This window comes from Sphingomonas sanguinis (genome assembly GCF_019297835.1).
Lineage (GTDB): Bacteria > Pseudomonadota > Alphaproteobacteria > Sphingomonadales > Sphingomonadaceae > Sphingomonas > Sphingomonas sanguinis_D.
In genome coordinates this window covers 2978324-3209009 of sequence record NZ_CP079203.1, presented here as the reverse complement: position 1 = coordinate 3209009, position 230686 = coordinate 2978324, and the positions used below count along the sequence as shown (strand labels likewise).

At 65.8% G+C, this 230686-nt stretch carries 206 protein-coding genes, 2 tRNA genes, 3 pseudogenes and 1 riboswitch (2 of these 212 cut by a window edge); of the genes and pseudogenes, 101 read left to right on the top strand and 110 right to left on the bottom strand.

The window, feature by feature from the left end; all coding sequences use genetic code 11:
- Positions 1-1265, bottom strand: the start of a protein-coding gene (locus KV697_RS14995; protein ID WP_219018877.1) for a M16 family metallopeptidase. It extends 1588 nt beyond the left edge of the window; 1265 of the gene's 2853 nt are visible here — the first part of the coding sequence; it begins with the start codon at positions 1263-1265; the stop codon falls past the left edge of the window.
- Positions 1266-1477: 212 nt separating this feature from the next.
- Between KV697_RS14995 and clpB the strand changes: the two genes are divergently transcribed.
- Complete coding sequence (gene clpB, locus KV697_RS14990; protein WP_219018876.1) at positions 1478-4057, top strand: ATP-dependent chaperone ClpB; 2580 nt, start codon at positions 1478-1480, stop codon at positions 4055-4057.
- Positions 4058-4193: 136 nt separating this feature from the next.
- Here the strand turns inward: clpB and KV697_RS14985 are convergent, their stop codons facing one another.
- The 3 genes from KV697_RS14985 to KV697_RS14975 all read right to left on the bottom strand — a co-directional run bounded on the left by KV697_RS14985 (position 4194) and on the right by KV697_RS14975 (position 12110).
- Entirely contained in the window at positions 4194-7265 is a 3072-nt protein-coding gene (locus tag KV697_RS14985) for a TonB-dependent receptor domain-containing protein (protein ID WP_219018875.1), read from the bottom strand.
- Positions 7266-7738: 473 nt separating this feature from the next.
- The gene (locus KV697_RS14980) at positions 7739-9034 is read right to left on the bottom strand and encodes an aspartyl/asparaginyl beta-hydroxylase domain-containing protein (RefSeq protein WP_219018874.1); all 1296 of its coding nucleotides are present in this window, start codon (positions 9032-9034) and stop codon (positions 7739-7741) included.
- A gap of 133 nt (positions 9035-9167) precedes the next feature.
- Positions 9168-12110: a TonB-dependent receptor domain-containing protein gene (locus tag KV697_RS14975; RefSeq protein WP_219018873.1), complete on the bottom strand. Its 2943-nt coding sequence runs from the start codon at positions 12108-12110 to the stop codon at positions 9168-9170.
- A gap of 222 nt (positions 12111-12332) precedes the next feature.
- Between KV697_RS14975 and KV697_RS14970 the strand changes: the two genes are divergently transcribed.
- Positions 12333-12845: a hypothetical protein gene (locus KV697_RS14970; protein WP_219018872.1), complete on the top strand. Its 513-nt coding sequence runs from the start codon at positions 12333-12335 to the stop codon at positions 12843-12845.
- 18 nt (positions 12846-12863) lie between these two features.
- On the opposite strand, the gene KV697_RS14965 is transcribed toward KV697_RS14970, so the two are convergent.
- Genes KV697_RS14965 through xseA form a run of 3 tightly spaced genes read right to left on the bottom strand, consistent with a single transcriptional unit; the run spans position 12864 to position 15393 of the window.
- Entirely contained in the window at positions 12864-13757 is an 894-nt protein-coding gene (locus KV697_RS14965) for a M23 family metallopeptidase (protein ID WP_374011369.1), read from the bottom strand.
- The gene (locus KV697_RS14960) at positions 13754-13954 is read right to left on the bottom strand and encodes a DUF2093 domain-containing protein (protein WP_219018871.1); all 201 of its coding nucleotides are present in this window, start codon (positions 13952-13954) and stop codon (positions 13754-13756) included. Before KV697_RS14960 ends, KV697_RS14965 begins: the two co-directional genes overlap by 4 nt.
- Before the next feature lie 17 nt (positions 13955-13971).
- A complete protein-coding gene (gene xseA / locus KV697_RS14955; protein ID WP_219018870.1) occupies positions 13972-15393 on the bottom strand; it encodes an exodeoxyribonuclease VII large subunit in 1422 nt (473 codons plus the stop codon).
- Between xseA and purD the strand changes: the two genes are divergently transcribed.
- The 4 genes from purD (at position 15392) to KV697_RS14935 (ending at position 18498) form a co-directional block, all read left to right on the top strand.
- Positions 15392-16669: a phosphoribosylamine--glycine ligase gene (gene purD / locus KV697_RS14950; RefSeq protein WP_219018869.1), complete on the top strand. Its 1278-nt coding sequence runs from the start codon at positions 15392-15394 to the stop codon at positions 16667-16669. The genes xseA and purD overlap by 2 nt on opposite strands.
- A gap of 63 nt (positions 16670-16732) precedes the next feature.
- The gene (locus tag KV697_RS14945; protein WP_219018868.1) at positions 16733-17446 is read left to right on the top strand and encodes a hypothetical protein; all 714 of its coding nucleotides are present in this window, start codon (positions 16733-16735) and stop codon (positions 17444-17446) included.
- A gap of 35 nt (positions 17447-17481) precedes the next feature.
- Positions 17482-18042, top strand: a complete 561-nt coding sequence (locus tag KV697_RS14940; RefSeq protein WP_219018867.1) for a hydrolase — start codon at positions 17482-17484, stop codon at positions 18040-18042.
- A gap of 54 nt (positions 18043-18096) precedes the next feature.
- Positions 18097-18498 carry a hypothetical protein gene (locus KV697_RS14935; RefSeq protein WP_219018866.1) on the top strand — a complete coding sequence of 134 codons (402 nt, stop codon included), beginning with the start codon at positions 18097-18099 and terminating at the stop codon, positions 18496-18498.
- Between the two features lie 6 nt (positions 18499-18504).
- On the opposite strand, the gene KV697_RS14930 is transcribed toward KV697_RS14935, so the two are convergent.
- The gene (locus tag KV697_RS14930) at positions 18505-19227 is read right to left on the bottom strand and encodes a hypothetical protein (RefSeq protein ID WP_219018865.1); all 723 of its coding nucleotides are present in this window, start codon (positions 19225-19227) and stop codon (positions 18505-18507) included.
- Positions 19228-19526: 299 nt separating this feature from the next.
- Here KV697_RS14930 and KV697_RS14925 point away from each other — a divergent pair, with 299 nt between their 5' ends.
- Entirely contained in the window at positions 19527-19916 is a 390-nt protein-coding gene (locus KV697_RS14925) for a hypothetical protein (RefSeq protein ID WP_219018864.1), read from the top strand.
- Here KV697_RS14925 and KV697_RS14920 read toward each other — a convergent pair.
- The gene (locus KV697_RS14920; protein WP_076714661.1) at positions 19903-21204 is read right to left on the bottom strand and encodes a hemolysin family protein; all 1302 of its coding nucleotides are present in this window, start codon (positions 21202-21204) and stop codon (positions 19903-19905) included. The two genes, KV697_RS14925 and KV697_RS14920, sit on opposite strands and share 14 nt — an antisense overlap.
- A gap of 144 nt (positions 21205-21348) precedes the next feature.
- Between KV697_RS14920 and KV697_RS14915 the strand changes: the two genes are divergently transcribed.
- A complete protein-coding gene (locus tag KV697_RS14915) occupies positions 21349-22026 on the top strand; it encodes an OmpA family protein (protein ID WP_219018863.1) in 678 nt (225 codons plus the stop codon).
- A gap of 164 nt (positions 22027-22190) precedes the next feature.
- Positions 22191-22358, top strand: a complete 168-nt coding sequence (locus KV697_RS14910) for a hypothetical protein (RefSeq protein WP_219018862.1) — start codon at positions 22191-22193, stop codon at positions 22356-22358.
- 6 nt (positions 22359-22364) lie between these two features.
- Here the strand turns inward: KV697_RS14910 and KV697_RS14905 are convergent, their stop codons facing one another.
- Both KV697_RS14905 and KV697_RS14900 read right to left on the bottom strand, forming a co-directional pair.
- Positions 22365-22793 (bottom strand): nucleoside deaminase, encoded by a 429-nt coding sequence (locus KV697_RS14905; RefSeq protein ID WP_219021426.1) that lies wholly within the window; start codon positions 22791-22793, stop codon positions 22365-22367.
- A gap of 72 nt (positions 22794-22865) precedes the next feature.
- Positions 22866-23078, bottom strand: a complete 213-nt coding sequence (locus tag KV697_RS14900; protein ID WP_219018861.1) for a hypothetical protein — start codon at positions 23076-23078, stop codon at positions 22866-22868.
- 162 nt (positions 23079-23240) lie between these two features.
- Here KV697_RS14900 and rpmB point away from each other — a divergent pair, with 162 nt between their 5' ends.
- Entirely contained in the window at positions 23241-23549 is a 309-nt protein-coding gene (gene rpmB, locus KV697_RS14895; RefSeq protein ID WP_056432158.1) for a 50S ribosomal protein L28, read from the top strand.
- Between the two features lie 248 nt (positions 23550-23797).
- On the opposite strand, the gene KV697_RS14890 is transcribed toward rpmB, so the two are convergent.
- Positions 23798-24811: an esterase-like activity of phytase family protein gene (locus tag KV697_RS14890; protein WP_219018860.1), complete on the bottom strand. Its 1014-nt coding sequence runs from the start codon at positions 24809-24811 to the stop codon at positions 23798-23800.
- A 178-nt stretch (positions 24812-24989) separates the two neighbouring features.
- On the opposite strand from KV697_RS14890, the gene KV697_RS14885 reads away from it, so the two are divergent.
- Entirely contained in the window at positions 24990-25328 is a 339-nt protein-coding gene (locus KV697_RS14885; RefSeq protein WP_219018859.1) for a glycine zipper 2TM domain-containing protein, read from the top strand.
- A 263-nt stretch (positions 25329-25591) separates the two neighbouring features.
- Here the strand turns inward: KV697_RS14885 and phbB are convergent, their stop codons facing one another.
- The 3 genes from phbB to KV697_RS14870 all read right to left on the bottom strand — a co-directional run bounded on the left by phbB (position 25592) and on the right by KV697_RS14870 (position 29625).
- A complete protein-coding gene (phbB, locus tag KV697_RS14880; protein ID WP_056432167.1) occupies positions 25592-26314 on the bottom strand; it encodes an acetoacetyl-CoA reductase in 723 nt (240 codons plus the stop codon).
- An 84-nt stretch (positions 26315-26398) separates the two neighbouring features.
- Positions 26399-27412, bottom strand: coding sequence for a ferrochelatase (gene hemH, locus KV697_RS14875; protein WP_219018858.1), 1014 nt, complete (start codon positions 27410-27412; stop codon positions 26399-26401).
- On the bottom strand, positions 27412-29625 hold the full coding sequence (locus KV697_RS14870) for a xanthine dehydrogenase family protein molybdopterin-binding subunit (protein WP_219018857.1): 2214 nt from the start codon (positions 29623-29625) through the stop codon (positions 27412-27414). Before KV697_RS14870 ends, hemH begins: the two co-directional genes overlap by 1 nt.
- A gap of 484 nt (positions 29626-30109) precedes the next feature.
- Between KV697_RS14870 and lgt the strand changes: the two genes are divergently transcribed.
- The 5 genes from lgt (at position 30110) to KV697_RS14845 (ending at position 34921) form a co-directional block, all read left to right on the top strand.
- Positions 30110-30991 carry a prolipoprotein diacylglyceryl transferase gene (lgt, locus tag KV697_RS14865; RefSeq protein ID WP_374011368.1) on the top strand — a complete coding sequence of 294 codons (882 nt, stop codon included), beginning with the start codon at positions 30110-30112 and terminating at the stop codon, positions 30989-30991.
- Positions 30992-31031: 40 nt separating this feature from the next.
- Entirely contained in the window at positions 31032-32114 is a 1083-nt protein-coding gene (locus KV697_RS14860) for a class I SAM-dependent methyltransferase (protein ID WP_219018856.1), read from the top strand.
- Positions 32111-32620, top strand: coding sequence for a GNAT family N-acetyltransferase (locus KV697_RS14855; RefSeq protein ID WP_219018855.1), 510 nt, complete (start codon positions 32111-32113; stop codon positions 32618-32620). The genes KV697_RS14860 and KV697_RS14855 overlap by 4 nt, the downstream gene beginning before the upstream one ends.
- A complete protein-coding gene (gene pgeF / locus KV697_RS14850; protein ID WP_219018854.1) occupies positions 32617-33384 on the top strand; it encodes a peptidoglycan editing factor PgeF in 768 nt (255 codons plus the stop codon). The genes KV697_RS14855 and pgeF overlap by 4 nt, the downstream gene beginning before the upstream one ends.
- Before the next feature lie 208 nt (positions 33385-33592).
- Positions 33593-34921 carry a cystathionine gamma-synthase family protein gene (locus tag KV697_RS14845; RefSeq protein WP_219018853.1) on the top strand — a complete coding sequence of 443 codons (1329 nt, stop codon included), beginning with the start codon at positions 33593-33595 and terminating at the stop codon, positions 34919-34921.
- A 4-nt stretch (positions 34922-34925) separates the two neighbouring features.
- Here the strand turns inward: KV697_RS14845 and KV697_RS14840 are convergent, their stop codons facing one another.
- The 5 genes from KV697_RS14840 to KV697_RS20285 all read right to left on the bottom strand — a co-directional run bounded on the left by KV697_RS14840 (position 34926) and on the right by KV697_RS20285 (position 38546).
- On the bottom strand, positions 34926-35498 hold the full coding sequence (locus KV697_RS14840) for a TetR/AcrR family transcriptional regulator (RefSeq protein WP_257575360.1): 573 nt from the start codon (positions 35496-35498) through the stop codon (positions 34926-34928).
- A 2-nt stretch (positions 35499-35500) separates the two neighbouring features.
- Positions 35501-35968, bottom strand: coding sequence for a nuclear transport factor 2 family protein (locus KV697_RS14835; protein ID WP_219018852.1), 468 nt, complete (start codon positions 35966-35968; stop codon positions 35501-35503).
- 222 nt (positions 35969-36190) lie between these two features.
- The gene (locus KV697_RS14830) at positions 36191-36535 is read right to left on the bottom strand and encodes a hypothetical protein (protein ID WP_219018851.1); all 345 of its coding nucleotides are present in this window, start codon (positions 36533-36535) and stop codon (positions 36191-36193) included.
- Positions 36536-36640: 105 nt separating this feature from the next.
- Positions 36641-36994, bottom strand: coding sequence for a low molecular weight protein tyrosine phosphatase family protein (locus KV697_RS14825; RefSeq protein WP_219018850.1), 354 nt, complete (start codon positions 36992-36994; stop codon positions 36641-36643).
- Between the two features lie 691 nt (positions 36995-37685).
- Positions 37686-38546 carry a cold-shock protein gene (locus KV697_RS20285; RefSeq protein ID WP_219018849.1) on the bottom strand — a complete coding sequence of 287 codons (861 nt, stop codon included), beginning with the start codon at positions 38544-38546 and terminating at the stop codon, positions 37686-37688.
- 324 nt (positions 38547-38870) lie between these two features.
- Between KV697_RS20285 and KV697_RS14815 the strand changes: the two genes are divergently transcribed.
- The 7 genes from KV697_RS14815 (at position 38871) to KV697_RS14785 (ending at position 44979) form a co-directional block, all read left to right on the top strand.
- On the top strand, positions 38871-39491 hold the full coding sequence (locus KV697_RS14815) for a ribonuclease D (protein WP_219018848.1): 621 nt from the start codon (positions 38871-38873) through the stop codon (positions 39489-39491).
- 38 nt (positions 39492-39529) lie between these two features.
- On the top strand, positions 39530-40156 hold the full coding sequence (gene lptC / locus KV697_RS14810; protein WP_219018847.1) for an LPS export ABC transporter periplasmic protein LptC: 627 nt from the start codon (positions 39530-39532) through the stop codon (positions 40154-40156).
- Between the two features lie 18 nt (positions 40157-40174).
- Positions 40175-40717 (top strand): LptA/OstA family protein, encoded by a 543-nt coding sequence (locus KV697_RS14805; RefSeq protein WP_219018846.1) that lies wholly within the window; start codon positions 40175-40177, stop codon positions 40715-40717.
- A gap of 61 nt (positions 40718-40778) precedes the next feature.
- Entirely contained in the window at positions 40779-41567 is a 789-nt protein-coding gene (gene lptB, locus KV697_RS14800) for an LPS export ABC transporter ATP-binding protein (RefSeq protein ID WP_257575359.1), read from the top strand.
- 228 nt (positions 41568-41795) lie between these two features.
- Positions 41796-43280 carry an RNA polymerase factor sigma-54 gene (gene rpoN / locus KV697_RS14795; RefSeq protein ID WP_219018845.1) on the top strand — a complete coding sequence of 495 codons (1485 nt, stop codon included), beginning with the start codon at positions 41796-41798 and terminating at the stop codon, positions 43278-43280.
- A gap of 71 nt (positions 43281-43351) precedes the next feature.
- Entirely contained in the window at positions 43352-43726 is a 375-nt protein-coding gene (locus tag KV697_RS14790; RefSeq protein ID WP_219018844.1) for a hypothetical protein, read from the top strand.
- 758 nt (positions 43727-44484) lie between these two features.
- Positions 44485-44979 (top strand): MucR family transcriptional regulator, encoded by a 495-nt coding sequence (locus KV697_RS14785; RefSeq protein ID WP_219018843.1) that lies wholly within the window; start codon positions 44485-44487, stop codon positions 44977-44979.
- A gap of 123 nt (positions 44980-45102) precedes the next feature.
- Here the strand turns inward: KV697_RS14785 and KV697_RS14780 are convergent, their stop codons facing one another.
- The 14 genes from KV697_RS14780 to flgB all read right to left on the bottom strand — a co-directional run bounded on the left by KV697_RS14780 (position 45103) and on the right by flgB (position 56310).
- Positions 45103-45561 carry an RES family NAD+ phosphorylase gene (locus KV697_RS14780; protein WP_219018842.1) on the bottom strand — a complete coding sequence of 153 codons (459 nt, stop codon included), beginning with the start codon at positions 45559-45561 and terminating at the stop codon, positions 45103-45105.
- A gap of 73 nt (positions 45562-45634) precedes the next feature.
- Entirely contained in the window at positions 45635-46528 is an 894-nt protein-coding gene (locus KV697_RS14775) for a flagellar motor protein MotB (RefSeq protein ID WP_219018841.1), read from the bottom strand.
- A 3-nt stretch (positions 46529-46531) separates the two neighbouring features.
- The gene (gene motA / locus KV697_RS14770) at positions 46532-47395 is read right to left on the bottom strand and encodes a flagellar motor stator protein MotA (protein WP_219018840.1); all 864 of its coding nucleotides are present in this window, start codon (positions 47393-47395) and stop codon (positions 46532-46534) included.
- Between the two features lie 101 nt (positions 47396-47496).
- On the bottom strand, positions 47497-48396 hold the full coding sequence (locus KV697_RS14765) for a flagellin N-terminal helical domain-containing protein (protein WP_219018839.1): 900 nt from the start codon (positions 48394-48396) through the stop codon (positions 47497-47499).
- Between the two features lie 5 nt (positions 48397-48401).
- Positions 48402-49745, bottom strand: coding sequence for a flagellar hook-associated protein FlgK (gene flgK / locus KV697_RS14760; protein WP_219018838.1), 1344 nt, complete (start codon positions 49743-49745; stop codon positions 48402-48404).
- A gap of 15 nt (positions 49746-49760) precedes the next feature.
- Positions 49761-50090, bottom strand: coding sequence for a rod-binding protein (locus KV697_RS14755; RefSeq protein ID WP_219018837.1), 330 nt, complete (start codon positions 50088-50090; stop codon positions 49761-49763).
- The gene (locus KV697_RS14750; RefSeq protein ID WP_219018836.1) at positions 50087-51184 is read right to left on the bottom strand and encodes a flagellar basal body P-ring protein FlgI; all 1098 of its coding nucleotides are present in this window, start codon (positions 51182-51184) and stop codon (positions 50087-50089) included. Before KV697_RS14750 ends, KV697_RS14755 begins: the two co-directional genes overlap by 4 nt.
- An 11-nt stretch (positions 51185-51195) precedes the next feature.
- Positions 51196-51864 carry a flagellar basal body L-ring protein FlgH gene (locus KV697_RS14745; RefSeq protein WP_056432502.1) on the bottom strand — a complete coding sequence of 223 codons (669 nt, stop codon included), beginning with the start codon at positions 51862-51864 and terminating at the stop codon, positions 51196-51198.
- Between the two features lie 74 nt (positions 51865-51938).
- Positions 51939-52727, bottom strand: coding sequence for a flagellar basal-body rod protein FlgG (gene flgG, locus KV697_RS14740; protein WP_219018835.1), 789 nt, complete (start codon positions 52725-52727; stop codon positions 51939-51941).
- Between the two features lie 13 nt (positions 52728-52740).
- The gene (locus tag KV697_RS14735) at positions 52741-53496 is read right to left on the bottom strand and encodes a flagellar basal body rod protein FlgF (RefSeq protein ID WP_219018834.1); all 756 of its coding nucleotides are present in this window, start codon (positions 53494-53496) and stop codon (positions 52741-52743) included.
- 30 nt (positions 53497-53526) lie between these two features.
- Positions 53527-54816 carry a flagellar hook protein FlgE gene (locus KV697_RS14730; RefSeq protein ID WP_219018833.1) on the bottom strand — a complete coding sequence of 430 codons (1290 nt, stop codon included), beginning with the start codon at positions 54814-54816 and terminating at the stop codon, positions 53527-53529.
- Positions 54817-54844: 28 nt separating this feature from the next.
- Entirely contained in the window at positions 54845-55543 is a 699-nt protein-coding gene (locus tag KV697_RS14725; protein ID WP_219018832.1) for a flagellar hook assembly protein FlgD, read from the bottom strand.
- A gap of 2 nt (positions 55544-55545) precedes the next feature.
- Positions 55546-55956 (bottom strand): flagellar basal body rod protein FlgC, encoded by a 411-nt coding sequence (gene flgC, locus KV697_RS14720; protein ID WP_056432238.1) that lies wholly within the window; start codon positions 55954-55956, stop codon positions 55546-55548.
- A gap of 3 nt (positions 55957-55959) precedes the next feature.
- A complete protein-coding gene (flgB, locus tag KV697_RS14715; RefSeq protein WP_058743877.1) occupies positions 55960-56310 on the bottom strand; it encodes a flagellar basal body rod protein FlgB in 351 nt (116 codons plus the stop codon).
- A 223-nt stretch (positions 56311-56533) separates the two neighbouring features.
- Between flgB and KV697_RS14710 the strand changes: the two genes are divergently transcribed.
- From KV697_RS14710 to KV697_RS14670, 9 genes are all read left to right on the top strand, one after another.
- The gene (locus KV697_RS14710; RefSeq protein ID WP_219018831.1) at positions 56534-57229 is read left to right on the top strand and encodes a motility protein A; all 696 of its coding nucleotides are present in this window, start codon (positions 56534-56536) and stop codon (positions 57227-57229) included.
- Positions 57226-57771 carry a flagellar motor protein MotB gene (locus KV697_RS14705; RefSeq protein ID WP_257575358.1) on the top strand — a complete coding sequence of 182 codons (546 nt, stop codon included), beginning with the start codon at positions 57226-57228 and terminating at the stop codon, positions 57769-57771. Before KV697_RS14710 ends, KV697_RS14705 begins: the two co-directional genes overlap by 4 nt.
- Positions 57771-58271, top strand: a complete 501-nt coding sequence (locus KV697_RS14700) for a flagella basal body P-ring formation protein FlgA (protein WP_219018830.1) — start codon at positions 57771-57773, stop codon at positions 58269-58271. The genes KV697_RS14705 and KV697_RS14700 overlap by 1 nt, the downstream gene beginning before the upstream one ends.
- Positions 58272-58338: 67 nt before the next feature.
- On the top strand, positions 58339-58656 hold the full coding sequence (gene flgM / locus KV697_RS14695; RefSeq protein WP_257575357.1) for a flagellar biosynthesis anti-sigma factor FlgM: 318 nt from the start codon (positions 58339-58341) through the stop codon (positions 58654-58656).
- Positions 58653-58964, top strand: coding sequence for a flagellar protein FlgN (locus KV697_RS14690; protein ID WP_175313289.1), 312 nt, complete (start codon positions 58653-58655; stop codon positions 58962-58964). Before flgM ends, KV697_RS14690 begins: the two co-directional genes overlap by 4 nt.
- A gap of 220 nt (positions 58965-59184) precedes the next feature.
- Complete coding sequence (locus KV697_RS14685; RefSeq protein ID WP_219018829.1) at positions 59185-60042, top strand: lytic transglycosylase domain-containing protein; 858 nt, start codon at positions 59185-59187, stop codon at positions 60040-60042.
- A 3-nt stretch (positions 60043-60045) separates the two neighbouring features.
- Complete coding sequence (flhA, locus tag KV697_RS14680) at positions 60046-62127, top strand: flagellar biosynthesis protein FlhA (protein ID WP_219018828.1); 2082 nt, start codon at positions 60046-60048, stop codon at positions 62125-62127.
- A complete protein-coding gene (locus tag KV697_RS14675) occupies positions 62124-62942 on the top strand; it encodes a sigma-70 family RNA polymerase sigma factor (protein ID WP_219018827.1) in 819 nt (272 codons plus the stop codon). The genes flhA and KV697_RS14675 overlap by 4 nt, the downstream gene beginning before the upstream one ends.
- Before the next feature lie 196 nt (positions 62943-63138).
- Complete coding sequence (locus KV697_RS14670) at positions 63139-64365, top strand: ABC transporter permease (protein ID WP_219018826.1); 1227 nt, start codon at positions 63139-63141, stop codon at positions 64363-64365.
- Positions 64366-64499: 134 nt separating this feature from the next.
- Here the strand turns inward: KV697_RS14670 and KV697_RS14665 are convergent, their stop codons facing one another.
- Positions 64500-65348: a flagellin N-terminal helical domain-containing protein gene (locus KV697_RS14665; RefSeq protein WP_219018825.1), complete on the bottom strand. Its 849-nt coding sequence runs from the start codon at positions 65346-65348 to the stop codon at positions 64500-64502.
- Between the two features lie 226 nt (positions 65349-65574).
- Entirely contained in the window at positions 65575-66465 is an 891-nt protein-coding gene (locus KV697_RS14660) for a flagellin N-terminal helical domain-containing protein (protein WP_219018824.1), read from the bottom strand.
- Between the two features lie 286 nt (positions 66466-66751).
- Here KV697_RS14660 and KV697_RS14655 point away from each other — a divergent pair, with 286 nt between their 5' ends.
- The 18 genes from KV697_RS14655 (at position 66752) to fliS (ending at position 83080) form a co-directional block, all read left to right on the top strand.
- Positions 66752-68035, top strand: coding sequence for a sigma-54 interaction domain-containing protein (locus KV697_RS14655; protein WP_219018823.1), 1284 nt, complete (start codon positions 66752-66754; stop codon positions 68033-68035).
- A complete protein-coding gene (gene fliE, locus KV697_RS14650) occupies positions 68032-68406 on the top strand; it encodes a flagellar hook-basal body complex protein FliE (RefSeq protein ID WP_058743866.1) in 375 nt (124 codons plus the stop codon). Before KV697_RS14655 ends, fliE begins: the two co-directional genes overlap by 4 nt.
- A 1-nt stretch (position 68407) precedes the next feature.
- Positions 68408-70219 (top strand): flagellar basal-body MS-ring/collar protein FliF, encoded by a 1812-nt coding sequence (gene fliF, locus KV697_RS14645; RefSeq protein WP_219018822.1) that lies wholly within the window; start codon positions 68408-68410, stop codon positions 70217-70219.
- Positions 70219-71232, top strand: coding sequence for a flagellar motor switch protein FliG (fliG, locus tag KV697_RS14640; protein ID WP_219018821.1), 1014 nt, complete (start codon positions 70219-70221; stop codon positions 71230-71232). The genes fliF and fliG overlap by 1 nt, the downstream gene beginning before the upstream one ends.
- Positions 71225-72022 (top strand): FliH/SctL family protein, encoded by a 798-nt coding sequence (locus tag KV697_RS14635; protein ID WP_219018820.1) that lies wholly within the window; start codon positions 71225-71227, stop codon positions 72020-72022. The genes fliG and KV697_RS14635 overlap by 8 nt, the downstream gene beginning before the upstream one ends.
- A complete protein-coding gene (locus KV697_RS14630) occupies positions 72016-73353 on the top strand; it encodes a FliI/YscN family ATPase (RefSeq protein ID WP_219018819.1) in 1338 nt (445 codons plus the stop codon). The genes KV697_RS14635 and KV697_RS14630 overlap by 7 nt, the downstream gene beginning before the upstream one ends.
- 23 nt (positions 73354-73376) lie before the next feature.
- On the top strand, positions 73377-73814 hold the full coding sequence (locus KV697_RS14625) for a hypothetical protein (RefSeq protein ID WP_257575356.1): 438 nt from the start codon (positions 73377-73379) through the stop codon (positions 73812-73814).
- A gap of 10 nt (positions 73815-73824) precedes the next feature.
- Positions 73825-75339: a flagellar hook-length control protein FliK gene (locus KV697_RS14620; RefSeq protein WP_219018818.1), complete on the top strand. Its 1515-nt coding sequence runs from the start codon at positions 73825-73827 to the stop codon at positions 75337-75339.
- Between the two features lie 10 nt (positions 75340-75349).
- Positions 75350-76042, top strand: coding sequence for a flagellar basal body-associated FliL family protein (locus KV697_RS14615; protein ID WP_219018817.1), 693 nt, complete (start codon positions 75350-75352; stop codon positions 76040-76042).
- 3 nt (positions 76043-76045) lie between these two features.
- Positions 76046-77023, top strand: a complete 978-nt coding sequence (locus tag KV697_RS14610) for a flagellar motor switch protein FliM (protein WP_219018816.1) — start codon at positions 76046-76048, stop codon at positions 77021-77023.
- Complete coding sequence (fliN, locus tag KV697_RS14605; RefSeq protein ID WP_042487397.1) at positions 77020-77310, top strand: flagellar motor switch protein FliN; 291 nt, start codon at positions 77020-77022, stop codon at positions 77308-77310. The genes KV697_RS14610 and fliN overlap by 4 nt, the downstream gene beginning before the upstream one ends.
- A gap of 7 nt (positions 77311-77317) precedes the next feature.
- Positions 77318-77674, top strand: a complete 357-nt coding sequence (locus KV697_RS14600; RefSeq protein ID WP_219018815.1) for a flagellar biosynthetic protein FliO — start codon at positions 77318-77320, stop codon at positions 77672-77674.
- Positions 77671-78552 (top strand): flagellar type III secretion system pore protein FliP, encoded by an 882-nt coding sequence (gene fliP, locus KV697_RS14595; protein WP_219018814.1) that lies wholly within the window; start codon positions 77671-77673, stop codon positions 78550-78552. The genes KV697_RS14600 and fliP overlap by 4 nt, the downstream gene beginning before the upstream one ends.
- Before the next feature lie 345 nt (positions 78553-78897).
- The gene (gene fliQ, locus KV697_RS14590) at positions 78898-79167 is read left to right on the top strand and encodes a flagellar biosynthesis protein FliQ (protein WP_219018813.1); all 270 of its coding nucleotides are present in this window, start codon (positions 78898-78900) and stop codon (positions 79165-79167) included.
- 18 nt (positions 79168-79185) lie between these two features.
- Positions 79186-79959 carry a flagellar biosynthetic protein FliR gene (gene fliR, locus KV697_RS14585; protein WP_219018812.1) on the top strand — a complete coding sequence of 258 codons (774 nt, stop codon included), beginning with the start codon at positions 79186-79188 and terminating at the stop codon, positions 79957-79959.
- Entirely contained in the window at positions 79959-81086 is a 1128-nt protein-coding gene (locus tag KV697_RS14580) for an EscU/YscU/HrcU family type III secretion system export apparatus switch protein (RefSeq protein WP_219018811.1), read from the top strand. The genes fliR and KV697_RS14580 overlap by 1 nt, the downstream gene beginning before the upstream one ends.
- A gap of 91 nt (positions 81087-81177) precedes the next feature.
- Entirely contained in the window at positions 81178-82659 is a 1482-nt protein-coding gene (fliD, locus tag KV697_RS14575; RefSeq protein WP_219018810.1) for a flagellar filament capping protein FliD, read from the top strand.
- 1 nt (position 82660) lies between these two features.
- Complete coding sequence (gene fliS / locus KV697_RS14570; protein ID WP_219018809.1) at positions 82661-83080, top strand: flagellar export chaperone FliS; 420 nt, start codon at positions 82661-82663, stop codon at positions 83078-83080.
- A 156-nt stretch (positions 83081-83236) separates the two neighbouring features.
- Here the strand turns inward: fliS and KV697_RS14565 are convergent, their stop codons facing one another.
- The 5 genes from KV697_RS14565 to argH form a co-directional block, all read right to left on the bottom strand.
- A complete protein-coding gene (locus KV697_RS14565) occupies positions 83237-84190 on the bottom strand; it encodes a zinc transporter ZntB (RefSeq protein WP_219018808.1) in 954 nt (317 codons plus the stop codon).
- Positions 84187-84960, bottom strand: coding sequence for a precorrin-2 dehydrogenase/sirohydrochlorin ferrochelatase family protein (locus tag KV697_RS14560; RefSeq protein WP_219018807.1), 774 nt, complete (start codon positions 84958-84960; stop codon positions 84187-84189). The genes KV697_RS14565 and KV697_RS14560 overlap by 4 nt, the downstream gene beginning before the upstream one ends.
- 226 nt (positions 84961-85186) lie before the next feature.
- Positions 85187-86449, bottom strand: a complete 1263-nt coding sequence (gene lysA / locus KV697_RS14555) for a diaminopimelate decarboxylase (protein ID WP_219018806.1) — start codon at positions 86447-86449, stop codon at positions 85187-85189.
- Positions 86449-86685, bottom strand: coding sequence for a hypothetical protein (locus tag KV697_RS14550; RefSeq protein WP_056432321.1), 237 nt, complete (start codon positions 86683-86685; stop codon positions 86449-86451). Before KV697_RS14550 ends, lysA begins: the two co-directional genes overlap by 1 nt.
- Positions 86682-88049 carry an argininosuccinate lyase gene (gene argH / locus KV697_RS14545; protein WP_219021420.1) on the bottom strand — a complete coding sequence of 456 codons (1368 nt, stop codon included), beginning with the start codon at positions 88047-88049 and terminating at the stop codon, positions 86682-86684. Before argH ends, KV697_RS14550 begins: the two co-directional genes overlap by 4 nt.
- Before the next feature lie 16 nt (positions 88050-88065).
- Here argH and KV697_RS14540 point away from each other — a divergent pair, with 16 nt between their 5' ends.
- Positions 88066-88671, top strand: a complete 606-nt coding sequence (locus KV697_RS14540; protein WP_219018805.1) for a TlpA family protein disulfide reductase — start codon at positions 88066-88068, stop codon at positions 88669-88671.
- A gap of 107 nt (positions 88672-88778) precedes the next feature.
- On the opposite strand, the gene KV697_RS14535 is transcribed toward KV697_RS14540, so the two are convergent.
- Positions 88779-91715, bottom strand: a complete 2937-nt coding sequence (locus tag KV697_RS14535; RefSeq protein WP_219018804.1) for a TonB-dependent receptor domain-containing protein — start codon at positions 91713-91715, stop codon at positions 88779-88781.
- Between the two features lie 205 nt (positions 91716-91920).
- Here KV697_RS14535 and KV697_RS14530 point away from each other — a divergent pair, with 205 nt between their 5' ends.
- Both KV697_RS14530 and mdoH read left to right on the top strand, forming a co-directional pair.
- On the top strand, positions 91921-93444 hold the full coding sequence (locus KV697_RS14530) for a glucan biosynthesis protein (protein WP_219018803.1): 1524 nt from the start codon (positions 91921-91923) through the stop codon (positions 93442-93444).
- The gene (gene mdoH / locus KV697_RS14525; protein ID WP_257575355.1) at positions 93441-95240 is read left to right on the top strand and encodes a glucans biosynthesis glucosyltransferase MdoH; all 1800 of its coding nucleotides are present in this window, start codon (positions 93441-93443) and stop codon (positions 95238-95240) included. The genes KV697_RS14530 and mdoH overlap by 4 nt, the downstream gene beginning before the upstream one ends.
- Positions 95241-95339: 99 nt before the next feature.
- On the opposite strand, the gene KV697_RS14520 is transcribed toward mdoH, so the two are convergent.
- A complete protein-coding gene (locus KV697_RS14520; RefSeq protein ID WP_219018802.1) occupies positions 95340-96338 on the bottom strand; it encodes a ligase-associated DNA damage response exonuclease in 999 nt (332 codons plus the stop codon).
- A gap of 19 nt (positions 96339-96357) precedes the next feature.
- Between KV697_RS14520 and KV697_RS14515 the strand changes: the two genes are divergently transcribed.
- From KV697_RS14515 to KV697_RS14500, 4 genes are all read left to right on the top strand, one after another.
- Entirely contained in the window at positions 96358-98769 is a 2412-nt protein-coding gene (locus tag KV697_RS14515) for a ligase-associated DNA damage response DEXH box helicase (RefSeq protein ID WP_219018801.1), read from the top strand.
- A gap of 266 nt (positions 98770-99035) precedes the next feature.
- Positions 99036-101135, top strand: a complete 2100-nt coding sequence (locus tag KV697_RS14510; protein WP_219018800.1) for a RelA/SpoT family protein — start codon at positions 99036-99038, stop codon at positions 101133-101135.
- 452 nt (positions 101136-101587) lie between these two features.
- Positions 101588-103003 carry a M48 family metalloprotease gene (locus tag KV697_RS14505; protein ID WP_219018799.1) on the top strand — a complete coding sequence of 472 codons (1416 nt, stop codon included), beginning with the start codon at positions 101588-101590 and terminating at the stop codon, positions 103001-103003.
- Between the two features lie 34 nt (positions 103004-103037).
- Positions 103038-104033 (top strand): glycosyltransferase family 2 protein, encoded by a 996-nt coding sequence (locus tag KV697_RS14500; protein WP_219018798.1) that lies wholly within the window; start codon positions 103038-103040, stop codon positions 104031-104033.
- A gap of 24 nt (positions 104034-104057) precedes the next feature.
- On the opposite strand, the gene KV697_RS14495 is transcribed toward KV697_RS14500, so the two are convergent.
- From KV697_RS14495 to KV697_RS14475, 5 genes are all read right to left on the bottom strand, one after another.
- Positions 104058-105449, bottom strand: coding sequence for a methyl-accepting chemotaxis protein (locus KV697_RS14495; protein ID WP_219018797.1), 1392 nt, complete (start codon positions 105447-105449; stop codon positions 104058-104060).
- Positions 105450-105755: 306 nt separating this feature from the next.
- Positions 105756-108089 carry a polyribonucleotide nucleotidyltransferase gene (gene pnp / locus KV697_RS14490; RefSeq protein WP_219018796.1) on the bottom strand — a complete coding sequence of 778 codons (2334 nt, stop codon included), beginning with the start codon at positions 108087-108089 and terminating at the stop codon, positions 105756-105758.
- A gap of 249 nt (positions 108090-108338) precedes the next feature.
- Complete coding sequence (gene rpsO, locus KV697_RS14485; RefSeq protein ID WP_007406197.1) at positions 108339-108608, bottom strand: 30S ribosomal protein S15; 270 nt, start codon at positions 108606-108608, stop codon at positions 108339-108341.
- A 12-nt stretch (positions 108609-108620) separates the two neighbouring features.
- On the bottom strand, positions 108621-109625 hold the full coding sequence (gene truB, locus KV697_RS14480) for a tRNA pseudouridine(55) synthase TruB (protein WP_219018795.1): 1005 nt from the start codon (positions 109623-109625) through the stop codon (positions 108621-108623).
- Positions 109626-109634: 9 nt separating this feature from the next.
- Positions 109635-110246 (bottom strand): thymidine kinase, encoded by a 612-nt coding sequence (locus KV697_RS14475; RefSeq protein ID WP_219018794.1) that lies wholly within the window; start codon positions 110244-110246, stop codon positions 109635-109637.
- Positions 110247-110297: 51 nt separating this feature from the next.
- Between KV697_RS14475 and KV697_RS14470 the strand changes: the two genes are divergently transcribed.
- Complete coding sequence (locus KV697_RS14470) at positions 110298-110882, top strand: YceI family protein (protein ID WP_219018793.1); 585 nt, start codon at positions 110298-110300, stop codon at positions 110880-110882.
- 354 nt (positions 110883-111236) lie between these two features.
- Here the strand turns inward: KV697_RS14470 and rbfA are convergent, their stop codons facing one another.
- The 6 genes from rbfA to rimP all read right to left on the bottom strand — a co-directional run bounded on the left by rbfA (position 111237) and on the right by rimP (position 117821).
- Positions 111237-111644, bottom strand: a complete 408-nt coding sequence (rbfA, locus tag KV697_RS14465; RefSeq protein ID WP_219018792.1) for a 30S ribosome-binding factor RbfA — start codon at positions 111642-111644, stop codon at positions 111237-111239.
- 101 nt (positions 111645-111745) lie between these two features.
- Entirely contained in the window at positions 111746-114610 is a 2865-nt protein-coding gene (gene infB, locus KV697_RS14460; protein WP_219018791.1) for a translation initiation factor IF-2, read from the bottom strand.
- Positions 114607-115410 carry a DUF448 domain-containing protein gene (locus KV697_RS14455; protein ID WP_374011367.1) on the bottom strand — a complete coding sequence of 268 codons (804 nt, stop codon included), beginning with the start codon at positions 115408-115410 and terminating at the stop codon, positions 114607-114609. Before KV697_RS14455 ends, infB begins: the two co-directional genes overlap by 4 nt.
- On the bottom strand, positions 115391-115627 hold the full coding sequence (locus KV697_RS14450) for a tautomerase family protein (RefSeq protein ID WP_076710289.1): 237 nt from the start codon (positions 115625-115627) through the stop codon (positions 115391-115393). Before KV697_RS14450 ends, KV697_RS14455 begins: the two co-directional genes overlap by 20 nt.
- Positions 115627-117243 carry a transcription termination factor NusA gene (gene nusA, locus KV697_RS14445; protein ID WP_219018790.1) on the bottom strand — a complete coding sequence of 539 codons (1617 nt, stop codon included), beginning with the start codon at positions 117241-117243 and terminating at the stop codon, positions 115627-115629. Before nusA ends, KV697_RS14450 begins: the two co-directional genes overlap by 1 nt.
- Positions 117243-117821 (bottom strand): ribosome maturation protein RimP, encoded by a 579-nt coding sequence (gene rimP, locus KV697_RS14440; protein WP_219018789.1) that lies wholly within the window; start codon positions 117819-117821, stop codon positions 117243-117245. The genes nusA and rimP overlap by 1 nt, the downstream gene beginning before the upstream one ends.
- A 175-nt stretch (positions 117822-117996) precedes the next feature.
- Here rimP and KV697_RS14435 point away from each other — a divergent pair, with 175 nt between their 5' ends.
- Both KV697_RS14435 and KV697_RS14430 read left to right on the top strand, forming a co-directional pair.
- Positions 117997-119199, top strand: a complete 1203-nt coding sequence (locus KV697_RS14435) for a PQQ-dependent sugar dehydrogenase (protein WP_219018788.1) — start codon at positions 117997-117999, stop codon at positions 119197-119199.
- A 163-nt stretch (positions 119200-119362) separates the two neighbouring features.
- Complete coding sequence (locus KV697_RS14430; RefSeq protein WP_219018787.1) at positions 119363-120607, top strand: ROK family transcriptional regulator; 1245 nt, start codon at positions 119363-119365, stop codon at positions 120605-120607.
- A 214-nt stretch (positions 120608-120821) separates the two neighbouring features.
- Here the strand turns inward: KV697_RS14430 and KV697_RS14425 are convergent, their stop codons facing one another.
- Complete coding sequence (locus KV697_RS14425; protein ID WP_219018786.1) at positions 120822-122243, bottom strand: sugar porter family MFS transporter; 1422 nt, start codon at positions 122241-122243, stop codon at positions 120822-120824.
- A 350-nt stretch (positions 122244-122593) separates the two neighbouring features.
- Positions 122594-123661: a LacI family DNA-binding transcriptional regulator gene (locus tag KV697_RS14420; RefSeq protein ID WP_219018785.1), complete on the bottom strand. Its 1068-nt coding sequence runs from the start codon at positions 123659-123661 to the stop codon at positions 122594-122596.
- Between the two features lie 112 nt (positions 123662-123773).
- Positions 123774-123883: riboswitch (SAM-I-IV-variant riboswitch) on the top strand.
- 44 nt (positions 123884-123927) lie between these two features.
- On the opposite strand from KV697_RS14420, the gene KV697_RS14415 reads away from it, so the two are divergent.
- Positions 123928-124983, top strand: a complete 1056-nt coding sequence (locus KV697_RS14415; RefSeq protein WP_219018784.1) for a threonine aldolase family protein — start codon at positions 123928-123930, stop codon at positions 124981-124983.
- Positions 124984-125115: 132 nt separating this feature from the next.
- On the opposite strand, the gene KV697_RS14410 is transcribed toward KV697_RS14415, so the two are convergent.
- From KV697_RS14410 to KV697_RS14375, 8 genes are all read right to left on the bottom strand, one after another.
- Positions 125116-125457 (bottom strand): hypothetical protein, encoded by a 342-nt coding sequence (locus KV697_RS14410; protein WP_219018783.1) that lies wholly within the window; start codon positions 125455-125457, stop codon positions 125116-125118.
- Between the two features lie 50 nt (positions 125458-125507).
- The gene (locus KV697_RS14405; protein WP_219018782.1) at positions 125508-126059 is read right to left on the bottom strand and encodes an OmpA family protein; all 552 of its coding nucleotides are present in this window, start codon (positions 126057-126059) and stop codon (positions 125508-125510) included.
- Positions 126060-126182: 123 nt separating this feature from the next.
- Positions 126183-127262 (bottom strand): AI-2E family transporter, encoded by a 1080-nt coding sequence (locus KV697_RS14400; protein WP_219018781.1) that lies wholly within the window; start codon positions 127260-127262, stop codon positions 126183-126185.
- A gap of 423 nt (positions 127263-127685) precedes the next feature.
- Positions 127686-132200, bottom strand: coding sequence for a glutamate synthase large subunit (gene gltB / locus KV697_RS14395; RefSeq protein ID WP_219018780.1), 4515 nt, complete (start codon positions 132198-132200; stop codon positions 127686-127688).
- Entirely contained in the window at positions 132200-132781 is a 582-nt protein-coding gene (locus KV697_RS14390; RefSeq protein ID WP_219018779.1) for a DUF2059 domain-containing protein, read from the bottom strand. The genes gltB and KV697_RS14390 overlap by 1 nt, the downstream gene beginning before the upstream one ends.
- Positions 132778-134229: an NAD(P)-dependent oxidoreductase gene (locus KV697_RS14385; protein ID WP_219018778.1), complete on the bottom strand. Its 1452-nt coding sequence runs from the start codon at positions 134227-134229 to the stop codon at positions 132778-132780. The genes KV697_RS14390 and KV697_RS14385 overlap by 4 nt, the downstream gene beginning before the upstream one ends.
- Before the next feature lie 153 nt (positions 134230-134382).
- Positions 134383-135192, bottom strand: coding sequence for an undecaprenyl-diphosphate phosphatase (locus tag KV697_RS14380; RefSeq protein WP_219018777.1), 810 nt, complete (start codon positions 135190-135192; stop codon positions 134383-134385).
- A 245-nt stretch (positions 135193-135437) separates the two neighbouring features.
- A complete protein-coding gene (locus KV697_RS14375) occupies positions 135438-136370 on the bottom strand; it encodes a complex I NDUFA9 subunit family protein (protein ID WP_219018776.1) in 933 nt (310 codons plus the stop codon).
- A gap of 104 nt (positions 136371-136474) precedes the next feature.
- Here KV697_RS14375 and KV697_RS14370 point away from each other — a divergent pair.
- The 4 genes from KV697_RS14370 (at position 136475) to KV697_RS14355 (ending at position 140849) form a co-directional block, all read left to right on the top strand.
- Positions 136475-136561, top strand: a tRNA-Leu gene (locus KV697_RS14370).
- A gap of 79 nt (positions 136562-136640) precedes the next feature.
- Positions 136641-137222 (top strand): hypothetical protein, encoded by a 582-nt coding sequence (locus KV697_RS14365; protein ID WP_219018775.1) that lies wholly within the window; start codon positions 136641-136643, stop codon positions 137220-137222.
- A 740-nt stretch (positions 137223-137962) separates the two neighbouring features.
- A complete protein-coding gene (locus KV697_RS14360; RefSeq protein WP_219018774.1) occupies positions 137963-140098 on the top strand; it encodes a TonB-dependent siderophore receptor in 2136 nt (711 codons plus the stop codon).
- Positions 140099-140171: 73 nt separating this feature from the next.
- A complete protein-coding gene (locus KV697_RS14355; RefSeq protein ID WP_219018773.1) occupies positions 140172-140849 on the top strand; it encodes an MFS transporter in 678 nt (225 codons plus the stop codon).
- A 385-nt stretch (positions 140850-141234) separates the two neighbouring features.
- On the opposite strand, the gene KV697_RS14350 is transcribed toward KV697_RS14355, so the two are convergent.
- Genes KV697_RS14350 through KV697_RS14340 form a run of 3 tightly spaced genes read right to left on the bottom strand, consistent with a single transcriptional unit; the run spans position 141235 to position 143519 of the window.
- Positions 141235-142161, bottom strand: a complete 927-nt coding sequence (locus KV697_RS14350; RefSeq protein ID WP_219018772.1) for an oxidoreductase — start codon at positions 142159-142161, stop codon at positions 141235-141237.
- 45 nt (positions 142162-142206) lie between these two features.
- Positions 142207-142875 (bottom strand): DsbA family oxidoreductase, encoded by a 669-nt coding sequence (locus KV697_RS14345; RefSeq protein ID WP_219018771.1) that lies wholly within the window; start codon positions 142873-142875, stop codon positions 142207-142209.
- Positions 142875-143519 (bottom strand): NAD(P)-dependent oxidoreductase, encoded by a 645-nt coding sequence (locus tag KV697_RS14340; RefSeq protein ID WP_219018770.1) that lies wholly within the window; start codon positions 143517-143519, stop codon positions 142875-142877. Before KV697_RS14340 ends, KV697_RS14345 begins: the two co-directional genes overlap by 1 nt.
- A gap of 239 nt (positions 143520-143758) precedes the next feature.
- Between KV697_RS14340 and KV697_RS14335 the strand changes: the two genes are divergently transcribed.
- On the top strand, positions 143759-144091 hold the full coding sequence (locus KV697_RS14335) for a winged helix-turn-helix transcriptional regulator (RefSeq protein WP_219018769.1): 333 nt from the start codon (positions 143759-143761) through the stop codon (positions 144089-144091).
- Positions 144092-144175: 84 nt separating this feature from the next.
- Here KV697_RS14335 and KV697_RS14330 read toward each other — a convergent pair whose 3' ends face one another.
- From KV697_RS14330 to KV697_RS14315, 4 genes are all read right to left on the bottom strand, one after another.
- Complete coding sequence (locus KV697_RS14330; RefSeq protein WP_219018768.1) at positions 144176-144421, bottom strand: hypothetical protein; 246 nt, start codon at positions 144419-144421, stop codon at positions 144176-144178.
- Between the two features lie 87 nt (positions 144422-144508).
- Entirely contained in the window at positions 144509-145159 is a 651-nt protein-coding gene (locus tag KV697_RS14325; RefSeq protein WP_219018767.1) for a glutathione S-transferase family protein, read from the bottom strand.
- Positions 145160-145730: 571 nt separating this feature from the next.
- A complete protein-coding gene (locus tag KV697_RS14320; protein ID WP_219018766.1) occupies positions 145731-147212 on the bottom strand; it encodes an MFS transporter in 1482 nt (493 codons plus the stop codon).
- A gap of 30 nt (positions 147213-147242) precedes the next feature.
- Positions 147243-148274 carry a LacI family DNA-binding transcriptional regulator gene (locus KV697_RS14315; protein WP_219018765.1) on the bottom strand — a complete coding sequence of 344 codons (1032 nt, stop codon included), beginning with the start codon at positions 148272-148274 and terminating at the stop codon, positions 147243-147245.
- A 205-nt stretch (positions 148275-148479) separates the two neighbouring features.
- On the opposite strand from KV697_RS14315, the gene KV697_RS14310 reads away from it, so the two are divergent.
- The 5 genes from KV697_RS14310 to KV697_RS14290 are packed head-to-tail and all read left to right on the top strand — an operon-like array spanning position 148480 to position 158278.
- Entirely contained in the window at positions 148480-151218 is a 2739-nt protein-coding gene (locus KV697_RS14310) for a TonB-dependent receptor (RefSeq protein ID WP_219018764.1), read from the top strand.
- A gap of 55 nt (positions 151219-151273) precedes the next feature.
- Complete coding sequence (locus tag KV697_RS14305) at positions 151274-152800, top strand: tryptophan halogenase family protein (RefSeq protein ID WP_219018763.1); 1527 nt, start codon at positions 151274-151276, stop codon at positions 152798-152800.
- Positions 152797-154590, top strand: a complete 1794-nt coding sequence (locus KV697_RS14300) for an alpha-amylase family glycosyl hydrolase (protein WP_219018762.1) — start codon at positions 152797-152799, stop codon at positions 154588-154590. The genes KV697_RS14305 and KV697_RS14300 overlap by 4 nt, the downstream gene beginning before the upstream one ends.
- Complete coding sequence (locus KV697_RS14295; RefSeq protein ID WP_219018761.1) at positions 154590-156203, top strand: alpha-glucosidase; 1614 nt, start codon at positions 154590-154592, stop codon at positions 156201-156203. The genes KV697_RS14300 and KV697_RS14295 overlap by 1 nt, the downstream gene beginning before the upstream one ends.
- Positions 156200-158278 (top strand): glycoside hydrolase family 97 protein, encoded by a 2079-nt coding sequence (locus KV697_RS14290; RefSeq protein ID WP_219018760.1) that lies wholly within the window; start codon positions 156200-156202, stop codon positions 158276-158278. Before KV697_RS14295 ends, KV697_RS14290 begins: the two co-directional genes overlap by 4 nt.
- Positions 158279-158354: 76 nt before the next feature.
- Here KV697_RS14290 and KV697_RS20160 read toward each other — a convergent pair.
- The 9 genes and pseudogenes from KV697_RS20160 to KV697_RS14240 all read right to left on the bottom strand — a co-directional run.
- Positions 158355-158740: pseudogene (locus KV697_RS20160) on the bottom strand (transposase); the annotation flags it as partial.
- A 258-nt stretch (positions 158741-158998) separates the two neighbouring features.
- Positions 158999-159268, bottom strand: coding sequence for a hypothetical protein (locus KV697_RS14275; protein ID WP_219021530.1), 270 nt, complete (start codon positions 159266-159268; stop codon positions 158999-159001).
- Positions 159269-159630: 362 nt separating this feature from the next.
- Entirely contained in the window at positions 159631-160422 is a 792-nt protein-coding gene (gene cobA / locus KV697_RS14270; RefSeq protein WP_219018757.1) for a uroporphyrinogen-III C-methyltransferase, read from the bottom strand.
- Positions 160412-162997: a nitrate reductase gene (locus tag KV697_RS14265; protein ID WP_219018756.1), complete on the bottom strand. Its 2586-nt coding sequence runs from the start codon at positions 162995-162997 to the stop codon at positions 160412-160414. The genes cobA and KV697_RS14265 overlap by 11 nt, the downstream gene beginning before the upstream one ends.
- A 133-nt stretch (positions 162998-163130) precedes the next feature.
- Positions 163131-163484, bottom strand: coding sequence for a nitrite reductase small subunit NirD (gene nirD, locus KV697_RS14260; protein WP_042487547.1), 354 nt, complete (start codon positions 163482-163484; stop codon positions 163131-163133).
- Positions 163481-165961 (bottom strand): nitrite reductase large subunit NirB, encoded by a 2481-nt coding sequence (gene nirB / locus KV697_RS14255; protein ID WP_219018755.1) that lies wholly within the window; start codon positions 165959-165961, stop codon positions 163481-163483. The genes nirD and nirB overlap by 4 nt, the downstream gene beginning before the upstream one ends.
- A gap of 28 nt (positions 165962-165989) precedes the next feature.
- A complete protein-coding gene (locus KV697_RS14250; RefSeq protein ID WP_219018754.1) occupies positions 165990-167234 on the bottom strand; it encodes a nitrate/nitrite transporter in 1245 nt (414 codons plus the stop codon).
- A 374-nt stretch (positions 167235-167608) separates the two neighbouring features.
- Positions 167609-168805 carry an ABC transporter substrate-binding protein gene (locus KV697_RS14245; protein WP_219018753.1) on the bottom strand — a complete coding sequence of 399 codons (1197 nt, stop codon included), beginning with the start codon at positions 168803-168805 and terminating at the stop codon, positions 167609-167611.
- A complete protein-coding gene (locus tag KV697_RS14240; protein ID WP_219018752.1) occupies positions 168802-169383 on the bottom strand; it encodes an ANTAR domain-containing response regulator in 582 nt (193 codons plus the stop codon). The genes KV697_RS14245 and KV697_RS14240 overlap by 4 nt, the downstream gene beginning before the upstream one ends.
- A gap of 152 nt (positions 169384-169535) precedes the next feature.
- Here KV697_RS14240 and KV697_RS14235 point away from each other — a divergent pair, with 152 nt between their 5' ends.
- On the top strand, positions 169536-171629 hold the full coding sequence (locus KV697_RS14235) for a TonB-dependent siderophore receptor (RefSeq protein WP_257575353.1): 2094 nt from the start codon (positions 169536-169538) through the stop codon (positions 171627-171629).
- 204 nt (positions 171630-171833) lie between these two features.
- Positions 171834-172289 carry a DUF3429 domain-containing protein gene (locus tag KV697_RS14230; protein ID WP_219018751.1) on the top strand — a complete coding sequence of 152 codons (456 nt, stop codon included), beginning with the start codon at positions 171834-171836 and terminating at the stop codon, positions 172287-172289.
- A gap of 4 nt (positions 172290-172293) precedes the next feature.
- On the opposite strand, the gene KV697_RS20155 is transcribed toward KV697_RS14230, so the two are convergent.
- Positions 172294-172425: a hypothetical protein gene (locus KV697_RS20155; protein WP_257575352.1), complete on the bottom strand. Its 132-nt coding sequence runs from the start codon at positions 172423-172425 to the stop codon at positions 172294-172296.
- An 84-nt stretch (positions 172426-172509) separates the two neighbouring features.
- Here KV697_RS20155 and KV697_RS14225 point away from each other — a divergent pair.
- Positions 172510-172584 (top strand) — tRNA-Thr (locus tag KV697_RS14225).
- Positions 172585-172668: 84 nt separating this feature from the next.
- Here KV697_RS14225 and KV697_RS14220 read toward each other — a convergent pair.
- The 6 genes from KV697_RS14220 to KV697_RS20150 all read right to left on the bottom strand — a co-directional run bounded on the left by KV697_RS14220 (position 172669) and on the right by KV697_RS20150 (position 179393).
- The gene (locus KV697_RS14220; RefSeq protein ID WP_219018750.1) at positions 172669-174483 is read right to left on the bottom strand and encodes a TniQ family protein; all 1815 of its coding nucleotides are present in this window, start codon (positions 174481-174483) and stop codon (positions 172669-172671) included.
- Positions 174484-174486: 3 nt separating this feature from the next.
- On the bottom strand, positions 174487-175530 hold the full coding sequence (locus KV697_RS14215) for an ATP-binding protein (RefSeq protein ID WP_219018749.1): 1044 nt from the start codon (positions 175528-175530) through the stop codon (positions 174487-174489).
- A 46-nt stretch (positions 175531-175576) separates the two neighbouring features.
- The gene (locus KV697_RS14210; RefSeq protein WP_219018748.1) at positions 175577-177769 is read right to left on the bottom strand and encodes a hypothetical protein; all 2193 of its coding nucleotides are present in this window, start codon (positions 177767-177769) and stop codon (positions 175577-175579) included.
- A gap of 103 nt (positions 177770-177872) precedes the next feature.
- Positions 177873-178781 carry a hypothetical protein gene (locus KV697_RS14205; RefSeq protein ID WP_219018747.1) on the bottom strand — a complete coding sequence of 303 codons (909 nt, stop codon included), beginning with the start codon at positions 178779-178781 and terminating at the stop codon, positions 177873-177875.
- Positions 178778-179152: a hypothetical protein gene (locus KV697_RS14200; RefSeq protein ID WP_219018746.1), complete on the bottom strand. Its 375-nt coding sequence runs from the start codon at positions 179150-179152 to the stop codon at positions 178778-178780. Before KV697_RS14200 ends, KV697_RS14205 begins: the two co-directional genes overlap by 4 nt.
- 118 nt (positions 179153-179270) lie before the next feature.
- The gene (locus tag KV697_RS20150; RefSeq protein ID WP_257575351.1) at positions 179271-179393 is read right to left on the bottom strand and encodes a hypothetical protein; all 123 of its coding nucleotides are present in this window, start codon (positions 179391-179393) and stop codon (positions 179271-179273) included.
- Positions 179394-179671: 278 nt separating this feature from the next.
- Here KV697_RS20150 and KV697_RS14195 point away from each other — a divergent pair, with 278 nt between their 5' ends.
- On the top strand, positions 179672-180943 hold the full coding sequence (locus KV697_RS14195; protein WP_219018745.1) for a hypothetical protein: 1272 nt from the start codon (positions 179672-179674) through the stop codon (positions 180941-180943).
- On the opposite strand, the gene KV697_RS14190 is transcribed toward KV697_RS14195, so the two are convergent.
- Together KV697_RS14190 and KV697_RS14185 are read right to left on the bottom strand one after the other, a co-directional pair.
- A complete protein-coding gene (locus KV697_RS14190; RefSeq protein WP_219018744.1) occupies positions 180902-181801 on the bottom strand; it encodes a hypothetical protein in 900 nt (299 codons plus the stop codon). The two genes, KV697_RS14195 and KV697_RS14190, sit on opposite strands and share 42 nt — an antisense overlap.
- Positions 181802-182119: 318 nt before the next feature.
- Positions 182120-182407, bottom strand: a complete 288-nt coding sequence (locus KV697_RS14185; RefSeq protein ID WP_219018743.1) for an ArsR/SmtB family transcription factor — start codon at positions 182405-182407, stop codon at positions 182120-182122.
- Between the two features lie 135 nt (positions 182408-182542).
- Here KV697_RS14185 and KV697_RS14180 point away from each other — a divergent pair, with 135 nt between their 5' ends.
- The 3 genes from KV697_RS14180 to KV697_RS14170 all read left to right on the top strand — a co-directional run bounded on the left by KV697_RS14180 (position 182543) and on the right by KV697_RS14170 (position 184878).
- Positions 182543-183283, top strand: coding sequence for a hypothetical protein (locus KV697_RS14180; protein WP_219018742.1), 741 nt, complete (start codon positions 182543-182545; stop codon positions 183281-183283).
- Complete coding sequence (locus tag KV697_RS14175) at positions 183280-184188, top strand: 3'-5' exonuclease (protein WP_219018741.1); 909 nt, start codon at positions 183280-183282, stop codon at positions 184186-184188. The genes KV697_RS14180 and KV697_RS14175 overlap by 4 nt, the downstream gene beginning before the upstream one ends.
- A gap of 243 nt (positions 184189-184431) precedes the next feature.
- Positions 184432-184878: a hypothetical protein gene (locus KV697_RS14170; RefSeq protein ID WP_219018740.1), complete on the top strand. Its 447-nt coding sequence runs from the start codon at positions 184432-184434 to the stop codon at positions 184876-184878.
- A gap of 868 nt (positions 184879-185746) precedes the next feature.
- Here KV697_RS14170 and KV697_RS14165 read toward each other — a convergent pair.
- Positions 185747-186214, bottom strand: coding sequence for a hypothetical protein (locus KV697_RS14165; protein WP_219018739.1), 468 nt, complete (start codon positions 186212-186214; stop codon positions 185747-185749).
- A 148-nt stretch (positions 186215-186362) separates the two neighbouring features.
- Here KV697_RS14165 and KV697_RS14160 point away from each other — a divergent pair, with 148 nt between their 5' ends.
- The 4 genes from KV697_RS14160 (at position 186363) to KV697_RS14145 (ending at position 189024) form a co-directional block, all read left to right on the top strand.
- The gene (locus KV697_RS14160) at positions 186363-187013 is read left to right on the top strand and encodes a hypothetical protein (RefSeq protein ID WP_219018738.1); all 651 of its coding nucleotides are present in this window, start codon (positions 186363-186365) and stop codon (positions 187011-187013) included.
- An 11-nt stretch (positions 187014-187024) separates the two neighbouring features.
- Positions 187025-187474 (top strand): hypothetical protein, encoded by a 450-nt coding sequence (locus tag KV697_RS14155; protein ID WP_219018737.1) that lies wholly within the window; start codon positions 187025-187027, stop codon positions 187472-187474.
- A gap of 10 nt (positions 187475-187484) precedes the next feature.
- Positions 187485-187907, top strand: a complete 423-nt coding sequence (locus tag KV697_RS14150; RefSeq protein WP_219018736.1) for a hypothetical protein — start codon at positions 187485-187487, stop codon at positions 187905-187907.
- Between the two features lie 274 nt (positions 187908-188181).
- Positions 188182-189024 carry a hypothetical protein gene (locus KV697_RS14145; protein WP_219018735.1) on the top strand — a complete coding sequence of 281 codons (843 nt, stop codon included), beginning with the start codon at positions 188182-188184 and terminating at the stop codon, positions 189022-189024.
- A 467-nt stretch (positions 189025-189491) separates the two neighbouring features.
- Here the strand turns inward: KV697_RS14145 and KV697_RS14140 are convergent, their stop codons facing one another.
- From KV697_RS14140 to KV697_RS14130, 3 genes are all read right to left on the bottom strand, one after another.
- Positions 189492-190259 (bottom strand): hypothetical protein, encoded by a 768-nt coding sequence (locus KV697_RS14140; RefSeq protein ID WP_219018734.1) that lies wholly within the window; start codon positions 190257-190259, stop codon positions 189492-189494.
- Positions 190260-190473: 214 nt separating this feature from the next.
- On the bottom strand, positions 190474-191313 hold the full coding sequence (locus KV697_RS14135; protein WP_219018733.1) for a hypothetical protein: 840 nt from the start codon (positions 191311-191313) through the stop codon (positions 190474-190476).
- 5 nt (positions 191314-191318) lie between these two features.
- Positions 191319-192050, bottom strand: coding sequence for a hypothetical protein (locus KV697_RS14130; RefSeq protein WP_219018732.1), 732 nt, complete (start codon positions 192048-192050; stop codon positions 191319-191321).
- A gap of 478 nt (positions 192051-192528) precedes the next feature.
- On the opposite strand from KV697_RS14130, the gene KV697_RS14125 reads away from it, so the two are divergent.
- Positions 192529-194076: a hypothetical protein gene (locus KV697_RS14125; protein WP_219018731.1), complete on the top strand. Its 1548-nt coding sequence runs from the start codon at positions 192529-192531 to the stop codon at positions 194074-194076.
- Between the two features lie 53 nt (positions 194077-194129).
- On the opposite strand, the gene KV697_RS14120 is transcribed toward KV697_RS14125, so the two are convergent.
- The 3 genes and pseudogenes from KV697_RS14120 to KV697_RS14110 form a co-directional block, all read right to left on the bottom strand.
- Positions 194130-194579: a hypothetical protein gene (locus KV697_RS14120; RefSeq protein ID WP_219018730.1), complete on the bottom strand. Its 450-nt coding sequence runs from the start codon at positions 194577-194579 to the stop codon at positions 194130-194132.
- Between the two features lie 480 nt (positions 194580-195059).
- Positions 195060-195185: pseudogene (locus tag KV697_RS20325) on the bottom strand (IS5/IS1182 family transposase); the annotation flags it as partial.
- A gap of 312 nt (positions 195186-195497) precedes the next feature.
- Positions 195498-195935: a winged helix-turn-helix transcriptional regulator gene (locus tag KV697_RS14110; RefSeq protein ID WP_257575350.1), complete on the bottom strand. Its 438-nt coding sequence runs from the start codon at positions 195933-195935 to the stop codon at positions 195498-195500.
- A gap of 69 nt (positions 195936-196004) precedes the next feature.
- Between KV697_RS14110 and KV697_RS14105 the strand changes: the two genes are divergently transcribed.
- The gene (locus KV697_RS14105) at positions 196005-196961 is read left to right on the top strand and encodes an aromatic alcohol reductase (RefSeq protein ID WP_219018729.1); all 957 of its coding nucleotides are present in this window, start codon (positions 196005-196007) and stop codon (positions 196959-196961) included.
- Between the two features lie 31 nt (positions 196962-196992).
- Positions 196993-198231: an MFS transporter gene (locus tag KV697_RS14100; protein ID WP_219018728.1), complete on the top strand. Its 1239-nt coding sequence runs from the start codon at positions 196993-196995 to the stop codon at positions 198229-198231.
- 262 nt (positions 198232-198493) lie between these two features.
- Here KV697_RS14100 and KV697_RS14095 read toward each other — a convergent pair whose 3' ends face one another.
- Positions 198494-199672, bottom strand: a complete 1179-nt coding sequence (locus KV697_RS14095; protein ID WP_219018727.1) for a LacI family DNA-binding transcriptional regulator — start codon at positions 199670-199672, stop codon at positions 198494-198496.
- A gap of 29 nt (positions 199673-199701) precedes the next feature.
- Here KV697_RS14095 and KV697_RS14090 point away from each other — a divergent pair, with 29 nt between their 5' ends.
- The 4 genes from KV697_RS14090 to KV697_RS14075 all read left to right on the top strand — a co-directional run bounded on the left by KV697_RS14090 (position 199702) and on the right by KV697_RS14075 (position 204184).
- Positions 199702-200664 carry a dihydrodipicolinate synthase family protein gene (locus tag KV697_RS14090; RefSeq protein ID WP_219018726.1) on the top strand — a complete coding sequence of 321 codons (963 nt, stop codon included), beginning with the start codon at positions 199702-199704 and terminating at the stop codon, positions 200662-200664.
- A gap of 178 nt (positions 200665-200842) precedes the next feature.
- Positions 200843-202210, top strand: a complete 1368-nt coding sequence (locus tag KV697_RS14085; protein WP_219018725.1) for an MFS transporter — start codon at positions 200843-200845, stop codon at positions 202208-202210.
- 85 nt (positions 202211-202295) lie between these two features.
- A complete protein-coding gene (locus KV697_RS14080; protein WP_219018724.1) occupies positions 202296-203777 on the top strand; it encodes a carbohydrate porin in 1482 nt (493 codons plus the stop codon).
- On the top strand, positions 203774-204184 hold the full coding sequence (locus tag KV697_RS14075; RefSeq protein WP_219018723.1) for a MarR family winged helix-turn-helix transcriptional regulator: 411 nt from the start codon (positions 203774-203776) through the stop codon (positions 204182-204184). The genes KV697_RS14080 and KV697_RS14075 overlap by 4 nt, the downstream gene beginning before the upstream one ends.
- Positions 204185-204220: 36 nt before the next feature.
- Here the strand turns inward: KV697_RS14075 and KV697_RS14070 are convergent, their stop codons facing one another.
- Positions 204221-205075 (bottom strand): LysR family transcriptional regulator, encoded by an 855-nt coding sequence (locus tag KV697_RS14070; protein ID WP_219018722.1) that lies wholly within the window; start codon positions 205073-205075, stop codon positions 204221-204223.
- 82 nt (positions 205076-205157) lie between these two features.
- On the opposite strand from KV697_RS14070, the gene KV697_RS14065 reads away from it, so the two are divergent.
- From KV697_RS14065 to KV697_RS14055, 3 genes are all read left to right on the top strand, one after another.
- Positions 205158-205619: a multidrug/biocide efflux PACE transporter gene (locus tag KV697_RS14065; protein WP_219018721.1), complete on the top strand. Its 462-nt coding sequence runs from the start codon at positions 205158-205160 to the stop codon at positions 205617-205619.
- Between the two features lie 188 nt (positions 205620-205807).
- Positions 205808-206695, top strand: coding sequence for a dimethylarginine dimethylaminohydrolase family protein (locus KV697_RS14060; protein WP_219018720.1), 888 nt, complete (start codon positions 205808-205810; stop codon positions 206693-206695).
- A 495-nt stretch (positions 206696-207190) separates the two neighbouring features.
- Positions 207191-207352 carry a hypothetical protein gene (locus KV697_RS14055; RefSeq protein WP_219018719.1) on the top strand — a complete coding sequence of 54 codons (162 nt, stop codon included), beginning with the start codon at positions 207191-207193 and terminating at the stop codon, positions 207350-207352.
- A gap of 228 nt (positions 207353-207580) precedes the next feature.
- On the opposite strand, the gene KV697_RS14050 is transcribed toward KV697_RS14055, so the two are convergent.
- Positions 207581-208486 (bottom strand): AraC family transcriptional regulator, encoded by a 906-nt coding sequence (locus KV697_RS14050; RefSeq protein ID WP_219018718.1) that lies wholly within the window; start codon positions 208484-208486, stop codon positions 207581-207583.
- 97 nt (positions 208487-208583) lie between these two features.
- Here KV697_RS14050 and KV697_RS14045 point away from each other — a divergent pair, with 97 nt between their 5' ends.
- Positions 208584-209534 carry an SDR family NAD(P)-dependent oxidoreductase gene (locus KV697_RS14045; protein WP_219018717.1) on the top strand — a complete coding sequence of 317 codons (951 nt, stop codon included), beginning with the start codon at positions 208584-208586 and terminating at the stop codon, positions 209532-209534.
- 167 nt (positions 209535-209701) lie between these two features.
- Positions 209702-210186: pseudogene (locus tag KV697_RS20145) on the top strand (transposase); the annotation flags it as partial.
- On the opposite strand, the gene KV697_RS14035 reads toward KV697_RS20145, so the two are convergent.
- The 3 genes from KV697_RS14035 to KV697_RS14025 all read right to left on the bottom strand — a co-directional run bounded on the left by KV697_RS14035 (position 210150) and on the right by KV697_RS14025 (position 213426).
- On the bottom strand, positions 210150-210434 hold the full coding sequence (locus tag KV697_RS14035) for a MarR family winged helix-turn-helix transcriptional regulator (protein WP_374011414.1): 285 nt from the start codon (positions 210432-210434) through the stop codon (positions 210150-210152). The pseudogene KV697_RS20145 and the gene KV697_RS14035 sit on opposite strands and share 37 nt — an antisense overlap.
- A 247-nt stretch (positions 210435-210681) precedes the next feature.
- Positions 210682-212406, bottom strand: a complete 1725-nt coding sequence (locus KV697_RS14030; RefSeq protein ID WP_219018715.1) for a M61 family metallopeptidase — start codon at positions 212404-212406, stop codon at positions 210682-210684.
- Between the two features lie 114 nt (positions 212407-212520).
- Complete coding sequence (locus KV697_RS14025; RefSeq protein WP_219018714.1) at positions 212521-213426, bottom strand: LysR family transcriptional regulator; 906 nt, start codon at positions 213424-213426, stop codon at positions 212521-212523.
- A 154-nt stretch (positions 213427-213580) separates the two neighbouring features.
- On the opposite strand from KV697_RS14025, the gene KV697_RS14020 reads away from it, so the two are divergent.
- Complete coding sequence (locus KV697_RS14020) at positions 213581-214156, top strand: HD domain-containing protein (RefSeq protein ID WP_219018713.1); 576 nt, start codon at positions 213581-213583, stop codon at positions 214154-214156.
- A 6-nt stretch (positions 214157-214162) separates the two neighbouring features.
- Positions 214163-214942, top strand: a complete 780-nt coding sequence (locus KV697_RS14015) for an alpha/beta fold hydrolase (protein ID WP_219018712.1) — start codon at positions 214163-214165, stop codon at positions 214940-214942.
- Positions 214943-215436: 494 nt separating this feature from the next.
- Here KV697_RS14015 and KV697_RS14010 read toward each other — a convergent pair whose 3' ends face one another.
- Positions 215437-215973: a TetR/AcrR family transcriptional regulator gene (locus tag KV697_RS14010; protein WP_219018711.1), complete on the bottom strand. Its 537-nt coding sequence runs from the start codon at positions 215971-215973 to the stop codon at positions 215437-215439.
- Positions 215974-216077: 104 nt separating this feature from the next.
- Here KV697_RS14010 and sdhC point away from each other — a divergent pair, with 104 nt between their 5' ends.
- The gene (gene sdhC, locus KV697_RS14005) at positions 216078-216497 is read left to right on the top strand and encodes a succinate dehydrogenase, cytochrome b556 subunit (RefSeq protein WP_219018710.1); all 420 of its coding nucleotides are present in this window, start codon (positions 216078-216080) and stop codon (positions 216495-216497) included.
- 139 nt (positions 216498-216636) lie between these two features.
- The gene (locus tag KV697_RS14000; protein ID WP_219018709.1) at positions 216637-217440 is read left to right on the top strand and encodes a lipid II flippase Amj family protein; all 804 of its coding nucleotides are present in this window, start codon (positions 216637-216639) and stop codon (positions 217438-217440) included.
- A 500-nt stretch (positions 217441-217940) separates the two neighbouring features.
- Here the strand turns inward: KV697_RS14000 and KV697_RS13995 are convergent, their stop codons facing one another.
- On the bottom strand, positions 217941-218474 hold the full coding sequence (locus tag KV697_RS13995; protein ID WP_219018708.1) for a hypothetical protein: 534 nt from the start codon (positions 218472-218474) through the stop codon (positions 217941-217943).
- Positions 218475-219242: 768 nt separating this feature from the next.
- Positions 219243-220115: a LysR family transcriptional regulator gene (locus tag KV697_RS13990; RefSeq protein ID WP_219018707.1), complete on the bottom strand. Its 873-nt coding sequence runs from the start codon at positions 220113-220115 to the stop codon at positions 219243-219245.
- Positions 220116-220226: 111 nt separating this feature from the next.
- Here KV697_RS13990 and KV697_RS13985 point away from each other — a divergent pair, with 111 nt between their 5' ends.
- The 3 genes from KV697_RS13985 to KV697_RS13975 all read left to right on the top strand — a co-directional run bounded on the left by KV697_RS13985 (position 220227) and on the right by KV697_RS13975 (position 223210).
- Complete coding sequence (locus tag KV697_RS13985) at positions 220227-221318, top strand: YeiH family protein (protein ID WP_257575349.1); 1092 nt, start codon at positions 220227-220229, stop codon at positions 221316-221318.
- 96 nt (positions 221319-221414) lie between these two features.
- A complete protein-coding gene (gene copM / locus KV697_RS13980; protein ID WP_257575348.1) occupies positions 221415-221783 on the top strand; it encodes a CopM family metallochaperone in 369 nt (122 codons plus the stop codon).
- Positions 221780-223210 (top strand): YncE family protein, encoded by a 1431-nt coding sequence (locus tag KV697_RS13975; RefSeq protein WP_257575347.1) that lies wholly within the window; start codon positions 221780-221782, stop codon positions 223208-223210. Before copM ends, KV697_RS13975 begins: the two co-directional genes overlap by 4 nt.
- Before the next feature lie 577 nt (positions 223211-223787).
- On the opposite strand, the gene KV697_RS13970 is transcribed toward KV697_RS13975, so the two are convergent.
- The 5 genes from KV697_RS13970 to KV697_RS13950 all read right to left on the bottom strand — a co-directional run.
- The gene (locus tag KV697_RS13970; RefSeq protein ID WP_219018706.1) at positions 223788-224102 is read right to left on the bottom strand and encodes a hypothetical protein; all 315 of its coding nucleotides are present in this window, start codon (positions 224100-224102) and stop codon (positions 223788-223790) included.
- Positions 224103-224117: 15 nt separating this feature from the next.
- Positions 224118-226625, bottom strand: coding sequence for a S8 family peptidase (locus KV697_RS13965; protein ID WP_219018705.1), 2508 nt, complete (start codon positions 226623-226625; stop codon positions 224118-224120).
- The gene (locus tag KV697_RS13960; protein WP_219018704.1) at positions 226618-227823 is read right to left on the bottom strand and encodes an AAA family ATPase; all 1206 of its coding nucleotides are present in this window, start codon (positions 227821-227823) and stop codon (positions 226618-226620) included. The genes KV697_RS13965 and KV697_RS13960 overlap by 8 nt, the downstream gene beginning before the upstream one ends.
- Before the next feature lie 744 nt (positions 227824-228567).
- The gene (locus tag KV697_RS13955) at positions 228568-229509 is read right to left on the bottom strand and encodes a DNA/RNA non-specific endonuclease (RefSeq protein WP_257575346.1); all 942 of its coding nucleotides are present in this window, start codon (positions 229507-229509) and stop codon (positions 228568-228570) included.
- Positions 229506-230686: the 3' end of an ATP-binding protein gene (locus KV697_RS13950; protein WP_219018703.1), read on the bottom strand. Its footprint extends 1873 nt past the window's final position; only the last 1181 of its 3054 coding nucleotides appear in the window; its start codon lies off the right edge, out of view; the stop codon is at positions 229506-229508. The genes KV697_RS13955 and KV697_RS13950 overlap by 4 nt, the downstream gene beginning before the upstream one ends.

Here is a 230686-nt window from a genome sequence, read left to right as displayed (position 1 = left end):
TAGAGCGCCCCCTCGGCCAGCGCCACCGCCTTGCCGCCGAAGCCGCCGACCGATTCCAGCCCTTGGACACGACCCGAGACATAGCGGGTCACGGCGCGCCGCACCTCGTCGGCGGTCGGGCCGTTCTTTAGGAAGTCGGCCAGGATCTCGCCCATCCGCTTGTCGACCAGCGCCGGGTCGACGCCGGGGCGGACGATCGCCATCATGTTGAACATGCCGACCTGTGAGAAAGGCCGGTCGCCCGCCGACACCTGCACCGCCAGCTTTTCCTGCTTGACCAAAATATTGTCGAGCCGCGACGAGGCGAGCCCGCCCAGGATCGAGCCCGCCACGACCAGCGAGGCGCTCTCGGGATCGTTCAGCCCCGGCACCGCCCAGTTGCGACTAATCATGACGGCCGCCACGCGGTCCTTCATCACCTCGTTGACCGGTGCGGGCAGCGTCGGGATGGTGACGGTCGGCAGGACGCTCTTCGGCCCCGGCTGGATCACGCCGAAATATTTCTCCACCAAAGGCTTGGCGGTGGCGACGTCGATATCGCCCGCCAGCACCAGCACGGCATTGTTCGGGCCATAATGGCTCCGGAACCAGTCCTTCACCGTGTCGAGCGACGCCGCATCAAGGTCGGCCATCGAGCCGATGGTCGAATGGGCATAGGGATGCCCTTCGGGGAACAGGCCGCTCAGCACCTTATACTGGGTCAGGCCATAGGGCTGGTTGTCGCCCTGGCGCTTTTCGTTCTGGACGACGCCGCGCTGCTCGTCGAGCACCCCTTGCGTCACTGCGCCGAGCAGATAGCCCATGCGATCCGATTCCAGGAACAGCGCACGATCGAGCGCGGCGGTCGGCACCGTCTCGAAATAGTTGGTCCGGTCGAAATAGGTGGTGCCGTTATAGTCGGTCGCGCCCACCGACTTGAGCGGCGTGAAGAAATCGCCCGGTGCGTTTTCCGAGCCGTTGAACATCAGATGCTCGAACAGATGCGCAAAGCCCGTCTTGCCCTTCGGCTCGTGCTTCGACCCGACGTCATACCACACGCTGACCGCGACGACGGGCGCCTTGCGATCGGTATGGACGACGACGCGCAAGCCGTTCTTCAGCGTGAAGGTCTGATAGGGGATGTCGACCGCCTTCACGAGCGCCGAGACGGGCGCGGGCTGGGCGGCGGCCTTCGCGGCATTGGTCGCCTGGGCTGTCACGGCCTGCCCCGGCAGGACGAACGCAAGGGCGGCGGCGCCGGTCAGCGCCACGGACTTGATACGCATTGGTTTGAGTCTCCCCACTCGGTGTATGGCCGGAGCATAGCGGGCGCGCGGCGGACCGCAATCCCGCGACGACGAACGGATTTTACGCGGATTGCCGCCGCACCCTTTCGTTATCGAAACGGCCATCCCATGTTGCGGACAGGAAATTCCGCCAACCCCTTGTGTTGCCAAAATGCAACACCATCTGACCTGGAAAGCGACAGGAAGACCAGATGAATCTCGAAAAATTCACCGACCGCGCGAAAGGCTTTCTGCAAGCCGCGCAAACCGTAGCGATCCGCAACAGCCATCAGCGTATCGCCCCCGAACATCTTTTGAAGGCCTTGATCGAGGACGATCAGGGCATGGCGTCCGGCCTGATCCAGGCGGCGGGCGGCGATGCCAAGCGCGTCGAGCGCGAGACCGACGCCGCACTGGCCAAGATCCCGGCCGTCTCCGGCTCGGGCGCGCAATCGTCGCCCGGCCTCGACAATGATCTGGTCCGCGTGCTCGACCAGGCCGAACAGGTCGCGCAAAAGGCGGGCGACAGCTTCGTCACCGTCGAGCGGCTGCTGCTCGCGCTCGCGCTGGCCTCGACCAATGCGGCGGGCAAGGCGCTGGCGGCGGGCGGGGTGAATCCCCAAGCGCTGAACGGGGCGATCGAACAGCTACGCCAGGGCCGTACCGCCGACACGGCGGGCGCGGAGGACCGCTATGACGCGCTGAAGAAATTCGCCCGCGATCTCACCCAGGTGGCGCGCGACGGTAAGCTCGACCCCGTGATCGGCCGCGACGAGGAAATCCGCCGCACCATCCAGATTCTCGCCCGCCGGACCAAGAACAACCCCGCGCTGATCGGCGAACCCGGCGTCGGCAAGACCGCGATCGCGGAGGGCCTCGCGCTGCGCATCGCCAATGGCGACGTGCCCGACACGCTGAAGGACCGCAAGCTGATGGCGCTCGACATGGGCGCGCTGATCGCGGGTGCCAAATATCGCGGCGAGTTCGAGGAGCGGCTGAAGGGCGTGCTCGACGAGGTGAAGGCCGCCGAGGGCGACATCATCCTGTTCATCGACGAAATGCACACGCTGATTGGCGCAGGCAAAGGCGACGGGGCGATGGACGCCTCCAACCTGCTCAAGCCCGCCCTCGCGCGCGGTGAGCTGCACTGCGTCGGCGCGACCACGCTCGACGAGTATCGCAAGTACGTCGAAAAGGACCCCGCGCTCCAGCGGCGCTTCCAGCCCGTCTTCGTCGGCGAGCCGACGGTCGAGGATACCATCTCGATCCTGCGAGGGCTGAAGGAAAAGTACGAACTCCATCACGGCGTGCGCATCACCGACGGTGCGCTGGTGGCGGCGGCGACCTTGTCCAACCGCTACATCACCGACCGCTTCCTGCCCGACAAGGCGATCGACCTGATGGACGAGGCCGCCAGTCGCATCCGCATGGAGGTGGAGTCCAAGCCCGAGGAGATCGAGACGCTCGACCGCCGCATCCTGCGCCTGAAGATCGAGCGCGAGGGGCTGCGCCGCGAAAGCGACCCGGCCAGTATCGACCGGCTCGGCCATCTGGAGGAAGAACTCGCCAATCTGGAGGAACAGTCGCACGCGCTGACCCAGCGCTGGCAGGCCGAGAAGGACAAGATCGCGGGCGAGTCGCGCTTGAAGGAACAACTCGACCAGGCGCGGATCGAACTCGACCAGGCGCAGCGCAGCGGCGATTTGGCCAAGGCGGGCGAGCTGTCCTATGGCCGCATCCCGCAGCTGGAAAAGCAACTGGCCGAGGCGCAGTCCGCGACCGAGGGCGCGATGCTGCGCGAGGAAGTCACCGCCGACGATATCGCGGGCGTGGTCAGCCGCTGGACCGGGGTGCCGGTCGACCGGATGCTCCAGGGCGAGCGCGAGAAGCTGCTCCGCATGGAGGAGGTGATCGGCAAGCGCGTGATCGGGCAGGAGGATGCGGTCCGCGCCGTCTCCACCGCCGTCCGCCGTGCGCGCGCCGGGCTACAGGACCCCAACCGGCCGCTGGGCTCGTTCCTGTTCCTCGGCCCGACGGGCGTCGGCAAGACCGAGCTGACCAAGGCGCTTGCCGAATTCCTGTTCGACGACCCCTCGGCCATGGTGCGCATCGACATGAGCGAGTTCATGGAGAAGCACAGCGTCGCCCGGCTGATCGGCGCTCCTCCCGGCTATGTCGGCTATGAGGAAGGCGGCGTCCTGACCGAGGCGGTGCGGCGCAGGCCCTATCAGGTCGTGCTGTTCGACGAGGTGGAGAAGGCGCATGGCGACGTGTTCAACGTGCTGCTCCAGGTGCTGGACGATGGCCGCCTGACCGATGGCCAGGGGCGGACCGTCGACTTCTCGAACACGCTCATCATCCTGACCTCGAACCTGGGCAGCCAGTATCTGGCGAGCGTCGAGGACGGGCAGAGCATCGAGAGCGTCGAGCCGCAGGTGATGGAGATCGTGCGCGGCCATTTCCGCCCCGAATTCCTCAACCGGCTGGACGAGATCATCCTGTTCCACCGCCTGGGCCAGAGCCATATGGGCCCGATCGTCGACATCCAGGTGGGCAGAGTCGCCAAGCTGCTGGCCGATCGCAAGATTACGCTGCACCTGACCGACGCCGCGCGGGAATGGCTGGGCCGGGTGGGTTACGACCCGGTATATGGCGCGCGCCCCTTGCGCCGCGCGGTCCAACGCCACCTCCAGGACCCGCTGGCCGAGGAAATCCTGCGCGGGAATGTCAAAGACGGCGCGACCGTGACCGTCGACGAGGGCGACGGGAAACTGGCGCTGTCGGTCGCTTGACCCTGTGCGAGGCCGGGAAACCGTCCCGGCCTCGCCACCTCAGACTGGAACCGGCCCGCGTCGCAGCCAAAGAAAAAGGGGCGGCTCCCGTAGGAACCGCCCCTCCAAGGGGGATCCGCCGAAGCGAACCCTGGGGTTAGAAGTTGAACTTGGCGCCCGCGCGGAACTGGCGGCCGAAGATGCCATCGCCGCCCTGCACCGCGTTGTAGAGATACGCGCCGTAAGTGACCGGATCGATCGGAGGCAGGCGGTTGAAGACGTTGAGCACGTTCACATAGAATGTGAACTTGTCGTTGACCTTGAACGACGCGTTCGCATCCGCGGTGATGTAGCTCTTCACGCGGCAGCCGAAATAGGCCGGAGCCTGGCCGCAATCCTTGTACGCATCGCCCTGGTCCATCGCCGACAGGTCATAGCCCGAGGTGTAGTTGACCGTACCGGTGAACGCGAAGTCGCCGAAGTCGAACGTGTTGACCCAGTTGCCCTTCCACTCGAACGTGCCCGAACCGGCCGTCAGGTTGAAGTTGCCGAGCGTGTCGACATAGGTCTGGCGAACGCCGTCGACCGTCGTGCTCAGCTCCAGGATGAGGCTGGCGTTCAGGTTGGTGTTCCAGCGGAACGCGCCGAAATCGTAGAAGCCGTTGACGCCGAAATCGATGCCTTCCGACTTGATCGTCTGGGCATTGATAAGCTGCGAACGGACGAAGGCGATCTTCGGCGTGGCGGTCGGGTTGTTGACGTCGACCGCATCCGGGATGACCTCGAACCCGGTCGGGATCGCACCGCCCGCATAATAAGCGGCGATGGCGGGCGACAGGTCGGGCGTGGTGATTGCCCCGGTCTTGCGGATGTTGAAGTAATCGACGGTCAGCGACAGGCCGCGCACCGGATCGACCTTGATCCCGGCGGTGAAGCTTCGCGACTTTTCAGGCTCCAGATCCTGCGACGCCAGCGTGGTCTGCCCGATCGAATAGTTGGAGATATAGGCCGAGCAGAATTGCGGGGTCGCCGCCGAGCAGATCTGGTTGGCGCCCGGATTGATGCTGTACTGGCGCAGGAACGCCGCCGGGATGCTGCTCAGCTGCTGCGTCACGTAGCCCGTGGTGGGCAGCGCATTCGCCTCGCCGAACGAGGGGATGCGGAAACCGCGCGAATAGGTGCCGCGCAGGGCGACCTGGCGGATCGGCCGGAAGATCGCGCCGAATTTGGGCGAGAAGGCGCTCTGGCCGCTCGAATAATGGTCGTAGCGACCCGAGGCGTTGAGCGTCAGCTGATCGACGACCGGCGCGTTGACCTCGTAAAAGGCCGACGAGACGGTGCGGTTGCCGCTGGTGCCGAAGGCGTTAAGGCGGAAATAGCGCTGGGTCGGGCCGTTCTCGTCCGAGTTGGCGCTGGGTGCGTCGATCGCTTCGTAGAAGATCGAGCCGCCGACCGCGACGCGCAGGTCGCCGCCCGGCAGCGTCATGATCGCCTTGCCCAGGGTGAACTGCGCCTGCAGCAGGTCCGAGCTGTCGTTGGTGATGTTGGTCGGCGTCAGATAGTTCAGCGTCGCCTGGCTGTTCAGGCCCGGATTGACGAAGTTGTAGCTGCCGTCCTTGATGACGTCGAGCAGGTGCTGGATATAGACATAGCCGTTCTGCTCCAGGCGCAGATCGGTGTGCATCGCCGTCGCGTCGAAGCGGTAATCGACATCGTCGAAGATCGTGCCGTTGATCCCGAAGGCGGCGCGATAGACGCGGCTGCGGGTACGGGTCGATTCGAAGCTGTTCGGCAGCGACCCGACCAGACGCGCGACCTGACCGGCGGCAGCGAACGGGTTGTTCGGGTTCAGCGTCCCGTTGGTCGCGGTGCATGCGCCGACCGTCGTGCGCGGGCAGACATAGACCGGCAGCGCGAGGATACCCGAATTCGGGTCGATCGCGGGCGTCGGGTTCTGCGATGTCGAGAATTGCGGGAACAGGATGCCTGCGGGCGCATTGGCGCGGATCACCGTCGGCGTGCCGGTGTAGCTGGTCGTCGCCTGCTGGAAATTGACCTGCAGATAGGCTTCCGACGCATCACCGATCTTGGCGGTGAAGCGCGCCGATCCGCCGACACGCTCGATATCGGGCGTGATGTTGCCGTACAGACGCTGGTTGTCGACCTGGCAGACGGTGCCCGGTGCGGTGGCGTTGGCGGGCAGCGCCAGTTCGGCGGCGGTCGGATTGTACGGCGTGCCGGTCAGGCAGCCCGCCGCCGGGTTCAGCAGCTGATAGCGACCGAGCGCGGTCGTGTTCGTCGCATCGGCGGGGCGCACGTAGAAGTTGGGCGTGCCGATCGCGAAGCCGTTGGTATACTGGTTGTTCTGATCCAGCCCATTGGCGATGCCGTTCGGGCCGCAGACCAAAGTGCCGGTGCGGTTGGAGCAGATGCCGCGCTCGTCGCTGCTGTTATAGGGCGCGGGCAGCTGGCTCGCGCGGACGCCTTCCGAGCGGTAGTAGAAGCCGCTGATATAGGCGTTATAGCCCTGCTCATCGAGGTCGCCGGTGCCCGCGGTCAGCGAGACGCGCTGGTTGGCATTGTAGCCGCGCTGCGAGATACCCGCTTCCGCGCGGCCCATCACGCCCTTGACCGAACGCTTGGTGATGATGTTGACCACGCCCGCGATCGCGTCCGCGCCGTAGCTGGACGAGGCGCCGTCGCGCAGCACTTCGACGCGGTCGACGATGTCGTCGGGAATGGTGTTCAGGTCGACGAAGTTGCGCGTGCCGTCATCCGACAGCGGGTAGTAGGCGGCGCGCAGGCCGTCGAACAGCACCAGCGTCGAGTTGGTCGACAGGCCGCGCAGCGACACCGACGAGGCGCCGCTCGCAAACGCGCCATTGGCGGTGAACGAGTTGGTCAGGGCCGGGCCGTTGTTCGACGCCAGCGCCTGAATACCCGCCTGCACCGTGTTGATGCCGCGCACGTCGAGATTCTCGGCGGTGATCGTCGACACCGGCGACACGCCGGTATCCGCGCCGCGAATGATCGAGCCGGTGACGACGATATCGCCGCCGGTGCCCGCATCCGCCTGTTCGGCGCCCTGCGCCACCTGGGCATTGGCTTCGGCATTCTGATTGGCGGCCGGCACGCTCTGCGCCAGCGCGGGCGCACCCAGCAGCATCGACAACGGCGCAACGGTAGCCAACAGGCCCAGCTTGCGCGGTCCCATCCACGAATAGGTCATGCTCTATACCCCTTTTCCCGAACGGCGTCCGATTTCGGCTCACCGACATTATCAACTTCATGAAACGGAATTGCCGTTCCGTAACCGAATGTTGCTTGATTGGAGCGAGAGGGCGCCATTGTAAAGACGGGAAAAATTCCGCGCCATGCCCGGCGTTGCGCCATGACAGATACGACACATACCCTTACGCAGTGTCATGATATCGATTGCAAAGGCAGTCTTAGATGACAAATCTGACACATTTTGCGACAATATTTTTGTCGCAATTCGGAACTGGCTAGGGCGGGGCAATGCCAGAGGACGGCACAAAAAAGGGCGGCGGACCCGCAGGTCCACCGCCCCCCTTCACCGGTTCGGCGAAGGCTTAGAAGTTGAAGCGCACGGCCACGAAGCAATCGCGGCCCAGCACGTCATAGACGGGATCGGAACGCCGGCGCAGTGGCTGGCGCACTTCGTTCCGCGCAGCAAATGGCCTAATCGGCGACCGCGCCCAGTTCCCCGGCCCCTTCGACCTGGCCGAGCGCCGGAAACAGGATGCGGAGCATCTCCTGCTCCTCGGTGGTCAGATGGGGGTTCCAGGCATCGAGAATGAGGACCGCTCGCAGCGCGTTGCTCTCATTCCAGGCCTCGTGCTCGATCGTGTCGTCGAAGGCAAAAGCTTCGCTCTCCACCCAGTTCCGCGTTTCGCCGCCGACCCGGAAGCCGCAATTCTCAGGCACGATCAGCGGCAGATGGACGATCGCGCGAATATTGCTGACCCCGGTATGCGCGGGCAGCCGGGTGCCGGGTTTCAGCACCGAGAAGAAGGCGGTCGGCCCCTTGCCCGGAATATGCGCCAGCGGCAGCCGGTCGAGCAGCGCCATGGTCTGTGGGCAAGCCGCCGCCATGTCCGCATCGCGCACGCCGTAACGCCACAGATAGCGCGCGCTCCACGCCTGCGATCCGTCGAGCGCGGTCCATTTGTTCTCGGGCGTCCCCGCCTCCATCGCGACATAGGGCGCAAAGCCGCTGTCGGGGCGGGCCAGCAGCGCCTCCAACTCGGCGCGGATCGCGGGGGTCGCGGCCTCCAATTCGGCGAACCAGGGAAAATGGCGGCGGTCGAAAAACTCGTCGGCGGGCAGGAAGGGGAAGTGCACGCCGTGGCAGATATTCGTGTAGATAGCGCGCCGCCCCAGCATCGCGTCGACACAGCGATCGAAACGCCGCCGCTGTTCGGGTGCGATGTCGGCACGAACCGGCTGCAACAGGATATCGAGCTGATCCCCCAGCGCCTGCGCCCGCGCTGCTACCCTCGCCTGGGCATGGGCGAGCAACTGGTCCAGCCCTTCCGACCGTTCGGGCAGCGATTGAAGCACCGTGGCGACGCCATGCCAGCGAAACTGCGCCTGTGCGCCCTCGCCCGCCCGCTCGTGCCATTCGGCCATGCGGACATTGGCCATCACATGGCGCTGGTCGCGGTGAAGCACCTGCATCAGGGCATCGCGCTCGCCCGCCGCATCGCCCTGATCGCGCCGCGCGGTTGCCAGGTTCATCCAGAGCGGCGGGGCGTCCGCATCCACCGCCAACGCGCGCTCGAACCAGATGGCGGCCTGTGCCGGGTCGCCGCCGAGCAGGCTCATGCCCATCGCGTTGCACAGGATCGGATGGCCCGGCGCCAGGCCCAGTGCCTGGTCCAGCAATTGCCGTGACCGACGCCCATCCCCGGAAGCCTGCGCGGCTTGCGCGGACTGGAGCAGGGACAGGACGGGCGGGGCAAGCGGCTGGGTCATGGCGTTCGTTATGCGGGCGGGACCATGACGGTGACAAGCAGAAGGCGGCCGGTTGTCGCCCCCGATCCCAAGAAAAAAGGGCGGCCCCGAAGGACCGCCCTTTCCCGTAGCGACATCGGTCGCGGAGCATCCCTTAGAAGTGGATGCGCCCCTGAACACGGAAGGCACGACCCACCGCGTCATAGGTCGACGGATAGGTGTTGCCGCTGTTGTACGAGGTCGAACCGGCGTTCGAACCGACGATCGGCGGCTGCTTGTCGAGCAGGTTGGTGATGAGGATCGAGAATTCGAAATTATCGGTCGCCTGGATGCGCGTGCCCAGGTCGAGATAATTATAGGCCTTGATCCGGTTGAAGTTCCAGTTCTGGCCCGCGATCGGCGTGTTGCCGGTGATCGCGCCCGAGAAGAGCGGGGTCAGACCCGGCTCGTAACGGACCGTATCGATGTGACGCCACAGCAGCGACACGTCGACATCACCGAAGTTCAGCGTGGTGCGCTGGTTCCAGGCGAACTTCGGCTGGATGGTCAGGCAGTTGGCGCTGTAATAGCCGACGCATTCACGCGTCACCGAGGTCGGCGAGGCGCGGAAGGTGTTGCTGTTCGTCCAGGTGCCCTGGAAGTTCAGGTTCAGCTTCGCGAAGCCCAGATCGCGGCGATAGTCGACGCCCAGGTCGATACCGTCGGTCGCCAGGCGGCCGAGGTTGGTCAGCGGCTGCGGCAGGCCCGCCACCGTGGCCGACGAACCGCTCAGACGGCCCGTGGTGGCCGAACGACGGATGCTGGTGCAGGCCGTCGAGGTGGCCGAGGCAGCCGTGATGTTGCCGAAGCAGGCCGCCAGGATGTCCGCCGGGGTCGCCGCCGTGATCGCCTGGTTCACCTTGATGTTGAAGTAATCGACGCTGACGGTCAGCCCTTCGACCAGCGAACGCGGCGTCAGGATGATGCCCGCCGTGAAGGTGTCGGCGACTTCCGGACGGATGTTCGGATTGCCGCCGCCCGTGGCGTTGGGCTGGCCCGAGGCCGGGTTCTGGATCGTGCCAAGCACCGCCGCCGGAGCACCCTGCGCAAGGCAGATGGCGGTCAGGTTGGCGTTGCCCGTCGGCGCCGTGCCAGCGCACGGATCGACGGTCAGGTTGACCAGATAGGTCGAAACCGGATCGAACAGCTCGGTGATATTCGGCGCGCGAACGGCGCGCTGATAGTTGCCGCGGATCTTCAGGTCGGCGATCGGCTGCCAGCTACCGCCCGCCTTCCAGGTGGTGGCGTTGAAGCTGGGGTTGCCGGTCGCGTCGACCTTGTAGCGCGACTGGCGGATACCGCCTTCGACGGTCAGGCTACGGAAGAACGGCTTGTCCTCGACCAGCGGCGCGATCACTTCGCCGAAGAACTCGGTGACGTTGAAGCCGCCATTGACCGGCAGGACCGCGCCACCGGCGCCGCCCAGCTCGCCCGGAACCAGGGCATAGGCATCGGGGATACGCTGCGCACCGTAATCACGATATTCCGCACCGGCCGCGAAGCTGATCGGGGTCGTGGCGGCTGGCGAGGCGAAGCCGAAGTCGCCGGTCAGCAGCGCATGGACCTGCGCCAGCTGGGTCTTGGTGGTGATCGTGCTCTGGCCGTTCAGGAACGCGGCCTGCTGCGGGCTGATGCTGCCCGCCTGACCGAACAGGTTGAGCGGCACGCAGCCGTTGGTCGTCACGGTGCAGGTCGTCGTGTTGTTCGCGTTGAGCGCCTGCTGCACGCGCGAACGCAGCACGTAACCCGACTGGGTCTGGGTGTTCTGGCTTTCGCCATAGGCACCATACACATCCAGGTTCAGCGTCTTGGTCAGGTTGAGGCGGACACCGGCGGTATAGTCGAACAGGGTCGTCTCATACTCGCTGACGCGCGGCCCGAGTTCGACCGTGCGGCGATACACTTCCGGCATCGGAATGGCGGTATTGGTGTTGCAGGTCGTGCCCAGCGCGATCCCGGCGGCGGTGCAGAGTTGATCGCGAATACCGGCGGGCAGATACGGGTTGTTGCCCGGAATGGTCAGCGACTCGCCGAAGATGCCCGACGGTGCGATGATCGTCGACACGCGGTTCTTCGAGAACAGGCCGCGCGTATAGACGGTGACGGTGTCCGACACGTCGTAATGCGCCGCGCCGTACATGTTGTAGCGCTTAAACGGTGTGAAGAAGATGTTGTACGGGCTGAAGTTGAAGTCCTGATACGGCGTGACCAGCAGGTTGCTGCCCGGATTCACCTGCAGCAGGCCCGACTGACCCGACAGCGCGAACGAGGTCGGAACCGAGGTCGGCGAACCGCCCGCAGCGCGGCCGGTGGTCGAGCTGATCGTGCTCGACGCATAGGGACGATCGCCCTGATAGATGGGGTCGGCTTCCTGATAGCCGACGCTGAACACCGCGTTGCCGCGACCATCGTCGAAATTCGCACCGACGGTCAGGTCGGCACGGAAATAGTTGCCGTCGCCGCGCTGCGAGATCTGCTGGCTGGCCGTCGCATCGACGCCCGCGAAGTCCGAACGGGTGATGAAGTTGACGACACCCGACACCGCGTCGGCGCCGTACGAGGTCGACGCACCGCCGGTCAGGACATCCATGCGCTCCAGCAGGGCGAGCGGAATGTTATTGAGGTCGGTCTGACCGCCCAGGCCCGCCGTCGCGATACGCTTGCCGTCGAGCAGGACGAGGTTCCGGTTGGAACCCAGGTTGCGCAGGTTGACGTACGACGCGCCGCCATTGCCGTTGTTCACGGCCGAACCGATGCTGGGCACCGCGCCAGGCAGCTGGCGCAGGACTTCCTCGGCAGTGTTGGTCTGGCGCAGCGTCAGCTCTTCGCGACCGACGACCGCGACCGGGCTCGACGAGACCAGGTTCGGGTTGCGGATCAGCGTGCCGGTGACGACGATGTCGCCCTGAGTGGTTTCAGCGGCGGGCGTGCCATCGGTGGCGGTCTGTTCGACGGCCTGATCCTGAGGGACGACCTGGGCCTGGCCGGGAGCGGCGACAAAGCCTGCACCCATCAGCAGCGTCGACGCGAGCAGACGCACGCGAGCGTTTGTTTTCATATCCTTAACCCCTTTTGTCGGCCTTATGACCTGACGTTTGTGACCCGAAAATATCCGGGTGCTGCCATTTTATTACAAACAGGCCGGTCCGGGGTGCAATGCGGCAGACGACAATTCGGTTACACATTCTTCATCTTTGTGGCGGCTGTGACATAAGCGTCACAGAAGGCGCAGCATAATTGCGCTATATTGCCGCCAAACGAATAAAGGATAGCATTCGCAATGAAATGGTTGCCGGTGGCGTTACTGATCGTTCCCACGATGGCGTCGGCGCAGATGCCGGAGGACAAGACGCGGGCGGTGGACGAGCTGCTCGCCTGTCGTGCGGTGCGTGAGGATGCCGGGCGGCTGGCTTGTTTCGATCGGGCGACCGAAAAGCTGGCGGGTGCGCGCGCCTCGGGCGAACTCATGGTACTGGATCGCAAGGTCGTCGTGGCGCGCAAGCAACAGCGCTTCGGCCTGACGACACCGACCAGCGAGATGTTCGGCGGCGGCGCGGCGGATCAGGCGACCGAGGTTCGGCAGCTGGACAGCAAGGTCGTCGCAGCCGCCCCCGCCAAGGCCTATGGCCGATACGACATCCAGCTTGCCAACGGATCGGTGTGGCAGACCACCGAAACCATGGCCTTCCCGCCCAAGGCTGGCGCTGAAGTGACGGTCAAGGAAGGCACGCTGGGCAGCTATCGCCTGTCCGTGGCGGGCGGGCGATCGGTTCTGGCCAAGCGGATACGCTGATCCGCCGACCCGGCGGGGTCAGGGCATCGGCCCCGTCACCAGCAGCGGGTCGAGCTTGCGGCCGTGCCATTGCAGGCTCCAGTGGAGATGCGGGCCGGTCGCGCGGCCGGTGGCGCCGACGGCGCCGATCGGCTGGCCCTGGCGGACGTGATCGCCGACGCGGACGTCGATGCGCGACAGGTGCAGGAAGGCGCTGTTCAGTCCCTGACCGTGGTCGAGCATCAACAGATGCCCCTCCAGCGTAAAGGGCTGCTCGGCGGCCAGGATCACGACGCCGTCGGCGGGCGCGCGGACGATGGTGCCGGTGGGCGCGGCAATATCGGTGCCCGAGTGGTAGCTGCCCGGCTCGCCGCGATAGACGCGCTGCGCCCCGAACAGGCCCGAGATACGCCCCGTCACCGGCCATGTGAGCGTCTGGCGCCAGCCCTCGGCGCCGGTCACCGTTGCGCGGGCGGCCCGGATCTGTTCGAGTTCAGGGGGGCGCAACCGCTGGAATTCGGGATCGGGGACGGGATATTTGGGCAGCGTGTCCAACCGCTCGATCCGCCAGTCGCGCGGCGCGATGGTCAGCATCTGGTGCAGTTCGCGCTCGTCGACCGCTGAAGAGACGCTCAGGTCGGCGGTGGGCTTGGCATCACGATCGAAGCCGATGACAAAAGAGCCATCGGCATCGGGCACGATCAACTCGCCGTCCAACCGTACGACCAGCAGCTTTTCAGGCAACCGCATGCGGATAAGGCCGCCCTGGCTAAGCTGCCCGGTCCATCGCAGCGGTACGATCGGCTGGCTCGGCGGTAGCGGCGGTACGTCGGGGCGCGGCATCATCTGCGTGCGGGTAGGCGGCAGCGCCATGCCCGGCGCGACACACGCCGTCAGCGCCAGCGTCAGCACCCCGACGCCCCACGCCCTCATTGCGGGCCGAGCACCTTGGCGGTCGCGTCCGCATCGGCATAGGCTTCCTGCCGCGCCGCATTCCAATATTTCAGGTCCTCGAGCGGGATGCGCCGCCCCGTCACCGCGCAGACGACATGATCGCCCGGCGCCAGGACGCGAAAGCCGTTGGCCATATAATGGAGCTTAGCGGGGCGATCGGTGTTCGACATCAGCATGTTGGTCTCTTTCGGGGTCAAAGGAGCGTCGGCTGATCCGGCTTGTCCTGTCTGGGCTGCTGCTCCCGCCTGGGCTTGTCATAGGTTTTGGGGGCGGGTCGCTCAAGCCCAGCCGCCTCGACCGCCACGTCCACGGTGCCGTCGCGAAAGCGCAGCGTCAGCGTGTCCGCCGCCCGCGCCGCCTCGGCCGAGGACAGGGTCTCGCCGCCCGGCCGCGCGGTGATCCGGGCATAGCCACGCTCCAGGATACGGTCGGGGTTGAGCGACTGGACCAGCCGCCAGGTCGACGCCAGCCGGTCGCGCCCGCGCTCCACCTGCCGCTCCAGGATGGCGGGGCGCAGCGCCGCACCCGCACGGTCCAGCCCGCCGCGCGCCAGCGTCACCCGCCGCTCCAGCCCCCGGTCGAGCCGCGCGCCCGCTTCGTCCGCGCGCTGCCGCTGCGGCCCGAGCAACTGGTCGCGCTTGGGCAGCAGTCGCGCCATCGCGTCCAGCCGCTCGCGCCCCCGCTCGACATAGCGCCGCGCGCAACGTTCGGCGCGCTGGCCATGCGCCGCGACGGTCAGGCGGATATCGGCCAGCACCGGCACCGCGATCTCCGCCGCCGCCGTCGGGGTCGGCGCGCGCAGGTCGGCGGCATAGTCGCACAGCGTCGTATCCGTCTCATGCCCCACCGCCGAGATGATCGGGATGGTGCAGTCGGCGACCGCTCGCACCACGATTTCCTCGTTGAACGACCACATATCCTCGATCGAGCCGCCGCCACGCGCGACGATCACCAGATCGGGGCGCGGCACCGGGCCGCCGGGCGCGATCGCGTCGAAACCCCGAACCGCGGCGGCAATTTCTTCCGCAGAACCCGCGCCCTGCACCTTGACCGGCCAGACGATGACATGGGTCGGGCAACGATCCTCCAGCCGGTGGAGGATGTCGCGGATCACCGCGCCCGTCGGCGAGGTGACGACACCGATCACCGGCGGCATGAAGGGCAGCGCGCGTTTCCGCTCGCGCGCGAACAGCCCCTCGCCCGCCAGTTTGGCCTTCAGCTTTTCGAACAGCGCCATCAGCGCGCCCGCGCCCGCCAACTCCATCCGCTCGACGACGATCTGGTATTTGGACCGACCGGGGAAGGTGGTCAGGCGGCCGGTGGCGATCACCTCGATCCCGTCCTGCGGCTGGAAGGGCAATGTGTTCGCCGCCCCCTTCCACATCACCGCGTCGATGACCGCATTCTCGTCCTTCAGGCTCATATAGACATGGCCCGAGGTGGCGCGCTTATAGCCCGAAATCTCGCCGCGCAGGCGGACATGACCGAATTCGCCCTCCACCATCCGCTTCAGCTTCAGGCTGAGTTCGCCGACCGATAGCGCGAGCGCGTTGTCGCCGGCGATCTCCTCGGCTACCAGCCTCGAACTTTCGTCATAGGGATAAGGATCGGGCATGAACGTCCTGCTGCTGGGATCGGGTGGCCGCGAACACGCGCTGGCGTGGAAGCTGGCACAGTCGAACGGGTTAGATACGCTCTACGCCGCGCCCGGCAACCCCGGTATCGCCGCCCATGCGACCTGCGTGGCGCTGAACGCGACCGATCACGCCGCCGTGGTGGCGTTCGTGAAGGAGCATGGCGTGGGCCTGGTCGTGGTCGGCCCCGAAGCACCTTTGGTCGATGGCCTGGCCGATTCGCTTCGTGCCGAGGGCATCCCGGTGTTCGGGCCCAGCAAGGCCGCCGCGCAGCTGGAAGGGTCGAAGGGCTTCACCAAGGATCTGTGCCGCCGCGCCGACATCCCGACCGCCGGTTATGTCCGGGTGGGTACGCTGGCGAAGGCGCAAGCCGCGCTTGCCAGCACCTTCGGCCTGCCGGTCGTCATCAAGGCCGATGGGCTGGCCGCAGGCAAGGGCGTGACTGTCGCCTTCACCAAGGCCGAGGCCGAGGGCGCGATCACCGACCTGTTCTCGGTCCCCGGCGCCGAAGTCGTCATCGAGGAATTTCTGGAGGGCGAGGAGGCGAGCCTGTTCGTGCTGACCGATGGCGAGGCGCTCCTGCCCTTCGGCTCGGCACAGGATCACAAGCGCGTCGGCGACGGCGATACCGGCCCGAACACCGGCGGTATGGGTGCCTATAGCCCCGCGCGCGTCCTGACGCCCGAGTTGGAGCAGCAGGCAATCGACCGGATCGTCCGCCCCACCGTCGACACGCTGCGGGCCGAGGGGACGCCGTTTTCGGGCGTGCTCTATGCCGGGCTGATGCTGACCGAGCAGGGCCCGAAGCTGATCGAGTACAACGCCCGCTTCGGCGATCCCGAATGCCAGGTGCTGATGCTGCGCTTCCAGGGCGATCTGCTGGCGGTGATGCTGGCGGTGGCCGAGGGGCGGCTGGCCGACCTGCCCGCGCCCGCTTTCTCGGACGATCCGGCGCTGACCGTCGTCATGGCGGCGGCGGGCTATCCCGGCACGCCCAAGGCGGGCGGGGTGATCGACGCGATCGACGCCGCCGAGGCGACCGGCGCGGTCGTGTTCCAGGCGGGCACTAAGATGGACGGCGAACAGCTGGTCGCCAGCGGCGGCCGTGTGCTGGCCGTGACCGCCAGCGCCGCCACGGTGGGCGAGGCGCAGGCCGCCGCATACCGCGCGGTCGATACGATCCGCTTCCCCGATGGCTTTTGCCGCCGCGACATCGGCTGGCGCGAGGTTGCGCGCGAAGCGGGAACCGAGGCTTGATCCCAGTGATTGGGGTTCGCGACGCCGGCCCCGGGGCCAATGGGTGGACAATAGGGTAACGCCATGAACGACACGACCGCAGCAGCACCGGCGACAAGCCTCATCCCCGATGGCGTGGCGGCCATCACGACCATCCATTTCGTCCTGCTCGCCATCGTCGCGCTGGCGGCGATCGCGATGATCGTGGTCGGGATGCGCCTGAAGCACCGTCGCAATCAGGCCGCGCGCCAGGTGGAAGAGAATGCGCAAGACGCCGGGCTGTCGGTGCGCCAGCCCGACAGCAAGCCGATCGACGAAGCCTCGCTGACCGAACCGAAGGCCGCGCCGACGCCTGCGCCCGTTCCGGCCGCGCCGCCCCCTCCGGCCGCAGCCCCGGTCATGCCGCCCCCCACGGCACCCGAGGAGCTGGTCGTCGCCGACGAGCCGCTGAACGACGAGCCGGTCGCCGCCGCCGCGCCGATGGCCGCCAGCCCGGCCGCCGAAGCCGCACCTGCCGAGCCTGTCCCCGCCCAATCCCCCACCGAATCGTCACGGCCCGAGGATCAGCCGATCACGCTGCTCAAGGGTCTCGGTCCCAAGCTGACCCAGACGCTGGCCCAGCACGGCATCACCACGGTTGGCGACATGGCCGCGCTCAGCGAGGCGCAGGCCCAGGCACTCGACGCCCAGCTCGGCGCCTTTTCGGGCCGCATGGCGCGCGACCGCTGGCTGGAACAGGCGCGGCTGCTCGCGGCGGGCGACCGGGCGGGGTTCGAGGCGGTGTTCGGCCGCCTCTAACGGAACGCCCCGCTTTGGTGGGAAGTTAAGGCGCCATGACGACGCTCGATTCCAAAACCACCGCACTGATCCTCATCGACCTGCAACAGGGCATCTTGCCTTATGCGGGCGGCCCGCGAACGGGCGAAGAGGTGGTGGCGACCGCGAAATCGCTCGCGGCGCGGTTCCGCGAGGCGGGTGCGCCGGTCGTGCTCGTCCATGTCGGCTTCACGCCCGAGACGATGCCCAGCCAGAATGTCGGCCGCCCCAGCCTGCCGCCGGAAGGAACCCCGCCCACCTTCAGCGAACTGGTCCCCGATCTGCGCCAGCCAGGCGATATCGTCGTTCTGAAACATCATTGGGGCGCATTCACCGGCACCGACCTCGACCTCCAACTGCGGCGGCGCGGGGTGAGGACGGTGGTGATCGCGGGCATCTCGACCAATATGGGTGTCGAATCGACCGCGCGTTCGGCCTGGGAGCTGTCCTACGACGTGGTGATCGCCGAGGATGCGTGCTCGTCGCGCTCGGCTGAACTCCACGCCTTTGCGGTTCGGAACATCCTGCCGAACATCGCCCGCGTGGTGGCGTCGGGGGATATCGAACTGACCGCTTGAGCCCCGCCGCCGTATCGCTAGCCTCGATCCATTGGGAGTAAGGCTGGGGGCGGCATGGAGTTTCTGTTCGAAGTCCTGATTCAATATGGCGGCGAGCTGCTGATCCAGCTTTTGGTAGAAGCCGCCGCCGAAATCGGCATCCGGGGCCTGGGCGAAACCTTGGGCGAGACGTTCGCGAAGCCGAAAAGCCCCGTGCTCGCGACGTTCGGCTTTGCCCTCTGGGGGCTGATCGCGGGCGGAATCAGCCTGTTGCTGTTTCCGCACTCCCCCATCACCGACCCGCAATGGCGCCGGATCAACATTCTCATCACGCCGATCCTTGCGGGCGGGGTCATGGCCGTGATCGGCAGCCTGCGTCGTCGCCAAGGGCTGCGCCTCGTGCGGTTGGACCGGTTCGGCTATGCCTATGTCTTCGCGCTGGTCATGGCGCTCGTCCGGTTCCGCTGGGCGGGTTGAGCGGCCCTATGGGTGCGCCGGTGCAGCCTTCGCCTCGGCGGCTGCTTCGTCGTCGTAGCGCTGGCGCTGTTTTTCCTGCTCGGCCAGCGACGGCACGCGTAGCGCCTTGCGCAGGGCATCGGATATCAGCGTCCGGTCATAGGGTTCCTGCGTCGTCTTGCCCTCATCGGGGACCATGAACTGTGTCCCCAGCACCTGCGGCTTGCCGATCGACTGGAGATAGCGGTCGAGCGTGGCGGACGCGATCCACACCGCGCCCGGCTTGCCCCGCGCCGCCGCGATCATCGCCAGCAGATGCGCCTTCAGATAATCCTCGGGACGACTGCCGTGCTGGAACAGGAAGGCGGCGTGATAGAAATCGTCCCCGCTTTGCAGCGCTCCCGAATCGAGCAGTTGCTGCGTCCGCGCCAGGCGCGCCTTGTCGGCGGCGCCGACGACCGCCCAGTCGATCGACGGCGTCATCCGGTCCTTCTGATCCGCCTCGAAGATCGCGGTCATCTCGGCATTGGTCGGGCGGGAGGTGACGATCGGATAGGAACGACCGGCATCCCACGGCCCCAGCTTCGTCGCGGCGGGCGCGCGAACCAGCGGCAAGGGATCGCCCCTCCCCGCAACATAGTCGGCACTGAGCGTCCCGTCCTTCCGACAACGGAGGCGGAAGACGTCAGGCACGCTGTTCGGCTCGGGATCGTCGAAGCTCAGTTCCAGATCCTCGCCGATCGGCCGCACGGTCCGCGCTGGGCGCCGGATGGCTGGACCACGTACCTTGTTGATGGATTCGCCATCCGTTTCAAAATGTTGCGGCCGATCCCATGTCGCCTCCAGCCCTTTGACCGAAGTATGAACACCGAATTGAAACACGGCCGCCCCACCAGACCGGAATATCCAGTCGCCATCGGCACAAGGAACCGCAGACACGGAAGCGGCGGCGAGCAATATCGGAAGGATCATCGGCATGGTCGCAACCTGTCATCATTTCGGTGCGCCGACAATCTGCCATGCGGTTACATGCATTGCCGATGTATCGAATGGCTGATAGTTTGCAGGGCATGACGCTCTGGCCGATCGCCACCCTGCCCGCAACCATCGCCATGGCCGGGACGGCTTTGGCCGCGACCTCCGCCGACAGGAAGACCGAAGCATCGCTGCAAATCACGATGGCGCATATACCGCCCGACATCTGCACGATGAAGGTTTCGGATCAGAGTTTTACTTTACCAAAGGACGATACCGCCGCGACGGCAGCGCTGCGGGAAGCGCGTCGAGGTTGGACCTCCGCTTCGATCGGCAGCGCGGTCGATATACCCTATCGCTGCACCGCGGCCGTCATCTTCGTCGCCCAACAGGCGGGGTTCGAGCGGATCGGCTTCGTGGCCCTGCCGCCACCGCCAAAGCCGAAAGCGGTTAAGCCTCGCTGACCAGCAGCTTGTCGATCCGTCGCCCATCGAGGTCGACCACCTCGAAGCGCCAGCCCTGCTCGACGAAGCTCTCGCCCTCGCCCGGCAAATGACGGAACACCGCCAGCGCCAGCCCGGCCACGGTCGCGTAATCGCGATCGTCGGGCAGATCGATGCCCAGCCGGTCGGCCAGCGCGTCCGCCGCCATGGTCCCGGCGACCAGCAGCGAACCGTCGTCGCGCTCGACCACCGAGGGCGCCTCGCCCGGATCGGCGTCGGAGGCGAATTCGCCCGCAATCGCGGCCAGCAGGTCGGACGGGGTCACGATCCCCTCGAAATGGCCGTATTCGTCATGGATCAGCGCCATCGGCACCTCGGCCTGGCGCAGCGCCAGCAGCACGTCCATCGCATCGATCCGGTCGATCACGACGGGGGCCTTGCGCATCAGGTGCTTCAGGTCGAGCGGCTCGCCCCGGAACAGCGCCATGGCGATGTCGCGCGCCTGCACCACGCCGACCACCGCGTCGATCGAGCCCTCCCCCACCGGCAGGCGGGTGCGCGGGCTTTCGAGCAGCTTGGCGCGGATCGCCGCATCGTCGAGCGTACAGTCCAGCCAGTCGATCTCGGTGCGCGGCGTCATCACCTCGCGCACCGGCCGGTCCGCGAGCCGCACCACGCCCGAGATGATCGAGCGCTCATGCTCCTCGATCACGCCGGACTTGGACGCCTCGGCGACGATCAGGTGAAGCTCCTCGGCCGTCACCTGATCCTCATTGTCGCGGTTCAGGCCCAGCAGCTTGAAGATCACCCCGCTGGTCGAATCGAGCACCCAGACGATCGGCGCGGTGCCCACCGCCAGCCAGCGCATCGGCACCGCGACGAAGGCGGCGATCGGCTCGGGCTTGCGCAGCGCGAATTGCTTCGGCACCAGCTCACCCAGGATCAGCGAGGCATAGGTCGTCAGGCCGATGACCAACGCAAAGCCGAGAGTCGCGGCGGTCGAAGGCGACACGCCCAGCGCCTCCAGCCGGGCGGCGGTCGGCGTACCCAGGCTCGCGCCCGAATAGGCACCCGCGATGATGCCGGTCAGGGTGATGCCGATCTGCACCGTCGACAGGAACTTGCCCGGATCGGCGGCGAGCGTCAGCGCGGCCTGCGCCCCTTTACGTCCGCTGCGCGCCATCGCCTCCAGACGGGCACGGCGAGACGATACGATCGCCAGCTCGCTCATCGCGAATGCGCCATTCAACGCGACGAGCGCGAGAATGATGAGGACGTCGATCCACGGAAAGGGGGGCAGCGTTGCCATCGTTATGGGGTGCTCATAGCGGGCCGGACGGGGCTTCGACAACTCCCGTCGTCATGTTCCGTTCAGTTCACCTGCGGAACAAGGCGGTCCGACGCGGCGTTCCGGGGGTCGAGACGCCGTCCGAAACTAACAAGGATCATGTTTATGCGACTGCCCGCCAAATTTCTGACCGCCGCCGCGCTGTCCACCCTCGTCGCCACCTCAGCCTGCACCACCGACCCGGAAACCGGGCAGCAGCGCCTGTCCAAGGCCGCGATCGGCGGCATTGGCGGCGCGGTCGGTGGCTATCTCCTCGGCGATCTGGTCGGCGGACGGCGCGATCGTACCGAGAAGATCCTGGGTGCCGGCATCGGCGGCCTCGCGGGGGCTGGCATCGGGGCCTATATGGACAAGCAGGAGCGCGACCTGCGCGCGCGCACCGCAGGCACTGACGTTCAGGTGGTCCGCCAGGGCGACGACCTGCTGCTGAACCTGCCCTCGGGCATCACCTTCGCCTATAATTCGGCGCAGGTGCAGCCGCAGTTCCGCCAGACGCTGGATCAGGTCGCCGACATCCTGTCCCAGTATAAGCAGACCTATATCGACGTGTACGGCCACACCGATTCGACCGGCAGCGATGCGTACAACCAGCGCCTGTCCGAACAGCGCGCCGTGTCGGTCGCCGACTATCTGGCGTCGCGCGGCGTGCAGCCCGCCCGCATCGGCACGCGCGGCTTCGGCAAGTCGCAGCCGATCGCGTCGAACGACACCGAGGAAGGCCGCGCCGCCAACCGCCGTGTCGAGATCAAGATCGTGCCGATCCGCGAGGGCGATCTGCGCTGATCCGATCGCCATCGGTCGCAGAAAGGGGGCTCGGACGACATGCTGTCCGGGCCCTTTTTCATAGGCAGGCCCGTGCCCTGCACCTAGGAAGCGTTATTCCGGTCGAGAGGGCGAATGGCATGTCGGCACAGGCGGCGATAACAAGGTGGCTGGCCTCCCCATGGATGGCCGCCCTGTTGACGGGATTGCTGACCTTCGTCGCGCTGATGATCCTGAACGCATGGCACGTCGCGCCGCATTCGCTCTGGCGCGGCGCGGTTGTCGGGGGAGCGAGCGGAGCCTTAGTGACCTATCTTATGGGTCGCGCCCAGAAGCGCAGCAGAAAGGGCTGACCTTTCTTATCGCCGCGCCGCGAAGAAGTCGCGGAGCAGACTGGCCGCCTCCCCCTCCCCCATCCCGGCGTAAATCTCCGGCCGGTGGTGGCAGGTCGGCTGGCCGAAGAAACGCGGGCCATGCTCCACCGCGCCGCCCTTGGGGTCGGTCGCGGCGTAATAGAGCCGGGCGATTCGGGCATGGGCGATGGCCCCCGCGCACATGGCACAGGGCTCCAGCGTGACCCACAGGTCGCAATCTTCCAGCCGGTCGCGGCCCAGCACCTGGGAGGCAGCGCGAATCGCCTGGATTTCGGCATGGGCCGTGGGATCGTGCAGGCGACGGGGCGCATTGGCGCCGGTCGCGATGATCCGGCCTCCCTGTACCACCACCGCGCCCACCGGAACCTCCCCCGCCAGCCCCGCCTGGGCAGCGGCGTCGAGCGCGGCGCGCATCGGGGCGGGGAGCGGAAACATCGCCCCTCCCTGCCCCGTGCCCGTAATCCGGGCAAGGGCGCTTCGGCGTGATTACTGGGCGTTGTCCGCAGGCTTCTCGACGCTCACCGTCGGCACTTCGACCGTCTTCTGGGTCGTACCGACCGATACCTTAGGCCCTTCGGCGCGGAAGGCCGGGGCCTGGACGACCGCCGGGCGGGTCTGGTCGATGCTGATCCAGCCCATCGCCATGGCACCGGCGGCCAACAGGAGGACGATGCCCAACAGGACGAGAAAAGCACGCATGACCCTGGCTCCCAAAGGTTCGTTGCCGTAACAACGCAGCCGACCCAGGCCAGTTGCACGGGCGATTTGCAGGAGCAGTTGTGGGGAATCGGTTGACGCCACCCCCCGGACGGGGTATCGGCGCGGCCTTTCCGGGCACTGCCTGAAACCAGGATAACGATCATGTCGCGCATTTGCGAGCTGACCGGCAAGGGCCGGCAGGTGGGTAACAACGTTTCCCACGCCAACAACAAGACCAAGCGTACGTTCCTGCCGAACCTGCAGAACGTCACGCTGATTTCGGACTCGCTCGAGAAGAGCGTCCGTCTTCGCGTTTCGACCCACGGCCTGCGTTCGGTCGAGCACAATGGCGGCCTGGACAACTGGCTGGTCAAGACCTCGGACGATCAGCTGTCGCTGCGCGTGCGTCGCCTGAAGCGCGACGTCGTGAAGAAGCTGGCTGCCGCCAAGACCGAAGCCGCCGCCGCTTAATCAGCGACGCGTCGGTTGACGGGTTGAAGCCCGCCGCTCCCAGGAGCGGCGGGTTTTCGTCGTTGTTGATTGCGATTTCGCGTGGCCTTCGACCTCGGCGCTTTGTGCCGAAGTTTATCCTGAGCGGCTGGCTCGTCAGCCAGCCGAAGGGCTCAGGCTGAACGGCGGTTGGTATGTGCGATCCGATCCTGCGCTCCGTTCCGCCTGAGCGAAGTCGAAGGTCACGCCCGGACGCCGACCAAAAACCCTCAGCGGACCGCCGCGCGATTCAGCCGGAACTTGAGCAGATAGCTCTTCTGCAAAAACAGCTGGTTATCATCCGACACCAGCCACAGGACCGTCGCCCCGGCCTCCTGCGTCACCGCCACCCCTTCGAAATTGTCGTGGATCAGCGGCGAATCGAGTTCGGCGATCAACCGCCCCCGCGCCACCCTGCCGGGCGTGATCTGGTCGGCCGGAACCAGCATGATCCGATTCGAGAAGCGGAAGGGCAGCCGGAAGCGCCGCTCGACGATAACCAGCGATCCGTCGGGCAGCGCCGCCGCATCGGCGACATCATGGTCCGGCGACACGCGATAGGCGAAGCGGCGGGCATGACCTTTCAGCGGATCGCCGGGAAAGATCAGCGCCTGGCGGCTGTTGCGGCGTGACGCCTCACCGCCGCGCCAAAATTTGCGCCGGACCTTCGCCTCTTCGGAAATGGTCACGAATCGGCCATCGGGCATCCGGGCCAGCGATTCGGCCCCGCCATTCTTTGGCCAGTTCTTCATCTCGCGCGGGGCGACATAGCCCTCGGCTCGCGCGAGGTCCGGTGCGTAGCGCCAAATCTGGTTGAACCGCTCGAACCCGACCCAGAGTTGTCCCGTCTTCGGGTCGACCGCCAGCGATTCGCTGTCGCGGTCCTGCTTCATCCATCCCGTCGCGGGGCCTGCGGGAAGGTTGGAGAAATGCAGGTCGTGCGGCGTCCAGTCCGCCCCCATGCGAAAGCGCACGACATTGCCGCCGTCGCTGAGCAGCAGGAAACGGTCCCCCGACACCGCCAGCGAGGAATAGCCGCCAAAGGCGGGTAACCGGCTCGTCAGCACGATACCGCCCAGATAGGTCAGCGCGCCCAGTTTCCGCCGCGCCGGATCATGCGGATCGAGGTCGACCCGACGCGAGTCCATCTGCGCCGCCGCCCCCTCGAACAGCGGCAGCCGCTGCTCGCCCGACCATCCCGGCACCAGGGCCAATATCAACAGGCAGGACAGCAAAATGCGCATGGCGCCTCATACGCGCTGCGACGCAGCACGACAGCCCCTCGACCGACCTCACCGTCCCGCATTTGTATGAACGGTGGATAACGGCGGCATTCAGGAAGCGCTCAATGCGAATCGCCCAGAAGCGGTGCAACGACGACGGAAGGGACCGTCGATCGACACGAGTTTCGGGAGTGAGACCATGATGAAGATCCTGACCCTGGCGGCGACCGCAATGGCGATGATCGGTGGCGCCGTGCTGCCAGCGACCGCCGCCGATGCGCACCGCTATCGCCGGGCGCCTCATTCGGATCGCTATTATCGCGGCTATAACGACGGTGCGCGCGCCGAGTATCAGGCGAGCAAGTGCCGCCGCTCGGGTACGACCGGCACGATCGTCGGCGCGGTGGCGGGCGGCCTGCTGGGCCGGACCATCGACACCCAGGGCGATCGCACGCTGGGCACGCTGATCGGCGGCGGCGCAGGCGCGCTGGCGGGCCGTGCGATCGAGCGGTCGGGCCGTCCGGGTTATTGCCGCTAAACGGTTAGGGCGGGCGGAGCCTGTATCTGCTCCACCCGCCCCAGTTTTCTCGCGTAGCGTATCGAGGCGGAACGCCGATCTCCCCACCGGAGGTCGGCGTTTTTGCTGCTACCTACCCCTGCCCTAAGAGACGAATGTAGCGAAACCTCCGTTCAGCCTGAGCGAAGTCGAAGGCCAAGGGATAAAACCTCGCCAAGTGGCGAACGCCTAGCGTGCGCTTCGACTTCGCTCAGCGCGAACGGCTTGTGGGGATGGTATCAGACTCAATACATATGCTGGCCGCCATTGATCGACAGGGTCGAACCGGTGACGAAGCCCGCCTCGTCCGAGCAGAGGAAGGCAACGCCGCGCGCAATCTCATGCGCCTGGCCGAGACGGCCGACCGGGATTTTGGCGACGATCTTTTCCAGCACGTCGGCGGGGACGGCAGCGACCATGTCGGTGTCGATATAGCCCGGTGCGATCGCGTTGACGGTCACGCCGACGCGCGCGCCTTCCTGTGCCAGCGCCTTGGTGAAGCCATGGATGCCCGACTTGGCGGCCGCATAGTTGACCTGGCCATACTGACCCGCCTGGCCGTTGATCGAACCGATATTGACGATGCGGCCCCATTTGCGCTCCCGCATGCCGGGGAACACCGCCTTGGCCATGTTGAAGCAACCGCCAAGGTTGGTATCCATGACCTCTTTCCACATCTGGTAGGTCATTTTCAAAAGCGTGCCGTCACGGGTGATGCCCGCATTGTTGACGACGATATCGACCGGACCCAGTTCCTCGGCGACCTGGGCGACGCCCGCCTGTACGGCGTCGTAATCGGCGACGTCCCACTTATACGCCTTGATCCCGGTCCGCTCCGAAAACTCGCGCGCGCGCTCGTCATTGCCCGCATAGTTGGCGGCGACGGTGACACCCGCCTCCTTCAAGGCCAGGCTGATCGCCTCGCCGATACCGCGCGTACCACCCGTCACAATCGCGACCCGTGCCATTCAACCTCTCCCATTTGAGATTGTGGCTTAAAAGGGGCACGCGCCGTCCGCAATGGCGAAGACGGCGCGAAACGTAACATTACGCTACGGCAACCAGCCCTGAAGCTCGCGTTCGATCAATCCGCGCAGCATCGCGATCCCGGCATCACTGTCGTTAAGGCACGGGAGATAGGCGAAATGGGTGCCGCCTGCCCCCTCGAAACTTTCGCGACCGCGAATCGCCAGTTCTTCCAGCGTCTCGATACAGTCGGCCGAAAAGCCCGGTGCCAGGATCGCGACCTTGCGGATGCCGCGTCCCGGCAGCGATTCGAGCACCGTATCGGTCGCAGGCTCCAGCCATTTGGCACGGCCGAATCGCGACTGGAACGCGACCAGCAGCTCGCGGCCGTTCAGCGTGTCCTTCATCGCCTCGGCCAGCAGCCGCGCAGTCTTGCGACAATGGCAGTGATAGGGATCGCCCAGCTCCAGCGTCCGTTGCGGCATCCCGTGAAAGCTGGCGACCACCGCCTCCGGCTCGAAATCCAGCGAGGCGAACTGCGCCTCCAGCTGGGTCTTCAGCGCGTCGATATAGAGGGCATCGTCATAATAGGGCGGCAGGGTGCGGATCGCGGGCTGCCAGCGCATCGTCGCGAGATGCGCGAACGCCCGGTCATTGGCGGTGGCGGTCGTCGCCGCGCAATATTGCGGATAGAGCGGCGCCAGCAGGATACGCTCGCACCCCGCCGCCTTCATCGCCTTCACCTGGTCGGTGATGGCGGGGCGGCCATAGCGCATCGCCCAGTCGACCATCACGCCCGGCCCGAACGCGTCCTTCAACGCCACCGCCTGCGCCCGCGTGATTGCGGCCAAGGGCGAGCCGTCGTCGCGCCACACCAGCGAATAGGCATGGGCGGACTTTTTCGGCCGGGTATTCAGGATGATGCCGCGCAGGATCGGCTGCCACAGCAGCGCCGGGATTTCGATCACCCGGCGGTCGGACAGGAACTCGCGCAAGTACCGCTTTACCGACTTCGGGTCCGGCCCATCGGGCGTGCCCAAGTTCATCAACAGCACGCCGATCTTCGGGCGCGGCACGGGGGGATGGTCGGGCGGCAGCATCAGGCGGACAACTCCATCGGCAGGCTTCGTATCCGTGGGAAGCCGGGCAGGGTGGCGAGCGCGTTGGCGATGGCGGGCGCGACCGGCGGCACGGCCAGCTCACCCACCCCGCCGGGCGCTTCGTCGGAGGCGATAAGCTCGACCGTGATATCGGGCGTGTCGGCGAGGCGCGGCAGGTTCAGCGCGCCGAGCCGCGACGGCGTGGCCCAGCCCCGCTCGAACCCGACCGCGCCGCCGCGCAAGGCGGCCAGACCGAAGATCAGCCCGCCCTCGATCTGCTGGCGTACGATGTCGGGGTTGACCACCCGGCCACAGTCGATGGCGGCGACCAGCCGGTCGACCACCGGGCGGCCATTCTCGTCCCGGTGCGTCTCGGCCATCACCGCGACATAGCTGCCACGAAAGCCATGCGCGGCAACGCCCTGCCCACTACCCGTCGCGCCGCCTTCCCAGCCGCCCAACGAGGCGGCGGTCGACAGGCAGCGCGCCAGCCTAGGTTCCTCGCCCAGCATCGCGATTCGCCACGCCAGCGGATCGGCCCCCGCCGCCCGCGCGCATTCGTCAATGAAGGATTCGGTGACGAAGCAGTTGGCGACATGCGCGCCCCCGCGCACATGGCCGGTTTCGATCAGCAGCACCGCGTCATGATGATGCACCGCCATCGCCGGAATCGCATAGGGCGGCACCGCCCCGCCCATCGCATAGGCATCACCCCGCCCCTGTCCGCGCATCCCCCAGCGGACCAGTCCGGCGGGCATCACCCGCCCGGCCAGCGCCGCGCCGGTCGAGGGCGTCGCGATCCGGCCACGCCAGCCGACCAGCTTGCCCTGCTCCAGCCGCGCGGTCATCCGGGCGATGGCGGGCGCGCGCCAGGCGTCGCGGCGCAAATCCTCGGTGCGCGACCATTGGACGTTGACCGGCCGTTTCAGCTTCGCCGCGATCGTCGCCGCCTGCGCCACCGCATCCTGCTCTAGCCCCTGGCCGAAGCCGCCGCCGATCGGCATGGCATGGACGATCACCCGATCCTCGGGGATCGCCGCCGCCCGCGCCGCGACCTTGCACGTGGCTTCGGGGGCCTGGGTCGGCACCCATAGTTCCAGCCCGCCATCCTGCCACGCCGCCACCGCCGCGCGCGGCTCGATCGCGGCATGGACGCCGGTGCCGATGCGGTAGCGGGCCTCGATCAGCCCCGGCCCCTCGAGCCCCACCGCGACATCGCCGCGCGTCAGGACGCTATGGCCTTCTTCCTTGAGCGCAGCCTCCAGTCCTTGCGCGATGGCCTGCGAGGTCGGCACCGCCCCGTCGCTGACCGCACGCGGCGCCGCCGCATCGAGACCCTTTTGCGCGATCCACCAGCTGCTGGCGGCGACCGCGACCCAATCCTCGCCTTCGATCACCTCGACGACGCCCGGCACCTTCATCGCCGCCGCGCGGTCGACGCGGATGGCGCGGGTGTGGCCCAGTGGCCCATGGCGAAGCGCGACATGGACCATGTCGGGCAGGCGGATGTCGGCGGTGAAATTGGCCGAGCCATCGAGTTTGGCGGGCGAATCGAGCCGGGGCACGTCCTTGCCCGCCAGCTTGCCCGCGCCGCCGCTGCCCAGCGGCAGTGGATGCGGCACGGTCTCGCCCGCCGCCGCCTCGGCCAGTTCGGCGAAGCGCAGCCGCTTGTCGCCATGGACGATGAAGCCGTCTTTGGCCTCGCACGCGCTCCAGTCGACGCCCCAGCGCCGGGCGGCCGCCTGCGCCATCAGCGCGCGCGCGGTTGCGGCGGCGGCACGGGCGGGCCCTTCGAACATGCGCAAGCTACTGGACCCGGCGGTCAGCATCACCCGGTCGCGCCGCAGCCATTCGTCGCGCACGCCCTCGGGCAGGCGACCGAACGCGCCCTCGAACAGCGAATCGACCCCGACCGGATTGGCGTAGAGCGGGCTGAGCGGCGCAGGCTCGACCGCGACGGTGCGCCAGTCCGCGCCCAGCTCGTCGGCGACGACCTGGGCCAGCGCGGTGCTGATCCCCTGACCATGCTCAGCCTGGGGCACCGCCACGGTGACGATGCCGTCGCGCCCGATCTTCAGCCATGCGCCGAACGCCTGCTCGCCCGGTTCGGTCGTCAGGCTCGGCGGATAGGCGCGCGGCCACAAGCCCCAGGCGACGACCAAACCGGCGCCGAGCCCTCCGCCGACCAAGATATTGCGCCTGCTCAACTCCATCGCGGTGGAGCCTTAGCGGACAAGGGCGGGCAGGCAAGCAGGGGGTTTGACTGTCTCAAAGCGAGGGGGTCGATTGTTCACGCGAAGCCGCGATGGCGCGAAGTTTTCTGGCGCGCAGAGGCGCAGAGGACGCAGAGGGGGACGGTGCCACGGGTCCCTGCCGTCTCGATCGGCAGACCGTGTCGCTCATGGAGTATGGATTGGCCTTGCGGCCGGACCAGACACCTCTGCGTCCTCCGCACCTCTGCGCGAACCATTCTTCTTCGTGTCTTCGCGGCTTCGCGTGATTCGAACTTGGGCACCGTCCAGCGTGGCCTTCGACTTCGCTCAGGCTGAACGGGTTCTTGTATCCAGAACCATATACTACCTCCGTTCAGCCTGAGCGAAGTCGAAGGCCACGCCCCCGCACCAGACGGCACCGAACCCATGGTCTTGGTGTTGTCCCACGACCGCTCTATGAAGCGGGCCAGAAAGGGAAACGCATTTGATCCTCTCCATGCTTGCCGCCGCCGGTGGCCATATCCGGTTCGAGGATCTGGGGTTGCACCCGGATGTGTTCTCGATCGGCTTCTTCACGCTGCGCTGGTACAGCCTGGCCTATATCACCGGCATCCTGTTCGGCTGGTGGTATCTGGGCAAGATGCTCGACCGGCCGGGTGCGCCGATGTCGCGGGCGCATGCGGACGATCTGGTTTTCTATGCCACGCTGGGCATCATCCTGGGCGGGCGGATCGGCTATGTGATCTTCTACGCGCCCGAGATGTTTCTGCACCCGCTGCGGATCATCCGGTTGTGGGACGGCGGCATGAGCTTCCATGGCGGCGCGATCGGTGTCGGCATCGGCGTCATCCTCTTCGCGCGCAAGCACAAGCTCAGCTGGCTGCGTATCCTGGACTATCTGGTCTGCACCGCGCCGGTCGGGCTGTTCTTGGGCCGCCTCGCCAATTTCGTGAACGGCGAGCTGTGGGGCAAGCCGTCGGACGTGCCCTGGGCGATCATCTTCCCGCGCACCGTACCCTTCGGCCTGCCCGACCCCGCGCGCCATCCCAGTCAGCTGTACGAGGCCGGGCTGGAAGGCCTGGTCCTGTTCGCGGTGATGAGCTTCGCCTTCTGGCGGACCAAGGCGCGTTACGACCCGGGCAAGCTGTCGGGGCTGTTCCTGCTCGGCTATGGCATTGCGCGCTTCATCGTCGAGTTCTTCCGCGAGCCCGACCAGCAGCTGCGCGCCTTTGCGGAGGTGACTGGGCTGCACATGGGCCAGTGGCTGTGCGTACCGATGATCCTGGGCGGGCTATACCTGATGAACTCGGCCAAGGCGCGTCGCGTCCGGGTCGAGCCGATCGCGGGCCCCGATAGCGTTTCCTGATCCCCTTGCGACGAAGGGATGGGATCGGCAGAGCGGAGGCATGACCAACCCGCTGATCCCCCCCGCCGATCACAAGCCCGCGCCGGAGGACGCGCTGCCCGAACGGCTCGCCCGCGCTATCGCGCTGGCCGGGCCGATCCCGGTGGCGCAGTTCATGGCCGCCGCCAATGCGCATTATTACGGCACGCGCGATCCGCTGGGCGCGAGCGGCGACTTCACCACCAGCCCCGAGATCAGCCAGATGTTCGGCGAGTTGGTCGGCCTGTGGTGCGCCGATTTGTGGGACCGGGCGGGGCGGCCGGAGGCGTATTGGGTCGAGCTGGGTCCGGGGCGCGGAACCCTAGCCGCCGACGCCCGGCGCGCCATGGCCAAGGCGGGCTTCCACCCCAGCATCCATTTCGTCGAGACCAGCGCCACGCTGCGCACCGCTCAGGCGGAGCGAGTGGCGGATGCGACCTGGCACGATACGGTCGAGACGTTGCCGACCGACCGACCGCTGATCGTCGTCGCCAACGAGTTTTTCGACGCCCTCCCCATCCGCCAGCTCGTCCGGCGCGGCGATGGCTGGCATGAGCGGCTGGTCGCGGCGCAGGACCTGCTCTTCCTGCCGATCGCAGGTCCCCCGGTGCCGAACGAGATCATCCCCGAACCGCTGCGTGAAGCCGAGGCCGGATCGGTCATCGAAGTCTCGCCCGCCAGCGTCGCGGTGATGCGCAGCCTGTCCGCGCGGATCGCCGGGCAAGGCGGTGCGGCGCTGATCGTCGATTACGGCTATGAAGGCCCCGCCATCGCCGACACGTTGCAGGCGGTACGCGGCCATGCCTATGCCAACCCCTTTGACCGGCCCGGTGAGCAGGATCTGAGCGCGCATGTCGACTTCACGACATTGGCCGCCGCTGCGCAAGGAAGCGGTTTAGCCGCCTTCGGCCCGGTGTCGCAGCGCGACCTGCTGGGCAGCCTGGGCATCGACCAGCGCACCGCCAGCCTCGCCCGCGCGCATCCCGACCGCGCCGACGCGCTGCTCGCCGATCGCAACCGGCTGATGCAGGACATGGGCACGCTGTTCCGCGCGCTGGCGGTGACGCGGCCCGATTGGCCGGTGCCGGCGGGATACAGCGAATGATCGTCTATCGTAACGCGGTACCGGGCGACGGTAAAAAGCTGGCCGCGATGGCGCGCGCCGCCTTTACCGACACTTTCGGCCATCTCTATCCGCCCGCCGACCTGAACGCCTTTCTGGACGAAGCCTTCGGCCCCGAAGGCCTGCCCAGCCAGATCGGTCATGCCGACTTCACCATCCGGCTGGCGGTCGAGGATGATGCGATCATCGGCTTCGCCAAGATCGGTCCCGTGGGCTTTCCCGGCAAATGGCCGGCCGATGCGGTCGAGCTGTACCAGCTCTATGTCGCCTCCAGCCATCTCGGCGCAGGCGTCGGCCCCGCGCTGATGGACTGGACCATCGCCACCGCCCGCGCGCGTGGGGCGAGCGAACTGATCCTGTCGGTTTATGTCGACAATCACCGGGCCAAGGCCTTTTACGCGCGCTACGGCTTTGTCGATATCGGCCGCTACGACTTCCCCGTCGGCGGGACGATCGATGAGGACCGGATAATGAGGCTGTTGCTATGACCATCGAAACCCTTCGCACACCCCTGTTGGAGCCAATAGCACATGGCTTTCTCGGGCGGCGCGGCGGCGTGTCGGCGGGCATCCATGGCGGCCTGAATGTCGGGCTGGGTTCGGAGGACGATGCCGATTCGGTCGCCGAGAATCGCCGCCGCGCGCGCGACGCGGTGCTGCCCGGTTCGCGCCTTATCACCTGCTACCAGATTCACTCGGCCGAGGCGGTGACGGTGCTGTCTCCGCCCGAGGACGATGTCCGCCCGCATGGCGATGCGCTGGTGACCGACCGGCCGGGCCTGCTGCTCGGCATCCTGACCGCCGATTGCGCGCCGGTGCTGTTCGCCGATCCGCAAGCGGGCGTCGTCGGTGCCGCCCATGCCGGGTGGAAGGGCGCACTGGGCGGGATCACCGACGCGACCCTGCTCGCGATGGAGGCGCTAGGCGCCCGGCGTGACCGGATCGCCGCCGCCATCGGCCCGTGCATCGCCCGCGCCAGCTATGAGGTCGACGCCGCCTTTCTGCGCCGCTTCGCCGAGGCCGAACCCGAGAATGAACGCTTCTTCGCCGATGGCACCCGCGCGGATCATTACCAGTTCGACCTGGAAGCCTATGTCGCCCACCGCTTGGCCGCCGCAGGTGTCGCGCGCGTCGCGGCGCTGGGCGAGGACACATACACCCAGGAGGACCGCTTCTTCAGCTTCCGCCGTGCGACGCACCGCAACGAACCCTCTTATGGTCGCCAGATTTCGCTGATCGGCCTACCGATCTAAAATTTCCTCCCCTGGAAGGGGAGGTGGCAGGCCGAAGGCCTGACGGAGGGGTGTCGCGCTATCGAGAGGGGGACACCCCTCCGACCCGCTTAGCGCGCCACCTCCCCTTCCAGGGGAGGAAGATTGGGCATCTCGCCAAAGCCATTCGCCGCGTTATCCTGAGGACATGGCCGCCGACAGAGCGGCATCCCTTCCCAAGGAGACCGACATGCCGACCGAATCCGATCTGACCGGCGTCCCGCCGCAAGACCCGAACACGGCCGCCAAGAGTGATGTGACCAGCATCGGCGACCGCAAGCTGAAGCCGTCCACGCTGATGATGGGCCATGGCTTCGACCCGGTGCTGTCCGAAGGCTCGCTAAAGCCGCCGATCTTCCTGACTTCCACCTTCGTCTTTCCCAACGCGGCGGCGGGCAAGCGGCATTTCGAGGGCGTCACCGGCAAACGTCCCGGCGGCGCGGACGGTCTGGTCTATTCGCGCTTCAACGGGCCGAATCAGGAAATCCTGGAGGATCGCCTGGCGATCTGGGACGAGGCGGAGGATGCGTTGACCTTCTCCAGCGGCATGGCGGCGATCGCCACCCTGTTCCTGTCGATGGTCCAGCCGGGCGACGTCATCGTCCATTCCGGCCCCCTCTATGCCGCGACCGAGACGCTGATCGGGCGCATCCTGGGCCGGTTCGGGGTGCAGTGGCTCGACTTCCCCGCAGGGGCGACGCGCGAGGAGATCGACGCGGTACTGACCAAGGCGGCGGGCATGGGCCGCGTGCCGCTGATCTATCTCGAAAGCCCCGCCAACCCGACCAATGCGCTGGTCGATATCGAGGCGGTGGCGGCCTCGCGCGATGCGGTCTTTGCCGAGCACGCCGAGAAGCCGCCGATCGCAATCGACAACACGTTCCTTGGTCCGCTGTGGCAGCGTCCGCTCAAGCACGGTGCCGATCTGGTCGTCTATTCGCTGACCAAATATGCGGGCGGCCATTCGGATCTGGTCGCAGGCGGTGTGCTGGGGTCGAAGGCGCACATCGCGACCATCCGCTCGATGCGCAACACCATCGGCACCATCTGCGACCCCAATACCGCCTGGATGCTGCTGCGTTCGCTAGAGACGCTGGAACTGCGCATGAGCCGCGCGGGCGAGAACGCGGCCAAGGTCTGCGCTTACTTGCGCGATCATCCCAAGGTCGAGCGGGTCGGCTATCTCGGCTTTCTGGAAAGCACGCCGGGGATGGAGCGGCAGGCATACATTTACCGCCGCCACTGCACCGGCGGCGGATCGACCTTCTCGCTGTACCTAAAGGGCGGCGAAGCGGAATCCTTCCGCTTCCTCGACGCGCTTCGCATCGCCAAGCTGGCGGTCAGCCTGGGCGGGACGGAGACGCTGGCCAGCCACCCCGCCGCCATGACACACCTCTCGGTGCCCGACGAACGCAAGGCGGCCTTGGGCATCACCGACAATCTGGTGCGCATCTCGATCGGGGTCGAGGATGCCGATGACCTGATCGCCGATTGCGAACAGGCGCTCGCGGCGATCTGATCGTTCAGGCGGCGGCGAGCGCGGTGTAGAGCCGCGCCGTCAGCCGCCCCAGCGTCGCGCGGAACAGCGAAGTATCGTTCAGCGCGCGAGACAGCACCACCGCGCCCTGAATACCGCTGACCACATCCTGTGCCAGCGTGGCGGCATGATCTTCCGCCACGCCGCCGCGCACCAAGAGCGTCTGGAGCGCGGCGATCCAGCGCCGGAAATAACCCGCGATCGACTCGGCAAAGGGATCACGCGTTGCGCCCAGTCCCCAAGCCCCGATCAGGCAGGCCCGCTGCCCCGAGCGGAAATAGCGGTCGACCTCGACCATCATCGCATCGATCCCGGCGCGCGGATCGTCGGCCTGCTCCAGTGGCGTGAAGATCGCGGCATCGAACCAGCCAGCGACATCGGTGAGCACGGCGGCGGCCATCTCCTGCTTTCCGCCGGGAAAGAAGTGGTAAAGGCTCCCCCGCCCCAGCCCGGTCGCGGTACCGATCAGCGACAGGCTGGCACCCGCATAGCCATATTCGCGAAACACCTCGGCCAACCCCGGCAGTGCGTCGGCGCGCTCGGCGATCATCCGCGCCATGGTTAGAGGCCCAATTCGCTCAAGCCGGGATGATCCGCCGGGCGGGTGCCGAGCGGCCAGTGGAACAACCGTGCCTCCTCGCTGATCGCCAGATCGTTGATCGACGCGATCCGCCGCCGCATCCGGCCGTCCTCGGCAAAGTCCCAATTCTCATTGCCATAGGATCGGAACCACTGCCCCTGCGCGTCATGCCATTCATAGGCGAAGCGCACCGCGATCCGGCTGTCCTGATGCGCCCAGAGTTCCTTGATCAGCCGATAATCCTGCTCGCGTTCCCATTTGTTCCGGAGGAAGGCGACGATCGCGTCGTGCCCCGCCAGGAACCGGTCGCGGTTTCGCCAGGGGCAGTCGGGCGTATAGGCCAGCGCGACGCACTCGGGATCGCGGCTGTTCCACGCATCCTCTGCGGCACGGACCTTTTGTACGGCGGTTTCGGTGGTGAACGGCGGCAGGGGCGGGCGCGGGGTCATCGATTCTTGACCTTATCGGTTATCCTGTACCGATCAGTACAAGAAAGCGTTCTTCAGCACAACAGGGCCTCGAGGCTATTGCGCAGTAGGCCTATGCAGTTCCACGGAATCGGTAAGTGCGCGTTCGACGAACGTCCGAAAATCCTTCGCAACGAAACCCTCCGCTCCTCCGCCGATGAGCGCGATCCGCCCGTAATCGGGGCCATCGGCGCAACAGATCGCTCAGGCGCAGCACCACATCAGATAGTCTGCAAATACCAGATAGCGGTCCTCCTGCGCGGTGATAGCGGGAAGGCCCTGTCCCGGCGAACCGTCAGGGCATTCGTCGGCCAGCGACCGGATCGAATCGAGCGACCACCACTGCGTTCCATAGTCGTCCATGAACGTTTCGCGCGGTGCGGCATGGGCGAGATAGGCCCGGAATTCGACAGGGATATGGATGGCATAGCGCCTCTCGAGCGCGTCGATCGCAGGCACGTCATGGGCAGGAGCGTAACGGGGCCGCTCAACCTCACGCCAATGGTCCGCCAGTGCCGCATAAAGCGATGGCGAATCGCCTGCGAGCACGTCAGCGCCTAGCGGGAAAGTTGGTGGCGGACGGGTGAGCCGAATGCGGGGCAGGAACCTCTTCCACCATCCCTTCATGCTATTGCTTCCCGCCTATCCGCCCGCTCATGCTATGACCTGAGGCAGATGCCGCGCCAGTCGGGCGTTCAGCAAGGCGATCAATTCAGGGTCCATGAAGGCATAGTGGTCCGGAATGTCCAGACAGATCAGCCTCTTGCTGTTCAACGCCTTGCGAAACCGCTTCTGGACCTTGGTGCGATGCGTCTTCTCCATGACCACGATGACGTCCGCCCATGTCACCAGTTCTGCGGTAAGTGGATTTTCGGCATCGTTGTTCGTGCCCGCAGACGAGACTTCCAGATCGCGGCGCGACGCAAAAAGCTGCTCGGCCGTGGGGCTGCGCAGACGGTTCTGGCTGCATATGAACAGGACGTTGGTGATGGAGGATGGACGCGGCATCGGACACCCTCTTATCCCGTCCACGGCTGGGCGGCAAAGTGCGGATGGCGCCGGTGGATTGCGACCATCAGGCCATCGATTGCTCCTATCGACCTAGGAGGCCGGCCGAATCGCGTCCCAACGATAAATTGAAGACCGATCGACATTCAGACCGGGTCGCCCTCATGCCCGTCACTGGGAACCATCCTTAGGATGGTGAAAGATGTCACCGGTGGCGTCCGTTGACCACTTCCACCAGCGACGCCTCCCTCCGTCAGGCCTTTGGCCTGTCATCTCCCCCATACAGAGGAGGAATAAAATCAATGTCGATCGCGCCTGGACCATGGTGACATTGCGTGGAATCGACGCAAGCCCCTCCCTTTCAGGATAGGGGTTGGGGTGGGGCCTCGCCACAGGCGGCCCGCTTGCGGAGGTACCCCACCCCCCGCCCCTGAAGGGGAGGGGTGAGGCTATCTCATGTCATCACGCTTAGACGCCTTCCCGATCCTGCAATCGAGTCCGCCGCCGACAGCGGGCCACGACCACCCTCGACTGGCGGGGGGCATGGACATAATCGTCGGCGATCGCGGCGCATAACCGCCGCAGAGCGCAGCAAACCGAAACAGCGCCAAAAACGAAAAGGCCCGGCGTCGCATCGCTGCAACGCCGGGCCTCAACGCCCGAAAAGGGAGGCTTATTCAGCCGAGGGGGATCAGCCCTCGTTCTGCAGGTTGACCGCTGCGTACTTGCCGCGACGATCGACCTCGATCTCGAACTGCAGGCGATCGCCTTCGTTCAGCGAGCCCATGCCGGCGCGCTCGACGGCCGAGATGTGCACGAACGCGTCGGGCTGTCCGTCGTCACGCTGAATGAAGCCGAAGCCCTTCATCGCGTTGAAGAACTTGACCGTGCCGGTCGCCTTCTCGCCGGTCAGCTGACGCTGTGGAGCGCCGCCGAAACCGCCGGCCGCACCGCCACGGGGACCGCGATCACGGTCGCCGCCGAAGCCGCCTTCGCGCGGCTCGCGGGGGGCACGATCCTGGACCGGCATCGGCTCGCCTTCGATCTTGAGCTCGGTGGCCGAGATGCGGCCGCCGCGATCGACGAGGGTGAAGCCCAGGGGCTGGCCTTCGGCTAGGCCGGTCAGGCCCGCCTGCTCGACGGCCGAGATGTGAACGAACACGTCTTCGCCGCCGTCATCGCGCACGACGAAGCCGAAGCCCTTCTGCGCGTTGAAGAACTTGACCACGCCGGTGCCTTCGCCAACGACCTGGGGGGGCATGCCGCCACCGCCGCCACGACCGCCGCCGAAGCCGCCACCGCCGCCGCCACGGAAACCGCCGCCGCCGCCGCCGAAGCCGCCGCGATCACCGCCGCCGAAGCCGCCACGATCGCCACCGCCGCCGAAGCGGTCGCCGCCACCGAAACCGCCGCCGAAGCCGCCGCCACCGAAGCGATCACCGCCACCGAAGCCGCCGCCGCCAAAGCCGCCTTCATCGCCGCCGCCGAAATTGTCCCGCTTGTCGCGGCCACGCGAGCCGCGATTGCCCCGGCTACCTCTATCGAAACTCATAAGCCCTGTTCGTCTTCCCGGTTCGCCCGCAAATCCTGTCCTCAAGAACCGTGCGCCGGACGAAGAGCGCGGATCTTTTGGCGCCAAACCTTTTGCGCCTAGTGGCGATGCATAACGCAGAAGGACAGCCATCGCGAACGAAATCGTGCGAGTCAGTCTCGCTTTGGCGCGAACGGGGCAGATTACGTCGGAATTGTGGCCGAAACTCCACAACGTCTTCGATGAAATCAGGCGAATCGACAGGCCGACGCGCCCGAGTCTTTTATCCCCTGCCGCGCCCGATCGCGGTTGAGGCTTGGCGCCGCCCCCGCTAGGGCAGGAATCATGACCGTTCACCTGCACGAAGAAGACATTCCCGCCGATCTGTTCGCCCCCGGCGCCTCGATCGCCGTCGATACCGAGACGATGGGCCTCATCACGCCGCGCGACCGGCTGTGCGTCGTCCAGCTGTCGGACGGCGGTCCCGACGAGCATCTGGTGCGCTTCAGCCCCGACAGCGACTATGCCGCGCCGAACCTTCGCGCGCTGCTTGCCGATCCGGCGCGGTTGAAGCTCTATCATTTCGGGCGGTTCGATATCGCCGCGATCCGACATTATCTGGGCGTGGTCGCCGCCCCCGTCTATTGCACCAAGATCGCCTCGCGGCTGATCCGCACCTATACCGACCGCCACGGCCTGAAGGAGCTGGTCCGCGAACTGCTCGGCGTCGAGCTGTCCAAGGCGCAGCAATCGTCGGACTGGGGCGCGCCCGAGCTGTCCGATGCGCAGCGCGAATATGCCGCCTCGGACGTGCGCTATCTGCACCGCATGAAGGTCGAGCTCGACAAAAGGCTGGAGCGTGAGGGCCGGATGGAACTGGCGCAGGCCTGTTTCGATTTCCTTCCCGCCCGCGCCGAGCTGGACCTGGCGGGCTGGCCCGAGATCGATATCTTCGCCCACGCCTGAACCATTGACGCCTGATCCGGGCACGATAGGGAGCCGTCATGTCCGAGATCGCCGACCGCGTCCGTACCCAGCGCCAGCATTGGGCCGCACCCGGCAGCCGCCACGACCGGTTCGTGACGGTGGCGCGCTGGCTGCTGCCCAGCGCGATCGGCGTGCTGACCGCGTTCCTGGTGATGGCCCCCATCTATGCCTCGAACGAGGTGTCCTTCGTGCTCGACAAGAAGAAGGTCGAGGTCGCCAAGGAACGGATGAAAATCCAGGCGGCGCAATATCGCGGCGTCGATGACAAGGGGCAGCCCTTCTCGCTGGACGCGGGCTCGGCGATCCAGCGCAGCTCGGCCGAGCCGGTGGTGCAGCTCAACAAACTGTCCGCCGCGATCCGCCTGTCGGACGGCCCCGCCACGGTCAGCGCGAATTCGGGCCGTTACGACATGAGCACCGAACAGGTGAAGCTGGACGGGCCGCTCGATTTCAAATCGGCGGGCGGATACGATCTGCGCACGCATGACGCGACCATCGACCTGCAACAGCGCACGCTGGTTTCGGGCGGCGCGGTGACCGGCCAGGTGCCGCAGGGCAATTTCAGCGCGAACAAGATGCGGGCGGACCTGGAAAATCGTTCCGTCCGGCTGGAAGGCAACGCCCGCTTGCGCATCGTCCCGTAAAGACCGAAATAGCCGCTTATGCACAAGCTCTTCGCCGCTGCGGCTCCGGCCCTTCTCGTCCTGGCAGTGTCCGCGGCCGCGCAGGTCAAGCACGACAGCCGCGCGCCCGTCGATTTCGGCGCCGACGTCATCGAATTGCAGGACAAGCAGAACCGCGGCGTCCTGTCGGGCAATGTCTCGCTGCGCCAGGCGGAGATGACATTGACCGCAGCGCGGGTCGTCATCGTCTATACCGGCCAGGTGATTGGCGGAAAGCCGCAAGTCTCGCGCTTCGAGGCTTCGGGCAATGTCGTCGTCAAGCGGCCGGACCAGACCGCCCGCAGCAATTATGCGATCTACGACCTCAACCGCCGGGTCATCACCATGCTGGGCAATGTCACCCTGACCCAGGGCGGCAACACGGTGAATGGCGGGCGGCTGACGCTGAACCTCGACACCGGCCGCGCGGTGATCGACGGGTCGTCGGTGTCGGGCGGCGCGTCGTCGGGCAATGGCGGGACCGTCAGCCGCGCGCCGTCGGGCCGGGTCACGGGCACCTTCTCGGTCCCCGATCGCAACTGAGGCGTGACGCGGGGGCGTGCCCCGCGCTAACGTTCGATCAGCTAAGGAAAGAAACGGGCCGATGGACATGGAATCCCCGATTCGCGAGGCAAGTCATCGCAACGCCCCCGTGTCGGAGCCGCCGGTCGCCAACGGCCTGCAGGTCGTGTCGATCGCCAAGAGCTATGACAAGCGCGTCGTCCTGACCGACGTGTCGGTATCGGTGGGGCGCGGCGAGGTGATCGGCCTGCTCGGCCCCAATGGCGCGGGCAAGACGACCTGCTTCTACTCGGTCATGGGTCTGGTGAAGCCCGATTCGGGCCGCATCATGCTGGACGGTGAGGACATCACCGGCCTGCCCATGTATCGCCGCGCCATCCTGGGCCTGGGCTATCTGCCGCAGGAAACCTCGATCTTTCGCGGGCTATCGATCGAGAAGAATATCTTGACCGTGCTCGAACTGGCCGAGCCCGACCCGGCCGAGCGCGCGCGCAAGCTCGACAAGCTGCTGGAGGAATTCGGCCTGACCCGCCTGCGCGCGGCGCCCGCCATGGCGCTGTCGGGCGGCGAGCGGCGCCGCGCCGAAATCGCCCGAGCGCTGGCCGCCGACCCGTCGATCATGCTGCTCGACGAACCGTTCGCGGGCATCGATCCGATCTCGATCGCCGACATCCGCGATCTGGTGAAGGACCTGAAACGGCGCGACATCGGCGTGCTCATCACCGACCATAATGTCCGCGAAACGCTGGACATCGTCGACCGCGCCTACATCATCTATGACGGCCGCGTGCTGTTCAGCGGTTCGCCGGAGGAGCTGGTCGCCGACGCCAATGTCCGCCGCCTGTATCTGGGCGAGGGCTTTTCGCTCTGATCGCATGAGAGGCACCCGTCGATCCGCTCCTGATAGCATGACCGGCGTGATGGACGGCACGGAGCGGATGGACATGGCCCCCATTCCTCCCCTGCAAGGGGAGGGGGACCATGCGAAGCATGGTGGAGGGGTGTCGCCGATCGTAAGTTTGCCCGCCGCCTTAGACCGGGACACCCCTCCGTCAGGCCTTCGGCCTGCCACCTCCCCTTACAGGGGAGGAATGGCGGTATGAGCCTCGCCCCGCGTCTCGACATCCGCCAGTCGCAATCGCTGGTGATGACGCCGCAGCTTCAGCAGGCCATCAAGCTGCTGACGCTGTCGAATCTGGAGGTCGAGGCGTTCATCGCCGAGGAGGTGGAGAAGAACCCCCTGCTCGACGCCAGCGCGGTTCGCGAGGTCGCGACCCCCGAACGCCCCGAGCGTGAGGCCCCGGCGGGCGCGGACGAGCTGGTCGCCGGGACCGCGCCCAGCGAAGACCGTGGCCTCGACCTGGACTACGCCACGGAAAGCCATCAGCAGGACAGCGTCGCCGATGGCGGCACCGGGCCGGACGGCGGCCTGTCGTTGAACGGCGCAAGCGGGAGCGGCGGGCTGGGTGGCGAGGACGGGCCGGACTGGGATTCGCTGGCCGATGACGCCCCCAATCTGGCCGAGCATCTGGAGGCGCAGATTGCGCTGATCCTGTCGGGCACCGACCTGACCATCGCCGCGCATATCATCGACCAGCTGGACGAGGCGGGCTATCTGACCGTTCCGCTGGACGAAATCGCCGGGCGGCTGGGCGCCCCCCTCACTCGCGTCGAATCGGTGCTGAAGGTGGTGCAGAGCCTGGACCCCACCGGCGTCGGCGCGCGCGATCTGGCCGAGTGCCTCGCGCTGCAGGCCAAGGAGGTCGATCGCTACGACCCGTGCATGGCCAAGCTGATCGCCAATCTCGATCTGTTGGCACGCGGCGAACTGGCGCGTCTGAAGCGCATCTGCGGCGTCGATGACGAGGACATGGCGGACATGATCCGCGAGTTGCGCGGCTACGATCCCAAGCCCGGCTGTCGTTATGGCGGCGAGCCGTCCCAGGCGGTGGTGCCCGACCTGTTCATCACCCGGACCAAGGCGGGCTGGGGCATCGAGCTGAACACCGCCACCCTGCCCCGCGTGCTGGTCAACCGCCGCTATTATCAGGAACTGCGCCACGGCCCGCAGGACAAGGGGTCCAAGGCGTGGCTGGCCGATTGCCTGGCCAGCGCGAACTGGCTGATGAAGGCGCTCGACCAGCGGCAGCGGACGATTATCCGCGTCGCGACCGAGATCGTGAAGCAGCAGGAAGCCTTCTTCCTCCACGGCGTCGCCCATCTGAAGCCGCTGACGCTTGCTCGCGTCGCCGAGGCGATCGGGATGCACGAATCGACCGTCAGCCGCGTGACCAGCAACAAATATCTCAGCTGCGCGCGCGGCCTGTTCGAGCTGAAATTCTTTTTCACCAGCGGCATCGCGGCGGCGGACGGCGGCGACGCGGTATCGGCGGAGGCGGTGAAGAGCGCGATCAAGGCATTGATCGCCAACGAAGGCGCCAAGATCCTGTCCGACGACACGCTGGTCGAACTGCTTCAGGCCAAGGGCTTCGACATCGCCCGGCGCACCGTCGCCAAGTATCGCGAGTCGCTGGGCATCGGCAGCTCGGTCCAACGCCGCCGCGCCCGCGCGCTGGCCGGGTGATGTCGCCCGCCGCTTGAACGCCGCGCAGGGTGTATTACATTACATATACACGAGATGGCGAGGGCAGGCCGATGGGCAAGAAGAAGCACAAGAAAAAGCAGAAAAAGGCCAAGCTGGACGAACAGCCCGGCACGGCCTCCGCTCCGTCCTCCCTACATCGGATCGGCCAGGCGCTGCTCGATCAGGCGCGGAGTCCGGCGGGCCGCCAGTTGCTGGCGACCGGGCTGATCGTCGCGGCCTCGGCACTGGCGCGCGAGACCACGAAGCGGCCGAGCGATGGCGCCGCCCCCGCCCCCGAACCGACCCAGCCCGAAGCGCCCCAGCCGGAGCAGGACGGCGGAACCACCAAGTCGGGCATGTCCGAGGTCGTCGCCTTTGCAGGCATGGCGCTCTCAGCGCTGGATCAGTTCATCCACCGTCCCCCGCCGTCCGACCACAAAGGCTGAACCGGCTTTTCGGAGCGGGACGAGTTCGTGCGGACTCTCCCGCCCCGCCCTTGATGGTCATCGGGTTCAGCCCTTGGCCTTCGACTTCGCTCAGGCTGGACGGGCGAAGGGCAATTGGGTTGGATACCGGTCACCGTTCAGCCTGAGTGAAGTCGAAGGCCAAGGGTCGTCTTTCCAGCCGCGAGCCCTGGAAAGTAAAACGGGGGGAGCGACCCGGTCGCTCAACCCCCGGCACCGACGCGCGATGCCGGTTTTCCCGGCGGCTTCCACTCCTGCTTATAACTATCGTTGAAGCGCGGCGATGGGATAGCCTAGGCCGATATGCGGCGGAAGCAAGACAAAAAAAGGGCCGGTCGTGAGACCAGCCCGTGAAAGTTTTTAGGAGAGGATGCCTGAAAGGCCCGCTCTCTATGCCGCCGACCCGCGATTAACACAAATGCAACCTCATCAATTTCAGTTGCATCTTTTGCATCCAGCTTACGAGATGGCTACCTGGAGTAACATATCGAGCCGGCAGAGAGCCGCACGCGTGATAGGTATTTGGCTGCGAAATCACCGGATAAACCTTGGTTCTCGGACCCTTCCGGCTCCGCCAAATCCGATCTTCCGACGATTTTCCTCGGCATTCCGACCGATAAACTAACATCGCTCAAATATAAAAAAGGTCATAAACCATTAAAATTTGGTCCGATGCTGCATCGGAAGGTTGACGCCGCGCGATTGACGGTTAGGTCACACGGAAACAACAGGAGCGTATCATGGCCGACGACCCTATCGATGTGAATGCCGTAGAACTGGCGACCGAACTCACCATTGCGTGGCTGGGCAATCCCAATACCCGCACCTCGTCGGAAGAGGTTCCAGCCTTCCTGCACAAGATGCACGAGACAGTGTCTTCGCTTCTGGGCAGCGCGCCGCAGGCGACCGATGTCGAGGCGCCGACCGAATATGTTCCGGCCGTGTCGGTTCGCAAGTCGCTGGCGTCGAAGGATCACATCGTCTCGATGATCGACGGCAAGCCTTACAAGACGCTGCGCCGTCACCTGGCCACCCATGGCCTGACCCCGGAAGAATATCGCGAGCGTTACGGCCTGAAGCCGGATTATCCGATGGTCGCCGAAAGCTATTCGGAAAGCCGTCGCGCCATGGCCAAGAAGATCGGCCTGGGCCGCAAGCCCGGCCCGCGCAACGCCGCCGGTGCCACCCCCGCCGCGCGCAAGACGCGTAAGGGCGAGGCCGCCGACGCCGAATAAGCGCGGTTTATGAAAGGGCCCGCCCGACTGTCATCATCCGACTCCCAGGGGATGATCGCCGGGCGGGCCCCTTTCTATGAGGCCGCAGCCCGCCGCCGCCTCACACCCAAACCCGCCCGGCAGTTATGGGACATAGGCCGTGGCTTCTCCAAAGCTATGGAGGCATTCCGGCCCGAACACGACGACATGCGAGAGATCGGGTCGCGAACGCGACGAATATAGCATCGCCTGCGCGCCCGCTTGTCGGGCCATGTCTGAAATCGCCCAAGTCGGCGATATCCCTTTCACCGCCGTCACATCCTGCCAAACGACCGAGGCGGAAACCAATCCCCTGGCGTCCGCGACGCACTGCGCCGTCAAGCGCATCGGAATGAGCACCCGAGCGACCCCGTCGCCCAGATAGCGCCGGATCGCGACACCTGCGCCTTCGGCCGTCAACGAGGCATAGGCCGCGATTTGCCCATCATGATGAAATCGCCCCTCGGGCGCACGCGCCGGGGCCGCCGGATCGGCAAGGCCCGCCTGCGGCAATAGCCGCCAGACGGGACCATCGAAATTCATCATCGGCAGCATCGTCGCCATCCCCGACATGATCGGACCGGAACGACGTTCGCCATGGCGTCAGCGTCTGGAACAGGCAAGAACGTTCCTGGCCTTACTGCCCGAACGCCCCCTTGCGATAGAGCAGCGTGATCGCAACGCGGCGGTTGCGCGGGTCGGACGGGTTGTCCGTAATCATCGGCTCGCGGTCGGCGACGCCCTCGATCCGCTCGAACCGCGATTCGGGCAGGCCACCGGCGGCCAGGCGGCGGCGGGTCGCCTCGGCGCGGCTGGACGAGAGCAGCCAGTTGTTCATGGCGCGCGGATCGCCGTAAGGTACGCTGTCGGTGTGGCCGCGGATCATGATCGTGTTGGGCACGTCGGCGACCGTCTTGGCGATGGTGCCGATCAGCTCGGACGCCGCCGGGGTCAGGTTCGTCGTGCCGGTCGCGAACATCGAATAATCGGCATTGTCGACCAGATCGATGCGCAAACCGTCATCGGTCGGGATGAAGCGCACCTGCTGCGCCAGCTTGCGGAGCTGGGGCGTGACCTCCATCTTCTTCAACAGTTCGCGCTTGATCGCGTCGAACGTCTTCTTGTCCTGCACGACGGCGTTGGGATTGCGCAGCGAACCCTTGTCGCCGGTCCCGGCCTTTTCGCCGCCGCCCTCCATCACCTTGGGAATGATGACCTGAAGGCGACCGCTGGCGGCCGTCTGCTGCTGGCGGCCCGCACCGGGTCCGCCGTTCAGCACGCCGCCGCCGATGCCCGTCGACTTGGTGTCGAGCAAGGTCGGCGCGAAATAGTCGGCGATGCCCTTGCGCTGCTTCTCGGTGGTCGCACCCAGCAGCCAGAGCAACAGGAAGAACGCCATCATCGCCGTCACGAAGTCGGCATAGGCCACTTTCCACGCGCCACCATGATGCCCGCCATGACCATCGGCAATGATCTTCTTGACGATGACGATCTTGGGCGGCTCGTTCTTGCCGTGCGGTGCGCGGGCCATGGCTTACTTGCCCCGCAAGCCGTCGAACACCTCGGCGAAGCCGGGCTGGTCCTTGTGCGCGATGCCGGAGCGGGCGGCTTCGATGACCAGCGGCTGCGGATGGCCGTGGAGCGAAGCGATGATGATCTGCTTGACGACATGATAGATGGCGGCGTCGGCGTCGATCACCTGCTTCAGGCGACCCGCGAACGGGTTCACGATACCATAGGCCAAGAGCACGCCCATGAAGGTGCCGACCAGCGCCGAGCCGATCATGCCGCCCAGCACGCTCGGCGGCTTGTCGATCGAGCCCATGGTCTTCACGATGCCGAGCACGGCCGCGACGATGCCGAGCGCGGGTAGCGAGTCGGCCAGACTCTGCAGCGTGCCCTGCGGCCCTTCGACCTCGTGGTGATGGGTCTTGATCGCATTGTCCATGACCTCCTCGACCGCGTGCACGTCGAGCGTGCCCGACGAGACGACGACCAGGCGCAGCGTGTCGGCGATCAGGTTGACGAGGGTATGGTCGGCGACCAGGCGGGGATATTCGGCGAAGACTGAGGAGGACTTGGGGTCCTCGACATGCGGCTCCAGCGCGATGGGGCCTTCGGTGCGCAGCATCTTCATCAGCTTCGAGACGAGGAAGATGACGTCGAGATAGTCCTGCTTCTTGTATTTCGGCCCCTTGAAGATCTTGCCCATCGCGCCGCCCAGCGCCTTCAGCTCCTTGCCGGAATTGCCGATGACGAGCGCACCGACGGCCGCGCCGCCGATGATGAGCATTTCGTGCGGGATCGCCTCGAACACGGGACCGAGCTTGCCGCCGGTGATGGCGAAGCCGCCGAACACCATGCCGAGCAGGATGACAAGGCCGATGGCAGGAAACATGGTGAACCGATACTCCCGAAGACCGGCCGCAGTGCCCGTCAGATCACCGGCCTAGACCCCTAAGGTCAAAATACAGTTACCGGGCCATCGCCCGGACACGATCATTTCAGATAATCGAACAGCGACAGGCTCGTCAGCTTGGTGAAACTGGACTGGGTGGCCTGAAGCACGGTCATCGTCTGTTGCAGCTGGGTAATGGTCTCGACCGGATCGGCATCCTCGATGCTGGAGCGCAGCTGCGCCCGGTCGGTGCTGGCGGCCTTTTGCAGACCCTGCTGCAACTCGACCCGCGCCTCGCGCGCGCCGACCGAGGCCTGGACGGTCGAGACATTGTCGTTGGCCGCCTTCAGCTTGTCCATCGCGTCGCTGATCGTCGCGCTGGCATCGCCGCCCGATTTCAGTGCGGTGACGAGCCGGTTGAGGACGTTGAGCGTGTCGTCATTGTCGCCCGCCTTGAACACCCGCTCGGCGCTGACCGACACGTCGACGCTCTGGCCATCGGCGATCGGAATGTCGGACACGTTGGCCGTCGAGTTGGTGTAGGTATAGCTGCCACCGCTCATGGTCACGGCATCGCTGCCCGCGCCCGCGCCGAACAGCGGCAGGCCGCGCGAGTCCTTGGAATTGGCCAGGCCGAGCAGCGCGTCGCGAATCGAGGCGATCTGGTCGCCGACGCTGGCCCGGTTGGCCGCGGTCAGCGTGCCATTCGCCGCCTGGGTGGTCAGCTCCAACGCCTTCTGCACTTGGTTGCCGATCTGGCCGAGCGTCGTGTCGGCCTGCTGCAACAGCGATCCTGCCAGCGTCAAATTGGTCTTGTAGACCGCATCGTCGGCGTCGCGGCGGTCGAACTCGGCGACCTGGGCGGCGGCGGCGGCATCGTCCGACGGGTTGGTCAGCTTCTTGCCGGTCGAAATCTGGACCTGCAGCGCATTCGCCTTGCCGGTCAGCGCAGTCATCCGCCGCGCGGCGGTGTCGTAAAAGACGCTGGTGGAAATCTGCATGACCGTTACCGCAGTTCGAGAATGGATTGGAAGGTTTCACGCGCCGCCTGGATCACCCGGCTGGTCGCGGAATAGGCCTGTTGAAAGCGCATCAGCGTCACCGCTTCCGAATCGAGCGTGATGCCCGAGGCGGCCGACAGCGTCGCCTTGGCCCCGTCGCTGATCGCGGTCTGCGCATCGGCGACGGTCTGGCGCTGTTTCAGCGTGGTCGCATTGTCGGTGACGATCTGGGTCAGGTTCGTCTCGAAGCGCATCGCGCCGCGCGCGGTTTCCAGATCATCCAGATTGCCGGCGTTGCGCGACCCCTGATTGCCCTTGGCCGCCGCGATATTGTCGCCGTCGGTCAGCAACAGGCTCATCTGCGCGGTGCCGGTCTTCAGACCGAACATCGCCGGGCCTTTATTCCCGTTCAGGTCCTGACCCGCGTCCTGGAGACCGTTGACCGTGTCGACGAAGCTCTGGGCGACCTTGTTGAAGGCGGCGCGCGTCGCGTTGATCCGCTCGGCGCCGTCCAGCATCCCGGCCATCGCGCCGCCGGTGGGCACGAAATCGTTGATCTGGCCCTGCAGCGCGACATGGAAGGACACGCCGCCATCGGCGCCGCGCTGATAGGTCACCGAGCCGGTGGTATCGGTTGCGGCCAGGATCGGCCCCGCCCGGTCGCCGAGTCGCACCGTCGCGCGGCCGAGTTCGTCGGTCGTGCTGGTGATGTCGGTCAGCGCGCTCATCTGGGTCAGGATCTGGTCGCGCTGATCACTCAGCTGCGCCGCCGCCGAGGTACCCGGCTGGGTCCGGCCCAACCCGTCATTGACGCGGACCAGCGAGGTGGCGAGCGAGGACAGGTCGTGCGCGGCCTGCCGCGCCTGGCCATCGAAATCCGAATTGATCTGGTCGAAGGCCGAATCGGTCGCACTGAAGGCGGTCGCGGTCGAACGCGCGGTTTCCAGCATCGTGGCGCGCAGTGCGGTCGAGGTCGGCTCGGCCGCCAGCGTGCGTGCGGCGGTGAAGAAGGAGGTCAGGCGGGTCTGCACCTGATCGCCGGTCATCGCACCTTCGATTCGGGTCAGCCAGGTGGCGCCCGTTGTGGTCCGCGACAGATCGGAGGTGGCGGAGCGCACCGCGGCGCTGGCATAGACGTCGGTGGCGCGGGCGATGCCCAGCACCATGACGCCCGAACCCGCGGAGAACTTGTTCGCCGCCAGACCAGCGGCGGGCGAAATCTCCTGCATCGTGACCGTCCGGCGCGAATAGCCGTCCGTTCCGACATTGGCGATATTCTCACCAACGGCGGTCAGCGCGGTCTGGTATGCGCGGACGCCCGAAGCGCCAATAGAGAGCAGGTCGCTCATGGTTACTGCGGTACGTTATGTCTGGTTAACGACAGGTTGAGATTTCGCCAGAAAGGCGGTCACGGCCTTGCCGATCCCCAGCGGCGCCTGGGTCGCCATCGTCTGGGCAACCTGTTGATCCTGCATGTCCCGGAACGTGTCCAGCGCCTTGGAGTCGAACATGGTTTCGCTCAGCTTGGTCTGGCGCATCGCCTTCAGCATCATGCCGGTGAAGATCGCCTCGAACTGGGTGCCCGCCTTGTCCAGATTGGCGCCGTTCGACAGGCGGCGGGTGTCGGTGGACACGGTGCCCGCGATGGCGGAGGCCGCCGTCGCCGGCGCGGTGGCTGAAATGCTCTGGGTCACAGGACGATCAACTCCGCCTTGAGGGCGCCGGCTTCCTTCAGCGCTTCGAGAATGGCGACCAGGTCGGACGGGGCCGCGCCGATCGCGTTCACCGCCTTCACGACATCGGCCAGCTTGGGACCGGGGGCCAGGACGAACATCGGACGTTTTTCCTCCTCGACCGAGACGCCGGACTTCTGCGTCACCGCCGTCTGACCACCGCTAAGCGGACCGGGCTGGCTGACGCGCTGATTCTCGTCGATCTTCACGGTCAGCTTGCCGTGGGTGACCGCCGCCGGGCCGACGCGGACCGCCGAATTGATGACGACGGTGCCGGTGCGGGCGTTGACGATGACCTTGGCGGGCGGTTCGGCCGAGGTGACGTTCAGATTCTCGATCTCGGACATCAGCGTGGCGCGGACATCGGCGCCCATCGGCGCACGGACCGCGACCGACACGGCATCCATCGCCTGCGCGGTGCCCATGCCGAGACGCGAGTTGATCGCCTGCGCGACGTTCTGCGCGGTGGTGAAGTCGGCGCGCGCCAGGTTGAAGGTCAGGCTGGGCGCGGTGTCGAAGCCGGTGGCGACCGCACGCTCGACCGTCGCCCCTTCGGGGATACGACCGACCGAGGGGATGTTGACGACGATCTTCGACCCGTCCGCGCCTTCGGCACCCAGGCCGCCGACCGCCAGATTCCCTTGCGCCATCGCATAGATCTGGCCGTCCGCACCCTGAAGCGGGGTGAGGATCAGGCTGCCGCCGCGAAGCGACTTGGCCTTACCCATCGAGGCGACGGTGATGTCGAGCTTCTGCCCCGGCTTGGCGAAGGGCGGCAGCTCGGCGGTGACCATGACCACCGCGGCATTCTTCATGCCCGGATTGGCGGTCGGCGGCAGCTGCAGCCCGAAGCGCGAGACCACGGCCTTCAGCGACTGGACGGTATATTCCAGATTGTCGTCGCCCGTGCCCGGCAGGCCGACGACGACGCCGTATCCGGTCAGCTGGTTGCTGCGGATGCCCTGGAACCCGCCCAAATCCTTGATCCGGTCGGCCGAGGCTGGCCCCGCGATCGCGAAGGTGGCGAGGAGCGTGAGGAAGAAGCGCAAGATCATGGTCAAAGGCCTCAGAACGGGCTGACGGCTTGGAAGAAACGGCTCAACCAGCCCTGGCGGCTGGCGCGGGCGACGTCGCCCTTGCCGGTATAGGCGATCTGCGCATCGGCGACGCGGGTCGACTCGACGCGGTTGTCGATGCCGACATCGGCCATGCGGACCAGCCCCTTGATCTGGATGAACTCGTCGCCGCGGTTCAGCGTCACGCGCTTCTGCCCCTGGACCAGCATCGTGCCGTTCGGGAACACCTGCGCGACGGTGACGGTGATCTCGCCCGACAGCGAGTTGGACTGGTCGGCGGCACCCGAACCGTTGAAGTTGCGGCTGCCGCTCATGCCGATATCGGTCGACTTGAGCAGCTTGCCCAGCGGCCCGGTGGTCGGCGGCGCGAGGCCCAGATCGCCCTTGGAACCCAGCTTGGAATTGGCCGACTTGGTCGCCGCCGTCCGCTCGACCAGCACGATGGTCAGCGGATCGCCGACCTTGCGCGCGCGCCACCCTTCGTACAGCGCGGCATAGCCGTCCGACACCTGGAAGATGCCGCCATTGGGCTGGGCGGGCTGCGCGACCGGCTGCATCGGCATCGGCGCGGGACGCACGGTCGAGAAATCCTCCGCGGGCTTCTTGCGACCGAACAGGCTGGCATGGGCGGGCGCGGGGATCAGCGCGACGGCGACCATGGTGCCCGCCGCCGCCGACAGCGCCAGCTCGGTCCAATAGTCGAAACGCAGGGTGGGGAAGCGAATGGTCATCATCACAGATTCTGGTTCGCGTACTGGAGCATCTCATCGGTCGACTTGATCATCTTCGAGTTGACCTCATAGGCGCGCTGGGTCTCGATCATGTCGACCAGCTCCTCGACGACGTTGACGTTCGAGCCTTCGAGCATCCCCTGACGGATCTGGCCGCGCCCTTCGAGACCGGCGACACCCATGTTCGCGGCGCCCGAGGCGGGGGTTTCGGTCAGGTAATTGTCGCCCTTGGACTGAAGCCCGGCCGAATTGGGGAAGCTGGCGATCTGGATCTGGCCGATCTCCGCCGCCGCGGTCTGGCCCGGCAGGGTCGCCGAGACGGTGCCGTCGGTGCCGATGGTGATCTGGGTCGTGCCTTCGGGCACGGTGATGCCCGGCATCACCTGATAGCCCTCGGCGGTGACCAGCAGCCCTTCGGCCGAGCGCGAGAAATTGCCCGCGCGGGTATAGCCGAGCGTGCCGCCGGGCATCTGCACCTGGAAGAAGCCGTCACCGTCCAGCGCCAGATCGAGGCTGTTGTTGGTGGTCTGCATCGACCCCTGGGTGTTGATGCGCGCGGTGCCCTGGATACGGACGCCGGTGCCCAGGTTCAGGCCGGTCGCGTATTTGCTCTCGGTCGAGCTGGCGGCGCCGGGCGCGGTGATCGTCTGATAGGCCAGCGTCTCGAACGCGGCGCGGTCGCGCTTGAACCCGGTCGTGTTGACGTTGGCCAGGTTGTTCGAGATGACCCGCATGCGCATGTCCTGGGCATCGAGCCCGGTGCGCGCGACGTGCAAAGCGGCGGAAGACATAAGACTTTAATCCTCAGCTCGGCAGACGCATCAGCGATGCGCTGTTCTCATCCAACGACTTGGCCTCTTTCATGAGGTTGGCCTGCACCTCGTAGCTGCGCTGGTTCTCGATCATGTCGACCAGCGTCTGGGTCATGTTGACGTTCGACCCTTCGAGCGCGCCCGACTGGACGGTGGCGTCCATGTCCTGCGGCATCGCCCCGCCGCCCTTGACGCGCAGCAGATTGTCCAGACCCTTGGTGGTCTGCGTGCCGCGCGTATCGGCCAGCTTGATGCGGTCGATCACCTGGGGCTGGGTATCCGGCCCGGCGCCCAGCGGCACGATCGACAGCGTGCCGTCGGGGGCGACGGTCATCGAATTATACGGCGGCACCGTGATCGGGCCGTTCTGGCCGATCACCGGATAGCCGTCGCCGGTCTGCAGCACGCCGGAGGCCGTGACCTCCAGGTCGCCGCGACGGGTATAGGCTTCGGTGCCATCCGGGGCCTGCACCGCCAGCCACGCGCTCGACGTCGCGATCGCGATGTCCAGCGCGTTGCCGGTGTGCTGGATCGTGCCCGGCGCGCGGTCGGCGTCGGTCACTTCCTCGGCAGTGGGCATCCGCGCCTCGAACGCCGCGCCGCCGCCCTTCAGGTCGATGCGGTCGAACACGACGCGGTCGGCACGGAACCCGATCGTCGAGGCATTGGCCATGTTGTTGGCGATCGCGGTCTGCGCCGCCATGTGCGCGCGCATACCCGTCGATGCCGTATAGACCAGCTTGTCCATCGCGGTTCCCCGTTAGCCCCCGGCGTTCGCTTAGCTGCGGATGTTGAAGATGGTCTGCGAGATCTGGCTCGACGTATCGAGCGCCTTCGCATTCGCCTGGAAATCGCGCTGCGCGGCGATCAGGTTGACCAGCTCCTCGGTGATGTCGACGTTCGACCCCTCGATGGTGCTCGACCGGATCGCGCCGTACGCGCCTTCATTGGCGGTGCCGAACTTGGCCGCGCCCGACTTGCCGGTCGCTTCCCAATAGCTGTTCCCTTCCTGGCGCAGGCCCGGCATGTTGACGAAGGTCGCCACCGCCACCTTGCCCAGATTGGCGGTCTCGCCATTGGTGAACGACGCCGTGACCAGCCCGTTCTCGCCCACCGACACGCCCGACAACAGGCCGACCGCCTTGCCGTCCTGGGTGCGCGAGGCGACCGAGAAGATCGAACCCGACTGCGACGAACCGGTATAGTCGAGCGACAGCGGCTGCGCGGTGATCGACGTGCGCGGGGTATAGTCGTCGAACTTGGTCGGACCCACCGGCGACACCAGATTGCCACCCGAATCGAAGGTCATTTCGACAGGATCGGTCGAACCATTGCGCGTCATCTGCTGGTCGTTGACGTAGCTGTAGACCTTCCACTTGCTGCTGCCGTCGGCGGGCTGGATCGGCTTGCCGCTCGAATCCGTCGGCAGCGGCTCGCGGACATAATAGTTGGTCAGCGTCATGGCGTTGCCCGACGTGTCGTAGATCTTGGTCTGGGTCGTGTTGTTGTACGTGCCCATGTTCGTCCGATCGAACGCGCCGGTCGGGGCGACCGCGGTGCTCGACAGGTTGATGTCCAGCGTCACGCTCTTGGTCGCGACCGGCGTGCCGCTGGTCGGCGGCAGCTGCAGGCTGGTCAGGCCGTCATTGCCGAACGAGGTCACGTTGCCGTCCTTGTCGACCGGGAACACCTGCATCCGGTTGCCCTGCGTGTCGGTGACGTAATTGTCGGTATCGACCTGGAACGAGCCGTTGCGGGTGTATTGCAGCGTGCCGGTCGTGCCGCCCGACTGCACCGTGAAGAAGCCGTCGCCCGAGATGGCAAGGTCCAGCGCGTTCGACGTGCTGGTGTAGTTGCCTTCCTTGAACTCCTGCCGGTTGGCCTTGACCACCGTGCCCGAGCCGACCTGCTTGAACGGGTCGGTCGAGAAATTGGCCGCCATCACGTCGGCGAATTCGGCGCGGCTCTTCTTGAAGCCGTTGGTGCCGACGTTCGCGAGGTTGTGCGAGATGACCGACATGTCGGTCTGCGAAGCCTGAAGGCCGCTGAGCGAGGTGTAGAAGGACATGGGCTATCTTCCTGGTGCGTAAAGGGGATCAGCCGACCGAGCGGACGGCGGAAAGCTGGACCTGGCCGAGACCGGCGACGGTCAGGACGGGGGAACCGGTGGAGGGCATCGAGACCGACTGGACCGGCGCCCAGACGAGCGAGCGGCTGCCGACGGCGGTGTTACCGTTCGACGCCGAGACCGAGATGGTGAAGGGACCCGAACCGGCTTCCTTGCCGTCCTCGGTCTTGCCGTCCCAGTCATAGCCGACGGTGCCGCCCTGCTGGGTGCCAAGCGACAGCGACTTAAGGACCGCGCCGCTGGCATCGGCGATCGTCACCGACACGTCCGAGGCCGCGCCGTCCAGCTCGACCTGCCCCGCCAGCCCGCCGCTGCTGCGGCCATAGGCGGTGGTACCCTGGGTCAGCACGGTCTTGCCGACATAGTTCATCGCGTCCGACGGGGTCGTCGCGTTCAGCTTGGTCGCGATCGCGCCGAGCGTGGTGTTCATCTCGGAGATGCCCGCCACGCTGGAGAACTGCGCCATCTGGGCGACCATCTGGGTGTTGTCCATCGGGGCGAACGGGTCCTGGTTCTTCAGCTGCGCGGTCAGCAGCTGCAGGAAATCGCCCTGGTCCAGCGTCGTCGCCGACTTCTTGGCCGTGGTCGTGGTCGTCGCGGTGCTGGTCGCACCCGTGCGCTTGATGCCCAGGCTGTCCAGCGTCGAGTTCATCTGGGTGGAAGTCATGATCAGCGGCCCAGCTTGAGGGTGTCGAGGATCAGCGACTTGGCCGTCTGCATCACTTCGACATTGTTCTGATAGGTGCGCGAGGTCTCCATCATGTCGACCAGCTCGCGGGTTTCATCGACCGCCGCCTCGAAGACGTTGCCGTCCTTGTCGGCCAGCGGATTGTTGGGGTCGTGGCGCTTGGTGGGGTCTTCGCCCGCCGTCACGATCTTCTCGACATCGACGGTGGACAGGCCGGTCGCGGCGTCGAAGCTGGTGCGGAACACCGGCTTCATCGTCTTGTACGCGGTGTCGACCGACCCGGCGATGCCACCGGCATTGGCCAGGTTCGACGCGGTGGTGTTCATCCGCACCAGCTGCGCCGACATGGCGCGACCGGCGACCTGGAAGATGGAAAGCGGTCCGTTCGGCATCGCTTATTCGCCCTTCAGCGCGCGGGTGATGGTGGAGATGCGACCGTTCAGGAAGGACAGCGTCGTCTGATACTGGACCGCATTCTCGGCGAAGGCGGTCTGTTCCTGGTTGAGTTCGACGGTGTTGCCGTCGAGCGAGGTCTGGATCGGCACGCGGTACTTCATCGCATCCGCGATGCCCCGGCCCTGGTCCTGACCACCCTCGACCGAGGCGAGCGCCGCCTTGAAATCGATGTCGCGTGCCTTGAAGCCCGGGGTCGAGGCGTTGGCGATGTTCGATGCCAGCACACCCATGCGCTGCGCCCGCACCTCCAGTGCGGCACCGTGCACTCCGAAAAGCGTTTCTGCGGCCATCGTTCAACCTCCTTTCCCACGCGGGACTTCGCGATGGCCAAGCCCTCGCAATGACCGTGCCAATTCCCCGGACAGGAGGGCAGGACGCCACCGGCACGGCCTTTCCGGCAACCGGCTGCCGGTTTTTGCCGGTCGGCGGCAACGAAGCGGCAGCGCCCTCGGCCGCCGCCTTGCACGCCCCTTCCCGTGGGCGAATTGGCCCGGTCTTTGCGTAGGTGCGCGCATGACTGCATTTCCTCCGCTTCATCAGTTCTTCGATTCCGCGGCGCTCGCCATCGTGCTGGGCGGAACGCTGATCGCGACGCTGCTGCGCACGCCATGGCGCGATGCCCGGCGCGCGGTGCGGGCGCTGGCGGTGCTGCCCAGGCGCCCCTTCTCCGCCGAGCCGCTGGTCGAGCAGATCGCGCATCTGTCGCGGGTGGCGAAGCGCCATGGCGTCCTGACGCTCGACCGCTCGGTCATCACCGATCCCGACATGGCCGAGGCGGTCGCCGCGATCGTCGATGGCGAGGGGGCGGACGCCGTCACCAGCCGGCTGAACCTCGCGCGCAACGCACGGGTCGAGCGGCATGTCGCGATCGCCGATATCTGGAGCGGCGCGGCCGAGATCGCGCCCGCCATGGGCATGGTCGGCACGCTGATCGGTCTGGCAACGATGTTCGCGACGATGAACGATCCCCAGCGGATCGGCGGTGCGATGGCGATCGCCCTGCTGGCCACCCTTTACGGCGCGCTGTTCGCCAATCTGGTCGCGCAGCCGGTCGCGATGCGCCTGCGCCGCGCCGCGCGGATCGAGGCGTTCGAGCGGACCCGCATCGTCGCGCCGCTGGCCGCCCTGGCCGCGCGCGAGGCGCCGCGCCCGTCACGCGGACCGACGCCGTCCCCCAAGTCCGGCCCCAATCTGGTCAGCGTCGCATGACCGAGCCGTTCTTTCCCGAAACGCCGCCCGCACGGCCGATCTGGCTCATCACGCTGGCCGACCTTGCCCTGTTGCTGGTCGGCTTCCTCGTTCTGGTCCAGGCGACCGGCGCCGAGCGGCGGCCCGCGCTGCTCAACGGCCTGCGCGCGCAGTTCGGCAGCACCGATCATGTCGACCAGGCGTTGCGGGCGCCCCCTGCCCCGCCGCCCGCCATGCCGGTCGCCGCCGCCTCGCTCAGCTTCACCGTCGGATCGGCCGCACCGATCGAGCCGGACCCGCTCTTCGGTCCCTGGGCGCGCGAGGCGCTGGCCGATCCGCGCGTTCGCCTTTCCATTGTCGGCTCGACCGACGGCAGCGCCCCCGATGTCGATCCCGTCACCCATAGCGCGGTCGTGCTCGCCGCCGATCGCGCCCGCGCCGCGGCCGCGCTGATCGGCCCTGCCGCCGCCGACCGCCTGATCCTGTCCACCGCCGGAAAGCCCGGACCTCGCGTCGCGATGATCACCCTGGTCTTTGCCGGCGAACCTTCACGGAGACCCTGATGATGATCCTGTCCCTGCTTCTGGCCGGTGCCGCCGGTTTCCAGGATATCGCGTCGCTCGACGCCGCCGTCACCGCCTTCACCGGCCGCCCGGTCGGGGTGGAGGGCGGCCCGCGTTCGGCCATCGACAACCGGCTGAAGCTGGCCCAGTGCCCGACGGTCGCGCTGTCCTGGCGGACGGAAGCGCATGACGCGGTAGTCGTCACCTGCTCCAGCCCGCAATGGCGCATCTTCGTGCCGGTGCTCTCCGCGCCCAAACCCGCCCCCGAACCGCGCATGATCGCCGCCGTCGCAGTCAAGGCGGAGCCGGTCATCAAGCGCGGCGATCCGGTCGTGATCGAAGCCGGATCGGACGGCTTTTCCATTACAAGAGAAGGGGTTGCCATGGCCGACGCGGCACCCGGCGGACACTTCCCGGTGCGTATCGAATCCGCCCGCCAGCCGATCCAGGCGGTGGCGTTGGCCAGCGGTCGCGCGACCCTGCCCGGCTGGTCCGAATGACGATGAAAATCCCGACAGGGAGCGTAAATTTCCCCTAAAAATTGCCGCCCCCCGGCCGTTATACATCATGTCAGCGAAACCAAAGGGTGCGGGCATGGTGGATGTAACAAGGCTGAGTGCCGGGGAAGCGAGGGTCGGGCGCATCGCCGCCGTGACGCGTCCCAACGCGCTCACCGGCGCCGCCCAGCCCGCGCAGACCCCGGTCAAGGCGAACGACATGAGCGGCGTCAGCAACATGGCCCGCACCTTGGCCGCGCAGCCGCCGGTCGACATGGACCGGGTCGCGGAGATCAAGAAGGCTATCGCCAATGGCGATTTTCCGATCCTGCCGGCGACCATCGCCGACCAGATGATTGCGCTGAAGCTCGATTGGAATGGTAAATGACACGCCGTGACGCCCTGATCCGGGTCATCGAGGCCCTTCACCGCGAAATCGCGGCGCTGAAGGTCAACGACGTGGCCGCCCTGGAACGTGCGACGACCGAGAAGCTGGCCGCGATCGAGGAGGTCGCCGCGCTCGGCACCGGTCCCGCAGGCCCCGAACTGCGCGAGCTGGCTGACGAGGCCAACCGCCTGAACGAGACGTGCCGCATCTATGTCAACCTGATGGCGGCCAATGTCCGCCGCCGGTTGCAGACCCTGACCGGCGACTCCGGCATGGGCTACCGCCCCGCCATGCGCGCTTACGCCTGATTGCCGCTTGCCGGGCGGCAATGCGTTGCCGCTTTGCCGGATCGACGGCGGCGGCACCGGCAACACCATCGGCAGGCCCGAATAGGCCGAATGGACAAAGCCCGGTTTTCCGGGCTTTTTTTGTGCCCTGTGCCGATTCATGTCGCACAGCTGTCGGCACCGTCAGGAATTGGCACGCCCCTTGCTGAGTATGGCCCGAACAAGGGCTTTTTACCGCAGCATGACCGTCCAACCCGTCTCCCACGCCAGAATCCAATCGGCCATCGCGCTGGCATCCAGCCGCACGGGCGTCGATTTCGGCTATCTGCTTGGCCAGGCAAAGCTGGAATCCGGCCTGAATGCCAATGCCCGTGCGGGCACCTCGTCGGCCTCGGGACTTTATCAGTTCGTCGAGCAGAGCTGGCTGGCGGTCGTGAAGAAGCACGGCGCGGAACATGGCCTGGGCTGGGCGGCCGATGCGATCGGCCAGTCGGGCGGACACTATTATGTCTCGGGCGGCGCGCGCTCGGCGGTGATGGGCCTGCGCAACGATCCGACCGCCGCCTCGCTGATGGCGGCCGAGCACGCCTCGGACAACAAGTCCGCGCTGGAATCGACGCTGGGCCGCGATGCCAACGGCACCGACCTGTACATGGCGCATTTCCTGGGTCTGGGCGGCGCGACCAAGTTTCTGGGCACGATGGCCAGCAACCCGCAGGCCAGCGGCGCATCGCTGTTCCCCGCCGCCGCCCGCGCCAACCGTTCGGTCTTCTACGCCTCGAACGGCCAGCCGCGCTCGCTCTCGGACATTTACGACCGCTTCTCCGCCAAGCTGGCCGGAACGCAGGCCGACAGCGACGAGACGCGCGCCGCCAATCTGCAATTCGCCGCCCAGGCGCTCGCGCTTCAGGGCATGAACGGCGACGCGACCGTCGTCACCGGCAACAACGAAAGCGCCGCCGATGCGATCGCCTGGGCCAACAGCACCATGAACCAGCTGGGGATGCGCGGCGCCACCGCGACCGGCGACAGCGTGCTGCGGCCCAAGCCCGATCATGCGCGCCTCGCCTACATGATGCTCGCACGGATGGGTGGCTAAGCAATGGGCAAGCTCTTCTCCAGCGGCCGTACCATGGCCCTGCCCGCCGCGATCCTGCTGCTGGTGCTGGTCATGGTCGTGCCGATCCCGCCGGCGCTGCTCGACATCTTCTTCGTCGCCAACATCGCGATCAGCCTGGCCGTGCTGATGGTCGCGCTGAACGCCGAAAAGCCGCTCGACTTCTCGGCCTTCCCGACCGTCCTCCTGTTCGCGACCCTGTTCCGCCTGGGCCTCAACGTCGCCTCGACCCGCATCGTGCTGGTCCATGGCCATGAGGGCGAGAGCGCGGCGGGTCACGTCATCGAGGCGTTCGGCACCTTCCTGATCGGCGGCGACTATGTCGTGGGTCTCTTCGTCTTTGCGATCCTGATGATCATCAACCTGATCGTCGTGACCAAGGGCGCGGGCCGCGTGTCGGAAGTGTCCGCCCGCTTCACCCTGGACGCCCTGCCCGGCAAGCAGATGGCGATCGACGCCGACCTGAATGCCGGTCTCATCACGCCGGACCAGGCCAAGGCGCGTCGCGTCGAAGTGTCGACCGAGGCCGATTTCTACGGTTCGATGGACGGTTCGTCCAAGTTCGTGAAGGGCGACGCGGTCGCCGCCATGCTGATCCTGGCGGCCAATGTCATCGGCGGCCTGATCCTGGGTCCGGTCAGCCATGGCATGGGCATCGCCGACGCCGCCAAGACCTATATCCTGCTCGCCATCGGTGACGCGCTGGTCGCGCAGCTGCCCAGCCTGATGCTGTCGATCGCCGCCGCCGCCATCGTGACGCGCGTGTCATCGGACAAGGATCTGGCGGGCCAGATCGGGTCGCAGTTCGGCGCGTCCAAGACCTGGATCCCGGTCGCGGTGATCCTGGGCCTGCTGGGCGTGCTGCCGGGTATGCCGCATCTGGTGCTGCTGCCCGCCGCCGCGATCGCCGGGTTCACCGCCTGGAAGCTGCGCCAGATCGAGAAGCGCCCGGTCATCGCCCCCCCTGCCCCCGCGCCCGAGCCGGTCGACCCCTCGCGCATCGGCTGGGACGAGGTCATCGACGGGATGCAGGTCCATATCGACATCGGTTACGGCCTGGTCCCGCTGGTCGACGAGCGTCGCGGTGCGCCGCTGATGGCCCGCATCACCGGCGTCCGCCGCCAGCTGTCCAAGGATCTGGGCTTCGTCGTGCCGCAGGCGCGGGTCCGCGACGACATCAACCTGGCGCCCTATAGCTATCGCATCCTCATCAACGGTGTCGTCACCGCCGAGGATCAGGTGTCGCCCGACGAGATGCTGGCGCTCGACACCGGCCAGGCGTTCGGCGCGCTGAACGGCAAGCCGGTCAAGGACCCGACCTTCGGCCTGCCCGCCACTTGGATCCTGAAGGGCGACGCCGATGCCGCCACCGGCATGGGGTATCTGGTCGTCGACCCGGGCACCGTCATGGCGACGCACCTGAATCACATCCTGTCCTCGAACGCCGCCGAGCTGCTCGGCCCCGACGAGGTCCAGTCGCTGCTCGACGGGCTGAAGGAGCGCGCCGCGCAACTCGCCGCCTCGCTCAGCCCCAACCCGCTGCCGCTCACCACCCTGACCCAGGTTCTCAAGGGCCTTCTTTCGGAGAATATCACCTTGAAGGAGTTCCGCCGCATCGCCAGCGCGATCGCCGTGGCGGCCCAGAAGACGCTCGACGCCGAAGAGATCGTCGAGCTGATCCGGCCGCAGCTGGGCGCGCTCATCATCCAGAAGCTGTGCGGGATGCGCGAGCCGCTGCGCGTCATGACGCTGGACGGCCAGCTCGAAGGACTGCTGGGTCAGGCCATGCGCGCCGACACCGCGCGCCGCCATGTGATCGAACCCGATCTGGGCCGCCGCATCACCGAGGCGCTGACCCAGGCCGCGCAGCCGCTGATCGCCGAGGCTAAGCCCTTCGCGCTGGTCGTCCAGCCGGGCGTGCGCATCGCGATGCGCAAGCTGGTCCGCACCTGCCTGCCCGACACGCCCGTCCTCTCCTTCTTCGAAGTGCCCGAGGACAAGGCGGTCGAAGTCGTCGCCGTCATCGGCTCTCCCCATCATCACCAGCAACAGGCGTTGGCCGCATGAGCGCACATCCCCTGAGCGGCGCGTTCATGGACGCGCAGAGCTTCAACCCGGCAAATTTCGATCCCGCGCTGGCCAATCCGACGGTCGCCGATCAGCCGCTGACCTATCGCCCGGCACCCCGCCGCGCCGGGATGCCCGGCGGCGATGCGAATGCGGTCATCCGCCAGCATCTGCCGCTGGTCCGGCGCATCGCGTGGCATGTGCATGGGTCCATGTCGAGCATGATCGAGGTCGAGGATCTGGTCCAGGTCGGCCTGGTCGCGCTGGTCGAGGCCGCCGCCTCGTTCGAGGAGCGCGGCGTCGAGTTCGGCCATTACCTCAAGTCGCGGCTGCGCGGCGCGATGATCGACGAGCTTCGGCGTCAGGCGACGACGACGCGCGGCGCGATGCGTCGCCGCCGCCAGTATCACGAGGCGGTCAACGCCCTGTCGCAGACCGAGGGCAAGGCCCCGTCCGACGAGGCGGTCGCCGAAAAGCTGGGCATCACGGTCGAACGGCTACGCGCCGACTACAAGACCGCAGAGGCCGTGCGCATGGAGGCGATCGACGATGTCTATGCCGACGACCTGCCCTGGTTCGCCGACGACACGCCCGACGCCTTCGAGCAGCTGGCCGAAAGCGACCTGCGCGACGCGTTGATCGCCGCCATCTCCGCGCTCCCCGAGCGCGAGGCGATGGTGATCCAGCTTTATTATGTCGAGGAACTCAACCTGGAGGAAATCGGCCAGGTGCTGGGCGTCGGCGCCGCGCGCGTCTGCCAGATCAAGAGCGCGGCGCATGCCCGCCTGAAAAAGGCCCTCGCCAGCCAGCGTTGATCTTATCCTCCCCGACACGGGGAGGTGGCAGGGCGCAAGCCCTGACGGAGGGGGGGCTTCCTCATAGGACGTCCCTAGCGGCACACCCCCTCCGCCATGCTGCACATGGTCCCCCCCCCGTGCCGGGGAGGAATGGGTAGCCTTTCCCGATAACCCCATCTTGCTCTAAGCGCGTCCCCGATGACCGGGGACGCCGATGCTCGCACGCCATGAACGCCATCTGATCGGCCGCTATCTGTGGCCGGGTGCGGGCGGGCGGCTGGTCCTGCTGGTCGCGGGCATCGGCTGTACCGGCGTCATGATCGGCGTCGCCGCGCTGGTGCTGGTCATCGCGGTCATGAACGGCGCGCAGACCAAATTGGTCGAGAGCGTCGCGCCGGTCGACGGGCATCTCAGCGTCACCGTGCCTTCGGGATCGAGGCTAAGCGAAGCACAGGTCGCCGCCACGATCGCCCGCATCCCCGGCGTCGTCCGCACCGAGCCGGTTCGCGAGATCACCGCCGGGCTGTCGATCGACGGCCGGATCACTCCCATCAAACTCCAGGGCCGCGATCCCCGGACACTCTATAGACTCGTGCCGACCATGCGCTCGGCGCTGGCGCACAGCTCCGATCCGGCGAGCGCGGTGGCGATCGGCCAGAATGCCGCGCTGCAACTGGGCCTGTTTCCCGGCGACCGGATCGCGATCGGCCGGGTCGTCGTCAGCCCCGATCGCACCGTGTCGCTCGACCTGACCCCGGCGCGGGTCGCCGCCTTTTATGCGGATGACGACAAGGGCAGCGACCAGGTGACGCTGTACGCCCCCCTCGATTCGCTGCCCATCCTGCAGGACGATTCGGTCGTGACCCGCCGGGTCGCGGTGGTGCTGACCGATACGGCCAAGGAAGCGGCGGTGACGGCGGCGATCCGACGACGATTGGGTTCGGGCTATCCGATCACCAGCTGGCAGCAGGCGAATCGCGCGCTGCTCGCCGCGCTCGTCACCGAAAAGATCGGCATGACCATCGCGGTCGGGCTGGTCACGCTGGTCGCGCTATTCAACATCTTGTCATCGATGACCCTGCTCGCACGGGCGAAGCGGCGCGAGATCGCGATCCTGCGCACCATGGGCGTGACCGCGCGCAGCATCATGCGCATCTTCGCCACCGTGGGCAGCATCATCGCGCTGATCGGGGCGGGCATCGGCCTATCGCTGGCCACACTGTTACTGACCCAGCGGGCTGCGATCGTCACGGCCGTCCGCCATCTTTCTCCTGCGCGGCAGGCCGAATGGGACGTGTTCCTGTCGCTGCCGATCGGAATTTCGGCGCGCGAGCTGGCGGTGATCGCCTTGAGCGTCGTGGCGGGGGCGGTGCTGGCCAGCCTGTATCCCGCCTGGCGCGCGGGGCGGACCTCGCCTGCCCTGGTGCTGCGCGCCGATTGATAACACGCAAGTAAACCCCGGCGGCATTGCTGCCGCCGGGGTTTGTCCTGCAAACCGGTCCGGGAGGATCTCGCGGCCGGTCGGCCCCGCCACCCGAGTGGGGGCGCGGTGCCGGGGCGCTCAGGATCCGGGAATTACTGGCCGAGCAGCTTGAGCACGCCCTGCTGCGACTGGTTGGCCTGGCTCAACATCGCGGTCGACGCCTGGCTCAGAATCTGGGCCTTGGCGAGCGCGGTGGTTTCCGCCGAGAAATCGGTATCCTCGATGCGGCTGCGCGCATCCGTCAGGTTGGTGACGTTCGAGGTCAGGTTGTTGACCGCCGACTGGAGCCGGTTCTGCGTGGCGCCGAGGCCCGCGCGGATATTGGCGACCCGGCCGATGGCGGCGTCGAACTTTTCCAGAGCCACCGGGGGATCGATGATGCTGCTGGGACCGGTCGTCGGATTGACGACGTTGATAACGCCGTTGATGGCGGTGTCGGTCGTCAGGTCGGTAAAGGTCATTTTGATGGCGTCATTGGTGTTCGCGCCCGCCTGGATCGGCACGACACCTGCTGTACCCGCCGAACCGTCCAGCAACTTCTGGCCGTTGAACTGAGTATTGAACAGGATGTTCGACACCTGATTCGCCAGCGCCGTCTGCTCGGACGTGATGTTCGCCTTGTCGTTGGTAGAGTAGATGCCGTTGGCCTTCTGCACCGCCAATTCGCGCATCCGCTGGAGCATGTTGCTCACCTCGTCCAGCGCGCCTTCGGCGGTCTGCGCCATCGAGATGCCGTCATTGGCGTTGCGGATACCCTGATTCATGCCGCGCACCTGCGCCGACATGGATGCGGCGATGGCGAGACCTGCGGCGTCGTCCTTCGCAGAATTGATTCGCTTGCCGGTGGACAGGCGCTGCATCGAAACGTTCAGCGCTTCCGTCGCGGCGCCGTTGGCGCTCGATGCGCGTAACGCCGAAATATTACTGGCGATAACCGTCATGGTTGTTCTCCAAAGCCGGAGCTCTCCGCCGCCCCCAAGGCGAAGGTCGAGCTGCCAAGACGGGTAACGACCGCTTGGAACCGCGCTTTAGAGAAAAAAGTGATTTGGGCGCATTTTTTCGGGCGGAGCCCCCCGACACCTTATTATAAGGCATCATTATAAGGCATCGGGGGGTCCACCTTCCGCGACCGAGGGGAAAACCGCGGTCGGCATTCGCCCAGGGCGATTAGCCGAGGAGCTTCAGCACGCCCTGCTGCGACTGGTTGGCCTGGCTCAGCATCGCGGTGGACGCCTGGCTCAGGATCTGCGCCTTGGCGAGCGCGGTGGTTTCTTCCGAGAAGTCCGTATCCGAGATACGGCTCTTCGCTTCGGCCAGGTTGGTCATGTTCGACGTCGCGCTGTTGACCGCCGACTGGAGCCGGTTCTGCACCGCACCCAGGCCTGCCCGGATCTTCGACACGTCGGCGATCGCGGCGTCGTAATTGTCCAGACTGTCCGACTTCAGCGCAGCCGAGTCACCGGCAGTGGTCGCTGCGGCCGAGAAGTCGACCACGGCGCTCAGCTTCGAACCGGCTTCTGCCGTGGCGGGCGGACCAGCAGCCGCAGGCGTGTAGGTCGCGGTCATGTCGCGCAGGTTGATCGCGACCGTATCGCTCGTCGTCGCACCGGTCTGGATCGTCACCGCGGAAGCGGCTGCCGTCGAGTCGAACAGCGTCTTGCCGTTGAATTTGGTATTGGTGATGACCGACTTGATCTGGGCGGCCAGCGAGGTCTGCTCGTTGGTGATGTTCGCCTTGTCCGCGGTCGAATAGGTGCCGTTCGACGACTGGACCTTCAGCTCACGCATACGCTGGAGCATGTTTCCGACTTCGTTCAGCGCGCCTTCCGCCGTCTGAGCCAGCGAAATGCCGTCATTCGCGTTGCGAATGCCCTGCGACATGCCCTTGATCTGGGCAGTCATCGAGTCGCTGATGGCCAGACCCGCCGCGTCGTCCTTTGCCGAGTTGATGCGGTTGCCGGTCGACAGGCGCTGCATCGAGGTGCTGAGCGCGAGCGAGGCCGAGGTCGAAGCAGCGGTTGCCCGCATAGCACTGATATTGCTGGCAATAACGGTCATGTGATGTCTCCAAATCTGCTCGGCGATCCGTCTGTGTCCCCTCTGGACCACCGAGCCGCCGAGTGGAGTAACGGCCGCTTTCCGGCAGGCTTTAGCCGGCTCCATGCAAATTTTTGCCGGGGCGCTTGCCGGTATTGCCGGAACGGTCGCGCGCGCGGCCGGGCGACGCCCGCCCACATACGGGCGCGCGTCGCGCCCGGAAAAAACTTGCCGCTGCCGTTGCCGCATTAACCACGGTTTTACCAAACAGGCGGCATTGGAGAGTCACGAAAGGACTCCACGCCAGATGTCGTCGATTCACCCCTCCGCTGCGCTCGTTAAGCAGAAATATGCGCTGATTTCCGGGTTGCGGGCCCAGGGCATGGCCATTGCCGAGCAGGGCGCCGTGCCCCAGGCCGGGGACCTGTTCCTCGTCACCGAGGGCGACGTGATCGAGCATCCGGCGCGCACCGTCGTCGTGTCCGACGGTCCGGTCCCGGCCATCACCCCGGCGATGGGCGGCCGCCCTGCCGCCGTGACCTATTCCTCCGCGGAATCGGGCGTCGGCAACAGCTTCGTCCGCGCGCTGCTGGCCGGTTCGACCATGCCGACCGCCGCCGACCCGGAGAGCCTAGCGCTCTTCACGCTGGCCGAGCGGGTCGCGCAGGCGGACATCACCGTCCTCATCAACGGCCCGACCGGCACTGGCAAGGAAGTCGTCGCCCGCGCCATCCATGCGCAGTCGGCCCGCGCCAACAAGCCGTTCGTCGCGATCAACTGCGCCGCGCTGCCGGAATCGATGCTCGAGGCCCTGCTCTTCGGTCACCAGAAGGGCGCGTTCACCGGCGCGGCGCAGGCGGGCGAAGGCTTCTTCCGCGCGGCGGATGGCGGCACGCTGCTCCTCGACGAGATTGCCGAGATGCCGCTCCAGCTGCAGGCCAAGCTGCTGCGCGTCCTTCAGGAGCGCGAAGTGATCCCGCTCGGCGCGTCGATGCCGCAGTCGGTCGACGTCCGCGTCATCGCCTGCGCCAACCGCGACCTGCAGGCCGAAGTGGCGGCGGGCCGGTTCCGCGCCGACTTGTACTACCGCCTGTCGGTCTTCCCGCTGACCACCAAGGCGCTGGCCGAGCGTCGCCTGGATATCCCCGCGCTCGCCGCGACGATGATCCTGCGCCACGCCGCTGGCCGCACCGCCATTCCGTGGCCGAGCGCGACGGCGATCGAGAAGCTCGCCAAGCACAACTGGCCAGGCAATGTCCGCGAGCTGGAAAACGTCATCCAGCGCGCGCTGCTCTTTGCCGGTGGCGAGACGATCGAGCCCGAGCATATCGTGTTCGACCGCCCGATGATCGCCAACGACCTGGACGACGAGCCGCTGACCGTCACGACGGCGGAAGCGACGCTCGGCAAGGTCGTGCAGATGAGCGAGTTCGCCGCGATCCGCGAAATGCTGGCGGCCTGCGGCGGCAACCGGGTCGAGACGGCCAAGCGCCTCGGCATTTCGGAGCGCACCCTGCGCTACCGTCTCGCCAAGGCGCGTGAGCAGGGCGAAGAGATCATCCGACCCTCTAGCCGGGCCATGATGGCATGAGCGTCGGTGGTGTCGGCGGTGCGATGAGCGTCGACCGGGTGATGGCGCTTCGTGCCCAGATCCTGGAACGCAATCAGGCGCTCAAGGCGGCAAGCCAGGCCGGTGCCAACCAGGCGGCACAGGCCGCCCAGACTCAGCCGGTCGCCGCGCCGACCAGCTTTGCCGATACGCTGGAGTCCGCGCTGAAGGGCGTGAACGAAGGCCAGCAGCAGGCCGCCCGCCTGTCCGAATCCTACGAACGCGGCGAAACGGTCGACATCGCGAAGGTGATGATGGCCCGCCAGCAGGCGTCGGTCGGGTTCGAGGCGACCCTGCAAGTCCGTAACAAACTCCTGTCCGCCTATAAGGACATCATGAGCATGCCGGTGTAAGATGAGCACTGCCCTCACCCCCGCATCCGCCAATCCAGCACCGGCCTTGCCGCCTTTGCCGGAAAAGTTCGCCAACCCGCTTCGCCAGATCAAGTCGGTGATGGCGCAGCCCGCCGTCCGTCGTTCGGCGCCGATGGCGATGCTGATCGGGCTGATCGCCGCCGCCGCGCTCGCCTGGATGGCGCTGTCCAGCCCGCCGCAGAAGACGCTGTTCGACAATCTGTCGGACGCGGACAAGCAGGCGGTCACGACCGCGCTGTCGGCCGCCAACATCAAGAGCAAGATCAACGACGGTACCGGCGCGCTGACCGTGAACGAGGAGGACTACTCCAAGGCGCGGATGCTGCTGGCGGGCCAGGGTCTGCCCAAGCAGGCACCCGGCGGCTATGCGATCCTCGACCAGTTGCCGATGGGTGTCAGCCGCGCGGTCGAGGGCGAACGCCTTCGCCAGGCGCGCGAGAGCGAATTGGCGCGCTCGATCGAGGAGATCGACGCGGTGGCCGAGGCGCGCGTGCACCTCGCCACGCCCGAGGCCTCGCCCTTCATCCGCGACAAGTCCTCGCCCTCCGCCTCGGTGGTGCTGAAGCTGAACGCCGGGCGCTCGCTGTCGGAATCGCAGGTCCAGTCGATCGTCAATCTCGTCGCCTCGTCGGTACCGGGCATGAAGCCCGAGGACGTGACCGTGGTCGACCAGATGGGCGGCCTGCTGTCCAAAAAGGGTGCCGAGGGTGCGACCGGCGACGATCGCCGCATCGATTTCCAGCGCCGCCTGGAGGAAAAGTACCGCACCCAGCTGATCCAGCTGCTGACCCCGCTGGTCGGTGCGGGCAACTTCACCGCCGAGGTGCAGACCGAGGTCAATCTGGACGAAACCAGCGCGACCCGCGAACGCTATGACAAGGACGGTGCGCTGCGCGCCGAAACCGGCAACTGGACCGGCAATCAGAAGGATCCGACCACCCCCGGCGGCATTCCCGGCGCGCTGTCCAACACGCCGCCGCCCGCCAGCACGCTGCAGCAGCCGCAGGCCGCGAACGGTGCGAACGGCGCTCCGCCTGCCGATGGCAAGCCGGTCGCCGGTGGTCCGGGCCTGAACCCGGAAAAGCAGTCCGACGCCTTCCAGCGTGCCTATGACCTGAACAAGGAAGTGTCGGTGACCCGCGCCGCGCCAGGTTCGATCAAGCGGCTGACCGTCGCCGTCCTGCTCCGCGACCCCGCCACCGGCAAGCGCAGCCAGATGGAGATCAACCAGATTTCCGACCTGGTGAAGTCGGCGGTCGGTTTCGACCAGCAACGCAACGACAATGTCACCGTCATCAGCCGCAAGTTCGCCGACGCAGGCGTCGAGGACAAGCGCGCCTGGTACGACAATAGCTGGCTGCCCATCGTGGCGCGCAATGCGACCGCGCTGTTGATCGCACTGCTGGTCCTGCTGCTCGGCGTGCGGCCGATGGTGAAGGCCATGTCCAAGAAGAAGGACGCGGCCGACGCCGCCAAGGCGCTGCCCATGGGTGCGGCCGATGGCGCGGGCGTGGGCAATGTCCTGCTCGGCGCCGATGGTCAGCCGGTGATGGGCCCCGACGGCCAGCCCGTGCGGATCGGTGCCGATGGCCAGCCCATGTGGGTCGGCGCGGACGGCCAGCCCATGGCGGGCATGATCGGCCAGCAGCCGCCCGCCGTGACGCTGGACGAGATCGAAGAGACCAACAATTTCAACGAGCGGATCACCAAGGTGCGTGGCTTCACCCGCGACAACCCCGCGCGCGCCGCGCTCGCCGTGCGTGACATGATCCGTTCGGAGGCGCAGCAGTAATGGCGTCGGTCGAAGAGGGGCGCGTCTATTCGGGTGTCGAACGGGCCGCCGTCCTGATGATGCTGGTCGGCGAGGAAGAAGCCGCCGCCATCCTCCAGAAGCTGGAACCCGATGAGGTGCGCGAATTGGGCAAGGCGATGTATTCGATCGCCGATGTCAGCGAGCAGGATGTCGGCTTCGTGCTCGACGATTTCGTCGGCTGTGCCCGCGCCCGCGCCTCGATCGCCTTTCAGCCCAAGCCGATCGTCGAGAATGTGATGAACCGGGCGCTCGGGCCCGAGCGTGCGAGCAGCGTCCTGTCGCGCATCGTGCCCGCCGAGGCGCAGTGCGAGATCGAGATGCTCGGCTGGCTCGACCCGATCGACATCGCCAAGATCGTCGAGAAGGAACATCCGCAGATCGGCGCGGTCCTGATCGCCAATTGCGACCCCGCCGTGGCGGGCAAGGTGCTGGAGCTGCTACCCGAGGCGATGCAGCCCGACATCCTGCACCGCGTCGCCCGGCTGGGTCCGGTGACGCCGCAGGCGATCGACACGCTGAACGGCGTGCTCAAGCGCTGGAGCGAAGGCGGCAGCGGCGGCCAGGGCCTGGCGATGGGCGGTTCGCGCGAAGCGGCCAAGATCCTGTCGAGCGCCCGCAAGGCGACCGAGCAGCGGGTCATGCCCAAGCTGTTCAAGATCGACCGCGATGTCGCCAAGCAGATCGAGGAAGCCTTGTTCATCTTCGACAACCTGCTCGACATGGACGACAAGAATCTCGGCACGCTCATCCGCAACGTCGACGGCGAAATCCTCACCCGCGCGCTCAAGGGTGCGGACGAGGCGGCACGCGATCGCTTCCTGGGTTGTATGTCGGCGCGTGCGGCGGCCGGTATCCGCGACGAGATCGAATCGCGCGGCCCCATGAAGCTGTCCGAAGTGCTGGAGGCGCAGAAGGCGATGATTACCGTCGCCCGCAACCTGGCCAAGGAAGGCACGATCATGATGGGCGGAGGCGAGGACGATTATGTCTGATTTCGTCGCCGGCTTTTCCGCCCGCCAGAATGCAGCGGCGGCCGCGCTGCAACAGGCGTTCGCGCCACCCGGCGGCTTCGCGCCGTCGGGGATGCCGGGCCTCAACATCGATCTGGGTTCCGGCCCGATCTCGTTCCGGCCGCAGGCGCCGACCGGCGGCCTGGGCGCGACGGCGGCCGACAATATCGCGCCCGGCCATCCGCGCCATTTCTATCCCGCCAGCCGCGATCACGACCCGACCCAGGGCTGGGACCCCTTTGCCGCATGCGAGGATCCCGTCGAACCGGCGATCGATCCGATCACCGCCGCCCATGCCTCGGGCCATGCGGAGGGCTATGCCGAAGGGCTAGCCGCCGCCCAGCGTCAGTTTCAGGCGCAGGCCGAGGCCGAGGCGCGCGACGGCCGGATGGTCGACTCCATCGCCGAGGCGCTGAACGCGCGCATCGACCGGCAAGCGATGGCCGAACAGCTGCGCCAGACCGTGCTGATGCTGGTCGGCAAGCTGGTGAGCGAAATCGGCGTCGATGCCGAGCGGCTGACCGGCCGGATCGAGGCGGCGATGGACATGCTGTCCGACGCCAAGGAAGCCGCGATGCTGCGCGTCCATCCCGATGACGTGGCGATGCTGACCGAACGCCTGCCGCAAACCGTCTTCCCCGTCGGCGATCCCAATGTGGAGCGCGGCGGCTTCGTCCTCGAAAGCGCCTCGACCATCGTCGAGGATGGCCCCTCGCTGTGGCTCGACCAGCTCGCCGCCGCGATCGACAAGGTTCCCGTTCCCCAATGCTGAACCGTTTCACCACCGATTATCTGGAAACGCTGGCCCAGGCGGACTTCGCGCCGCGTGCGATGGTCGCGGGTCGGCTGGCCTCCTATGACGGTCTGCTGATGGAAGCGGTCGGGCTGTCGCTGCCGGTCGGCACGGTCTGTGCGATCGGCGATAAGGGCAGCCACTGCGTCGAGGCCGAGGTGATCGGTTTCCGCAACGGGCGCACGCTGATGATGAATCTGGGCGGCCCCGCCCCCCTGCTCCCGCGCGCGCCGGTGCGCCCGCTCGGCCCTCCGGGCGAGGCGGAAGTGGGCGCGGCGATGCTGGGCCGCGTGGTCGACGGGTCGGGCAAGCCGATCGACGGCCTGGGGCCCATTCGCGGTGCGAGCCACTGGCCGCTGGCGGGCAAGCTGCAGTCGCCGCTCGACCGGGGCCGCGTGCTCGAGCCGATGGACGTCGGCGTGCGCGCGATCAACGGGCTGCTGACCATCGGTCAGGGCCAGCGCGTCGGCATCATGGCGGGGTCGGGCGTCGGCAAATCGGTGCTGCTGGGCATGATGGTCCGCGCCGCCCGCGCCGATGTCATCGTCATCGGCCTGATCGGCGAGCGCAGCCGCGAAGTCGCCGACTTCCTCGAAACCAAGGTCGCAGGCGCGGCCCGCGCCCGCTCGGTCGTGGTCGCGGTGCCCGCCAACCATTCGCCGGTGCTGCGTATCCGCGGCGCCCTGCGCGCCACCGCCATTGCCGAGGCGTTTCGTGCCGAGGGCAAGAAGGTCCTGCTCATCATGGATTCGCTGACCCGCGTCGCCCATGCCGGGCGCGAGATCGGGCTGGCGCTGGGCGAACCCGCCTCGGCGCGGGGTTATCCGCCCTCGGCCATCGCGATGTTGCCCAATTTGATCGAGCGGGCGGGCGCCGATGCGCACGGGACCGGATCGATCACCGCCATCTACACCGTGCTGGCGGACGGCGACGACGGCAACGACCCCGTGGTCGACTCGGCGCGGTCGATCCTGGACGGGCATATCGTGCTCAACCGCCATCTGGCCGAGCGCGGCGTCTATCCCGCCATCGACATCGGCCCCTCGGTCAGCCGCGTGATGACCGACATCGTCGGCCGCCCGCATGCCCAGGCGGCGCGGACGCTGCGCCGTCATCTTGCGACGTACGAAGAGAATCGCGATCTCGTCCTGATGGGCGCGTACCGATCGGGCGCGGACCCGGCGATCGACGCCGCCATCGCCTGCCACCCGGCGGTGATGGAATATATCCGGCAGGATGCCGACGAGGTCGTGCCGCTCGACCATGCGGTCGAGGAACTGGTGGGGATTTTCGGCCAGCCGATCGGCTGATCCGTTTTCTAGGGGGGACATGAATGGCAACCCGGCAACAGGCGATGCTGACCCGGCTCCACCGGGTCCGCACGCTGCAACTCAATCTGACGCTGGCCGACGAAGCGCGCGCGCATGAGCGCGTCGCCTCCGAACACCAGCTGTCGCAGCGTATCGGCCAGCTGATCGAGGCGGTGACGCCCGCTCCGGCGGTGACGGCGTCGGCCGCCTCGCTGATGGCGAACGCGCATTTCCGCCACCGGCTGCTCGAATCGGCCGATGCCGCGACTGCGCGCATCGAGATCGCCGAGCAGCGCGCCGCCCAGGCCGGCGAGCAGACCAAGGCCGCCAAGCGCGACCAGACCGCCGTCGAGAAGCTGATGGACCGCGCGCGCATCGCCGCGATCCGTGCCGAGATGCGCGCGCTGGAGGATATGCCTGCCAGCGGCGGCGCGCGTCGCAATCGGCACGATCCTTGCTGACAGACTTGTCATGATGTCCTCCATCTCCTCTCTCACGCCCTCCGGCACCGCCTCCGCCCGCTTGGGCGCCGGGGCCAGCGCGGGCGATCCGATGGCCTCCGCCTTCGCGATGCTCTTCGCGCTGATGCCGGGCGTGGGCGATGCGGATGGCGGTGACACCCAGCCCAAGTCGGACGGTGACACAGCCAAGGACGGCAAGACCTCCGAAACGGACGGCAAGGACGTGCCGAGCGATGCCGCCGCCTTGCCGGTGATGCCGTTCGCCATCCCGACCCTGCCGCTTGTGCCGCCCGAACCCGATGCGAAGCCGGTCGCGGCGTCCGGTGCCTCAGCCGCCCCGATCACGACGCTTCTGGCGACGATGCCGACCCTGCCGGACGCCGCGGCTGCGTCGGTGGGTGTGACCACCCCGGTCGCGTCCGATACGACCAAGGCACCCATCGCCTTCGACCCGCTCAAAGCCACCATGCCCGTGCCGCCCGCCATGACGGCGCCAGCGGCGGGTGACACAGACTCGGGCCTGCCGATCATGATCCGGCCCGATGCGCCGCTGGCGAAAACTACGTTGAATACCGGGACGACCGTTCCGATCGCGACGCAGCCTCCTGCATCGCTGGCAATGGCCGCTCCAGCGGCGACGCGTCCCGATGCGTCCGTCGCGGCGATCCCGCGTGAGACAGTGCCGAGCGTTCCGACCGCATCCGTCCCGGGTGCAGCGGCGACGACGCTCGAACAAGCCGTCCGTAACACGGCACCGGGCATCCCACTCGCAATTCGCGCCGATACCGTGCCGACTGCGATTCCCGTCGACGGCGCGCGCGCCGCGCCCATCCGGCAGGACACGCCCCTCCGCTTCACCGCGACGAACGCCTCCGCGTCCGTCGTCGCGCCGCTGCCGATCGAGGCCCCTGCCCCGATCCTGCAGGCCGGCCAGACCGCGTCCGCCATCCAGCTCTTCGGGCTGTCGATACGCGGCGAGCAAGGCTCCGACCCTCGCATCGATCGCCGCAAGGACGACGCCGCGCTGTCGGTCGATCCCGCGACGCTGGCGCGCGCCGACTCGCTGAGCGCCGCGCCGGTCGCCGCGACCACGGGGGCCGAACAGGCTCCGCTCGACATGACGCAACATCACTGGCCGCAGGGCATGATCGACCGCATCGACCGGATGCGTGAGGACGCCGCCACCGCCGACACCCGTATCCAGCTATCGCCCGACGCGCTGGGCGGCATCGCGGTGAACCTGCGCCAGGAGGACGGCGCGACGCATATCCACTTCACCGCCGACCAGGCGCAGACCGCCTCGATGCTCGCCGACGCCCAGCCGACGCTGGCGCGGCTGGCCGAGGAAAAGGGGATGCGTCTGGGCCAGACGGCGGTCGACATGGGCCAGTCGGGCATGGGCGGCGAGCGACAGGCGCCACCGCGCCGTCCCGACCCCGTCATCCCCACCCGCCCGGCCTTTACGGCCGCCACCGATCCCAGCGACGCCGGAGACCCGGCCGCTGCCTCCACCCGAATCGCCTGAGGACTGAGCCATGAGTGACACCAAGGAAACCGACGAAAAGGCGCCCAAGAAGAAGGGCAAGATGGGCAAGATCATCGTGATGGTGGTCGCCGTGCTCGTCCTGCTGGGCGGCGGCGTGGGCGCGGGGCTGTACGCGGCCAATTCCGGCCTGATCGGCGGCGGCCACAAGAAGGAGGACAATGGCGAGGCCGAGGCCGAGGCCAAGCATCCCGGACCCAAGCTGGTGCCCAAGTCAGAGCAGAAGCGCGCGGGCGCGGCCGGTGAAGGCGAGGGCGAAGGCGGTCACGGCGGCGGCGAAGGTGGCGGCGAGGGCGGCCATGGCGAAGGCGGCGAGGCCAAGGAAAACAAGGGGATGCCGACCCCGGTGGGCGATGGCGGCGAACGCTATGCGTCCAACTATTACGAGCTGCCCAAGGACTTCACCTCGAACATGCGCGACTCGGTGCATATCATCCAGGTGGGTCTGGCCGTTTCGACGCCCTATGACGACACGGTCATCAACAATCTGAAGACCAACGACCTGGCCGTCCGCTCGGCGATCCTGATGACGCTGGGCGACTCGAACGAGGAGATGGTCTTCTCCAGCGAGGGCAAGCGCCAGCTGCAACGCAAGCTGGTCGACGCGATCAACGAGATTCTGCGGCAAAAGGAGGGATTCGGGGGCGTCGCTAACGTCTACTTTACCAATTTCGTTGTTCAGTGAGACATGGTTAACGCCGCCCCTCAGGTTGAACGCCGCGAACGCGGTCGTGAACAGACCGCCGATCACGGCGTGCTGGGCACGACCAAGCTCAATCCGTTCGGCGACCTGCACACGATGCAGCATCTGTCCGCGCGTCTCGCGCGGTCGCTGCGGGGGCTGTTCGAATCCCTTCTGCGCGAGGAACTGCGCTGCTGGGCGGAGCCGCTGGTCGTCCAGCGCTTCGCCGATTACCGGGCCGAGCGCGGCGATGGCCTGAGCGCGTGGCTGCCGATGGCGATGACCTCGGCCAGCGGCAGCACCGCCGACGCGCAGGCGCTGATCGTCATCGACGGCGCGTTCAGTCTGGCACTGATCGACCTGCTGTTCGGCGGCACGGGCGCGGTGCCCGATGTCCTGCCGCCCGAATTCTCGCCCGCCGCCGAGGCGATGGTGAGCCAGCTGGGCGGCATGATGGCCGCGCCGCTTCGCGGTGCCTGGGAATCGCTGGCCCGGATCGATTTCCGCGCCGGTCATCCCGAAGCCTCGCCCGCCATGTTGTCGGGGATCGAAGGCGACGACGCCATGATCGTCACCCGCTTCGGCATCGACGGCCGCAACCGCCGCCCGACCATGATCGACATCCTCTACCCCGTCAGCGCGTTGAAGCCGCACGGCTCCGCCCTGACCGGCAAGGTCGTCGACAAGCAGGCCGATGTCGATCCCACCTGGCGCGGCGACCTGACCCGCGCGGTGATGACGGTGCGTTTCCCGGTCCGCTCGGTGCTCGCCGAACCCGTCGTGTCGCTCAGCCGCCTGATGGAGCTGAAGACCGGCGACGTGATCCCGATCAGTTTCGGCCCGGAAGTGCCGGTGATGGTCGGCGGCGACCTGCTCGGCATGGGCACGGTCGGCACCGCCAATGGCCGCGCCGCCGTCCAGCTTACCTCGCTCAACCGGTCCGTCGAAGGACTGGCCCGCGCTCACGAAGGATTCGAAGAATGAACGATATGGCCGGGGGCTTCCCCGTCGACACATCGGTCGCGGCCAATTTCCGACTGCTCCAGGATGTCGACGTCAAGCTGACCGTGGAAATCGGCTCGACCCAGCTGTCGCTGCGCGAGCTGCTGGCGCTGTCCGAATCGAGCGTGATCGAACTGGACCGTCAGGCCAACGAGCTGCTCGACGTGCTGGTCAACGGCACGCTGATCGGGCGCGGCGAAGTGGTGACGGTCGGCGACCGGTTCGGCGTGCGCCTGACCGAGCTGGTCAACCCCGACAAGCGCGGCTGATCCACTTATGCTCTGGTCCTATGTCCTCAAGCTCGTCGTCCTGCTGCCGCTGATCTGCGGCCTGATGATCGGTTGCCTGTATCTCTGGCGCCGTATGGAAAGCCGGATGCCGGGTCGCCCCGCCACGCGGCTGATCCATGTGCGCGAGACGATGATGATCTCGCCCGGCCTGCGCCTAGCGGTCATCGAGTTCGAGGGGCGCAACCTGCTCGTCTCGGTCGGGCGCGGCGGCGTCCAGCTGGTTGACAAGGTCGAGGGCAACGGCACCACGCCGGCCGCGCCCAATCCGGCGCCGCTGACGCCGACCACCCCGCGCCGCACCGATTTCGTCTCGCGCTTCGCACCCAAGAAGTTCGACCAATGAGCATTTCCGTGACCCGCCGGGGCACCGGCCCCGCGCTGATCCGCGCCCATGGCGGCGACGCGTCGAAGCGCAGCCTGAAGCCGCTGTGGATCGTGCTGGCGCTGTTGCTGGCCCTGGTCATCGCGATGCCCGCCTTCGCCCAGGCCGCTCCGGCCGCGGCGCCCGCCGCGGCCCCGGCACCGGGCGTCGGCGATGCGGTCGACCGCGCGCTGGGCCAGCTGGGCGGCGGTAACAATGGCGGATCGGGTTCGCTGAGCCTGTCGCTGCAGGTCCTCATCATCATGGGCCTGCTGACGATCCTGCCGGGCATCATCCTGATGATGACCAGCTTTACCCGGATCGTCATCGTGCTCGCCATCCTGCGCCAGGCGCTGGGCCTGCAACAGACGCCGCCCAACCAGGTGCTGATCGGCCTGTCCGTCTTCCTGTCGCTGTTCATCATGGCCCCGACGATCAGCCAGATCAACGCGACCGCGATCGAACCCTATGCGCAAGGTCGCCTGCCCGGCACCGAGATGATCAAGGCCGCCGGCGCGCCGCTCCACGCCTTCATGGCCAAGCAGACGCGGGTGAAGGACGTGACGATGTTCGCCGAAATGGCGAAGTCCGGCCCCTATGCCAGCACCAACGACATTCCCTATGCCGTGCTGCTGCCCGCCTTCGTCACCTCGGAGCTGAAGACCGCGTTCCAGATCGGCTTCCTGATCTTCCTGCCCTTCATCGTCATCGATCTGGTGGTCGCCACCGTGCTGATGGCGCTGGGCATGATGATGCTGTCGCCTTCGATCATATCATTGCCGTTCAAGCTGCTGCTGTTCGTGCTGATCGACGGCTGGGCGCTGACCATGGGCAGTCTGGCGAACAGTTTCGCGACGTAGGTACTTTTTCCCTCTCCCCTGGACAGGGGAGAGGGTTAGCGGAGCTTGCCAGCGTGCTGGCTAGCGCAGCTTGGGTGAGGGGTTGAGCGAGCCTTTGGCTCGCGCGCGCTTTGCGCGCCCACCCCTCACCCAGCTCCGACTAAGCCTTTGCTTTCGCAAAGACCAAGTCTGCGCAACCCTCTCCCCTCTATGAGGGGCGAGGGAAGAACAGGGGTACGACTTCACCCCGCGAAACAGCCGACGGGGCAGGTCTTCGTTAACCATTTTCGCCGATAATTCGCATCAGCCTGAGCGAAGTCGAAGGCCACGGGAAAACCTCACCCATTCGGGACCAAAGACCGCATCATGGACGCCCAATATTTCCTGACGCTGGCCAATCAGAGCATGTGGGTGCTGGCGCTCGCCGCCGCGCCGATCCTGGTGCCCGTGCTCGTCTCGGGTCTGGTAATCGGCATGATCCAGGCCGCGACGTCGATCAACGAACAGACGCTGTCGTTCGTGCCCAAGCTGATCGTCGTCGGCGTCTCTATTCTGATCTTCGGCGGCCTGATCGTCGGGCTGCTCAGCGACTTCATGGTCAGCATGTTCGAGCGTATCCCGGACATCGTCAAGTGAAGGTCCGGGTGAAATAAGATGCTCGGCTTCGGCCTCTCGATCGAGTCGCAGGCTTGGGCGATCCTGTTCCTGATGATCCGCATCGGGGCCGCCTTCATCACCGCGCCCGTATTCGGCGCGGTGACGATCCCCCTGCCCGTGCGCGTCGCCCTGGCGGGCGCGATCGCGTTCCTGGTAAACTCTGTTCATCCGGTCGTGCCGCCGCCCGTCATCTTCTCGGTCCCCACCATCCTGTCGGTCGCGGCCGAGGCGATCGTCGGCCTGGCGCTCGGCCTGATCCTTCAGGTCGCCTTCACCGCGCCCCTGGTCGCCAGCGAGCTGATCGGCGGATCGATGGGCCTCAACTTCGCGACCACGATCGATCCGCTCAACGGCCGGTCGAGCCAGGCGCTGGGCCAGTTCTTCACCGTCATGCTGACCCTGTTGTTCCTGTCGGTCGACGGGCACCTCGTCCTCGTCGAGACGATCGTCAAAAGCTATGAGGCGCTGCCGCCCGGACAGGCCTGGATGGCCCCGGCGCAGTTCAAGGCGATCGCGCTGTTCGGCGGCTATGCCTTTCTCGCCGGGCTGCTGCTGGCGCTGCCGGTCGGCTTCCTGCTGCTGTGCCTGAATCTCGTCATGGGCATGATGGGCCGCGCCGCGCCGTCGCTCAACCTCTTGTCCGTGGGTATGCCCGCCGCGCTGACCATCGGCGTCATCACCATCGCCGTCGCCTTCCCGGCGATGGGCGACTATATGCTCGTCATCATCCGCGAAGCACTCGCCGCCACCGAAAATCTGGTGATCGGCTGATGTCGGAGGGCGGCGAAAAGACAGAAGCCCCAACCCAAAAACGCCGCGACAAAGCGCGCGAGGATGGGCAGATCCTGCGCAGCAAGGATCTTGCGGCGGCTTTGGTGATGATGGCGGGTATCGCCTGGCTGATGTTCGCAGGGCCGACGCTGCTCGGCGCGTGCAAGGCGGTGATGGCGACGAGTTTTCAGTTCACCCATGCCGATGTCGAGGATTTCGAACCGTTCCGCCCGCTGCTGGAAGCTGGGGGCAAGCTGTGGCCCTCGCTCGCCTCGCTGTTCGCGGTCACGATCGTCGCCACCATCGCGTCGCAGGCTGGCCTCGGCTCGCTCCAGTTCAATCCCAAGGCTCTGACCCCCAAGCCCTCCAAGCTGAACCCCGCCTCGGGGTTGAAGCGCATCCTGGGGACGGACGGCTGGATCGAACTGGGCAAATCGCTGTTCAAGGTCGTGCTGCTCGGCGTGCTCGGCAGCTATATGCTGTGGAAGACGTCGCGCACCACCTTGGGGCTGGCGCAGTCGGACCTGAACGGCGCGATCGGATCGCTGGGCGGCACCTTCATCACCATCCTGCTGGTCATGGGCTTCGGCCTGACCCTGATCGCCGGGTTCGACGTGCCGATCCAGATCGTCCAGCTCTTCTCCAAGCTCAAGATGACCAAGCAGGAGGTCAAGGACGAGCATAAGGAAAGCGAAGGCAACCCGGAAGCCAAGGCGCATATCCGCGGCAAGCAGCGCGAAATGTCGCGCCGTGCGGTGCGCGCGGCGGTGCAGGAGGCGCATGTCATCCTGACCAACCCGACCCATTTCGCCGTCGCCCTGCGCTACGACCGGGGTCAGGACGAGGTGCCGGTGGTGGTCGCCAAGGGGCGCGGCGCGACCGCCCTCGCCATTCGCGAACTGGCCGCCGAGCTGGATACGCCGGTGCTGGAATATCCGCAGCTCGCCCGTGCCGTCTACTACACCAGCCGCGAGGGGCAGGAAGTGCGCGCCGACCTGTATCAGGCGATCGCCGTCGTGCTCGCCTTCGTCTTCGGCCTCAATGCGGGGGCGGGCGGCACGTCGCAGCCGCCGGTCGAGGTGCCGGAGGGTGCCCGCTTCGACGAAAACGGCGTGGCGCAACCGTAATGCACGCCCGGCCCCGTCATTCGTCGCATCGCGCTAAAGCCCGGCGGCCTTCGGCCGTTAAGCAAAACAAGCGCGCGCCGGAGTATCGTCGATGACCACCGTTTCCTCGAGTACATCGTCCAACACGACGCAGAGCAGCACGAGTTCGTCCAGCTCGACCTCCTCGACCAACAGCGCGCAGAACGCGACGAAGACCGCCGCCCAGCAGCTGTTCACCTCGTTGCAGACGGGTTCGGGCATCGATCTGTCGACGATCGTCCCTTCGCTGATCGACGCGCAATTCTCGGTCCAGACCGCCGCGCTCAAGGCGAAGGCAGATACGCTGACGGCGCAGATCTCCGACGTCTCCTCGATCAAGAGTTCGATTACCGATTTCGCCTCCGCCCTGGCGTCGCTGGCCAAGGGCGGCACGCTCGCCACCCAGGCGGTCAGTTCGGACACCACCAGCCTGGGCGTAACCACCTCGGCGGGTGCCAAATTGTCGGGCCTATCCAAGTCGATCAGCATCAATGCACTGGCTACGGCACAGGTGTCGTCGACCAAGTCGGCCTATTCCACCACAGCGTCGCTCGGCACTGGCAGCCTGTCGATCAAGGTCGGCTCGAACGACGCGGTGTCGATCGACATCGGTAGCGCCGATTCCACCCCTGCGGCGCTCGCGGCCAAGATCAATGCGGCCAATACGGGCGTCAAAGCCTCGGTCATCACCGACTCCAGCGGCAATGCCTATCTGTCGTTCACCGGGGCCAGCGGCAAGGACAACAGCTTCACCATCACCGCGACAGAGGGCGATACGGCCGGGCTGTCCCGGCTCAACGTCGGCAACAACGCGAACGGCACCACCACCTCCTCGACCGCGGCCAATGCCAGTATCACGATGGACGGCGTGACCGTCGAGCGGTCGTCGAACACCGTAAACGATCTGGTCGACGGCGTGACGATGACCCTGTCGGCGGTGACCAGCAAGCCGGTCTCGCTGACCGGCGCGTCGCCGACCTCGGCGCTCAGCACCGTGGTGGGCAACTTCGTGTCGACCTTCAACGACAATATGACCGCGCTGAACAAGGCGATCGATCCGATCACCGGCGACCTGCGCAGCGACCCGGCCGCGCGGTCGCTCGCCCAGACGCTGCGCTCGCTGACCACCACGAAGCTGGTGCCGGGCAGCGCTGCCGGGCCGCAGACGCTGGCCGATCTGGGCGTGCGGACCGAAAAGGACGGGACGCTGACCATCGACCAGACGGTGCTGTCGCAAACGCTGAGCAAATATCCCGATGTCGTCGAACAGATGTTCCAGTCGAGCGGCGATAACATCATCGGCCTGTCGGCGCAGATGAACACCATCCAGATGTCGGCGACGAGCAGCGTCTACGGCCTGACGGCGTCGTACAACAATCTGACGTCGCAACAGTCCGACAATAGCGACGCGCAGACCGCGCTGACGGATCGGCGTCAGGTGGCCACCGACGCGATGACCGCACGCTTCGCGGCGATGAACACGGCCGTCACCCAATATAAATCGGTGCAGAGCTTCATGGATCAGCAGGTCAAGATGTGGACGAAGAGCAACTGATATGACCTATGCCTCCGCTCTTCTGACCGATCCCGCCGCCGTCTATCGCCAGATCGACGTGGTCGGTCGCACCGCCATGGCGGACGGCCCCGCGCTGGTGCAGCTGCTCTACGAGGAACTGATCTCCGCGCTCCGTTCCGCCGCCTGGGCGACCGAACATGGCCAGCTCGCGCGCAAGAGCGAGCGGGTGACGCGCGCCACCGCGATCCTGTTCGCGCTGGAGGCGGGCCTGGATTTCGAAAATGGCGGCGAGATGTCGATCACCTTCGCGCGCCTTTATGGCGGCGCGCGCAAGCAGATCGTCGACGCCTCGCTGGGCCAGGACGCACAGGTCTTCCGCAACGTCGCGGCCAGCATCGCCGACATCGCCGAGGCGTGGGAGACGGTGCGCCAGATGAACGGCACGAAGGGCAAGAATTGAGCCTCTTCCCGCCCCTCCGTTCAGCCTGAGCGAAGTCGAAGGCCACGGGAAAGCCCTGCGGCAAAGCGCCCGGCGTGCGCTTCGACTTCGCTCAGCGTGAACGGCGGTTGAGATGCTTGGCTTGGCTCTGCGTCGAGGCCCGACAAAGCCGTAAAATTACCGCCGGAACCAGTGCCTCTGCACGAAGTAGATCACGATCCCCGCTGCGATCAGTGCGCAGCCGCCCAGGATCGCGTCGAACGACCATGGCTCGTCGGCATAGGGCAGGTTCTTGACGTTCATCCCGTACAGCCCGGTGATGAAGGTCAGCGGCAGGAACACCATCGCGACGATCGAGATGACGAGCGAGCGGTTGTCGATCTGCTCGGCGCGCATGTCGGTGAGCGTTTCATGGACCAGCGCGGCGCGTTCGCGGATCGACTCCAGTTCCTCCGCCATGCGCGCGGCGCGGTCAGCGGCGGCGGAGAGGTGCAGCCGATCGTCATCCCCCAGCCAGTCGCCGGGGAGGGCCGCCAGTTTTTCCAGTGCGGCACGCTGCGGATTGAGGAAGCGGCGATAGCCGATCGCGGCGACACGCACCCGGCTGACCATGCGGCGCAACTGGAAGACACGGTGCTCGTCCAGCTGCTCTTCGCAATTGTCCAACTCGTCGCCCAGGCTCGCGACATCGGGGTCGAGGTCGTTGGTGATGGCGGTGGCAAAGGCGGTGATGAGGTCGCCGGGATCGGCGATCGCGCCGCCCTCGACCTCCTTGCGCACGGTATCGACCGCCAGCAGCGGGCGGCGCGTCACCGAATAGACCCGGCCCTTCACCGCCCAGATGCGCACCGAGGCGAGCATGTCCGACCCGTCGAGCGGCTGGCTGCTGCGTCCGCGCAGGTTGACGAACGCCCCCTCGCCTACCGCCTCACAGCGCGGGCGGGTTTCGGCGGCGGTCAGCGCGTCGATGACATAATCGGGCAGATGCGCCGCATCGCGCAACCAACGCTGCGCTACCGCGTCGTTGGTCTCCAAATGCACCCAGACCAGCCGAGCCTTTGCCTCCACCGCCTCGCGGATCGGGATCGCCTCGGCCTTGCCGCCATCGATGCCATAGGCGAAGCCGGTCATGCGCGCGTGTCCATGGCGAGGTCGACGATTTGCCCCTCGCCGGGTTCCGCCGGGAGCGCGTCACTGGCGATCCGCACCGCATCGGCGCGCGCGCGGTCGAGGATCGCGGGCGGCACGTCGGCGCGGTGATAGACCCGGTCCGCCGCCGCCAATGCGCGCGCTTGGCGCAGGGTCAGGTCGTCGGGGTCGGTGGAGGTGAGGACGAACGCCTCGATCTTCGCCACAGGCCGGTCGGCACGCGACAGCCAGCCCGCGACATCGGTCGCCCCCGCCAGCGGATCAAGCGCCCCACCGGGCGACAGCACCGCGCCGATCGCGCGCCGCCGCTCCGCGCCATCGGGGAAGCGCGCCCGCAAGGCGCTGCGGGCCGCGTAAAGCCCCTCGGCCAGGGCGCCTAGGCCAGCGGGTAGCAAGGTCTCCAGCCGCTGGCGCAGCGCCGCCGCCAAGCCCGCCGACACGCCGCCGGTGCCGATCGCGACGATCACCGGCCCGCGCTCGACGATGGCGGGCAGCGTGAAGTCGCACGCCGCCGGACGATCCACCGCGTTGACCAGCACCCCGCGCGCCTTCAGCCGTGCGATGGCGGCTTGCGCTTCGTCCTCATCCTCGATGGCGACGATGGCGAGCGCGGCTTGGGCATCCTCGTCAACGACCTGTGCACCGGCGCGGTCGAGCAGGCGGCGCTTGGCCTCGGCGGGTTCGCCTTCGCCGACCAGGATGACCGGGCGTCCGGCCAGCCGGACGAACAGCGGCAGGCTGGCGAGGCTCACCTCCCTTTTCCTCTCCTGTAAGGGGAGGGGGTGTGCGAGCTTTGGCTTGCCCCCGGCAAGTCAAGATTGTGCCGGGGGCACAATCTCGCTCGCGCACGAAGCTGGTGGAGGGGTGTCGCCATTGGCGAGGAAACGCTCCCTCGCGACGGGTGACACCCCTCCGTCAGGCCTGCGGCCTGCCACCTCCCCTTACAGGGGAGGAATGGGGCGGCAGGCCCCGTCAGCGTCACTTCTTCAGCCACTCCGGCACGCGCTCGGCGGCGATGATCGTTTCGGCGGCGATGCGGTCGGCGACGACGGCGAAGCGGTCGCCCTCGACCATCACTTCGGGCACCAGCGGACGGCTGTTATAGGTCGACGCCATGGTCGCGCCGTACGCGCCTGCCGTGCGGAACACGGCAAGATCGCCCGACTTCACCGCGTCGATCTCCCGGTTCATGCCGAAGGTATCGCCCGTCTCGCACACCGGCCCCGCGATATTCGCCATCATCGTCTCGCCGGTCGGCTTCACCGCGACGAAGTCGTGATGCGCGTCGTACAGCGCGGGCCGCATCAGGTCGTTCATCGCGGCATCGACGATGACGTACGGATTGGCGACGCCGGGCTTCACCCAGACGACTTCGGTCGCGAGCACACCGGCATTGCCCGCGATCACCCGGCCGGGCTCGAACATCAGCTCGACATCCCAGTCCTTCGTCACGCGCGCCACCATCTCGCCATAAGCGGCGGGCGCGGGCATCACGTCGCCCGGCTTATACGGCACGCCCAGGCCACCGCCCAGGTCGACGCGGGTGATGCGGTGCCCCGCCCCGCGCAGTTCGGCGACCAGTTCGCCGACGCGCTTATAGGCGGCCTCCAGCGGCGCGAGATCGCCCAGTTGGCTGCCGATGTGGCAGGCAACGCCCTTCAGATCGATGCCGGGCAAACCCGCCAGACGGTCGAACATGCCGAGCGCCTGGTCGATCGGCACGCCGAACTTGTTCTCCTTGCGCCCCGTGGAGATCTTGGCGTGGGTGCCCGCATCGACGTCCGGGTTCACACGCAGCGTGGCGGGCGCGACGAGGCCGCGTGCATGGGCCAGCTCGGCGAGGACCGCGCCCTCTTCCTCCAGCTCCAGGTTGAACTGGCCGATCCCGGCTTCCAGCGCGGACACCAATTCGGCACGCGTCTTGCCGACGCCGGAGAAGACAATGTCCTCGGCCTTCATCCCCGCCGCCAACGCCCGGCGCATCTCGCCGACCGAGACGACGTCCGCGCCGTATCCCTCATCGGCCAGCACACGCAGCACGGCGATGTTCGGGTTCGCCTTGATCGCATAGGCCAGATGGACGCGCGGCAGGGCGCTCAGCCCCTCGCGGAACACCTGCGCATGACGGCGGAAGGTGGAGGCGGAGTAGATGTAGACCGGCGTACCGACTTCGGCCGCGATCCGGGATACGGGCACGTCCTCCACATGGAGTTCGCCGTTCGAGAAGTGAAAATGGTCCATCAGCGGGGGGGCAAATCGAATTCGTCCGAGCGCCGGTCCTGCGACTGGGTCATCAGTTCGTCGGAGCGCTGCGGTCGTTGTTGGGGGGTGGCCGTCAGCAATTGCTGCGGCGTCGGGGTCGCGGTGGCGCCGCGCGGCGCGACCGGCAGGCTCTCGCCCTTAGCCGGTTGCAGCCGGTTGGCCGCGCCACAACCAGTCAGCGCCAGCGCGACCAGCAGGGCGATGGCGGGCTTCATGCCCGCAATCCCCGCGCGGTCGCGATGGCGGCGCGGACATTGGCGGGCGCGGTACCGCCGAAGCTGACCCGGCTGGCGACCGAGGCATCGACCGACAGCACGTCGTAGATGCTGTCGTTGATGCGCGCGTCGATACCGGTCAGGTCGTCGATCGATAGCTGGTGCAGCATCACGCCCTTCTCCTCGGCGAGCTTCACCGCGCGGCCGGTGATGTGATGTGCCTCGCGGAAGGGAATGCCGCCGACCCGGACCAGCCAGTCGGCCAGATCGGTCGCGGTCGAGAAGCCCGCCTCCGCCACGGCGCGCATCCGCTCGGTACGGAAGGTCGCGCTCTGCACCATGCCGGTCATTGCCGCGATCGACAGCGCCAGCAGGTCGTGCGCCTCGAACACTGGCGGCTTGTCGTCCTGCATGTCCTTGGAATAGGCGAGCGGCAGGCCCTTCATCGTGACCATCAGGCTGGTCATGCAGCCCATGATCCGCCCCGCATGGCCGCGCACCAACTCGGCCGCGTCGGGGTTGCGCTTCTGCGGCATGATCGAACTACCGGTCGACCACTGGTCGGACAGCGCGACGAAGCCGAAGGGCTGCGACGCCCAGAGCACGAACTCCTCGGCCAGCCGCGACAGGTGCAACGAGCAGTTGGTCGCCGCCTGCAGATAGTCGATGGCGAAATCCCGGTCGCTGACCGCATCGAGCGAATTGCGCGTCGGCTCGTCGAAACCGAGCGCTTGCGCCGTCATGTGGCGGTCGACCGGGAAGCCCGTTCCCGCCAGCGCCGCCGAGCCCAGCGGACACTGGTTCATCCGCGCCCGCGCCGCGACGAAGCGGCTGGCATCGCGCACGATCATCTCGTGATAGGCCATCAGGTGATGGCCCAGCGTCACCGGCTGCGCCGATTGCAGATGGGTGAAGCCCGGCATCACGCTGTCGGCATGGTCCTCGGCCCGCGTCAGCAACGCATTCCGCAACGCGCCGAGCGCCGCCAGCGTCTCGTCGATCGCATCGCGCACCCACAGGCGGAAATCGGTCGCCACCTGGTCGTTGCGCGACCGTGCGGTGTGCAGACGCCCCGCGACCGGGCCGATCAGCGCCGCCAGCTTCGCCTCGGTCTGCATATGGATGTCTTCGAGGGTCAGGTCCTCCGACACGCCGTTGGCGGCATAATCCTCGGCCACCTGGTCCAGCCCGGCGGAAATCGTCGCGGCGTCCTCGGCCGAGACGATGCCCTGTTTGCCCAGCATCGCGACATGCGCTTTCGACCCGGCGATGTCCTGTTTCCACAATCGCTTGTCGAAGGGGATGGACGCGTTTATCTCGCGCATCACCGCGGCGGGACCTTCTGCGAAGCGCCCGCCCCACATTGCGTTGGAGCCGCCCATGTCGTCGCGTACCGTGATCGCCTGTCTCCTGGGGCTGATGGTCGCCGGGTGCGATAAGCAAAGCCCCGCCCCGGAGCAAGCCGCCAGCACCTCCAGCGGAGAAGTTTCGAGCGGCGAAGTCACCAGCGGCGAGGCGTCCGGTTCCTCGGCCATAGAGGCGCCCAAGCCCACGGGCGCGGTCGACCGCAGCCACAAGGGCGAGGCCGCGCCGCTGCTGCCCTTCACCGCCATGGACGGCAAACCGGCCAGTCTCGCCGATTTCCGGGGGCGGCCGGTGCTGGTCAACCTCTGGGCGACCTGGTGCGGACCGTGCGTCGCGGAGATGCCGACGCTCGCCGCCACCGCCCAGCGACTGAAGGGCAAGATCGCCGTGATCGCCGTGGCGCAGGACGACATGGCCAAGGTGAAGCCGTTCCTGGCGGGCAGGAAGCTGGACGCGCTGCCCATCTATCTCGACCCGAAGCTGACCCTGAGCGTCCACTACAAGGCCAATCTGCCGACCACGATCCTGTACGGCGCGGACGGCAAGGAGGTCTGGCGCGTGACCGGCGGGTTCGACTGGGCCGGGGCCGAGGCGACCAAGCTGCTCACCGAAGCGAAGTAAGCCGGACGCCCCCCCATAAAAAAGTCCCGCCCGGAGTGAACCGGACGGGACAGGCTGGGGTAAAATGGTTTGAACCGGGGGCGGCGCTCGACCGCCCCCTTTTCGCATCAGAACTCCGCCGTCAGGCCGATGAACACGGTGCGCCCCACCGCGTCGTACATGCCCGGATAGGTGTTGCCGTTGCCGAACGCGGCCAGCAGGCCCTGCGCGATGATCGGCGGGTCCCGGTCGAACAGGTTGTTCACACCGGCGCGGAAGGTGATGCCGTCCTGCACCTTGGCCGTGCCCGCCAGGTCGAAATAATTATACGCCTTGATCCGGCTGTTGAAGATCGACGGCGTGTTCGCGAAGTTCGGGTCGGTCGAATTGTTGGTCAGCTTCGTCGGGCCGATATAGCGCCAGTTGAGCGAGATCGAGCCGACCTTGGCCGCATCGGTCCAGGTGAAGCGCGACTGATGCCGCCATTCGGGCATGGGCTGGCCGCAGGTCGGACCGAAATAGCCGACGCAATCGAAGGAGCCGAGACCAGGCACCGGCTCGTTCACCAGCTTGCGGTTCCAGGTGCCCTGGAAATCGACGGCGAGCGAACCCGCGCCGCCCAGCGGCTGGGAATAGCTGAGGCCGAAATCGACGCCCGAGGTGCGCAGCGAGCCGGTATTCTGCGTCGTCGAGACAATATAGCCCTGATCGCCGAAGATGATGCCGCCGCGCGGATCACGCTTGAACAGGTTGCAGAAGAACGGATTGCCGGTCGCGATGCACTGGCTGATCGTCTGCGGAACCGAGATCGAGCTGATATAGTCGCGCACCTTGATGTCGAAATAATCGACGGTCAGCGACAGGCGGCGCAGGAAGGTCGGCGTGAACACGATACCGGCGGTCAGCGTGTCGGCCGTTTCGGGCTTCAGCGCGGGGTTGCCGCCGAACTGCGCGGTGCAGGTTTCCGCCGGACAGTCGGTGATACGGCCATATTGCGCCTGGGTGACGCCGGTGCGGGCGCACTGGGCGAAGGTCGCGGTCGGCGTCGCGGTGGCGCAGGGGTCCTGCGCGCTGACATTGCCGTTGAACTGCGGCCCGAACAGCTCGGACACATTGGCGGCGCGGATCGCGCGGTTATAGCTGCCGCGCAGGCGGATATCGCTGCTCGGCGCCCAGGACAGCTCGGCCTTGTAGGTCGACACGATCTTGGACAGGTTGGAATAGTCCGATCCGCGATAGCCGGCGTTCAGTGCCAGTTCCTTGACGAACGGCTTGTTCTGGATAAGCGGCACTTCGATTTCCGCGAACACCTCGTTCACGTCGAAGCGACCCTGGGTCTCCTTGGTGCCCTTTTGCAGCGCCAGCGCGTCGGCCTTGAACTCCAGGCTCTCGTAACGGTGCTCGACGCCCAGCACGACGCCGATGCCGTCGTCCGACCAGGGCGACTTGACGCCGTACGTGCCCAGGTCCGCGCTGATATTGCCGCTGAGCACGGTTTCCTTGTCGACGCCACGGGTCGAGGTCGGCGCATAGATATAGCCGAACGCCGCGTCCGAAATGCCGTTATAGCGGAAGATGTCGAGCGGCACGCACTGCGGGTCGCTGCCGTCGATAACCGACTTGCAGGTCGGGGTGCCGTTGACGTTGACGACCTGGATGCCGCGATTGGCGCGCGACGGGTCGATGTCGTTCTCATAGGTCTCGTTATAGAGAACCGTCGAGAACAGCGCGTTGGCGTCGTAACGGATGCCCGGCGCGATCTCGCCGCGAACGCCGCCCGTCACGCGGAAATCGGTGTGGCGCAGGTCGTCGCGACGCGGACGGGCGTTCCCGGCGACGGGACGATAGCCGATATAGGCCTGCTGCGTGGCATTGGTGCCGTAAGCGTTGCCGCACAGGATCTGGCCCTGCTGCGCGCTCAGGAACGGATTGTCGCAGTTGATCGAGTAGGTATAGCCCTGGAACAAGGCGGACGGGGCGACCTGCGAATTGGTGTGGTCGTCCATGAACATGAAGCTGCCATAGGCTTCGACGGCCGGTGACACTTCATATTTGGCGAAGGCCCCGGCGGTGTAGCGGGTGTCGTTGCGCTGGAAATAGTTGAGCGGCGCATAATTGTAGCGGAAGCTGGAGTCGTACGGCACCCAGGTCCGGTTGCCGTCGCGGGTGTTGTTGAACCGGCCCGCATCGGCGTTCGGCCCGGTGATCGGGTCGAACAGGCCATATTGGTTGTTGCTGGAGCCGCCGCAGGTCAGCATCGAATTGCCGGTCCCCGCCGGATCGAAGGCGCAGGACGATACGTCGCGATCGCCCTGCAGCACCGGCTTGGTGTCGCGATAGCCGAAATAGGCGGTCACATTGCCGCGCCCGTCGGGGAAGTTGGTGCCGAAGGCGACGTTCACATCCAGCTTCTGCCCGTCGAGGATCATCGGCTGGGCGAGGCGGTAATTGGCCTGGCTCTGCACGCCGCGCGCGAAGGCGTTGTCGTTCTGGTGCTGGGCAAAGCCGTACTGGACGTCGGTGCGCACGCCGTTCAGGTCGTCGCGCAGGATGAAGTTCACGACGCCCGAAATCGCGTCCGAACCATAGACCGCCGACGCGCCGCCGGTCACGACATCGACCCGCTTGATGAGCGCGGCGGGGATGAAGTTCAGGTCGTTGGCCTGCACCGGCAACATGCGCTGGCCGTTGACGAGCACAAGGTTCCGGTTGCTCCCCAGATTGCGCAGATTGACGCGCGCGGTGCCGTCCGAGCCGTTCGAGCCGTTCTCGTTCGAATCCGGCGTCACCTGCGGCAGGCGGTTCAGCACATTCTCGACCTGGATCGCGCCCTGATAGCGGATTTCGGTCGCATCGACGACGGTCAGCGGGCTGTTGCTGGTGAAGTTGGGACGCTGAAGCCGGGTGCCGGTGACGACGATCGCGTCGCCTTCGGTCGAGGCGCTCTTATCGTCCGAAACCTGATCGGCGACAGGCTTGTCCTGCGCAAAGGCAGGTGAAACCGAAAGCAGCGCGATCGCAATAGCCCCGGCCGAACAGGCCAAGCGGCGGTAATTTCCATTCATGAAGTCGCCCCCATTTGATTTTATTGTGTTTCTTTGACGGAAAAGAAGTCGGTCGTCAAATATATTATACGGTATCATGTGGGTAGGCGGGCCAACTGATCGTGTCCCGGCAACCGATCGCCGCACGTTGCGTTGCACAATCGACCGGGTCTCGCGCAGCCGTCATGCGTGTTTCGTTCCGGGCCGTTGCGGGAGATGCTGAACGATGATGCAGGCCAATCGTCGAGAACTGGTCGCGGCGCTGGCCGTCCTGGGGCTGACCCCGGCGGCCGCGGCGCGTGTCGCCGCGCAAGGATCGACGGGTGGGTTGAAGCTGGGCGCGCCCGAACCCTTTTCCTGGGCGGGCCTGCAAAGCCGGGCCGAGGCGCTGGCTCGGCAGCCTTATCGGGCGCAGGCCAAGGTCGCGGCGGCCGAAGCCATCGGCTATGATGCGGTCGGCACCATCCGCTACCGCGACGATCGAACACTGCTGGGCGGTATCCGGCTGTTCCCGCTGGGCCGGTACGCGCCCACGCCGGTCGGCATCCATATCGTCGAGAACAGTCAGGCCCGCGCCGTCCCCTTCTCCCCCTCGCTTTTCACCGCCGAAGCGGGTCACGCGCCGCCGCTGGGTATCGCCGGGTTCCGCGCGATGACGGCGGACGGAAAGAGCGACTGGCTCGCCTTTCAGGGCGCCTCCTATTTCCGCACTGCGGGCGCGCAGGACCAATATGGCCTGTCGGCGCGCGGGATCGCGATCGACACCGGCATCGACGGACGCGAGGAATTTCCCGCCTTCACCGACTTCTGGATCGAGCGGACGGGGGCGCAGGGCTATACCGTTTATGCGCTGCTCGACGGACCGAGCGTCAGCGGCGCGTACCGGATCGAGTCGACCAAGGGGACAAACGGCGTCGAGCAGCGCGTGTCCGCCGTCCTGTTCTTCCGCCGAGACGTGGAACGGCTGGGCATCGCGCCCGCGACCAGCATGTTCTGGTATGGCGAGGGCAATCGTGCCGCCGCGCGCGACTGGCGGCCCGAGATTCACGATTCGGACGGTCTCGCGCTGCTGACCGGCAGCGGCGAGCGGCTGTGGCGGCCGCTGGTCAATCCGCCGCGTCCTACCCTCGACAGCTTCGTCGATAGCAATCCGCGCGGCTTCGGCCTGCTCCAGCGCGACCGCGACTTCGACCATTATCAGGACGACGGCGCCTTCTACGACCGCCGCGCGAACCTGTGGGTGCAGCCGCAGGGCGAATGGGGTCGCGGGCAGGTGATGCTCTATGCCTTTACAACCGCGAGCGAGACGGTCGACAATATCGTCGCCTTCTGGAACCCCGCCGATGCACCCAGGGCGGGGCAGAAGCGGCAGTTCGACTATCGCCTGAACTGGACTTCCACCGACCCGACGGTCGTACCGACGATCGCCCATGCGGTCGACAGCTGGACGGGCGATGCCGGTCGACCGGGGGCCGAGCCGACGCCGGGCGCGCGCAAGCTGGTCGTCGATTTCACCGGCCCAGCCCTTGCCGGACTCGACCGGCAGAGCGGCGTCACCGCCGACATCTCGGTGACGCGTGGCAAGCTGCTGGCCCAGGCCGCCTATCCGGTCGTCGGCCAGTCGAACCGCTGGCGCGTGACCGCCGATATCGCGCCGGACGCGAACGGCCCGGCGGATGTCCGCCTGTACCTGAAGCAGAACGCGCGGACGCTCAGCGAGACGGTGTTGATGCCGGTCTTCCTGCCATGAACGATATGCCCGCGATGATGCCGCCGCCCGCCCCGCTGGAGATGCCGACCCAGCGCTTCGATGGCCCGCCGCCGCCACACAATGCGCCCGAGCCGCGTGAGGGCGTCAACCTGTCGCCCGACGACATATTGACGCGTCGCCTGCTGCTGGTGCTACTGACCGGGCTGCTGGCGACCGCCGCTTCCGCCTCGGTCAAGGAAGCGTTGCTCAGCGACGGGTTCAGCCTGCTCGACGGGCTATTGCTGCTGCTGTTCTTTCCGCTGTTCGCCTGGATTTCGTTCGGCTTCGTGACGGCGGCGATCGGCTTCATCCTGCTGATCTCGCGCGCGCATCCCGGAATCACCCCCGCCCCGCGTGGGAGCGCCCCCCCGAACGCCACGACGGCGGTGCTGGTGCCGGTGCATAATGAGGATGTCGACGCCGTCTTCGACCGGATCGCGCGCATGGCGACGATGATCGACCGCGCCGGTGCCGCCCGCCAATTCGCCTTTTTCGTGCTGTCCGATTCGTGGGAAGCCGCCGAAGCCGAGGAGCGCGCCGCCTGGCAACGCCTCGCCCCCCGCTTGCGCGTGCCACTCTATTATCGCCGTCGCACCGAGAATGTCGGGCGCAAACCCGGCAATGTCGCCGAGTGGATTCGCAATCACGGCGGCGGGTACGACTTCATGCTGATGCTCGACGCCGACAGCCTGATGGGCGGCGACACGATCGTCGGCATGGCGCAGATCATGGAGCAGCGGCCCTCGATCGCGCTTCTCCAGACGGTGCCGATGATTATCGGCGCGACCACTTTCTTCCAGCGCTGGATGCAGTTCGCCAGCCGCTTCTACGGCCCGATCTCGACGGCGGGGCTGGTCTGGTGGTCGGGGTCGGAATCCACCTTCTGGGGGCATAACGCGCTGATCCGCATCCGCGCCTTTGCCGAAAGCTGCGGCCTGCCCGACCTGCCCGGACGGCCGCCGTTCGGGGGCACGATCATGAGCCACGACATGGTCGAGGCGGCGCTGCTGCGGCGGCGCGGCTGGCGGCTGCACATGCTGATGGTCGAAGACAGTTTCGAGGAGTTTCCGCCCACGCTGATCGACCAGGCGGTGCGCGACCGGCGCTGGGCGCAGGGCAATACCCAGCATCTGAAACTGCTGGGATCGAGCGGTTTCCACTGGATCAGCCGGTTGCAGCTGTTCATCGGCGCGCTCGCCTATCTGATGTCGCCCGCCTGGCTGATCCTGATCGCCACCTCGATCGCGCAGAGCCTGTCCGACGATGCCGCGACGGTGCACGCCGTCACCTCGACGCAGGTGCTGGTCGTCACGCTGATCCTGTTGTTCGGGCCGAAGGTGTTGAGCATCATCTGGGCGATGGCCGATCGCGATCGGCGGGCGAGCTATGGCGGGGCAAAAGGTATCCTCTCCTCCGTCGTGCTCGACGTGCCGTTGTCGATCCTGACCGCGCCCGCCATCGCGCTGACCCAGACGATCGACCTCATCAACATCGTGCGCGGCAAGCCGTCGGGCTGGAACCCGCAGAGCCGGGTGCGCGACGGGCTGGCGGCGGCGGATACGATGCCGCGCTATCGCTGGCATCTGGGGATCGGCGCGGTGTTGCTGGGCGTGTCGTTCCTGAACCCGATGCTGGGGGCCTGGCTGTCGCCGGTGACTTTGGGGCTGTTGTTGTCGCCCTGGCTGGCGATGGAGACGGCCAAGGTGCCGCCGGGGGAACGGCTGGCGAAGAAGGGGGTGTTCGCGGTGCCTGGGTCGGAGGTGGCGGAGCCGGTTCGGCCTTTGGCCTTGGCGTGATTCCCTTGGGCTTCGACTTCGCTCAGCCTGAACGGCGGTTTGTAAAAGGCCCCATCCCCCACATCCGTTCAGCCTGAGCGAAGTCGAAGGCCACGGAAATCAATCATCCTCATCCTCAAACCCCACCAGCGCCAGGGCCCGCGCTTTCATCTGCCGCGTCTCGCACCAATGCACCAACGCCTCCTCGCGCCCATGCGTCACCCATACTTCACGCGGGGCGATCTCGGTCAGGGTCTGGGTCAGCTCGTCCCAATCGGCATGGTCGGACAGGATCAGCGGCAGCTCGACATTCTTCTGCCGCGCGCGCTGACGCACCCGCATCCAGCCGCTGGCCATCGCCGTGATCGGATCGGGCAGCCGCCGCGACCAGCGATCGTTGAGCGCGCCGGGCGGGCACATCACGATATGGCCCGCCATCTCCGCCTTGGGCGTGTCCGCGACCATGCGCAACTCGCCCAGATCGACGCCCAGTTCCTGATAGAGCGCGCATAGCCGCGCCAGCGCACCGTGGAGATAAATGGGCGCCTCATGCCCGCGCACGCGCAGTTCCGCGATCACCCGCTGCGCCTTGCCCAGCGCATAGGCCCCGACCAGCACGCAGCGGGTCGGATTGGCGTGCAGCCGCGCGATCAGCTTGTCGATCTCGTCGCCGGTCTCAGGGTGGCGAAAGACGGGCAGCGCAAAGGTCGCCTCGGTGACGAACACGTCGCACTTCACCGGCTCGAAGGCGGCGCAGGTCGGGTCGGCGCGGCGTTTATAGTCGCCCGACACCACCACCCGCTCGCCCCTATAATCCAGCACGATCTGGGCCGAACCCAGCACATGACCGGCGGGGACGAAGCTGACGTCCACCTCGCCCAGCCGGATCGTCTCGCCATAGCCGACGCCGACACCGTTCTGCGGGCCGTAGCGCGCTTCCATGATCGCCAGCGTATCGGGCGTCGCCCAGACCGTGCCGTGCCCGCCGCGCGCATGGTCGGCATGGCCATGGGTCACCAGCGCCTTGGCCTCGGGTTCGGACGGATCGACCCACACATCGGCGGGGGCCACGTAAATCCCATGTTTATGGGGCTGTATCCAGTCGCCGAGCTTGACCATAATACCTATATCCTTCGGGATGCCCCCCGGTTCCCTCCCCTCCGCCCTGACCGACTGGTTCGCCGCCAAGGGCTGGTGCCCGCGCACCCATCAGCTGGCAATGCTGGAGGAAGCGCGCGCAGGCCGCCACGCGCTGCTGGTCGCGACGACGGGCGCGGGCAAGACGCTGGCAGGGTTCCTGCCGACCCTGACCGAGCTGATCGAAGCCCCGAGCGAAGGGCTGCACACCCTTTATGTCTCGCCGCTGAAAGCGCTGGCGGTAGATATTCGTCGCAACCTCGTCACGCCGATCGATGAGATGGGCCTCGACATCCGGGTCGAGACGCGGACGGGCGACACCTCGTCGGACAAGAAGGCGCGGCAGCGGGTCAAGCCGCCGCAAATCCTGCTCACCACGCCGGAATCGCTGTCGCTGCTGCTCAGCTACCCGGATGCCGCGACGATGTTCGCCGGGTTGAAGACCATTGTCGTCGACGAGGTCCACGCCTTCGCCACCGGCAAGCGCGGCGACCTATTGTCCCTGTGCATGGCGCGGTTGCAGCGGCTTTCCCCCGATCTGCGCCGCGTCGCGCTGTCGGCGACGGTGGCGGACCCCGATGGCTACCGCGCCTGGCTGGCGCCCGATGGCGATATCGATGCGGTCGGCCTCGTCACGGGCGAGCCGGGCGCGCCGCCGGATATCTCGATCCTGCTGCCCGAGGACCGCGTGCCCTGGGCGGGCCATTCCGGTCGCTATGCCGCCGCCCAAGTGATGCGGGTGATCGAGGCGAACCGGACCACCATCGTCTTCTGCAACACGCGCAGTCTCGCCGAGCTGATCTTCCAGGACTTGTGGAAGGCGAATGACAAGAGCCTGCCGATCGGCGTCCATCACGGCTCGCTCTCGCTGGAAGCCCGCCAGAAGGTGGAAGCCGCGATGGCCGACGGCCAGCTTCGCGCGCTGGTCGCGACCGCCAGCCTCGACCTCGGCGTCGACTGGGGCGATGTCGATTGCGTGATCCAGATGGGCGCACCCAAGGGCTCGTCGCGGCTGCTGCAACGGATCGGTCGGGCCAATCACCGGCTGGATGAATCGAGCCGTGCGATCCTAGTCCCCGGCAACCGTTTCGAATATCTGGAAGCGCGCGCCGCGCTCGATGCGGTGGAGGCGGGCGAGCTGGACCCCGACATCTTCCGACAGGGCGCGCTCGACGTGCTGGCGCAGCATGTCATGGCCTGCGCCTGTGCCGCGCCGTTCGAGCAGGGCGCGCTGCTCGACGAAATCCGCTCGGCCATGCCCTATTCGGCGTTGGACGACGAGACGTTCGACCGCGTGCTGCGCTTCATCGCGGACGGCGGCTATGCCTTGCGCGCCTATGACAAGTTCAAGCGGCTGGTCCAGCAGCCGGACGGGACATGGCGCGTCACCCATCCGCAATTCGTCGCCCAGCATCGCCTGAACGCCGGGATCATCGTCGAGGCGACGATGCTGAAGGTGCGTTTCCGCAACGGCCGCCAGCTGGGCCGGGTGGAAGAGGGTTTCGCCGCGACGCTGGCACCCGGCGACACTTTCTTCTTCGCCGGTTTGAGCCTGGAGGTGGAATCGATCGACGGCGAGGATTTGATCGTCCGCGCCACTTCGCGCCCCGCCCGCATCCCGACCTATGGCGGCAGCCGGATGCCGCTGTCGACCAGCCTTGCCGACCGGGTGCGCGAATTCCTGGCCGACCGGCGCGAATGGGATCGTTTCCCAGAGGACGTGCATGACTGGCTGGAGATGCAGGACCGTCGCTCCGTCCTCCCCCGCCCCGGCCAGTTGCTGGTCGAGACCTTCCCGCGCGAGGGGCGGCATTACATGGTCGCCTATAGCTTCGAGGGGTGGAATGCGCACCAGTCGCTGGGGATGCTGATCACCCGGCGGATGGAGGCGCAGGGGCTGAAACCGCTGGGCTTCGTCGCCAGCGACTATGCGTTGGCCTGTTACGGGCTGGAGAAGGTGACCGATCCGGCCAGCCTGTTCTCCCCCGACATCCTCGAAAACGAATTCGTCGACTGGGTGCAGCAGTCGCATCTGCTCAAGCGCGCATTCCGCGAGGTCGCGGTGATCGGCGGGCTGGTCGAGCGCCAGCATCCCGGCAAGCGCAAGACCGGGCGGCAGGTGACCTTTTCGACCGACCTGATCTACGACGTGCTGCGCAAATACGAGCCCGGCCATCTGCTGCTCCAGGCGGCGTGGGACGATGCGCGGGCGCGGATGACCGATGTCGGGCGGCTGGCGAACCTGCTCGACCGGGCGGGGGGTACGATGCTGCACGTCGATCTGGAGCGGGTCAGCCCGCTGGCGGTGCCGGTACTGGTGCTGATCGGGCGCGAGAAGGTGTCGACCGGAAGTGCCGATGATGACCTGCTGATCGAGGCGGAGGCGCTGGCGGCGGAGGCGATGGGGGAGTGATGCCCGTGGCCTTCGACTGCGCTCAGGCTGAACGGAGATAGTGGAAGGCTTCCCTACCGTCTTGCCGCTCCCCTCCCGCAGGCGGGAGGGGATGGGGGAGGGCACGGGGTCTCACAGAGACCAACGCCCGTGGCTCTTGCCCCTCCCCAACCCCTCCCCCTGCCGGGAGAGGGGCTTGAAGAAGAAAGAGGCTTAAGAAGACCTCGATCACCCTGATCGCATCAAAAATGTTGCATTGCCCATCCCTACCACGCAAATCTGATATCGTGCTCCGCCAGTATGAACTCGTCGACCGCGTGCTCGACTATGACCCCCAGGCCGATGAGGCGCTGCTCAATCGCGCCTATGTCTTCTCGATGAAGGCGCATGGCAGCCAGAAGCGTGCCTCGGGCGATCCCTATTTCAGCCATCCGATCGAGGTGGCCGGCATCCTGACCGACCTGCATCTGGATGACGAGACGATCGCGACCGCCATCCTGCACGACACGATCGAGGATACGGTCGCCACCTATGACGAGATCGAGCGGCTGTTCGGTCCCAATGTCGCAAGGCTGGTCGACGGCGTCACCAAACTGTCCAAGATCGAGGCGCAGACCGAGAGCGAGCGCGCCGCCGAGAATCTGCGCAAGTTCCTGCTCGCTATGTCGGACGATATCCGCGTCCTGCTGGTGAAGCTGGCCGATCGCCTCCACAACATGCGCACGCTGCATCACATCGCGAAGCCGGAAAAGCGCCGCCGCATCGCGAAGGAGACGATGGACATCTATGCCCCGCTCGCCGAGCGGATCGGCATGTACGAGTTCATGAAGGAGATGCAGATGCTCTCCTTCCAGCAGCTCGAACCCGAAGCCTATGAATCAATCACGCTGCGCCTCGCGCAGATGAAGGAAGGCGGCGGCAACCGGATTTCGAAGATCGCCTCGGGTCTGAAGCTGCTGATGTCACGCGGCGGCGTGGATGCCGAGGTGACGGGGCGCGAAAAGTCCGCCTTCTCGATCTTCCGCAAGATGAACGAGCGGCACATCAATTTCGAGCAGCTCTCCGACGTCATGGCCTTCCGCGCGATCGTGCCGACCGAGGAGGATTGCTACCGCGTGCTGGGCCTGATCCATCGCCGCTGGCCGATGGTGCCGGGGCGGTTCAAGGATTATATCTCGACGCCCAAGCGCAACGGCTATCGCTCGCTCCATACCAGCGTCATCCATGCCGACAATGCGCGCATCGAGATTCAGATTCGCACCCCCGAAATGCATGCCGAGGCCGATTTCGGCCTGGCCGCGCACTGGACCTACAAACAGGCGACCCGCCACGATGCGCAGGTCAGCTGGATTCGCGACCTGGTCGAAATCCTCGATACCTCGGACAGCCCCGAGGAGCTGATCGAGCATACGAAGATGGCGATGTATCAGGATCGCATCTTCGCCTTCACCCCCAAGGGCGAACTGATCCAGCTGCCGAAAGGCGCGACGCCGATCGACTTCGCCTATGCCGTGCACACTGATCTGGGCGACCAGGCGGTGGGCGCCAAGCTGAACGGGCGGGTCGTGCCGCTGTCGACGGTCATCTCGAACGGCGACCAGGTGCAGATATTGCGCTCGGCCGGACAGACACCGCAGGCCAATTGGTTGAACCTGGCGATCACCGGCAAGGCGCTGGCCGCGATCCGCCGCCACCTGCGCCATGCCGAACGCACCGAGCAGGTCAGCCTGGGCAGCAAGCTGTACGAGGATATCGTCCGCCGCCTGCCCGCCCAAATCGGCGCGGATGCGCTGACCCATGCGCTGCAGCGGCTGAAGATGCCCGACGAAGCGCATCTGATGATCGCGATCGCTAGGCGAACCCTGTCCGACGCCGCCGTGATGGAAGCGCTGATGCCGGGCTCAGCGGGCGCGGACGTCGCCGCCCTGCCGCCGCAGTCGAGCGCCATCTCGATCAAGGGACTGACGCCCGGCGTCGCCTATGACCTCGCGCAATGCTGTCACCCGGTGCCGGGCGACCGCATCGTCGGCCTCCGCCGTCCCGATGCGGGGATCGAGGTCCATGCGATCCAGTGCCCGGTACTCGCCGAGCTGGCCGACCGCACCGACGAGGAAACCGACTGGGTCGACGTGTCCTGGGGCGACGACAGCGAGGGCGCGACGGCGCGCATCTCGGTCATGGTCAAGAACGAACCCGGTGCGCTGGGCATCCTGGCGACGATCATCGGCCAGCATAAGGCGAACATCATCAACGTCCGGCTGGATACGCGCGACACGCGTTTCCACACGAACCTGATCGACGTCGAGGTGCACGACCTGCAACATCTGATGCGCCTGATCGCGGCGCTGCGCGCGGCGGATGTCGTGAGTCTGGTGGAGCGGGTTTGAGGGCGGGCTGCGCATTCCTCGCAAAATCTATTCCTCCCCTTGCAGGGGAGGTGGCAGGGCGAAGCCCTGACGGAGGGGTATCCCGCTATCAAGAGGGTGACACCCCTCCACCAGCTTCGCTGGTCCCCCTCCCCTTGCAGGGGAGGAAATTATGAAACCAAGACTGTTGGGGGCAGTTGCATCTGCGACGGGGCAGACACCTCCGCGCCTCTGCGCGAACCAATTCTTTCGTTCCCCGGCGAAGGCCGGGGCCCAGTTGCGGTGAAGAATCGAAGGCGCAAGACCGGTGCCTCCCCCGCATCGTTTCGCGCGCTATCGACGTCGAGGAGACTGGGCCCCGGCCTTCGCCGGGGAACGGAAACCATGAAGCCAAAATGACGCCTCCGTAACAAAAAGCTGGAACCCACGCCCGCCACACGCTTTGAAAAGCGCGAACAGGGAGTCCGTCACCGATGCGTTTCGCCACCGCCGCCGCCATGCTCGCGCTTGTTGCTGCCCCCGTAGCGGCGCAGACCACGCGCTCCATCTCGGCCTCCGACAAGGCGCAAGGGGCGCAGGCCAATCCCGAACTCGTCAAGCAATATGGCGGCCGCTACACCGGCCCGCAGGCCGCGTTCGTCGAGCGGGTTGGCAAGCGCGTCGCGGTCCAGTCGGGCCTATCCAACGCGCAAGGCGACTTCACCGTCACCACGCTCAATTCGCCGGTCGAGAACGCCTTCGCCATCCCCGGCGGCTATATCTATGTCACCCGCCAGCTTCTCGCGCTGATGAATTCGGAGGCCGAGCTGGCCTCGGTGCTGGGCCATGAGGTCGGCCATGTCGCCGCCCGCCATTCGCAGAGCCGCAACACCCGCTCGACCATCGGATCGATCCTGGCGGCGGGTGCGGGGCTGCTGACCGGCAGCAATATCGCGACGCAATTGGTCGGCACCGGCGCGCAGCTCTACACGCTGAAATATGGCCGCGATCAGGAATATCAGGCCGACGGGCTGGGCATCCGCTACATGACCGCCGCCGGGTACGATCCTTATGCCTCGGCCGACATGCTCGCCTCGCTGGCGGCGTCGAGCGACCTCGCCGCACGCACGGCGGGCAAGGACGCCAACGCCATCCCCACCTGGGCTTCGACCCACCCGAACAGCGCCGACCGCGTGCGCCGCGCCGCCGCCCTCGCCAAGCAGACCGGCCGCCCAGAGACCACCCCGCCGCAGGACACCGCCTATCTGCGGATGCTCGATGGCATGCCTTATGGCGACGATCCCAAGGAAGGCATTGTCGACGGCCAGACCTTCCGCCATCCCGGCCTCAAGCTGAAATTCACCGCCCCCAATGGCTATGCCATCGCCAATGGCAGCGACGCGGTGACGATCGTCGGCCAGGGCGGACAGGCCGAGATGCGGCTGGCGCAGGGCAGCGACCTGGGTCAGGCGATCACCCAGCGCTTCGGCCAGCTTGGCACCGGCACCCCCTCGGGCCAGCTTCAGAACGGCACCGCGAACGGCATTCCCTATGCCTGGGTCACGACCCGCGCCGCCGCCAACAACCGCGCGGTGGATGCCACGGTGGTCGCGTACCGCTTCCCCTCGGCGACCTATACCTTCACGCTGGTCACGCCCGCAGGGGCGGGCATCGGGCCGTTCCAGCCGCTGCTCGCCTCGGTCGCGCCGCTCTCCACCGCCGAAGCCAACGGCATTCGCGGCAAGAAAATCAGCATCGTCACCGTCCGTCAGGGCGACACGATCGACAGCCTGTCGGCGCGCATGGCCTTTCCCGATTACAAGCGCGAACGCTTCATCACGCTGAACGGCCTCGCCCCGGAACAAGCGCTGGTACCGGGTCGTTTGGTCAAGCTGGTCGTGAATGGGTGACGGACGGCTTCGACGCCGCTAAACCGGCGGCGTCATGAAGCGCCCTGCCCTGTCCGTCGTCGTCCCCTGCTATAACGAAGCCGCCTGTCTGGACGTGCTCCACGCGCGCATCTCGGGCGCGGCGCGGGCAGCGGTGGGCGAGGATTATGAGATCGTCCTCATCAACGACGGCTCGCGCGACGACAGCTGGCCGGTGATGCAGCGGCTGGCCGCCGCCGATCCGCATCTGGTGGCGATCAACCTGTCGCGCAATCACGGCCACCAGCTGGCGCTGACCGCAGGCCTCGACCTGTGCGCGGGCGAGCAGATCCTGATCATCGACGCCGATCTTCAGGACCCGCCCGAACTGCTGACCGAGATGCGCGCGACCATGGCGGCGCAGGGGGCGGACGTGGTCTATGCGGTGCGCCGCAAGCGTGCCGGGGAAACGCTGTTCAAAAAGGCGACGGCGGCGGTCTTCTACCGGATGCTCGACCGGCTGACCGACACGCCGATCCCGCTCGACACCGGCGATTTCCGACTGATGAGCCGTCGCGCGCTCGACGCGCTGCAATCGCTGCCCGAACAGGCGCGCTTCATTCGCGGCATGGTCGCCTGGGTCGGCTTCCGACAGGTCCCCTTCCCTTATGACCGGGCCGAACGTCATGCAGGCGAGACCCATTATCCGCTGGGCAAGATGATCGCGCTCGCCTTCGACGCCGTTACCGGTTTCTCCACCGCGCCCCTGCGCTGGGCCAGCCATATCGGCCTGGCGCTGACGGCAGCGTCGCTGTTGCTGATCGTCTATATCGCGATCGGCTGGCTGACCGGATCGGCGGTGCAGGGCTGGACCTCGACCATGCTCGTCACCGTCATCCTGGGCGCGGTGCAGATGTTCGTGCTGGGCATGATCGGCGAATATCTGGGGCGACTCTATATCGAGTCGAAGCGCCGCCCGCTCTATCTGGTCGCCGATGTCGCCGGGCCGGTGCAGGGTCACGCCCGGCTGGGCTATAGCGCGCATGAGGGGGCGACGGCGCCGCCGCGCTGACGCCCCCCTCAAGCGAAGTATTCGTTACAGACCGACCGCGCGCAGGGCGGGACGGCCCATGGCTCGCCCGGCCTGACCCGATGGGCCGCCATAGGGGCCGACATCGAACCGCGCAATCTGGGCGTTCAGCTGCTCCGCCTCGGCCGCCAGCTGGCGCGACAGGGCCGTCGCTTCCTCGACCATCGCGGCATTCTGCTGGGTCACGCCGTCCATCTCGCCGATCGCGATGTTGACCTGCTCCAGCGAGGACGCCTGCTGCCGGGCATTGGTGGCCATGCCGGTCATCAGGCCGCTGATCTCGTTGATCCGGCCGCTGATCCGCTGAAGCGACTGCCCGGTTTCGACCACCAGCCTGCTGCCGGTGCCGACCTGTTCGGAGCTGGCGGTGATCCGTGCCTTCACGTCCTTGGCCGCGTCGGCGGAGCGGAGCGCCAGCGCGCGCACTTCGGATGCGACGACCGCGAAGCCCTTGCCCGCATCGCCTGCACGCGCCGCCTCGACGCCCGCGTTGAGCGCGAGGAGATTGGTCTGGAAGGCGATGCCGTCGATCACGCCGATGATTTCGGCGATCTCGTTGGAGGTATGCTCGATCCCGCGCATCGCGGTGATCGTGCGCTCGACGACATCGTCGGACTCCGTGGCTTCCTTGCGCGCCTGCGCGACGAGATCGTTCGCACGGCCCGCATCCTCGGCGGAGCGGCGGACGGTGTTGGTGATCTCACCGATCGCCGCAGCGCTTTCCTCCAGCGAGGCGGCCTGCTGCTCGGTACGGCGCGACAGATCGTCAGCTGCCGAGCGCACCTCGTCCGTGCCGCCGCGAATGATGCCCGACGCCTGCGAAACGCCGCCGATCGTCGTGCACAGCGAATCCATCGCCGCGTTGAAATCGCTCTTCAGCTCCGCGAAGCGCACGGGGAAATCGTCACCGATGCGAACCGCCAGCTGCCCGACGGCCAGCCCCCGCATCCGCTCCAGCAGCACCGAGACGGCCTGCTGCTGCTCCAGCTCCAGCATCTTGGCCGTGTGGATATCGACCAGCGAACCGCTGGCGCGTCGCACCTTGCCGTCGCGACCCTTCACCACGCCGCCGGTCGCCTGGAACCAGCGATAATCGCCGCTCCGCACCCTCAGGCGGTAGGTGACGCAATAGGGGATGCCGGTTTCCAGCGTCTGGCCAAAGGCGCCGAAGGTCGGCGCGACGTCATCGGGATGCAGCAGGTCCGACCAGGACGTCATCAGATCGGGGAAATCGACCTGGGACGTATAGCCGAGCAGCCGCCGAAACTCGGGCGACCAGGTCCAGCGCGATTTGGCATGGGCCGCATCGCCATTGTGGATCAGCGCGTCCCACAGTCCGACGCCCGAATGATTGCAGAGCGTCGCCAGCCATTCTAGCTTGTTTCTGACCGCCAGCATTCACCTATCCTATCTGGTCCACAAAAAGAGGCAGAAGCTTAGGAAGACAGGCTTAAGGAGGTGTTGCGAGCACCCGCGCCTAGGACGCCTGGAGTCAGGATTTACCGCACTGTCATAGACTTAGCAGCGCATTTATTTTTCCGACATGCGCCGCCACAAGGACCGGGGCATAAAAAAGAGGCCCGGATCGCTCCGGGCCTCCTTTCTTTTGGGCCGATCGACATTCGCCATTCCTCCCCCGGCAGGGGAGGAATGGAAGGGCATGCTTGCCCGTGTGGATCAACCTTGGTCCAGCTTGCGCCAGGATCAGTCGCGATCGCCGGTCAGGAAGGCCGGAGCGGCGAATTCGGACGAACCGGCCTGCTCGCCACCTTCACGACGGGGACGGTCGCCGCGGTCGCGACGCGGACCGCCACGGCCTTCGCCGCCGCGATCACCACGATCACCGCCGTCACGGCGCGGACCGCGACCGCCTTCACGGTCGCCGCGCGGGCCACGATCGCCGCGCGGTTCACGCGGTTCGCGGGCCGGACGGTTGTCCTCCAGCTCGGCGCCGGTTTCCTGGTCGACGACGCGCATCGACAGGCGGACCTTGCCGCGCGGATCGATCTCCAGGACCTTGACCTTGACTTCCTGGCCTTCGGTCAGGACGTCCGAGACCTTCTCGACGCGCTCGTTCTTGATCTCCGAGACGTGGACCAGACCGTCCTTGCCGCCCATGAAGTTCACGAACGCACCGAAATCGACCAGGTTGACGACCTTGCCGTTGTAGATCTTGCCGACCTCGGCCTCTTCGACGATGCCCTTGATCCAGTTCATCGCGGCTTCGATCTGCGAACCGTCCGACGAGCTGATCTTGATCACGCCCTCGTCGTCAATGTCGACCTTGGCGCCGGTGGTGGCGACGATCTCGCGGATCACCTTGCCGCCGGTGCCGATCACGTCGCGGATCTTCGACTTGTCGATCGTCATCGTCTCGATGCGCGGGGCATGGGCCGACAGCTCGGTGCGGGTCTCGCCCAGCGCCTTGTTCATCTCGCCCAGGATGTGCGCACGGCCTTCCTTGGCCTGTGCCAGCGCGACCTTCATGATCTCCTCGGTGATACCGGCGATCTTGATGTCCATCTGGAGCGAGGTGATGCCCTCGGAGGTGCCGGCGACCTTGAAGTCCATGTCGCCCAGGTGATCTTCGTCACCCAGGATATCCGACAGGACGGCGAAGTCCTTGCCTTCCAGGATCAGGCCCATGGCGATGCCCGAGACCGGACGCTTCAGCGGAACGCCCGCATCCATCAGCGACAGCGAGCCGCCGCAGACGGTGGCCATCGACGACGAGCCGTTCGACTCGGTGATGTCGCTGGTCACGCGGATGGTGTAGGGGAATTCCTCCTTCGACGGCAGCACCGGGTGCAGCGCACGCCAGGCCAGCTTGCCATGGCCGATCTCGCGACGGCCCGGCGCGCCGAAGCGGCCCACTTCGCCGACCGAATAGGGCGGGAAGTTATAGTGCAGCATGAAGTGCTGGTACGACAGGCCGTTCAGACCGTCGATCATCTGCTCCGCGTCGCGGGTGCCCAGCGTCGTGGTCGCGATCGTCTGGGTCTCGCCGCGCGTGAACAGCGCCGAGCCGTGCGAACGCGGCAGGAAGTGGACCTCGGCCTCGATCGGACGGATCTGGGTGGTCGAGCGACCGTCGATGCGGCGGCCGTCCTTCAGGATCGCGGTACGGACGATCTCGGCTTCCAGCTTCTTGACCAGCTTGGCGGCGACCAGCTGCTCCTGCGGCGTACGGTCGGCCATGGCGGCCTTCGCCTTGGCGCGCGCCTCGCCCAGCGCGGTCTGGCGCGCTTGCTTGTCGGTCAGCTTGTAGGCCGCGGTGATGTCCTTGCCGACCAGCTTCTTCAGCTCGGCCTTGACCGCCTTCTGGTCGTCGCCGACCTTCAGCTCCCACGGATCCTTCGCGGCCTGCTCGGCCAGGTCGATGATCGCGTCGATGATCTGCTGCGATGCCTTGTGCGCGAACATGACGGCGCCCAGCATCACTTCCTCGGACAGTTCCTTGGCTTCCGACTCGACCATCATCACCGCGTCGTGTGTGGCGGCGACGACCAGGTCCAGGTCACCGGCCAGCGCCTCGGCGTCGGTCGGGTTCAGCTGATACTCGCCATCGACATAACCGACGCGCGCCGCGCCGATCGGGCCCATGAACGGCACGCCCGAAATGGTGAGCGCGGCCGACGCGGCGACCAGCGCCAGGATGTCCGGCTCGTTCTCGCCATCGTACGAGAGCACCTGGCAGATGCAGTTGATCTCGTTGTAGAAACCCTCGGGAAACAGCGGGCGGATCGGACGGTCGATCAGGCGGCTGATCAGCGTCTCACGCTCGGTCGCGCCGCGCTCGCGCTTGAAGAAACCGCCGGGGATACGGCCCGCCGACGAGAACTTCTCCTGATAGTGAACGGTGAGCGGGAAGAAGTCCTGCCCTTCCTTCACATTCTTCGCGGCCGTCACGGCGCACAGCACGACCGTCTCGCCCAGCGTCGCGATCACCGCGCCGTCGGCCTGACGGGCCACCTTGCCGGTTTCGAGGGTCAGCGTCTTGCCGCCCCACTCGATGGCCACTTTCTTGGTATTGAACATGGAATATCCTTCACTCCGACGGGCCTATCCCGCCGGGGCCTATGGGTTGAGCCAAGATTGGCTCTGGAGTTCGGCCGAATTGCCGATCCTCCGATCCTACCCGCCGCGTTCGACGGGTTTCATGACATAGGGGCTTTGGGGATGAGCGCCCTTGCGCGCATCCGGTCGGCCCGGTGCTTCATACACCAGCCAACAAAAAAGGGCACCCCCCGATGGGAGTGCCCTTTCTCGTGGCGTATCGCCCGTGGCTTACTTGCGCAGGCCGAGCTTGGCGATCAACGCCAGATAGCGGTCGCCATCCTTGTGACGCAGATAGTCGAGCAGCGAGCGGCGCTTGTTGACCAGCATCAGCAGGCCGCGACGCGAATGGTTGTCCTTCGCGTGGGTCTTGAAGTGCTCGGTCAGGTTCTGAATACGCTGGGTCAGGATCGCGACCTGGACTTCGGGCGAACCCGTGTCACCCTCGGCGCGGGCATGATCCTTGATGATTTCCTGGCGGCGTTCAGCGGTGATCGACATCGTGATCCTTTCTTAATCGAGGTTGAAACCACGAACGACCCGGACCTGTTCGTCCAGCGCCTCCACCAGCGCCACCGGGATATCCCCCAGCATCGCGAAATATTGGCCATCGTCCACGGCAATCCCGGCCAGCACACGCCCCTGGCGGAGCGCCCCTGCCTGGTCGGGGTCGAGAGCAAGAGCCGGGATGTCGTCCAGCCCCGCCCTCAGCGGCAGGAGTATCTGTTCAAGGGTGCGCGCCTGCCCCATTTCGTTCAATTTGTCCAGCGATATCGCCGGGGCCAGGGTGAACGGCCCTGCCTTGGTCCGGCGGAGCATGGTGACATGGCCGACTGTGCCGAGCGCCAGCGCGATGTCGCGCGCGAGGGAGCGGATATACGTGCCCTTCGAGACGTGGGCGGTGAGGGTGATGTCTTGAAGCTCCTCCCCGGCACGGGGAGGGGGACCATCCGAAGGATGGTGGAGGGGGGCTTCCCCAAGGGACTTGCCCAGCGGCTCTCCCCCTCCACCATTCGCTGGCGCGAACGGTCCCCCTCCCCGTGCCGGGGAGGATATGAGCGAATGAATCGTCACCGCGCGACTCGCCAGCACCACCTCTTCCCCGGCACGCGCGAGGTCGTAGGCCCGCTCGCCATCGATCTTGAGCGCCGAATAGGCGGGCGGGACCTGCTCGATCGGCCCGGTGAAGCGCGGCAGCATCGCCTCCAGCGCCTCGCGCGTCGGGCGGACGTCGCTGGTCGCGATGACCTCACCTTCCGCATCCAGCGTCGAGGTCTGCTCGCCGAAACGGATGGTGAAGTCATATACCTTGTCGCTGTCGAGCATCCGCCCGGCGAGTTTGGTCGCCTCGCCCACCGCGATCGGCAGGACACCGGTTGCCAGCGGATCGAGCGTGCCGCCATGTCCGACCTTGATGCCCTTGCCATAGCCGCCCTGGCGCAAGCACCGCTTCACCGCGCTCACCCCTTGCGTCGAGCCGAGCCCCAGCGGCTTGTCGAGTATGATCCATCCATGCATCGAACGGCGTTAGTCGGGGTTGCCCCGTCCCTCAAGCACCGTGCCGCCCGCTAGCGCCTCGCCGAAATGGCGACGGCAGAGCGCGACATAGCGGTCATTGCCGCCGATCTCGGTCTGCGCGCCCTCGGCGATCGCCTTGCCCTGCCCGTCGACGCGCAGGTTCATCGTCGCCTTCGCGCCGCACACGCAGACCGATTTGATCTCGCTGAGCGCATCGGCCAGCGCCAGCAGCCGCGCCGAACCAGGAAACAGCTGTCCCTTGAAGTCGGTGCGCAGGCCATAGCAGAGCACCGGAATGCGATGAAGGTCGGCCAGCCGCGCAAGTTGGTCGACCTGTTCGGGCGTCAGAAACTGCGCCTCGTCGACCAGGATACAGGCCAGCGGCGTGCGGCCATGCTGGTCGAGAGCGCACGCCTTCAGATCGGTCGTCGCCTGGAACGGCGTCGCGGGCTGCGACAGGCCGATGCGCGAGGCGATGGTGCCATAGGCGAAGCGGTCGTCGATCGCGGCGGTGAACAGCATCGTGTTCATCCCCCGCTCGCGATAGTTGAAATCGGCCTGCAGCAGCATGGTCGATTTCCCCGCATTCATGCTGGCATAATAGAAATAGAGCTTGGCCATGGCGGCCCCTTATCGGATGGGGGCCAGCTTTTCGAGCATGAGGTGGATGGGGTGAGAAGCGGTAATTTTGCGATGGTCGCGGTCGCGACGCTGGCGAGCATGGCCTCGGCCAGCGGAACCGGCGCGATCGGCTATACCATCGACCCCGCCCATGCCCGTGTTGAGGCCAAGGTCAGCTTTTTCGGTCTGGGCAGCAAGACCGCGCGTTTTCCCCACACGGAGGGCCATGTCGCCCTGTCCGACCGCGATGCCAAGGCGGTGACGCTGGACGTGCGGATCGATACGCAGACGCTGGAGGCGGGCGATGCGCTCACCCGGTCGCGGTTGCGGGGCGCGGACTTTTTCGATGTCGAGCATTATCCGCACGTGACCTTCCACGCGACCGGCATGATCCGCACCGGGCCGCATAGCGCGACGGTGGCGGGCACGATCTCAGCGCGGGGCGTCACGCGCCCGGCGATGCTCGCGGTCGATTTCTCGCGCGACTTCGCCGCGATGTCGGGCCGCGAGCCGGTGCATATCGCGGCGACGACCCGGATCGACCGACGCGATTTCGGAATGACGGCCTATCCGCTGATCGTCGGGCGACAGGTGACGATCGCCATCGACGCGAATCTGGTACCGGTCGGCGCATAACCCCTACTCCCGTTCAGCCTGAGCGAAGTCGAAGGCCAAGGGTATCCCGTATTTTTGTTTCGCGCAGAGGCGCGGAGGAAGCAGAGGGGATTCCGCTAGACGGCCCCACCCCGGCGGAGGCCGGGGTCCAGTTGCGGTGAATATGGGATGGCGCGAGGCATTTGCCTCCCCCGCCTTGGCACGGCGCGCCATCAACGCTTTGCTACTGGACCCCGGCCTTCGCCGGGGTGGCGGTCCCTATTGGGCTAGGGCTCTTCTCTGCGTCCTCCGCGCCTCTGCGCGAACTTGAATCCCGTGGCCTTCGACTTCGCTCAGGCTGAACGGAGGGTGGGAAGATTTAAAGCAGGAAAGCGATCACGCCTCCCCCGCTTCGCCCTCGTCCAAATCCTGCGACACCTTGGGCGAGCGCAGCAGCGAGTCGATATGGCTCCCCTCGTCGAAGCTCTCGTCCGCCAGGAACTTCAGCTTGGCGGCGTATTTCATCTTCACCCGGTGCGCGACCTCGCGCTGAAGATAGGCGGTGTTGGTGCGCAGCGCCTTGATCACAACCTCCTCGTCCTTGCCGAGCAGCGGCTTCACGAAGACGATCGCGTGGCGCAGGTCGGGCGACATGCGCACTTCGGTCACGCTGACCATATGCTTGGCGAGCGTCTCGTCATGCACGTCCCCGCGCGCGAGGATTTCGGACAGGATATGGCGGACCTGCTCGCCGACGCGCAGCAGGCGGACCGAGGGTTCGGCGGGGTTTTTGGACTGGACCATGTCAGTTCTTCTTCAAACGGAAATCGCGGCCGCCCGACGGGCGACCGCGATCATGTCCGGCAGAGTCGGGCGGCAGGATCGCTCCCACCGCCCCGCCATCATCAGAGCGAACGCTCGCGCAGTTCGACCTCGAAGGTTTCGAGATAGTCGCCCGCCTTGATGTCGGTGAAGTTCTGCGTGAACGTCACACCACATTCCAGACCGGCGCGAACCTCGGCGACATCGTCCTTGAACCGGCGGAGCGAGTTGATCTCGCCCTGGTAGATGATGACGTCGTTGCGCGTGATGCGCGCCTTGAGCGCCTTGCGGATGACACCCTCGGTGACCAGCAGACCGGCGGCCTTGCCGATCTTGCCCGCCGAGAAGACCTCGCGGATTTCGGCGCGGCCGACGACCGTTTCGAATGCCTCGGGACCAAGCTCGCCGGCCATACCCGCCCGGATCTCGTCGATCAGGTCGTAGATGACGTCGTAATATTTCAACGCCACCTTGTTCCGCTCGGCGATCTCGCGCGCCTTGGCGTTGGCACGGACGTTGAAGCCGATGATCGGCGCACCGCTGGCAGCGGCGAGCGTCACGTCCGACTCGGTGATGCCACCGACGCCCGAGTGCAGGATGCGCGCCTTGATCAGATCCGACTGGATCTTGGTGATCGACGCCACGATCGCCTCGACGGTGCCTTGCGTATCCGCCTTCACGACCAGCGGATATTCCTTGGCCTGGTTCGCCTTCAGCGCCGAGAACATCGACTCCAGGCTGGCCGGGGCCGAGGTCGTGCGCTTCTGCAGCACCACGCTCTGGCGGTATTCGGCGACTTCACGGGCACGCGCCTCGTTCTCGACGACCTGGAGCAGGTCGCCCGCCTGGGGCACGCCCGACAGGCCGAGGACCTCGACCGGCATCGCCGGACCCGCTTCCTTCACCTGACGGCCCTTGTCGTCGACCAACGCACGGACCTTGCCGCTTTCCGCGCCGACGACGAACACGTCGCCGACCTTCAGCGTGCCGCGCGTGACGAGCACGGTCGCGACCGGACCACGGCCCTTGTCGAGCTTGGCCTCGACCACGCTGCCCTCGGCAGGGCGATCGGGGTTGGCCGACAGTTCGAGCAGTTCGGCCTGAAGCTGGATCTTCTCGATCAGCGTATCCAGACCGATCTTCTTCAGCGCCGAAACCTCGACGTCCTGGGTCTCACCGCCCATGTCCTCGACCTGTACGTCATGCTCGAGCAGACGCTCGCGGACGCGCTGGGCATTGGCGTCGTGCTTGTCGATCTTGTTGATCGCCACGATCATCGGCTTGCCCGCAGCCTTGGTGTGGTTGATCGCCTCGATCGTCTGCGGCATCAGCCCGTCATCGGCCGCCACCACCAGCACCACGATATCCGTGACGTCGGCGCCGCGGGCACGCATCTGGGTGAAGGCCTCGTGGCCCGGCGTGTCGAGGAAGGTGATCTTCGACTTGTCCTTCAGCGTGACCTGATAAGCGCCGATATGCTGGGTGATGCCACCGGCCTCACCGCGCACCACGTCGGTGCCGCGCAGCGCGTCGAGCAAGCTCGTCTTGCCGTGGTCGACATGGCCCATGATCGTCACGACCGGCGGACGGGGCTTCAGCGATTCCGCCGCATCCTCGGTGGTGTCGAGCGCCAGATCGATGTCGCTGTCGGAGACGCGAACGATGTTGTGGCCGAATTCGGTCACCAGCAGCTCGGCCGTGTCCTGGTCGATGGTTTGCGTCATCGTGACGGGCATGCCCATCTTGAACAGCGCCTTGACCAGATCCGCGCCCTTTTCGGCCATACGGTTGGCCAGTTCCTGGACGGTGATCGCTTCCGGCACCTGCACGTCGCGGACCTGCTTGACCTGCGGCTCGCGCGGGCCGCCAAAGCCACGCTTTTCCTTCTCGCGGGCACGCTTCAGCGCGGCGAGCGAACGGGCGCGCGCACCGTCCTCGTTCAGGGCACGCGTCACGGTCAGCTTGCCGCCGCGACGCTCGTCACCCTTGCGGTCGCGCTGCTGCGGACGGCCCGGAGGCGCATTGCGCGGCGTCGGCTGGCCCGAGGGCAGCGAGCGCGGCGCACCGCCAGACGGAACGGAGGCGGTCGTGTTGCTCGGCGCGCTGGCGGTGGGCGCCGCCGCTGCGGCGGGCGCAGGCGCGGGCTTGGGCGCAGGCTTCGGGATTTCCGGACGCTGCACCGGCGAGAAGCGGCGCGGCGCGGGCATCGAGGGATCGCGACCCAGGATCGGCGGCGTCGCCACGGCGGGCGCCGGGGCCGGAGCAGGCGCAGGCTTGGCCGCGACCGGAGCGGGCGCGGGCGTCGGCGCAGGGGCCGGAGCGGGTGCCTCAGCCGCCTTGGCAGGCTCTTCGACCTTGGGTTCGGGCGCCGGGATCACCGGACGCTCGACCGGGCGGAACATGCGCGGCTGCACCGAAATGGTCGGCGCGGCGGGTGCTTCCGCCTGAGCAGGCGCCTCGGCGACGGGTTCGGGTGCCGGGGTCGGCTCCGGAGCGGGCGCAGGGGCAGCGGCGGCCGCGGCGGCTTCCGCCTCGGCACGGGCGCGTTCTTCGGCGCGGGCACGTTCGTCCTCGGCGCGCTGCTGACGCTCGGCGTCCTCGCGGCGGCGCATTTCTTCCTGCATGGCGAGGCGCTGTTCCTCGGCCTCACGCAGCAGACGGGCCTGACGCTCCTGCGCCGTCTCGTTCGACGGAACGGGGCGCGGCGGGGCGACCGGAGCCGCCGCCGCAGGGGCGGCCGGAGCCGGGGCCGGAGTCGGCGCGGGGGCGGCCGCCTCGGGCGCTCCACCCTGCGGGCCAAGGACGCGACGGCGCTTCGTCTCGACGATCACGGTGTTGGACCGGCCGTGGCTGAAGCTCTGCTTCACCTTGCCGGTCTCGACCGTGCGCTTCAGCCCCAAAGGCTGGCGCATCCCGAGTTTCGGCTTGTCGTTGTCGGTCTCGCTCACTCAAAATCCTCGTGTACGGTCACGGCCGTTCGGTCACCGGTAATGTCGGACGCCGATGCGCCTTGCGAGGCCGTTTCGCAAGGCGTTGCCACAGGGTCGGGTCCGATAAAATGCAGCCAGCGGTCGAGCGCTTCGCTCACCCGCTTTGCCGCGTTACGATCTGTCAGGCCGATGTGTACCACATTTTCGCGGCCCAACGCCATTGACAATATGGGGCGTGTGGCGGGCAGTGCCAACCCCTTGAGATCGGAACCTTCACGGTCCGACCCCACGCGCCACGCCTGTGCCAGCTTGCGGCACCCATCGTCGCCCGCATCGGACGCATGATAGAGCGCATGCAACTGTCCCGAGCGCGCCGCCGTCGCGATCTTGTCCGATCCGGTCAGCAGCATGCCCGAGCGCGACTCGAGCCCCAGCCGATCGAGCGCGTTACGCTCCAGCGCGGCGGTGATCAGGTCGGGCAGGTCGTCGGGGATCGTGAACTCGCCCGTCTTGAACGCGCGCGCCAGTGCCCCCTTCAACTTGCCCTTGGCGATGGCCGTTTCCAGTTCGCCGCGGGTCACGCCGATCCAGCCGCCCCGCCCCGGCGCCTTGGCGCGGACATCGGGCAGCACCCGCCCGTCGGGCGCGAGCGCCAGACGGATCAGGTGCGGGCGTGCGTCATGCTCGCCCGAGAGGATGCAGCGGCGGACCGGCCCGTCGATCGAGTCGCGGGCGGCCTTCGCGGACTCTCTGGGGCTCCGGCCCTTTTTGGCCGGAGCGTTGTTTACGCCAGCGCGCTCATTGTCCCGGTTCCGCATGCGCGTCTCCCGGGGGGTTAGAGGCAGGCGCATCACGGTCGGCGATCAGCTGACCGCCCGCACCATAGTTCTCGGTCGAAACCTCCTCGATCACGATCTGGACGGCGGCCGGGTTCTTGCCCAGCCGCTCCACCAGCGAACGAGTCACGTCGGCGACGATCTCGGCCTTTTGCTGCTTGGAGGCGGTGCCCGCCAGACGGATCGAGACGAACGGCATCAGGCTTCGTCGCCCTCCGCCTGAGTCTCGGCGACAGCGGGTTCTTCCTCATCGGTGAACCAGTGCGCACGCGCGGCCATGATGATCTCGTTGCCCTGCTCATCGCTCAGGCCATATTCGGCCAGGATGCCGCCCTTGGGGGCGGGACGCGGGGCATCGTCGCCACGACGACGCGGCTCGGCGCGCTTCTTCTCGACCAGTTCGTCGGTCGCCAGATCGGCGAGATCGTCGAGCGTCTTGATGCCCGCCTTGCCGAGCGTGACCAGCATCGCCTCGGTCAGATACGGCATCTCGGCCAGCGCGTCCTCGACGCCCAGTGCGCGACGTTCATCACGCGCAGCCTGTTCGCGGCGGTCCAGCGCTTCCTGCGCACGGCTCTGCAGCTCCTGCGCCAGGTCCTCGTCGAAGCCCTCGATCGCAGCCAGCTCGTCGAGCTCGACATAGGCGACTTCTTCCAGCGCGCCGAAGCCTTCAGCGACCAGCAGCTGGGCCAGCGTCTCGTCCACGTCCAGCTCGTTCTGGAACATCTCGGAGTTCGCGACGAACTCCTTCTGACGCTTCTCGGAGGCGTCGGCCTCGGTCAGGATGTCGATCGCCTTGGCGGTCAGCTGGCTGGCCAAGCGGACATTCTGGCCGCGACGACCGATGGCGAGCGACAGCTGATCGTCGGGGACGACGACCTCGATCCGGTCCTCTTCCTCGTCGATCACGACGCGGCTGACATTCGCAGGCTGAAGCGCGTTCACCACGAAGGTCGCGGTGTCGGGCGACCAGGGGATGATGTCGATCTTTTCGCCCTGCATTTCCTGCACGACGGCCTGGACGCGGCTACCCTTCATGCCGACGCAGGCGCCGACCGGGTCGATCGACGAGTCGTGGCTGATCACGCCGATCTTGGCGCGGCTGCCCGGATCGCGCGCGGCGGCCTTGATCTCGATGATGCCGTCATAGATTTCGGGCACTTCCTGCGCGAACAGCTTCTTCATGAAGTCCGGGTGCGCGCGGGACAGGAAGATCTGCGGGCCACGGTTCTCGCGGCGCACGTTCAGGATCAGCGAGCGGATGCGATCGTTCACGCGAACGACTTCGCGCGGGATCTGCTGGTCGCGACGGATCACGCCCTCGGCGCGGCCCAGATCGACGACGATGTGGCCGAACTCGACGCGCTTGACGACGCCGGTGATGATCTCGCCCTGGCGGTCCTTGAACTCGTCATACTGACGGTCGCGCTCGGCGTCGCGGACCTTCTGGAAGATGACCTGCTTGGCCGCCTGCGCCGCGATGCGGCCGAACTCGATCGGGGGCAGCGGGTCGACGATGAAGTCGCCGATCGCGGCACCCTTTTGCAGCTTCTCGGCACCCTTCAGGTCGATCTGCTTGTAATAGTCGTCGACCTGCTCGACCACCTCGACGACGCGCCACAGACGCAGATCGCCCGAGTTCGGATCGAGCTTCGCGCGGATGTCGTTCTCGGCACCGTAGCGGGCGCGGGCGGCGCGCTGGATCGCGTCCTCCATCGCCTCGATGACGATGCCCTTGTCGATCATCTTTTCCGAGGCGACCGCATTCGCGATCGCGATCAGTTCCGCCTTGTTGGCGGAAATGGCGGTAGCCATCAGTGCCGTCCTTCCGTGGTGGCGCCATCCTGTTCGGGCGCGTCCTGATAATAAACCTCTTCCGCGCCATCGAGTGACAGCGGCACCGTCGCGGCGATCAGCCGGTCGGTCATCACGAGCTTGGCGTCCTCGATCGCGGCGAAGGGCAGTTCGTGGCGAACCTCCTCCCCGTCGACGATAAGGACATTGTCGCCCTCGACCCCGGCCAGATCGCCCTTGAACTGCTTGCGGCCGTTCCGCTTCTCGGCCAGCGTGATCCGCGCCTCATGCCCCGCCCAGTCGGCGAAATCCTTCAGCCGGGTCAGCGGGCGGTCGATACCGGGCGAGGAGACCTCCAGCCGGTACGCATGGTCGATCGGGTCGCGGCCTTCGGCCTCCAGCGCGTCCATCACGTCGGAGATGCGGCGCGACAGGTCGGCACAGTCGTCGATGTTCAGCTGACGCGTGTCGGGACGCTCGGCCATCACCTGCAGCGTAGGGTCCGACGTGCCGCCATACATCTTCACGCGCACGAGCTCGAAGCCGAGCGCCTTGGCCTCGGGTTCGATGAGTTGCGTCAGAAGGGCGATATCCGCCATGAAAGCTCCAGATGTGCCGGTGCGCTGCCGCGGAACCCGTCCCGCAGCCTCTTTCACCCGACGATGTAAGAGAATGCCGCAGTCTATACACAGGAACCGCCGACGAAACAAGCATCCATGCCAAGGCGTTGTCGGCCCACAGGGCCGGTCAGGGGCCTTACCGGGAGAGTAGAAGATGAAACTGCCGTTGCTTGCCGCCTTGCCGGTGGCGCTGATCGCCTGTTCGGGGAACGGACCCGGCCCCGACGAGACGGGCAACATGCCCCCGGTGACGGTCACGCCCGGCGGCACCCCCTCGCCCTCCCCGTCCGCCACGGCCACGCCACCCGCGGCCGTCGTGGACGGACAGCCCTTCGGCCGGACGGTCATCGCCGATTTCGACGCGCCCTGGGCAATGACCTTCCTGCCCGACCGGCGGATGCTCGTGACCGAAAAGGACGGGCGGATGCTGCTAATCGGCGCGGACGGGCAGGCACGCCAGACGATCGCGCGGATCGCGGTCGATTCGGCGGGCCAGGGGGGCCTCATGGACGTGGTCCTCGCTCCCGACTTCGCGCAATCGGGTCGCGTCTATTTCAGCTATTCGGCCGCAGCGGACGGCGGCAAGCGGGTCGTGCTGGCGCGCGGGCGGTTGCAGGAATCGAACGGCACCGCGCAGCTGACGGGGATCGAGACGCTCTGGGCCGCCACCCCCGCCGTCACCGGCGACGGCCATTATTCGGGCCGCATCGCCTTCTCGCCCGACGGCCAATATCTGTTCTTCACCGCGGGCGACCGCCAGAAGTTCACGCCGGCGCAGGACCCCAAGGCCACGCTCGGCAAGGTGCTGCGCCTGACCCCGGACGGCAAACCCGCCGCCGGCAATCCGCTGGCCGCGCAAGGCTTCGATCCGGCGGTCTGGTCCTATGGACATCGCAATCTGCTCGGGATCGCGTTCGATGGCGCGGGCAATTTGTGGCAGCAGGAAATGGGTCCCAAGGGCGGCGACGAGCTGAACCTGATCCTGCCGGGCCGCAACTATGGCTGGCCCAATGCGTCCAACGGGTCGCATTATGATGGCCGCGACATTCCCGATCACCGCGCGGGCGACGGGTACGAAGCCCCCAAGGTCTGGTGGAATCCGGTGATCTCGCCGGGCGGGCTGATGATCTATTCCGGCTCGCTCTTCCCGCAATGGCGCGGCGACGCCTTTATCGGCGGCCTGTCGAGCAAGGCGCTGATCCGCGTCGACCTGAACGGCACCGATGCCAGCAAGGGCGACCAATGGGACATGGGCGCGCGCATCCGCGAGGTCGAGCAGGGGCCGGACGGCGCCATCTATGTGCTGGAGGATGGCGGCGACTCCCAAGGGCGGCTCATCAAGTTGACCCCGGCCTGATTCGCCCCTGTCGCCCCGGTATAAGTCCATGGAAATAGGACCAATGTGCCGGGGCGGTATGCTCAGGTCTGACAATAGGTCTTGACCTGACCCAGCCTGCGCGCCGATCCTGCGGCAAAGACGGGCGATCCGGTTTCGCTCCACCATAGGAGACGATACCAGAATGACGCGATCGTCGCAGCCCATGCCGCCGGAGCGGGGGCCTGCCATCGAAGCGCATTCGCGCGACTCGCGTCTGTCGCGTGGGTTATCGGGCACCAATCTGGAGCGGGCGGGCGATTATAACCTGCGCACCGTGCTGCAGGTCATCCGCCTGCACCGCGAGACGACGCGGATCGCCATCGCCAACCAGACCGGGCTGACCCCGCCGACCATCGCCAACATCACCGGGCGGCTGATCGAGATGGGGTTGATCCGCACCGCCGGGCGACTGCATCGCGGGCGGGGGCAACCTGCGCTCAAGATCGAGCTATGCCCAGACGGCGCGTTCGGGATTGGCCTGACCATCGACCGCGACCATCTGGCCATCGCGATCCTCGACCTGTGTGGCACGGTGCGCGCGCGGGCGACGCGCGAGATCGCCTTTGCGACGCCCGACGACGTGCTGGCCTTTATCGGCGACACGCTGGAACCCGCGCTGGCCGAGGGGCAGGTGGACCGTTCGCGCGTGCTGGGCGTCGGGGTGGCGATGCCGGACGGCGTCGACCGCTCGCTGCCCAACCAGACGCGCGGCTATGACGCCTGGAACGGGGTCGATACCGCCGCCCTGCTCGCGCCGCTGCTGCCCTGGCCGATGTACCGCGACAACGACGCCGCCGCCGCCGCTTTGGGCGAGGCGCAGCACGACCATGATTTCGCCTGCCCCAGCTTCTTCTACCTGCTGATCACCGCCGGGCTTGGCGGCGGGCTGGTCATCGACCGGACCTATCATCGCGGCGCGCATCGCCGCTCGGGCGAGATCGGGCTGATCCCCGATCCCACCGCAGGGCGGCCCGGTGCGATCGTGCAGGATACGGTGTCGCTGGCCGGGCTGGAGGTGCGGCTGAAGGCGGCGGGCTACAGGCTCGATTCGCCCGAGACGCTGGGCGACGGCGACGACCCGATGCTGTGCGCGGTCATTGACCAGTGGATCGAGGATTCGATCGCCGCGCTGCTCCAGCCGATCGTCGCGGTGACGACCCTGTTCGACCCTCATGCGATCCTGATCGGCGGACGCCTGCCCGGCTGGCTGCTTGAGCGACTGTCAGCGGGGTTGAGCGAGGCGCTGGCCGGAGTCGAACTGCCCGCCCGCCCCGCTATCCGCCCCGCCCGCAGCGCCCAGGACGCCCCCGCGATCGGCGCGGCGATGCTGCCCTTCATGGACCGGCTGCTGCCGTCCGATTCAATCCTGATCCAGGCGGGGCGCTGAGGCCCCTTATCCCCCACACCCACGCCCCGTTCCGCCTGAGCGAAGTCGAAGGCCAAGGGAATCCGCCCGCCCGATGGGTGCTTGGCGAGGTCTGCGCGTGGCCTTCGACTTCGCTCAGGCGGAACGGAGGGCGGGAAGCTGACATAGGCCAAAAGAAAAGGCCCGCCTCCCATGGGGAAGCGGGCCTGTCAGGCTCTCGGGGACTATTCTATTATCAGCCTGCCATGTCTTCCAGCTCGCGGCCACGCGTCTCATTGACCATGGCACGGACGAAGAAGAACGACACCGCCGCGAAGAAGGCGTAGCCGAAATAGGTCACGCTCAGGCCCGGCGACACGGCGAGTGCCGGGAAGCTGACCGAGATGGCGGCATTGGCGATCCACTGGGCAAAGCCCGAGACGGCCAGGCCGGACCCGCGAATCTGGTTCGGGAACATCTCGCCCAGCATGACCCACATCACCGGGCCCCAGCTGGCGTTGAAGAAGATGACGTACAGGTTCGCCGCGACCAGCGCGATCACGCCGTTATTGCCGGGCAGCGACACCGCGCCATTGGCACCCGTGACGGCGGTCGAGAAGGCATAGGCCACGATCGCCAGCGTCACCGCCATGCCCGCCGAACCGATCAGCAGCAGCGGCTTGCGGCCGATCTTGTCGACGGTCGCGATGGTGAACAGGCAGGCCGCGATCGACAGCACGCCCGACAGGATGTTGGTCTGGAGCGCGTAATCCTCCGAGAAGCCGACCGCTTCCCAGAGCGTCGCGCCATAATAGAAGACGACGTTGATGCCGACCAGCTGCTGGAAGATGGCGAGGCCGATGCCTGCCCACAGGATCGGGCGGATCTTGCCGGTGGTCTTGTCGACCAGGTCGGACAGCTTGGGCTTGTGCTTGTCGCTGGCCAGCGAACCACGGATTTCGGCCACCTTGCGGGTCGCCTCACCCTCGCCGAACAGCTTGGTCAGGACGGTGTGCGCCTCAGCATCGCGGCCCTTGGCGACCAGGAAGCGCGGGCTTTCCGGGATGATCGAGAGGGCGGCGAAATAGACCGCCGCCGGGATCGCCTGAAGCCAGAACATCCAGCGCCAGGCGGGGAAGCCCAGCCAGAATTCGGCGGTCGAGCCACCGGCGTAACGGGCGAGCGCGAAGTTGGCGACGAAGGCACCGGTCAGACCGGTGATGATCATCACCTGCTGCACGCTCGACAAGCGGCCGCGAATCGAGGCCGGGGTCACTTCGGAGATATAGACTGGCGAGATGACGCTGGCCGCGCCGACGCCCAGACCGCCGATGATGCGCGCGAAGATGAAGATCGCCGAGCTGCCGGCGGCCCCCGCCAGCAAGGCGCTGACCAAGAAGAGCCCGGCGGCGAGCATCATGACGTTGCGGCGGCCGATCGCGTCGGCCAGACGCCCTGCGCCGAACGCACCGATCGCCGAGCCGACCAGGATCGCGCCGACATTGACGCCGACGCCCAGGCGACCGAGGTCGAACGCGGCCTCAAGCCCCTTCTGGGTGCCGTTGATGACGCCCGAGTCATAGCCGAACATGAAACCGCCGATGGTCGCGACAACGACGATCGCGGCGATGAAACCATGATTGACGCGTGCGGCGTCCAATCCCCTTGTGTCGGTCACTTCCGGCCCTCTCCTGATCCGTGCGTGGCGTCTTGGCCTATCCGCACGGCAATGTCCTGTCACCGGCGCGATTCACGGCCAGCCATGATGGTAACGCTATCTTAAAACATCGCGCCGTCAAGCGGCTGCGCACACGGTTCGTCCCGCTTCGCGACCCGGAGCAGATCGACACTCTGGCAAATGCCACGGATTCCTCCCCTGTAAGGGGAGGGGGACCATGCGAAGCATGGTGGAGGGGTGTCCCCCGTGGTGAGGAACGTCCGAACTTTCCGGCCGGGACACCCCTCCGTCAGGCCTTCGGCCTGCCACCTCCCCTTCCAGGGGAGGAACAGGCGAAACGTCCATCCGCCCTAGATCCCGCGCGGCCTGCGCCGGGGCGCGGCATCCGACTGGCGCCGGATCAGGCTATAGTCGAGCATGCGATGCGCGGGCGGTTCGGCATTTTTCTGGCGGATGACGGTCGCCATCATCTCCACCGCCGCCCGCGCCATGTCGGCGATCGGCTGGTGAATGGTGGTCAGCTCGGGCCAGATCGTGGTCGACAAGGTGGTGTCGTCGAAGCCGCAGACGGTCAGGTCGCTCGGCACGTCCAGGCCCCGGCGATGCGCCACGGCCACCGTCGCCGCCGCCATGTCGTCGTTAGACGCCAGGATCGCGGTCGGCGGTTCGGCCAGGTCGAGCAGCCGCTCGGCCGCATCCAGACCCGAGCGATAGGTATAGAGGCCCGGCGCGACCAGCTGCTCGTCGAACGGCACGCCCACCGCCTCCAGCGCGGCGCGGAAGCCCTCGTATCGGCGGGCGCTGGCGGTCAGGTTGGGGTTGCCGCAGATGAAGCCGATCCGGCGATGGCCCAAGGTCATGACATGACGGGTCATTTCCTCGGCCGCCGCGCGGTCGTCGATCTGCACCGCCATCGCCGATTCGGGCATCTCTTGCGGTGCGCGGCCCGTCGCCACGACCACGGCGGGCACCCGCGCCTCGCGCAGCAGGGCGAGCACGGCCTCCGCCTCGCACAGCGGCGGCGGCAGGATCACGCCGTCGATCCCGCCCGCGATAAGATGGCGCGCGACCTCGACCTCATGGTCGCCGATCTCGCATTTCTCCACGACCATCTGCACGTCGAGCCGCGACGCTTGGTCCAGTGTGCCGAGCAGGAATTCGCTGAGGAACCCCTGGCTGGGATTGCTGTAGAGCATGCCGATGCGAATCTGCGCCGCGCCCGCCAGACTGCGCGCCGCCGGATTGGGCGCGTAGTTGAGCTGCGCGATCGCCGCCTCCACCTTTTCGCGGGTGGCGGGGCGGACATTGGCCTCGTTGTTGATCACGCGTGAGACGGTCATCAGCGACACACCGGCGGCGCGCGCGACATCGCTGATCGTGGGAGCGCTGCTACCGCGGCGAGAGGACCTGATATTCATAACGTTTACGCTTCCAACTTTCGGGCGCGATACGCAATGCTTCGAGGGGCGAAAGATATCAGATGCGCAAGCTGGCGCTCTTGCGGACCGGGCCGCCCGCCGCTAAAGGCCGCGCCAGCATCAAGAGTCGGGCCTTCGCCCGGCACCAACCTGCCTCCCGGCAAGGTGGTGCCTTTCCGGATGGAGAGGGATGTGGCCGAACCGGCAACAACGGGACGAACCGCCACTTTCCTCATCCGACTCGTCATAGGTACGAAGGATTTGTGATGAGCGCGGTCATTCCTCAACAGTTCGCCAGCGACAATTATGCGGGCATCTGTCCCGAAGCCTGGGCCGCGATGGCCGAGGCCAATCAGGGCTATGTCCCGGCTTACGGCGAGGATCCCTATACCGACCGCGCCGCCGACGCGTTCCGCACCCTGTTCCAGACCAAGTGCGAGGTCTTCTTCGCCTTCAACGGCACGGCGGCCAACTCGCTGGCGCTGGCCGCGCTCTGCCAGAGCTATCACAGCGTCATCTGCTCGGCCTCCGCGCATGTCGAGACCGACGAGTGCGGCGCTCCCGAATTCTTCTCCAACGGATCGAAGCTGCTGGTCGCACAGACCGAGGACGGCAAGCTGACCCCGGAGGCGGTGCGTGCGCTCGCCACCGGGCGGTCGGACATCCACTTCCCCAAGCCGCGCGCGGTGACGATCACCCAGCCGACCGAAACGGGGCAGGTCTATACGCTGGCCGAAATCCATGCCCTGTCTGCGGTATGCCGCGAACTGGGCCTGCGGCTGCACATGGACGGGGCGCGCTTCGCCAATGCCTGTGCGGCGCTGGGCTGCTCGCCCGCCGACATGACGTGGCGCGCAGGCGTCGATGTCCTGTGCTTCGGCGGTACCAAGAACGGCATGGCGGTCGGCGAAGCGATCCTGTTCTTCGACCCCGTGTTGGCGGAGGATTTCGACTATCGCTGCAAACAGGCGGGGCAGTTGGCGTCCAAGATGCGCTACCTCGCCGCGCCGTGGATCGGGATGCTCGACAGTGGCGCGTGGCTGACCAATGCGGCGCACGCCAATGCCTGTGCGCAAGCGTTGGCGGCGCGGGTCGCGGGGCTGCCAGGTATCGAACCGATGTTCCCGGTCGAGGCCAATGCCGTCTTCCTCAGCGCCCCGCCAGCGGTGCTCGACGGCCTGCGCGCGCGCGGCTGGCGTTTCTATACCTTCATCGGCGGCGGCGCGCGGTTCATGTTCGCCTGGGACGCCGATCCCGCGCGGGTCGACCAGCTGGGCGACGACATCGCAGCGGTCGCGGCGGAGGCGTTGCAGGCGGCGTAGCGCGTACGCTCTTCCTCCCCTGTAAGGGGAGGGGGACCATGCGCAGCATGGTGGAGGGGTGTCACCGCCAGCGTGGACACCCCTCCGTCAGGGCTTCGCCCTGCCACCTCCCCTTGCAGGGGAGGAATGATTTTATCCCTTCGCCGCAAGGCGATCGAGCCACGCCTGCGCCTGTTTCGGTTCACCCACCGCCTCCGGCCCCACCGGGCCACGCGAAGTGAGGAATTCGGCGTGGAGCGCGAAGGGCGGCAGGCCGAGCTGCGCCCTGGCCGCATCGATCTCCTCGCCCATCGCGGTCAATTCCGCCACGACCGGCGCCGCTGCCGCACGAGCCGCGCGGTCCTTGCGGTGATCGAACAGCCCCCATTTGCCCGATGCCGTGGTCCGCAGCGCGACGATTAGCGCCTCGCGATACTCGCCTTCCATTTCCTCACGATGCGCGTCGAGCCGCGCCAGTCGATCACCCTTCGCCATGACGGGGCCTTACGACCCGATGGCAGGAGCGGCAATCGCCGCTGTTTCGATCAGCGGGCACGGTTGAGTTCGATCTCCACCCGGCGGTTGCGGGCACGGCCTGCGCTGTCGTCACTGCCGTCGGGCTTGGCGTTGGGGGCAATGGGGCGGGTCTCACCCAGCGCGATTACGCGCATCCGGCTCCGCTCCAGACCTTTGCGCGCCAGATAGTCGCGCACGGTCTCTGCCCGTTTGCGCGACATGATGCGATTGGCCTCGTCATCGCCTTCGCTGTCCGAATGGCCGCGCAAGATGAGGCTACCGCTCTTGGCCGCAGGATCGGCACCGAGCCGGTCGAGCGCCGCCTTCGCCGCGTCGTTCAGGCCCCCGCCGCCCTGTGGAAAGCCGATGGTGGTCAGGCTGGCGCCCTGATCGGCGGCGGTCTCGCCGGGCAGCGCATCGGGCTTGGTGGGTGCTTTCGCGGGAGAGGCTGCGGGCACTGGCATTTCGATCGAGGCGCCATTGGCCCCCGCCTGGCGCGCGACCTCATCGCCTCCGCCGCATCCCGTCAGCATACAGGCCAGCCCGGCCGTCAGTTTCCAGGCCCCCAAAGGCAATCGCATCGTGCTACCCCATCATCCGGCCCGATCCCCCCGGCCGGTCCGCAGGGCGCGGACCATAGGCAGCACGATGTTGCAGCGCAAACGCGCTTTATAGGGGAAGCCCGGTCCGATCCGGGCCAGCGCCTAGGCCGCCTCGCCCTCGGCGGGCACGACGCCGCGCTCCTCGCTCAGGATGCGCCAACCCGCCAGGAACAGCGCGGCGACGACCGGGCCGACGACGATCCCGCTCAGCCCCAGCAGGTCGATGCCGCCGAGTGTCGTCAGCAGCACGATCCAGTCGGGCAGCCCGGTATCGCGCCCGACCAGGATGGGCCGCAGGATATTGTCGGCAAGGCCGATGACCAGCACGCCCGAGGCGACGACCACCGCCCCCTGCCAGATCGCGCCGGTTGCAAGCAGATAGATGGCCACCGGCCCCCAGATGATCGCCGGACCGATGGCAGGCAGCAGCGCCGCGATCGCCATCAACACACCCCACAGCAGCGCGGCGGGCACCCCGACGATCCAGAAGGTGATCGCCCCCAGCGCGCCCTGCACCAGCCCGACGATGACCGAGCCCTTGATCGTCGCGCGCACCACCGCGACGAAGGTATCGACCAGCCGCGCCGCGACGCCGCGCTCCAACGGCAAGGCGCGGACGAATGCCGGTCCCAATCGCTCGCCATCGCGGATCAGGAAAAAGGCGACATAGAGGCCGACACCGAACGCCAGCGCGAAGGCGAAGGCGTTGCGTCCGATCGACAGCGCCTGGGACGCGATCTGGCTGACGCTGCTGCTCAGCGTGCGCGAGATGCGGGATTGCAGCCCCTCGACGCTGTCGATGCCCCAATTGTCCATCGCCTGGCGCAGGCGGGTGGGCAGCGCATCGCGGACCTGCTGAAAATATTGCGCGAAATCGATCTGGCCGCTGCGCACCTTCAGATAGACGCCCGACGCCTGATCGACCACCATGCTGCCGATCAGCAAGGTCGGCACCACCACCGCAAAGGTGATGATCAGCATGGTCAGCCCGGCCGCAAGGTTGCGCCGCCCGCCGGTCCGGACCAGTAGCCACTGGAACAGCGACCGGAACAGGATCGCCGCCAGCCCCGCCCAGAGCAGGGCCGCGAGAAAGCCCGATACCACCGCCAGCATTCCAATGGTGATGAGCGCGAGGAACAGGATGAATCCCCCGCGTTCGATCTTGTGGCGATCGATCGTCATGCTGCTGTTCCCTTTTTCATCGCGGCGTAACCGTCACGGCGACGCAACGGTTCCGTAATCTGGGTTAGGGGGATGACGGGGGTGTCATGGATTTGAGCGTGCGAGCCGCATGCCCCGCTCCGTTCAGCCTAAGCGAAGTCGAAGGCCACGGGAATCGCTCGCCACGAGGATTTGGGAGAGGCCAAAGCGTGGCCTTCGACTTCGCTCAGGCGGAACGGAGGGTATCGCTATTCCTCCACTGCGAGGGGAGGTGGCAGGCCGAAGGCCTGACGGAGGGGTGTCACCCTATCGAGAGCGGGAGACCCCTCCACCATGCTGCGCATGTGTGCGGGCGAGATGGTGCCCCCGGCACCATCTTGACGCGCCGGGGGCACGTCAAAGCCCGCACACCCTCCCCTTGCAGGAGAGGAAGACTATAGCCGGTTACTCCGCCGCGACCGCCTCGACCGAGTCGTCGAGCGGATGCGCGAGCCGCGTCAGCATTTCCTTCGGGCAGACCTGCCAGAAATGCCCGGCCACCCGGTCCCAGTCTTCCAGCAAGCCCTTCGACCATTTGCTGTCGGTCCGCGCCGCATGTTCCTCGACCAAGCCGCGCAACACGCCTTCCCAATGCGCGGAGGCGAGGCGCTGCCACACGATGTTCTCGGGGTTGGCGCGGCGGGGGAAGCGTTCCTCGGGGTCGTAGATGAAGGCCATGCCGCCGGTCATGCCCGCGCCGAAGTTCGCCCCGACCTCACCCAGCACGACCGCCGTGCCGCCGGTCATATATTCGCAGCCGTTCGCGCCGCAGCCTTCGACCACCACGGTCGCGCCCGAGTTGCGCACCGCAAACCGCTCGCCCGCCTGGCCGGCGGCAAAGAGCTTGCCGCTCGTCGCGCCGTAGAGGACGGTGTTGCCAATGATCGTGTTCTTCTGGCTGGCCAGCGGCGAGCTGACCGCCGGACGGACGATGATGGTGCCGCCCGACAGGCCCTTGCCGACATAGTCGTTGGCGTCGCCGAACACCTCCAGCGTCACGCCCTTGCACAAGAACGCGCCCAGCGACTGGCCCGCGCTGCCCCGCAGACGCACGGTGACGTGCCCGTCGGCCAGCTTGCTCATCCCGAACTTGCGGGTGATCTCCGACGACAGGCGTGTGCCGACCGCGCGGTGCGTGTTGCGCACCGAATAAGTCAGCTGCATCTTCTCGCCGCGCGAGAAGACGGCGCTCGCATCCTTGATGATCTGCGCATCCAGGCTGTCTGGCACTTCGTTGCGGAAGGTCGACAGACTGAACCGCCGCTCGGCATCGGTCGCATCGACCTTGGCCAGCACCGGATTGAGGTCGAGATCGTCGAGATGCTCGGCACCCCGGCTGACCTGGCGCAGCAGCTCGGTCCGCCCGATCACCTCGTCCAGCGAGCGCACGCCCAGGCGCGCCAGGATGTCGCGGACTTCCTCGGCGATGAAGGTCATCAGGTTGATGACCTTTTCCGGGGTGCCGGTGAACTTGGCGCGAAGCCGCTCGTCCTGCACGCAGACACCCACCGGGCAGGTGTTGCTATGGCACTGGCGCACCATGATGCAGCCCATCGCGACGAGGCTCAGCGTGCCGATGCCGAACTCCTCGGCGCCCAGGATCGCCGCGATCACGATGTCGCGCCCGGTCTTCAGGCCGCCGTCCGCACGCAGGCGGATACGCCCGCGCAGGCCGTTCAGGGTCAGCGTCTGGTTGACCTCCGACAGGCCCATTTCCCAGGGCGTACCGGCATATTTGATCGAGGTCTGGGGCGAGGCGCCCGTGCCGCCGACATGGCCGGACACCAGGATGACGTCGGCATGCGCCTTGGCCACGCCCGCCGCGACCGTGCCGATGCCCGCCGAGGACACCAGCTTAACGCAGACGCGCGCGCGCGGGTTGATCTGCTTGCAGTCATAGATGAGCTGCGCGAGATCCTCGATCGAGTAGATGTCGTGGTGCGGCGGCGGCGAGATGAGGGTCACACCCGGCGTCGCGTGGCGCAGCTTGGCGATGAACTCGGTCACCTTGAAGCCGGGCAACTGCCCGCCCTCGCCGGGCTTGGCGCCCTGTGCCACCTTGATCTCGATCTCGTCGCAGGCGTTCAGATATTCCGCCGTCACGCCGAAACGGCCGGACGCGATCTGCTTGATCGTCGAGTTGGCGTTGTCGCCATTGTCATAGGGCTGATAGCGCAGCTTGTCCTCGCCGCCCTCACCCGACACGGCCTTGGCGCCGATCCGGTTCATCGCGATCGCCAGCGTTTCGTGCGCTTCCGGCGAGAGGGCCCCCAGCGACATGCCCGGCGTCACGAAACGCTTGCGGATCTCGGTGATCGCCTCGACCTGATCGACGGGCACGCCCTCGTTCGGGAAATTGAACTGGAGCAGGTCGCGCAAATAGACCGGCGGCAGATCGCCGACGCCGCGCGCGAATTGCAGATAGGTCGAATAGCTGTCGGTCGCGACCGCCGTCTGCAACAGGTGCATCAGCTGCGCCGAATAGGCATGGGTCTCGCCGCCGTCGCGCTGGCGGTAGAAGCCACCGATCGGCAGCGTCGCGACATGCTGGTCCCAGGCCGCTTCGTGACGGACCATCGCCGAATAGTGCAGCGAGTTGTAACCCTCGCCCGAAATCTTGGCGGGCATGCCGGGGAACAGGTCGTTGACCAGCGCGCGGGACAGGCCGACCGCCTCGAAGTTGTAGCCACCACGATAGCTGGAGATCACCGCGATCCCCATCTTGGCCATGATCTTGAGCAGACCATCCTCGATCGCGGTGCGATGGTTTGCCAGGCACTGATCGATGGTCATGTCGCCGAACAGCCCGCGGCCGTGCCGGTCGACGATCGCGGCTTCGGCCAGATAGGCGTTCACCGTGGTCGCGCCGACACCGATCAGAACCGCATAATAATGGGTGTCGAGACACTCGGCCGAACGGACGTTGATCGACGCATAGGAGCGCAGGCCCCGGCGGACGAGATGCGTATGCACCGCCGCCGCCGCCAGCACGCCCGCGATCGCGACGCGATCCTCGGAGACATGCTCGTCGGTCAAGAACAGCTCGGACCGGCCCTCGCGCACCGCCTGTTCGGCCTGGTTGCGGATGCGCTGGATCGCGGCACGCAGGCGATCGGGACCGCCATCCGCCTCGAAGGTGCAGTCGATCTCGGCGGCCGAGCGGCCGAAATGCGCCTTCAGCCGGTGCCAGTCGGCGCCGGTCAGCACCGGCGAGTTGAGCACCAGAACCCGCTCACGCCGATCTTCGGTGTCGAGGATGTTGGCGAGATTGCCGAACCGCGTCTTGAGCGACATCACATAGCGCTCACGCAGGGAATCGATCGGCGGGTTCGTCACCTGGCTGAAATTCTGGCGGAAGAACTGGCTGATCAGGCGCGGCTTGTCGGAGATGACCGCCAGCGGCGTGTCGTCGCCCATCGAACCGATGGCTTCCTTGCCACCCTCGGCCATGGGCGACAGGATCAGCTCCATATCCTCCATGGTCTGGCCTGCCGCGACCTGACGGCGCAGCATTTCGGCGCGCGGCATCCGCACCAGCGCGTCCTCTTCGGTGGGCGCGGGCAGCTGGTCCATGGTCAGGAACTCGCCGATCATCGCGGCATAGTCCTGCTCGCCCGAAATCTGGTCCTTGATCGCGCGGTCGTCGTAGAGCTTGCCCTCGGCGAGGTCGACGGCGATCATCTGCCCCGGCCCCAGGCGCCCCTTGGCGGTGATGGTGGCCTCGGGCACCACGACCATGCCGCTTTCCGAACCCACGATCAGCAGGCCATCGGCGGTCAGTGTGTAGCGAAGCGGGCGCAGCGCGTTGCGGTCCATGCCCGCCACCGCCCAGCGGCCATCGGTCATCGCAAGGGCGGCGGGGCCGTCCCACGGCTCCATCACCGAGGCGAGATACTGGTACATCTCGGCATGCGCCTTGGGCGTGTCGAGGTCCTTCTGCCACGCCTCGGGCACCAGCATCAGCTTGGCGGTCGGCGCGTCGCGGCCCGACCGGCAGATCGCCTCGAACACCGCGTCGAGCGCGGCGGTATCGGACGCGCCCGCCGGGATCACCGGCTTGATGTCCTCCGAATTGTCGCCGAACGCGATCGACGCCATGCGAATCTCGTGGCTGAGCATCCAGTTCTTGTTGCCACGGATCGTGTTGATCTCGCCGTTATGCGCCAGGCAGCGGAAGGGCTGCGCCAGCCACCATTGCGGGAAGGTGTTGGTCGAATAACGCTGGTGGAAGATCGCGACGCGGCTCTCGAACCGGTGATCCTGCAGGTCGGGATAGAAGACCGACAGGCTCTCGGCGAGGAACAGCCCCTTGTAGATGATCGAGCGGCAGGACAGCGAACAGATATAGAAGCCGCTGATCTGCGCCGCGATCACGCGCTTTTCGATTCGACGGCGGATCAGATACAGGTTCTTCTCGAACTCGGCGGCATCGACCTCATCGGGCATCGGCCCGGCGATCATGATCTGCTCGATCTCGGGGCGCGTCGCCTGCGCCTTCATGCCGATGACCGAGACGTCGACCGGCACCTGGCGCCAGCCATAGATGGTGTAACCCGCCTCGATGATGACGCTCTCGACGATGGTGCGGCAGGTTTCCTGCGCGCCCAGATCGGTGCGCGGCATGAAGATCATGCCGACCGCGAGACGGTTGGGCAGCACCTTGTGCCCCGATGCCGCGATGGCATCGTCGAAGAAACGGTGCGGCAGGTCGACGTGCAGACCCGCGCCGTCGCCGGTCTTGCCGTCGGCATCCACCGCGCCGCGATGCCACACCGCCTTCAGCGCGTCGATCGCCGACTGGACGACCCGACGCGAGGGCTGGCCATCGGTGGCCGCGACCATGCCGACGCCGCACGCATCGCCCTCGAACTCGGGACGGTACATGCCATGCTCGGCGAGATATTGGCGCTGGTCGGTCATCACTTCTTGTCCTGCTGGGTCGCGGCGGGAGCCTGGGTCTTGGCCAGGGCTTCGATGCGGGCGCGAATCTTAGGGAAGGCGGCCATGCCCGCATCGCGGCCCATCCCCTTGCCGAATTCGGCGAGGCGCTGCTGCAACTGCGGCTGCAAGGCGAGCCAATGCTGCCCGGCCGAGGTGTCGTAAAAGGCGCCGATCGCCTTCAGATCGGCTTCGGAAAAGTTGCGGCGATATTCCTCGGCCGCCGCCTCGCGAATGTCGGGATAGCGGGCGCGCATGGCGGCCAGCATTTCCTCGCCGGCGATGGCGCGGACCTTGGCCCGTCCCTCTTCGGTCGCCACGACCTGCTTGATCCCGCTCGGCGCATCCGGAGCCGTCTGCATCGCGCTGAGCAGATTGCCCGTCACCAACGGCATCAGACTCGTGAACTGGAAATCCAGCATCCGGTCGATGTTCATCTTGCCGACCAGAAGACGGGCGGTTTCGATCCGTCCGCCCGCATCGGGTGTCGGCTCGGTCGGCCCGGTCTGCGCCACGGCCGGAGCCGCCAGGAGCAGCGCCAGCGGCGTCAGATAGCGGATCATGCGGCTTGCCTTTCGCGTGCGCCGGTCTTCGCCCGCGCCTTCAGCCACTGGTGCATCGCCTTGGCCACATCGCGCCCGTCGCGGATCGCCCACACCACCAGCGAGGCCCCGCGCACAATGTCCCCCGCCGCGAACACGCCGTCCAGGCTGGTCATCAGCGTGCGGCCATCGACCAGCACCGTACCCCAGCGGCTGACGCCCAGTTCGGCGGTGCCGAACAGGCTGGGCAGGTCTTCCGCGTCGAAGCCCAGCGCCTTGATGACCATGTCCGCCTCCAGCAGATGGTCGGCACCCGGCTCGGCCTCCGGCGCGCGGCGACCGCTGGCGTCGGGCGCGCCGAGACGCATCTTGGCGGCGCGCACGCCCGTCACCGTCTCGCCCCCCTCGAAGCCCAGCGGCGCGGAGAGCCAGACGAACTCGGCGCCTTCCTCTTCGGCATTGGCGACTTCGCGCTGCGAGCCCGGCATGTTGGCGCGGTCGCGGCGATAGAGGCACTTCACCGACTTGGCGCCCTGGCGGATCGCGGTGCGGACGCAGTCCATCGCGGTGTCGCCGCCGCCGATCACGACGACATTCTTGCCCGCCGCATTGAGCGAGCCGTTCTCGAACGCCTCGACCGTATCGCCGAAGCTCTTGCGGTTGGACGCGGTCAGATAGTCGAGCGCGGCGATCACGCCGTTCGCGCCCGCGCCATCCACATCGACATTGCGCGCCTTGTAGACGCCGGTGGCGATCAGCACCGCGTCATGGCGACGGCGCAGATCCTCGAGCGTCGCGTCCTGACCGACCGAGAAACCCTCATGGAAGACGATGCCGCCCGCCTTCAGCCGCTCGACCCGGCGCATGACGACGGGCTTTTCCAGCTTGAAGCCGGGGATGCCATAGGTCAGCAAGCCCCCCGCCCGGTCGTGCCGGTCATAGACATGGACCTCGTAACCCGACACGCGCAGATATTCCGCCGCCGTCAGGCCCGCAGGCCCCGCACCGATCACCGCGACCGACTGGCCCCGCGCGGGTCCGGGGACCAGCGGCTCGACCCAGCCCTCTTCCCAGGCGGTGTCGGTGATGAACTTTTCCACCGAACCGATCGTGACCGCGCCGTGCCCCGAAAACTCGATGACGCAATTGCCCTCGCACAGCCGGTCCTGCGGGCAGATGCGGCCGCAAATCTCGGGCATGGTCGAGGTGGCGTTGGACAGCTCATAGGCTTCGCGCAACCGCCCCTCGGCGGTCAGACGCAGCCAGTCAGGTATATGATTGTGAAGCGGGCAGTGGACCGAGCAATAGGGCACGCCGCATTGCGAGCAGCGCCCGGCCTGGTCCTCCGCCGCCGGGGGCGCATAACGCTCGGCGATCTCGCGGAAATCCTCCGCGCGGGTCTCTGCGGCCCGCTTGGCCGGATAGGCCTGATCGCGGCCTACAAACTTCAGCATAGAATCGTTCGCCATATGCGCCTCCGAAGATGCGGATATTGCGCGAACGACCCTATGTCACCTCGAAATCGACAAATAGGTCAGCATTACTGACTAACTAAAATAGGATTTGGAGCACTCAAACCCATTATTGCGACCGATACGCAATAAACAAGGTCCGATCCGGTATCAATGCATGGTCAGCAGCGCCAGCGCGATGCTGCCCGCGACGATTCGATACCAGGCAAAGGGGCCGAATCCGTGACGGCCGACGATGCCGACGAACCAGCGCACGACCAGCAGCGCCACGATGAAGGCGACGATGAAGCCCACCGCGATCTCGATCGGCCCGACGCTGTTCCCAGCGCGCATCGCATCCAGATGCCCCGCCGTCTCGACGACGCTGGCGCCCAGCATGGTGGGGATGGCGAGGAAGAAACTGAACTCGGCCGCCGTGCGCCGCTCGACACCCAGGGTCAGCGCGCCCAGGATCGTGGCGCCCGACCGGCTGACCCCGGGGATCATCGCCAGGCACTGGAGGAAGCCGACGCCCAGCGCCGTCTTGGCCGGGACCGCCGCGATGCCGCGCGTCGTGCCGGGCTTCACCACCCGCTCGATCACTAGGATCGCGATACCGCCGACGATCAGCGCAACCGCGACCACCTTGGGCTGGAGCAGCAGCGCCTCGATATGCTTCTTGGCCAGCACGCCGATGACGGCGGCGGGGATAAAGGCGATCAGCAGGTTGCGCACGAAGCGGACCGAACCGGGATCGCGCTTGGCCAGCCCGACCATGACCGTCCAAAAGGTCCGCCAGTACAGGACCACCACCGCCAGGATCGCACCCAGCTGGATGACGATGTTGAACATCTGCCACCGCGCATCGTCATAGCCGAGCAGCGCGCCTGCCAGGATCAGATGGCCGGTGGAGGACACCGGCAGGAATTCGGTGACACCCTCGACAATTCCGAGGATGATGGCGGCTATCAGATCGTTCACGCGGATCCCCCACAAGCAAAGGCAGCCCCGCCGCCATAGGGCGACGGGGCTGTCAGCGAAATGATAAAGACTGTCAGGTTGGGACGGTTTAAGGATTGTTTGAAAACGTGCCGCTGGCACGTTTTGCGGTGCCGGCCCGCTCCCTCACCCGGCCACCCATCAAGTGTACTCTGTGGGGGGCCGGGTGAGGGAGCGAGCCGGCACCGCTTGGAAACTCGCTTTTCCGCGAGTTTCCAAACGGCCTCTCAAGCCGCCAGCGTCTCCGCACGGCGCCCGAAGCGACCGGCTTTGCGGAAACGGATCAGATATTCGGGCGCGACGGTCGCCAGCGGCGCGGCCTCGATGCCCAGCGCGGCCAGACCCGGCGTACCGGCGGCGACGACATTGTCCTGTTGCAGCATCAGCCACTGATCCCAGCTGATCGGCGCGCCCGGCAACCGCGCCAGCAGCGCGCCCGCGAAGTCCGGCACTTCGACGAAGTTCGGCTTGCGACCCAGCGCCTGCGCGATCCAGCGGAGCAGCTCGCCCATCGACAGCACGTCCGGCCCGCCCAGCTCATAGGTCTTGCCCCCATGCGATTCGGGATCGCGCAGCGCGTTGGCGACCGCTTCGCCGACATCACCCGCGAAGACCGGCTGGAACTTCACGCCCGCGCGCAGGACCGGGACGATCGGCGCGGCCATCATGCCCGCGAAGCGGTTCACGAACTGGTCTTCGCGCCCGAATACGATCGAGGGGCGCAGGATGGTGGCGTTCGGGAAGGCCTCGCGTACCGCCGCCTCGCCCTGCCCCTTGGACCGGGCATAGGCCGCCGCGCCGTTTGCATCCGCGCCGATCGCCGACACATGGACCAGCGCCTCCGCACCGGCGTTGCGGGCGGCTTCCGCCACGGCCCGCGCGCCATCGACATGGATGCGTTGCATGTTGCCGCCCATCACGCCGACCAGATTGACGACCGCATCCGCGCCCTCGACCGCACGCGCGACCGTTTCGGGGCGGGCAATATCGACGGCGACGAACTGAGTCTGGCCCAGCCCGCCCTGGGTGCGCAGGAAATAGGCCTGGCGCGGATCGCGCTGCGCCACCCGGACGCGCGTACCGTCCCGCATCAGTTCGCGTGCGACATAGCGGCCCAGAAAGCCCCCGCCGCCGATCAGCGTCACCAGCTTGTTCGTCATGACCGTCCTTATTCGCCAGATTTTTTGTGCCTCGCCCCTTTGCCTCGCAAAAAAGCCGTTGACAAGGATTCGAACCCTACCCTAAAGGCGCGGGCCTACCCCGTGCCCAGATGGCGGAATTGGTAGACGCACCAGCTTCAGGTGCTGGCGATCGCAAGGTCGTGGAGGTTCGAGTCCTCTTCTGGGCACCACCCCCCTCTCATGCAGAGGGATCGCAGAAAACCGTGACTATCAGCCGCTCAGGCGGTACATCACGGGGTACATGCGAGCATGGGTATTTCAGTAGAATATCAGCACGTACAGGCCGACAAACGTACCGGCCGCTTGAGCTATCGGCGGGTCTATCCGCCTGAGCTTCGCCCCTTCATTCCAGGCAGTCCGACCGAGCTGAAACGCTCGCTTGCGGGGACTGATTTGAGCAATCCCGCGACGGTCGCACGTTACAGCGAAGCCGCTCGCCTATGGTTTGATACGGTCGCGAAGGCCGAGAAGCTTGCGACGCAGAAGTACGACAAGCCCACCCCCGCTCAGATTGCGCACCTTGCTCACGTCTTTGAGGTGGACTGGCATCTATACGAAGAAGCCAGCCTGACAACGGGCGGCGGCGAATATGCTGATCAGCTCTTGGCAGGCTGGGAAGAGCTTCTATCGGACTTCATCCGCCCCTCCCAGGCCCACCAAGTCCCGCTTCACGTCAGCGAGGCTATCCTTGCGATGGGAGGGGACAGTGAGGCCCGCTGGGACAGTCAGCACCGCCCCCGGCTCAGCTTGCCACGCTTCCAGCATCAATCCTTGAATGCCCGCCGCCAGTTTGGGCTTGGAGATGCGGAGAGGCCCGAGAAGCGCCCCTAGGTCATCAACCCTAGGAGAGGCCTGATCACCCAGCTCGGCACTTTCGTCCCAGATGCGAAGTGCACGGGGATGCCGTTGATAGAAGGGCTCTGACAGACCAGCCATGGGTGTTGAGCCCCGCCCAGGCTTAAGGCGCTGTTGCGTGACAAACATAATCGGGGCGGCATCGTGGAGTTCGGGTGGCGCCCCTAGCTCGTTACGAGCCTTATCGCTCGTGAGGACCGCAAAGTCATTCTGGTCGAGGCCTGCGTTGCCGAAATACGTCTCGATCTCGTCCAGCCGCGAGACGCACACGAGGACGCCACCGGCCGGTGTCCACGCCGCTGCAGCCGCATGTCCCCTCAAGGCCCGGGAGATATCCAGCAATCCGCTCCCATCGTTCATCCGTCAGCGTGCGTCTGCTCAAGGCTCGGCTACTTCGCCAGCCTTGAATCAAAATTCACCTCGAATGGGAATTCTTCAAATGCAGACGTGCCCTAGTCGATCGAAGCGGTCGGTAGCGTCGAAACGACCGTCATTCTGTCAGAGTGGGCCAGCTCGGCATGCTGCCGCGATCGTCAATTGGCTGCACAAGACGTCGATCCAGGCGACGGTTTTTCACTTCACAAATAGGAAGGTGCCGATGGTCTCGAACCTTCGTCCTTTCCCCGGGGAGTGCTCGCCGAATCGGTTCGGCAACGCCGATTGACCTTACCCTCGATAATACGCTAACGCGAGTCGTTATCATTTTAGGGGGAATAATGAAGGTCCGTTCCGTCGCGCTCGTCGCGTGCATCGCATCCGCGACGCAAGCTGCCCATGCCCAGCCTCTGTCCAAGGCGGAGGAGGATCAGGACATCGTGGTCACGGCGAGGCCCTATCCGATCGAAACGTCGAGCGGATCGAAGTCCGACCTGCCCATCCTGCTGACCCCGCAGGCAATCAATACGATCACCGCCGAGGAAATCGCGGTGCGCGGCGTTCAGAGCCTGACACAGGCCATCCAGAACACACCGGGTGTCGTCGGCCAATATGGCGACACCGACGTGCGCCACGACTGGATCATCGTTCGCGGCTTCAATCCGGTGCGATACCTCGACGGCATGAGGTTGCCATTCGGCGCACGCGGCTATGCACAGATCCGCGTCGAGCCTTATGGCCTGGAGCGGATCGAGGTGCTGAAGGGCCCCGCTTCCTCACTTTACGGCCAGAGCGCGCCGGGCGGCCTTATCAACATGGTCAGCAAACGTCCGACGGACCAGCCGCTGCACGAAGTCTTGCTGCAGGCCGGATCGTTCGACCGCTTCCAGGGCGGGATCGATTTCGGCGGGCCGATCGGAGACACCGCCTTGTCCTATCGCCTGACCGGCCTTGTCCGGACGAGCGATACCCCGACCGACTATCTCAACGAAAAGCGGGTCTTCATCGCCCCCGCATTGCGCTTCGCGCCGGATGACCGCACGTCGATTACCCTGTTGGGGCAATATCAGAAGATCGTGTCCGACGGCGGGGGCGCGCCGCCCGCACTGCCGGTGGTCGGGACGCTGCGGGCCAATCCGGTGGGGCAGATCAGCCGCAGCCTCTTCATCGGCGATCCCAGCTATGATCACTTCCGGAACGAACAATTCACGGCCGGGATCGAGCTGCGCCGTGATTTGAGCGAGGCGCTGCGGTTCGAGCAGAATATCCGCTATGCCGATGTCACGACCGACACCCAGCGCGTGCAGGGCATCGCGCTGGCGGCGGATAACCGGACCCTCAGCCGCTATGCCTGGGCCTTTCCGGAACGCAGCCATGTCTGGACGACCGACACGCGACTGCACCTGCGTGGACGCACGGGCGAGGTAACGCATGACGTGCTGATCGGTCTTGATTACCAGTATGAGCGCGCCCGCTATGACGAAAGCGCGCTGCGGCTGGTGCCCTCGATCGACGTGTTCGCGCCGGTCTACACCCGCGGGACGGTGCGGCCACCGATCGCAACGACGATCCAGCAGAACCGCGACCAAACGGGCATTTACGGGCAGTATAACGGCAGCCTGGGCCGACTGTCGTTGCTGGCGAGCGGTCGCTATGACTGGGCTGACAGCACGACCAACAGCTTGACGGTCGCGAGCAACCGGCAGACCCAGGCCCGCCAGAGCGACCGCCAGTTCACGGGGCGGGTCGGCCTGACCTATCAGTTGCTGAACGACCTGGCCGCCTACGCCAGCTACGGCACCTCGTTCCAGCCGACCGCCGGCACGGATCGGCTGGGGCAAGCCTTCGCCCCGTCGCTCGGCAAGCAATGGGAAGGCGGCGTCAAATACCAGTTCCGCCATCTGCCGGGCCTCGTCACGCTTGCCGCGTTCGATCTTCGCCAGACGAACGTGACGACCCCCGATCCGGTCGACATCCGCTTCAACACCCAGACCGGCGAAGCACGGGTGCGTGGCGTGGAGGCGGAGGCCAAGTTCACACCCGTTCGTGGGCTCAACCTCATCGCCTCCTATGCCTATAGCGAATCCAAGGTGCTGCGGGCCAACCGCAACGCCGCCGGCGCGTCGATCCAGGGCAATGCGCTGGCATTCGTTCCCGACCATCAAGCATCGGCGCGCGCGGACTATAGCTTCCCATCGGGCGTATTGAAGGGCGTAGGGATCGGCGCCGGCGTGACCTATTTCGGTTCGCTATACGGCGATGCCGCCAACCTCTATCGCATCCCCGCCGCGACCATTGCCGATGCGGCGCTGCGGTTCGACCTGGCTTCGGTGTCGCCGGCGCTGAAGGGCGCCAACCTGGCGCTGAACGTCAGCAATGTCTTCGACCGGCGCTATCTCAAGACCTGCATCTCCGCCACCGGCTGCTACTTCGGCGCGCCGCGAACCGCATTGCTCAGCCTGCGCTACGCCCTGTGATTTGAACAATCTGGCGTTCTGGCACGGCCATCGCGGGGCACATCCGTGATGGCCGCCTGCTTCATTACGCACCTTGGCTCACATCCGCATCCTGCCGCGACAACCTTCGCCGGAAAACACCGATGGGTACATCGCCACCCTCCGCTCAATTCCGGTTCTCTTTCTTCGCGACAGGATATTGCTGGTTCGCAGCCTTCTGGCCCTGCTGATCTTCGCCACGTTCAGCACCTTCTGGACAGCGCTGGTCCTGCCGCTCAGCACACCGCCCTTTTCCTATTCCCATAGCCAGATCGGCTTGTTCGGCCTGGTCGGCATGGCGGGGGCGCTGGCCGCGAACGGTGCGGGTCGGCTTGCCGATCGCGGCTTCGGTCCATGGACCAGCGGGGTTTCGCTCGCGCTGTTGCTGGCCTCATGGGGATTGATCGCACTCTTGCCGGTGTCGCCGCCCTTGCTGCTGGCAGGCGTCGTGGTGCTCGACCTTGCCGTACAGGCCGTTCATGTCACCAATCAGAGCATCATATTCGAACGCCATCCCGAAGCCGGCAACCGTCTCCTCGGCGGCTATATGGTGTTCTATTCCATCGGGAGCGCCTTGGGAGCCAGCACCTCAACGATGGCATATGCCCAGGCGGGATGGTCCGGCGTGTCCATGCTCGGCGCAGCATTCAGCGCAGCCGCCTTGTTATTTTGGGGAGCCACGCTTCACCTGCCGTTGCACCGGAGAGAGGCGCTATGCGGAAAAGATCAATAGCGCATTCTCATTTCGATCGACTTCAGCATTCGCCTCGCCGAACTATCCCGCGCGGTATGCGACGCCGGAGCAGCCCGAAGACCTCTTCCGGCACAATGGCCACAGCTTCAACTTCCTGCGCGCCAAGTCGGGCTGGCCCTTTCGCCGCGACGGCGTCGACATGGCGCGGAGATCGGACGTTCGCGGTGGTGGACGAACCAGCCGACGGCCGGCTGATGCGATTGCTCGAAGCGTTCAATCCGCAGGATCGCGAGCCGTCGCAATCGGGAAGGCCTATACCTCTGTCAATGACGGGGACGTACCCGTCCAGACGATCCGGAACGTCGTGAACTGACCACCGGATCGCCTCTGTCGGGGACGGGAGATCATCATCGTGCCGACGGCGTTACGACCGTCTGTCGGCAGAAGGCAGACCAGGATCGATCCCGGTCATCTCCATAGAGACATCCCACAGGCGCGTCGCTAGCTGCGGGTTCCTTGCGTCATTGGAGACGCTGCTCTCCCCGGATGGACCGCGCAACCCCGCGACGCCGGTCGGTCCATAATAGCCTCCGGGCTTCACCGGCCCCGTCGCCGCGTGCAGCGCACCCCAGGCGCCCATGGCGGGCGTGGCAAACAGCACACCGATCAGGGACATCACGGTGTTGCCCCACCAACTGTTCCGGGCAAGACCCGATCCGACCAGACCCGGATGACACGCCACCGCCGTCACCGGCGCGCTCGCCGCCCGCAGTCGCCGGTCCAGTTCGAAGACGAAGAGCAGGTTGGCGAGCTTGCTGGCGGCATAGCGCGGCAGCCACTTGTAGCTCTTCTGCGCGTCGAGGTCGTCCCACGCGATCCTTGCCCTCTTGTGCTGCCCGCTGCTGGTGACGACGATGCGCGATCCAGGCGTCTCCATGAGCTTCGGCATTATGAGCGCCGTGAACGCGAAGCAGCCGAGGTGGTTGACGCCGAACGTCTGCTCGAACCCCTGCACCGTGCGCCTGAGCTTCGGGTCTTGCACACCGGCATTATTGATCAGCACGTCGACCCGCGGTTCGCGGGTGGCCAGTTCCGCCGCCCGTCGCACGCTCCCAAGATCGCCTAGGTCGAGCGGCAGGAAGGCGAGGTCGGCGTCTGGGAGCTTGCGGCGGATGTGGCGCATCGCATCGGCGGCCTTCGCCTCGTCGCGGCAGGCGAGCAGCACGCGGGCATTCCGCTGTGCCAGCACGCTCGCCACCTCGAAGCCGATGCCAGTGTTCGCGCCGGTGACGATGAAGCATCTACCGGTCTGGTCGGGCACGTCGGTCGCCGTGAATCCCTTATGCTGCACGGATAACCTTCCTGTATCGCTATGATCCCGGTCGCCGGATCGTGGTCAGGCGGTCGCCGGGGAGGCGGCAGCCTGACGGATGGCCGACGCGATTTCGTCCTCGCTGCGCCCGCCGGTGATGGCGATGCGCCCGCCGAAGACGAAATGCGGCACCGATCGGACCCCGGCGGCCGCCGACCGCGCCGCCTCCTGCTCGACCCGCCGGTGCTGCTCGGGGTCGAGCGCGATCGCGCGGGCCTCCTCGCGCGCGAACTCGTGGCGGGCCGCGATATCGGCGAGGACCTCGGCGTCCGAAATGTTCTGCCCCTCGAGGAAGTACGCATCGGTGATCGCGACGGCGAGGGCGTGCTGCGTATCCCGCCCGGCGGTCGCCAGGATCAGCCCATGCGCCGCCTGCGTCCGGTACGTCCGGGGCTGGCGACCGAGATCGAGGTCGAAGCCGGAGGCGCGCGCTTCCGCCTGCGGCCGGGCGAACGCGGCTGCGGGATCGGTTACGCCGTAGCGCGAGCGGAGCAGATCGGCGATGTACAGACCCTCCGCCGGTGCGTCGGGCAGCAGCAGCACCGGATGCTGGCGGATGGCGACCGCCAGGTCGGGGAAGCGCTCCGCCAACACCTTGTCGAGACGGTGGTGCCCGATGATGCACCAGGGGCAGGTGATCTCGGTATACAGGTCGATGTTCAGCATGATGCTGCCCTTCCGATGGTCGGTCATCACAGGCGATCGGCAATCGCGGGCGCCTTGCGCACCAGGTCCTTCGCGGTCGCCTGATCGATCAGGAACCGGGCGAGATTGCCGCGCGACAATTTCGTGGCCAGCTTCGTCCGGCCGTACCAGCCGACCTCCACCCCGCCGGTGGCAGACCCGTCCTTGAGATTGGGAATGCGCACCAGCGTCCAGTCGAGCCGCGACCGGCTCACGAGGTCGGCAGTCGCCTGGATGTCGTCGAACGCATTGCGCACGATCAGGCGGAACAGCAGCGTGAAGGCGCGCGACTTCCAGTCGAAGCCGTCCTTGGGGTCACGATAGGCGGCCGTCGAGATCTGGATCAACCGACGAACGTGCAGTTCCTCCATGACGGAGATGATCGTGCCGACACCCTGCATGATCGGCCGCTTCTCGCGCGACGTCAGGCTGTTGGGGCCGAGCGCGCTGATCACCGCGTCGGCACCGGCGATGCACGTCTTGATCGCATCACGGTCCTTCAGGTCGCCGATGACGATGTCGATCCGGCCGGCATAGCCCGCGAGCTTTGCGGCATCGCGCGTGTAGACGGACAGCGTATGGCCGCGACCCAGCGCCTCTTCGATGATGTGGCGTCCGGTCGGGCCGGTACCGCCGAAGACGGCGATCTTCATCATATCGTCCTTCCCGCGTCACGGTTCGTGGATTGCCGGGAAGCGGCTGCTTCCGGAGCGAAGCGAAGCGGGCTCGATAGAATGAGACACATGCTATTCATGGTGGCACCGATGGAGCGAGTAGTAACCAATTGTTACCGACGCTATTAAAGTGACCGATCCGCTCCTCGCAAGAAGGCACTCTCGTGACACCAGGTGACATCGATTTTCCCGCCCCCGACGAAGCCAACGACTGCCGGATGGTTCGCGAGATCCTCGATCTCGTCGGCGACAAATGGAGCCTCTACATCATCGCGTCGCTCAAGGACGGACCGGTGCGCTTCAACGAGTTGCGGCGTCGGATCGACGGCATCTCGCAGCGCATGCTGACGATCACGCTGCGTGGACTGGAGCGCGACGGCCTGGTGAGCCGCACCATGTTTCCGACGATCCCGCCACGCGTCGATTACGCACTGACCGACGTCGGACGCTCGCTGCTCGAGCCGGTCATGGCGCTCACCCTGTGGGCGAATGCCCAGCAGCGAAATATACAGGACGCCCGCGCCCGATATGATGCGGGGCAGGGTTGCTGATACGCTATGACGGCAGAAGGCCCGCCTCGCGATAGGCAATGACGAGGCTGTCGAACAGGCTGATATCGTCGCGGCTTCCGGCCATTAATTGCGCGCCGGCGACCGCCGCGACGAGGACGGCTCGGCCTGATGCGACATCCTCCAGCAGATATTCAGCGACGGGGCGCGTTCGCCATGTCCCTTGGTGATCGTCGTTGTCGCTCCGGGAATGTCGATATCCATGGATCGGCCGACAATGCCCATGATGCCGACGATGCAGCCGCCCAGTTCCTTTGGCGCGTCCATGACGATGACGGCGCCCGAGCCGTCATACGTCGCTTGCGAGCGCAACTGTCCTTCCTATGATACGACGGTGTTCCCCTCGCATCAGAGTCGTTGATGTCGTCGAGCTGCATGCCGGTGCCGCACCGACGGTGCCTAGCCGCCAGCAGGCAATGCCAGCCCTTCGCGCTCGAAGGCCCGCTGCACGGCGGGGCGCAGTCCCATCCGCCGGGCATGCGCGGTCCAGTGCGGACAATCGTTCGCCATATCGAAGCCGAGGTAGGCCCCGCGCCCCCAGGTCCAGAAGACCAGCAGATAGGCATCCGCGACGCTATAATGCTCGCCGATCGCCCACGGTCCGTCGCCGAGCCGGGCATCAACCGCCTGCCATAGGTCGCGGCAGGTCTGGAGGCCCTTGGCACGCACGTCCTCCAGCGCCGCGTCGCTGGCGGCATAGCGTTCCGCGCGCCGAACATGGGCATAGGCGACATGGACGGTGGAAGCGATCCACGCCAGCCACTCCGCCACCCGCGCCTGATCGCGCAATTGGTCCGGCCACAGTCCTGCATGCGGAAACGAGCGCGCGATGAACTGGAGGATTGCCGGGTTCTCCGTCAGCACCCAGTCATCGACGGCCAGCGCAGGCACGCGCCCTTTGGGATTGATGCGGAGGAACTCTGCCGACCGTTGTTCGCCCGACGCCATGTCGACGCGGACCGGCTCGAAGGATGCGCCTGTCTCCTCCAGCGCGATATGCGGCGCAAGCGAGCAGGCACCGTCGCTGTAGAAGAGCCGGATCGAAGACATGGCGATTCTCCTCATCTTTGAAGGCTATCCTCGCCACGATCTGCGAGGGAGAAGGACTTATAATGTGGATCCGCCGCACCTCATACTTCCCGCGCCGAAATTGTTTGCGATTGAGGTTCGGCGGAATGCCGACGCTTGACGTGCCGTGCAGCTGCGGATTGGTCGCGGTTCCCATTCCCGTCCTGTCGGCAATGTGTTCCATCGACAGGCGTCGTTTTCGCGCCATCGCTAGCCGCGGCGCGGTCAGCCGCGCCAACGGGCTCTCCCCCGTCTCTTCCCGGAAGCGCCGCGCCAGTGTCCGCTCGCTCATGGCGGCTATCCTCTCGCTGGCGCGGATGGGACGGCCGAACGAGGCGGAAACCGGTGTCGACCTGAACGCCCTGGTCGACGCGGGCGTCGACGGTCAGGGGGCGGTCTGGCCGCAACGATCACCCTGCCAAGACAATCCACCCCGGCATCGGGAGGTGGCAGGCCGAAGCCTGACGGAGGGGGGCTTCCGCAATGGATGTCCTCGGTGGCGCCCCCCTCCACCACCGCTTCGCGGCGGTCCCCCTCTCCGTATTGGGGAGGATCACGCCTCCCGCGCTACTCGCAGCATCGTCAGCGCCGCCAGCCCCATCACTCCCGCCGCGATCGCCATCGCCCAGACCAGATTGTCGGCAAAGAAATGCCGGACCACCGCCCCCATGACCGATGACACGATCAGCTGCGGCAGGACGATGAAGATGTTGAACAACCCCATATAAATCCCGAGCTTTTCGGCCGGAAGCGCCGCCGACAGGATCGCATAGGGCATGGTCAGGATCGAGGCCCAGGCGATACCGACCAGCACCATCGCGCCGAGCAACAGCCAAGCGTCCCGGATCACGAGGAACGACGCGAACCCCGCCGCTCCGCAGAGCAATCCCAGGACATGCGTGTTCCGCCGCCCGATCGCCCGCGCCAGTGGCGGCAGCGCAAAGGCCCAGAGCGCGGCCACCCCGCTATAGACCGCGAATAGCACACCGACCCAATTGGCGCCTTCGTTGAACGCCGCGCTCGCCGGGTCGCTCGCATGGAAGACGCGCTCGGCGACGATCGGCGTCGTGTAGATCCACATGATGAACAGCGCGGACCAAGTGAAGAACTGAACAAGCGCCAGCTGCTTCATCGTTACGGGCATCACCGCCAGATCGGCCAGGATCTGGCTCAGCGCATTGCGACCCCGCCCGCCCCGCACCAGCGCCGCGCTGACGATCTTCGCCAGGCCGAAGGTGATCAGCCCGCCGCCCAGCAGATAGACCGGCTTGTCGAGGCCCAGCCATCCCACGGCGGCGACGATCACTACTCCGGCCGTGATCCAGAGCGGTGCGGTGCCGATCCGTTCGCTGGGCGCGGCATCGCTATACGTCGCCTGCCCCTCATCGCTCTCGGCAAAGGCGGCGAGTTGCTCGGGTGCATATTCGCGGGTGGTCAGGACGGTCCACAAGACCGCGACGAAGAGAGCCGCGGCTCCGATGTAAAAGCCATAACGCACCGAGGGCGGCACTCCGCCCGGTGCAGCGACATTGGCGACATGGAAGACATCGGTCAGCACCATCGGCGCGAGCGACCCCAGCACCGCCCCTGCGCCGATGAACCCGGTCTGGAACGCATAGCCCGCCGTTCGCTGACGGCTGGGGAGCATATCGCCGACGAACGCGCGGAACGGCTCCATCGACACGTTCAGCGAGGCATCGAGCAGCCAGAGCAGCATGGCCGCCGCGGCCAGCCCGCCCGCATTGGGCATCCCCACCAGCGCCAGCGTCGCCAGCACCGCGCCTGCCAGGAAATATGGCCGCCGCCGCCCGAACCGTCCCCAGGTCCGGTCGCTATAATGGCCGATCACCGGCTGGACGAGCAGCCCCGTCAGCGGCGCGGCGATCCACAAGAACGCCAGGTCCTTCTCGGCCGTCCCCAGCGACTGGAAGATGCGGCTGACATTGGCGTTTTGCAGGGCAAAGCCGATCTGGATGCCGAAAAAGCCGAACGAGGTGTTCCACAACCCCCAAAAGCCTTGGCGCGGCTTCTCCATATTCTCTCCCAATATGCTATTTTCTTATGCCTATGATCTGATGCTCGATCCGCGCACGACCAGCGTGGCGGGCAGCAAGGTCGGCGTTCGCGGCCTGCCTGCAATCTCGGCGAGCAGGGCTCTCACCAGCAATCGCCCGGCGGCGGCGGCATCTTGGATTACGGTGCTAAGCGGCGGATGGGCGAAGCTTGCTGCCGGAATATCGTCGAACCCGACCAGCGAGATATCGGCAGGCACGCGAAGCCCCGCCTCGGTCACGACCCGCAACGCGGCCAGTGCGATCAGGTCGCTCGCCGCCATGATCGCGTCGAAGGACCGCCCCCGCGCCAGCAAGGCGCGCGCCGCCTGTTCGCCCGCTTCTTCGCTGGAAATCGCACCGACCTGAAGCGCCGGATCGCAGTCCAGACCCGCCTCGGCCAGCGCGTCACAATAGCCGCGATAGCGGTCGTGAAATTCGGGATAATGGTCGGTCGCATCGCCCAGAAAGGCGATCCGCGTGCGGCCTTGCGCGACCAGATGCCGCGTCGCGGCCAGCGCGCCTGCATGATTGTCGCACCCGATGGTCAGCCCTGGCTGCCCCGGCGTCACCGATCCCCAGCGCACGAAATGCGTGCCGCGCGCGACCAGCGTCTCCAATTGTTCGCGGTAATCGGCATAGTCGCCATAGCCGAGCAGGATCAGCCCATCGGCCCGGTGGCTGTCCTCATAATCGGCCTGCCAGTTGCTGGTCGGGTTCTGGAACGAGACGAGCAGGTCATACCCGACCTCGGCACAACTCTCCATGATCGAGCCCAACATACCGAGAAAGAACGGATTGATCAGCGTCCGCCCCGGCGAGGGATCGCGGAAGAGGAGCAGTGCCAGCGTCCGGGTCTGCCCACTGCGCAAGTTCGAGGCGGCACGGTCGACCGTATAGTTCAGGGTCTTCGCGATCGCCTCGATCCGGGCACGCGTGGCCGCGCTGACCGAAGGGCTGCCGCGCAGCGCACGGCTGACCGTCGGCTGCGATACGCCCGCCATTTGCGCGATGTCGAACGATGTGGGCTTTCGCGGACCGGCCAAATCGATGCTTCCTCCTCTCCCCTTCGCTTACCGGCTTTGCTGAGCCGGGTTAAGCAGAAGCGCTGTCGTAATAATGCAACAGGCCGATCCGGCCGCATTGAATACGTATGCGCCATTATTCCTTTTAGGCCCGCACCCTTTCACAGGAGGGACAACAACCATACCCGTTCATCGAAAGAAAACGGGATTTCCTGGAGGGGATTTCATGACGGTTCGCCCTGTGGCGCCGGCCGATGCCGCGCGCTCATTCCTGAAGCTCGGGGTCAGCACGCTGGCCATGATCGTCGCCGCACCGGTCTTCGCGCAAAGCGTCGCGGTCGTACCCGCGCCGACCACGCCCGACACCGCCGCCCAGCAGGCGCAGGCGGAGTCCGAGCCCGGCGATATCGTCGTCACCGGCTTCCGCGCCGCGCTGGAAAACGCCGTCGCCGAAAAGAAGAACCGTGATCTGGTCGTCGAGTCCGTCTCGGCCGAGGATATCGGCAAGCTGCCCGACGCGTCGATCGCCGAGTCCATCGCCCGCCTGCCCGGCGTCACGTCGCAGCGGGTCAACGGGCGCTCCAACGCCATCTCGATCCGCGGCTTCGCGCCCGACTTCTCGACCACGCTGCTGAACGGCCGCGAGCAGACGTCGACCGGCGACAACCGCGCCGTCGAATATGACCAGTATCCGGCCGAAGTCGTCAACCAGGTCCTGATCTACAAGACCGCCAATGCCGGGCTGATCGGCCAGGGCCTGTCGGGCACGGTCGACCTGAAGACCATCCGCCCGCTGGACTATGGCAAGCGCGTGATCTCGGTCGGCGCACGCGGCACCTATGCCGATATCGGCAAGCTGAATGCGGGGTCGAAGGACTTCGGCTACCGCGCCAGCGCGACCTATGTCGACCAGTTCGCCGACGACACGATCGGCGTCGCGCTGTCGGCCAGCTACCTGAACGAACCGTACCAGATTCAGGAAGGCAATGCCTGGGGCTATGCGCAGACGACGGTCGGCGGCCAGCCGGTCGACGTCATCGGCGGCTCGAAATCCTATGTCACCTCGACCACGCTGAAGCGGCTGGGCCTGTCGGGCACGGTACAGTGGCGGATGAGCGACACCTTCACCAGCACGCTGGACGGCTTTTATTCCGACTTCAACGACGACCAGATCAAGCGCGGGATCGAGCTGCCGCTGCAATGGGGTTCGGGCACCTCGCTGACCAATGCGGTGGTCAATAACGGCCTCGTCACCTCGGGCACCTTCAACCGGGTCGAGGGTGTGGTCCGCAACGACTCGTTCCAGCGCAAGGCCAAGCTCTATTCGTTCGGCTATAACGGCAAGTATAAGGGCGATGACGGCTGGAGCGCGTTCATCGACCTCAGCTATTCGCGCACCGACCGCGACGAGGTGACGCTGGAGACCTATAGCGGCACCGGCTACGGTCAGGGCAATGGCGCGACCGACACGATCGGCTTCACCACGGGCCGCACCGGCACCGTCTTCAAGCCGACGCTGAACTATTCCGACCCCAACCTCATCCAGCTGACCGATCCGCTGGGTTGGGGCGGCTCGACCCGGCAGGCGGGCTATTTCAACGACCGCAAGATCACCGATCAGATCAAGCAGTACAGGGTCGAGATCGAGCGCGAAATCGAGACGCCGATCGTCCACGCGATACGCTTTGGCCTGAACTATACCGATCATGCCAAGTCACTGGCGCCGAACGAGTCCTTCGTGACGTTGCCGGGTGGTGCGACCATCGCGCCCTTGCCCCAGCAATATCGCCAGACGCCGACCGACCTGACCTATTTGGGTCTGGGCCCGATGCTCAGCTATGATCCGCGCGCGCTGCTCGCGGGCGGGGTCTATACGCTGACGCCCAACACCAGCCCCGACGTACCTGCCAAGGCCTATACCACCACCGAGCATCTGATGACCGCCTATCTCCAGGCGGACCTGAAGGCGCAACTGGGCGCGGCCGAGCTGACCGGCAATATCGGCGTGCAGGCGGTCGGCACCGAGCAGAAGTCGCGCGGGCTGGTCTACAACGGCACCGGCTATACCAACATCGTTCAAGGCGACGATTATTGGGACATCCTGCCCAGCGCCAATCTCTCGCTGCGCTTGCCCAGCGACTGGGTCTTCCGCGTGGCGGCGGCGCGCCAGATGATGCGCCCGCGCTTCGACGATATGCGGGTGGCGCTGTCCTATGGCTTCGACGCGGCGCAGGGGATCATCTCGGGCAATGGCGGCAACCCGTATCTCCGCCCGATCCGGTCGAACTCCTATGACGTGACGGTCGAGAAATATTTCGGCACGCGCGGCTATCTGGCGGCACAGGGCTTCTACAAAGACCTCAAGAGCTTCGTGTACAATCTAGAGCAGCCTTACGACTATACGGGCCTGCCGCTGCCCGCCTCGCTGCCCGCGGGCATCCCGACACAAGGGCGCATCACCCGCCCAATTAACGGCACCGGCGGCAAGATCTACGGCGTCGAGCTGGCGGGCACGCTGCCGCTGGGTCAGCTGGTCGGCTTCCTCGACGGCTTCGGCCTGACCGGCGGCGGGTCCTACACCAAGACCGAGATCACCCCGACGCCGGGCGGCGAGCCCGAGGACATCCCCGGCTATTCGCGCTGGGTGGCGAACGGCACCGCCTTCTTCGAGAAGTGGGGCCTGAATATCCGTGGCTCGGTCCGCTACCGCTCGACCTTCGTCGGTGAGCTGTCGGGCTTCGGTGCCAACCGTGTCCGGCGCCGTGCAATCGACGAGACGATCGTCGACGGCCAGATCGGCTATGACTTCCAGGAAGGCACGTTCAAGGGCCTGTCGATCTTCGTGCAGGGCCAGAACCTGACCGACACTCCGTTCGTGACCACCAATGCCGGTCGCCGTGACGAGGTGATCGACTATCAGAGCTATGGCCGCCGGTTCCTGGCCGGGTTTACCTATCGCTTCTGATGACCCTATTTCCCGCGCCGATCGAACGGTCGGCGCGGGTTTCGTGAGACGCCGCATGGACGCCGCCCCTTCCGCAGACCATATCGCTCAACGGGTCGTGATCGTCGGCGGCGGCACGGCCGGTTGGATGGCGGCAGCGGCCCTCGCCCGGTTCGCACCCGCCTCCACCCGCATTACCCTGATCGAATCCGATGCGATCGGAACGGTCGGCGTGGGTGAGGCGACCATTCCCGGTATTCGCCTGTTCAACCAGATGCTGGGGCTGGACGAGGCCGAGTTCCTCCGTGCGACCAACGGCAGCTTCAAGCTGGGTATCCGGTTCGAGGGCTGGTCGGGCGAAGGCAGCGGCTATCTTCATGCCTTTGGCAGCATCGGGCGCGGCCTGGGCCTCGTCCCCTTCCATCATTACTGGCTGCGCGGCGGCGGGGCGGCGAACCCGGCCTCGCTCTGGGGCCATATGCCGGGAGCGCAAGCCGCCATGGCGGGCCGCTTCGCCCCCGATCCCGGCCGTCCCGACCTGCCGAGCGGCCTGGCCTGGGCCTATCATTTCGATGCCAGCCTCTACGCCGCGCTGCTCCGCCGCCACGCCGAAGCGGCAGGCGTGGTACGGGTGCAGGGGCGCATCGCCTCGGTCGCGCGTGATGCGGGCGGACGGATCGACCATGTCGTGCTCGACGACGGTCAGGCCCATGCGGGCGACCTGTTCATCGACTGCACGGGTTTCCGTGCGCTGCTGATCGGCGAGACGCTGGCCGAGCCGTTCGACGACTGGTCCGAGCTTCTCCCCTGCGACCGCGCGCTGGCGGTGGCGGGCGAGCGGACCTGCCCCCTGCCCCCCTATACCCGCGCGATCGCACATGGCGCAGGCTGGCGGTGGCGCATTCCGCTTCAGCACCGCACCGGCAATGGCCTGGTCTATGACAGCCGCCATCTCTCGGACGACGAAGCCGCCCATCGCCTGCTATCCGCGCTGAACGACGAGGCGATGGGCGAGCCGCGCCGCTTGCGCTTCACCACCGGACGGCGGCGGCGCGCCTGGGTCGGGAACTGTGTCGCGCTCGGGCTGGCGGCGGGATTTCTGGAGCCGCTGGAGTCGACCAGCATCCATCTGATCCAGTCGGGCATCGCGCGGCTGCTCGACTATTGGCCGGGGACGATTCCGCCAGCGGTCGAGATGGATGCCTATAATCGCGAGACGGCGGCCGAGTGGCTGGCGATCCGCGATTTCCTGATCCTGCACTACCATGCCAATGCCCGCCCCGAGCCCTTCTGGACCGAGCGGCGGGCGGTGCCCCTGCCCGAGAGCCTGGCCGCCCGGATCGCGTTGTTCCGCGCAAATGGTCGTTTCCGTCGGGAGGGCGAGGAACTCTTCGCCGAACCCGCCTGGGTACAGGTGATGATCGGCCAGGGCATCATCCCGGCCGGACATCATGCGCTCGCCGATGCGCTGTCGGCGGACGATCTCGACGATTTTCTCAGCCTCACCCGGCGTCACGCCGCGCAGGTGGCCGCCCGGCTGCCGACGCACGACGCCTTCCTCGCCGCGCATTGCGCCGCCCCTGCCCCAAAGGTTTTTGCATGAAGACGCTGCTGCTCGCGCTCCTCGCGACCGCCACGCCGCTCGCCGCCCAGGATTACCGTCAGCGCTTGCCGCAGGACGAGGTGATCTATTTCGTCCTGCCCGACCGGTTCGAGAATGGCGACACCGCCAATGATCGCGGCGGGCTGAAGGGCGGCCCGCTGATTACCGGCTTCGATCCGACGCACAAGGGCTTCTATCACGGCGGCGATCTGAAGGGGCTGACCAGGCGGCTCGACTATATCCAGGGTCTGGGCGCGACCGCGATCTGGCTGGGGCCGATCTTCAAGAACAAGGCCGTGCAGGGCGCCAAGGGCCAGGAGAGCGCGGGTTATCACGGCTATTGGATCACCGACTTCACCACGGTCGACCCGCATCTGGGCAGCGAGGCGGACCTGCGCGCCTTCATCGCGGCGGCGCATGGCCGGGGGATGAAGGTCTATATGGACATCATCGTCAATCATACGGCGGACGTGATCCAGTATCGCGAATGCGCCGAAGGCTCACCCTGCCCGTATCGCGACCGTGCGCCCTACCCCTATCAGCGGCGTGGCGGCGTGAAGGGCGCGGCGATCAATCCGGGTTTTCTGGGCGACGATGTGCAGACGACGGCGAACTTCGCGAGGCTGACCGACCCGAACTACGCCTACACCCCCTATGTGCCCGCAGCCGAGAAGAACGCCAAGACCCCCGCCTGGCTCAACGATCCCATCTATTACCACAATCGCGGCAATACGAGCTTCGAGGATGAAAGCTCGACCACCGGCGACTTTTCGGGACTGGACGATCTCTACACCGAAAATCCGCGCGTCATTGCGGGCATGATCGACATTTACGGCAGCTGGATCGACCGGTTCGGCATCGACGGCTTTCGCATCGACACCGCCAAGCATGTGAACCCGGAGTTCTGGCGCAGTTTCGTCCCCGCCATGCTGGACCGCGCCAAGGCGAAGGGCATTCCGAACTTCCACATCTTCGGCGAGGTGACGGCGGGGATGGAGCCGGGTGCGCTGGCCCGCTGGACCAAGATCGCCGATTATCCGGCGGTTCTCGACTTCGCCTTCATGAACGCGGTGATCCAGACGGTCGCCGAGAACAAGCCGACCCGCGTCCTGTCCAACCTGTTCGAGGGCGATGTGCTGTACGCCAAGGGCGAGGCGACGGCGGACATATTGCCGACCTTTCTCGGCAATCACGACCATGGCCGCTTCGCACGCGACGTGCGGGCAGCCAACCCCAGCGCCTCGGACGAGGAAATCCTGAAGCGGGTCGAACTCGGCCATGCGATGCTGCTGACGCTGCGCGGCGTGCCGACCATCTATTCGGGCGACGAACAGGGCTTCGCGGGCGACGGCAACGACCAGGACGCGCGTGAGGACATGTTCGCCAGCAAGGTCGCCAGCTACAACGACAACAGGCTGGTCGGCACGTCCAAGACGACCGCGACCGACAGCTTCGCGCCCAGCCACCCGCTCTATCGCGAGATCGCGACCCTCGCCCGGCTGCGCACCGCCAATCCGGCGCTGACACGGGGGCGGCAGGTGATCCGCGCGCGCGGCGATGCGCCGGGCCTGTTCGCGGTGTCGCGCTTCGATCCCGCCACGGGGCGCGAATATGTGATCGCCTTCAACACCTCGGCCAAGCCTCTTGCTCAGGCTGTGCAGGTTGAAACGGCATCGCAACGTTTCGCCACCATGGCCGGCACCTGTGCCTCGACCGCCGCCGCGCCGGGGAGCCTGATGTTGGAATTGCCCGCTTTCGGCTATGCCGTCTGCGCGGCGGAGAGCCGTTGATGACCGAGACTGTCCATAAGCCCGCGCGCCCCTGGTGGAAGGGCGCGGTGATCTATCAGATCTACCCGCGCAGCTTCGCCGACAGCAATGGCGACGGCATCGGCGACCTGCCCGGCATCACGGCGCGCCTCGACCATGTCGCCAGCCTGGGCGTGGATGCGATCTGGCTGTCGCCCTTCTTCACCTCGCCGATGAAGGACTTCGGTTATGACGTGGCGGATTATCGCGATGTCGATCCGATCTTTGGAACGCTCGCTGATTTCGACGCGCTGGTGGCGCGGGCGCACGAACTGGGGCTGAAGGTCGTCATCGATCAGGTGTACAGCCACACCTCCGACGAGCATCCCTGGTTCACCGAAAGCCGGTCCAGCCGCACCAATGCCCGCGCCGACTGGTATGTCTGGGCCGATGCCAAGCCCGACGGCTCGCCGCCGTCCAACTGGCAGTCGGTGTTCGGCGGCCCCGCCTGGACCTGGGACGCACGACGCGGGCAATATTATCTCCACAATTTCCTCAAGGAGCAGCCGCAGCTTCACGTCCACCACCCGGAGGTGCAGGCCGAATTGCTGGCGACGGCGCGCTTCTGGCTGGACCGGGGGGTGGACGGCTTCCGGCTCGATGCGATCAACTTCATGATGCACGAGCCGACCATGCGCGATAACCCGCCCGCGCCGGACACGGGCAAGACGCGCACCCGGCCGTTCGACTTCCAGGTCAAGCTCTACAATCAAAGTCACGCCGATATCGTGCCCTTCCTGGAGCGGATTCGGACGACACTGGACAAATATGGCGACCGTTTCACCGTGGCGGAGGTCGGCGGCGACGAGGCGGATCGCGAGATGAAGCTGTTCACCGCTGGCGACCACCGGCTGAATACGGCCTATGGCTTCGACTTCCTCTATGCCGACCGGCTGACCCCGCGCATCGTCGCCGAAGCGGTGGCGAAATGGCCCGCCGAGCCGGGCATGGGCTGGCCGAGCTGGGCATTCGAGAATCATGACGCGCCGCGCGCCGTGTCGCGCTGGACGACGCCCGAACACCGCGATGCCTTTGCGCGGATGAAGATGCTGCTGCTGCTCGCGCTTCGCGGCAATGCCTTTCTCTATCAGGGGGAGGAACTGGGACTGACCCAGGTCGATGTCCCCTTCGAGCGGCTGGTCGATCCCGAAGCCATCGCCAACTGGCCGCTGACGCTGTCGCGCGACGGGGTGCGCACGCCGATGCCGTGGAGCAGCAATGCCATCAACGGCGGCTTTTCGGATGCCGAGCCCTGGCTGCCGGTCGGGCCGGATCACGCCGCGCTCGCGGTCAACCGTCAGGATGGCGACCCGGACTCGCTGCTGAACCTCACCCGTCGCCTCGTCCGCCTTCGGGCCGAGACGCCCGCACTGGCGGTCGGCGGCCTGACGCTGCTCCATGCCGACGACCAGCTGCTCGCCTTCGAACGGCGCGAGGGCGACCAGCGCCTGCTCTGCCTGTTCAATCTGGGCGACATGCCCGTGACCCTGCCCCCTGCCCTGCCGCGCGGGGGACGACCGCTGATCCACATCAATAGCGCCACCGATGAACGCCTGGGCGCGTTCGGGGCGGCGATCCGGGAGATGACTGCATGAAGACGACCCTCGCCATCGGCCTCGGCCTGATCGCCAGTGCGGCACAGGCCCAGAACGGTCCCGCCGATCCGGCGGTCAACGAGACGTTCAAATTCGCCAAGCCCGCCGGACAGCCCGACGCGATCGAGACCTCGCCGAACGGCCAGATCACGGTGCAAGTATCGACGGACAATGACGGCCGGGCGGTCTATATGATTGCCCGCAACGGCAAGGCGATCGTCGCGCCCTCGCGGCTGGGCATGATGTTCACCGACGCGCCCAAGATCGAACGCGGTATGAAGATCGAGGCGGTCACCCATGCCCAGTCCGACACCAGCTGGACCCAGCCCTGGGGCGAATGGCGCACCATCCGCGACAATCACCGCGAGATGCGTGTCCGCCTGATGGAGTCGAGCGCGCTCCATCGCCGCTATGACGTGGTGTTCCGGGTGCAGGACGACGGTGTCGGCTTCCGCTACGAATTTCCCGAGCAGCAGGCTTTGCCCAAGGCCAACATCGCCGAGGAGCTGACCGAGTTCAACATAGCGCAGAACGGGACTGCGTGGTGGAAGCCCGCCTTCCTGTGGAACCGTGAGGAATATCTCTACAACCGCACGCCGATCACGGCGGTGGGCACAGCCGCGACGCCGATCACGATGAAGCTGGACGACGGCACCCATATCGCCATCCATGAGGCGGCTTTGGTCGACTATGCCAGCATGGCCGTCATGAAGACCGAGGGGAACAGCTTCAAGGCGGTCCTCACCCCCGGCTCGGGCGCGCCCAAGGTGGTGAAGACGGGTGCCTGGACGACGCCGTGGCGCACCTTCCTGATCGCGCCGGATGCGGGCGGGCTCTATATGAGTCATCTGATGCTCAACCTGAACGAGCCCAACAAGCTGGGCGACGTATCCTGGGTCAAGCCCGGCAAGTTCGTCGGCGTCTGGTGGAAAATGATCAAGGGCGAATGGAGCTGGGCGCGCGGGCCTCGCCATGGCGCCACCACCGCGAACGTGAAGACCTATATCGACTTCGCGTCGAAATACGGCATCCCCGGCGTCCTGGTCGAGGGGTGGAATATCGGCTGGGACGGCGACTGGGCGGGCAATGGCTCGGCGATGCAGTTCGCGACCCCGGCGGAGGATTTCGACGCGGACTATCTCGCCAAATACGCCAAGGCCAAGGGCGTCTCGCTGATCGGCCATCACGAGACGGGCGGCGCGGTCAGCCATTATGCAAGCCAGTTCGACCCGGCCTTCAAATTCGCAGCCGATCATGGCGAGCATGTGGTCAAGACCGGCTATGTCGCCGATGCCGGGCAGATCGAGCGGGTGAACGCGGACGGCTCGGTAAGCCGCGAGTGGCATGAAGGCCAGTGGATGGTGAACCACCATCTGCGCGTGCTGGAGGCCGCCGCCAGGTACAAGGTATCGATCGACTCCCACGAGCCGGTCAAGGACACCGGCCTGCGCCGTACCTATCCCAACTGGATGGCGCGCGAGGGCTCGCGGGGAATGGAATATAACGCCTGGCCGGGCAAGAACCCGCCAGAGCATGAGGTCAATCTGGCCTTCACCCGGATGCTGGAAGGGCCAATGGACTTCACGCCGGGCGTGCTCAGCCTGACGGGCAGCGACAACAGTCCGATCCAGTCGACCATTGCCAAGCAGCTGGCGCTGTATGTCGTGCTCTACTCGCCGGTACAGATGGCGGCCGACACGCCGGAGAATTATGCGAAATACCCGCAGGCGTTCCGCTTCATCGCGGATGTGCCGGTGGACTGGGAGGACAGCCGCGTCCTGAACGGCGAGGTGGGCGATTACGTAACCTTCGCCCGGCGGGACCGGAAAAGCCGGGACTGGTATATCGGCTCGATCACCGACGAGAATGCACGGGAGCTGACCATAACGCTCGACTTCCTCGATCCGGGCAAGCGTTACGAGGCGCAGGTGTACAAGGACGGTCCCGGCGCGACCTATGCGACCGATGCCCGCCATTCGATCGCGTTCGAGACCAAGCGGGTGAAGAAGGGCGACACGCTGACGCTGTCGCTTGCGCCCGGTGGTGGCCAGGCCATCCGCTTGAAGGCGCTGTAACACCTCCATTCCTACCCATCGCAGTTGGGATGGGGGACCGCGCCCGCAGGGCGTGGTGGAGGGGTGTGGCCGATCCCTAGAGCGAATTCGGATCAGTCTGCATCGTACCGGCAGCGGCGAAGTGGTTGGCGCACTCGGCATGCGTGAACGTGTCGATGGCGGCACCGATAGCGTGGTACAGGTCGTCGCGGGTGCGGGCGGCGGCTTTGCGCAGGAGCGCCTTGAGCTTGGTAGGCGTTTTCGATCGGGTTGAAGTCAGGCGAGTAAGGCGGAAGGAAAAGCAGCCGCCCCCCCTGCCTCGATCGCCATACGTGCCACGACGCTCTTGTGGGCGGGCAGGTTGTCGAGGATCACGACGTCGCCGGGCTTCGGCGTCGGGGCGCCCCAAGCTGCGAACCACGCCCCCGTCATGGGTCCGTCAATGGCGAGCGGCGCGGTCATGCCTGAGAGCCGCAAGCCTCCCCGAATTGCCATCTGTCAGCCCCATGATCTTCTACCGATCCTGCGCGCTCACTCTGCCTGTTCCGAAATCAAATGGTTTGAGAATGGCTGATCGTATCCGGGCGTTTTATTCGATGACTTCGTAGGGCCACTGCCAAGGGGATTGGAGGAATGTTGTCCCGCCTTTCCGGTCCGACTCCTCCATCCCATCGGGGCGGGCGATGTTCGCGATGCCGAGCGTTGTCGCCGAGTTCGAGCGCAGCATCCTTCGCGACCGCATCATGGCGGGGCCCGCACGCTCCTCGACAAAGGCACCACCATCAACGCCACAGCGAAGTCGCTGAAGATTGGCATCGCCACAGTCCACAGGATCAAGATGGCCCAAGCTGCTTGATCCGCCAGCGTCGCGCCCACGGTGAACATCATCCGTACGGTTGAGGAAGACGATATGACCAGCACGTTCGCCGCTTGGTTGAGGCGGACGGTTCCGCTGCCCATCGGCTGACCCACGATCCAGCGCGCGACCATGGGTCTCACCATCCGGGTCATGCACGCTGTATTCAAATGGCAACCGGTCGTCATCGAGCCCCGACCAATGCTCCCGCCCACGATGATCCTGAACGATGAGTCGAAACCGTCATTGCCAGCCTTCCGACGCGCTGAACGAAGGATCGGGAAGCGTTGCTAAAGGCTATCGTGGACGGTGACGCGCTGCCGCCCGAGACGCATCGTGTAAGCGGCACCATTCCTTCCCCAGGCTTCCGAGCCTCGGAACTGGCGGAAAACCAAGACTTTCTACCAACGTCACCGTGCGACAGCGCGATGGCGAAGTCTTGGACTCTCCCGCCGCCATGGGGCGCCGAGGCGCGTCCGCTCGTCCCCTTACAAAGCCGACGGGCCCAGCTTTTTTGTCAGGCTGCGATCATCCCGTCATGCACTGGGCTCGTTTGTGCATGTGCGAAAGCCGGATCGGCCTCGACCGCTTCGCCGACGATCAGCATGGCGGGATCATGGGCGCTGATCGCCTCGACCAGAAAGGCCAGCGAGGACAGCCGCCCCCGGATGATTCGCTCATTGGGCAGCGAGGCGTTGACCACGACCAGCACCGGCGTGTCCGGGCTGCGCCCGGCGGCGACCAGTTGCTGGGCCACGGTCGCGGCGGCCGCGCGGCCCATATAGATGGCGAGCGTCGAATCGGTCGCGGCCAGCGCTGACCAGTCGAGGTCGAGCGTCGCGCCCGCCTGCGCATGCGCCGTGACCAGGGTCAGGCGACGCGCCACGCCGCGCAGGGTCAGGCTGGTCCCCGCCGAGGCGACCGCCGCGCTGGCGGCGGTGATGCCGGGGCAGATGCGTACCGGCACGCCCGCCGCGCGGCAGGCGGTCACTTCCTCCGCCGTACGCCCGAAGATCGCCGGGTCGCCGCCCTTCAACCGTACGACGCGCTTTCCCTCCAGCGCCGCCGCGACGATCAGCGCGTCGATCGTCCGCTGATCCTTGGAATGACGGCCCGAGCGTTTGCCGACGCTGATCTGCTCGGCGCGGGGGTCGATCAGGTCGAGGATGCCGGGGCCAACCAGCGCGTCGTAGAAGACGGCATCCGCCGCCGCGATCAGCCGCTCGGCCTTGCGGGTCAGCAGATCGGGGTCGCCCGGCCCTGCGCCGACCAGCCAGACCGAACCGGCGGGAAAATCGTCATGCGGCATGGTTGGTCTCCTCGGCGAGCAGGCGGGCGAGCGCGGGGCGGCACGATCCGCAATTGGTGCCCGCGCCCAAGGCGGTCCCGATCGCGGCGACATCGGCCAGCCGCTGGTCGCGGATCGCCGCGACGATGGTGCGCATCCCGATATCGAAACAGGCGCAGACGATCGCGCCGCGATCCGCCTGCACCCCCGGCGCACGTCCGGCGAGCAGGGTCGGTGCGGCCTCCGCCTCGGCCAACTGGCCGATCAGCCAGTCGCGGCTGGGCAATTCGCCGCTTTCGGTCACGAACAGCGCGGCGACCAGCCGACCGCCCGACAGGATCGCGATTCGCCTGGTGCCCCGCGCCGCGTCGATCGCCTCGATCCGCTCGCCGCCGGGCAGGCACGCTTCCAGCTTCACCGGATCGCCATCGCCCGCCAACTCCCACAGGCTGCCCGCCGGAACCGCGACGCGCGTCGCCCACAGGCATTTGGGCGTGTGCACCGGCTCGCCCGCGACGATCAGGAAACCGCGCCAGCGCGTCGCGACCGCCGCCAGCCGCGCCGGGGTTTGCTTGAAGCCCGGCTGGCCCGACACCGGATCGACCAGCGGACGCGGCAACAGGCCGGTGCGTCCGCCGCTGGAGGTGCGGTCGGTCCAGTGGATCGGCGTGAAGATCTCGCCCCGCCGCTGCGCAGGCGTCACGCGCACGCGGTAGAGGCTGTCGCCCTGCGGCGTCGCCACCTGCGCCAGTCCGCCATCGGTGACGCCCAGCCCAGCGGCATCGTCGGGATGCACCTCGACCAAAGGCTCCTCGCGGTGGCGGGCGAGCTTGGGCGCCAGGCCGGTGCGGGTCATGCTGTGCCACTGGTCGCGATAGCGTCCGGTGTTGAGCGTCAGCGGCCAGGCGGCGAGCGGGCCGGAAATCGCCTTTTGCACGACCGTCACCAGCCGCGCGCGACCATCGGCGGTCGGGAAACGGCCCTCGGCAAAGGGGGTGCAGCCCCAGCGGAACGGCGTCATTGCGTCATAATCGGCATTGCCCGCACTCGACAGGCCGGGCAGCGCGAAAAGGCGCGCGCCGTCATTCTCATAGGCCGACAGACGGCAATGCTCGCGCCAGATTTCGGCGGGGCGGTCATAGGCGAAGGCGGTCTTCCACCCCATGCGGCGGCCGACTTCCTTGACGATCCACCAGTCGGGCTTCGCCTCGCCGGGCAGCGGGAACAGCGCGCGCTGGCGGCTGATCGTGCGGTCCGAATTGGTGACGGTCCCGTCCTTCTCGCCCCAGGCGGCGGCGGGCAGGCGGACATGGGCAAAGGCCGAGGTGTCGGTGTCGGCGATCACGTCGCTGACCACGACGAAGGGACAGGCGGCCAGCGCCTCGCGCACGCGGCCCGCATCGGGCATCGACACGGCGGGATTGGTCGCCATCACCCATAGCGCCTTGATCCGCCCCTCACCCAAGGCGCGGAACAGGTCGACGGCCTTTAGGCCGGGCTTTTCGGCAATGGTCGGCGCGGCCCAGAAGCGCTGGACGCGGGCGCGGTTGTCGGGTGCGAAGTCCATATGCGCGGCCAGCGTGGAGGCCAGCCCGCCCACCTCGCGCCCGCCCATGGCATTGGGCTGGCCGGTGATCGAAAAGGGCTGCGCGCCGGGCTTGCCGATGCGGCCCGTCGCAAGATGGACGTTCAGGATCGCATTGACCTGATCGGTGCCGCTCAGCGACTGATTTACCCCCTGGCTGAACAGGGTGACGGTGCGCGGCGTGGCGGCGAACAGTTCGTAGAAGCGGCGCAGGTCGGCCGGGGGCAGATCGCAGGTCTTCGCCACCGACCAGAGATCGCTCCCCTCGCCCACCCGCTCCCAGAAATCGGCCGGGACCGACAGGTGATCGGCGAGAAATGCGGTGTCGAGCGCCCCCGCCTCGCGGCACCAGGCGAGCAGGCCGTTCATCAACGCCACGTCGCTGCCGGGGCGCAGCGGCAGATGAAGGTCGGCTTCCTCCGCCGTCTCGGTGCGGCGGGGGTCGATCACCACCAGCTTGGCGCCCGCATCGCACCGGGCGCGGATACGCTGATAGACGATGGGGTGGCACCAGGCGGTGTTGCTGCCGACCAGCACGATCAGGTCGGCGGCGTCGATGTCCTCGTAAGACGCGGGCACCACGTCCTCGCCGAACGCGCGAGTGTGGCCCGCCACCGCGCTCGACATGCAGAGCCGCGAATTGGTGTCGATATTGGCCGAGCCGATGAAACCCTTCATCAGCTTGTTGGCAACATAATAGTCCTCGGTCAGCAGCTGGCCGGAGACGTAGAAGGCCACGCTGTCGGGACCATGCTGCGCGATGGTGTCGCGAAAGCGCCTGGCGACGAGGTCGAGTGACTTGTCCCAGGACGCGCGACGCTTGCCTATCATGGGCGTGAGCAGGCGACCCTCGAGGCCGACCGTCTCGCCCAGATGCGTGCCCTTGGAACAGAGCTTGCCGCGATTGGCGGGGTGGTCGGGGTCGCCCTCGATCCGGACGGTGCGCTCGCCGGTGACGGTCGCACGGATGCCGCAGCCGACGCCGCAATAGGCGCAGGTGGTACGGATCATAGATCCTCCCCGGTACGGGGAGGGGGACCAGCGAAGCTGGTGGAGGGGGGCTTCCGCAGGCGGGTCGCTCGCGGCGATCCCCCTCCACCACGGCCTTCGGCCGCGGTCCCCCTCCCCGTGCCGGGGAGGATCATCACGCCGCTGCCTTGAGGGTGCTGGCGCGGCAGATCAGGACGCGGCCGCCGCTGATCTTCACCGGCACGACGGGCGTACAGCCCTTGTCCTCGCCCAGCGCCTCGCCGGTCGACAGGCTGATCCGCCAATTGTGCAGCGGGCACGCCACCGCGCCGCCATGGACGATCCCCTGGCTCAGCCGCCCATGTTTGTGCGGGCAGCGATCGAGCAGCGCGAAGACCTTGTTCTCGCCGGTGCGGAAGACGGCGATGTCGTGGCCGCCCTCAACCTGCACCGTACGGCTGCCGCGCACCGGAATTTCGTTGACCCAGCCGATATCGAGCCATTCGCCCGCCAAGAAACCAGAGGTCATGCCATCTCTCCAACCGGTTGGAAGCGCGCCATCGGCGCATGGATTTCGCGTTCCTCGCCCGCGACGCGCGCGGCCCAGGGATCATCCTGCGAGAAGCTCTGCGAATAGAAGAAGCGGCGGGCGAGTTCGGCGCGCGCCTCTTCGTCGGGCAGGAGCCGCGACTGGATATAGGCCAGGCCCACCCGCTCGATCCATGGCGCGGTCCGCTCCAGATAGCGCGCCTCTTCGCGATAGAGCTGGACGAAGGCGGCGCACATCTCCATCGCCTCGGCTTCGGTCGCGACCTTGCAGAGCAGGTCGGTGGCGCGGACCTTGATCCCGCCATTGCCGCCGACATGGAGTTCGTAGCCGCTATCGACGCACACCACGCCGAAGTCCTTGATCGTCGCCTCGGCACAATTGCGCGGGCAGCCCGACACCGCGATCTTGAACTTGTGCGGCATCCACGAGCCCCAGGTCGCCCGCTCCAGCTTGACGCCCAGCCCGGTCGAATCCTGCGTGCCGAAGCGGCACCATTCGGAGCCGACACAGGTCTTCACCGTCCGCAGCGACTTGCCATAGGCATGGCCGCTGACCATCCCGGCCGCGTTCAGATCGGCCCAGACGGCGGGCAGATCCTCCTTCTTGATGCCGAAGATGTCGAGACGCTGGCCGCCCGTCACCTTGACCATCGGCGCGTTGAACTTCTCGACCACATCGGCGATCGCGCGCAGTTCCTTCGGCGAGGTGATCCCGCCCCACATGCGCGGCACCACCGAATAGGTGCCGTCCTTCTGAATGTTGGCGTGCATGCGTTCGTTGACGAAGCGGCTCTGCTGGTCGTCGACATATTCGCCGGGCAGGGCGCACAGCAGATAGTAATTGAGCGCCGGGCGACAGGAAGAGCAGCCATCGGGTGTCGACCAGTGCAGCTTCTGCATCACCTCCGGGATGGAGCGCATGTCCTGCGCGACGATCTCGCGGCGGACATCGTCATGGCCGAAGCTGGTGCATTTGCACATCGTCTTCGGCCCCGCCTCGACCTCGTCGCCCAGCGTGAGCGCCAGCAACGTCTCGACCAGCCCGGTGCACGAGCCGCAGCTTGCCGATGCCTTGCAGGTGGCGCGGACCGCATCCAGGCTGTGCGCGCCCTTCGCGATGCACGACACGACCTGCCCCTTGGTGACGCCGTTGCAGCCGCAAATCTCCGCCGTGTCGGAGAGCGCCGCAACGGCCGCCTTAGGGTCCGCCTGCCCCCCTCCCGAGGCGAAGGCCTGGCCGAAGATCAGCGCGTCACGAATGTCGCCGACGCTCTCGCCCTTCTTCAGCAGGTCGAAATACCAATTGCCGTCGGCGGTGTCGCCGTACAGCACCGCACCGACGATGCGGTCGTCCTTGACCACGACCCGCTTGTAGATGCCGCGGGCCGCATCGCGCAGCACGATGTCCTCCGCGCCGTCGCCGCCGCCGAAATCGCCCGCAGAGAAGACGTCTAGCCCGGCGACCTTCAGCTTGGTTGCGGTCGCGGTGGGGCGATAGCCGGACGGGCTGCCGGTCAGCGCATCGGCAAGGCTGCGGCACATGTCCCAGAGCGGCGCGACCAGGCCGTATACCTGTCCGTCATGCTCGACGCACTCGCCGACCGCCAGGATGCGCGGGTCGGAGGTGACCATATGGTCGTCCACCTTGATCCCGCGCCCGACTTCCAGCCCGGCGGCGCGGGCTAGCGCAACCGAGGGGCGGATGCCGACCGCCATCACCACCAGATCGGCGGCGATCTCGCGCCCGTCCTTCAGGCGGATGGCTTCCACCTTGCCGTCGCCGACGATTTCGGCGGTGTCGGCGCCGCACAACACGGTCTGGCCGCGCGCCTCCAGCGCCTGTTTCAGCAGCCAGCCCGCCGCCTCGTCCAGCTGCCGTTCCATCAGCGTCGGCATCAGGTGGAGGACGGTGACTTTCATCCCGCGCAGGGACAGGCCATGCGCCGCCTCCAGCCCGAGCAGGCCGCCGCCGATCACCACCGCGCTGCCGCCCAGCTCGGCGGCGGCGAGCATGTGCTCGACATCCTTCATGTCGCGAAAGCTGATGACGCCGGGCAGGTCGTGACCGGGCACCGGGATGATGAACGGGTCGGAACCGGTCGCGATCAGCAGCCGGTCATAGTCCAGTACCATGCCGCTCTGGGCGGTGACCGTCCGCGCCTCGCGGTCGATCGCGGTGACAGGATCGCCGCTGACCAGGGTGATGCCGTTGTCAGCATACCAGTCGAGGCCGTTGATGACGATCTCGTCGAACGTCTTTTCGCCTGCCAGCACCGGCGACAGCATGATCCGGTTGTAGTTCACCAGCGGTTCGGCACCGAAGATGGTGATGCGGTAACGGGCGGGATCGCGGGCCAGCAATTCCTCGACCGCGCGGCATCCGGCCATGCCGTTGCCGATCACGATAAGGTGCTCGCGGGCATCCACCTTCGCAGGGGTGACAACTTCGTGTTTCATCGGTTCGATCCGTCGAAGAGGAAAAGCATCAGATCCGCACGCCCTCGGCCGCGCCCCAGCTGCGGCGCCAGCGGCTCTTGACCAGCATCAGACCCGCCAGCGCGACCAAGGCTAGCGCGGCGAAGATCAGGAACCCGCCCGAAAAGCTGCCCGTCCACTGCTTGGCGAAACCGAGCGACGAGGCGAGGTAGAAACCGCCGATCCCGCCCGCCATGCCGACCAGGCCGGTCATCACGCCGATCTCGGCGGCGAAACGCTGCGGCACCAGCTGGAACACCGAGCCGTTGCCGACGCCCAGCGCCAGCATGGACAGGACGAACAACGCCAGCGAGGCGGCGAACCCGTCGACCATCGCTACGCCGGTCAGCGTGACGGCGGCGGCGGCGAACACGCCGAGCAGGGCCTTCACGCCGCCGATCGCATCGGCCAGCGCCCCGCCCATCGGTCGCACCAGCGAGCCCGCAAAGACGCACGCCGCCGTGGCATAACCCGCCTGCACCGGGGTCAGGCCGAAGCGATCGGTGAAATAGATGGGCAGGCTGGCAGCCAGACCCACGAACCCGCCAAAGGTGACGGCGTAGAAGCCCATCAGCCACCAGGCATCGGCCTGCTTCAGGGGCGCCAGATACTCGACCAGACGGCGTGGCGGCGGGGCGCCCGGCGCGTCCTTGGCCATGACCATATAGGCGAAGAAGACGAGGGTCAGCGGCAGGCAGGCTAGGCCGAGAACGGCGTTCCAGCCGAACAGCTTGGCCAGGGCGGGGGCGAACAGGGCGGCGAGCACCGTGCCCGAATTGCCCATTCCCGCCAGGCCCATCGCCTTGCCCTGATGCTCGGGCGGATACCAGCGGCTGGCGAGTGGCAGCGCGATGGCGAAGCTCGCTCCCGCAAAGCCCAGGATGACGCCCAGCGCCAGCGTCCCGCCAAAGCTGTTCACCCCCAGCACCCAGGCGGAAAAGAGGCCGCCGATGACGATCAACTGGCTGATCGCCCCCGCCCGCTTCGGCCCGATCCGGTCGACCAGCAACCCGTTGACGACACGCAGCACCGCGCCCGCCAGCGTCGGCACCGCGACCATCACGCCCTTTTGCGCAGGGGTCAGCCCCAGTGTGGCCGAAATCTGCGGGGCGAGGGGCCCCAGCAGCACCCAGACCATGAAGGCCAGATCGAAATACAGGAACGCCGCGATCAGCGTCGGCGTATGCCCGCTCGACCAGAAACCGCCATCATCGGACTTTGTCTTTTCGGAGTTTTCCCAAAATGCCGTCGCCATCGTGCCGTCCCCCGGTTCAGTGGCCCAAACAGAAAAAGCCGCCAGGACGTGGACCCATGGGTCACATCCTGGCGGCTTCGTTGCCTCCAAGCGAAACGCGAGCATCCGCCCGCTTCCGCCAGCGCGCTACCCCGTCGTTGGAGCGGCCTGCGCTGCTATCTCGTATCCGACGCCATTGTCGGACGGCTCGAAAAATGCCTGATTCGCGGACGACACGCAAGAGGCTTTCGCGGCTGCAGCAAAACCAAGTCCGTTCCTCCCCTGCAAGGGGAGGTGGCGCGCGAAGCGGGTCGGAGGGGTGTCCCGCTATCGAGAGGGTTACACCCCTCCGTCAGGCCTGACGGCCTGCCACCTCCCCTTGCAGGGGAGGAATTTCAGGGAAGTGCCGCCAGATACCCCGGAATATCATCCGGATCGAACGCCCGCCCGTCGAAGAACGGATCGCTCCCGAGCATCAGCCGCCCTTGCGTAGAGCCCGCTCCGATCGGCTCGACCAGTGCGCCCTCCAGCTTGGAGCTCGCCCCCGGCAACGGCGCGCCCGATCCCGCCAGCGCGGCGCGGTACAGGTCGGGGCGGAACACGCCTTGCGCGGTCGCGGCGTCGGCGCCGGAGAAGGGCATCCCCTCCCACCGCACCATCTGCGCGTAGAGCCACGCGGCCTGGCTGCGCCACGGGAAGTTCGCGGCCTCGCGATACTGGAACATGAAGTCGGGATAATGGACCGGCTCGCCGCCCGGCACCACGCGGATGCGGTCGGTAATCGCGCGCAGGATCGCCCCCATTGGCGCGTCGAGATAATGGGGGCGCGACAAGATTTCGGCGCTTTGCTCGACCGTCTCGGGATCGATGAAATGCGCCGCCGCCGCGTGGAGCGCACGGATCAGCCGCAGCACCGCGTCGCGGCGCTCTTCGGCCTGGTCGCCGCGCATCGCCAGCACCTTTTCGACACCGCGCCGCCAGATCTGCGCGGTGGCCAGCGCGATCCGCCCCACCCCGCGATCGACCGCGATCGAGTTCCACGGCTCGCCGACGCAGATACCGTCCACCTCGCCCGCCGCCAGCGCATCGGCGGCGAAGGGCGGGCTCGTCACGACGATATCGACATCCGTATCCGGCCGGATGCCGACCCCGGCCAGCCAGTAGCGCAGCATGTAATTGTGGCTGGAATGACGATGCACCACGCCGAAGCGCAACCGCTGTCGTGCCGCCACTGCGCGCAGGGCCGCCCCCACCGCGATCGGATCGCCCAGCCCTTCGCCCAGCCCGCAGGCCTCGCCCAGCGCGGTCGAGAAGGTGATCGCATTGCCGTTCAGACCCAAGACGAAGGGCACCGCCATCGGCACCGCCGGGCGATCGCGGCCCAGCGCGGTCGCGATGGCGAGCGGTGCAACCATATGCGCGGCGTCCGTATGCCCATAGAGCAGCCGATCCCGCACCGCCGCCCAGGTGACGTCGCGGACCATTTCGATGCCCACGCCCTGCTCCTCGGCAAAGCCCAGCTCATGCGCCAATATGGGCAAAGCGGCGTCGACCAGCGGCACGAAGCCGATGCGGAACCGGTCGAGACTCACGGCAACTCTCCCATCAAGGCGTCGCTAGTCACAATCGCCTCGGCCACCTCAGCGATGCGCCGGTTGGATTGCATCGCATGGCCGCGCAGCAGCGCATAGGCGGCGGGCTCGTCGATGCCGCGACGGCGCATCAGGATCGCCTTGGCCCGGTCGATCGTCTGGCGGTCGGCCAGCGCGGTCTTGGCCTCGGCCAGTTCGGCCTGGAGTCGTGAAAAGGCCTGGAAACGGCGAATCGCGACATCGAGCACCGGCTTGATCCGCTGCTTGGCCAGGCCATCGACGACATAGGCCGACACCCCCGCATCGACCGCCGCCAGCGCGCTTTCGGCGTCCGACTGGTCGACGAACATCGCGATCGGCCGGTCGAGCGCGCGCGACATGGCGAAGAAATCCTCCAGCAGGTCGCGGCCGGGATTTTCCAGATTGATCAGCACCACCTCGGGCGCGCACGCCTCGATCTGGCGGACGATCGGCCCGGCGGGGTCGATCAGCACCTGATCGTCCAGTCCGGCCTCGCGCAGTCCCTCGGCGATGATCGCCGCGCGCGTCGTGCTGGTGTCGATGATCGCGATCCTCACGGGCGGATGGACTAGCGGCAAAGGCGCACATCATCCAGCCCGGACGATGAAGAGCGACATGACGTTTTTTTCAGGATCGCCGGGCCGAAGTGTTGCCTTGCAGCATCGCCGCCCTATGAGACGTTGCAACATACCACATTACCGGATCACCCATGGCCGTCACCGACCACTCACTTCGCCGTTCCCGCCTGGCCGCGCTGGCCCTTGCCATGACCACCTGCGTCATGCCGCTATGCGCCAATGCACAGGAAAGCGAAGGGCAGGAGAAGGCCGAGGATCGCTCGGACATCGTGGTCCTGGGCACCCGTCACTCGGTCGACCGCACCCTGTCCTCCGACCCCGCGACCGCGCGCATGTCGCAGTCCAGCCGCTCGCTGGAGCAGGACGTGTTGCAGGCGGCGGGCACCTATCGCCTGAACGACGCGCTGGAGCTGGTCAGCGGGTTCAGCCAGCAGAACAATCGGGGCGGCGTGCTCGATAATTTCGCGATTCGCGGCTTTCTCGGCACGCCCGACGGCGGCGCGGAATTCTATGTCGACGGCTTCATCGCCAATCGTGGCATGGTGCCGCCGCGCGACCCCGCCACGGTCGAGCGGATCGAGGTGCTGAAAGGTCCGGCGGGTGCGATTTTCGGCGATGTCGATCCGGGCGGACGGGTGAACATCGTATCGAAGATGCCGCGCTTCACCCCCTATGCCCGGCTGACCGCCACCTATGGCTCGTTCGACACCCGCCGGGTCGAGGCGGACGCCACGGGGCCGCTCTCCGACACCTTCGCCGCGCGGATCGTCGTCGCGGCCGAGGACAGCGATGGCTGGCGCGACACGGTGTCGCTCAAGCGGCGGGTGGTCTCGCCCTCGCTCACCTGGGCGCCCAGCGATTCGCTGCGCCTGACCTATCTGGCCGAATTCATGCAGTTCGACACGCCCTTCGATCGCGGTATCCCGGCGGTCGGCGACGATGCCAATGCCCTGCCCCGCTCGAATTATTACGGCGAGCCGTCCAACGGCCTCACCCGCTTCCGCAACGAGCGGCACCAGCTGACCGGTCTGGCCCAGCTGGGCGACGGATGGACGCTGAACGGCGGCATCGTCTGGCGGACGGGTTCGCTCAAGGGCTTTTCGGCGGACCAGTCGCGCATCGTCGGCACCCAGGTCTGGCGTCAGCGCCGCTCGCGCGACTTCGTGATCGACGATCTCGCCGCGCGGCTGGAGCTGGCGGGAACGATCGGGCGGCACCAATTGAGCCTTGGCCTCAAGGGCTATCGCATGACCTATGGCGAGCGGTGGATGCGGCGCAATCCGTCGGCGGCTTTCCCTTATGCGGTCGATCTCTACGATCCGGCATCGACCTATGGCGGGAACGCCGCGTCGCTTCTGCCCTTCACCAACAATGACGAGAATCGCTGGGCGGGCACGCTGTACGTCCAGGACATGTGGGCGGTGACCGACCGGCTGACCCTGGTCGGTGGCGCGCGGGTCGATCCCTATCGGCAGAAGATCGTCAACAACCGCACCGGCGGCGTCGGGCAGATCGTCGACCAGCCGGTCAAGTTTCGCGCAGGCGCGCGCTATGCGGTGGACGACCACATCTCCGTCCATGCCAATTGGGGCGAATCCTTCCTGCTCAATTCCGGCACCGGCCGCACCGGCGAGGGTTTCCAGCCCGAGGAAGCGCGCGGTTACGAAGTCGGCATCGCGGGGCGCTGGGCCGGGCTGGACCTGGGCATGACCTGGTTCGACATCGCCAAGAGCAACATCCTGACCACCGATCCGGTCGATCCCGGCTTCAACGCGCCGGTCGGCCGGATGAACAGCCGGGGGATCGAGGCCGACGCCTCGCTCCGCCTCGCCCGCCGGTGGCAGGTGATCGCCAATTACGCCTGGGTCCATGCCCGCAACGACGACAAGAGCTTCGCCACCCCGGCGGTACTCGGCGTGCCCGCCCATTCGGGGACGGTGCTGGTCGTCCACCAGCTGCCCGTTGCCGGGCACGACTGGCAGCTGAGTGGCGGTATTGCCTATGTCGGCGACCGGGCAGGCTCGCTCGACGCGACGCCGCTGGTCCTGCCCTCCTATGTGAAGGCCAAGGCAGCCGTCGAGGTGCCCGTCGCCGACCGACTGCGCTTCCGGCTGGAGGCCGACAACTTGTTCGACGCGCGCTATGCGGCGAGTTCGTACAGCCGTTTGTGGATCTATCCCGGCGCGCCGAGGACGGTGCGCGCGTCGTTGCGGGTGGAGATCTGACATCCCATTCCTCCCCTGCAAGGGGAGGGGGACCATGCGCAGCATGGTGGAGGGGTGTCACCCCTATCGAGAGCGTGACACCCCTACGTCAGGGCTTCGCCCTGCCACCTCCCCTTGCAGGGGAGGAATGGGCGTTGTCCCGAATGAACCAACACGCGGCCCCTGCGAAGCCACCCCGCAACGCCATGTTTCGGGAATGCCGCGATGAACCACACTCACCTGCCACGACCACCGCTTGTCCTAGGCGCGGCGGGTGTGTTGCCGCCTCTGGCCTGTGTCGGGCTGGCGCTGGTTGATCCGACGCTCATCCTGCCCGCGACGATCGGCGGAGGACTTTATGCCGCGCTGATTCTGTCCTTCCTGGGCGGAATGTGGTGGATGGAGGCACTGCTTCGCCGTGACGAGCGGGGCTGGCCCTATCTGCTCGCCGTGCTGCCCAGCCTGATCGGATGGGCGCTGCTGGTGCCGCCGCTGCTGGCGGGTGGGTCGATCCGGATCGCGCTGATCCTGCTGGGGCTGGTCGTCATGGTCTCGCCGCTCGCCGACATCCGGGTCGGCACGGCGATGCGCAGCCTGACCGGCTGGGCGCCGCTGCGCTGGGCCTTGTCGCTGGGCTTGGGGGGCCTGACCCTGATCCTGGGGCTGATCGCACCCCGCTGAGCGGTCAGGCGGGCGCGTCGCGGGGGGCGGGATCGGGCGTGTGGACGCCATCCTGTTCCCGCGCCTGGGCCTTTCGCCGCTTCAGATTTTCCCGGAGCGCCGCCGCCAGCCGCTCCGCGCGTTCGTCTTTTGCCATGGCATTTCGCATAATCCGCACAACGGGCGCTTGACAATGGCCGCCCGATCGTCTCTAGGCGCGCTTCCCGCGGTGAACGCGAGTGCTGCCGTAGCTCAGTGGTAGAGCGCATCCTTGGTAAGGCTGAGGTCGTGAGTTCAATCCTCACCGGCAGCACCATTTTTCATGACGTTGCCCCTTAAGGGCTGCGTTATCGCCCCTTAGGCGCATAAGCACCTCTTCCCACCTCGGGCGTATCGAACTCTACCGGAAATCAAGAAGGTCGACGGCAGGCAGTACCTCGCTGCGCCGCCAGCCGAGCTCGTCGGCTCGAAGAACACCTTTGCGCTCAAGGATAGCTTCCAAGCGCGACCCATGTACCCCGGTGCGCGCCTGTAGCTCCGCCAACGTAACCCGAGTGCGTGCTTTGTGGAGGAGCTTCTTCCATTCGATGCTCCACGCACCGTTGAGTGGCCCGACTGCCGCGTCGGCGATGAGATGCGCATGCTTCAGCGGCAGGTTGAGGACCTCGGTGGCATCCCGCTGGGAACAGGAGCCTTCGAAAACGGAGCCGGTTGACGATGCAAGATCAATCGATCGCAGATCAAGCGCGTAGGTCCGGTCGACCACTATGTCGGAGATTTTGCGGCCGTGCATGCTGAAGGGCACGATTCCATCGACCAGATCCCTGACCATCCGGCCCCATGGTTTCGGCCCCCCGCCGATCGCACGAGCTGCCCGCTGAAGCGTGATCGCATCAGCGATCGCCTTCTTCGGCACGGCCGCGCGCTGCAACGCTCTCTCGAGATCGACCAACTGCGCCGCATCAATCTGATGTTCGCCGTATCGATCCACGAGATAGGGATGGGATTCGAAGACGATCAGCCCCTCGTCGGCGAGTAGCCGCATCGCGTAAGCGGGCAGGCCGAGAAGCGTGGCGGCACGGTCAGGACCGAGCCTGGCGCGGAGAAAGTCCTTCACCGTTTCGATCTCACCGCGGTCCAGCATCGGCATGATCCGGTTGGCGCGTACCGCTACCCGAGTCCGCAGGCGACCGGCCCGCCGCGCCATCGCCAGATCGTACTCGAGGTGTCCCGTCAATCGCATGGCCTGCCGCATATCGATGGTGTGCTTCGCACCGTCCGAGATCGGCTTCAGGGCCTCCTTGATCGCCGCAGTCACGGGTGCCGGGGTGATCCCGCCGTCCATCCCAGCGACATAGTGACCTATGCCCGGGTAGCGGACGTTCGGCCTCGAGCAACCATGCTCATGCACGGCGACCTCCAGTGCGGGGACGAACGACGAAGGCCAGTCCAGAACGATTCGAACTGCTTCGGCGAGCGAAGCGGTGTACTTCGGCAATTGCTCGAAGTCGGGCTTCGTGCCTCGAATCGGACGATGCCCGCTGCGGGTCAGCGGCATCAACGCGAGCGCGAGTTCGAAGACCATCCCGCCGTCCCAATCCTTCAACTCGGAAGGCAGACGCTTTCTTGCTTCCGAGCGCCGTTCCGGGTGCGGGTCGAGCAGCCCAACGATGAACGATAGATCGTCACGGAGTTCGGCGGGCACCGATGCGCAGTGGAGCGTGCCTAGATCCGTGTTGCAGATGTCGCAGCGGTCGAGTCTTTCGGCGTACCGCCAACCCTGGATCGCACCGCACGGACAGCTGTCGAGGAGGTACTCCCAGCTCTCCGTACAGCACGGAACGGTCTTGAGCGACCATAGCGCCCGCGCATGCGCGCTCCGGCCGACCGACGTCGGTGCGAAGCGGCGATGACGGAAGAGGATCTCGTCCGCCCGCACCGCCACTCCGAAGTGGTCGACGAAGCCCTTCCTACCGGATGCTGCATGCCTCCTCATCGCCACCTCCTCCACCGGCACCCGCAAGATCGTGGCGAGCCGATCACCGTCGATCATCGGGGACAGCGCGACGGTGGGATTCTGGGCATGCGGCGCACCGACCTGGCCCAGCAGCACGTGAGAGGACGGGAGCAGATTGCGGGCCGCCGCCCGAGTGACGAGACTCATGAGGGATTCGCCGATGATCGGGGAGACCTTCCAGAGCAGCGGACCGGACATGCCTTATCGGCCTGCGCGGATCTTGAGCGGATTGTGCTCGATGGTGCCGTCCTGGAGGCACCACGCATCCACGGCGTCAGACAGACGCTCGTAAGAGATGTGCTTCTCCCCTGCCATCAGCACTGGTTCCAGGGCGGCGAGGATGATGTTGTGCAGTTCGCCGATCAGACCGTTGCTCGCCTCGCAGAGATCCTTCGCCAGCGTCGGCTCCCCTAACCCGGACCGGGTCGACAGAATACCGTCCTGCACCATCCTCGCATCGAGACGTCGCAGGAACTCCGTCCAGATCTCGAGATCGGCGGCAACCCGATGGTCGTAGGGCGCGAGGACGACCTGCGGCGCGCTACGCATCTTCAACTCACGGTTGTTCGTGAAGAGCGACTGTGCATCGGTCGTACCCATGAGTACGATCGGCACCCAGCCGAGCGTCAGGATGTTCTTGATGGTGTTCGCGGCGTCCGTGGCGAGATGCTTCTGCCTGAAGTGGTTGAGTTCATCGATGATGAGCAGTTCGACACCGAACTCCTTGAGGCCCTGACGCACTCGCCTCAGCAGCAGTTCGGCCTCGCCCCTGGTCGAATAGTTGTCGCCGAGTGCACCCAGGATAGAGCTGGCCAGGCTCTTGGGGGTGCCCGTCGTTGACAGGGTGACGTGGAGAACCGGCTTCATCTCCGGATCACGATCGGGCTGGCCCGCCACATGGGCGGCGAGCAGTCTGGCGCAGGTGCTCTTGCCCGCACCGGACGGCTGGAGGTAGCGGTACGCCCGGCGCTGCTGCCCTTCCGGTTGCCTAAGACCCATCATGCGCAACGTGTCCATCTGCCTTACGCCGGTGATCTGCGGTGGCGTCGGCAGAATGATGCTCTCGAACGCGGCGAGCCCGCTGCCTACCACGTCGGCGAGCATCGATGGGAGCATCGCCTTGGTCGGGGCGTTCAGCGGAGCCGCGTCATCGGTCGGTTCCGCGATGGTCCTCGGCGGAACCGCCTTCGCGCAGGCGTGCCGCGGCGGCAGCTTGGTCCGGCTGCGTTCGTTCCCGATCGACACGGGACTGTTCCTGCTGCTCGTCATCGCTTGGTCCTTTCCAGGTGGGTCACTGGTAGCCTCCGTCGCTCCAGCCGGAATCGAGACGACGACCGACGTACGCGTCGTCATCCGTGGCCCGATGCTCCTGAACCGACGGCGCCTCCTCGCGCGAGGCGTCGCGGGGATCGTGCCGGTCGTGCTTGTGCCTGTTGCGGCCCGAACTGCGCGGAGCGATGCGGTTGGCATCGCGACGCGATGCGACCCTCGTGTCGTGGGAGAGCTTGTTCTCCATGCCGCTGGGGCTCGATGCGATCCGCAGCACCTCAGCGGAATTACCCAGATAGTTCCGCCCCTCCTCGGACTCGATGAGGCGAGCAGCGGCGCGGCGATCGGCCATCGCGGCTTCGGGCAGCACGCGGGCGTAGGTTTTGGTGAACTCCTCGCGGACCTTAAGCATGTCGAACTCGTCCTCGAACGCGAGCGCCCTCTTCTTCGCGAAATCCTTCAAACGGTCATGCAGCCACAGCGGGAGCGCATCGGCGTAGCGGCGGCGGGTGCACGGGATGGGGACGTATTCGCGAAGATGTTCGTCGAACAACCAGGCCTTGCTCAGGTCGTTCGGATCCCATTTGATCTTGACGTCGGCGAAGGTCTGCTTCTTCGTGCGTGACGACTGACCCCTCGCAAGTGCCAGATGGTGGAGAATGTCCTCGTTCGAGTAGGGATGGGCGTCGTCGGTGCCGTTGGAGCCGTAGCGCAGACCCTCGATCACCGCACCGTCACCGCGGAAGCTGGCGTAGGACACGTTGCCGATCGCTCTACGGAAGTGATCGATGTCGTGCACCCAATCGAGCCCGTGCTCCTCCCGCTGTTCGCGCCAGACGTCCAACGGCGGGCGATCACCGAGTTCGGTGTGGTTCTTGGTGTGGTACCTGGCGACCGCCTCGGCGAAGAGGATTCGGAAGTGCTCGAGCGTGGCGACGGCGTGCTTCGACGGATCGTATCCGAATTCGCGCATGAGCGGGATGTCCCAGGTGCCGGCGGGAAGCATCTCGCGAACGATGTTCTGCAGCGTTCCGAGACAACTCTCGACATGCGGCTTATGGGTGGGTTGCTTCGCCCCCGCCCAGCGGACGCCGAACCCTATGTCTCCGCCCGCGTCCTGCGCGGCGCGCGCGACCTGATGCTTGGCGTTGTCCACCAGGAAGTAGCCGACCACCCTGCCGCAGATCTCGGCCAGTTCCGGAATGTTGCGGAAGCTTTCGGGTACCTCCTTGGGCAGACCGGTGCTCAGCAGTGTCCGCATGTATGTCGCATGGCTCGGAACGTCGTACGAGATGTCCCAGCCGACGATCGCGCGGGTATACACGTCCAGCGCTATCGTCACCGTGGGGACGCCCACCGGCACCCGTCTCACGGGATCGATGATGAAGACCATCGGGAAGGGCGTGTCGTCCAGCTGGACGATTTCCAAGTATCGCGTCGGCTCCTGCGCGACGCCGCCGCCGCCGAAACGCTGCCGCCGTGCCTGCGTGCCGTAGGCGACGGCGAAGCCGGCAGCGCTCTTGGCCCGTTCCACCTCGATCGTGAAGATGCGCCGGGTGCACATCCTGACCTCGGCCTCGGGCTTCTCGAGACCGCGTTCGAAGTCGAAGATCTCCAGGTTCTCGCCGCGCTGATAGCGCAGGACGTCGTCGGCCGCCTTTCTGAAGTACGTGCTGATGGACTGCTTGGGCTTCGAATGGAACGTCAGGGCATGGTGCTTGATGATGGCCAGAACGACGGGATCGATCCGGCGACGCCTCGGCACGATGTTGCTCATCGAGGCGAAGTCGGCCGGACGACGGTCGTTCGGCCGACCACGGGTCCTGACCCATGTGCGGAAGGTAGTGGCGCTGGGCACGCGACCGAAGCGTTCGACGAGGTCGGCGAGGTCGAAGTGCTTCCTCCACCACTCCGCGATGCCTCGCTCGCTCAGCGCGCACTGCCCCACCCGATCCCAGACGGACAGGGCCTCCTCCCGCAACATGTACCACCTGTCACGGACCTGGTCCGGATCGGTCTTCTGTTTGGCTTCGACGAGTTCCTGCCGCGTCGGCTCGGCCTTGCGCGCCCGTCGACGGACGAGATCGTTCAGGGGATCCGCGCGCAGGATCAGAGCCTCGGCGGCCATGAGACGGAGAACCATGTCGACGGTGGGCCAGACCGGCATGCCGGTCTCCGGATCCGGCACCTCCAGGATCCATCCGTCGCCCGACATGAAGACGGCCCGACCGTTCGGAGCGATTCCCGTGAAGACGCAGGGGCGCCCCCTATACCAGAAATGGCTGCCCTTCAGCCCGCGGAGACTGTCCAGCACCGGGTCAGAACCAGATGCGCGGGGTGAAGCTGGGACGCGGCAGCAGTTCGACAGGCGATCCGTCGTGAAGACGACGATCGAGGTCGAAGCGTACGCGACCTTCGCAGATGAAGGCGTGCGCGAGGGCGGTTCCCTCCTGACGTACGTCGGACAGCGCGGTCCGCAGGCGTCCGAAGGTCGAATGCGTCGTCTCGCGGGCCAAAAGATCGAAGGCCGCGCGGTGGTCGTCGCCCACCCGTTTGGTCTTGTGGGCCATTATGGTGCCGAGGTTGATCTGGCGTTCACCGCCGCCCAAAACATCGGCCTCGTAGATGACGCGGAAGCGCCAACCCAGACTCTCGACCACCTTCCGGACGGCGGTCATCCTGGCGCGCTCGCCGACGTCGCCCAGGTAGGACATGTCGGGCTTGCATTCGATCGCCTCGATGACGTCGGCTTGGCCCACGCGGACCTGCCTGAGATGGTCGCAGATCCACTCCCTCATGGTGTTACCCACCATCACCCGCATCCGCATGGCCTGCGTCCGGAAGGCGAGGACGTCGTAACGGACTTCGCTCTCCCGAATGAGGAGGTACTCGACGGCACCTTCGTAAGGGTTGGACAGGCCGGTCTTGATCGATGCCTCCTCGCCGACGAAATGGCTATGATCGGCTCCGATCACGGTCCTGATGGGCCCCCCGTCGTCGGCCACGTAGATCCTGGCCGCCGGGACTGATGCCGCCGCTGCGTCGGTACCGGCTACGACCAACCGCAGTCGCCGTTCGGTCCCGGCCGCCGGCATCGGCGCGAGACGATCGCGGTCGCTCGCGGAGGCAGATGCGTCGGCCTCGAACGCGGACGCGTCGGCGTCCCGTGTCGACCCGTGCCGATCCGATCGCCTCGATCTCACCGGACGTGCCGCATCCACGATCATCCGACGTTCTCCGGCAGTACGGGCCGTGCGCGGTCCTGCCGGACGGCGAACTCCAGGGCTGCGAGCGTCATCAGCCGGCGTTCGAGCAGCAGCGGCCCATTCCGATCCCAGGCGATCTCCTGAAGGATGAGGACGTCGGGGTGTGGGCGCGCGTCACCCGCGACGTAGAGGCGTCCCGCCAGTTCGAACGGTTCAGCCGCCAGCAGGCGAAGCATGATCGCCGCGATGCTCGAAGAAGACACATCGGCCGGGAGGCCGTGCACCTCGGACTGATCTCCGTCGGCGGGATCGATACCGTCGTCATCGACGTGCCGATCGTGAATGATGCTCGGTTCGACCTCGATGGTCGTCCCGTTGTCGTAGCTGTCCAACACTCGCGTTATCCTAATCCAGGGCTTGAGGTGGCGCGACCGCTCGATTGCCGTCCGCCGGCACGGGTCGCGCTGATCGACGTCCGATCCCTCAGGGCCGGACGCCGGACGCGCCTCGTCAGACGTCGTTCGTGATGACGTAGAACGGGTCGGCTCCCTCGACCGGAACGGCCGTGATCTTCCCGTCGGCGAGCAGCAGGGTGGTGCCTTCGTCGGGCAGGGTGAACGAGCACCCATCCACCGTGCGGAGAGCCTCGTGACGGAGTTGCGACCGACGCCGGTCGATTCTCGTCCACCTCTGGTGCCGGCCGCGCACCGGCCTCCGGGCTCGGCCACTTGCCCCGTTGACAGACATGTCCCTCATAACCACGTTCTCCACAGACAAAACGACACCGTTGCCGAAAGTCTGTAACGAACAATCGCACGACGAAATCGGATGTTCCACACTTATCCCGATGGTATTAGCGGTTTTAAAGGATAATGTTGCGTTTCGGCCACATGTCGGGTAGACGCTGCGTCATGCTGCCGGAGACACCAACCCTTTCCCAAGTGCATGCCGTGGTGCTCGAACTCATGCCGAGGCCAGAGGGGGCGACCAGTCAGGAAGCGGCTGCATGGCAGGACGACGTGCGACGTGAGATGGCGCTGTATTCGGCGCTCGCGCCCGAGCTTCGTTCCGCCGTCGACAAGCGGCTCCGGGAGATCTCGCGCCTGCCTCCCGCCACGGAACGACGGACGCAGCACGTCGTGGATGCGGCGAAGGAACTCGGTCTCGGTCAGAGCGCGATGTACGGCCTGCTGAAGCGCGTGTCCGATTCGGGACCGATCAGCGGTCTGGTTCCGGGCCGCCGGACCAGGATCAAACCCTCGGCTGCGCGCGACGGGTTCGGTTCACCCATCGACGAATGGATCGCGACCGTGATGTCTGAACAGCCGGACATCTCTATCGCCGACGTATCGCGATGGATCACGACCGGGATAAAGGACCTGAGCGCACGCGGCATGGAGGCACCGAAGGCTCCGGCGATGAGCGCGCTGCGTGAGCGCGTCCACGTTCTGCGGAATCAACGCCCGAAGATGGTTGATCCTCTCCGTGCGGGAGGTGAGCTTGTCATAGACCAGTGTCCGCTGAATCTATCGATCAGATTTGACCACCAGCGGCGCGGTGCGACGGGTCTGTTCATCGTGGATCGCAGCACCACGATCGTTCTGGGCGTCGGCATCTTCGTGGAGAAGCGAGCGGACGTCGGTCTGACGATGGCTGTCCGAGACCTGCACGGCAGGCTGCGGTCGTTGAGGAACAAGGGGTTGATACTTCCGACCCAACCGACGACCGTGTTTTGGGTAGTGCCCCCGATCCTCACCTCCCATCTCGTCGAAGTACGGAAGGCTGCCGCGTCGATAGGGCCGATCAGCTTGGTGTGCAGTCTTGGTCGCAGCGGTGCCGAACTCACGAAGCTGATCGGAGAGCGACTGGGTCCCTATCGTCTGATCCCCCGCGCGGTCCTCGACGACTATCCCATGGAGAGCGGAGAGCGGATGCGGTTCGTCGACCTCGACGCTGAGGACGTTCAGATCGCCTTGGACGGACTCCTCTTCGAAGTCGACAAGCGCAACGACCGATTGCTCGGCGACCAGACGATGCGCAGCGATTCGGAGGCCGAGGACGATCCCCGGGTCACGGACTACGCGGAAGTCATCGAACGGCTCTTCGGACGGATTTCGTACCAGACCCCGATCAGCTATCCTTCAGGATCGCGGTTGGGTCGGATAGGACGACCGACGGGCTGACGCATGCCGATCGATCAAGTGGTCTACGACGCATCGCGCAGTCCCGAGGTCGACATGGCTCGCTCCGACTGCCGCATCCCCTCGCCGCTCGACCAGTTCGATGCGCCCGAGGCGGGACCCTACGGCCGCCCGGACGATCGCGCCCGACCGTCTTCTGTCGTTGAGTAACGGCGTGAAGCCCCAATCGCGTGCGATCGCAGCGATGTCGATGCCGTGGGCGCACCTCTCCGCTTCGGCGATCGACAGGGTTCCGATCGAAGCCCCACCCAACGCGAACATGTCCCGCACGTCCGAAGCGCTAGGATTCCCCGCCGTGAGTGCATGGGTGCTCAACACTCCGTCGCGCATGTCCACGATGCAGGAGAGAACGGCCCGGCAAGGCATACCGTCGCCCCCCGGGACCACGAGTTCCAGAGCCGTCCGGTCGAAGGCGAAGTCGTTGGTCAGCCGTACCCTCTCGCCGATCGCCGTACCGGCGCCGTTCCTGCCGTAACGCGTCCGTACGATCTGGCTCGTGGCCAGCGGCACGCCTCGGGCACGGCAGAGTTCGCGCGAGCGTTCGAGCACCATCGAGAGCGACGCGCCCGCGCCCAATTCGTCCATCGCATCGGAAACGGCGTCCAACGTGCCCTCGTGGACGTTCCATGCTCCCACGCGATCCGATCTGCCTTCCGACTTCACGTCCGCGACCGAGTAGGTCCGGGTCAATCGGTAGAAGAGGGATCGTCCGATCCCGGCAGCAGCGGCGTGTCGATCGACCGACTCGACGGATCGATCCCCTTCCTCGAGATACCGACGGATCGCTGCGATCCTGGTGATCGCACGCGACCAGGTGGCAGGTGGCGCATCCGCCAGCATTCTGCAGAGTCTCTCGTCCATTTTTCGTCTCCAACGCGATTGCGTCGGCAGAGCCGGACGAATTTCAGTCTAGCTCGCCCTCGGAAGGGGCCGCTTCGATCAGCGAACGGCTCTCCGTAGGAACTTCCTCATGTCACCCGCAGAGGATGATCGACCGCCGGTTGCGTGAGGGATCGTCATCGAGACGAACGCGCGATCGACTCCCGGGGGTGACAGGTCGTCCCTATTGCCCGTGCGCGAACCGGCACGCACCCTGGAACAAGGATCCGGCGTACCGCTCTTCGGCGGGCAGACGATCTGCCTTGCCTTCCTTCGGGATCACGACGTTCGGAACGCGAGTCCCTGGACGGTCAAGGCGACCTCCGAAAGCCTCGTCGGATCGATCCGGTAGTTGACGTCACGCCCATGCTTCTCGCTTCGAACCAGTCCGGCGGCCACGAGCGGTTGCAGATGGTAGCTGATCAGCGTCCGCTGCACGCCCTGCTCCTCGGCCAAGGCGGTGGGACCCCGCCCCTGCGAACCTGCGCGCACGAGTTGCCGGAAGAGGGCGAGTCGCGTCGGATGGCCAAGCGCGGCAAGAGCCATGGACAGGAGCTGATCTTCCATGAGCCAGATATATTTGGCGCATAGGAATTCGACAACGAGGACGATAAAATAAAATGCGACAGTTTTTATTGACGTATCGTTAACCTTTCCTATTTTCAGACCACGGGCAACCGACGCCCGCGCTCTCAGGAGGTCATGACGATGGAAATGCAGCAGATCGACGCCGTGGACGCCTCGGCCACCTTCCCGGAGACGATGGAAGGTTCGTCGGAGGGCTGGAACCTCGACCCGCTCGAGGCGGACGCTCCCACCGATCAACTGGTCGTCACCACCCGCCGCCGACTGCTGCGCCTCTCCATCGCCGCGACGGACGTCGGCGTCCGGTTCGCTCGCGAGGGCATCGAGCATGATCCGGCCGCATGGATGCTCGCGCCCCGGGCGGTCTTCGACGATCGGACGCCGATCGAAGCGTGCCAGGAACTGCGGGGCTTCAACCGGAACGTACTGCTTCACGGTCTCGGTCTCGGGCTGGACGCGGACCCCCGCGGTCTGGATGATCTGCTGTCCGATGAATTCGTGGACGTCGACGCCGCCGGGGTCGAGACGAGGGACGACGTCATTCCCTTCCCGATGTCGCGGGATCCCCAGTTGCTCACGTGCTGGGTCGACGCGGATCGGGACGGCTCGCGCGTGTTCGGTTTCTGCGCGCTCGTGACCCGTCGACCGGCGGAACTCGTGGAGCGGGTGGTCGCCAGGTTCGGTGCCGACGCGGCGGCCGCCGCGACCTATCGCGTGGGCTTCGACGAAACCACCGCGCTCGCCACGGCGATGATCAGTCCGGCCATGGCGGACACGCTGCTGCTCGTGGCCGAACGCCCCGACTCGCCCCTCGGGGACGGCCTCGACGTGGTCGTAGAACAGCGTTTCCACGCGTGACTGCTGCCCGAGCCGACCTCATCGGCGTGCCGATCGAGGCCGACGTCGTCGCGCGTGCGCTCGATCGTCATGACGACTACCGCGTGCTGCGCCGCATCAGGCGCATGGACCGTCGTTCCTCCCGGATCGGTGTCGGGCGATCGCTGATCGGCATCGCGGTCGACGTCGAGACGACGGGTCTGGACCATGCGCGCCATGATGTGATCGAACTCGCCGTACAACGGTTCCGCCTCGATGAGATGTTCCGGATCGTGGAGACGGGACGTCCGCGCAGCTGGCTCGAACAACCATCCGAGCCAATTCCTCCCGGCATCACCAGAGTGACGGGTCTCACCGACGTCGACGTGGCGGGGCGGGCTATCGCGGACGGCGAGGCGGGCTGCATGATCATGACGGCCGATTTCGTCGTCAGTCACAACGCGGCCTTCGACCGCCCCTTCGTCGAGAAGCGGTTGCCGCTTGTTGCGGGGAAGCCGTGGGCATGCTCGTTGGCCGACATCGACTGGCGGGGCATTGGTTTCGGCGATCGGACGTTGTCGGCGTTGCTTACGCGGATGGGCTGGTTCTACGACGCTCATAGGGCCGAGGTGGACGTCGCCGCGCTGCTGCACCTTCTCGCGCATCCGCTCGACGAAGGCGGCGGTACGGTCGCCAAACTGATGGTGGAGCGTGCTCGGAAGCCGACATGGATCGTCGATGCCGTCGAGGCGCCCTTCTCGGCAAGGGAGGTCTTGAGGGAACGCGGCTATCGCTGGGATCCGGCGCGTCGCGTCTGGTCGGTGCAGGTCGCGGACGAGATCAAGAACGCGGAGATCGAATGGGCGAGCCTTATGCTGTACGGCGGACGGCGGACGCCGAACACACGAAGGATCACGTGGGAGCAACGCTACGCAGCTACCGTATGACCGCTCTACCGTACGACGGAGATGACGCGGGGAGCAGCTCCTGATCCCCAATCGAGGCGATCCAGGTTCGATGATTGATGTATCGATCCGGCGTTCATCTTACACGGATCCGTAGCCTGATTGCCTGAAACGATCGATGTCGTGCGCCATCCTTTCTCGGAACGATGCCGGTGTCGATCCTTAACCTTCGCAGTTCGTCAATCTATCTCCGCCAACAAGGCGGGATCGACACGGAGACGACCGATGATCTGCCCGATCTGCAACGAGCCTGCTTCACGATTGGTGCCCCACCACGACCACATGCGTGACGAGGTCGAGAGCCGGCTGAGGGAATTGGTCGAACGGCGCGACCCTCATCAGTGGGGACCGGAAGTGGATCGCTTCCGACGGTCCGGTCTGATGTCCAGACAGCGCTTTCCCGGTGAGGTGGACATGTGCGACCCCTGCAATACGCTCGAGAACGCATGGAAGCGCGGCAGCAATCGGGGCGGCGGCTTTCTGCCGCGCACGTTCTCCTTGACGCCGGACGAGATCCGACTCGCCCGCGCATCGAAGGCGAGCAGCGGGATGGAGGCAACTGCGACATACGTCCGCTCGATCTGGATGGCGGAGAGGCGGCGGCACAAGCGTCTGCGACGCTTGGCGAGGGCTTTCGCGGAGAGGTACTTCGCGGGTATCAACCGTACCTGACGGCGGGCTGGAGCGTCGGCGATCGCTGATCTGTTCCTCTACGCGTGGGAGATCCCTTGCGATGGGCATGGACGTGTTGACCTGATGCGTCGGGAGTCGACAGCCTTCCCACCAGCTCGCCGGATGCGGTCGGAGGGTCGGTCGCGAAATCGTTCAGCCCCCGGACGCAGGACCCAGACGTCTACCGTCCTGGTCTTCGGCTGTGCGCCGCCGACGGTAGCGATCCGCGACACCTGAGCGGGAGCCTGGCTCATGCAGCGGGCCGCATGGGTGGACGACTTGCTGCTCGACGACGCCTGAAGACTTCGGCACTTCGTTTCGAAGACGCGATAGATGCCGGATGCAAGCGTACAGCGCGGGCTCGTGAAGGCCTACGACGTCCTAGAGGACGATGCGCACCCCGATCCCCCTCTCCTACCGCCGCCGATCGAAGATCGGCTGACCGGCGGCGCCCGGGGACGTGTCCGCTCCGGGTGGTGGCGACGTCGGCGGACCGGTCGTCATGCCGCTCGGGAACCCGCATGGTCGGCGATGTCGGGACGAGCAAGGGCACTTCGGGCCGGATCGATCCTGACGAAGCCCGTTCGCCTCGGCTCCCGACCATAGGGACGTGCAGGGGTGACATGCATGTCACCCTAGGGTGACGTACGTGTCACCCCTAACAGAACAATCCATCGGAACGGATGTCGTCAGCCGCGCATCCGATCGCATGACGTGTCCGTAAGCGCGCCAGCGCTTCATCGCGGACGTCCGTCCTGCCGGATCCGTTGGACGGGACCGGACGGAGCTTCGGCACCTTGCCGGCCTTCCAAGCGATCGCACACATGGCGATCGCGTAGGGGCACGAGGCCGTGACCGGCGGGCTCGATTACGAATGACGGCGATCCGCGCCGAACATGCCGTCCGCGCGCTTCACGGATTGATCGCGCCGAAGTTTTCCTATTAGAACGATGCCGTTCGCCAGCAGGCGGACCGAGGCGTGAGAACCTCGCAGATGGTAGCCGATCGCCCGGACGAAAGACACTTTCGGCCGGGGAGCGGGCGTGCATGTCCAGGGCCCTTCGGGGCCTAAAGACGCTCGCGCCTGTTCTATCTGCAGGTTCTCAATCCCCGGCTCACGGGCCGGCACCGCCTCGTCAACTGGGGCGGTGCCGCCGGCTGCGAAGCCGAGCGGCGCCGACGCGAACGGGAACTCGTGCGTGGGTCGATACGGGGGATGCCGCGAGGGGCGGCTGACGATCATCGGAAATTCCGCGGCGACGGCCTCGACCGCACCGCCTGCCGCGCCCGGCGGCGATGCAGGCTTCGGGTCCGCCAGTGCTGTCGGCACGCGCACCGGTGTGCCCGAACGCGCACCACCGCAGCACCGGTTCGCCGACAGGACCCCGCCGACGCCGTCGACGGCTTCTGCTTCGTCTCGCTCCCCCTGCCCAGGTCCCGAGCACCATCCCCCATCCAGCAAACCTCATCGAAGGAACCACGCCTTGAAGCCCACCGACACCCTACTGATCGTCGCCGTCCTGACGATTGCGGTACCCGCAGCCGCGGCCCCTGCGCCCGCGGGCATGAGCCCCCTGAGAATGGACGTAGCGGGCGTCCGACTTGCCATGCCCATCGAGCAGGTCCGGACCGCACTCGCGGCGGCATCCTACGCCTGCACGCCCTTCGGCAACGAGGCGGACTTCGCCGCGCGGGTCGCTGCCGAGGTCAAGGATCGAACCGGCGCGAAGGGTAGCGTTCCCTACACCAGCGGCACGATGCAGCTCGATTGCAGAGGGCCGAACGGGGAAGGTCTGACGATCCGCTTCGCTCAGGTGCGGTCGGGCTCCATCGTCGATAACTATTCGCTGCGCATCGACGGGAGGACGGTGGATCTGCCCGAGTTACGCAGGCAGCTGGCCCGCAGATACGGACGTCCCATGGTGGGCACCGAACTGAGGGGGTCGTGGTGCGACGCCGGCTACCGCTGCGGCGAGAGCATGGTCTTCAGCGAGGGGCCGACCGTCATCATCGACACGACGAACGCCGTCACGATCAACGCCACCCGCGGCATCCGCGCCGAGAAGGCGGACGATGCCGCCGTCATGGCGGCGGCCGACCGGCAGGTGCCCAGGAAGACGCGCGCCGCCTTCTGAAGGAGACGTAGATGCCCTATATCATCGGCATGATCCTCGGCGACGCGCTCGCGAGGATCGGCCTTTTCCGTGCCGCCGGTGCCGCCATCGTGCTCGCGGCGGTGGGCTTCCTCACCCATCGCCTGGTGGAGGCCAACCTCGGCCCCGAGCATGCCGTGACGGCGGCGGCCACCGCTCCGATCCTGCTGTTCGGCTGGGCGGTGTGGAACCCCGCCGCCTCCCGCTTCCGACTATGGATCGTCGATGGGGTCTATCTCGCCGCACGCCTCGCCATGTGGTGGTTCGCGCTCGGCTTCGCCGCCGGTCTGGCCGGTGCCGGCTTCGAGGTCGCGCTCTGGCTCACGCAGGAATGGCCGCAGGCCGTGACCGCGGTGGTGTTCTGGGCGGTCCAGCGGGTGCTGGCGGTGCAGACCGCGAGATCGCACCGGATCATGGGCGATCGCAGCGTGGTGCAGGTGTAGGATGGTGCGCATGGGCATCCTGTCCGCGCTCGTCGCGTACCTCGTCACTGCCCCAGGGACGTACGCGCCGGTGGAGCGGCGCGGACCACTCGAGGCAACCACCATCCGCGACTGGCGCCGCGCCCGGATGGATGGAACCGGCTGCTACTGGTCGGCCCGTCGGGACGGCCCGGTCCTGTTCGCCGCCAACGGACGAATCGGTATCACGAGGGTTGCTGGTCGCGTCATCATCCTCGAGCCGGTACCGGGCGCACGCGATCTGTTCCCCTTCACCCACGACGAGTGGCAGGCCCCCGGATTGCGGATCCGGGTTCTGGACACCGCCGTCGTCCGAGCCTCCGGATACGAGACGGTCACCACCGACGCTACGTTGAGGGTGCGGTCGCGGGGTCGGACGTTCGAACTGAAAGGGTCGATGATCTGCGGCTCATGATCGGGACGGAAGCCCGGCGAGCGTGTCGGGCGGTCTTCGTGCGCGAAGCGGGATGCGATGCGTTCCGGGACGCCTGGAATCCTTACTGCGTCCAGGACGGAACCGGCGATCCTGCCGACGACGATCCCGTCGGCCATGCGCACCGCTCGATGCGCCCGCACTCGGGCGATCGATGCGCCGGCGATCCATGCCTTCATCCGCCGCCCGCAGTCGCACTTTGGTAAGTTGACGGTCCTATACCTCTGCGACGGTCGCTTGCAGGAAGGTACGGACGTTGCAGGGTTTTCAGGAAGCCGGTGGCAGGAACGGCGTCGTCGGCATCTGGATTCTGATAGTCGGTGCAGTACTGTTCATGTCCTGTCTGATCTATCTCTCGACCGATCTTCGCGACGGAGGCGGCTCCGAGCAGAAGCCCGCCACCCAGTGCGAACAGACCGAACCAGCGCTGGACGCGCGTTCCCAGGACGAGAAGAAGGATGCCGCCGACCGAAATGATCAGAGCGACTACGAACGACTGAAGGCCGATGCAGAACATCGTCTAGACGTCCTTTCGTACAGACAGGCGGAAGCCGGCACAGTGGTCGCCTCGCAGGGGGTCGAGGTCTCCCGCTACGCGGCCCGCGTCAGCCTTCTCGGCGTCATCGTCTCCGGCGTAGGCACCCTGCTCTCGGCGGTCGCCGCCGCGGTCGCTGCTCTGGCCTTCTCCGAGAGCCGTCGCGCGAGCGCCGTCGCGATCGCGAGCTTCTCGGACGGACGGAACGCGCAGCGTGCGCTCCTGTCCTGTCGCATCGACTCCGCGCCGACCGGCGACCACCTGGTGATTCGGAACGTAGGCGCGACCCCGGCGAAGCTGACGAGGATGCGGCCGGGCTCGATCCCCACCTCCGCCAACCTGCCCGTCGTCTCGACCGACCTGCGGATGGGACTGGAGCTCGCAGAGCTTCTCGGGCCTGGGGAGGAGGCCATCGTCCACCATCTCGGACCCGCCGTCGACGCGACCGCCGATCGGGTCTTCGATGTCTCCTTCGAGGACGTGTACGGCGAGGCGGCCCGAGTGCAGGCCAGGTTCGGTCCGGGACCGGGTTCGAGAATCCGGAAGGCGCAGCAGCGGGTGTGATGCCGAGATGGGGATCATGATTCGGCCGCGATCGGCATGACGCCCGAAGGCGTCCCCATGATGGCGACATCCGCATTCCGGAGCGCTACCACGGCATTCTGCGAAGACGGATGGTCCACGGCAGGAACACCCGGAAAGCGACCGGTGCGGTTCTGACCATCGGCTCGAGGAGTGCCATCGGTCGCCCGGTTTCGCGGAGGTCGTCATGGAGTGATGGCCCCGCACATGATCGCCCGCTGGATCGGCAGAGCCGTGCGCCGTCGTCGGTTCCCCGGTCGCTCGGCGTCGCTTTCGTCGTGACGGCGCGGTCGGCGGACTCGTGTAACGCATGATTGGGACTCTCCCTGTCGTCCAGACCCGTTTTCATCCGAAGAACAGGCTGCGCTTCATGCGCGATGTCCTCTTCCTCCACGCGACCAAGCCGACGCTCCCCTTTCTGAGTGGAAGGTCGCTCGAACCTCCGCCGCTCACGGTGCGATGAGGAGGGCGCCGTCGGGCAGAGCGGCGCATCCCCGCAGCGTCGCCATGTGGTCCTGCGGATCACCGACGTCGATGAACGGCGTCGAACCCATGGTCACGGGTAGTCTGTCCGCAGGGCGCGCCGCGTTCCATGCGGACACGTGCGTGTGCTCGCCGACGATGTCGTCGAACGCCGCTACCAGCGTTCCGCTCATGCGCCCGACGCCCGGGCGGCCGAGTCCGGACACGAAATCCATGTCGGCGAATCCGATCCCATCGGCGATCCGCAGCCGGAGGTGGTGCCGACCGACGCCGCTCGAGCGCACGACCGCGCGGGACCAGTTGCGGGCGAAGCCGTGGGCGACGGCCCTGGTCAGGTACGACAGGTCTCGCCGTACGATGGCCGCCCGTTCCGACGAGCGAACGGTGATCGGATCGGTCATCCGATCTAGCCAGTGCTCGAGGCTGCGCAGAACGTCGTCGCCGTCGACCACCTGCGCCGGGCGTCGGATCAGGGGCCCGTTCAACATCACCGTGTCGGGAAGCGGCGTCTCGAGCCCCCGCGCGGTCAATACGCAACGCTCGCAGTCGATCGAGACCTCGACCTGCTCGAAACCGCATGCCGATCCCATCGGTGGTAGGGCGATCGCGTCGAACCCGCACGGGCTTCGTCCCAGGATGCGCAGATCGTCGCATATGGCTCGATGCGCATCGGCCATGACGCGGACCGATCGCGCGTGGAGGGGTTCATCGAAGTGCAGCAGCCATTCGCTCATGTCGGATTCCGGAATGATGGACTGTTCGGCGGACGGACAGACGGGCCTACGTTGCGGCGACGGCGGAGATGCGGTTCGGTCGGCGGAACCACGATCCTCGGCCCGGACGGTCACCGGGCGAGGTGTCGGTCGACTGGGTCCAGTATAGGGGGGCCGTCGGAACCAGGCTTCCGGGATGGGGCGATGACGGCGGTCATCGCCCCCCAGGCGTAGATCAGTCGATGTCGCCGAGCGTGGGTCGGCCGATCCTCGGATTCCCGTGCCGACGTTCCGCGATCGAGCCGGCCATCACCTTCAGCAGCCTGTGCGTCAGCTTCGTCGAGTCGTACGCGCTGGCGAGATCGCCCCATGCCTGCCAGCGGTCGACGTGCAGGCAGAGCCAGTCGTAGAAGTCGTCGCGCTGCTCGTCCGTGGCGAACGTGAGGGCCCAGACGGTCTGCAGCACGGGCACCGGGCCATCGCCCCGCTTCGAGAGCACGACGCCGGGTCTTCCGCCTTCCTCACGGCGGAGGAAGGCCGCATCCCAGCCGATCGATTCCCGCTCCAGCCACTCCAACCGCTCGAGGCGTGCCGCTCGGTCCTCCGGACCCCGGCCAAGCTCGCGCAGCATGTCGATCGTCACGGCTGACGGTCGTTCGCGGCGCACTTCGTAGGGTCTCGTCGCCGCCAGCAGGCGCAGGACCGACCATCCCTCCGGCGTGAGATCGCCGATGCCCTCTCCGTCCCGGGCGGCCACGGCCAGCCCCGTCGAGCCCAGCCAGAGATGGAACATGCGCTGGAAGAGCCGGTTGCCGTCGAAGAGGTCGTTGAGCTGCTGACGGTACCCGGGCTCGCGACGCACGGTCGCGGCGAGCACAGCATGGACGAGTTCGAGTATCTCGGGTGACGGGTCGCCCTTCGCGACGGGCATGCCGAGACGATCGTGCCACAGCGCGGCGCGTAGCGAGGGCGACGTCGCGCCGGTCGCATCGTCCAGGTAGACCCTACCGGTTCTCCGGTGATCGATGCGGTACCAGTAGCCCCAAGGCAGTTCGGGATCGATGTCCATGGTCATGATCGTCACCCTCTCGCCCGCGAAGCGTCGTAGCCGGAAGTCGACGAACCGGGATCGGCATCGCGCGGATCGCGTCCCTCCTCGATCGCCTTCAGCTGGACGGCGAGACGGACGCATTCGCGGTATACGTAGGCTTCGGTCCTGTAGACCGGCTCCACCACACCCGCGAGCTGCTGCTGGGTCCGGAGCCGCGCCGCGTCCGCATTCGGCACGAGGTCGCCGATCTGGTTGCAGGAGAAGCCGAACCACCATGCGTCATCATGAGCATGCCCCTTCGCGACGTCGTTCTCGTAGACGGTATGCCTCGCCAGACGAGCGGCCGGGGTCTCCGAAGGTCGGGCCGCGCGACCCGTCGGATGGCAGACCGACACCTCCTCGGGGATCGCCGCCTGGCAGGCTGCGGCGTAGTCGATGCCGCCGTGGACACCTACGAGATGTTCCTCGAAGGCGCTCGTACCGCGACCGAAGAGGGGATGGGTCGGCGGGACCGACACGAAGCCGCACAGGTGTCGGCCGAACGGCGAGCGGCGGATGATGCACCCGTAGCCGGTGGGCATGTCGCGCCAACTGACTTTATCCGCCTCTCCGCTCCACGGCCCGGGATCGGTGGGGTGCACCGCGGGGACGTTGAAGACGGCATCGACCCTGACGAGCTCGCTGCCGCCCTCCATCCTACGGGCGACGTTCCGGGCGGGGTCGGCGACCGTCATCTCACTGCTGATCTTCCGCTTGGCCAAGGGATGACTCCTTCCATCTCTTTCACAGGTCCGGGAGAGATGTGAGGCCGACCCGTCCGGCCCAAATCATTCGGAGGCTCATTCCGCTGATGACGAGGCTCATTCCGTCGACTACGGCCGAGATCGGCCCGCCGTCACGGTATGCCTCCTTCGCATTCGCCGGCGACCGTCCCCGTCGCCGCACCGCTCCGGCGGCGCCCTTGGAAGGACCGGAATCCGGGCCGCTACCAGGATGCTGCTGAACCGAACGAACGAGACCGTCGCGTCGTTCTCAAGTGCATACGGTCGAGTCCATGAACAGCGTGATCGCATGCGTGCCAACCGGCCTGACGCGCCGCATCGCTTCTCTTCCGACCACGCTCTGTAGTGCAGGGGGAGCATGTCGATGGTCGTACGGTTCCCCCTCCGCACCGGATCGTCGTCGATCCCGATCCTGGCCAAGCCGACCGGACTGTGAGATGCCTCGTCGATGGGAAGATTGGGTCGCGACGTCTACCGCAGGAAGCTGCAGCGACTTCTCGCGCACGGGATCGACGAGCCGATGATCTCCCTGATGTCCGCCGTGGTCGCTGCGCAGGAGGGTAGCGATGCTGCGCGCGCATCGCTGCTTGACTTTCCGCCCGAGGCGGTCGGCGCCGAACTCGGTTCCCCATACCACGTACCGCTCTGGTCGATCGAAACGCTCGTCAACGAACTCCTGTGCACGCCGAAGCCGATCGGCTGGGGCGTGGGCCGTACGCGGGTATTGAATGCGGATATGTTCCGAACCGTACGGGAACTCCACCGCATCCTCATCAAGCTCGAGAACGCCGAGGACGGCATCTTCCTGGAGAAGCACGACGTCTTCGACGAAATGGCTCGGATCGCCCAGCGTCAGTTCCCTTGGCAGCGCGGCACGACCAACTTGCCGCACCTGTATCGTTCGATGCTCCTCTACGGCACGGGCACGGCCCGCGACTATTTCGAGGCGGACCTGGGCATCGCCCTGTCCGACTTCGTCAAGATCGGGGTATGCATGTCCGCCTCGCTGGCCGCCAACGACTTCGTGAGACGCGACCGCGACCTTTCGACCATCGGCATCTCGCCCGGGGTTCGGGAAGCGGCCCTGTCCCGTATCGCCCTTCCTCACGCCGAGGCCCGCCGGCGGGCGGCGGAGATGCGCAGGGGGAACCGTCACACCGCCTATCGCCCAAGCGTTCTCCGCGACTCCCCCATAATCGCGTTCGGAGCGAACGGAGAGCGCCTGCGTGCTCCTATTCCCGAGCTGATCATGTACCGATGCACCACCGGCCTGTACCTCGATGTCGTCAGGGGCGGCTCGACCGTCTGGACGGACATCGGCCGGCACTTCGAGGACTATGTTCTGGAGTACCTGCAGGCGATGATGTCGCCGTACGACGTCGTCGGCGAACGGGTGTACGGACCGAAGAAGGCACGACACCGGACGCCCGACATCCTGGTGAACAGCCATGGACGGGTCGTCGCGGCCGTCGAATGCAAGGCGAAGCGGATGAGCTTCGACGCACGGTACGCCGATGATCCGGTGGCGACCGCCTCGGTCGGTTACGAAGAACTCGCCAAGGGCATGTTCCAGATCTGGCGGTTCTTCTCGCACGCTCGACGTGGTCTGACCGGTGACATGATCGTCGCGCCAGAGTGCCGGGGCGTGATCGTGACTGCCGACAGCTGGCTGACGATGGCGACCGGACACGCCGAGCAGGTCCTCTCGTCCGCCAATGCGCTCGCTGACGCCGAGGGCCATATAGAGGATTGCGATAGGCGCGAGATCGCGTTCTGTCCGATCGACGACGTGGAGTTCGCGCTGCAGCACGGGACCGGCGAGAGCTTCCTGGATGCGTGCCGCGATGTATCCTCCGGCGATCGGAAGGGGTTCATGCTGTCGGTAGCGCACATGGCGACACGACAGGACGAACGCCCCTACCCGTTCCGATCCCGTGTCGAGGCCCTGCTACCGTGGATGGCACCTCGCACAGCGTCCACGTCCGCCCCTCGCCCTTCCGATTGATCGTCGATCGCGACGCTGACCGTCGGCTTGGATCCAATCGAACGACGGGAGTCTCAGGACCGACCATCCGCTTTCGGACACGGCCGACGGCTTGGTCGGGGACGGATGCCGCTGCCGTCTGCTTCCCTGGCTCGAAGGGTCCGCCACCGCTTGAGCGTGGCCGCCGGGCTCGCCGGACCGTACCGCTGGACGAGATCGCCTCGCCAATTGGCGTGCATGTAGATCGAGATGGCTTTGCAGCCGTTGCCGACGCCGGCCCCGTCCAGAAGATCGCACTGCGCGATGATCCCCTCCGCCTTCCCGCCGTCGAACCGATCATGAGCGCCGGTCTCGACGATGCGACCCGAATCCACCATCCGGCACCATAGATCGACCGGCGGCAATGCGAGCACGAGTTCCTCGTCCGGCACCAGGTACACCGCTCCCGACGCGGCATGCACGGCGAGGACGCGCCCCTGAACGTTGGAGAGTACCCTATGGGGTTGCCGATCGATGTCGACCATACCTCCGATCCGCAGGACGGAGCTAAGAGCCGTGTCGCGGTTCGCGGGCCTCCGGACCGCACCGATGACACTTGGCCTTTCGCGTCTGGCCGCCGGAGAGGCGGACGAGATGGAACGTCGCAGGTTCTTCGGACGGGCGTTCCGGCAGGGGCAGACCAAAGCGACGTGTCGGCGGTGTCGTCGGTCCTCCGTCGCTCCACGCCTGCCTCGGATCGGCTTCTCTGTCCGCGAAGGCGCCACCAGCCCTTTGGAGTGGACAGGTCCGCACCCGCATGCCGCTTCGTCGCCGTTCGTGTGCTTCGCACCAGGCATGCCAGACCCTTCTGATCTCATTCCAGATATAGGACAACCAAGTTATTGCCTTTTTGATCCTTTGATGTGCAAACGCTTTTCCGGATCAGCCGAACGTCGAATTAGCGGCGTCGCTCTTCCGGTGCGCACGAAGGTCGATAGCAAGTAGGCCGTAGACTCATAAGCACGCAGCCACAGCCTCATTGAGGCGAGTTGCACCATGGCGAGGAAGTTGGCGGCAAGCTTGTCGTAGTAGCGGGTGGCAACTCGGCGGACGTGTTTCAGCTTGGAGAAGAAGCGCTCGATCAGGTTACGCTAGCGCTAGAGCCGTTTGCTGAAGCATGGTTTCCAGCGCCGGTTGCTCTTCGGCGGAATGTTGGGGGTCGCGTAGATCGCTAAACGGCAGTTTCCAACCAATTCTCGCCATTCTCCCTCGACCAGCGTCATGGGCTTAGCGTGCGTTTTCGACCATTCTCTCACCGTTCTCCAGAAAAACGACCGGGCCTTTTGAAAAATGCGCCGCTGGCGGCCGGTACGGTTGGGGCGGAATGACACCCCAAGGTTTTGCGATCCCGTCTCGCATGGGATGGTATTCTGGGACTCCAAGGTGAATAGGCCGTTCGCCCGTCAGGGCTTCTCATCACCGTGATCGCGGTCGAAATTTTCCCGCGCCTTCCGGAAGCTGTCGACGTTCTCGACGATCCAGGTCCACAGGGGGACCATCCTCACCAGCAGCTCCAGTCCCGTGTCGGATAGAGCGTATTCGACGTGCGGCACCACCTCCTCGAAATCGCGACGCACCACCAGGCCGTCGCGCTCCAGATGGCGCAAGGTTCGCGTGAGCATCCGCTGGGTGATTCCGTGCATGCGTCGTGCGATGTCCGCGTGACGCAGCTGACCGTAAACGCCGAGCGTATGGATCACGCCGAGAGACCAGCGATTGCCGGCATGGGCCAGCACCTCACGACGAACCCCGTCATCATCATCCCGAAGGCCGTCGCAGACCGTCTGGGAATAACGGAGAATGTCTTCCTGGCTTAGAGCGTTCGCACCGGTATCACGCATGTACCTATCTTTCGCAGTCGTCCGACAGTTGCCAGATCACGGGCAACCAAGGTGAAAAGAGCAAGACTGATGAACGATACCACTTCTACCGTGAAGTCGCGGAACATTCTCGTCCTGGGTGCCGGCGAACTCGGCATGCCGGTCCTGCGGAATCTGGCGCGTCGCGCTAAAGACGTCGACGGGGCGAAGATCAGCGTTCTGCTTCGCGAGAGCGCCGTCGAGTCCGGTGATCCGTCGAAGCAGCGCGACATCGCGGAGATCCGCTCGGCAGGGATCGAAATCGTCCTCGGCGATCTGGTGAACGACACGATCGACGAGCTGGCGGCGCTGTTCTCGCGCTACGATACCGTGATCGGCTGCGCGGGCTATGCGGCGGGGATCAACACCCCGATGAAGCTTGCCAAGGCAGCGCTGCAATCCGGTATTCCGCGCTACTTCCCGTGGCAGTTCGGCGTCGACTTCGAGGCGATCGGCCGTGGTGGGCCGCAGGACATCTTCGATGCGCAACTCGATGTGCGCGAACTGCTGCGGTCCCAGGACAAGACCGAGTGGGTCATCATCTCCACCGGCATGTTCATGAGCTACCTGTTCGAGCCGGACTTCGGTGTCGTCGATCTGGAGAACAGCGAGGTTCATGCGCTTGGCAGCCTCGACACCGCCGTCACACTGACCACCCCGGACGACATCGGCGTGCTGACCGCCGAGATCGTGTTCTTCGAGCCGACGATCCGCAACGAGATCGTCTTCCTGGCCGGCGACACCGTCACCTATGGCGAGGTTGCGGACAAGCTGGAGGCGGCGCTGGGGCGTCCGTTCAAGCGCTCGGTCTGGTCCGTGCCCTTCCTCATGGAGGAACTGGCGAACGATCCGAAGAACATGATGCGCAAGTACCGCGCCGCCTTCGCGATCGGGCGCGGGGTATCGTGGCCGAAGGCGGGGACGTTCAACGACCGGCAGGGTGTTGCGGTGACGACGGTGTCGGACCTGATCGAAGCCGATCTGCGTAACGGTCGGCACGGCCGGTAACCCCATGCTGCAATCGTCGACCCGATCCACGATGCCGCCCGCCGAAAGCGCCGTGGCACGGTCATCGTCCGTGCCGCCCGGCGTCACGCAAGACGCCAAGCATTCCGCGACCCATTCGACTCTGGGCGTCATGCTCGTCGTGTCTTTGTCGCTGAACCTGCGACCGATGCTGACGAGCGTCGCCCCGCTGCTGCACGACATCCAGGCAGGTCTTGGGCTATCCAATGTCTGGATCAGTGTGCTGATGACCGTTCCGGTCGTCTGTCTCGGTCTATTCGGGCCACTGGCGGCACCGATGTCGCGGCGGTTCGGCCTCGAAAAGGTCCTGCTCGCCGCGATCGCGGTCGCGCTTGCCGGTGGCGTCCTGCGGTCGTTCGGTTTCGTGCCGCTCTACGCCGGCACGATCCTGATCGGCGCGGGGATTTCGCTGCTGGGCATCCTGACGCCGGTTCTCATCAAGCAGGAGTTCCCCGACAAGGTCGGCCTGATGATGGGCCTTTTCGCGATGGCGCTGGGCCTGGGCGCAGCCGTCTCGACGGCATCGGTGGTTCCCATCACCGATGCCCTGGGCGGCCGTTGGCAGACGGGCCTTGCCGTCTGGATGCTGCCGTTGATACCGGCAGCCCTGCTTGCCGTGGCCCGGCTGATGATCGGCAACGATCCGGGGCCACCCACCGTCCGGGTGCAACTGGGTATCATGCACGACCCGGTGTCCTGGCAACTCATGGGCTTCTTCTCGCTGTTCGCCTCGCTGGCCTATGCCCTCATCAGCTGGGGACCATCGATGCTGCTTGCGCGGGGTCTGGACCCCAAAACCAGTGGCTTTGTGATGTCGATCTATTTCCTGGCCCAGATGCCGAGCGGGCTGGTCGTGCCGATCATCGCCGGCAGAATGCGTGACCAGCGCCTGATTACGACGGCGATGGTGATCCTCGGTACGTTGGGAGCGATAGGCCTGCTGCTTGCTCCCGCCTGGTCGCTCACCGGCGTCGCGCTGGCCGTCGGCATCGGACAGGGGGGCGGGTTTGCGATCGCCTTGACCCTCCTCGTGCTTCGCGCAGGGACGCCACAGGTCGCGGCGAAACTCTCGAGCATGGTGCAAAGCGTCGGCTATGTGATTGGCGGGCTGGTTGGTCCCTTCGCCGTCGGGCTGCTGCACGATATCGCAGGTAGCTGGTCGATCGTCGCCCTGTTCTTCGCCGTTGTCGGCGCCGTCTCGCTGGTCCTGGGCTACGGTGCCAGTCGGAATCGGACTGTGATGGCGTCGTGACGCGTGGCGGTGCACTGTGCGCTTGGAATGACACCGCATTGTTGCGCATTCTATATCGAAGTGCGAAAACGCGGCTAAAGTGCGGAGTTCAATTGAAAGTCGGCTCAAGACAGGATCGCGACTATCGCGCACTTCGTAGTCCACGTTCGGGGATAACTCCCCGGAATATCTGTATTCCCGCAGCCTGCGATTGAAGATTCGCTTCCGATCAACGTCGGCCAGGCTGATTTCTGGGGAGATGACGCACGGCTTAACGAACCGATCACCCCCCTCGCGTCGTAAAGGCCGCCGTGCGCTCCTTCTGAACATTGGCCATTGTGGAACGCCGCGGAATGAGGGTCGGCGCGGCCATCTGGATCGGCTCGCGTGATCGGCTGCGGCCCGAGATGAACAGGTCGAGGGCCGTCATGGCGATCTGATCGAAGGGCACGCGAAGCGTCGTGAGCGGCGTTGGAAGACAGCCCACGATCGGGATATCGTTATATCCGACGAGCGATACGTCCTCGGGCACCTTGAGGCCCAGATTGATCAGCGCCGACATCGCCCCGATGGCCGTGTTGTCGTTGACGGCAAAGATCGCCGTCGGCGGCGAAGACAGGCGCATCAGGGTCAGGGCGGCATCGGTGCCAGCATCGATGCTGAACGTCGAGTCGACGATGAGATCGGGGTCGGGATCGATGCCCTGCTCGCCAAGCGCCCGAACATATCCCTCCTGCCGCCCCCTGGCGCTGGATGCATAGCCCGGCCCCGCGATAATGCCGATCCGCCGATGGCCAAGATCGAGGAGGTGCCGGGTCGCAAGGTAGCCGCCCAGACTGTCATCGCCGATCGAAGACAGACTCTTGCCGTCGGTCCTGAGCGCAAGCACGAATGGTACGCCGCGTTTGGTCAGAATGTCGGGTAGATCATCGTCGTCGCGCGCGGTGGCCAGGATCAATCCATCCACGCCCCGCTGCAACAGCGACTCGGCGGCCCTCAATTCTCCCTCGACCTGCTCGTCGGTCGTCGCGACCAGCGCGATGCGACCGGATCGCGCACAGGCGCGTGCGATGGCCTCGTACAGCATCGCCATGACCGTGTCGGTCAGCCTGGGCACGATGACGCCGATCGTCATCGTCTGCCCCCGCCGCAGGCTGGCCGCCGAGACGTCGCGAACGTAGCCGAGCTGTTCGGCGATCTGGCGCACCTTGCGCGCTGTGTCGTTGTCGGACGACGGCAGGCGCTCGTCGAGGATTCGCGATACCGTCGACTTGGAAACGCCCGCCGCCGCGGCGACGTCGAGGATCGTCACCCTGCCCGATTTGACGCCGCTGTCCATCGTCGCATTTCCCCAGGGCCGCGTCGGCCCAATCCGGCAGCCCGTGCATAAAATGCCCGAATCGATGGATTGACACCAGAAAAAACTGGATCGATAACGGGAACGTTCCCGCCAACGTTCCAAAAGGGCGGGTGAGAGCAGGAGAGAGAATTATGAGCCGTCATGATCCCGAGCCCCGCGCCGCATCGCGTCCCGCCCCCGAAAAGGTCATGGACCTGCGTGGCCTCAACCCCGCCCCCGTCACCGTCTTCACTAAGGATGGCCAGGTCGACTGGGAGCAGAACGTCAAGCTCGCCAAGTGGCTGGTGTCGGTCGAGGGCGTAAAAAGCCTGGTCATTCTGGGCCACGCCGGCGAGGGCACGTTCCTGGACCGCGACGAGCAGGTGAAGCTGATTGAGACGCTGGCGGAGGCGGTCGACGTGCCGATCATCGCCGGCATTACCGGCGAAGGCACCGAGGTCGCCGCGAAGGAAGCGAAGCGCGCGGCCGACGCCGGCGCGCTCGGCGCGCTCGTCTATCCGAGCCATGGCTGGCTGCGCTTCGGTTATCAGGCTGGCGCGCCGCAGGATCGCTACAAGGCGATCTATGAAGCCTCGGGCCTGCAGTGCATCCTGTTCCAATATCCCGATGTGACCAAGGCGACCTACAACCTCCAGACCCAGCTGGAGATCGCGGCACAGCCGGGGGTCGTCGCCACCAAGAACGGGGTACGCAACATGAAGCGCTGGGACACGGAGATCCCGGTCCTGCGCAGCGAATTCCCCGACTTGCAGATCCTGACCTGCCACGACGAATATCTGCTCCACACAATGTTCGACGTCGATGGCGCGCTGGTCGGTTATGGCAATGTGGCGCCCGAGCTGCTTGTCCAGCTCATCGAGGCGGGCAAGGCCAAGGACTATGTCCGCGCCCGCCAGCTGCACGACCAGCTACTGCCCGTGACCAAGAACATCTATCACCGCGGCAGCCATATGGAGGGTACCGTCGCGCTCAAGATCGCGCTGCGGGCCCGCGGGATCATCGACAACGCGACGATCCGCTCGCCGCTGCTCGACCTGACGCCGCAGGCCGAGGCGGAGATCGAGGCCGCGCTGAAGGAGGCGGGCATCGTCTGATCCTGCCTGACCGGGGCCCTGCCCTGTGCGGCCCCGGTCGACCACCGCCGGTCCCGTCCGGCTCACATCCCAACGAGAACAGACGCGCCAGTGGCCTTGCCGCAAGAGCGTGCCAATGGGAGAGATTGCTGTGAACGCATCCATTGCGTCTGTCGGCCGATTAGCCGACGACTATGCCATGGCCAAAAGCCAGGTTGATAGCGGAACCCTGCTGGCTCGTCTTGAGCGCCTGCCCGTCACGCGGCCCGTCCTGTGGGCGCGCGGCTGTGTCGGAATGGCGACCTTCTTCGACGGCTACACCACGATCGCGCTAGCCTATGCGCTGCCGATCTTGGCGAAGGAATGGGGGCTGGCCCCCGCAACCACCGCCGCCATCATCTCGTCCGGCTATCTGGGCCAGTTATTCGGCGCGATCTTCTTCGGCTGGCTGGCCGAGCGTATCGGGCGGCTTCCGGTACTGGCGATCTGCATCGGCATTTTCGCGGCGATGAGCGCCGCCTGCATCTTTTCATGGAGCGCCAGCTCGCTGATGCTATTCCGCTTCCTGCAAGGGATCGGGACAGGCGGCGAGGTTCCGGTGGCCAGCGCCTATGTCAACGAACTGTCGGGCGCCAAGAAGCGGGGCCGCTTCTTCCTCCTTTACGAGTTGCTGTTTCTCGTCGGCCTGACCGCAGCCGGGGGGATCGGATATTTCCTGGTGCCGTCGCTCGGCTGGCAGGCGATGTTCGTCGTCGGGATGGTGCCGGTTCTGCTCGTCATGCCGCTCCGCTTCTTCCTGTCCGAAAGCCCCCGCTGGCTCATCACGCGCGGCCGTTTGGCCGACGCCGACAAGGTCATTACAAAGCTCGAGGCCAGTGCCCTCGAACATGGTCAGCCCCTGCCGGAACCACGTGCTGTTGTCCCGCCCACTCCGGCTCCAAGCCGCCAGGCAGGGTCGTGGCGTGAATTGTTCAGTCCGCTCTACGGCCCACGCACGCTGCTGCTCTGGGTGATGTGGTTCGGCTCCTATATGATCAACAACGGCCTGCTGACCTGGCTGCCGACGCTCTACAAGACTGTCTTCAACATGCCGATCGATCAGGCGATCGGATATGGCTTCGCCATGACCGGCATCGCCCTGGTCGCCTCCTTCGTCTGTGCGGTCACGATCGACAAGGTCGGTCGGCGCAACTGGTATACCGGCGCGCTGCTCTTCGCCGCGATCCCGCTGCTGACGCTGTGGTGGCTGGGTGCCACGACCCCGGTCATGGTGTTCGCTCTGGCGACACCGGCCTTCGCCGCGCTGCAGACGGTGACCTATTCGCTCTATCTTTATTCGGGCGAACTCTACCCCACCCGCCTGCGCTCGCTGGGGGCGGGGCTGGGATCGGCGTGGCTTCGCGCCGGATCCATCACCGGTCCCTGGGTCATCGGCCTCATCATGACGAGCGGCTCGGTCGCCCCGGTCTTCCTGACCTTCGCCGTGGTCGCGGCCCTGACCGGACTGGTCGTCCTGCGCTGGGCACCCGAGACCACCGGGCGCGCTTTGGAAGAAGTCTCTCCGTAACGATGGCGGGGCGCGGCGGGGCCGCGCCCTCGACCGTCCTGTCGGCACCGACGCCGCGTCCGCGGCCCCCGTCTGGAGACCATTCATGATCCTCGTCAGCTGCCGCTGGCCCATGCTGGCCAGCGCAATCCTCGTCGCGTCGCCGTGTCTGGCGCAAAGTGCAGTCTCGGCGACGGACAAGGCCGGTCCGCCGGTGCCCCAGCCACCACAAGCCGGGGCGAAGCCGCACGCCACGGCCCCCGCCATCTTCCTCAACAACTATCCCAAGCCACAGGTGCAGGGGCCGCCGGGAGACGGCAAGCCGCTCAAGGGGCCTCTTGCAGGTGTCGGGCGATCGCTTGCGGATCGTGGCGTCTATCTGCGGCTGCTGGCCGTCGACGAGTTCGCCGGCAACGTCACCGGCGGACAGGGGCGCGGGACGGCGAATTCCTATGCCCTTCCCTTCGGCTTCGATCTCGATTTCGACCGCCTCGTCGGGTGGAAGGGGGCGGCCCTCCATTACAGCATGAACATCTCGCAGGGCTCGTCGCTGGCGGTCGATCATACCGCCAATGCGATCGGCTTCCAGACGCGCTACAAGGCGGTTCAGAACCTGCGCCTTGCCGCGCTAGCGTTCGAGCAGAATCTCTGGGGCGGCAAGGTCAACATCTCCGGCGGGCGGGTCGCGCCGCTGACCTATTTCAACCAGTCCAACATCTATTGCACCTTCCAGAGCAACTCGGTGTGCTTCAACCCGGCCGTGGTGCCGATCCAAGACCGCGCGTTGGGGTTCTTTCCCTACAACACCTGGGGCGGTCGTATCAAAGTCGCGCCGACCAGGTCCTTCTATGCGCAGATCGGAATTTTCGAGGCCAACACGTCGCTGATCCCGACCAACGGCTTCGACTGGTCGACGAAGGGCTCGACCGGCCATCAGACCGCCGTCGAGATCGGGCTGCAATCCGACAATCCCAAAGCCCGGCATCTCTATCATGTGCGGATCGGTGCCTATGGCAACACCTCCGACGTCAGCGATCCCTATCTGAACACGCGTGGGCTGCCCCGGATCGGCCAGGGAGCGGCAGGCGGCGCGGCGCTGGTCCATGATGGCCAGGCCGGCGTCTATGTCATGGGTGACGTGGCCGCGACCCATATGGGCGGCGATGTGAAGCGCCCCGTTACCCTCTTTGGCGGCGTCATCGGCGCGACCAATGATTATGTGCCGTTCAAGGCACAGGCGCTGGTAGGCGTGATCGTCACCGGTCCCTTTGCCGGGCGACCGGCCGACACCTTCGGCGTGGTGGGCAGCTATATTCGGCTCGGCGATCGCCAGCGCCAGTTCCTTCAGGCATCGCGAGCTTTGGCCGGTGGAACCGACACGGTCTTTCCAGACGAAGGCGTGTTCGAGGTCAACTACGGCATCGCGGCCTATCGCGGCGTGCGGATCAGCCCGAACATCCAGTACGTCGTCAGCCCCGACAATTTCGCAAAGCCACGGGCCGTCAAGCGATCGGGCAATATACTGGCGTTCGGCCTACGCGTCTCGATCGATGGAGCTGCATTGATGGGGATGCCCGCGCAGCGATGACGGCGAACGGACGCTGTACCACACTTGCGACCATCGACCCGATGAAGACGGGCGAAGGCAATCGCATCGGCTGCGTCGCGCCGGGGTTGCCACGTGGGCCCACTATGTTGGACAGACGCAACTCCTGCCTCCTATTTCTGCGTCACCTCGATGAACTCGCGAGCCGGGAAGGGCTTACATCGACCCAGTGGATGCTCTTGGAAGTTCTGTCCGAGGACGGCGATTGCGCCGTGAAGACATTGGCGGCGCGCCTGGTCCACGACGCCGGCGCCATGACACGGGTTCTCGATGCCCTTGAGGCCAGGCGTTTGATCGAGCGAAGACGCTGCGTGAATGACCGACGCATTCTGTTCGTAGCGATTTCTGCAGCGGGGAAGGCCGTATTGGCCCGCATAGCCAATCCGTGAGGAGCACACGGATGCCTCAGCGACGTCGTAGAGATGCTATGCGCAAATCTGCTCGATCAGCCACAGCCCGGCCGGGCCAGGCAGGTGCTGGCGCGACCAGACGACATCCATCGCCACCGGCAACAGCGGGGCGCGAAGCCGGAGCGGACTCAGCCGCCCGTGGCTGAAGCGCTTCACCATCGCACTTGGCAAGACTGCCCAACCGAGGCCCTGCGCCGCCATTTCCAGCAGGGTCAGGTAATCGGGCGCGGACCATCCGTTGACGTGGTTCGCGGCGTCGTCACCTGGGTTCCGACTGAGGTAGAGGCATCGCCACTCCGACAGGTCATCGTCGACCAGGTCATCGCGGATGGCGAGCGGGTGATCGGCGGCTACATAGATGCCGAAAGGCGAGGCATGCGTGAGGCGCGCCGCGGTGATGTCATGCGGGTAGCGCGGCTGCACCGGTCCGATGCCGATCGTGGTCGTGCGTGTCTGAAGCCTGGCGATGATCTCCTCGCTTTCCGCCGCGCTGCAATGGAGCGCGGTATCGGGGAAGCGTGCGATGAACCGCTTGGTGATCTTGCCGTCCGGATCGAAATGGAAGGCATCCGATAGCGCGAGCGACACTACGGGCTCGACCCGGTCGGCGAGGCGGATGCTCAGTGCTTCCAACCGCTCGTGCGCGGCCAGGATCGCGCGAGCGTGACCCAGAACCTGTACGCCCGCCTCGGTCAGCCGGTTATGGCGCGATCCGCGCTCGAACAGCGGAACGCCGACATCGACCTCCAGATTGGCGATCGCCGCGCTGACGGTCGACTGCGATCGTCCCATCGAGCGTGCGGCCGCGGAAAAGCTGCCGGTCGTCGCTGCGGCGACGAAGGCGCGGAGGAGTTCGGGGGCAAACGACATATCGATCAAACCGATGGCTGCTCATTGTTGGCTATCGCTAAGGACGCGCTAGATCCCTTGTCGTCAAGCAGGGGAGTGAACCATGGGTCACCAACTTCGCAGCATCCGAGAACGCGTCGTTCATGCGATCGGCTTCGAGGTCATTGCCGTCGCGATCTGCTCACCGGTGGTGGCCTATGCACTCGATCGACCATTGGCGAGCACCGGGCTCTTGTCGGTCATGATGTCGACGATCGCGACGCTCTGGAACCTCGCCTATAACTGGATCTTCGATCGGCACGTCCCGCTCGAGGGACGGACGCTTGGCGTACGCGTCGCCCATGCGATCGGCTTCGAGGCGGGGCTTGTGCTCACCTGCGTGCCGCTTGCCGCCTGGTGGCTGAGCCTCACACTGATGCAGGCGGTGGTCGTCGAGGCCGCCTTCCTCCTTTTCATCCTGCCCTACACCGTCGCCTACAACTGGCTGTTCGATCGGGTCACCGGCCGAACCGCGACTGGCGGAACCAGGGGCATCGCCGTTTCTTTTGAGGATCATCAACGATGACAATATCCCGTCGGACCATGCTGTCAGGCGCGGCAGTCGGATTGGCTGCCAGTCCCGCCATAGCTGCAAATGCAGCATCCACCTGGAACGGAAAGTCGAAACCAATGACGCAAGTTCATGTCGAAAGCGAATTCGCGCCGCTCCGCATAGTGGTACTGACCCAATCCCAGGTCGCCTTTCCCAAAAACATGGCCGCAAGCGATGATCTCCGGTTCCTCGACGGCGCGAGCGTGGAAGCGCTGAAAGATGGCGGCGACTTTGCCGATCTGTTCCCGGAGAAGCAGAAGGCGTGGGAGGCGGAGCGCGAAGCGTTCCGTCAGGTCCTGGTGGGTCACGGCGTGGAGGTACTGCGCCCGCGCCTGCTGACGGACGCGGAGAAGGCCGCCGCTGCCGACAATGGCTATGCCAATTTCTTCGTCCGCGATCCCTTCTTCACCGTCGGCCCGAATGTGATCGAAGGGTCGCTGCGGTTTCTTCACCGTCGACGCGAGGTGCTGCCGGTTCGGCCGATCATCGCGCAGCAAGTCCTGCCGTCGAACGCTGCCTATGTCGCCGTGCCGATGCCCGAGATCGCGGCGAAGGACGACAAGACGCTGGGCGCCGGACCGTTTCTCGAAGGAGGCGACGTGCTGGTGCTCGGGCGGCATGTGTTCGTCGGTACGTCGGGGCTGGCAAGCAATGCGCAAGGCGTCCGCTTCCTGTCCAAGCTGCTGACGCCACAGGGCTACACGGTGGAACGTGTCAGGCTTCGTGACGACATCCTGCATCTCGACTGTGCACTGGGCCTCATCCGTGACGGCCTGATGGTCGCCTGCCGCGATGCCTTTCTCGATGGCATTCCAAACCTGTTGAAGCACTGGGAAAGGATCGATGTGTCGTTGGAAGAGGCGAAAGCGCTTGCGACCAACGGGCTGCCGCTGTCCGACCGGGTCTATGTCACCGATCCGGCGTTCGCGACCATCGGCAACGCGCTGCGCCGGCACGGGATCGCGGTGGAATACGTCAAGTACGACATCAGCCGGTCGTTCGGCGGCTCCTTCCGCTGCAGCACGCAGCCGCTGCTACGTCGGAACTGACATCGGTTTCGCCCGTACCTCGCCTCGGCTTCGCATAACCGGCTAATATTTCATCAAATCCGCAGATTCTACACAGACCATCATGCTGAATATATCTGGAAGATTAATGACGTAACTTTGGATTTTTTGGCCGCATCCACTTTCAAATCACGTTCCAGACAGCGAAATTATCGACGCACCTTCGATGAAACATGCCATCGATAACAAACTTGGATGTCTCTCAAGTCGAATTTCGTCATTCGAAAGCGCGGCTCCAACCTGAACGGGCATGTCTGTAGCTCCAAGCTGGCCTTTGCCTGCATTGAAGGGCCCGAGGAAATTCTAACGAAAGGAGTCAACGACGATGACCTCAGCATATCGGCGCTGTGTTTTACGGAAGGGGAATACACCGAATTACAAGATCGGCGCACTGCGGGCTAGTTTAACAGCGCCTCCGGCGGCTATAGTTCGAGTGAGAGGTTCCCAAGGATTTTGGTCTTGAGGAAACACCTTCCAATGGCGCATAACGGTTCGGCTGCGCTCCATCAGTCGCTCAACATGCTGAACAACATTGACAATCCTCGCTGCGTTCCCGGATACGCAGTGATCGACAGTATCAATCGTGGCCAGGAAAGACAGGAAACGGCTTGTGCAAGCCCGATCAATCTCAAGGATTGAGATATTGTTTCTGCGCAATCACAAATTACAACATCCGCTAGGTAGATCTCAGGGAGGTCGGATTTTAGAAAGATGTCTGCTTTGGCATCATGGGCGGAAATGGCGATTTCTTGACGATCAATGTTGCTAAATAGCTAGTGACGGAGAGCCGCGTGTGACCAGGCCTGCTGACGTGACGTGCCCCTTTTCCCAACCTGCTCTCCAGCGGTCGCACACAATGGATAAAGTCTAAGTATTTCTTGCCTGTCGCGGCGTCATGCCGACGATCCTCTTGAATGCTGTGCTGAACGCGGCTTCCGATTGGTAGCCACTTTCCGCAGCGATAGTTGCGACCGAGGTCTTGCCCAGCCGCAATTGCCCTTTGGCAAGAAGCATGCGCCAACCAGTCAGATACTCCATGGGTGATTGCCCAACGACCTGCTTGAAGTAGGTCGTGAAGCTGGTGCGCGACATGCCCGCTTCTCGCGCAAGTTCCTGCAGAGACCAGTTGTTGGACGGCCGCGCGTGCATGGCCGCAACCGCCCGGCTGAGGCGATTGTCCCCCAGCGCACGCAACCAGTTAGCCCCTTCTGGAGGCCCCTCGGCCAGATAGATACGCATCAGGTGCACAAGCATGACGTGCGCGAGGTGTTCGGCCAGGAGGCTGGATCCGGGCTGGTCGCTGCCGAGTTCGTCCGCGAACTGTGTAAGGCAGAAATTCAGTACCTTTGCATGCGGTGAGGCATGTCGGACGATCAATACCGGCGGCAACGCCGTTATCATCTCCGCTCCGTTGCCGGGATCCAGAGCAAAACCGCCGCCAACCACCTGCACGTTGTCCTCGCCGACGCTGGGTGCGATGGGCCATCTGGCATTCTTCTCCAACTCGGTCGCGTCGCGCGGAGCAAGCTCGGGCTGACTTGCAAGCTGGAAAGGCAGGCCCCGGGTCATCAGAAAGCAGTCGCCGGCACGCATATGCTGCCAGGGGTCTTCGCCCTCGAGCCGCAGCCAGCACTCCCCGCGCATGATGGCACAGAATTTGATGCTCTCGTGCCCGGAAAACCGAAAGCACCATTCACCGGAAAGTTCGAGCCCGCTGCCAATCGCACTGCGCGGGCGAAGCAGCATCAAAACCTGGGAAAGCGGATCGATCATGTACGCTCGCGAAAGTTATGCGGACGATCAATCATAGATCGTCCTGGATATCTTGTCTAATCCACCGGTGGAAGCAAAGAAATTCGCAGGAGCCGTTATGTCCACCAAACAGTCACCACTCCCCTCGGGTTTCAACAAGCGCAATACGGCTCAAGAAGTGCTGCAGGGCATTGATCTCACCGGCAAACTTGCCGTCGTTACCGGCGGCTACTCCGGGATCGGTATCGAGGCCGTGAAGGCGCTGGCGGGCGCTGGGGCGGAAGTCATCGTGCCGGCGCGTCGGCACGATGTTGCCGCCGAAGCGCTTTCGGGCGTCGCAAGGGTACGGCCAGCGACCATGGATCTGGCCAGTCTAGAATCGGTTCGGGCATTCGCCGATTCGCTTCTGAGCGAGGGGCGCCACATCGACATGCTCATCAACAACGCCGGCATCATGGGAACCCCGGAAAAGCGCGTCGGTGCGGGATGGGAAATGCAGTTCGCCGTCAATCATCTCGGCCATTTCGTTTTCGTGAATCGCCTCTGGCCCTTGCTGCGTGGAGGAGCCCGCGTGATCTCGCTTTCCTCGTCGGGCCACGGTGTGAGCGACATCCGTTGGGACGACATCAATTTTGAGCGGGGCTATGACAAATGGCTGGCCTACGGTCAGTCCAAGACCGCCAATTCGCTGTTCGCGGTCGAACTCGACCGCTTGGCCGCAAAGGAGGGCGTACGCGCTTTTGCGGTCCATCCGGGCAGCATCCTCAGCCCGTTGCAGCGGCATATGTCACGTGAAGAGTTGATGGGCTATGGCTGGCTAGACGCCAAGGGGCGCCCAGTCGAAGCCATTCTAAAGTCAACCCAACAGGGAGCATCTACTGAGATTTGGGCTGCAACTTCGCCCAAGCTCGTGGGTATGGGTGGTCTCTACCTCGAAGACAATGATGTAGCGCCTATATCAGCAAAGCTTGGGGATCTGGGGGTTCGGCCTTACGCCGTCGATTCTGACAGTGCACGCAGACTGTGGCAGATCTCGGTAGAGATGACCGGAGAAGACGCGTTCTCCTAAGGGCGGCTTATGCCGAGGGCGCTATGCTTGAGGATACTCTTATTCAAGCGGCGCCCTTGGCGCAGAGTTCAAGACTTCGATCGGAGGTGACCTGCTGCCGGTTTTCTGGACCGCTTGGAGCTGGAAAATTCCAGTTATGAAGGAGGGCCAAGGAAGCGGAGCGAGCGATGAAGAGGTCGAAGTTTTCGGAGGCGCAGATCGCCTTCGTGCTGAAGCAGGCCGAGGACGGCACGAGTGTTGGCGAGGTGTGCCGCAAAACCGGGATCAGCGAAGCGACGTTCTACGCCTGGCGCAAGAAGTATGCAGGGCTGATGCCGTCGGAGATGCGGCGGCTGCGCCAGCTTGAGGAAGAGAATGCCAAGCTGAAGCGGTTGGTCGCTGACCTGAGCCTCGACAAGGCGATGTTACAGGATGTCGTCTCGCGAAAGCTCTGAGGCCTGACCGGCGCCGGCAGCTCGTCGACGATGTTCGCAGCACCTGGCAGGTCAGCATCAGGCGGGCCTGCGGGGTGCTCCGGGCGGAGCGGTCGAGCTACCACTATCGTGGGTGCCGCGCAGATCAGGCCGACCTGAAGAAGCGGATGAAGGAGATCGCCGAGACGCGGGTACGATATGGCTATCGCCGTATCCACGTGCTGCTCCGGCGCGAGGGCTGATAACCCTCGACATAGCCAGCGACGACCTTCTCGCCCTTTTCAGTGATCGACAGCGCCACGGTTCGCCGGTTCGCCTCCGATCGCTCGCGCTTTGCCATGTCCCGGCGCACCAGACGATCGATCGACGACGACATCGTGGTCAGCGCAACCTGATGACTTCGAGCCACATCCCCCAGGGTACATCCGGGATGCTCGTTCACGAACAGGAGGGTCTGAACGTCGAGGGCGGTGAGCGAACTTTCCATCGCCGACGCAGCCTCGGTGATTTTGAATCGACGGGTGAATCGCTCGAAAGCCAGGGTGAGTTGTCGGACCTGTTCGGCTGTGGGTTCTATCATGCCCCCTTGAACCATCTTTGCTCGAAAGAGGCCATGACCGTGCAGTCACAAGCGGAGGGCGGTCAGCTTTCCCGATTGGGATCGAGAAACGGGAGAATATTAGGCTTCTCGAAACGTCTGAATGACGCGATTTCGGGAAAATCGGTGCCTTCTATCAGCCGAGCGTTGCGCTCGCCATTCCGCCCAAAGTCTGCCCGCATTGCCGGTCACTTGGCCTTGTGATCTGCAACTGCTGGACGGAAACCCGCTCCTTCCCTTGCGGAAGGTAACGAATGGTGCGCTTTGCACCCTGATCCTCGACCAGCAGTCCATAGGGAACAAGGGCGTTGTCCGGTTCCCCTTCGGTTCGTTCAAGAATCTTCATGCCGTTACGCAGGCCCGCCGCATAGGCGGGATGGCCAGGATCAATTCCCGTCACGACGTTGCCGGCAGCGGCGGTCGCCTCGGCATCGAACCCTCGTGAGAAGGAGGGGCGTTGTTCGGTGACGATCGTCGCGCATGACCCGAAGGTGTCGGCGGGCAACAGGATCGGCTCCCCGCGAGCCAGATGGCGTGCCTCGTCGTCATCCACACTCAGTCGACTGCGCGCGGCCAGACGGCGAAAGATGTCGGTCGCGTAGCCGTCGGACGTACGGGCCGCCGCTAATTGCGCAAGCATCACCGTATCGAGGTTTGTCCGTCCGCCACTGGCCTCCAGTAGTCGCCGGTTCCAGATCGCAGCAAGGAGCGCCCCTCGCTGATAGGCAAGCTTCTGCGCAGCGTCATTGTCCCAGAAGGCAGATGCCGCCTTCGCGCCCGTCAAGGTCTGCACCGGCGATCCGGCATAGGCGGCCAGCATCTCGTTCCATTGGGCGGCGAAGTCGGCCGGGGAAATCACGCCGGCACGAACCATTAGGGCTCGCGCGTAATAGTCGGTGAAGCCCTCGCTGAACCAATAATGCGCCGGTCGCGTATCCCGATCTTTGGGCATCGTGCCGAGCCGGGCGGGGTTCCAGCTATGAAAATACTCGTGGGCGAGCAGCCATTTCATGCGGTCCAGCGGTGCGCGTTGATCGACCCATAGCGCGAAGGCATCACCGCGACCGGTGCCACCGAAGCTCATCACCGCCGGCTTGCCCACGAGGGGAGCCGCCGTCACCAGAAAGGGCGCACCCCGGTCCGTCCGCCAGAAATCCCGCTCAACGGTGATAACCCGCCGGGCGAGGTCATCCAACTGCTCCGGCGTGAAGGCGTAGCTACCAATCGTTGCTACGCGTACGCCGGACCCGTCCCGTGCCGGAAACGTCCTGAGGTCATGTCCGCCGATGACGATACTTTCCAGCGCGTCGGCCACGGTGCCGGGGCGAAGCGCCGCGCGGGTCCGGCCCGCGAGATGTTCGAGATCAGACACGAAGCCGATCCCCGATGCGCCTGTCCAGTCGAAGGTCGCGGGCGCTTTCTCGCGGTCGGCGGGGAAGCCGAACAGCGCGTTGCCCGCGGCATAGAACCAGCCCGGCCGGACAACTGGTCGCGCCTGTTCGCTGTCCTCGACGGTCGGATCGTGGTCATATGCCGACACGATGCGATAGGTCACAGTCAGGCTCGCGTCGGGGGCGGCGCGGATGCGCCAATGCCCGTCATTGCTCTGTTCGACGCCCGTCGCACCCTGGACCTTCAGATCTCGCGCCCATTGCCACAGGTGACGCTCGCCGCTCCAACCGTCATCCCATCGGAAGTCAGTGGTGCCCGAAGGATCAGCGCGGAAGCGGACCTGGACCCGCAAGGCCGTGAGATTGCCGCCGGATACCTCCGGCGCCAGCATATATTGGACGGGCTGCTGTGCGAATGGTGGTGCGGCAGACACCAACATCAGGGCGGCGATACTAAAGAGGAGGCGCATGTCCCCATGGTAGCGACGGTGCGCGCTTCGACAATCATACTTTCCCGTTTGGGAACGGCGGGTGGGACGGCCTGAGCCGTCCCATTTGCGATCGAGAAACGGGAAATTGGCGGCTCATTCCAACCCAGATTTCGAGGTTTTCGCGCGGTCGTCTTGGCGTAGCTCTTGGGCGAGGAAGTCGAGCAGCACCCGTACCTTGGCGGATGGTCGCTTGCCTGGTGCATAGACCGCCTGCACCAACAGCTCGGGTGGGTGCCAAGCGGCGAGTAACGGGCGCAGCTCGCCGTTCCGTATGTGTGGAGCGAACACGAACGCCGGGCCGTAGGCGATGCCAAGGCCAGCGAGCGCCGCATCGAGCAGCACGGTCATGTTGTTCGAGCGCATCCGAACGGGGCCAGCGATCCGATGTGTCTCACCAGATGCCGCCTGCACGGTCCAGTCGCTGACCGACACGGCTTCGCTGAACTCGAGCCGCAGGTGCGCTTGCGCCGCTTCCAGCGTGTCGCGCGCGGGGTCGTCGCCGATCAGTACGGGCGCGCCGCACAACAGCATCGGGCAGGTCTCCAGCTTGCGCCCGATCAGTGCGGAGTCCGCCAGGCGGCCGATCCGCACGGCCAGGTCGATGTCGCCCTGCTGTAGGTCGGCATAGGTGTCGCCAAGGTTCACGTCGAGAACCACCCTGGGATGGGCCGCCATGAAGCGCGCGAAAACGGCGCGCAGTCGGGTCGTGCCATAAAGCAGGGGGGCGGATAGGCGGAGAGGGCCGCTGATCGCGGCTTCCGCGTCGCCAGCCTCGTCGCGCGCCGCCTCATATTCCTGCAAGATGCGCTGGCAGCGGGCGTAGAACGCCTGGCCCGGCTCGGTGAGCGCGAGCGTCCGCGATGTGCGGGTGAGCAGCCGGGCACCCACCTCCTGCTCCAATCGTGCGACGTGCTTGCCGGCCATCGATGGCGACAGGCCGTGGTGACGCGCCGCGCCCATCAATGAGCCGAGCCGTACCGCAGTGACGAACACAGCCATGCCCCGCAACCGATCCATGCCACCCGATACCATCATTATCGGATGGTGATAAGGATCACCGGCTTCCGCTCACGTCATGAACACTGCATCTGGTTTCGGCACCGTGAGGCCCGAACCGATGGACTATCCTGATACCCCGATCTGCTTGGCGACGATGGCGCTGGCGCGCGATCACTCGCCCGCCTTCCTCTACAATCACCTGATGCGGAGCTTCGGCTTCGGCCGGCAGGCCGGCCGGGCGCAAGGTGCCGCGTTCGACGAAGAGATGCTGTTCGTCGGGTGCCTGCTGCACGACCTTGGCCTGGTCGACCGGTTCGTGGCCGGGGAACGGTTCGAGATAGACGGGGCAGATGCCGCAGCCGATTTCCTCTCCCGGCAAGGCTACCCTGACGCCAAGATCGCCATCGTCTGGGACGCCATCGCGCTTCACACCACGCTCGGCGTGCCGCAGCGCAAGGCCCCGGAGATTGCCTTGGTCCAGCTCAGCGCCGGCATCGACGTGGGTGCCGCTCCCCGCGAGCTGATCGGGACGGAAGCGGTCGATGCGATCCTGGCGGAGTGGCCGCGGCTCGGGTTCAAAGTGGCGTTCTTGGAGGCCATGGCCCGCATCGCCAGGCAGAAGCCCGCAACCGGTGCCGTCAACCTGATGGGCGAGGTCGGTCGGCACCAGAAGGGCCTGCCGATCCCGGACTTCTGCCAGATCGTCCACAACTCTCATTTCACGGAGTAGGCCACCATGCCCTTCACCAACGATAAGCCTCGCATCCATTTCGAGGATCGCGGCGCAGGCGAGCCTGCCCTCGTGTTCCTGCACTATTGGGGCGGCTCCTCGCGGACCTGGCGCCACGTCATCGATCGGCTCGACAACCAATTCCGCACCGTCGCGCTCGATCAGCGCGGGTGGGGGCAGTCGGACGCGTCCGAGAAGGGGTATGCGCTCGCCGACATGGCGGACGACGCGGAGCGGCTGATCGCTTCCTTGGGCCTGTCCCGCTATGTGCTGGTTGGTCACTCAATGGGCGGCAAGGTCGCGCAGCTCATCGCGTCACGGCACCCGGCCGGCCTCGTTGGCCTAGTGCTGGTCGCGTCCGCTCCGCCCACCCCCTTGGCGCTTGAGGGGCCGGCCCGCGACATGATGGCGACGGCCTACGATACCCGCGAAAGCGTCGAGGCGACGATCGACCATGTGTTGACGGCCAGCACGCTTGGCCAGACGGATCGCCAACAGATCATCACGGATAGTCTGGGCGGCGCGGCGCAGGCAAAACGAGCCTGGCCCGCACAGTCGAGCGGCGAGGACATCACGGCGGCGACGCAAGCCATCAACGTGCCGGTCGCGGTAGTAAGTGGTGAAGGCGACCGGGTGGATACGGTCGACACGGTGCGGGCGAAGCTGCTTCCTCACCTCAAGCACCACCGATTCACGGTCCTATCTGGCGTCGGGCATCTGCTGCCGTTGGAAGCGCCGACCGAAATTGCCGGGCTGATCGCAGCGTTCGTGGCGTCGGTTAAGTAGCTGTCCGCCCAAGAGGTGATCTCTCCAAAGCCCCGAGAGTAACAGCTTGAAACGACCTTCAATAGTAACCGATCGGCTGACACTGCGCCCTCATGCACTCGATGATGCCGAGGCGGTTTATGCTCTGCCGAGGGATGAGGCGGTGCTGCGCTTCATTCGTGGTCTACCGGTCACGCGGGAAGAAGCGATGGGCGCGATGCTAGGATGGTACGATCGTGAGCGCCCCCGAGACGCGCTGTGTCTGCATTATTGACCCCGAGAACACGTCATCGATCAGGCTGGCGGCGAAGCTGGGCTTCGAACGATATGGCCTTGCCAACTACCGGGAGGCCAAGGTTAGCAAGTACGAGCGTCACCGTCATGATCGAGGTCGCGACCCTCGATCATGACGGTAACGCCCCACTCGCCCCAGCCCTTTCCCAAAAACGAACGGCGGGTGGGACGGCCTGAGCCGTCCCATTTGCGATGGTGAAGTGGGAGAAGCTGAAGCTACGTCAGACCGTATGCTTACGCGCGTGCCCTAAAACGGCTCTCAAAGCGACCGAGGCGAGCCGCCCTGCATCATGCCCGGTAAGGCCGCTTCCTACAGGACCATAGGTAAGCCCGACGACGATCGCGACGATTTCGTCGGGCCGTAAAGTTTCATCATGATCCGGAAAAAACGCTGTGATTGCTTCACCTACCTCGACCCATCGAGCAGCGAAGAGTGCAGGCAAGTCGCCAGTCGCAGGTCCACCAATGCGCGCTGCCTCAAGGATCAGCAACGCTACATCCTGCGAGTTACTTCGCTCTGCTACCCACTCCGAGACCGCAGCAATCACCTGATCGCCGGTCGTGCACGCCGCAATTATCTTCAATAGGCGGGGCGTCGCTTCGTCTGCGAGCGCGGTAACGAGGCAAACCAGCACGTCATCCTTGGACGTGAAATGGGCATAGAATGCCCCGCGCGTAAAGCCCGCTTCCCGCACGATCGCGTTGATGGTCGTGTGCGCGAAGCCTTCTTTCAGGAAGAGAGCGTTTGCAGCCGCCAATAGGGCTGTCCGGGTGGCGGCTGCGGTTTCAGTGCGTGTCGGACGGGTCATACGCAGAGTATAGCATTGCAAAAGCTCAGATACATGATGTATTTGGATACAGCATGTATCTGAAACGAGGTTGTGATTTGCCTGAGCGCTCTCCCTATCGGCGTCCTCTCTCGCCTCATTTGACTATCTGGCGTTGGGGGCCGTGGGCTATCGTCTCGATTGTCCATCGCATTACGGGTGTTGGGCTGGCGCTTATTGGCGTGCCCGCGCTGATCTGGTTTCTTAGCGCGGTAGCTTCCGGTCCGAGGGTATATACCCACTTCCTTTTATTCTGGTCAGGCTGGTTCGGACGGCTGCTGTTGATCGGACTGACATGGGCGGTGTTCCAACACATGCTGTCGGGCGTGCGCCATTTCTTCATGGATGTGGGTGCCGGTTATGAGCTTAAGACAGCACGTCGGTCGTCACTGATGGTTTTCACCGGGGCAACCATCCTGACGATCAGCTATTGGGGCTGGCTGTTGCTCCGCTAGTTGTCCTGAAAATGAACGGCGGGTGGGACGGCGAAGGCCATCCCATTTGCGATGGTATTTCGAGAAACCGCATTTCAGGGCCAGATATATGGGGATGAATGGGCTGCATCAGCCGCCAAAATATGGTGTAGCCTGAGAAATGGACCGGCAACTCGTCATCATCTGCGCACTCACCGCAGGCATCAATCTCATTGGTACGCTTGCTTACGCTGCCCGGATCGCCGGGGTCCGAACTGGTCGCATTGCCATGAGCTTTGCGCTGTTCAACATGCTTGTATTAGTCAGCCGAACCTCGAACAGCTTTCTCGGTCCGTTCCTCGCTAAACGGATCGAAACGCGCATAGCCAACGGTGGTGGCGCATCCCTGACCCATGACTTTCGGATCGTACTATCAAGCGCGAGTCTCGCCGTATTCCTTGGCATCCTGCTTGTGCCCACGGGTCAGCGTCTGTTCGCTAGAGCGATCGGCTACTTTCAGCAGCACCGATCGACAGGTCGGATGCTGTTGCGAACGGCAACACCAGCGGGGCTCTCCGCGATAAGGCAGTCTGTGCGAATACCGACCTCCACGCATTTGCGTGATCTGGCCCGTCCACGCGGCGTAGGTTGGGGCGTCCTCACAGCAAATGTGCTCGCTCAAGCCCTTATCACGGTCGGAGTGCTCGCCTCCCTCTATGCTGGCTATCTCAATCCGGCGTTCCGAGTGACCGCATCCCAGCTATCGGCTGTGATTAACGGGTTTGCGACAATCCTCTTGTTTGCGCTCATCGACCCCCAACTTTCCGTTATGACCGACGACGTGGTTGAAGGACGTGTTGATGCTGCTCTGTTCCGCCGAACCATCGTTTGGGTCTCGCTGAGCCGACTACTCGGCACGGTGCTTGCCCAGATATTCTTTGTGCCAGCTGCTATGCTGATCTCCCTGATTGCATCTGCGGTTTAGTGTGGATCATGTTGGATTTGATCCAGCGGTCTTGATTTTGAACGGCACGCGGCACGGTCGCAGCCGTCCCGTTTGGGAAGGTTCAGAGGGACAGCATTGGGAGGCTCACGTTCCAGATGCCTCCTGATTAAGCCCTTTTCCAAAACCTGTTCCCAATTGCATTTTCCCGAAACTGCCTGCCGGACATGGAGAAACGGGACTGCTGCGAGTAGTTTGAACGGATGGTTTCGGGAGGCCGCGCCGAATGCTAAATCGGCGAACAACGGGTCGGTTTTGCACGCCAGGCTGAGACAACAAGACCCACAATACGACACTCAGCGGTCGTTTCGCGCTCCCCAACATCGGACATCCATTCATGTTCGCCCGACGCCTCGACCTGCGATGGCGGAAGTGGCGAGAAGTGGGACATTCCACCCGTTCGCATGCGACGTGCCGAACTACGGCTGTTGTGCAAATAGCGGCCATCCAGTCCACCGTGTCACACTCTTGATGGCATTTCCTTACGGAAGGCGGGCATGGATCACATGCCCGCAAACAGGCCGACTAAAATGTTTGGAGAGAACGAGTGCCACCTTATTAGCAACGGCAATTTCTGTTCCATAGTGCGCAGCCGCTTCACACGCTGCACCGACGTCGCCATCGACCAGAGCATTCAGCGCCATGTCGAGATAGTTCGTTCCGGTTGGCAGCGGATTGGCCTTCGCAACCGCTGCTCTCTTATCAAAGGCCGAGGACGTTATTCCTAGCAACGCGCTCAGCATGTCCGCTCCAACCGCGTCCACATCGGCAAGTGCGCGGTCAAACTGATGGCAGCCCGTGAGAAGCATAGTGGACATAAAGCGGGCTCTGGCATGCCGCCCGTTGTCATCGCATCCGACGTCTTCGGCGCGCGCAGATCCCGTAAATTCGATGGTGTCGCCAGCAGGAACCGGCCAAGGAACAAGAATATCAACACGGTCCCTAGCGGACTGGGGCCGCCAGTTTATATCGGTGACTGTGTCGATGGGCGTGACTCCAAGCGTCTTGGCGATCATGCGTACGAGCATTCTAGGTGCCGCCACGTAACAGCGAGCGCCATTGTATTTTCCCAGCGGTACAAGCTCGGATGTGACAAGCTCGTTCCCATCGATCTCGAAGATGTAAGCGCCGAAGCGACTGTAGGACCAGCGATGCGTGCTAAACCAAGCAAAATGCAGGTTCCGGTCAGCTAATTTCCCAAGATGTAAGTGCGACCGGTCTGCGGGTAGTATGGCGCCAGGCCTAATAAGCTCGTCCAGAATGATGGAGGTCAGCCCGGCCCAGTTAGTGCTATGATAAAGTGGGATCGTCATCGCCGAGTGTACCTACAATAACATGATTAAGACAACAATAAAATAATAGGCCAAAAATACCTCTCACAACTCAATGGCAGCTTAGGCATAGAGCTGCCTTATGCACCATCTCGGCAATCTTCAGGTTCCTCGCGAAATCCGTATCTCTGTAAGGTTTCAGGCCTTTTCCACCATGCTTCCAGTATCCAGTCTCAAGCTAACTCCGGATACGCAGTTCGATCACGACTTCAATTGTTGTACGCCTAGATTCTAGTTCCGGCCGCCCTTCCTTGCTGCCGCGGCGACCCACATCCGGTCATTCGCGCCATATTCATCGCTTCCCAGCTTCGGACGTTCGTTCATGCTCGAAGCGGGAGTAGTGCAGCGAGCATCGGCGCACGCCGCGCGGTCGCTAGCTGTCCCGAAAAGGATCGAATATCAGGGGAACAAATATCTTTCCCAAAACCCGGCAACGCCTCGAAATCGAGAAACCTATCGCGAGGCGATCACGTCTAACAGAGCATCCGCAGCTTTCGTGCGATAGCGCTCCTTGTGCCGTAGCCCGAAGAAAGGGCGAGGCTCGAACGCGATTGGGGCGACATGCAGCGTGCCTACCGCGATGGCGGGTTCGACCACCAGCGCCGACAGAACGGCGACGCCAGCCCCGGCCTCGACAGCCGTGCGGACGCTCTCGTTGGAGGGCATCGTCAACGCCACGTCGAGTGTTGCGGGATCAACATCCAGGCGGCGCAGGTAGCTGTCGAAGGTCGAGCGCGTGCCGGAGCCCGGTTCGCGCAGCACCCAGCGTGCCCGATGCAGCCAAACGGCGTCGATCGCCGCGTTTCCGAACGGCTTGGCACCGACCAGCAGCAAGCGATCCTCACCGATCGGCCAATGCGCCAGCGCCGGATCATCGATCCGTCCTTCGATGATTCCCAAGTCTGCCACGCCATCATGCACACGCGCGGCCGCCTGTTCACTGTTGCCGATCGCCAGGTCGATATCGATCGCCGGGTGACGCGCGTGGAAGGTCGCGAGGAAGGGCGGCAGCCAATAAGCGGCAATCGTCTGGCTGGCGACGACTCGGAGTGTGCCGCGCGCCAGGCCGCCGAGGTCGCGCAGCACCGTCTCGGCCGTTTCCGCCCGCGCCAGAACGCCGCGCGCTTCCGCCAGGAACAGTCGCCCTGCTTCGGTCAGCGCGATACCGCGCCCGACACGGTGGAACAGCTTGATCGCATGCCGTGCCTCCAGCGTAGCGATGGCTGCTGAGGCCGCTGATTGCGTAACGTTCAACGCGCGGGCCGCCGCGGTCATATGCTCGCGCTCGGCCACGGCAACAAAGATGCGAAGCTGTTCCAGCGTCATGCCGGTCCTTTATCTCATTCAATCGCGTATGGCGATCGGAATAACAATATAGATGCGTTGGAACGATCGATGGCTGGGGCATAGATGATGCAGCGGAAGGAACATCCCCCCGTGACCACCATCGCTCGACCGAACACTGCTGCAGCCACCGGGCGGTCTCATCGACTGCTCGCCCTTTTGCCGGGTATCGGTCTGTGCCTGGCCGTGACCGGCGCCGCCTATTCGCTGGAAGCAGGCGAGCGCGCGATCGCGGGCAAGGCGTGGCTGGAGGCGCTGGTGCTCGCCATCCTGATCGGCACCGCGATCCGCAGCCTGTGGACGCCCGGCGACAGATGGCATAACGGCATCGCGTTCAGCGCCAAATATCTGCTGGAGGTCGCGGTCGTCCTGCTCGGGGCCTCGGTCAGCGCCGCCACCATCCTGGCTGCTGGCGTACCCCTGCTTGTCGGCATCGCCGGCGTGGTGGCCAGTGCGATCCTGCTGAGCTTCGGCATAGGTCGTTTGCTGGGCCTGCCAACGCGCATGGCACTGCTGGTCGCGTGCGGCAACTCGATCTGCGGCAATTCGGCCATCGCCGCGGTCGCGCCGGTAATCGGGGCCGACAGCGACGACGTCGCCGCCTCCATTGCGTTTACCGCCGTACTGGGTGTCATCGTCGTGCTGGGCCTGCCGCTGCTTGGGATCGCGCTCGGCATGAGCGGCATTGCTTTCGGCGCGCTCGCCGGACTGACTGTGTATGCGGTGCCGCAGGTGATCGCGGCCGCCTCGCCACTGGGGGCTGCGGCCGTGCAGATGGGGACGTTGGTCAAGCTGGTCCGTGTGCTGATGCTGGGGCCAGTCTGCCTCGTCCTGTCGCTGATTGCGCCGCGCCTTGCCCCGCAGGAGCTGCCTGCCGGAGAGCTTGTGGCAGGTACCGCAGCGCCAAGGAAGTTCGACCTCGCCCATCTGGTCCCGTGGTTCATCGTCGGATTTCTTGCGATGGTCGCCTGTCGGTCGATGGGACTGGTGCCGACCGCCGCGATCATGCCGATCGGCCGCATCGCCACCTTGCTGACCGTGGTGTCGATGGCGGCATTGGGACTGGGCGTGGACGTCCGCACGGTCGCCAAGGCGGGCGGCAAGGTGACGACTGCCGTGGTGCTGTCGCTGCTCGGCTTGGGCGCGATCAGCATGTCTCTGCTGGCGCTATTGCACATCGCCTAACGGCCGATCGCGGCCGAAGCGGATCGAATAACATGGGTTTATGTTGAGCCGGATGCGTGGACCTCCCGTGTCCGACCGTATGGAGTTGCCGATATTGTGAGAATCACACTCAAGACAACGCTCGCTGCTGCCGCTCTGCTCAGCGGCGCGGCGCTGGCCCAGACCAACGACTTCGCCACCGCGATGGCCGGTGCGATGCAGCGCATGCATCAGGCGATGGCGGTCCCTTCGACCGGCGATTTCGACCGCGACTTCGCCGCGATGATGATCCCGCATCATCAGGGTGCCATCGACATGGCCGAGGCGGAACTCCGCTTCGGCAAGGACGAGCGGCTACGTCGCCTGGCGCAGGGGATCATCGTCGAGCAACGGCAGGAGATCTCGGTGATGCAGGCCATCCTGAAAGAAAAGGGCCGCGCTCCGGCCGCGCCTCAGACCCACCACTCGGAAGGAACCCATCGGTGAAGCAGCTGATCCTTGCAGCCCTTGCGGGCACCACGCTGGCCCCCGTCGCAGCGACCGCGCAGCAGGTGCCGAACGCACAGCCTGACATGCCCATGTCGCCCCGCGACCGGTTCTATACCTCGGACCAGTTTTCCAACACCGTGTCGGTCATCGATCCGTCCGCCAATCGGCTGCTCGGCGTCATCAAGCTGGGTGATCCCACGCCGATGAATCTCAGCCCGCTGTATCGTGGGCAGTTGCTGGTCCACGGCATGGGCTTTTCGCCTGACCGGCGGACGCTGGCGGTCGTGTCGATCGGATCGAATGCGGTCAGCTTCATCGATACCGCGACCAACAGCGTCCGGCACACTACCTATGTTGGCCGTAGTCCGCACGAGGCCTTCTTCCGCCCCGATGGCCGGGAGGTCTGGGTCAGCGTGCGCGGCGAGGACTATATCGCGGTCCTCGATGGCACGACCTACAAGGAGACGGGCCGCATTTCCGTCCCGAACGGTCCCGGCATGACGATCTTCTCGCCGGACGGGAAGTACGGCTATGTCTGCTCCAGCTTCTCGCCCGAAACCGTGGTGATCGACACCGCGTCGAAGCAGATCGTCGGCCGGGTGAAGCAGGAAAGTCCCTTCTGCCCCGACATTGCCGCGACGCCCGATGGCAAGCAGGTGTGGCTGACGCTGAAGGACATCGGCAAGGTCATGGTGTTCGACGCCAGGCCTCCATTCGCGGTGCTGAAGAGCTTCGCGACGGGCGCGATCACCAACCACGTCAACATTGCGAAGACGCCGCGCGGGCAGTTCGCCTATGTGACGGTCGGCACCGAGAATGTCGTGAAGGTGTTTCGCACCGACAATTTCGCCCAGATCGCGACGATCCTGGTCGGCGCGCTGCCGCACGGGCTGTGGCCCTCGGGCGACGGCAGCCGCATCTATGTCGGCTTGGAAAATGCCGATGCGGTGGCCGCGATCGACACCGCGACGAACAAGGTCATCGCCACCATCCCGATCGGGCAAGGCCCGCAAGGCGTCGCCTATGTCCCCGGCGCGGTACCATCGGGCGACGGCCTGGCTGGTCTTCAGCCGCTCGCAAAGGCAGGCGAGAAGGTGCAGCTGATGCTCTCCGGCACAGGCCAAAGCCAAGTGACGCTGTTCGATCAAGGGCAGGTGCAGATCCTGCAGGCCGCCGTCGCGGGCCTGCCACCCAAGATGCCGTTCGTTCTGGGCCTGTCCACCAGCCCCGACGGCAAAGGCCCGGTCGAACCGCTGGCCAAGTTCATGACCAATCCCGCCGGTGGTGCGATCGTCAACGCGGTCGGACCGCTGCGGCAGATCGTCACGCAGGCCGCCCCCGCAGGTGGGCGCCGCTATCTGGTGATCGCCTCTGGTCAGCCAGACGCTGAAGGGAATGTCGTGCAACGGCAGATCGAACGGTAACGCGTACCCGTCCTGAACGAGCATCGGGGCGTCCCAGATGCTCGTTCCAACTGCCCATTCCTAAATACGAACCGCTGACAGGAATCCCGCAGCGTCGATCAGGCTGATGGCCGCCTGCGCGGTTCGCTTTCTCGAAACTAGCAGGCGAAGGCGGAGTAACGGAAAGCCGCTCACTTCCCAAGGAGTGCGTTCCGGAAACGCGATCGACGCGGTGAGCGGCTAAGATCGTCCATGTCGCGATCACTTACTCAACCGCTGTTAAGACCCACAATACGACGTTCGGCAGGCGTTTTGCGGTCCCCGACTTCGGACGTCCATTCATGTTCGCTCGACACCTCGACCAGCTATGGCGGAAATGGCGAGAAGTGGGACATTACCGTCATGGCCCCTTCCAACGACCGCTTCCATGAAAATCGGCCATTCCCCGTTTGTTAGCCGCAGGCCATGCGGACATTAAATCTCGGCGAGTTCACTTGCGATCCCACGCAGGAAAGCAACCGTGTTGGACGAAGTGTCCGCTGCATTGATCCTTTATCCCACCGACCGAGGTTCATGTCTGGGGCTAGCCCCTGTTGTTTCAAACAGCGACTGCCTTGAGCGCCTTGTCCAGCGAGAACCTACCTGACGAGCCATCTGCGAAGGCCACACCGAAACAGCGTGTGGTATACCCTTGGTCACGCTCGTAAATTGCGAAGAAGGACGCCGGCGCGACGGGAAGCGGCCAATTCGTCTTCGCGCAATAATCGCGATAGAGGGCGGTTATATCCGCCAGATCACCGCCGGAAAACGGCTGTTTGAGGTCGTTGCGTTCGAGCATCGGCGCAAAATGCTGTTTTGCTGCGGTGATCGTTGCAAAACGGCGACCGGTTTCAAGAACTACTGACTTCGCCATACAAGCCTCTTCCTATCAAACCCTCGGTGTAATGCGGGCTGCCGTTCGGATATCCGCGATCTGCGTGCCAAGGGCCTGCAAACTCTGGCGCATATCGTTGAACACCGGCTGCTCGGCATCCGGATCGCTGATGGTGACGATCGCTGTGAACGGCACGCCTTCCTCGGGCATGACCTCCCCGGCGCGAGTTAGATAGTCCACGAACAGTCGCCAGTTGGTGGATGCCCCAACGCCGCGCGGGAAAGTCTTGGCCAGGACTTTGATCGGGCTCCACTTCAGATCATATTCAATGCGCTCCGCCTCGATAGCAGGGGCCTCGCGTTTTGACGGAAGATAAAGGGGTTCCAACTGGCCTTTCCAGCCACCCTTTGCTGTTTCCTGCTGCAAGGTGGCGTTGATGTTCACGCGGACAAATTCCGATCCAAACCGTGCATCAAGGGGCGGCGTGGAAACCAAGGTGATCTTCGCTCGCCCCCGGCATTTCCCGCCGGGTCCGACCAGTGAGGCCGGCCAGGGGAAACGGAAGTTGATCTGCTGATCGCGTTGAATACGCGATGCGAAGACCAGCGTGATGCTGTGGTCGCCGGTCTCTAGAATCCGGTCTGCCGAGGGCGGAAGACCAAAGCCCACCATATGGCGTGCGATCGGTGCGAGTTCCTTGGATTGCAAGGGCACCGGCATTTCGGCGTGGTGGACCATCAGGCCGATCAGGGTCTCGCGTGAGACCTCGCCTTCGATCGCATGGTCAAGAACCGCGGCGGTCTTGGCGGCGAGCGGCGCGGCATAGCTTGTGCCACAGCCATCCACAATCGTTCCGTCCGGCAGGATTGAAAACAGTCCATGCCCGAGTTCAGGATGTAGGGAGCCCGCGCCACCGATATGCGCCAGATCGGGCTTCACGCCGGCGCGCAGACCAGGACCGCGCCTGCTGTAACGAGCCGGGGCAAATGGCACGCACCCGCCATGGCCCGGCGGGTTGAGCGCCGCAACAGCGACGTTGCGGGCGCTTTCTGCGGGGGTCAGCAGGCTATCGTTACGGGCGGTCGCGAGATTGGCCAGGGCCCCAGTGGCATCCACCGGCCATTCAGCCCGGAGATCCTGGGGTTGAATGTTCCCTGCCGAAATGAACATGATCGCATTGTTGCTCTCGGCGATGTGATCGAGACGCGCGGCGTGAAGGCTATAGCGATCAGGTGCCGCAGGCTGCAAAATGTTGAGGCTCATGTTGAAAACCCGCACTCCATGCCGGGCGTGGGCATCGGACACTGCCGTTTCCATTTCATCGAAGAATTGGGGGAGGCCCTCGGGGTAGTAGGACGCGAAGGCCCCCGCCTTTCGCTCATTCGGAAACACGGCAACATCGACCAGCTCCGCGCCGTCGGGTTCCGGGCAAATTTCCACGCCATTCAGGGCGCCGCCTACGGCTGCCAGGCCGCCGATAAAGGTGCCATGCGCGAGATCGGCGTCTTCGTCGGCGAGAATGTCCCAGCGATCGATAACCCAATCGGACAATGCATCGCTGATGCCACCATCGATGATCCCGATGCGAGGGTGCGTTCGGCGGCTATCGCGAACCGGTAGCGCAATATTGGTCGGCCGGGCACGGGCGACAGCGCTGGCCGGCTGGCTTGCGCGGACAACGATGCCCGGCAATTCGATGCGCCGGACCAGTGGATGGTTGTCGAGAAAGGCCAGCAGGCGGGCGTGGCGCGCCGTGTCCGGGCTGAACGGCGCTAACTCGCGGCGTCGCTCTCTGACCGTCGATCCGGTCAGTTGCAGGACTGGTTGATCGCCCGACTGGTCGAGGCGGACGGATAGCAGCGGATGCTTGTTGCGGTGATTGGGCAAGCGTTCGACGGTCAGGCCGCGTTCGAGCTGGCTGAAACCAGCAAGGAAGCTTTCAACAAGGCGGCGCTGGCCTGCATCGAGGCGATCCCATTCCGAGCGGGGCGGCAGAGCCTCAAACAATTCGACCTGATAGCTGCCGCCGGTCGCGGGCCTGGAAAGCCACGCGACAGCTTCTTCCACGGAGAAACTGCGGCGGTCTGATGGGCCGTAGAGTTCGATACGGTCAATCGCGCCCGTCTCGCTTTTACGAGCGGTGGGGTGGGGTTCGTCCTTCTGCTTGGTCTCGTTGAACCGCATCTCCGTATGCGTTTCGGCTTTTTCAATCTGTGCCGAGACTTGCCGCAGGGCGCTGGGGCGAGCCTCAACGATCATGACACCGAGATCACCTCCGCCCACGACCGGTGTGCGATCGCTGCGGAACAGACTCCCGACCGGTCGGTGGCTTTTGGCCCAAGCCTCTCGGCGCAGGATGACTTTCACAAAGCCGACGTCGCCTTGAGCCTGGGCGCTCAGAACCCCCGAGATCGTGTCGATCTGGCTAATGAGCGCGGCCTTATGCTTGGCGAATTCGACATTGCGGTGCGCAAAGAAGTCCTTGTGTCCGCCGCCCCCGCCAGCGTCGCGTGCTTCCTCATAATTCTCGGGGTTGAGGACGATCTGAATCGGGCTAGCCATTGGGAACCTCCCCTTCGCCGGCCTTGGCTACACGGCCAAGCTGGCGGCTGACTGTTGATTTGTCCTTGCCGGCGATCTCTCCGATATCGGCCATGGAGAAGCCGAGGATTGGATCGTCGCGCATTGCCCGGAACAGAGTGCCGGGGTCGTCGAACAGCAGCGCACGCCTTTCGCTTTGAACCCGCGCCGCGTTCAGGGTCGCGAACTGGCGCAGCGTGTCCAAAAGCCCGCGCTTGTCCTCATCGCGCAGCGTGGTCGCCTTTTTGTATGTGCGCACGAGCGACTCGATCTCCGCCCCGGTCGAGCCATCCGTGAACCAAGAAATTAGCCGCAAATGGCTGTCCGGAGCCTTTACGGGCGGCATGAAATGCGCGGCAATCGCCTTGCGGATCTCGAAGTCGGGCTTGGGGATTTCGAGTTGGACCTCGAAGCGCCGCCAGACGGCTGAGTCCAGCAGCTTAGGGTGGTTGGTGATGCCGATCGTAAAGCCCACGTCCCGGCGTATATCGAGATTTTGCAGGAGCGCGTTCACGACCCGCTTGATCTCGCCGACTTCTTGCGGGTCATCCCGAACCTTCGCGATGGCGTCAAACTCGTCCAGCAGCAAAACGCAGCGGTGGCGGTTTGCGAAGGTGAACAGGTTGCCAATGTTGCGCGCCGTGGTTCCTAGAAACGACGATACGAGACCATCAAGCTTCACGAGCACGACGGGCAGGTCAAGCTGCTTAGCGATCCAGAGCGCCAAACGCGTTTTGCCCGTCCCAGGGACGCCGTAAATGAGGCAGGTCTTCGATGGCCGTATGTCAATCTCGGCGAGGGCGTCGAAATTTACCCATTCATCGATGATCGTATCGACGGCCTGACTGACGGTCGAGTTGAACAGGGGAGGTGTTGACTGGATGTCGACTGGAAAGATGATGTCAGCCAGCGGGGCCGACGTTTCGCGATCAACGGGAACCGGTGTGTTGCGGGTCAGATGCTCGCCAAGAATTTGAGCTCTAGAGCGTTCGATGCGGCTCGGCGCCAGCTCCTTGGTGCGCTCCGCTGTAGTCAGGATGCCTGCCAGGGTGGCCGCCTGCTTTTGTTCGCCATCCTTGGCCAGAGCATCGCGCAGACGTTCGACCTGCTTGCGCAGGGCTGGCGACGCATCGGCCATTGCGGCGCGGCAGAGGGCTTGGATGATAGTGAAATGTTCCATGATTTATCCTGGGCGCGTTGCACGGTTGCGCCGTCTCGGTGCGTATATGCCGAGATGAAGTGCGTTTCAACATCAATCCGTTGCAACAATCGCGGATATTGGTGCGCAAAATCGATCATAGGTTGCACGATTGAAGGAGTCAGATGTGACGCGGGCTTCGTCGCTTGTATGGCGGCAGGGTCTTCACCGGCGGTCGCCGTGACGATGTCGAATGCATCGCGAAAGATGCATTGATCAGATATGGCCGCTTTCGGTCCGAGCGGTCGTTCCCGGCCGCTGATGGGAACGGCTTGAGTTGGTCGTGAGCGGCTGCGGTTGACCTGCCGAAGGGCAGACCCGACCGCAGACGCTTAGGACCATATATCCGATTTCTACAAACGGACGTCCGTTGATCTGCGATCCGTGCAGAACTGCCATACAATTCGGTCGAAAGCTGGTAGCATAAGGACCATCGGCTCGTCTCGAGATGGTCGCGATTGGCCGAGCTGGCGCCTTTTCCGACCCGAAAGCAGCCGTGTCGCCATCTGAAAAGATTGTGAGAGACACACGCAAGTCGAGTCGACTACCGCGATCATCGTACAACCCCAGCCAGCTTCTTCGAACGGGGTGCTATCGGCCTCAATCCGGTTTACAGTCCCGTCAGGGTAGAAGCAATCTCCAGCACCCGGTCCGCCCGTAGATCGGATTGCAAGGCCCAAGTCTTGGTCTGTTATGAGGCGGGCAAGAAAGGTTTCCGCCTCGGCCTCAGACCCGGACGTCTTCCGGTTTTTGCAGCACTGCCTCGATGTGGGTTCCCGTCGCACGCTCCTCGTTCGAGAAGCCGTCGAAGCGCGAGAGCTCCGCAAAGTCGATCCCCGTCAGCTCCGCGACGTGCCGCACGCTGCGCTGATATGTGCGGAACGCTCCAAACGTCGCCTCGAGGCTGCCAAGCTCGCGGGCCTGGTCGATCATGTACGCGGTCGCCGACGGCCGCCCATCGTCCGATACGAATGCGACGACCTTCCAGAACGCTGAAGGTATGCGCACACCGCGATAGGTTCTATCGTCGTCACGGAACACCGGTCCGGAGAAAACCGTGGCGCGCTCCGCCCACCGCCTAGTGTTGTCCAGAATGTAGCTCTCCAGACTTAGCCACGTCCTTTGGTTGAACGCGGCCATCTGCGGAGCGCAGTTGGTGAAGTGGAACGTGTCCTCGTTCGCCGTAGCGGCGGTGTCGCCCCAGTTCGGGTCCTCGCGCCGGACCAGGTGTCCACGGTCGAGAAGGTTGTCGACATATAGCTCCTCGCCGATCTGGCGCTCCGGCGCGATGCGCCCGTCGAGGGCCCACTTGTCTTGCCCGCGCTCGATCTTGACCGAACTCGCGCCATCGATGTTCACGCCTACGAACACCGCCATCCTGCGCGATCGAGACATCGCCACCGAGAAGTGCTCGTAATCAAGCCGGTCGTCCGCCCCCTCAACCGGCAGAAGATCCTGCGCACGCTCGCCAACGAGCCCGGGCCACTTAACGACGAACTCGCCGAGGAAATCGTCGACGTAGCCGACCCGCTCCTTGAGCGTCTCGGGATCGGTCACCCGCGGCTTGCGCTGGCGCGCCTCCAGCACGCTCTCGAGTGAGGCGCTCGCACTCGTGGCCACCCCTCCAAGCCGGCGCATGTCGGCGAGCCTCGGTGCACTGAACGTCATCTGGTCCCCCTCTTTCCCAACAGAACCCGGTCATAGGCGTCGAGCACGTGCATGACCCGCCGCGCGCGCTCCGGCGCGTTTCCATGCTCGGCCAGCCCGGCGAGCAGCTCGGGTAGCATGGCCGCACGATCCGCCGCCTCGATCATGGTGCCCGCCCAACGCTCGAAGCCGGAGGAGAACGAGCGTGAGAGCCGGTCCGGACGGAGCTCCTCGGGCCAGAGGACCGGCGCCGCCTCAGCCTGAGCGGCGAACGACAGGAGCGCCTCGCGACCGGCCTCGCGTGCGCAGACCAGCACGAGCTGGTGCAGCTCCGGCGTCATTCCACGCAGCAGTCCGGACGTCACCGGATCCCGAAAGGCCGCGATACGCACATCCAGTCCAAGCCTCTGGCCGTCGCGGAGCGCGTACTCCGCAAGAGTCGGGGCGCGACCGCGGCCCAATTGCCGTAACCGCTCGAGCGTCTCGACAAGGTCGGGTGACGCGAAGACGGCGAGCGACTGGTCGCGGAGGCGCTCCACACCGTCCACCATCGCGGGATCGAGGTAGCGCAGCAGCCGCAGGCCGACCCGCATGTACGACGGTCCGACCGAGCCGGCGCCAAGCTGCACGTGACGAAGCGCCTGGGTCGTGCGTACTTCTGGACGGGACCGGGTCTGTCGCGGCTGGAAGATGGACATCCGGGAATCCTCGTCGCCTAGCAGGCGGAAAAGCGCATCCACCGCCTCGGAACGGGAGAAGTACTCCTTCGAATGCGGGTTCATTGCCGCCGCCCATTCCACGTGAGGCGACGACGCATGCTCGCGGAGCGCGTCCAGCATCCAGCCGGCCTCGCGGCGGCCAGACGCCGCCATCGCCGCCCGCCACACGCCGAATGACGTGAAGTCGTCGGGCATCCGCGAGCGGCTGCGACGTCGGTCCAGCAGGAACTCATCGACGAACTCCTGAACCAGACGGGTCCCGAGCGCGACGAGCGTATCGAGATCGCCTGCGCCATAGGCCTTCTCAGCTGCGAGGCTCGGCACCGGGTCTGCCGGACGAAGCGCCACCGGCCGAGAGGCCAGCCCAGTCGCAGCGCCCCCGGCCGGGTCCACGCCGCGACGCAGGGACCGGCTGGCGCTCTCCACCGCCACCTCCCGCTGAAGGTCTGGCGCCAGCGCGGCGAACTCGTCCACCTCCA

Excerpts from the sequence above, each read along its gene's own strand:
- clpB (WP_219018876.1), top strand. The coding sequence starts at position 1,478 with ATGAATCTCGAAAAATTCACCGACCGCGCGAAAGGCTTTCTGCAAGCC.
- KV697_RS14985 (WP_219018875.1), bottom strand. The coding sequence starts at position 7,265 with ATGACCTATTCGTGGATGGGACCGCGCAAGCTGGGCCTGTTGGCTACC.
- KV697_RS14980 (WP_219018874.1), bottom strand. The coding sequence starts at position 9,034 with ATGACCCAGCCGCTTGCCCCGCCCGTCCTGTCCCTGCTCCAGTCCGCG.
- KV697_RS14975 (WP_219018873.1), bottom strand. The coding sequence starts at position 12,110 with ATGAAAACAAACGCTCGCGTGCGTCTGCTCGCGTCGACGCTGCTGATG.
- KV697_RS14970 (WP_219018872.1), top strand. The coding sequence starts at position 12,333 with ATGAAATGGTTGCCGGTGGCGTTACTGATCGTTCCCACGATGGCGTCG.
- KV697_RS14965 (WP_374011369.1), bottom strand. The coding sequence starts at position 13,757 with ATGAGGGCGTGGGGCGTCGGGGTGCTGACGCTGGCGCTGACGGCGTGT.
- KV697_RS14960 (WP_219018871.1), bottom strand. The coding sequence starts at position 13,954 with ATGCTGATGTCGAACACCGATCGCCCCGCTAAGCTCCATTATATGGCC.
- purD (WP_219018869.1), top strand. The coding sequence starts at position 15,392 with ATGAACGTCCTGCTGCTGGGATCGGGTGGCCGCGAACACGCGCTGGCG.
- xseA (WP_219018870.1), bottom strand. The coding sequence starts at position 15,393 with ATGCCCGATCCTTATCCCTATGACGAAAGTTCGAGGCTGGTAGCCGAG.
- KV697_RS14945 (WP_219018868.1), top strand. The coding sequence starts at position 16,733 with ATGAACGACACGACCGCAGCAGCACCGGCGACAAGCCTCATCCCCGAT.
- KV697_RS14940 (WP_219018867.1), top strand. The coding sequence starts at position 17,482 with ATGACGACGCTCGATTCCAAAACCACCGCACTGATCCTCATCGACCTG.
- KV697_RS14935 (WP_219018866.1), top strand. The coding sequence starts at position 18,097 with ATGGAGTTTCTGTTCGAAGTCCTGATTCAATATGGCGGCGAGCTGCTG.
- KV697_RS14925 (WP_219018864.1), top strand. The coding sequence starts at position 19,527 with ATGGCTGATAGTTTGCAGGGCATGACGCTCTGGCCGATCGCCACCCTG.
- KV697_RS14920 (WP_076714661.1), bottom strand. The coding sequence starts at position 21,204 with ATGGCAACGCTGCCCCCCTTTCCGTGGATCGACGTCCTCATCATTCTC.
- KV697_RS14915 (WP_219018863.1), top strand. The coding sequence starts at position 21,349 with ATGCGACTGCCCGCCAAATTTCTGACCGCCGCCGCGCTGTCCACCCTC.
- KV697_RS14910 (WP_219018862.1), top strand. The coding sequence starts at position 22,191 with ATGGCCGCCCTGTTGACGGGATTGCTGACCTTCGTCGCGCTGATGATC.
- KV697_RS14905 (WP_219021426.1), bottom strand. The coding sequence starts at position 22,793 with ATGCGCGCCGCGCTCGACGCCGCTGCCCAGGCGGGGCTGGCGGGGGAG.
- KV697_RS14900 (WP_219018861.1), bottom strand. The coding sequence starts at position 23,078 with ATGCGTGCTTTTCTCGTCCTGTTGGGCATCGTCCTCCTGTTGGCCGCC.
- rpmB (WP_056432158.1), top strand. The coding sequence starts at position 23,241 with ATGTCGCGCATTTGCGAGCTGACCGGCAAGGGCCGGCAGGTGGGTAAC.
- KV697_RS14890 (WP_219018860.1), bottom strand. The coding sequence starts at position 24,811 with ATGCGCATTTTGCTGTCCTGCCTGTTGATATTGGCCCTGGTGCCGGGA.
- KV697_RS14885 (WP_219018859.1), top strand. The coding sequence starts at position 24,990 with ATGATGAAGATCCTGACCCTGGCGGCGACCGCAATGGCGATGATCGGT.
- phbB (WP_056432167.1), bottom strand. The coding sequence starts at position 26,314 with ATGGCACGGGTCGCGATTGTGACGGGTGGTACGCGCGGTATCGGCGAG.
- hemH (WP_219018858.1), bottom strand. The coding sequence starts at position 27,412 with ATGCTGCCGCCCGACCATCCCCCCGTGCCGCGCCCGAAGATCGGCGTG.
- KV697_RS14870 (WP_219018857.1), bottom strand. The coding sequence starts at position 29,625 with ATGGAGTTGAGCAGGCGCAATATCTTGGTCGGCGGAGGGCTCGGCGCC.
- KV697_RS14860 (WP_219018856.1), top strand. The coding sequence starts at position 31,032 with ATGACCAACCCGCTGATCCCCCCCGCCGATCACAAGCCCGCGCCGGAG.
- KV697_RS14855 (WP_219018855.1), top strand. The coding sequence starts at position 32,111 with ATGATCGTCTATCGTAACGCGGTACCGGGCGACGGTAAAAAGCTGGCC.
- pgeF (WP_219018854.1), top strand. The coding sequence starts at position 32,617 with ATGACCATCGAAACCCTTCGCACACCCCTGTTGGAGCCAATAGCACAT.
- KV697_RS14845 (WP_219018853.1), top strand. The coding sequence starts at position 33,593 with ATGCCGACCGAATCCGATCTGACCGGCGTCCCGCCGCAAGACCCGAAC.
- KV697_RS14840 (WP_257575360.1), bottom strand. The coding sequence starts at position 35,498 with ATGGCGCGGATGATCGCCGAGCGCGCCGACGCACTGCCGGGGTTGGCC.
- KV697_RS14835 (WP_219018852.1), bottom strand. The coding sequence starts at position 35,968 with ATGACCCCGCGCCCGCCCCTGCCGCCGTTCACCACCGAAACCGCCGTA.
- KV697_RS14825 (WP_219018850.1), bottom strand. The coding sequence starts at position 36,994 with ATGCCGCGTCCATCCTCCATCACCAACGTCCTGTTCATATGCAGCCAG.
- KV697_RS20285 (WP_219018849.1), bottom strand. The coding sequence starts at position 38,546 with ATGAGTTTCGATAGAGGTAGCCGGGGCAATCGCGGCTCGCGTGGCCGC.
- KV697_RS14815 (WP_219018848.1), top strand. The coding sequence starts at position 38,871 with ATGACCGTTCACCTGCACGAAGAAGACATTCCCGCCGATCTGTTCGCC.
- lptC (WP_219018847.1), top strand. The coding sequence starts at position 39,530 with ATGTCCGAGATCGCCGACCGCGTCCGTACCCAGCGCCAGCATTGGGCC.
- KV697_RS14805 (WP_219018846.1), top strand. The coding sequence starts at position 40,175 with ATGCACAAGCTCTTCGCCGCTGCGGCTCCGGCCCTTCTCGTCCTGGCA.
- lptB (WP_257575359.1), top strand. The coding sequence starts at position 40,779 with ATGGACATGGAATCCCCGATTCGCGAGGCAAGTCATCGCAACGCCCCC.
- rpoN (WP_219018845.1), top strand. The coding sequence starts at position 41,796 with ATGAGCCTCGCCCCGCGTCTCGACATCCGCCAGTCGCAATCGCTGGTG.
- KV697_RS14790 (WP_219018844.1), top strand. The coding sequence starts at position 43,352 with ATGGGCAAGAAGAAGCACAAGAAAAAGCAGAAAAAGGCCAAGCTGGAC.
- KV697_RS14785 (WP_219018843.1), top strand. The coding sequence starts at position 44,485 with ATGGCCGACGACCCTATCGATGTGAATGCCGTAGAACTGGCGACCGAA.
- KV697_RS14780 (WP_219018842.1), bottom strand. The coding sequence starts at position 45,561 with ATGGCGACGATGCTGCCGATGATGAATTTCGATGGTCCCGTCTGGCGG.
- KV697_RS14775 (WP_219018841.1), bottom strand. The coding sequence starts at position 46,528 with ATGGCCCGCGCACCGCACGGCAAGAACGAGCCGCCCAAGATCGTCATC.
- motA (WP_219018840.1), bottom strand. The coding sequence starts at position 47,395 with ATGTTTCCTGCCATCGGCCTTGTCATCCTGCTCGGCATGGTGTTCGGC.
- KV697_RS14765 (WP_219018839.1), bottom strand. The coding sequence starts at position 48,396 with ATGCAGATTTCCACCAGCGTCTTTTACGACACCGCCGCGCGGCGGATG.
- flgK (WP_219018838.1), bottom strand. The coding sequence starts at position 49,745 with ATGAGCGACCTGCTCTCTATTGGCGCTTCGGGCGTCCGCGCATACCAG.
- KV697_RS14750 (WP_219018836.1), bottom strand. The coding sequence starts at position 51,184 with ATGATCTTGCGCTTCTTCCTCACGCTCCTCGCCACCTTCGCGATCGCG.
- KV697_RS14745 (WP_056432502.1), bottom strand. The coding sequence starts at position 51,864 with ATGGTCGCCGTCGCGCTGATCCCCGCGCCCGCCCATGCCAGCCTGTTC.
- flgG (WP_219018835.1), bottom strand. The coding sequence starts at position 52,727 with ATGTCTTCCGCCGCTTTGCACGTCGCGCGCACCGGGCTCGATGCCCAG.
- KV697_RS14735 (WP_219018834.1), bottom strand. The coding sequence starts at position 53,496 with ATGGACAAGCTGGTCTATACGGCATCGACGGGTATGCGCGCGCACATG.
- KV697_RS14730 (WP_219018833.1), bottom strand. The coding sequence starts at position 54,816 with ATGTCCTTCTACACCTCGCTCAGCGGCCTTCAGGCTTCGCAGACCGAC.
- KV697_RS14725 (WP_219018832.1), bottom strand. The coding sequence starts at position 55,543 with ATGACTTCCACCCAGATGAACTCGACGCTGGACAGCCTGGGCATCAAG.
- flgC (WP_056432238.1), bottom strand. The coding sequence starts at position 55,956 with ATGCCGAACGGACCGCTTTCCATCTTCCAGGTCGCCGGTCGCGCCATG.
- flgB (WP_058743877.1), bottom strand. The coding sequence starts at position 56,310 with ATGGCCGCAGAAACGCTTTTCGGAGTGCACGGTGCCGCACTGGAGGTG.
- KV697_RS14710 (WP_219018831.1), top strand. The coding sequence starts at position 56,534 with ATGACTGCATTTCCTCCGCTTCATCAGTTCTTCGATTCCGCGGCGCTC.
- KV697_RS14705 (WP_257575358.1), top strand. The coding sequence starts at position 57,226 with ATGACCGAGCCGTTCTTTCCCGAAACGCCGCCCGCACGGCCGATCTGG.
- KV697_RS14700 (WP_219018830.1), top strand. The coding sequence starts at position 57,771 with ATGATGATCCTGTCCCTGCTTCTGGCCGGTGCCGCCGGTTTCCAGGAT.
- flgM (WP_257575357.1), top strand. The coding sequence starts at position 58,339 with ATGTCAGCGAAACCAAAGGGTGCGGGCATGGTGGATGTAACAAGGCTG.
- KV697_RS14690 (WP_175313289.1), top strand. The coding sequence starts at position 58,653 with ATGACACGCCGTGACGCCCTGATCCGGGTCATCGAGGCCCTTCACCGC.
- KV697_RS14685 (WP_219018829.1), top strand. The coding sequence starts at position 59,185 with ATGACCGTCCAACCCGTCTCCCACGCCAGAATCCAATCGGCCATCGCG.
- flhA (WP_219018828.1), top strand. The coding sequence starts at position 60,046 with ATGGGCAAGCTCTTCTCCAGCGGCCGTACCATGGCCCTGCCCGCCGCG.
- KV697_RS14675 (WP_219018827.1), top strand. The coding sequence starts at position 62,124 with ATGAGCGCACATCCCCTGAGCGGCGCGTTCATGGACGCGCAGAGCTTC.
- KV697_RS14670 (WP_219018826.1), top strand. The coding sequence starts at position 63,139 with ATGCTCGCACGCCATGAACGCCATCTGATCGGCCGCTATCTGTGGCCG.
- KV697_RS14665 (WP_219018825.1), bottom strand. The coding sequence starts at position 65,348 with ATGACGGTTATCGCCAGTAATATTTCGGCGTTACGCGCATCGAGCGCC.
- KV697_RS14660 (WP_219018824.1), bottom strand. The coding sequence starts at position 66,465 with ATGACCGTTATTGCCAGCAATATCAGTGCTATGCGGGCAACCGCTGCT.
- KV697_RS14655 (WP_219018823.1), top strand. The coding sequence starts at position 66,752 with ATGTCGTCGATTCACCCCTCCGCTGCGCTCGTTAAGCAGAAATATGCG.
- fliE (WP_058743866.1), top strand. The coding sequence starts at position 68,032 with ATGAGCGTCGGTGGTGTCGGCGGTGCGATGAGCGTCGACCGGGTGATG.
- fliF (WP_219018822.1), top strand. The coding sequence starts at position 68,408 with ATGAGCACTGCCCTCACCCCCGCATCCGCCAATCCAGCACCGGCCTTG.
- fliG (WP_219018821.1), top strand. The coding sequence starts at position 70,219 with ATGGCGTCGGTCGAAGAGGGGCGCGTCTATTCGGGTGTCGAACGGGCC.
- KV697_RS14635 (WP_219018820.1), top strand. The coding sequence starts at position 71,225 with ATGTCTGATTTCGTCGCCGGCTTTTCCGCCCGCCAGAATGCAGCGGCG.
- KV697_RS14630 (WP_219018819.1), top strand. The coding sequence starts at position 72,016 with ATGCTGAACCGTTTCACCACCGATTATCTGGAAACGCTGGCCCAGGCG.
- KV697_RS14625 (WP_257575356.1), top strand. The coding sequence starts at position 73,377 with ATGGCAACCCGGCAACAGGCGATGCTGACCCGGCTCCACCGGGTCCGC.
- KV697_RS14620 (WP_219018818.1), top strand. The coding sequence starts at position 73,825 with ATGATGTCCTCCATCTCCTCTCTCACGCCCTCCGGCACCGCCTCCGCC.
- KV697_RS14615 (WP_219018817.1), top strand. The coding sequence starts at position 75,350 with ATGAGTGACACCAAGGAAACCGACGAAAAGGCGCCCAAGAAGAAGGGC.
- KV697_RS14610 (WP_219018816.1), top strand. The coding sequence starts at position 76,046 with ATGGTTAACGCCGCCCCTCAGGTTGAACGCCGCGAACGCGGTCGTGAA.
- fliN (WP_042487397.1), top strand. The coding sequence starts at position 77,020 with ATGAACGATATGGCCGGGGGCTTCCCCGTCGACACATCGGTCGCGGCC.
- KV697_RS14600 (WP_219018815.1), top strand. The coding sequence starts at position 77,318 with ATGCTCTGGTCCTATGTCCTCAAGCTCGTCGTCCTGCTGCCGCTGATC.
- fliP (WP_219018814.1), top strand. The coding sequence starts at position 77,671 with ATGAGCATTTCCGTGACCCGCCGGGGCACCGGCCCCGCGCTGATCCGC.
- fliQ (WP_219018813.1), top strand. The coding sequence starts at position 78,898 with ATGGACGCCCAATATTTCCTGACGCTGGCCAATCAGAGCATGTGGGTG.
- fliR (WP_219018812.1), top strand. The coding sequence starts at position 79,186 with ATGCTCGGCTTCGGCCTCTCGATCGAGTCGCAGGCTTGGGCGATCCTG.
- KV697_RS14580 (WP_219018811.1), top strand. The coding sequence starts at position 79,959 with ATGTCGGAGGGCGGCGAAAAGACAGAAGCCCCAACCCAAAAACGCCGC.
- fliD (WP_219018810.1), top strand. The coding sequence starts at position 81,178 with ATGACCACCGTTTCCTCGAGTACATCGTCCAACACGACGCAGAGCAGC.
- fliS (WP_219018809.1), top strand. The coding sequence starts at position 82,661 with ATGACCTATGCCTCCGCTCTTCTGACCGATCCCGCCGCCGTCTATCGC.
- KV697_RS14565 (WP_219018808.1), bottom strand. The coding sequence starts at position 84,190 with ATGACCGGCTTCGCCTATGGCATCGATGGCGGCAAGGCCGAGGCGATC.
- lysA (WP_219018806.1), bottom strand. The coding sequence starts at position 86,449 with ATGGACCATTTTCACTTCTCGAACGGCGAACTCCATGTGGAGGACGTG.
- KV697_RS14550 (WP_056432321.1), bottom strand. The coding sequence starts at position 86,685 with ATGAAGCCCGCCATCGCCCTGCTGGTCGCGCTGGCGCTGACTGGTTGT.
- argH (WP_219021420.1), bottom strand. The coding sequence starts at position 88,049 with ATGTGGGGCGGGCGCTTCGCAGAAGGTCCCGCCGCGGTGATGCGCGAG.
- KV697_RS14540 (WP_219018805.1), top strand. The coding sequence starts at position 88,066 with ATGTCGTCGCGTACCGTGATCGCCTGTCTCCTGGGGCTGATGGTCGCC.
- KV697_RS14535 (WP_219018804.1), bottom strand. The coding sequence starts at position 91,715 with ATGAATGGAAATTACCGCCGCTTGGCCTGTTCGGCCGGGGCTATTGCG.
- KV697_RS14530 (WP_219018803.1), top strand. The coding sequence starts at position 91,921 with ATGATGCAGGCCAATCGTCGAGAACTGGTCGCGGCGCTGGCCGTCCTG.
- mdoH (WP_257575355.1), top strand. The coding sequence starts at position 93,441 with ATGAACGATATGCCCGCGATGATGCCGCCGCCCGCCCCGCTGGAGATG.
- KV697_RS14520 (WP_219018802.1), bottom strand. The coding sequence starts at position 96,338 with ATGGTCAAGCTCGGCGACTGGATACAGCCCCATAAACATGGGATTTAC.
- KV697_RS14515 (WP_219018801.1), top strand. The coding sequence starts at position 96,358 with ATGCCCCCCGGTTCCCTCCCCTCCGCCCTGACCGACTGGTTCGCCGCC.
- KV697_RS14505 (WP_219018799.1), top strand. The coding sequence starts at position 101,588 with ATGCGTTTCGCCACCGCCGCCGCCATGCTCGCGCTTGTTGCTGCCCCC.
- KV697_RS14500 (WP_219018798.1), top strand. The coding sequence starts at position 103,038 with ATGAAGCGCCCTGCCCTGTCCGTCGTCGTCCCCTGCTATAACGAAGCC.
- KV697_RS14495 (WP_219018797.1), bottom strand. The coding sequence starts at position 105,449 with ATGCTGGCGGTCAGAAACAAGCTAGAATGGCTGGCGACGCTCTGCAAT.
- pnp (WP_219018796.1), bottom strand. The coding sequence starts at position 108,089 with ATGTTCAATACCAAGAAAGTGGCCATCGAGTGGGGCGGCAAGACGCTG.
- rpsO (WP_007406197.1), bottom strand. The coding sequence starts at position 108,608 with ATGTCGATCACCGCTGAACGCCGCCAGGAAATCATCAAGGATCATGCC.
- truB (WP_219018795.1), bottom strand. The coding sequence starts at position 109,625 with ATGCATGGATGGATCATACTCGACAAGCCGCTGGGGCTCGGCTCGACG.
- KV697_RS14475 (WP_219018794.1), bottom strand. The coding sequence starts at position 110,246 with ATGGCCAAGCTCTATTTCTATTATGCCAGCATGAATGCGGGGAAATCG.
- rbfA (WP_219018792.1), bottom strand. The coding sequence starts at position 111,644 with ATGGTCCAGTCCAAAAACCCCGCCGAACCCTCGGTCCGCCTGCTGCGC.
- KV697_RS14455 (WP_374011367.1), bottom strand. The coding sequence starts at position 115,410 with ATGCGGAACCGGGACAATGAGCGCGCTGGCGTAAACAACGCTCCGGCC.
- KV697_RS14450 (WP_076710289.1), bottom strand. The coding sequence starts at position 115,627 with ATGCCGTTCGTCTCGATCCGTCTGGCGGGCACCGCCTCCAAGCAGCAA.
- nusA (WP_219018790.1), bottom strand. The coding sequence starts at position 117,243 with ATGGCTACCGCCATTTCCGCCAACAAGGCGGAACTGATCGCGATCGCG.
- rimP (WP_219018789.1), bottom strand. The coding sequence starts at position 117,821 with ATGGCGGATATCGCCCTTCTGACGCAACTCATCGAACCCGAGGCCAAG.
- KV697_RS14435 (WP_219018788.1), top strand. The coding sequence starts at position 117,997 with ATGAAACTGCCGTTGCTTGCCGCCTTGCCGGTGGCGCTGATCGCCTGT.
- KV697_RS14430 (WP_219018787.1), top strand. The coding sequence starts at position 119,363 with ATGACGCGATCGTCGCAGCCCATGCCGCCGGAGCGGGGGCCTGCCATC.
- KV697_RS14420 (WP_219018785.1), bottom strand. The coding sequence starts at position 123,661 with ATGAATATCAGGTCCTCTCGCCGCGGTAGCAGCGCTCCCACGATCAGC.
- KV697_RS14415 (WP_219018784.1), top strand. The coding sequence starts at position 123,928 with ATGAGCGCGGTCATTCCTCAACAGTTCGCCAGCGACAATTATGCGGGC.
- KV697_RS14410 (WP_219018783.1), bottom strand. The coding sequence starts at position 125,457 with ATGGCGAAGGGTGATCGACTGGCGCGGCTCGACGCGCATCGTGAGGAA.
- KV697_RS14405 (WP_219018782.1), bottom strand. The coding sequence starts at position 126,059 with ATGCGATTGCCTTTGGGGGCCTGGAAACTGACGGCCGGGCTGGCCTGT.
- KV697_RS14400 (WP_219018781.1), bottom strand. The coding sequence starts at position 127,262 with ATGACGATCGATCGCCACAAGATCGAACGCGGGGGATTCATCCTGTTC.
- gltB (WP_219018780.1), bottom strand. The coding sequence starts at position 132,200 with ATGACCGACCAGCGCCAATATCTCGCCGAGCATGGCATGTACCGTCCC.
- KV697_RS14390 (WP_219018779.1), bottom strand. The coding sequence starts at position 132,781 with ATGATCCGCTATCTGACGCCGCTGGCGCTGCTCCTGGCGGCTCCGGCC.
- KV697_RS14385 (WP_219018778.1), bottom strand. The coding sequence starts at position 134,229 with ATGGCGAACGATTCTATGCTGAAGTTTGTAGGCCGCGATCAGGCCTAT.
- KV697_RS14375 (WP_219018776.1), bottom strand. The coding sequence starts at position 136,370 with ATGACGAACAAGCTGGTGACGCTGATCGGCGGCGGGGGCTTTCTGGGC.
- KV697_RS14365 (WP_219018775.1), top strand. The coding sequence starts at position 136,641 with ATGGGTATTTCAGTAGAATATCAGCACGTACAGGCCGACAAACGTACC.
- KV697_RS14360 (WP_219018774.1), top strand. The coding sequence starts at position 137,963 with ATGAAGGTCCGTTCCGTCGCGCTCGTCGCGTGCATCGCATCCGCGACG.
- KV697_RS14345 (WP_219018771.1), bottom strand. The coding sequence starts at position 142,875 with ATGACCGACCATCGGAAGGGCAGCATCATGCTGAACATCGACCTGTAT.
- KV697_RS14340 (WP_219018770.1), bottom strand. The coding sequence starts at position 143,519 with ATGAAGATCGCCGTCTTCGGCGGTACCGGCCCGACCGGACGCCACATC.
- KV697_RS14335 (WP_219018769.1), top strand. The coding sequence starts at position 143,759 with ATGGTTCGCGAGATCCTCGATCTCGTCGGCGACAAATGGAGCCTCTAC.
- KV697_RS14325 (WP_219018767.1), bottom strand. The coding sequence starts at position 145,159 with ATGTCTTCGATCCGGCTCTTCTACAGCGACGGTGCCTGCTCGCTTGCG.
- KV697_RS14320 (WP_219018766.1), bottom strand. The coding sequence starts at position 147,212 with ATGGAGAAGCCGCGCCAAGGCTTTTGGGGGTTGTGGAACACCTCGTTC.
- KV697_RS14310 (WP_219018764.1), top strand. The coding sequence starts at position 148,480 with ATGACGGTTCGCCCTGTGGCGCCGGCCGATGCCGCGCGCTCATTCCTG.
- KV697_RS14305 (WP_219018763.1), top strand. The coding sequence starts at position 151,274 with ATGGACGCCGCCCCTTCCGCAGACCATATCGCTCAACGGGTCGTGATC.
- KV697_RS14300 (WP_219018762.1), top strand. The coding sequence starts at position 152,797 with ATGAAGACGCTGCTGCTCGCGCTCCTCGCGACCGCCACGCCGCTCGCC.
- KV697_RS14295 (WP_219018761.1), top strand. The coding sequence starts at position 154,590 with ATGACCGAGACTGTCCATAAGCCCGCGCGCCCCTGGTGGAAGGGCGCG.
- KV697_RS14290 (WP_219018760.1), top strand. The coding sequence starts at position 156,200 with ATGAAGACGACCCTCGCCATCGGCCTCGGCCTGATCGCCAGTGCGGCA.
- KV697_RS14275 (WP_219021530.1), bottom strand. The coding sequence starts at position 159,268 with ATGACCCGGATGGTGAGACCCATGGTCGCGCGCTGGATCGTGGGTCAG.
- cobA (WP_219018757.1), bottom strand. The coding sequence starts at position 160,422 with ATGCCGCATGACGATTTTCCCGCCGGTTCGGTCTGGCTGGTCGGCGCA.
- KV697_RS14265 (WP_219018756.1), bottom strand. The coding sequence starts at position 162,997 with ATGATCCGTACCACCTGCGCCTATTGCGGCGTCGGCTGCGGCATCCGT.
- nirD (WP_042487547.1), bottom strand. The coding sequence starts at position 163,484 with ATGACCTCTGGTTTCTTGGCGGGCGAATGGCTCGATATCGGCTGGGTC.
- nirB (WP_219018755.1), bottom strand. The coding sequence starts at position 165,961 with ATGAAACACGAAGTTGTCACCCCTGCGAAGGTGGATGCCCGCGAGCAC.
- KV697_RS14250 (WP_219018754.1), bottom strand. The coding sequence starts at position 167,234 with ATGGCGACGGCATTTTGGGAAAACTCCGAAAAGACAAAGTCCGATGAT.
- KV697_RS14235 (WP_257575353.1), top strand. The coding sequence starts at position 169,536 with ATGGCCGTCACCGACCACTCACTTCGCCGTTCCCGCCTGGCCGCGCTG.
- KV697_RS14230 (WP_219018751.1), top strand. The coding sequence starts at position 171,834 with ATGAACCACACTCACCTGCCACGACCACCGCTTGTCCTAGGCGCGGCG.
- KV697_RS20155 (WP_257575352.1), bottom strand. The coding sequence starts at position 172,425 with ATGGCAAAAGACGAACGCGCGGAGCGGCTGGCGGCGGCGCTCCGGGAA.
- KV697_RS14220 (WP_219018750.1), bottom strand. The coding sequence starts at position 174,483 with ATGTCCGGTCCGCTGCTCTGGAAGGTCTCCCCGATCATCGGCGAATCC.
- KV697_RS14210 (WP_219018748.1), bottom strand. The coding sequence starts at position 177,769 with ATGTCGGGCGACGGATGGATCCTGGAGGTGCCGGATCCGGAGACCGGC.
- KV697_RS14205 (WP_219018747.1), bottom strand. The coding sequence starts at position 178,781 with ATGATCGTGGATGCGGCACGTCCGGTGAGATCGAGGCGATCGGATCGG.
- KV697_RS14195 (WP_219018745.1), top strand. The coding sequence starts at position 179,672 with ATGCTGCCGGAGACACCAACCCTTTCCCAAGTGCATGCCGTGGTGCTC.
- KV697_RS14190 (WP_219018744.1), bottom strand. The coding sequence starts at position 181,801 with ATGCTGGCGGATGCGCCACCTGCCACCTGGTCGCGTGCGATCACCAGG.
- KV697_RS14185 (WP_219018743.1), bottom strand. The coding sequence starts at position 182,407 with ATGGAAGATCAGCTCCTGTCCATGGCTCTTGCCGCGCTTGGCCATCCG.
- KV697_RS14180 (WP_219018742.1), top strand. The coding sequence starts at position 182,543 with ATGACGATGGAAATGCAGCAGATCGACGCCGTGGACGCCTCGGCCACC.
- KV697_RS14170 (WP_219018740.1), top strand. The coding sequence starts at position 184,432 with ATGATCTGCCCGATCTGCAACGAGCCTGCTTCACGATTGGTGCCCCAC.
- KV697_RS14155 (WP_219018737.1), top strand. The coding sequence starts at position 187,025 with ATGCCCTATATCATCGGCATGATCCTCGGCGACGCGCTCGCGAGGATC.
- KV697_RS14150 (WP_219018736.1), top strand. The coding sequence starts at position 187,485 with ATGGGCATCCTGTCCGCGCTCGTCGCGTACCTCGTCACTGCCCCAGGG.
- KV697_RS14140 (WP_219018734.1), bottom strand. The coding sequence starts at position 190,259 with ATGAGCGAATGGCTGCTGCACTTCGATGAACCCCTCCACGCGCGATCG.
- KV697_RS14135 (WP_219018733.1), bottom strand. The coding sequence starts at position 191,313 with ATGACCATGGACATCGATCCCGAACTGCCTTGGGGCTACTGGTACCGC.
- KV697_RS14120 (WP_219018730.1), bottom strand. The coding sequence starts at position 194,579 with ATGGTCGACATCGATCGGCAACCCCATAGGGTACTCTCCAACGTTCAG.
- KV697_RS14110 (WP_257575350.1), bottom strand. The coding sequence starts at position 195,935 with ATGCGTGATACCGGTGCGAACGCTCTAAGCCAGGAAGACATTCTCCGT.
- KV697_RS14105 (WP_219018729.1), top strand. The coding sequence starts at position 196,005 with ATGAACGATACCACTTCTACCGTGAAGTCGCGGAACATTCTCGTCCTG.
- KV697_RS14100 (WP_219018728.1), top strand. The coding sequence starts at position 196,993 with ATGCCGCCCGCCGAAAGCGCCGTGGCACGGTCATCGTCCGTGCCGCCC.
- KV697_RS14090 (WP_219018726.1), top strand. The coding sequence starts at position 199,702 with ATGAGCCGTCATGATCCCGAGCCCCGCGCCGCATCGCGTCCCGCCCCC.
- KV697_RS14085 (WP_219018725.1), top strand. The coding sequence starts at position 200,843 with ATGGCCAAAAGCCAGGTTGATAGCGGAACCCTGCTGGCTCGTCTTGAG.
- KV697_RS14080 (WP_219018724.1), top strand. The coding sequence starts at position 202,296 with ATGATCCTCGTCAGCTGCCGCTGGCCCATGCTGGCCAGCGCAATCCTC.
- KV697_RS14075 (WP_219018723.1), top strand. The coding sequence starts at position 203,774 with ATGACGGCGAACGGACGCTGTACCACACTTGCGACCATCGACCCGATG.
- KV697_RS14070 (WP_219018722.1), bottom strand. The coding sequence starts at position 205,075 with ATGTCGTTTGCCCCCGAACTCCTCCGCGCCTTCGTCGCCGCAGCGACG.
- KV697_RS14065 (WP_219018721.1), top strand. The coding sequence starts at position 205,158 with ATGGGTCACCAACTTCGCAGCATCCGAGAACGCGTCGTTCATGCGATC.
- KV697_RS14060 (WP_219018720.1), top strand. The coding sequence starts at position 205,808 with ATGGCCGCAAGCGATGATCTCCGGTTCCTCGACGGCGCGAGCGTGGAA.
- KV697_RS14055 (WP_219018719.1), top strand. The coding sequence starts at position 207,191 with ATGGCGCATAACGGTTCGGCTGCGCTCCATCAGTCGCTCAACATGCTG.
- KV697_RS14050 (WP_219018718.1), bottom strand. The coding sequence starts at position 208,486 with ATGATCGATCCGCTTTCCCAGGTTTTGATGCTGCTTCGCCCGCGCAGT.
- KV697_RS14045 (WP_219018717.1), top strand. The coding sequence starts at position 208,584 with ATGTCCACCAAACAGTCACCACTCCCCTCGGGTTTCAACAAGCGCAAT.
- KV697_RS14035 (WP_374011414.1), bottom strand. The coding sequence starts at position 210,434 with ATGGAAAGTTCGCTCACCGCCCTCGACGTTCAGACCCTCCTGTTCGTG.
- KV697_RS14030 (WP_219018715.1), bottom strand. The coding sequence starts at position 212,406 with ATGCGCCTCCTCTTTAGTATCGCCGCCCTGATGTTGGTGTCTGCCGCA.
- KV697_RS14025 (WP_219018714.1), bottom strand. The coding sequence starts at position 213,426 with ATGGCTGTGTTCGTCACTGCGGTACGGCTCGGCTCATTGATGGGCGCG.
- KV697_RS14020 (WP_219018713.1), top strand. The coding sequence starts at position 213,581 with ATGGCGCTGGCGCGCGATCACTCGCCCGCCTTCCTCTACAATCACCTG.
- KV697_RS14015 (WP_219018712.1), top strand. The coding sequence starts at position 214,163 with ATGCCCTTCACCAACGATAAGCCTCGCATCCATTTCGAGGATCGCGGC.
- sdhC (WP_219018710.1), top strand. The coding sequence starts at position 216,078 with ATGTATCTGAAACGAGGTTGTGATTTGCCTGAGCGCTCTCCCTATCGG.
- KV697_RS14000 (WP_219018709.1), top strand. The coding sequence starts at position 216,637 with ATGGACCGGCAACTCGTCATCATCTGCGCACTCACCGCAGGCATCAAT.
- KV697_RS13995 (WP_219018708.1), bottom strand. The coding sequence starts at position 218,474 with ATGATCGCCAAGACGCTTGGAGTCACGCCCATCGACACAGTCACCGAT.
- KV697_RS13990 (WP_219018707.1), bottom strand. The coding sequence starts at position 220,115 with ATGACGCTGGAACAGCTTCGCATCTTTGTTGCCGTGGCCGAGCGCGAG.
- KV697_RS13970 (WP_219018706.1), bottom strand. The coding sequence starts at position 224,102 with ATGGCGAAGTCAGTAGTTCTTGAAACCGGTCGCCGTTTTGCAACGATC.
- KV697_RS13965 (WP_219018705.1), bottom strand. The coding sequence starts at position 226,625 with ATGGCTAGCCCGATTCAGATCGTCCTCAACCCCGAGAATTATGAGGAA.
- KV697_RS13960 (WP_219018704.1), bottom strand. The coding sequence starts at position 227,823 with ATGGAACATTTCACTATCATCCAAGCCCTCTGCCGCGCCGCAATGGCC.
- KV697_RS13955 (WP_257575346.1), bottom strand. The coding sequence starts at position 229,509 with ATGACGTTCAGTGCACCGAGGCTCGCCGACATGCGCCGGCTTGGAGGG.